217 protein-coding genes and 6 pseudogenes (2 of these 223 only partly in view) are annotated in these 227,586 nt (G+C 73.1%); 95 read left to right on the top strand and 128 right to left on the bottom strand.

What is annotated here, in order from left to right:
- Positions 1 to 489, bottom strand: the 5' portion of a protein-coding gene (locus FB388_RS12790; protein WP_142100646.1) for a YebC/PmpR family DNA-binding transcriptional regulator. It extends 261 nt beyond the left edge of the window; only the first 489 of its 750 coding nucleotides appear in the window; its start codon is at positions 487 to 489; its stop codon lies beyond the left edge, outside the window.
- 114 nt (positions 490 to 603) lie between these two features.
- On the opposite strand from FB388_RS12790, the gene FB388_RS12785 reads away from it, so the two are divergent.
- Positions 604 to 1,608 (top strand): iron-siderophore ABC transporter substrate-binding protein, encoded by a 1,005-nt coding sequence (locus FB388_RS12785; protein ID WP_142100644.1) that lies wholly within the window; start codon positions 604 to 606, stop codon positions 1,606 to 1,608.
- A 596-nt stretch (positions 1,609 to 2,204) separates the two neighbouring features.
- Here the strand turns inward: FB388_RS12785 and pdxT are convergent.
- Positions 2,205 to 2,837: a pyridoxal 5'-phosphate synthase glutaminase subunit PdxT gene (gene pdxT, locus FB388_RS12780; protein ID WP_211361878.1), complete on the bottom strand. Its 633-nt coding sequence runs from the start codon at positions 2,835 to 2,837 to the stop codon at positions 2,205 to 2,207.
- Positions 2,800 to 6,381: a DNA polymerase III subunit alpha gene (gene dnaE, locus FB388_RS12775; RefSeq protein WP_142100640.1), complete on the bottom strand. Its 3,582-nt coding sequence runs from the start codon at positions 6,379 to 6,381 to the stop codon at positions 2,800 to 2,802. The genes pdxT and dnaE overlap by 38 nt, the downstream gene beginning before the upstream one ends.
- 123 nt (positions 6,382 to 6,504) lie before the next feature.
- Between dnaE and FB388_RS12770 the strand changes: the two genes are divergently transcribed.
- Complete coding sequence (locus FB388_RS12770) at positions 6,505 to 7,437, top strand: LysR family transcriptional regulator (protein WP_142100638.1); 933 nt, start codon at positions 6,505 to 6,507, stop codon at positions 7,435 to 7,437.
- Positions 7,438 to 7,527: 90 nt separating this feature from the next.
- Here the strand turns inward: FB388_RS12770 and FB388_RS12765 are convergent, their stop codons facing one another.
- A complete protein-coding gene (locus tag FB388_RS12765) occupies positions 7,528 to 8,925 on the bottom strand; it encodes an NAD-dependent malic enzyme (RefSeq protein WP_142100636.1) in 1,398 nt (465 codons plus the stop codon).
- A gap of 107 nt (positions 8,926 to 9,032) precedes the next feature.
- Here FB388_RS12765 and FB388_RS12760 point away from each other — a divergent pair, with 107 nt between their 5' ends.
- The 3 genes from FB388_RS12760 to FB388_RS12750 all read left to right on the top strand — a co-directional run bounded on the left by FB388_RS12760 (position 9,033) and on the right by FB388_RS12750 (position 12,444).
- Entirely contained in the window at positions 9,033 to 9,776 is a 744-nt protein-coding gene (locus tag FB388_RS12760) for a DUF4328 domain-containing protein (protein ID WP_142100634.1), read from the top strand.
- Between the two features lie 17 nt (positions 9,777 to 9,793).
- Positions 9,794 to 10,228, top strand: a complete 435-nt coding sequence (locus FB388_RS12755; protein ID WP_142100632.1) for a hypothetical protein — start codon at positions 9,794 to 9,796, stop codon at positions 10,226 to 10,228.
- 110 nt (positions 10,229 to 10,338) lie between these two features.
- Positions 10,339 to 12,444 (top strand): elongation factor G-like protein EF-G2, encoded by a 2,106-nt coding sequence (locus FB388_RS12750; RefSeq protein ID WP_142100630.1) that lies wholly within the window; start codon positions 10,339 to 10,341, stop codon positions 12,442 to 12,444.
- Between the two features lie 3 nt (positions 12,445 to 12,447).
- Here FB388_RS12750 and FB388_RS12745 read toward each other — a convergent pair whose 3' ends face one another.
- The gene (locus tag FB388_RS12745) at positions 12,448 to 12,756 is read right to left on the bottom strand and encodes an AzlD domain-containing protein (RefSeq protein ID WP_142100628.1); all 309 of its coding nucleotides are present in this window, start codon (positions 12,754 to 12,756) and stop codon (positions 12,448 to 12,450) included.
- Positions 12,753 to 13,430, bottom strand: coding sequence for an AzlC family ABC transporter permease (locus tag FB388_RS12740; protein ID WP_142100626.1), 678 nt, complete (start codon positions 13,428 to 13,430; stop codon positions 12,753 to 12,755). Before FB388_RS12740 ends, FB388_RS12745 begins: the two co-directional genes overlap by 4 nt.
- Positions 13,431 to 13,484: 54 nt before the next feature.
- Between FB388_RS12740 and FB388_RS12735 the strand changes: the two genes are divergently transcribed.
- Positions 13,485 to 14,039 carry a helix-turn-helix domain-containing protein gene (locus FB388_RS12735; RefSeq protein WP_142100624.1) on the top strand — a complete coding sequence of 185 codons (555 nt, stop codon included), beginning with the start codon at positions 13,485 to 13,487 and terminating at the stop codon, positions 14,037 to 14,039.
- Here the strand turns inward: FB388_RS12735 and FB388_RS12730 are convergent.
- The gene (locus FB388_RS12730) at positions 14,036 to 14,905 is read right to left on the bottom strand and encodes a glycoside hydrolase family 16 protein (protein ID WP_142100622.1); all 870 of its coding nucleotides are present in this window, start codon (positions 14,903 to 14,905) and stop codon (positions 14,036 to 14,038) included. The genes FB388_RS12735 and FB388_RS12730 overlap by 4 nt on opposite strands.
- Before the next feature lie 294 nt (positions 14,906 to 15,199).
- Between FB388_RS12730 and FB388_RS12725 the strand changes: the two genes are divergently transcribed.
- Positions 15,200 to 15,553: a peptidase inhibitor family I36 protein gene (locus FB388_RS12725; protein WP_170225590.1), complete on the top strand. Its 354-nt coding sequence runs from the start codon at positions 15,200 to 15,202 to the stop codon at positions 15,551 to 15,553.
- Between the two features lie 10 nt (positions 15,554 to 15,563).
- On the opposite strand, the gene pdxS is transcribed toward FB388_RS12725, so the two are convergent.
- From pdxS to FB388_RS12670, 11 genes are all read right to left on the bottom strand, one after another.
- The gene (gene pdxS / locus FB388_RS12720) at positions 15,564 to 16,487 is read right to left on the bottom strand and encodes a pyridoxal 5'-phosphate synthase lyase subunit PdxS (RefSeq protein ID WP_142100617.1); all 924 of its coding nucleotides are present in this window, start codon (positions 16,485 to 16,487) and stop codon (positions 15,564 to 15,566) included.
- A 45-nt stretch (positions 16,488 to 16,532) separates the two neighbouring features.
- Positions 16,533 to 17,111 (bottom strand): NUDIX hydrolase, encoded by a 579-nt coding sequence (locus tag FB388_RS12715; protein WP_246121876.1) that lies wholly within the window; start codon positions 17,109 to 17,111, stop codon positions 16,533 to 16,535.
- Positions 17,108 to 18,253, bottom strand: coding sequence for a glycosyltransferase family 4 protein (locus FB388_RS12710; RefSeq protein ID WP_142102994.1), 1,146 nt, complete (start codon positions 18,251 to 18,253; stop codon positions 17,108 to 17,110). The genes FB388_RS12715 and FB388_RS12710 overlap by 4 nt, the downstream gene beginning before the upstream one ends.
- An 8-nt stretch (positions 18,254 to 18,261) precedes the next feature.
- Complete coding sequence (locus tag FB388_RS12705; RefSeq protein WP_142100615.1) at positions 18,262 to 19,164, bottom strand: phosphatidylinositol mannoside acyltransferase; 903 nt, start codon at positions 19,162 to 19,164, stop codon at positions 18,262 to 18,264.
- Positions 19,161 to 19,838, bottom strand: coding sequence for a phosphatidylinositol phosphate synthase (pgsA, locus tag FB388_RS12700; RefSeq protein ID WP_142100613.1), 678 nt, complete (start codon positions 19,836 to 19,838; stop codon positions 19,161 to 19,163). The genes FB388_RS12705 and pgsA overlap by 4 nt, the downstream gene beginning before the upstream one ends.
- A gap of 45 nt (positions 19,839 to 19,883) precedes the next feature.
- On the bottom strand, positions 19,884 to 20,447 hold the full coding sequence (locus FB388_RS12695) for an HIT family protein (RefSeq protein WP_142100611.1): 564 nt from the start codon (positions 20,445 to 20,447) through the stop codon (positions 19,884 to 19,886).
- Positions 20,448 to 20,468: 21 nt separating this feature from the next.
- On the bottom strand, positions 20,469 to 22,520 hold the full coding sequence (thrS, locus tag FB388_RS12690) for a threonine--tRNA ligase (RefSeq protein ID WP_142100609.1): 2,052 nt from the start codon (positions 22,518 to 22,520) through the stop codon (positions 20,469 to 20,471).
- A gap of 92 nt (positions 22,521 to 22,612) precedes the next feature.
- Positions 22,613 to 24,064: a hypothetical protein gene (locus FB388_RS12685; RefSeq protein ID WP_142100607.1), complete on the bottom strand. Its 1,452-nt coding sequence runs from the start codon at positions 24,062 to 24,064 to the stop codon at positions 22,613 to 22,615.
- Between the two features lie 152 nt (positions 24,065 to 24,216).
- The gene (locus FB388_RS12680; RefSeq protein ID WP_142100605.1) at positions 24,217 to 24,822 is read right to left on the bottom strand and encodes a hypothetical protein; all 606 of its coding nucleotides are present in this window, start codon (positions 24,820 to 24,822) and stop codon (positions 24,217 to 24,219) included.
- A gap of 18 nt (positions 24,823 to 24,840) precedes the next feature.
- Positions 24,841 to 25,281, bottom strand: coding sequence for a hypothetical protein (locus FB388_RS12675; RefSeq protein WP_142100602.1), 441 nt, complete (start codon positions 25,279 to 25,281; stop codon positions 24,841 to 24,843).
- 119 nt (positions 25,282 to 25,400) lie between these two features.
- Positions 25,401 to 26,036: a hypothetical protein gene (locus FB388_RS12670; protein ID WP_142100600.1), complete on the bottom strand. Its 636-nt coding sequence runs from the start codon at positions 26,034 to 26,036 to the stop codon at positions 25,401 to 25,403.
- Between the two features lie 584 nt (positions 26,037 to 26,620).
- On the opposite strand from FB388_RS12670, the gene FB388_RS12665 reads away from it, so the two are divergent.
- The 7 genes from FB388_RS12665 to FB388_RS12635 all read left to right on the top strand — a co-directional run bounded on the left by FB388_RS12665 (position 26,621) and on the right by FB388_RS12635 (position 33,175).
- Positions 26,621 to 28,945: a transglycosylase domain-containing protein gene (locus FB388_RS12665; RefSeq protein WP_246121874.1), complete on the top strand. Its 2,325-nt coding sequence runs from the start codon at positions 26,621 to 26,623 to the stop codon at positions 28,943 to 28,945.
- Positions 28,946 to 28,979: 34 nt separating this feature from the next.
- Entirely contained in the window at positions 28,980 to 29,222 is a 243-nt protein-coding gene (locus FB388_RS12660) for a hypothetical protein (protein ID WP_142100598.1), read from the top strand.
- A gap of 17 nt (positions 29,223 to 29,239) precedes the next feature.
- Positions 29,240 to 30,358, top strand: a complete 1,119-nt coding sequence (locus tag FB388_RS12655) for a DUF3500 domain-containing protein (RefSeq protein WP_211361877.1) — start codon at positions 29,240 to 29,242, stop codon at positions 30,356 to 30,358.
- Between the two features lie 141 nt (positions 30,359 to 30,499).
- On the top strand, positions 30,500 to 31,312 hold the full coding sequence (locus FB388_RS12650; RefSeq protein WP_142100596.1) for a helix-turn-helix domain-containing protein: 813 nt from the start codon (positions 30,500 to 30,502) through the stop codon (positions 31,310 to 31,312).
- Between the two features lie 54 nt (positions 31,313 to 31,366).
- Positions 31,367 to 31,753, top strand: coding sequence for a VOC family protein (locus FB388_RS12645; RefSeq protein ID WP_142100594.1), 387 nt, complete (start codon positions 31,367 to 31,369; stop codon positions 31,751 to 31,753).
- Positions 31,750 to 32,751, top strand: a complete 1,002-nt coding sequence (locus FB388_RS12640) for a methyltransferase (protein ID WP_142100592.1) — start codon at positions 31,750 to 31,752, stop codon at positions 32,749 to 32,751. The genes FB388_RS12645 and FB388_RS12640 overlap by 4 nt, the downstream gene beginning before the upstream one ends.
- Before the next feature lie 175 nt (positions 32,752 to 32,926).
- A complete protein-coding gene (locus FB388_RS12635; protein WP_142100590.1) occupies positions 32,927 to 33,175 on the top strand; it encodes a hypothetical protein in 249 nt (82 codons plus the stop codon).
- A gap of 371 nt (positions 33,176 to 33,546) precedes the next feature.
- Here FB388_RS12635 and FB388_RS12630 read toward each other — a convergent pair whose 3' ends face one another.
- Both FB388_RS12630 and FB388_RS12625 read right to left on the bottom strand, forming a co-directional pair.
- Positions 33,547 to 33,981 (bottom strand): SRPBCC domain-containing protein, encoded by a 435-nt coding sequence (locus FB388_RS12630; protein WP_142100588.1) that lies wholly within the window; start codon positions 33,979 to 33,981, stop codon positions 33,547 to 33,549.
- A 281-nt stretch (positions 33,982 to 34,262) separates the two neighbouring features.
- Positions 34,263 to 35,054, bottom strand: a complete 792-nt coding sequence (locus tag FB388_RS12625; RefSeq protein WP_142100586.1) for an SAM-dependent methyltransferase — start codon at positions 35,052 to 35,054, stop codon at positions 34,263 to 34,265.
- A gap of 40 nt (positions 35,055 to 35,094) precedes the next feature.
- Between FB388_RS12625 and FB388_RS41050 the strand changes: the two genes are divergently transcribed.
- Positions 35,095 to 35,583: a YegP family protein gene (locus tag FB388_RS41050; RefSeq protein ID WP_342787893.1), complete on the top strand. Its 489-nt coding sequence runs from the start codon at positions 35,095 to 35,097 to the stop codon at positions 35,581 to 35,583.
- A gap of 384 nt (positions 35,584 to 35,967) precedes the next feature.
- Here the strand turns inward: FB388_RS41050 and FB388_RS12615 are convergent, their stop codons facing one another.
- From FB388_RS12615 to FB388_RS12600, 4 genes are read right to left on the bottom strand one after another with little or no spacing between them, the layout of a single operon-like run.
- The gene (locus tag FB388_RS12615; protein ID WP_142100582.1) at positions 35,968 to 36,453 is read right to left on the bottom strand and encodes an SRPBCC family protein; all 486 of its coding nucleotides are present in this window, start codon (positions 36,451 to 36,453) and stop codon (positions 35,968 to 35,970) included.
- Entirely contained in the window at positions 36,450 to 36,782 is a 333-nt protein-coding gene (locus FB388_RS12610) for an ArsR/SmtB family transcription factor (protein WP_142100580.1), read from the bottom strand. The genes FB388_RS12615 and FB388_RS12610 overlap by 4 nt, the downstream gene beginning before the upstream one ends.
- A gap of 52 nt (positions 36,783 to 36,834) precedes the next feature.
- The gene (locus FB388_RS12605) at positions 36,835 to 37,179 is read right to left on the bottom strand and encodes a transposase (RefSeq protein ID WP_281290395.1); all 345 of its coding nucleotides are present in this window, start codon (positions 37,177 to 37,179) and stop codon (positions 36,835 to 36,837) included.
- A gap of 56 nt (positions 37,180 to 37,235) precedes the next feature.
- The gene (locus tag FB388_RS12600) at positions 37,236 to 38,204 is read right to left on the bottom strand and encodes a phosphotransferase family protein (RefSeq protein ID WP_142100574.1); all 969 of its coding nucleotides are present in this window, start codon (positions 38,202 to 38,204) and stop codon (positions 37,236 to 37,238) included.
- 746 nt (positions 38,205 to 38,950) lie between these two features.
- Between FB388_RS12600 and FB388_RS12595 the strand changes: the two genes are divergently transcribed.
- Entirely contained in the window at positions 38,951 to 39,859 is a 909-nt protein-coding gene (locus tag FB388_RS12595; RefSeq protein ID WP_170225589.1) for an endonuclease/exonuclease/phosphatase family protein, read from the top strand.
- Here the strand turns inward: FB388_RS12595 and FB388_RS12590 are convergent.
- From FB388_RS12590 to FB388_RS12525, 14 genes and pseudogenes are all read right to left on the bottom strand, one after another.
- A complete protein-coding gene (locus FB388_RS12590; RefSeq protein WP_142100570.1) occupies positions 39,840 to 40,019 on the bottom strand; it encodes a hypothetical protein in 180 nt (59 codons plus the stop codon). The genes FB388_RS12595 and FB388_RS12590 overlap by 20 nt on opposite strands.
- Positions 40,016 to 40,546 carry a flavin reductase family protein gene (locus FB388_RS12585; protein ID WP_142100567.1) on the bottom strand — a complete coding sequence of 177 codons (531 nt, stop codon included), beginning with the start codon at positions 40,544 to 40,546 and terminating at the stop codon, positions 40,016 to 40,018. Before FB388_RS12585 ends, FB388_RS12590 begins: the two co-directional genes overlap by 4 nt.
- Positions 40,543 to 40,971 carry a hypothetical protein gene (locus tag FB388_RS12580; protein WP_142100565.1) on the bottom strand — a complete coding sequence of 143 codons (429 nt, stop codon included), beginning with the start codon at positions 40,969 to 40,971 and terminating at the stop codon, positions 40,543 to 40,545. The genes FB388_RS12585 and FB388_RS12580 overlap by 4 nt, the downstream gene beginning before the upstream one ends.
- A complete protein-coding gene (locus FB388_RS40385) occupies positions 40,968 to 41,189 on the bottom strand; it encodes an oxidoreductase C-terminal domain-containing protein (RefSeq protein WP_281290416.1) in 222 nt (73 codons plus the stop codon). The genes FB388_RS12580 and FB388_RS40385 overlap by 4 nt, the downstream gene beginning before the upstream one ends.
- Before the next feature lie 120 nt (positions 41,190 to 41,309).
- Positions 41,310 to 42,097: pseudogene (locus FB388_RS40380) on the bottom strand (NAD(P)/FAD-dependent oxidoreductase); the annotation flags it as partial.
- 59 nt (positions 42,098 to 42,156) lie between these two features.
- Positions 42,157 to 42,360 carry a ferredoxin gene (locus tag FB388_RS12565; RefSeq protein ID WP_142100561.1) on the bottom strand — a complete coding sequence of 68 codons (204 nt, stop codon included), beginning with the start codon at positions 42,358 to 42,360 and terminating at the stop codon, positions 42,157 to 42,159.
- Positions 42,361 to 42,363: 3 nt separating this feature from the next.
- Complete coding sequence (locus FB388_RS12560) at positions 42,364 to 43,575, bottom strand: cytochrome P450 (protein WP_142100559.1); 1,212 nt, start codon at positions 43,573 to 43,575, stop codon at positions 42,364 to 42,366.
- Complete coding sequence (locus FB388_RS12555) at positions 43,572 to 44,699, bottom strand: cupin domain-containing protein (protein ID WP_211361876.1); 1,128 nt, start codon at positions 44,697 to 44,699, stop codon at positions 43,572 to 43,574. The genes FB388_RS12560 and FB388_RS12555 overlap by 4 nt, the downstream gene beginning before the upstream one ends.
- Positions 44,696 to 46,042: an MFS transporter gene (locus FB388_RS12550; RefSeq protein WP_142100557.1), complete on the bottom strand. Its 1,347-nt coding sequence runs from the start codon at positions 46,040 to 46,042 to the stop codon at positions 44,696 to 44,698. Before FB388_RS12550 ends, FB388_RS12555 begins: the two co-directional genes overlap by 4 nt.
- An 8-nt stretch (positions 46,043 to 46,050) precedes the next feature.
- Entirely contained in the window at positions 46,051 to 47,268 is a 1,218-nt protein-coding gene (locus tag FB388_RS12545; RefSeq protein ID WP_142100554.1) for a cytochrome P450, read from the bottom strand.
- 26 nt (positions 47,269 to 47,294) lie between these two features.
- Positions 47,295 to 48,215: a 4-hydroxy-tetrahydrodipicolinate synthase gene (gene dapA / locus FB388_RS12540; RefSeq protein WP_142100552.1), complete on the bottom strand. Its 921-nt coding sequence runs from the start codon at positions 48,213 to 48,215 to the stop codon at positions 47,295 to 47,297.
- A complete protein-coding gene (locus FB388_RS12535) occupies positions 48,212 to 49,132 on the bottom strand; it encodes an ornithine cyclodeaminase family protein (RefSeq protein ID WP_246121872.1) in 921 nt (306 codons plus the stop codon). Before FB388_RS12535 ends, dapA begins: the two co-directional genes overlap by 4 nt.
- A 20-nt stretch (positions 49,133 to 49,152) precedes the next feature.
- Positions 49,153 to 50,028, bottom strand: coding sequence for a fumarylacetoacetate hydrolase family protein (locus tag FB388_RS12530; RefSeq protein ID WP_142100548.1), 876 nt, complete (start codon positions 50,026 to 50,028; stop codon positions 49,153 to 49,155).
- Positions 50,025 to 51,173, bottom strand: coding sequence for an LLM class flavin-dependent oxidoreductase (locus tag FB388_RS12525; RefSeq protein ID WP_142100546.1), 1,149 nt, complete (start codon positions 51,171 to 51,173; stop codon positions 50,025 to 50,027). The genes FB388_RS12530 and FB388_RS12525 overlap by 4 nt, the downstream gene beginning before the upstream one ends.
- Positions 51,174 to 51,270: 97 nt before the next feature.
- Between FB388_RS12525 and FB388_RS12520 the strand changes: the two genes are divergently transcribed.
- From FB388_RS12520 to FB388_RS12510, 3 genes and pseudogenes are all read left to right on the top strand, one after another.
- Positions 51,271 to 52,200: a LysR family transcriptional regulator gene (locus tag FB388_RS12520; protein WP_142100544.1), complete on the top strand. Its 930-nt coding sequence runs from the start codon at positions 51,271 to 51,273 to the stop codon at positions 52,198 to 52,200.
- A gap of 1,068 nt (positions 52,201 to 53,268) precedes the next feature.
- Positions 53,269 to 53,469: pseudogene (locus FB388_RS12515) on the top strand (MmcQ/YjbR family DNA-binding protein); the annotation flags it as partial.
- 20 nt (positions 53,470 to 53,489) lie between these two features.
- The gene (locus FB388_RS12510; RefSeq protein WP_142100542.1) at positions 53,490 to 54,248 is read left to right on the top strand and encodes an alpha/beta fold hydrolase; all 759 of its coding nucleotides are present in this window, start codon (positions 53,490 to 53,492) and stop codon (positions 54,246 to 54,248) included.
- Positions 54,249 to 54,284: 36 nt separating this feature from the next.
- On the opposite strand, the gene FB388_RS12505 is transcribed toward FB388_RS12510, so the two are convergent.
- Together FB388_RS12505 and FB388_RS12500 are read right to left on the bottom strand one after the other, a co-directional pair.
- Positions 54,285 to 55,190 (bottom strand): TIGR03619 family F420-dependent LLM class oxidoreductase, encoded by a 906-nt coding sequence (locus tag FB388_RS12505; protein WP_246121870.1) that lies wholly within the window; start codon positions 55,188 to 55,190, stop codon positions 54,285 to 54,287.
- Positions 55,183 to 56,085: a dihydrodipicolinate synthase family protein gene (locus FB388_RS12500; protein ID WP_142100540.1), complete on the bottom strand. Its 903-nt coding sequence runs from the start codon at positions 56,083 to 56,085 to the stop codon at positions 55,183 to 55,185. The genes FB388_RS12505 and FB388_RS12500 overlap by 8 nt, the downstream gene beginning before the upstream one ends.
- A 70-nt stretch (positions 56,086 to 56,155) precedes the next feature.
- On the opposite strand from FB388_RS12500, the gene FB388_RS12495 reads away from it, so the two are divergent.
- A complete protein-coding gene (locus tag FB388_RS12495) occupies positions 56,156 to 57,055 on the top strand; it encodes a LysR family transcriptional regulator (RefSeq protein WP_142100538.1) in 900 nt (299 codons plus the stop codon).
- Here FB388_RS12495 and FB388_RS12490 read toward each other — a convergent pair whose 3' ends face one another.
- The 3 genes from FB388_RS12490 to FB388_RS12480 all read right to left on the bottom strand — a co-directional run bounded on the left by FB388_RS12490 (position 57,056) and on the right by FB388_RS12480 (position 60,784).
- Entirely contained in the window at positions 57,056 to 58,207 is a 1,152-nt protein-coding gene (locus FB388_RS12490; RefSeq protein WP_246121868.1) for a polysaccharide deacetylase family protein, read from the bottom strand. It lies immediately after the preceding gene.
- A gap of 72 nt (positions 58,208 to 58,279) precedes the next feature.
- Entirely contained in the window at positions 58,280 to 59,467 is a 1,188-nt protein-coding gene (locus tag FB388_RS12485; RefSeq protein WP_246121867.1) for an MFS transporter, read from the bottom strand.
- A gap of 21 nt (positions 59,468 to 59,488) precedes the next feature.
- A complete protein-coding gene (locus FB388_RS12480; protein ID WP_142100536.1) occupies positions 59,489 to 60,784 on the bottom strand; it encodes an FAD-dependent oxidoreductase in 1,296 nt (431 codons plus the stop codon).
- Between the two features lie 96 nt (positions 60,785 to 60,880).
- Here FB388_RS12480 and FB388_RS12475 point away from each other — a divergent pair, with 96 nt between their 5' ends.
- Positions 60,881 to 61,699: a helix-turn-helix domain-containing GNAT family N-acetyltransferase gene (locus FB388_RS12475; protein WP_246121865.1), complete on the top strand. Its 819-nt coding sequence runs from the start codon at positions 60,881 to 60,883 to the stop codon at positions 61,697 to 61,699.
- A gap of 22 nt (positions 61,700 to 61,721) precedes the next feature.
- On the top strand, positions 61,722 to 62,330 hold the full coding sequence (locus tag FB388_RS40375; protein ID WP_142100534.1) for a CGNR zinc finger domain-containing protein: 609 nt from the start codon (positions 61,722 to 61,724) through the stop codon (positions 62,328 to 62,330).
- A gap of 11 nt (positions 62,331 to 62,341) precedes the next feature.
- On the opposite strand, the gene FB388_RS12465 is transcribed toward FB388_RS40375, so the two are convergent.
- Entirely contained in the window at positions 62,342 to 62,944 is a 603-nt protein-coding gene (locus FB388_RS12465; protein ID WP_142100532.1) for a GNAT family N-acetyltransferase, read from the bottom strand.
- Between the two features lie 232 nt (positions 62,945 to 63,176).
- On the opposite strand from FB388_RS12465, the gene FB388_RS12460 reads away from it, so the two are divergent.
- A complete protein-coding gene (locus tag FB388_RS12460) occupies positions 63,177 to 64,205 on the top strand; it encodes a LacI family DNA-binding transcriptional regulator (RefSeq protein WP_142100530.1) in 1,029 nt (342 codons plus the stop codon).
- Between the two features lie 139 nt (positions 64,206 to 64,344).
- Entirely contained in the window at positions 64,345 to 65,595 is a 1,251-nt protein-coding gene (locus FB388_RS12455; RefSeq protein ID WP_170225586.1) for a DUF1565 domain-containing protein, read from the top strand.
- Positions 65,596 to 65,601: 6 nt separating this feature from the next.
- Here FB388_RS12455 and FB388_RS12450 read toward each other — a convergent pair whose 3' ends face one another.
- Positions 65,602 to 66,828 (bottom strand): glycosyltransferase, encoded by a 1,227-nt coding sequence (locus FB388_RS12450; RefSeq protein WP_142100526.1) that lies wholly within the window; start codon positions 66,826 to 66,828, stop codon positions 65,602 to 65,604.
- 99 nt (positions 66,829 to 66,927) lie between these two features.
- Between FB388_RS12450 and FB388_RS12445 the strand changes: the two genes are divergently transcribed.
- From FB388_RS12445 to FB388_RS12430, 4 genes are all read left to right on the top strand, one after another.
- Positions 66,928 to 67,401 (top strand): CAP domain-containing protein, encoded by a 474-nt coding sequence (locus tag FB388_RS12445; protein ID WP_142100524.1) that lies wholly within the window; start codon positions 66,928 to 66,930, stop codon positions 67,399 to 67,401.
- A gap of 31 nt (positions 67,402 to 67,432) precedes the next feature.
- Positions 67,433 to 67,906, top strand: coding sequence for a helix-turn-helix domain-containing protein (locus FB388_RS12440; protein ID WP_142100522.1), 474 nt, complete (start codon positions 67,433 to 67,435; stop codon positions 67,904 to 67,906).
- A gap of 10 nt (positions 67,907 to 67,916) precedes the next feature.
- Positions 67,917 to 68,345 (top strand): VOC family protein, encoded by a 429-nt coding sequence (locus FB388_RS12435; RefSeq protein WP_142100519.1) that lies wholly within the window; start codon positions 67,917 to 67,919, stop codon positions 68,343 to 68,345.
- A 170-nt stretch (positions 68,346 to 68,515) separates the two neighbouring features.
- Positions 68,516 to 69,031, top strand: a complete 516-nt coding sequence (locus FB388_RS12430) for a GNAT family N-acetyltransferase (protein WP_211361875.1) — start codon at positions 68,516 to 68,518, stop codon at positions 69,029 to 69,031.
- Between the two features lie 17 nt (positions 69,032 to 69,048).
- On the opposite strand, the pseudogene couO reads toward FB388_RS12430, so the two are convergent.
- Positions 69,049 to 69,576, bottom strand: a pseudogene (gene couO, locus FB388_RS40870) (4-hydroxyphenyl-beta-ketoacyl-CoA hydrolase); the annotation flags it as partial.
- On the opposite strand from couO, the gene FB388_RS40865 reads away from it, so the two are divergent.
- On the top strand, positions 69,544 to 69,753 hold the full coding sequence (locus FB388_RS40865) for a hypothetical protein (protein WP_281290426.1): 210 nt from the start codon (positions 69,544 to 69,546) through the stop codon (positions 69,751 to 69,753). The pseudogene couO and the gene FB388_RS40865 overlap by 33 nt on opposite strands.
- On the opposite strand, the pseudogene FB388_RS40860 reads toward FB388_RS40865, so the two are convergent.
- From FB388_RS40860 to FB388_RS12400, 6 genes and pseudogenes are all read right to left on the bottom strand, one after another.
- Positions 69,711 to 69,911: pseudogene (locus tag FB388_RS40860) on the bottom strand (4-hydroxyphenyl-beta-ketoacyl-CoA hydrolase); the annotation flags it as partial. The gene FB388_RS40865 and the pseudogene FB388_RS40860 overlap by 43 nt on opposite strands.
- A 9-nt stretch (positions 69,912 to 69,920) precedes the next feature.
- Complete coding sequence (locus FB388_RS12420) at positions 69,921 to 70,820, bottom strand: 3-hydroxyacyl-CoA dehydrogenase NAD-binding domain-containing protein (protein WP_142100517.1); 900 nt, start codon at positions 70,818 to 70,820, stop codon at positions 69,921 to 69,923.
- Positions 70,817 to 72,730 carry an acetoacetate--CoA ligase gene (locus FB388_RS12415; RefSeq protein WP_142100515.1) on the bottom strand — a complete coding sequence of 638 codons (1,914 nt, stop codon included), beginning with the start codon at positions 72,728 to 72,730 and terminating at the stop codon, positions 70,817 to 70,819. Before FB388_RS12415 ends, FB388_RS12420 begins: the two co-directional genes overlap by 4 nt.
- On the bottom strand, positions 72,727 to 73,545 hold the full coding sequence (locus FB388_RS12410) for a crotonase/enoyl-CoA hydratase family protein (RefSeq protein WP_246121863.1): 819 nt from the start codon (positions 73,543 to 73,545) through the stop codon (positions 72,727 to 72,729). Before FB388_RS12410 ends, FB388_RS12415 begins: the two co-directional genes overlap by 4 nt.
- A gap of 11 nt (positions 73,546 to 73,556) precedes the next feature.
- A complete protein-coding gene (locus FB388_RS12405) occupies positions 73,557 to 75,101 on the bottom strand; it encodes an acyl-CoA synthetase (RefSeq protein ID WP_142100507.1) in 1,545 nt (514 codons plus the stop codon).
- Between the two features lie 95 nt (positions 75,102 to 75,196).
- The gene (locus FB388_RS12400) at positions 75,197 to 76,192 is read right to left on the bottom strand and encodes a PaaX family transcriptional regulator (RefSeq protein WP_142100505.1); all 996 of its coding nucleotides are present in this window, start codon (positions 76,190 to 76,192) and stop codon (positions 75,197 to 75,199) included.
- A gap of 117 nt (positions 76,193 to 76,309) precedes the next feature.
- Between FB388_RS12400 and FB388_RS12395 the strand changes: the two genes are divergently transcribed.
- The 9 genes from FB388_RS12395 to FB388_RS12355 are packed head-to-tail and all read left to right on the top strand — an operon-like array spanning position 76,310 to position 86,826.
- Positions 76,310 to 77,218, top strand: coding sequence for a transporter substrate-binding domain-containing protein (locus FB388_RS12395; protein ID WP_142100503.1), 909 nt, complete (start codon positions 76,310 to 76,312; stop codon positions 77,216 to 77,218).
- Positions 77,215 to 78,090: an amino acid ABC transporter permease gene (locus FB388_RS12390; protein WP_142100501.1), complete on the top strand. Its 876-nt coding sequence runs from the start codon at positions 77,215 to 77,217 to the stop codon at positions 78,088 to 78,090. The genes FB388_RS12395 and FB388_RS12390 overlap by 4 nt, the downstream gene beginning before the upstream one ends.
- The gene (locus FB388_RS12385; protein ID WP_425468540.1) at positions 78,087 to 78,914 is read left to right on the top strand and encodes an amino acid ABC transporter ATP-binding protein; all 828 of its coding nucleotides are present in this window, start codon (positions 78,087 to 78,089) and stop codon (positions 78,912 to 78,914) included. The genes FB388_RS12390 and FB388_RS12385 overlap by 4 nt, the downstream gene beginning before the upstream one ends.
- A complete protein-coding gene (locus FB388_RS12380; RefSeq protein WP_142100499.1) occupies positions 78,911 to 80,044 on the top strand; it encodes a CapA family protein in 1,134 nt (377 codons plus the stop codon). Before FB388_RS12385 ends, FB388_RS12380 begins: the two co-directional genes overlap by 4 nt.
- The gene (locus tag FB388_RS12375) at positions 80,041 to 81,276 is read left to right on the top strand and encodes a CaiB/BaiF CoA transferase family protein (RefSeq protein WP_142100497.1); all 1,236 of its coding nucleotides are present in this window, start codon (positions 80,041 to 80,043) and stop codon (positions 81,274 to 81,276) included. The genes FB388_RS12380 and FB388_RS12375 overlap by 4 nt, the downstream gene beginning before the upstream one ends.
- Complete coding sequence (locus FB388_RS12370; RefSeq protein ID WP_142100495.1) at positions 81,276 to 82,373, top strand: 2-hydroxyacyl-CoA dehydratase family protein; 1,098 nt, start codon at positions 81,276 to 81,278, stop codon at positions 82,371 to 82,373. Before FB388_RS12375 ends, FB388_RS12370 begins: the two co-directional genes overlap by 1 nt.
- Positions 82,370 to 83,620 carry a 2-hydroxyacyl-CoA dehydratase family protein gene (locus tag FB388_RS12365; RefSeq protein ID WP_142100493.1) on the top strand — a complete coding sequence of 417 codons (1,251 nt, stop codon included), beginning with the start codon at positions 82,370 to 82,372 and terminating at the stop codon, positions 83,618 to 83,620. Before FB388_RS12370 ends, FB388_RS12365 begins: the two co-directional genes overlap by 4 nt.
- Positions 83,620 to 85,380: a CocE/NonD family hydrolase gene (locus FB388_RS12360; RefSeq protein WP_142100491.1), complete on the top strand. Its 1,761-nt coding sequence runs from the start codon at positions 83,620 to 83,622 to the stop codon at positions 85,378 to 85,380. Before FB388_RS12365 ends, FB388_RS12360 begins: the two co-directional genes overlap by 1 nt.
- Before the next feature lie 24 nt (positions 85,381 to 85,404).
- Complete coding sequence (locus FB388_RS12355; RefSeq protein WP_246121861.1) at positions 85,405 to 86,826, top strand: DUF6351 family protein; 1,422 nt, start codon at positions 85,405 to 85,407, stop codon at positions 86,824 to 86,826.
- 9 nt (positions 86,827 to 86,835) lie between these two features.
- Here the strand turns inward: FB388_RS12355 and FB388_RS12350 are convergent, their stop codons facing one another.
- From FB388_RS12350 to FB388_RS12330, 5 genes are all read right to left on the bottom strand, one after another.
- Positions 86,836 to 88,053 carry a cytochrome P450 gene (locus FB388_RS12350; RefSeq protein ID WP_142100489.1) on the bottom strand — a complete coding sequence of 406 codons (1,218 nt, stop codon included), beginning with the start codon at positions 88,051 to 88,053 and terminating at the stop codon, positions 86,836 to 86,838.
- Positions 88,050 to 89,357 carry an MFS transporter gene (locus FB388_RS12345; RefSeq protein ID WP_142100487.1) on the bottom strand — a complete coding sequence of 436 codons (1,308 nt, stop codon included), beginning with the start codon at positions 89,355 to 89,357 and terminating at the stop codon, positions 88,050 to 88,052. The genes FB388_RS12350 and FB388_RS12345 overlap by 4 nt, the downstream gene beginning before the upstream one ends.
- A 76-nt stretch (positions 89,358 to 89,433) precedes the next feature.
- The gene (locus FB388_RS12340) at positions 89,434 to 90,411 is read right to left on the bottom strand and encodes a PaaX family transcriptional regulator (protein WP_142100485.1); all 978 of its coding nucleotides are present in this window, start codon (positions 90,409 to 90,411) and stop codon (positions 89,434 to 89,436) included.
- Between the two features lie 42 nt (positions 90,412 to 90,453).
- Entirely contained in the window at positions 90,454 to 92,025 is a 1,572-nt protein-coding gene (locus tag FB388_RS12335) for an outer membrane protein assembly factor BamB family protein (RefSeq protein ID WP_142100483.1), read from the bottom strand.
- A 43-nt stretch (positions 92,026 to 92,068) separates the two neighbouring features.
- Positions 92,069 to 92,728, bottom strand: a complete 660-nt coding sequence (locus FB388_RS12330) for a response regulator (RefSeq protein WP_211361874.1) — start codon at positions 92,726 to 92,728, stop codon at positions 92,069 to 92,071.
- 159 nt (positions 92,729 to 92,887) lie between these two features.
- Here FB388_RS12330 and ligM point away from each other — a divergent pair, with 159 nt between their 5' ends.
- Entirely contained in the window at positions 92,888 to 94,288 is a 1,401-nt protein-coding gene (gene ligM, locus FB388_RS12325) for a vanillate/3-O-methylgallate O-demethylase (protein WP_142100481.1), read from the top strand.
- 19 nt (positions 94,289 to 94,307) lie between these two features.
- Positions 94,308 to 95,909, top strand: a complete 1,602-nt coding sequence (gene mdlC / locus FB388_RS12320; protein WP_142100479.1) for a benzoylformate decarboxylase — start codon at positions 94,308 to 94,310, stop codon at positions 95,907 to 95,909.
- Positions 95,910 to 96,014: 105 nt separating this feature from the next.
- Here mdlC and FB388_RS12315 read toward each other — a convergent pair whose 3' ends face one another.
- A complete protein-coding gene (locus tag FB388_RS12315; RefSeq protein ID WP_142100476.1) occupies positions 96,015 to 97,094 on the bottom strand; it encodes an aldo/keto reductase in 1,080 nt (359 codons plus the stop codon).
- A 91-nt stretch (positions 97,095 to 97,185) separates the two neighbouring features.
- Between FB388_RS12315 and FB388_RS12310 the strand changes: the two genes are divergently transcribed.
- Positions 97,186 to 98,064 (top strand): AraC family transcriptional regulator, encoded by an 879-nt coding sequence (locus FB388_RS12310; protein ID WP_142100474.1) that lies wholly within the window; start codon positions 97,186 to 97,188, stop codon positions 98,062 to 98,064.
- Positions 98,065 to 98,176: 112 nt separating this feature from the next.
- Here FB388_RS12310 and FB388_RS12305 read toward each other — a convergent pair whose 3' ends face one another.
- From FB388_RS12305 to FB388_RS12220, 18 genes are all read right to left on the bottom strand, one after another.
- Entirely contained in the window at positions 98,177 to 99,487 is a 1,311-nt protein-coding gene (locus FB388_RS12305) for an MFS transporter (protein ID WP_246121859.1), read from the bottom strand.
- A gap of 101 nt (positions 99,488 to 99,588) precedes the next feature.
- Positions 99,589 to 101,187, bottom strand: coding sequence for an ABC transporter substrate-binding protein (locus tag FB388_RS12300; RefSeq protein WP_142100470.1), 1,599 nt, complete (start codon positions 101,185 to 101,187; stop codon positions 99,589 to 99,591).
- Positions 101,184 to 102,116 carry an SDR family NAD(P)-dependent oxidoreductase gene (locus tag FB388_RS12295; RefSeq protein ID WP_142100467.1) on the bottom strand — a complete coding sequence of 311 codons (933 nt, stop codon included), beginning with the start codon at positions 102,114 to 102,116 and terminating at the stop codon, positions 101,184 to 101,186. The genes FB388_RS12300 and FB388_RS12295 overlap by 4 nt, the downstream gene beginning before the upstream one ends.
- Before the next feature lie 13 nt (positions 102,117 to 102,129).
- Positions 102,130 to 103,059, bottom strand: coding sequence for an ABC transporter permease (locus FB388_RS12290; protein ID WP_142100465.1), 930 nt, complete (start codon positions 103,057 to 103,059; stop codon positions 102,130 to 102,132).
- Positions 103,056 to 104,015: an ABC transporter permease gene (locus tag FB388_RS12285; RefSeq protein ID WP_142100462.1), complete on the bottom strand. Its 960-nt coding sequence runs from the start codon at positions 104,013 to 104,015 to the stop codon at positions 103,056 to 103,058. Before FB388_RS12285 ends, FB388_RS12290 begins: the two co-directional genes overlap by 4 nt.
- A complete protein-coding gene (locus FB388_RS12280) occupies positions 104,012 to 104,800 on the bottom strand; it encodes an ABC transporter ATP-binding protein (RefSeq protein WP_246121858.1) in 789 nt (262 codons plus the stop codon). The genes FB388_RS12285 and FB388_RS12280 overlap by 4 nt, the downstream gene beginning before the upstream one ends.
- Positions 104,790 to 105,782, bottom strand: a complete 993-nt coding sequence (locus tag FB388_RS12275) for an ABC transporter ATP-binding protein (RefSeq protein WP_170225585.1) — start codon at positions 105,780 to 105,782, stop codon at positions 104,790 to 104,792. The genes FB388_RS12280 and FB388_RS12275 overlap by 11 nt, the downstream gene beginning before the upstream one ends.
- 2 nt (positions 105,783 to 105,784) lie before the next feature.
- Entirely contained in the window at positions 105,785 to 106,015 is a 231-nt protein-coding gene (locus FB388_RS12270) for a hypothetical protein (protein ID WP_142100460.1), read from the bottom strand.
- Positions 106,012 to 107,067 (bottom strand): hypothetical protein, encoded by a 1,056-nt coding sequence (locus FB388_RS12265; protein ID WP_142100458.1) that lies wholly within the window; start codon positions 107,065 to 107,067, stop codon positions 106,012 to 106,014. Before FB388_RS12265 ends, FB388_RS12270 begins: the two co-directional genes overlap by 4 nt.
- Positions 107,064 to 107,603: a UGSC family (seleno)protein gene (locus FB388_RS12260; RefSeq protein ID WP_246121856.1), complete on the bottom strand. Its 540-nt coding sequence runs from the start codon at positions 107,601 to 107,603 to the stop codon at positions 107,064 to 107,066. The genes FB388_RS12265 and FB388_RS12260 overlap by 4 nt, the downstream gene beginning before the upstream one ends.
- 37 nt (positions 107,604 to 107,640) lie before the next feature.
- Positions 107,641 to 108,492, bottom strand: a complete 852-nt coding sequence (locus FB388_RS12255; protein ID WP_142100453.1) for an ABC transporter permease — start codon at positions 108,490 to 108,492, stop codon at positions 107,641 to 107,643.
- Positions 108,492 to 109,343, bottom strand: a complete 852-nt coding sequence (locus tag FB388_RS12250) for an ABC transporter ATP-binding protein (protein WP_246121855.1) — start codon at positions 109,341 to 109,343, stop codon at positions 108,492 to 108,494. The genes FB388_RS12255 and FB388_RS12250 overlap by 1 nt, the downstream gene beginning before the upstream one ends.
- Positions 109,340 to 110,398 (bottom strand): ABC transporter substrate-binding protein, encoded by a 1,059-nt coding sequence (locus FB388_RS12245; protein ID WP_142100451.1) that lies wholly within the window; start codon positions 110,396 to 110,398, stop codon positions 109,340 to 109,342. The genes FB388_RS12250 and FB388_RS12245 overlap by 4 nt, the downstream gene beginning before the upstream one ends.
- A gap of 49 nt (positions 110,399 to 110,447) precedes the next feature.
- Positions 110,448 to 111,533, bottom strand: a complete 1,086-nt coding sequence (locus FB388_RS12240; RefSeq protein WP_142100449.1) for an ABC transporter ATP-binding protein — start codon at positions 111,531 to 111,533, stop codon at positions 110,448 to 110,450.
- On the bottom strand, positions 111,530 to 112,609 hold the full coding sequence (locus FB388_RS12235; RefSeq protein ID WP_246121854.1) for an ABC transporter ATP-binding protein: 1,080 nt from the start codon (positions 112,607 to 112,609) through the stop codon (positions 111,530 to 111,532). Before FB388_RS12235 ends, FB388_RS12240 begins: the two co-directional genes overlap by 4 nt.
- Positions 112,606 to 113,475 (bottom strand): ABC transporter permease, encoded by an 870-nt coding sequence (locus FB388_RS12230; RefSeq protein ID WP_142100447.1) that lies wholly within the window; start codon positions 113,473 to 113,475, stop codon positions 112,606 to 112,608. Before FB388_RS12230 ends, FB388_RS12235 begins: the two co-directional genes overlap by 4 nt.
- Positions 113,462 to 114,457 (bottom strand): ABC transporter permease, encoded by a 996-nt coding sequence (locus tag FB388_RS12225; RefSeq protein WP_142100445.1) that lies wholly within the window; start codon positions 114,455 to 114,457, stop codon positions 113,462 to 113,464. Before FB388_RS12225 ends, FB388_RS12230 begins: the two co-directional genes overlap by 14 nt.
- Positions 114,454 to 116,058, bottom strand: coding sequence for an ABC transporter substrate-binding protein (locus FB388_RS12220; RefSeq protein WP_142100443.1), 1,605 nt, complete (start codon positions 116,056 to 116,058; stop codon positions 114,454 to 114,456). The genes FB388_RS12225 and FB388_RS12220 overlap by 4 nt, the downstream gene beginning before the upstream one ends.
- 293 nt (positions 116,059 to 116,351) lie before the next feature.
- Between FB388_RS12220 and FB388_RS12215 the strand changes: the two genes are divergently transcribed.
- Genes FB388_RS12215 through FB388_RS12205 form a run of 3 tightly spaced genes read left to right on the top strand, consistent with a single transcriptional unit; the run spans position 116,352 to position 119,145 of the window.
- Positions 116,352 to 117,638: a GAF domain-containing sensor histidine kinase gene (locus tag FB388_RS12215; protein WP_246121853.1), complete on the top strand. Its 1,287-nt coding sequence runs from the start codon at positions 116,352 to 116,354 to the stop codon at positions 117,636 to 117,638.
- A complete protein-coding gene (locus FB388_RS12210) occupies positions 117,635 to 118,339 on the top strand; it encodes a response regulator (protein ID WP_142100441.1) in 705 nt (234 codons plus the stop codon). The genes FB388_RS12215 and FB388_RS12210 overlap by 4 nt, the downstream gene beginning before the upstream one ends.
- Positions 118,336 to 119,145, top strand: coding sequence for an IclR family transcriptional regulator (locus FB388_RS12205; RefSeq protein ID WP_142100439.1), 810 nt, complete (start codon positions 118,336 to 118,338; stop codon positions 119,143 to 119,145). The genes FB388_RS12210 and FB388_RS12205 overlap by 4 nt, the downstream gene beginning before the upstream one ends.
- 345 nt (positions 119,146 to 119,490) lie before the next feature.
- Here FB388_RS12205 and FB388_RS12200 read toward each other — a convergent pair whose 3' ends face one another.
- From FB388_RS12200 to FB388_RS12130, 15 genes are all read right to left on the bottom strand, one after another.
- Entirely contained in the window at positions 119,491 to 120,501 is a 1,011-nt protein-coding gene (locus tag FB388_RS12200; protein ID WP_142100436.1) for an amidohydrolase family protein, read from the bottom strand.
- 8 nt (positions 120,502 to 120,509) lie between these two features.
- The gene (locus FB388_RS12195) at positions 120,510 to 121,613 is read right to left on the bottom strand and encodes a zinc-dependent alcohol dehydrogenase (RefSeq protein ID WP_142100434.1); all 1,104 of its coding nucleotides are present in this window, start codon (positions 121,611 to 121,613) and stop codon (positions 120,510 to 120,512) included.
- Positions 121,610 to 122,659: a hypothetical protein gene (locus FB388_RS12190; RefSeq protein ID WP_142100432.1), complete on the bottom strand. Its 1,050-nt coding sequence runs from the start codon at positions 122,657 to 122,659 to the stop codon at positions 121,610 to 121,612. The genes FB388_RS12195 and FB388_RS12190 overlap by 4 nt, the downstream gene beginning before the upstream one ends.
- Complete coding sequence (locus FB388_RS12185) at positions 122,656 to 123,198, bottom strand: UGSC family (seleno)protein (protein WP_142100430.1); 543 nt, start codon at positions 123,196 to 123,198, stop codon at positions 122,656 to 122,658. The genes FB388_RS12190 and FB388_RS12185 overlap by 4 nt, the downstream gene beginning before the upstream one ends.
- A gap of 12 nt (positions 123,199 to 123,210) precedes the next feature.
- Positions 123,211 to 124,500 (bottom strand): phenylacetate--CoA ligase family protein, encoded by a 1,290-nt coding sequence (locus tag FB388_RS12180; protein WP_142100427.1) that lies wholly within the window; start codon positions 124,498 to 124,500, stop codon positions 123,211 to 123,213.
- A gap of 3 nt (positions 124,501 to 124,503) precedes the next feature.
- A complete protein-coding gene (locus FB388_RS12175) occupies positions 124,504 to 125,622 on the bottom strand; it encodes an NDMA-dependent alcohol dehydrogenase (RefSeq protein ID WP_142100425.1) in 1,119 nt (372 codons plus the stop codon).
- Positions 125,623 to 125,692: 70 nt separating this feature from the next.
- A complete protein-coding gene (locus FB388_RS12170; RefSeq protein ID WP_142100423.1) occupies positions 125,693 to 126,652 on the bottom strand; it encodes an LLM class F420-dependent oxidoreductase in 960 nt (319 codons plus the stop codon).
- A 9-nt stretch (positions 126,653 to 126,661) separates the two neighbouring features.
- The gene (locus FB388_RS12165) at positions 126,662 to 127,771 is read right to left on the bottom strand and encodes an NDMA-dependent alcohol dehydrogenase (RefSeq protein WP_142100421.1); all 1,110 of its coding nucleotides are present in this window, start codon (positions 127,769 to 127,771) and stop codon (positions 126,662 to 126,664) included.
- Positions 127,772 to 127,839: 68 nt separating this feature from the next.
- The gene (locus tag FB388_RS12160) at positions 127,840 to 129,054 is read right to left on the bottom strand and encodes an MFS transporter (RefSeq protein ID WP_170225584.1); all 1,215 of its coding nucleotides are present in this window, start codon (positions 129,052 to 129,054) and stop codon (positions 127,840 to 127,842) included.
- 78 nt (positions 129,055 to 129,132) lie between these two features.
- Positions 129,133 to 130,089 (bottom strand): LysR family transcriptional regulator, encoded by a 957-nt coding sequence (locus FB388_RS12155; protein ID WP_142100416.1) that lies wholly within the window; start codon positions 130,087 to 130,089, stop codon positions 129,133 to 129,135.
- Positions 130,083 to 130,955, bottom strand: a complete 873-nt coding sequence (locus FB388_RS12150) for an alpha/beta fold hydrolase (RefSeq protein ID WP_142100414.1) — start codon at positions 130,953 to 130,955, stop codon at positions 130,083 to 130,085. Before FB388_RS12150 ends, FB388_RS12155 begins: the two co-directional genes overlap by 7 nt.
- The gene (locus FB388_RS12145; RefSeq protein ID WP_142100412.1) at positions 130,955 to 131,995 is read right to left on the bottom strand and encodes an amidohydrolase family protein; all 1,041 of its coding nucleotides are present in this window, start codon (positions 131,993 to 131,995) and stop codon (positions 130,955 to 130,957) included. Before FB388_RS12145 ends, FB388_RS12150 begins: the two co-directional genes overlap by 1 nt.
- On the bottom strand, positions 131,992 to 133,095 hold the full coding sequence (locus FB388_RS12140) for an amidohydrolase family protein (protein ID WP_142100410.1): 1,104 nt from the start codon (positions 133,093 to 133,095) through the stop codon (positions 131,992 to 131,994). Before FB388_RS12140 ends, FB388_RS12145 begins: the two co-directional genes overlap by 4 nt.
- Positions 133,092 to 133,580, bottom strand: a complete 489-nt coding sequence (locus tag FB388_RS12135) for a Rieske (2Fe-2S) protein (protein WP_142100408.1) — start codon at positions 133,578 to 133,580, stop codon at positions 133,092 to 133,094. Before FB388_RS12135 ends, FB388_RS12140 begins: the two co-directional genes overlap by 4 nt.
- 69 nt (positions 133,581 to 133,649) lie before the next feature.
- The gene (locus tag FB388_RS12130; protein ID WP_142100406.1) at positions 133,650 to 134,543 is read right to left on the bottom strand and encodes a LysR family transcriptional regulator; all 894 of its coding nucleotides are present in this window, start codon (positions 134,541 to 134,543) and stop codon (positions 133,650 to 133,652) included.
- A 68-nt stretch (positions 134,544 to 134,611) separates the two neighbouring features.
- Here FB388_RS12130 and FB388_RS12125 point away from each other — a divergent pair, with 68 nt between their 5' ends.
- Both FB388_RS12125 and FB388_RS12120 read left to right on the top strand, forming a co-directional pair.
- Positions 134,612 to 135,478: an EamA family transporter gene (locus FB388_RS12125; protein WP_142100404.1), complete on the top strand. Its 867-nt coding sequence runs from the start codon at positions 134,612 to 134,614 to the stop codon at positions 135,476 to 135,478.
- A gap of 15 nt (positions 135,479 to 135,493) precedes the next feature.
- Positions 135,494 to 138,025, top strand: a complete 2,532-nt coding sequence (locus FB388_RS12120) for an HAD-IC family P-type ATPase (protein ID WP_142100401.1) — start codon at positions 135,494 to 135,496, stop codon at positions 138,023 to 138,025.
- On the opposite strand, the gene FB388_RS12115 is transcribed toward FB388_RS12120, so the two are convergent.
- From FB388_RS12115 to FB388_RS12100, 4 genes are read right to left on the bottom strand one after another with little or no spacing between them, the layout of a single operon-like run.
- Positions 137,986 to 139,110 carry a mandelate racemase/muconate lactonizing enzyme family protein gene (locus FB388_RS12115; RefSeq protein WP_142100399.1) on the bottom strand — a complete coding sequence of 375 codons (1,125 nt, stop codon included), beginning with the start codon at positions 139,108 to 139,110 and terminating at the stop codon, positions 137,986 to 137,988. The two genes, FB388_RS12120 and FB388_RS12115, sit on opposite strands and share 40 nt — an antisense overlap.
- Before the next feature lie 2 nt (positions 139,111 to 139,112).
- Positions 139,113 to 139,934 carry a carbohydrate ABC transporter permease gene (locus FB388_RS12110; RefSeq protein ID WP_170225583.1) on the bottom strand — a complete coding sequence of 274 codons (822 nt, stop codon included), beginning with the start codon at positions 139,932 to 139,934 and terminating at the stop codon, positions 139,113 to 139,115.
- A 1-nt stretch (position 139,935) separates the two neighbouring features.
- Positions 139,936 to 140,859, bottom strand: a complete 924-nt coding sequence (locus tag FB388_RS12105; protein WP_142100397.1) for a carbohydrate ABC transporter permease — start codon at positions 140,857 to 140,859, stop codon at positions 139,936 to 139,938.
- Positions 140,856 to 142,124: an ABC transporter substrate-binding protein gene (locus FB388_RS12100; RefSeq protein WP_142100395.1), complete on the bottom strand. Its 1,269-nt coding sequence runs from the start codon at positions 142,122 to 142,124 to the stop codon at positions 140,856 to 140,858. Before FB388_RS12100 ends, FB388_RS12105 begins: the two co-directional genes overlap by 4 nt.
- Positions 142,125 to 142,229: 105 nt before the next feature.
- Here FB388_RS12100 and FB388_RS12095 point away from each other — a divergent pair, with 105 nt between their 5' ends.
- Together FB388_RS12095 and FB388_RS12090 are read left to right on the top strand one after the other, a co-directional pair.
- Positions 142,230 to 142,988, top strand: coding sequence for a FadR/GntR family transcriptional regulator (locus FB388_RS12095; protein ID WP_142100393.1), 759 nt, complete (start codon positions 142,230 to 142,232; stop codon positions 142,986 to 142,988).
- Between the two features lie 148 nt (positions 142,989 to 143,136).
- Positions 143,137 to 144,126 carry a hypothetical protein gene (locus FB388_RS12090; protein ID WP_142100391.1) on the top strand — a complete coding sequence of 330 codons (990 nt, stop codon included), beginning with the start codon at positions 143,137 to 143,139 and terminating at the stop codon, positions 144,124 to 144,126.
- 37 nt (positions 144,127 to 144,163) lie between these two features.
- On the opposite strand, the gene FB388_RS12085 is transcribed toward FB388_RS12090, so the two are convergent.
- The 4 genes from FB388_RS12085 to FB388_RS12070 are packed head-to-tail and all read right to left on the bottom strand — an operon-like array spanning position 144,164 to position 147,954.
- The gene (locus tag FB388_RS12085) at positions 144,164 to 145,066 is read right to left on the bottom strand and encodes a sugar phosphate isomerase/epimerase family protein (RefSeq protein WP_142100389.1); all 903 of its coding nucleotides are present in this window, start codon (positions 145,064 to 145,066) and stop codon (positions 144,164 to 144,166) included.
- Positions 145,067 to 145,094: 28 nt separating this feature from the next.
- Positions 145,095 to 146,174 carry a Gfo/Idh/MocA family protein gene (locus FB388_RS12080; protein WP_211361873.1) on the bottom strand — a complete coding sequence of 360 codons (1,080 nt, stop codon included), beginning with the start codon at positions 146,172 to 146,174 and terminating at the stop codon, positions 145,095 to 145,097.
- Positions 146,171 to 147,220 carry an aldose 1-epimerase family protein gene (locus tag FB388_RS12075; protein WP_211361872.1) on the bottom strand — a complete coding sequence of 350 codons (1,050 nt, stop codon included), beginning with the start codon at positions 147,218 to 147,220 and terminating at the stop codon, positions 146,171 to 146,173. Before FB388_RS12075 ends, FB388_RS12080 begins: the two co-directional genes overlap by 4 nt.
- Complete coding sequence (locus FB388_RS12070) at positions 147,217 to 147,954, bottom strand: SDR family NAD(P)-dependent oxidoreductase (RefSeq protein ID WP_211361871.1); 738 nt, start codon at positions 147,952 to 147,954, stop codon at positions 147,217 to 147,219. Before FB388_RS12070 ends, FB388_RS12075 begins: the two co-directional genes overlap by 4 nt.
- A gap of 143 nt (positions 147,955 to 148,097) precedes the next feature.
- Between FB388_RS12070 and FB388_RS12065 the strand changes: the two genes are divergently transcribed.
- From FB388_RS12065 to FB388_RS12035, 7 genes are all read left to right on the top strand, one after another.
- A complete protein-coding gene (locus FB388_RS12065) occupies positions 148,098 to 149,303 on the top strand; it encodes a CaiB/BaiF CoA transferase family protein (RefSeq protein ID WP_211361870.1) in 1,206 nt (401 codons plus the stop codon).
- Complete coding sequence (locus tag FB388_RS12060; RefSeq protein WP_142100381.1) at positions 149,300 to 150,388, top strand: type 2 periplasmic-binding domain-containing protein; 1,089 nt, start codon at positions 149,300 to 149,302, stop codon at positions 150,386 to 150,388. The genes FB388_RS12065 and FB388_RS12060 overlap by 4 nt, the downstream gene beginning before the upstream one ends.
- The gene (locus tag FB388_RS12055; RefSeq protein WP_142100379.1) at positions 150,385 to 151,164 is read left to right on the top strand and encodes an enoyl-CoA hydratase/isomerase family protein; all 780 of its coding nucleotides are present in this window, start codon (positions 150,385 to 150,387) and stop codon (positions 151,162 to 151,164) included. Before FB388_RS12060 ends, FB388_RS12055 begins: the two co-directional genes overlap by 4 nt.
- Positions 151,165 to 151,189: 25 nt before the next feature.
- On the top strand, positions 151,190 to 152,224 hold the full coding sequence (locus FB388_RS12050; protein ID WP_142100377.1) for a LacI family DNA-binding transcriptional regulator: 1,035 nt from the start codon (positions 151,190 to 151,192) through the stop codon (positions 152,222 to 152,224).
- Positions 152,225 to 152,282: 58 nt separating this feature from the next.
- The gene (locus FB388_RS12045) at positions 152,283 to 153,002 is read left to right on the top strand and encodes a TetR/AcrR family transcriptional regulator (RefSeq protein WP_170225581.1); all 720 of its coding nucleotides are present in this window, start codon (positions 152,283 to 152,285) and stop codon (positions 153,000 to 153,002) included.
- Entirely contained in the window at positions 152,999 to 155,524 is a 2,526-nt protein-coding gene (locus FB388_RS40855) for a PEP/pyruvate-binding domain-containing protein (RefSeq protein WP_142100372.1), read from the top strand. The genes FB388_RS12045 and FB388_RS40855 overlap by 4 nt, the downstream gene beginning before the upstream one ends.
- Positions 155,525 to 155,660: 136 nt before the next feature.
- Complete coding sequence (locus FB388_RS12035) at positions 155,661 to 156,623, top strand: ABC transporter substrate-binding protein (RefSeq protein ID WP_142100369.1); 963 nt, start codon at positions 155,661 to 155,663, stop codon at positions 156,621 to 156,623.
- Here FB388_RS12035 and FB388_RS12030 read toward each other — a convergent pair.
- The 6 genes from FB388_RS12030 to FB388_RS12005 all read right to left on the bottom strand — a co-directional run bounded on the left by FB388_RS12030 (position 156,608) and on the right by FB388_RS12005 (position 163,822).
- Positions 156,608 to 157,369 carry a class I SAM-dependent DNA methyltransferase gene (locus FB388_RS12030; RefSeq protein WP_246121852.1) on the bottom strand — a complete coding sequence of 254 codons (762 nt, stop codon included), beginning with the start codon at positions 157,367 to 157,369 and terminating at the stop codon, positions 156,608 to 156,610. The genes FB388_RS12035 and FB388_RS12030 overlap by 16 nt on opposite strands.
- A gap of 42 nt (positions 157,370 to 157,411) precedes the next feature.
- Positions 157,412 to 158,068 carry a TetR/AcrR family transcriptional regulator gene (locus FB388_RS12025; RefSeq protein ID WP_246121851.1) on the bottom strand — a complete coding sequence of 219 codons (657 nt, stop codon included), beginning with the start codon at positions 158,066 to 158,068 and terminating at the stop codon, positions 157,412 to 157,414.
- A 7-nt stretch (positions 158,069 to 158,075) separates the two neighbouring features.
- Positions 158,076 to 159,347 carry an MFS transporter gene (locus FB388_RS40360; RefSeq protein ID WP_246121850.1) on the bottom strand — a complete coding sequence of 424 codons (1,272 nt, stop codon included), beginning with the start codon at positions 159,345 to 159,347 and terminating at the stop codon, positions 158,076 to 158,078.
- A gap of 63 nt (positions 159,348 to 159,410) precedes the next feature.
- On the bottom strand, positions 159,411 to 161,177 hold the full coding sequence (locus FB388_RS12015) for an ABC transporter ATP-binding protein (protein ID WP_142100363.1): 1,767 nt from the start codon (positions 161,175 to 161,177) through the stop codon (positions 159,411 to 159,413).
- A 73-nt stretch (positions 161,178 to 161,250) separates the two neighbouring features.
- A complete protein-coding gene (locus FB388_RS12010) occupies positions 161,251 to 163,059 on the bottom strand; it encodes an ABC transporter ATP-binding protein (protein ID WP_142100361.1) in 1,809 nt (602 codons plus the stop codon).
- Positions 163,060 to 163,294: 235 nt separating this feature from the next.
- Positions 163,295 to 163,822 (bottom strand): methyltransferase family protein, encoded by a 528-nt coding sequence (locus FB388_RS12005; RefSeq protein ID WP_142100359.1) that lies wholly within the window; start codon positions 163,820 to 163,822, stop codon positions 163,295 to 163,297.
- A 143-nt stretch (positions 163,823 to 163,965) separates the two neighbouring features.
- On the opposite strand from FB388_RS12005, the gene FB388_RS12000 reads away from it, so the two are divergent.
- Complete coding sequence (locus FB388_RS12000; protein WP_142100357.1) at positions 163,966 to 165,135, top strand: cysteine--tRNA ligase; 1,170 nt, start codon at positions 163,966 to 163,968, stop codon at positions 165,133 to 165,135.
- Between the two features lie 173 nt (positions 165,136 to 165,308).
- Here FB388_RS12000 and FB388_RS11995 read toward each other — a convergent pair whose 3' ends face one another.
- Positions 165,309 to 166,436, bottom strand: coding sequence for a lipid II:glycine glycyltransferase FemX (locus FB388_RS11995; protein ID WP_142100355.1), 1,128 nt, complete (start codon positions 166,434 to 166,436; stop codon positions 165,309 to 165,311).
- A gap of 147 nt (positions 166,437 to 166,583) precedes the next feature.
- Here FB388_RS11995 and FB388_RS11990 point away from each other — a divergent pair, with 147 nt between their 5' ends.
- Positions 166,584 to 167,291 carry a GntR family transcriptional regulator gene (locus FB388_RS11990; protein WP_211361868.1) on the top strand — a complete coding sequence of 236 codons (708 nt, stop codon included), beginning with the start codon at positions 166,584 to 166,586 and terminating at the stop codon, positions 167,289 to 167,291.
- A gap of 13 nt (positions 167,292 to 167,304) precedes the next feature.
- On the opposite strand, the gene FB388_RS11985 is transcribed toward FB388_RS11990, so the two are convergent.
- Entirely contained in the window at positions 167,305 to 168,765 is a 1,461-nt protein-coding gene (locus FB388_RS11985) for a glutamine synthetase family protein (protein WP_211361867.1), read from the bottom strand.
- Position 168,766: 1 nt separating this feature from the next.
- Complete coding sequence (locus FB388_RS11980) at positions 168,767 to 170,092, bottom strand: Rieske 2Fe-2S domain-containing protein (protein WP_142100351.1); 1,326 nt, start codon at positions 170,090 to 170,092, stop codon at positions 168,767 to 168,769.
- Positions 170,093 to 170,179: 87 nt separating this feature from the next.
- On the opposite strand from FB388_RS11980, the gene FB388_RS11975 reads away from it, so the two are divergent.
- A complete protein-coding gene (locus tag FB388_RS11975; RefSeq protein WP_142100349.1) occupies positions 170,180 to 171,178 on the top strand; it encodes an aldo/keto reductase in 999 nt (332 codons plus the stop codon).
- On the opposite strand, the gene FB388_RS11970 is transcribed toward FB388_RS11975, so the two are convergent.
- Positions 171,167 to 172,288 (bottom strand): zinc-dependent alcohol dehydrogenase, encoded by a 1,122-nt coding sequence (locus FB388_RS11970; RefSeq protein ID WP_142100347.1) that lies wholly within the window; start codon positions 172,286 to 172,288, stop codon positions 171,167 to 171,169. The genes FB388_RS11975 and FB388_RS11970 overlap by 12 nt on opposite strands.
- Positions 172,289 to 172,394: 106 nt before the next feature.
- On the opposite strand from FB388_RS11970, the gene pabB reads away from it, so the two are divergent.
- Positions 172,395 to 174,176: an aminodeoxychorismate synthase component I gene (gene pabB, locus FB388_RS11965; protein WP_211361866.1), complete on the top strand. Its 1,782-nt coding sequence runs from the start codon at positions 172,395 to 172,397 to the stop codon at positions 174,174 to 174,176.
- On the opposite strand, the gene FB388_RS11960 is transcribed toward pabB, so the two are convergent.
- Entirely contained in the window at positions 174,100 to 176,514 is a 2,415-nt protein-coding gene (locus FB388_RS11960) for an HAD-IC family P-type ATPase (protein ID WP_142100343.1), read from the bottom strand. The genes pabB and FB388_RS11960 overlap by 77 nt on opposite strands.
- Positions 176,515 to 176,606: 92 nt before the next feature.
- Here FB388_RS11960 and FB388_RS11955 point away from each other — a divergent pair, with 92 nt between their 5' ends.
- Complete coding sequence (locus tag FB388_RS11955) at positions 176,607 to 176,975, top strand: hypothetical protein (protein WP_142100341.1); 369 nt, start codon at positions 176,607 to 176,609, stop codon at positions 176,973 to 176,975.
- Between the two features lie 31 nt (positions 176,976 to 177,006).
- A complete protein-coding gene (locus FB388_RS11950; RefSeq protein WP_211361865.1) occupies positions 177,007 to 177,525 on the top strand; it encodes an NUDIX domain-containing protein in 519 nt (172 codons plus the stop codon).
- Here the strand turns inward: FB388_RS11950 and FB388_RS11945 are convergent.
- Positions 177,522 to 178,961, bottom strand: coding sequence for an MFS transporter (locus tag FB388_RS11945; protein WP_142100339.1), 1,440 nt, complete (start codon positions 178,959 to 178,961; stop codon positions 177,522 to 177,524). The two genes, FB388_RS11950 and FB388_RS11945, sit on opposite strands and share 4 nt — an antisense overlap.
- 24 nt (positions 178,962 to 178,985) lie before the next feature.
- On the opposite strand from FB388_RS11945, the gene FB388_RS11940 reads away from it, so the two are divergent.
- Positions 178,986 to 179,417 carry a MerR family transcriptional regulator gene (locus tag FB388_RS11940; protein ID WP_142100337.1) on the top strand — a complete coding sequence of 144 codons (432 nt, stop codon included), beginning with the start codon at positions 178,986 to 178,988 and terminating at the stop codon, positions 179,415 to 179,417.
- On the opposite strand, the gene FB388_RS11935 is transcribed toward FB388_RS11940, so the two are convergent.
- The 3 genes from FB388_RS11935 to FB388_RS11925 are packed head-to-tail and all read right to left on the bottom strand — an operon-like array spanning position 179,414 to position 182,379.
- Complete coding sequence (locus tag FB388_RS11935; protein ID WP_142100335.1) at positions 179,414 to 180,631, bottom strand: cytochrome P450; 1,218 nt, start codon at positions 180,629 to 180,631, stop codon at positions 179,414 to 179,416. The two genes, FB388_RS11940 and FB388_RS11935, sit on opposite strands and share 4 nt — an antisense overlap.
- A gap of 8 nt (positions 180,632 to 180,639) precedes the next feature.
- Positions 180,640 to 181,584, bottom strand: a complete 945-nt coding sequence (locus FB388_RS11930; RefSeq protein WP_142100333.1) for a PDR/VanB family oxidoreductase — start codon at positions 181,582 to 181,584, stop codon at positions 180,640 to 180,642.
- 48 nt (positions 181,585 to 181,632) lie between these two features.
- Positions 181,633 to 182,379, bottom strand: coding sequence for an IclR family transcriptional regulator (locus FB388_RS11925; RefSeq protein ID WP_142100331.1), 747 nt, complete (start codon positions 182,377 to 182,379; stop codon positions 181,633 to 181,635).
- Positions 182,380 to 182,436: 57 nt separating this feature from the next.
- Between FB388_RS11925 and FB388_RS11920 the strand changes: the two genes are divergently transcribed.
- The gene (locus FB388_RS11920) at positions 182,437 to 183,060 is read left to right on the top strand and encodes a LysE family translocator (protein WP_211361864.1); all 624 of its coding nucleotides are present in this window, start codon (positions 182,437 to 182,439) and stop codon (positions 183,058 to 183,060) included.
- Between the two features lie 19 nt (positions 183,061 to 183,079).
- Here the strand turns inward: FB388_RS11920 and FB388_RS11915 are convergent, their stop codons facing one another.
- Positions 183,080 to 184,522, bottom strand: a complete 1,443-nt coding sequence (locus tag FB388_RS11915) for a S10 family peptidase (protein WP_142100329.1) — start codon at positions 184,520 to 184,522, stop codon at positions 183,080 to 183,082.
- 63 nt (positions 184,523 to 184,585) lie between these two features.
- Here FB388_RS11915 and FB388_RS11910 point away from each other — a divergent pair, with 63 nt between their 5' ends.
- Genes FB388_RS11910 through FB388_RS11895 form a run of 4 tightly spaced genes read left to right on the top strand, consistent with a single transcriptional unit; the run spans position 184,586 to position 188,397 of the window.
- Positions 184,586 to 185,668 carry an ABC transporter substrate-binding protein gene (locus FB388_RS11910; protein WP_142100327.1) on the top strand — a complete coding sequence of 361 codons (1,083 nt, stop codon included), beginning with the start codon at positions 184,586 to 184,588 and terminating at the stop codon, positions 185,666 to 185,668.
- Positions 185,669 to 185,678: 10 nt separating this feature from the next.
- Complete coding sequence (locus tag FB388_RS11905; RefSeq protein WP_142100325.1) at positions 185,679 to 186,542, top strand: ABC transporter permease; 864 nt, start codon at positions 185,679 to 185,681, stop codon at positions 186,540 to 186,542.
- On the top strand, positions 186,539 to 187,354 hold the full coding sequence (locus FB388_RS11900) for an ABC transporter permease (protein WP_170225580.1): 816 nt from the start codon (positions 186,539 to 186,541) through the stop codon (positions 187,352 to 187,354). The genes FB388_RS11905 and FB388_RS11900 overlap by 4 nt, the downstream gene beginning before the upstream one ends.
- Complete coding sequence (locus tag FB388_RS11895) at positions 187,351 to 188,397, top strand: ABC transporter ATP-binding protein (protein ID WP_142100321.1); 1,047 nt, start codon at positions 187,351 to 187,353, stop codon at positions 188,395 to 188,397. The genes FB388_RS11900 and FB388_RS11895 overlap by 4 nt, the downstream gene beginning before the upstream one ends.
- A 22-nt stretch (positions 188,398 to 188,419) precedes the next feature.
- On the opposite strand, the gene FB388_RS11890 is transcribed toward FB388_RS11895, so the two are convergent.
- Positions 188,420 to 189,265, bottom strand: a complete 846-nt coding sequence (locus FB388_RS11890; RefSeq protein WP_142100319.1) for a siderophore-interacting protein — start codon at positions 189,263 to 189,265, stop codon at positions 188,420 to 188,422.
- Positions 189,262 to 190,257, bottom strand: a complete 996-nt coding sequence (locus tag FB388_RS11885; protein WP_142100317.1) for an ABC transporter substrate-binding protein — start codon at positions 190,255 to 190,257, stop codon at positions 189,262 to 189,264. The genes FB388_RS11890 and FB388_RS11885 overlap by 4 nt, the downstream gene beginning before the upstream one ends.
- A 259-nt stretch (positions 190,258 to 190,516) precedes the next feature.
- Between FB388_RS11885 and FB388_RS11880 the strand changes: the two genes are divergently transcribed.
- Positions 190,517 to 191,407 carry a methylenetetrahydrofolate reductase gene (locus FB388_RS11880; RefSeq protein ID WP_142100315.1) on the top strand — a complete coding sequence of 297 codons (891 nt, stop codon included), beginning with the start codon at positions 190,517 to 190,519 and terminating at the stop codon, positions 191,405 to 191,407.
- Positions 191,404 to 192,279, top strand: a complete 876-nt coding sequence (gene purU, locus FB388_RS11875) for a formyltetrahydrofolate deformylase (RefSeq protein ID WP_246121849.1) — start codon at positions 191,404 to 191,406, stop codon at positions 192,277 to 192,279. The genes FB388_RS11880 and purU overlap by 4 nt, the downstream gene beginning before the upstream one ends.
- 9 nt (positions 192,280 to 192,288) lie before the next feature.
- Here the strand turns inward: purU and FB388_RS11870 are convergent, their stop codons facing one another.
- Together FB388_RS11870 and FB388_RS11865 are read right to left on the bottom strand one after the other, a co-directional pair.
- Positions 192,289 to 192,750 carry a MaoC family dehydratase gene (locus tag FB388_RS11870; protein WP_142100311.1) on the bottom strand — a complete coding sequence of 154 codons (462 nt, stop codon included), beginning with the start codon at positions 192,748 to 192,750 and terminating at the stop codon, positions 192,289 to 192,291.
- Between the two features lies 1 nt (position 192,751).
- Positions 192,752 to 193,654 (bottom strand): SDR family NAD(P)-dependent oxidoreductase, encoded by a 903-nt coding sequence (locus FB388_RS11865; protein WP_142100309.1) that lies wholly within the window; start codon positions 193,652 to 193,654, stop codon positions 192,752 to 192,754.
- Positions 193,655 to 193,835: 181 nt separating this feature from the next.
- Here FB388_RS11865 and FB388_RS11860 point away from each other — a divergent pair, with 181 nt between their 5' ends.
- The 12 genes from FB388_RS11860 (at position 193,836) to ligD (ending at position 205,969) form a co-directional block, all read left to right on the top strand.
- A complete protein-coding gene (locus FB388_RS11860; protein WP_246121847.1) occupies positions 193,836 to 194,699 on the top strand; it encodes an amidohydrolase family protein in 864 nt (287 codons plus the stop codon).
- 1 nt (position 194,700) lies between these two features.
- The gene (locus tag FB388_RS11855; protein ID WP_142100307.1) at positions 194,701 to 196,308 is read left to right on the top strand and encodes an AMP-binding protein; all 1,608 of its coding nucleotides are present in this window, start codon (positions 194,701 to 194,703) and stop codon (positions 196,306 to 196,308) included.
- Between the two features lie 76 nt (positions 196,309 to 196,384).
- Complete coding sequence (locus FB388_RS11850) at positions 196,385 to 196,759, top strand: Lsr2 dimerization domain-containing protein (RefSeq protein WP_211361863.1); 375 nt, start codon at positions 196,385 to 196,387, stop codon at positions 196,757 to 196,759.
- A gap of 108 nt (positions 196,760 to 196,867) precedes the next feature.
- Positions 196,868 to 198,073 (top strand): glycosyltransferase, encoded by a 1,206-nt coding sequence (locus FB388_RS11845; RefSeq protein ID WP_142100303.1) that lies wholly within the window; start codon positions 196,868 to 196,870, stop codon positions 198,071 to 198,073.
- Between the two features lie 177 nt (positions 198,074 to 198,250).
- Positions 198,251 to 198,508 carry a WhiB family transcriptional regulator gene (locus tag FB388_RS11840; RefSeq protein WP_142100301.1) on the top strand — a complete coding sequence of 86 codons (258 nt, stop codon included), beginning with the start codon at positions 198,251 to 198,253 and terminating at the stop codon, positions 198,506 to 198,508.
- A gap of 87 nt (positions 198,509 to 198,595) precedes the next feature.
- Positions 198,596 to 199,468: a sugar phosphate isomerase/epimerase family protein gene (locus FB388_RS11835; RefSeq protein ID WP_142100299.1), complete on the top strand. Its 873-nt coding sequence runs from the start codon at positions 198,596 to 198,598 to the stop codon at positions 199,466 to 199,468.
- Positions 199,469 to 199,491: 23 nt separating this feature from the next.
- Positions 199,492 to 200,019, top strand: a complete 528-nt coding sequence (locus tag FB388_RS11830) for a MarR family winged helix-turn-helix transcriptional regulator (RefSeq protein ID WP_211361862.1) — start codon at positions 199,492 to 199,494, stop codon at positions 200,017 to 200,019.
- A gap of 71 nt (positions 200,020 to 200,090) precedes the next feature.
- A complete protein-coding gene (locus tag FB388_RS11825; protein WP_142100296.1) occupies positions 200,091 to 201,050 on the top strand; it encodes an MBL fold metallo-hydrolase in 960 nt (319 codons plus the stop codon).
- Positions 201,047 to 202,690 (top strand): FAD-dependent monooxygenase, encoded by a 1,644-nt coding sequence (locus tag FB388_RS11820; protein WP_142100294.1) that lies wholly within the window; start codon positions 201,047 to 201,049, stop codon positions 202,688 to 202,690. Before FB388_RS11825 ends, FB388_RS11820 begins: the two co-directional genes overlap by 4 nt.
- Positions 202,600 to 203,796, top strand: coding sequence for a homogentisate 1,2-dioxygenase (locus FB388_RS11815; protein WP_142100292.1), 1,197 nt, complete (start codon positions 202,600 to 202,602; stop codon positions 203,794 to 203,796). The genes FB388_RS11820 and FB388_RS11815 overlap by 91 nt, the downstream gene beginning before the upstream one ends.
- Positions 203,793 to 204,959 (top strand): fumarylacetoacetase, encoded by a 1,167-nt coding sequence (gene fahA / locus FB388_RS11810; protein ID WP_142102941.1) that lies wholly within the window; start codon positions 203,793 to 203,795, stop codon positions 204,957 to 204,959. The genes FB388_RS11815 and fahA overlap by 4 nt, the downstream gene beginning before the upstream one ends.
- Positions 204,956 to 205,969 (top strand): non-homologous end-joining DNA ligase, encoded by a 1,014-nt coding sequence (gene ligD / locus FB388_RS11805; RefSeq protein ID WP_142100290.1) that lies wholly within the window; start codon positions 204,956 to 204,958, stop codon positions 205,967 to 205,969. Before fahA ends, ligD begins: the two co-directional genes overlap by 4 nt.
- An 8-nt stretch (positions 205,970 to 205,977) precedes the next feature.
- On the opposite strand, the gene FB388_RS11800 is transcribed toward ligD, so the two are convergent.
- The 4 genes from FB388_RS11800 to FB388_RS11785 all read right to left on the bottom strand — a co-directional run bounded on the left by FB388_RS11800 (position 205,978) and on the right by FB388_RS11785 (position 209,399).
- Positions 205,978 to 206,802, bottom strand: coding sequence for a hypothetical protein (locus FB388_RS11800; protein ID WP_142100289.1), 825 nt, complete (start codon positions 206,800 to 206,802; stop codon positions 205,978 to 205,980).
- 55 nt (positions 206,803 to 206,857) lie between these two features.
- Complete coding sequence (locus FB388_RS11795) at positions 206,858 to 207,886, bottom strand: alpha/beta fold hydrolase (RefSeq protein WP_142100287.1); 1,029 nt, start codon at positions 207,884 to 207,886, stop codon at positions 206,858 to 206,860.
- A 68-nt stretch (positions 207,887 to 207,954) separates the two neighbouring features.
- A complete protein-coding gene (locus FB388_RS11790) occupies positions 207,955 to 208,845 on the bottom strand; it encodes an aminoglycoside phosphotransferase family protein (protein WP_142100285.1) in 891 nt (296 codons plus the stop codon).
- 101 nt (positions 208,846 to 208,946) lie between these two features.
- Positions 208,947 to 209,399, bottom strand: a complete 453-nt coding sequence (locus FB388_RS11785; RefSeq protein WP_142100283.1) for a carboxymuconolactone decarboxylase family protein — start codon at positions 209,397 to 209,399, stop codon at positions 208,947 to 208,949.
- Between the two features lie 126 nt (positions 209,400 to 209,525).
- Here FB388_RS11785 and FB388_RS41200 point away from each other — a divergent pair.
- The 4 genes and pseudogenes from FB388_RS41200 to FB388_RS11770 form a co-directional block, all read left to right on the top strand.
- Positions 209,526 to 209,918 (top strand): annotated as a pseudogene (locus tag FB388_RS41200) (serine hydrolase domain-containing protein); the annotation flags it as partial.
- 28 nt (positions 209,919 to 209,946) lie between these two features.
- Positions 209,947 to 210,984: pseudogene (locus FB388_RS11780) on the top strand (serine hydrolase domain-containing protein); the annotation flags it as partial.
- A 324-nt stretch (positions 210,985 to 211,308) separates the two neighbouring features.
- The gene (locus FB388_RS11775) at positions 211,309 to 212,565 is read left to right on the top strand and encodes an HNH endonuclease signature motif containing protein (protein WP_211361861.1); all 1,257 of its coding nucleotides are present in this window, start codon (positions 211,309 to 211,311) and stop codon (positions 212,563 to 212,565) included.
- 47 nt (positions 212,566 to 212,612) lie between these two features.
- Entirely contained in the window at positions 212,613 to 213,803 is a 1,191-nt protein-coding gene (locus tag FB388_RS11770) for an MFS transporter (protein ID WP_246121845.1), read from the top strand.
- 17 nt (positions 213,804 to 213,820) lie between these two features.
- Here the strand turns inward: FB388_RS11770 and FB388_RS11765 are convergent, their stop codons facing one another.
- Positions 213,821 to 214,117 carry a DUF1905 domain-containing protein gene (locus FB388_RS11765; RefSeq protein ID WP_170225579.1) on the bottom strand — a complete coding sequence of 99 codons (297 nt, stop codon included), beginning with the start codon at positions 214,115 to 214,117 and terminating at the stop codon, positions 213,821 to 213,823.
- A gap of 97 nt (positions 214,118 to 214,214) precedes the next feature.
- Between FB388_RS11765 and FB388_RS11760 the strand changes: the two genes are divergently transcribed.
- Entirely contained in the window at positions 214,215 to 215,033 is an 819-nt protein-coding gene (locus FB388_RS11760) for a GNAT family N-acetyltransferase (protein WP_142100274.1), read from the top strand.
- Positions 215,034 to 215,055: 22 nt separating this feature from the next.
- On the opposite strand, the gene FB388_RS11755 is transcribed toward FB388_RS11760, so the two are convergent.
- Complete coding sequence (locus tag FB388_RS11755; protein WP_142100272.1) at positions 215,056 to 216,249, bottom strand: MFS transporter; 1,194 nt, start codon at positions 216,247 to 216,249, stop codon at positions 215,056 to 215,058.
- Positions 216,250 to 216,675: 426 nt separating this feature from the next.
- Between FB388_RS11755 and FB388_RS11750 the strand changes: the two genes are divergently transcribed.
- From FB388_RS11750 to FB388_RS11730, 5 genes are all read left to right on the top strand, one after another.
- Positions 216,676 to 217,161: a GNAT family N-acetyltransferase gene (locus tag FB388_RS11750; protein ID WP_142100270.1), complete on the top strand. Its 486-nt coding sequence runs from the start codon at positions 216,676 to 216,678 to the stop codon at positions 217,159 to 217,161.
- Positions 217,158 to 218,090: an amino acid ABC transporter permease gene (locus FB388_RS11745; protein WP_246121844.1), complete on the top strand. Its 933-nt coding sequence runs from the start codon at positions 217,158 to 217,160 to the stop codon at positions 218,088 to 218,090. The genes FB388_RS11750 and FB388_RS11745 overlap by 4 nt, the downstream gene beginning before the upstream one ends.
- 8 nt (positions 218,091 to 218,098) lie before the next feature.
- The gene (locus FB388_RS11740) at positions 218,099 to 218,854 is read left to right on the top strand and encodes an amino acid ABC transporter ATP-binding protein (RefSeq protein ID WP_142102937.1); all 756 of its coding nucleotides are present in this window, start codon (positions 218,099 to 218,101) and stop codon (positions 218,852 to 218,854) included.
- Between the two features lie 16 nt (positions 218,855 to 218,870).
- Positions 218,871 to 219,839: an ABC transporter substrate-binding protein gene (locus tag FB388_RS11735; protein WP_246121843.1), complete on the top strand. Its 969-nt coding sequence runs from the start codon at positions 218,871 to 218,873 to the stop codon at positions 219,837 to 219,839.
- A gap of 126 nt (positions 219,840 to 219,965) precedes the next feature.
- Positions 219,966 to 220,682 (top strand): hypothetical protein, encoded by a 717-nt coding sequence (locus FB388_RS11730; RefSeq protein WP_142100267.1) that lies wholly within the window; start codon positions 219,966 to 219,968, stop codon positions 220,680 to 220,682.
- Between the two features lie 7 nt (positions 220,683 to 220,689).
- Here the strand turns inward: FB388_RS11730 and FB388_RS11725 are convergent, their stop codons facing one another.
- Entirely contained in the window at positions 220,690 to 221,592 is a 903-nt protein-coding gene (locus tag FB388_RS11725; protein WP_142100264.1) for a LysR family transcriptional regulator, read from the bottom strand.
- 75 nt (positions 221,593 to 221,667) lie between these two features.
- On the opposite strand from FB388_RS11725, the gene FB388_RS11720 reads away from it, so the two are divergent.
- From FB388_RS11720 to FB388_RS11705, 4 genes are all read left to right on the top strand, one after another.
- A complete protein-coding gene (locus tag FB388_RS11720) occupies positions 221,668 to 223,158 on the top strand; it encodes an MFS transporter (RefSeq protein WP_246121842.1) in 1,491 nt (496 codons plus the stop codon).
- A 254-nt stretch (positions 223,159 to 223,412) separates the two neighbouring features.
- Positions 223,413 to 224,309: a MetQ/NlpA family ABC transporter substrate-binding protein gene (locus FB388_RS11715; RefSeq protein WP_142100262.1), complete on the top strand. Its 897-nt coding sequence runs from the start codon at positions 223,413 to 223,415 to the stop codon at positions 224,307 to 224,309.
- Positions 224,310 to 224,339: 30 nt separating this feature from the next.
- A complete protein-coding gene (locus FB388_RS11710; RefSeq protein ID WP_246121841.1) occupies positions 224,340 to 225,353 on the top strand; it encodes a methionine ABC transporter ATP-binding protein in 1,014 nt (337 codons plus the stop codon).
- Positions 225,350 to 226,009, top strand: coding sequence for a methionine ABC transporter permease (locus FB388_RS11705; RefSeq protein WP_142100258.1), 660 nt, complete (start codon positions 225,350 to 225,352; stop codon positions 226,007 to 226,009). The genes FB388_RS11710 and FB388_RS11705 overlap by 4 nt, the downstream gene beginning before the upstream one ends.
- A gap of 4 nt (positions 226,010 to 226,013) precedes the next feature.
- On the opposite strand, the gene FB388_RS11700 is transcribed toward FB388_RS11705, so the two are convergent.
- Together FB388_RS11700 and FB388_RS11695 are read right to left on the bottom strand one after the other, a co-directional pair.
- Complete coding sequence (locus FB388_RS11700) at positions 226,014 to 226,823, bottom strand: SDR family NAD(P)-dependent oxidoreductase (RefSeq protein WP_211361860.1); 810 nt, start codon at positions 226,821 to 226,823, stop codon at positions 226,014 to 226,016.
- An 83-nt stretch (positions 226,824 to 226,906) separates the two neighbouring features.
- A protein-coding gene (locus FB388_RS11695) for an ABC transporter ATP-binding protein (protein WP_142100254.1) crosses the window boundary here: on the bottom strand, positions 226,907 to 227,586 show its 3' portion. It continues 1,111 nt past the right edge of the window; the window shows 680 of its 1,791 coding nt (coding positions 1,112-1,791); its start codon lies beyond the right edge, outside the window — the gene reads right to left on this strand; its stop codon occupies positions 226,907 to 226,909.

Below are 227,586 nucleotides of genomic sequence, written 5' to 3'. Positions count from 1 at the left end.
CTCAGCGCCCGCGTCGAGCACGGCCATCAGCACGTCGTCCTCGGTGAGCCCGTTCTTCGGGACGATCACGACGCCCTTGCGGGTGAACAGGTAGGCGACCGAGCCCGGGTCGGCCATCTGGCCGCCGTTGCGCGTCATCGCGAGGCGCACCTCGGTGGCCGCCCGGTTGCGGTTGTCGGTGAGGCACTCGATGAGCACCGCGACACCGTTCGGGCCGTAGCCCTCGTAAGTGATCGTCTGGTAGTCGGCGCCCCCGGCGTCGGCACCCGAGCCGCGCTTGATCGCGCGGTCGATGTTGTCGTTGGGCACCGAGCTCTTCTTCGCCTTCTGGATGGCGTCGAAGAGCGTGGGGTTGCCGTCAGGATCACCGCCGCCGGTACGTGCGGCAACCTCGATGTTCTTGATCAGCTTGGCGAACATCTTGCCGCGCCGAGCGTCGATGACGGCCTTCTTGTGCTTCGTGGTAGCCCATTTGGAGTGGCCGCTCACCGTCTAGTCCCTTCGCTGTGCACAGATCCCGTCGATGGTACCGGCGGCGGCCGCCCCGGCCCTTCTGACTCCTCTCGCCCGCCAATTCAGGTCAGCCTCACCTAAGATTGCGTCGTGTTCCTCCTCGCCCCTGACGAACCCGGCATCGGTGGGCTCCGTGACGAGCTGACCCGGCGCTCGCTGCTCACCGCCGCAGGCCTCGCAGGGATGCTCACCGCCTGCGGCAGCGCACCGGAGGCGGCGGCGCCCGCACGGAGCACTCGCAGCGTCACCCATCCCCTCGGCACGGCGGAGGTGCCGGTCGCCCCGCAGCGGGTGCTGTCGCTCGACTCCAACGGCGCGCTGCAGGTGAGCCTCGAGCTCGGCGCCCCGCTCGTCGCATCCGAGATCCTCGACGGCGCCGCGCCGGTCCCGCCGTACCTGCCGGCGCCGCCGCCCGGCTTCGAGTCGCTCGGGTTCAACCAGCTCGACCTGGAACGCGTCGCCGCACTGCGGCCCGACCTGGTCATCGGCAACGTCCAGCGGATCGAGGAGGCGTATGCCGAGCTCAGCCGGATCGCGCCCACGGTGACCTACCGCAACGCGGGCGCCGGCCAGGACTGGCGCGAGTCGGTGCGCACGATCGGCGACGTGCTCGGCGCCCTCCCCCGCGTCGAAGGGCAGCTCGCCGAGTACGCCGCGCGGGTCGAGGCCGTCGCCACGCGGTACGCGGATCTGATCGCAGGCTCCACGGTGGCACTGCTGCGCTTCACCGCATCGGAGCTGCGGATCGTGCGCGGCGAGATCTTCGGCGCCTCGATCCTCGCGCACGCGGGCATCCGCCGCCCGCCTTCGACCGACACCCCCGGCCCCAGCGCCACGTACGTCTCGCTCACCGAGGAGACGGTCGGCGTCACCGCCGACGCCGACGTCCTGCTCTACTTCGTGGGCGGGGGCGCGTCGACCCGCGACGCCGCGGCCACCGCGCAGCGGTACCTCTCCGGCGGACTCTGGCAACAGCTGCCCGCCGTGCGGGCGGGCCGGGTGGTGGAGCTCGACCCGGTGGCCTGGTGGGACGGCTACTCCGTGTCGGCGGCGCTCGCCTGTCTGGACGAGCTGGACGCGGCGCTGGCGGGGTGACCGCCCGCTGACGCTCCCCCGAACTGCCGGGGTGGCGGTACGACGTTCCGCGGAACGCACCCGCGGGTGGTCACACGCCGTCGAGGCCACCGCCCACCAGGCCTTCGGTGGCGCCGCGCATCATGCGGGGCCGCTTCGCGGGCAGGCCGTCGGGCCAGCCCCTTCGGCGCACGGCGCCACCGAAGGCGGTCTCACCACCATGATCGAGGATCCCCTCCCACAGAAACGGGCAAAAACGGCCGAGGAAGTCGGTCGCACACCGACTTCTGCGCTGACACACCGATTGCAGTCGGTGTGCGAGCACCGAAGTCGGTGTGCGAGCGCAGGAAGATGCCCGAGACCGGCCTCCTGGCGGCGCCGCGCGCCCGAGGGGCAGGCCGTTGGGCCTGCCCGCGAAGCGGGGTCTGAAGGGGCCGCAGAGGCTCGCAGGTCAAGGGTCGCGAAGCGATCGCGCAGCGACGCCGAAGGCGCCCTTGAGCTGTGAGGGGGCGGCCCCGCACAATGCGCGGCGCCGCCAGGAGACCCTGGAAAGAACAGACCTTGAGCCAGGAGTCCTTGACCCGGGGAGGCCGGAAGACAGGGGGCCTAACAGCGGATTACCCCGCCGCCGCCCTCACCAGCTCGCAGAACAGGCCGTGCACGCGCAGGTCACCCGTCAGCTCCGGGTGGAACGCGGTGGCGATCACCGACCCCTGCCGCACGGCGACGGCGCGACCGGCCGCCGCCCCGGCGTCGGCGCCGGTGAGGGTTCGCGCGGGGACGGTGGCGAGCACCTCGACCGCCGGCCCGACCGACTCCACCCAGGGGGCGCGGATGAACACCGCCCGGACCGGGCCGTCGGGGAGACCGGCGAACTCGAGGTCGGTCTCGAACGAGTCGACCTGGCGGCCGAACGCGTTGCGCCGGACCACGACGTCGAGGCCGCCGAGCTGCTGCTGGTCGGGACGGCCGTCCAGGACCTCGCTCGCCAGCAGGATCATGCCGGCGCAGGAGCCGTAGGCCGGCATGCCGTCGACGATGCGCTTGCGCAGTGGGTCGAGCAGGTCGAACGTCTGCAGCAGGCGGCTCATCGTGGTGGACTCGCCGCCGGGGATGACGAGGGCGTCCACCGCATCGAGTTCGGACGGGCGCCGCACCGGCACCGCACGGGTGCCACCGCAGGCCGTGAGGGCCGCCAGGTGCTCGCGGACGTCACCCTGCAACGCGAGCACGCCGATCACCGGAACCACGCCCTCCAGGGTACGTCGCGTCCGCCACCCCGATTCCCGGCACGCCTTTCAGCTCGCCCAGGAACGCGGGGGTGACGTCGACCGGGTAGGCGTCGAGCGCGAACAGGCGCGCCCCGACCCGGACGTGCACCGGCGTGTCGCCCGGGTGCGCGACGAGGGTGCGGCGCAGTTCGTCGACGGCGTCGGCGTCGAGGCGCTCGGGTGCGCAGGACAGCACCAGCGGCTCGGGCGCCGTGACGCTCAGGTCGAGCACGACCAGCGAGTCGCCGAACACCGACATGCGGTCCTCCCGCCAGTTCACCCGCCCCGTCACGGCAACCGCGGCGTCCTCGACGAGCTGTACGCCGAGCGCCGCGTACGTCCGCGCGAAGAACAGCACCTCCAGGCTCCCGTCGAGGTCCTCGAGGGTGCAGATCGCCCACGGCTCGCCCCGCTTGTCGACGCGCCGGTCGACGGCCGTCACCAGCCCGGCGACCGTCACCTCCCCCTCGCGGGGCCGGTCGGCGAGGAGCGCGGCGATCGAGCGTTCGGTGTAGCGGCGCAGCAGGTGCTCGGCGCCGTCGAGGGGATGCGCCGTGACGTAGAGGCCGAGCATCTCGCGCTCGTGGGCGAGCAGCTCCGCGCGCGCGTACTCCTCGGGGCACAGCCGCAGGTGCGCGAGCGGCGACGCCGACTCGGGCTCCGCGGTCTCCTCCCCGAAGAGGTCGTACTGACCCGTGGCCGCCCGCCGCTTGAGCGGCACGACGGCGTCGACCGCCGCCTCGTGGACCTCGATCACGGCCCGGCGCGTCGCCCCCATCGACTCGAAGGCGCCCGCCTTCGCGAGCGACTCGAGCGCCCGTTTGCCGCACACGGCGAGCTCGGAACGTTCCATGAAATCGGCGAACGAGCGGTACGGCCCACCCTCCTCGCGGGTGCGCAGGATCGACTCCACGACGCCCGCGCCGACGTTGCGCACGGCCTCCAGGCCGAACCGGATGTCGTCGCCGACGGCGGCGAAGCGGCGCGCGGACGAGTTGACGTCGGGCGGGAGAACGCGGATGCCCAGCCGGCGGCACTCCGCCAGGTACACCGCCGACTTGTCCTTGTCGTTCCCCACCGAGGTCAGGAGCGCCGCCATGTACTCCACCGGATAGCGCGCCTTCAGGTACGCCGTCCAGTAGCCGACGAGCGCGTACCCGGCGGCGTGCGACTTGTTGAACGCGTACCCGGCGAACGGGAGGATCGTGTCCCACATCGCCTGCACCGCCTCGCCGGAGAACCCCCGGGCGCGCATCCCGGTGCGGAAGCCGTCGAACTCCTCCTCCAGGACCTCCTTCTTCTTCTTGCCCATCGCCCGCCGCAGGACGTCGGCGCGGCCCATCGAGTAGCCGGCCACCCGCTGCGCGATCTGCATGATCTGTTCCTGGTAGACGACCAGGCCGTGGGTCTCGGCGAGGATGTCGTGCAGGGGCTCGGCGAGCTCGGGGTGGATCGGCTCCACCCGCTGGCGGCCGTTCTTGCGGTCCGCGTAGTTGTTGTGGGTGTTCATCGCCATCGGCCCGGGCCGGTACAGCGCGTTGACGGCGATGATGTCGCCGAAGCCGGTGGGGCGCATGCGCCGCAGGAGCTCCCGCATGGCGGCGCCGTCGAGCTGGAAGACACCCAGGCTCTCGCCGCGGGCCAGCAACGCATAGGTCTCGGGGTCGTCGAGCGCGACGTTCTCGAGGTCGACGTCGACGCCCCGGTTGGCCCGGACGTTGTCGATCGCGTCCCCGATCACGGTGAGGTTGCGCAGGCCGAGGAAGTCCATCTTCAGCAGGCCGATGGCCTCGCAGGACGGGTAGTCCCAGCCGGTGATCAGCGCCCCGTCGTCGCGGCGCCACAGCGGCACCGTGTCGATCAGCGGTTCGGCGGACATGATCACGGCGCACGCGTGCACGCCCGCCCCGCGCACGAGGCCCTCCAGCCCGCGCGCGGTCTCGACGATGGTCGCCGCGCTCTCGTCGCGCTCGATGAGCGCCCGCACCTCGGCGGCCTCGGCGTACCGCTCGTGCGCTGGGTAGACGATCCCCGACAGCGGGATGTCCTTCGCCGCGACCGGCGGCGGAAGGGCCTTGGAGATCCGGTCGGCGATCGCGTAACCGGCCTGCCCGAAGTGGACGCGCGCGGCGTCCTTGATCGCGGCCTTGGTCTTGATCGTGCCGAAGGTTATGACCTGCGCGACGCGGTCGGCGCCGTACTTCTCGGTTGCGTAGCGCACCATCTCGCCACGGCGTCGGTCGTCGAAGTCCATGTCGATGTCCGGCATGGACATGCGCTCGGGGTTGAGGAACCGCTCGAACAGCAGGCCGTGCTGGATCGGGTCCAGGTTCGTGATGCCCAGGGCGTACGCCACCAGCGAGCCGGCCGCCGAGCCGCGGCCGGGCCCGACCCGGATCCCGACGCCGCGGGCGTGCGCCATGAGGTCGGCGGTGATCAAGAAGTAGGCGGGGAAACCCTTCTGGACGATGACCTCGATCTCGAAGTCGGCGCGCTCGCGGTAGGTGTCCGGGACGCCGCCGGGCAGCCTGCGGCGCAGCCCCTCCGTCACGCTGTGCCGCAGCCAGGACGCCGCGTCGTGACCCTCCGGCACGTCGTAGACCGGCATCCGGTCCTGGTGGTCCCACACCTGCCCGTACGACCCGATCCGTTCGGCCAGCTCGAGGGTGTTGTCGGCTGCACCCGGCACCTCCACGTCCCAGTAGGCGCGCATCTCGGCCGGTGACGCGAGGTGGTAACCGTCGCCGTCGAAGCGGAACCGCGTCGGGTCGGTGAGCGTCTTGCCGGACTGCACGCAGAGCAGTGCGGCGTGCGTGGACGCCTGGTTGCGGGTGACGTAGTGGGAGTCGTTGGTGGCCAGCGGTGGCAGTTCGAGGGCCCGGCCGATCTCGAGCAGGCCGTCGCGGACCGAGCGCTCGATCGGGAGCCCGTGGTCCATCAGTTCCAGGTAGACGTTGCCCGCACCGAACAGGTCCTTGAGGTCGGAGGCGGCCTGCATCGCCTCCGCGCGCTGGCCGAGCCGCAGCCGGGTCTGCACCTCGCCGGACGGGCATCCGGTGGTGGCGATGATCCCCGTCGCGTGCCGTTCCAGGAGCTCGCGGTCCATCCGGGGCTTGCGGTAGTAGCCCTCGATGCTGGCGAGCGAGGAGAGCCGGAACAGGTTGCGGAGGCCGGTCGCGTCCTGCGCCAGCAGGGTCAGGTGGGTGTACGCGCCACCGCCGGAGACGTCGCCACCCTCGCCGAGCTCGTCGGTGCCGCGCTGGTGCGACTGGCCCCAGAACACGGGCTTGCGGTGGAACCGGCTGGCCGGCGCCACGTACGCCTCGATCCCGATGATCGGCTTGACGGCGCTGCGGCTCGCGACCCGGTGGAACTCGTCGGCGCCGTAGAGGTTGCCGTGGTCGGTCATCGCCAGGGCGGGCATGCCGAGCCGCTCGGCCTCCGCGACGAGCGCCGCGATCTTCGCGGCACCATCGAGCATCGAGTACTCGGTGTGGACGTGCAGGTGCGCGAACGAGTCCACGCGTACGCTCCTCGGTGGTGGGCTGCCGATCTTCGATCAGGCATCCCAGCCGGGACGAAGCCCTGCGGTCCAACAGCAGACACGCGGTCGTCGACAACCAACGGTTGTCGTAGGAGGTGGTGGGTGGAGCTCGATCTGGGCGCGGTCCGGGCGTTCGTCGCGGTCGCGGGCCGCCGCCGGTTCGGCGAGGCCGCCGACGAGCTGGGGCTGTCCCAGCAGGCCGTGTCCAAGAGGATCGCGAAGCTCGAGACCGACCTCGGCACCACGTTGCTGCGCCGGACGCCCGCGGGCGCCGAGCCGACCGAGGACGGTGCTGCGTTCCTGCTGCCGGCCCGCGCCCTGCTCGCCACGGCCGATCAGGCGGTCGACGCGGTGCGGTCCCGGCGCCGCGCGCTGCGCGTGGACGTGCTCGGCACCCGGCTCGCCACCACCGAGCTGGTCCGGGACTTCCACGAGAGCACGGGCGCCGACGTCGAGATCATCACGTCCGACGGCCTGCGGTCGGCCGTGCCGGCGTTGCTCCGCGGCTCGGTCGACGCGGCGTTCGCCCGGGTGCTCGGCCCGCTGGACCCCGCGCTGGCGCACACACCCGTCTGCCTCGACCCGCTGCACGTCCTGGTCGGAGCCACGCACCCGTTGGCGGGCCGCAGGGAGGTCACGATGGCCGAGCTGGCCGGCACCACCGCGTGGATGCCCGGGAACACGCCCGGCACCGAGTGGACCGCGTGGTTCACCGACCTCGCCGCCGAGTTCGCGCTGCACATCGAGACGCGCGGCCCCAACTTCGGCTTCGACCACCTCCTCGACGAGGTGGCCCGCTCGACGACGACCGTCACGTTCGCGGGCGAGGGTGTGCGCGTGCCCTGGCACCCGGACCTCGTCCGGATCCCGGTGGCACCGCCGGTGCCGTGCTACCCGCACTTCCTGCTGTGGCGGCGCGACAACCGCCACCCGCTGCTACCCGGGCTGGTCGCGCACCTGAAGGCCGACTACCACCCGCCCACCCGCAGGGAGTGCTGGCTGGCACCGCCTGACCGGCACCTGTTCGCGGGCTGACCCCGACTCGCGCGCACCCAGACCGCGACTCGCGCAACTCGGGGCGCGCCCACATCCGCGAGTCGCGCTCTGGGTGTTCGCGAGTCGCGGTCAGACCGCGGCGACGTCCTTCTTCCTCGTCGCCTCGCGCACGGCCTCGGCCACCGCGGGGGCGACGGCCGCGTCGAACACGCTCGGCACGATGAACGACGGGTTCGGCTCGGAGACGACGTCGGCGATCGCGTGCGCCGCGGCGATCAGCATCGCGTCGGTGATGTCACGGGCCTGTGCGTCGAGCAGGCCGCGGAACACCCCGGGGAACGCGAGCACGTTGTTGATCTGGTTCGGGTAGTCCGACCGGCCCGTGGCCACGACCGCTGCGTGGGCGGTTGCGACGGCGGGGTCGATCTCCGGGTCCGGGTTGGCCAGCGCGAAGACGATGGCGTCGCGGGCCATCGTCTGCAGCTCGGCTGCGCCGAACAGGTTGGGCGCCGAGACCCCGATGAACACGTCCGCGCCCACGAGCGCGTCGGCGAGGGAACCGGTGATCCCTTCGGCGTTGGTGTGCTCGGCGATCCAGCGCAGGTTGTCGTCAAGGCCCGCGCGGTCGCGGTGGACGATCCCCTCGATGTCGACGGCCACGACGTCGCCGGGCCTGCCGTTGGACTGCAGGAGCCGGATGATCGCCGAGCCGGCCGCGCCGACCCCGCACACCACGACCTTGCAGTCGCCGACCTCCTTGCCGACCACCCGCAGCGCGTTGCGCAGTGCGCCCAGCACCACGACCGCGGTGCCGTGCTGGTCGTCGTGGAAGACGGGGATGTCGAGCAGCTGCCGCAGCCGGGCCTCGATCTCGAAGCAGCGCGGCGCGGCGATGTCCTCCAGGTTGATGCCACCGTAGGCCGGGGCGAGGATCTGGACCGTCCGGATGATCTCCTCGGTGTCCTGCGTGTCGAGGCAGACCGGCCACGCGTCCACCCCGGCGAAGCGTTTGAACAGCGCCGCCTTGCCCTCCATCACCGGCATCGCGGCGGCCGCGCCGAGGTTCCCCAGCCCCAGCACCGCCGACCCGTCGGTGACCACGGCGACGGTGTTGCGCTTGATCGTGAGCCGGCGGGCGTCTGCGGGGTTGGCCGCGATCGCCTGGCACACCCGCGCCACGCCGGGGGTGTAGGCGCGCGAGAGGTCGTCTCGGTTGCGCAGGCTGACCTTCGACTGCACCTCCAGCTTCCCGCCCAGGTGGACGAGGAACGTGCGGTCGGAGACCTTGCGCACGCGAACGCCGGGCAGCGCCTCGAGCGTGGCGGTGATCTCATCCGCATGCGCCTCGTTCAGCGCGTTGCAGCTGATGTCGACGACGAGCGTGGCGGTGTGGGACTCGACCACGTCGAACGCGGTGACGACGCCGCCTACGCGGCCGACCGCCATCGTGAGGTCGCCCGCCGCGCTGGCGGAGGCGGGCACCTCGACGCGCGCGGTGATGGCGTATCCGGGACCGGGAACTGGCACCTCCGCACCCTATCCACGCCTGCCTGCTGTGATCCGCGCCACAGCACCCAACGACGCAGCTCCGGGCCGGGTCGCCCACGGTGTCCGCCACCCACCCGGAGGTTCCGATGACCACCGTCCCGCCGCCCGTCGAGCCCGCTCCCACCACCGCGCCCACCCACCCGCGACCGATCTCCGGGCTCGGCACCGCCATCGGTGCGCTCAACATCGCACTCGCCGTGCTACTGGTGGTGTTCGTCGTGACGGACTGGTCGAACTACCGGCTGCTCTCCGACCACGTCAACGGCCGGCTCTCCGCCGATGGGTTCTGGGAGCAGTACTCCTCCGGGTTCGCGTCCCTCGGGCTCGGGCTGCTGGCGCTCCCGCTCATCGTCGCGACCTGCATCACCTGGCTCGTCTGGATCCACCGGGCCCGCACCAACGCGGGCCTGCTGTCCCCCGGCTACCGCTTCCGCTACTCCCCCGGCTTCTCCGTGGGCGGCATGGTCGTGCCGTTCGCGAACTACTGGTGGTTCCGCCCGATCCTCGAGGACATCTGCATCGGCAGCAGCCCGGGCCGTCCCGCCGACGGCACCGTCCGCCTCGTGCGCGCGTGCTGGGGGATCACGGTCGGGGCCACGCTCGTGTCGATGCTCATCAAGCCCTTCTTCTCGTTCCACGTGCTGACCTACACGCCCGACGGCCGGCTCGCGGGCGGCGGCGCGGACGCGCTGCAGGGTCTCCTCGGGATCGCGCTCTACAACACGGTGACAGCGCTGGTGTTCGCCCCGGCCTGCGCCATGCTCATCACGATCATCCGCCGGGTCAGCAGGCAGCAGACCGAGCTGCTGTTCCCGGCGCAGCAGGCCTGAGCGGAAGGGACGATCAGATGACCACCCCAGCCGGCGGCACCCTGACCCGCAGCCCGCAGCTCCGCACCGCGCTCGTCTGCTCCGGAATCGTGACGCTCGCACTCACGGCGCTGGCCCTCTTCATGGCAGGCCTCGGGCTCCTCGTGCTCGGATCCGCCTCGGCGGCCGACCGGGGGATTGCCATCGGCGCCCTCGTGATCGCCGTCGTGTTCGTGGCACCGCCGGTCGTGCTGATGTGGGTCGCGCTCGTCCGGCTCATCAGCCGGCCACCGGCCGGCGCACGGCTCATGATCGGATGCCTGCGCGTCTTCGGCGGGTTCCTCCTGGTCGTGGCCCTGCCGACGCTGTCCCGCTCCGAGAGCTTCGCCGTGATCGGCGGGTTGGTCGGCATCGCCGGAGGGCTCATCGCCGTCGCCCAGCTCGTCTCCTCGGCGACCCGGACCACGACCTGATGCTCCCCCGACCCCTGCCGGTGCGAGGCATCCGGCAGGGGTTGTGGGCACTCCGGGAGGGGTGTGTGATGGCGGACACGTCACACGCAGCGTCGCGGAGGTGGTCCTCGATGGCGGTCAGAGCAGAGGCCGGGCAGCGCGCAGGGAGCCGTGGGACGGCCCCCACCGTCAGCGACCCGTCCCGGGTGCGCAATGCGGTCCTCGTCGGACCGTCCGGTTCCGGGAAGACGACGCTGGTGGAGGCGCTGCTCGCGCACACCGGCGAGATCCCGCGTGCCGGCACCGTGCTCGACGGCACCACGGTCTGCGACCACGACCCCGCCGCCGTCCGCCAGCAGCGCTCCGTGGCCCTGTCCGTCGCTCCCCTCTTCCACGCGGACACCAAGATCAACCTGATCGACACCCCCGGGTACGGGGACTTCGTCGGCGAGCTGCGCGCCGGGCTGCGCGCCGCCGACGCCGCGCTCTTCGTCGTGCCGGCGAACGCGGGCCGCGAGGGCCCGGTCGACCCCACGATCGTCGCCCAGTGGGAGGAGTGCGCCGCCGTGGGCATGCCCCGCGCGGTCGTCGTCGCCCGCTGCGACAACCCGCGCGCCGACATCGAGGCCACCATCGCGGCGTGCCAGGAGGCGTTCGGCAACGGGGTCGCCCCGCTCTACCTCCCGCTGCGCGACGGCGAGACGCTCACCGGGCTCTACGGCCTGCTCTCCCAGACCCCGGCCGGTCAGGCGCCGCCCGGCGCCGAGGACGCGCGGGCCACGCTGATCGAGGGCATCATCGAGCAGTCCGAGGACGAGACGCTCATGGACCGCTACCTCGGCGGCGAGGACATCGAGGTGGCGACGCTCATCGACGACCTGGAGACCGCCGTCGCCCGCGGCACGTTCCACCCGGTGATCCCGGTCTGCGCCGCGTCCGGCACCGGACTCGACGCGCTCCTCGAGGTGATGGTCGGCGGCTTCCCGTCCCCGCTCGAGCATCCGCTGCCCGGTGTCACCAGGATCGACGGGGCCGAGCACCCGCCGCTCGCCGCCGACCCGCAGGGCCCGCTCGCCGCGGAGGTCGTCCGGACCTCCGCCGACGCCTACGTCGGCCGGGTGTCGCTCGTGCGCGTGTTCTCCGGGACGCTGCGCCCCGAGTCCATCGTGCACGTGAGCGGGCATCCGACCGGCATCCCGACGCAGCGCACCGGCGAGGCGGACGGTCACGACGCCGACGAGAAGCTCGCCCACGTCTACGGGCCGCTCGGCGCCACCCTGCGTGAGGTCGACGCGTGCATCGCGGGCGACATCTGCGCGCTCACGAAGCTCGGTAGCGCCGAGACCGGCGACACCGTCTCGGCCGCCGACCACCCGCTGCTGCTCTCCTGCTGGAACCTGCCCGAGCCGCTGCTGCCGGTCGCGATCACGGCTCGCACCCGGGGCGACGAGGACGCGATGGTCAAGACCCTCGCCAAGATCGTCGCCGCCGACCCGACCCTGCGCCTGGAACGCAACCAGGAGACCCACCAGACCGTGCTGTGGTGCATGGGCGAGGCGCACGCCGACGTCGTGCTCTCCCGGCTGCGCTCGGGTGGCGCGGAGGTCGACACCGAGCCGGTCCGCGTGCCGCTGCGGACCAGCCTCGCCAAGCCGGCGAAGGTCACCGGCCGGCACGTCAAGCAGTCCGGCGGGCACGGGCAGTACGCCGTCTGCCACGTCGAGTTCGAGCCGCTCCCCCGCGGCTCCGGCATCGAGTTCGTCGACAAGATCTTCGGCGGGGCCGTTCCGAACCAGTTCATCCCGAGCGTCGAGAAGGGGATCCGGGCGCAGGCCGACCGCGGCCTCACCGACGACCACCACCCGGTGGTCGACTTCCGAGCCAGGCTCGTCGACGGCAAGGCGCACAGCGTCGACTCCTCCGACGCCGCGTTCCAGACCGCGGGCGCCCTCGCGCTGAGGGAGGCGGCGCAGGCGTGCGGCCTCGTCACGCTGGAGCCGTACGACGAGGTGTCGATCCGGGTGCCCGACGAGCACCTGGGCTCCGTGCTCGGCGACCTGTCCGGGCGGCGCGGGCGCGTGATGGGCACGGACATCGCGGGCCACGGCCGAACGCTCGTACGGGCCGAGGTGCCGAGCATCGAGCTGCTGCGTTACGCCGTGGACCTGCGGGCACTGACGGCGGGCGCGGCGACGTTCACCCGCCGGTTCGCCCGCTACGACGTGGCCCCCGGCTAACGCTCACGGCACCCCCAGGATCCGCAGGCCGGCCGTCGTGGCGGCGGCGAGCACCACGACCAGCACGAACGGCACGCGCCGCCACGCCGCCACTGCGCCGACGAGCACGCCCGCGGGCCGCGCCCACCCGGCGAACCCGCCGCCCTCGGTGAGGGTGGCGGTGGCGACGAGGGCCACCAGGAGCGCCGTGGCGGCCAGGTCGAGGTAGCGCTCCACGCGCTCGGGCACCGTCATCCGGTCCCGCAGGACGATCCCGACCAGCCGCAGCAGGTAGGTGCCGACGCCCAGCGTGAGTACCGCGGCCCAACTCATGACTCCTCCCGCGCCGTGCGCGCCGCCAGCAGGCCGAGGAGCCCGACGATCACCGGCACCCCGGCGGGCAGGAACGGGGTGGCGGCGAGCGCCACGACGGCCGCCGTGAGCCCGACCCTGCGGGCGTCGGCGCGCCGCAGCGCGGGCAGCAGCATGGCCAGCAGCGCGGCGGGGAACGCGGCGTCGACCCCGAAAGCGGCCGGATCCGGGATGGCGGAGCCTGCCAGCCTGCCCACGATCGCCCCGACGTTCCAGAAGACGAAGAGCAGGATCCCGCAGGTCCAGTAGGCGGCGCGGCCGCGGGGCCCGCTCCCCCTGGCCCGGGAGAACGCCACCGACTCGTCGATGAGCAGGTGCGCCCCTAGCAGCCGGGCCGGCCAGCGATCGGCGATGGTGTCGCCGATCGCCAGCCCGAACGGCACGTGCCGCGCGTTCATCAGCAGCCCGGCGGCCACGGCCGCGAACACGTTGCCGCCCGCCGCCACCACGGCCACCACCAGGAACTGCGACGCGCCGGCGAACACCACCACCGAGAGCGCGATCATCAGGACGAACGGCACCCCCGCGGTGCCGGCCAGCGCGCCGAACGAGGCACCGACGACGGCGATCGCGGCTGCCAGCGCGAGTGCATCGCGGAGGTCGTCCGCGTGGAGTGTTCGGGTGAGCGAACGCATGTCCAGTAGAGTGAACGACGCAAGGCGCGTTCGTCAAGCCGAACAAGGAGTCCGATGGACCGAACGGGCCCGTTGTCCGTCATCGCGGCCTCGCTGCGCCGGGAGCGCGAGCGGCACGGCATCTCACTCACCGAGCTCGCCCGCCGCGCCGGCATCGCGAAGTCGACCCTCTCCCAGCTGGAGGGGGGCACCGGCAACCCGAGCGTCGAGACCCTCTGGGCGCTCGCCGTGGTGCTGGACGTCCCCTTCAGCAGGCTGGTCGACCCGCCTTCCGCCCCCGTGCACGTCCTGCGCGCGGGCGAGGGGACGGCGATCCCGTCCGAGCACGCCCCGTTCAGCGGCACCCTGCTCGCCGCCTGCCCGCCAGGCGCGCGCCGCGACCTGCACGTCATCGCGGGCGAGCCGGGCCCGCAGCGCGCCGCCGACAGCCACATCCCCGGCACCACCGAACACATGATCGTCACGGCGGGGAGGTGGCGGGCGGGACCCGTCGGCGGCGAGGTGGAGCTCGGCGTCGGCGACTACGCCCGCTTCCCCGGCGACCGCCCGCACACCTACGAGGCGCTCACCCCGGGCTGCTCCGCGGTGCTGGTGATGGAGTACCTCTAACGCCCGGACGGGGCCCGCTGGGACGACCGCAGGGCGTCCTGGGTGCCTTCGGTCAGCGGCGCGGGAGCGCCCTCCGCGGCGTCGGCCCCCGGGTACGGGTACTGCTTCACCCAGTCGACGAGCATGTGCGACTCCTGCACCTCACCCTTGCCGTCGCCGGGGAACCAGTCGAGCTGGACGCACAGGTGCATGGCGCGGGGCGGGAGGATCTCGGTCCTGTCGGTCCGCCACCACTCCTTGCCGTCCACGTACGCGGCGACGTGGGTGGGCGCCCACTCGACGGCCCAGTTGTGCCACTGGGTGGCATCGATCTTCACCTCGCCGGCGATCTGGTCGTTGTCCTCGCCGTAGTGCAGGAAGATGTTCGTGCTCTGGCGGGCGGGGTCCATCATCTCCACGAAGTCGATCTCGCCGCCCACCGGGAAGTCCTCGGCGTCGGGCCAGAGCAGCAACAGGGCGTTGTAGGACTCGTCGCTCGCGGGCGCCTTGACCCGCCCCTCCCAGCGGCCGTAGCGCTGTCCCGGCTCCCAGGCCATGCCAGCGGTGTCACCCTTCGGGCTACCGGTGATCGTCATGATCCCGTCGGAGAAGCTCAGGGCGGACGGGGTGCGGCGCCCCTTCCCGGCGTGGCCCGGCCCGTCGTAGATGTTCCAGCTGTCGCCGAGCGGCCCGTCGAACTCCTCGACGCGGTTCGGCTCGCCCCAGCCGAGCAGCGCGGCGGCGCTCGTCTCCTGCCCGACCGACTGGGCGGGAGCCGCCTGCGTCGCCGGCGGTGGCGGGGCCGGCTGGGGGGACGCCACGGCCGTCGACGCGCTCCCGAGCACGACCGTCCCGACGATGGCCGCGATGGTCAGAGATCGCCTCATCCGTCTCCCCCGCACCTCGAGTCACAACTCGGACACCGGACACTAAGCAGCGCCCGTTACTCCGGCCGGACGTGTCACCGCACCGGGGGGCGCGTTCGACCGGATCGAGCGAACCGGGCGTAACGGCGGATCACGGCCAGTTGATCTTGCAAGCTAAGATCGACTATTCGGTACACGGCCGATCCGAGGGGGACTCGACAGATGGCACGGCAGACGGCTGGACAGACGGCCCGGCGGTTCAGAACCCGGCGACCCAGGACCGGGCGACCCAGGACCGGGCGACACCGTGCCGCGATGACGGCAGCGACGTTCGCGCTCTCCATGGTTTTCGCGTTCCTGGTGCCGACCGCCGCCTCCGCGTCGCCGCAGTCGGCACAGCAGGCGTGCGGATCCAGGGAGTTCTGCGCCTGGTCAGCGGCTGGCTTCGGCGGGAGCAAGAACGTCATCTTCGAGACCCCGTGGTGCCATCAGATCTCCGGAGGAGCACGGTCGTACGTGAACAACACGAACCTCGAGGGCCACTTCCGCGAGACGCCCCTGTGCGGCGGGCGGTCCCACCCCGTGACCTACCGCAGCTCGAACCGGGACATCGGGTTCAACGCGGTGGCGTTCGAGTTCGCCTGCGTGTCCTGCCGCTCCGGCGGCTGACGGCCGGCGCTCACCACCCGCGGGTGGCGTAGCGCTGTTCCTCGGGGAGCTCGGTGACGTTGATGCCCACCATCGCCTCGCCGAGCCCCCGGGAGACCTTGGCGATCACGTCGGGGTCGTCGTGGAACGTGGTGGCCTTGACGATGGCCTCCGCGCGCTTGGCCGGGTCGCCGGACTTGAAGATGCCCGAGCCCACGAACACGCCCTCGGCGCCCAGCTGCATCATCATCGCGGCGTCGGCGGGGGTGGCGATGCCGCCCGCGGTGAACAGCACGACCGGCAGCTTGCCCGCCTTGGCAACCTCGGCCACCAGCTCGTACGGGGCGCGCAGCTCCTTCGCGGCGACGTACAGCTCGGCCTCGTCCAGCGCGGCGAGCTTGCGGATCTCCGAGCGGATGGAGCGCATGTGCCGGGTGGCCTCGACGACGTTGCCGGTGCCGGCCTCGCCCTTCGAGCGGATCATGGCGGCGCCCTCGGAGATGCGGCGCAGGGCCTCGCCGAGGTTGGTGGCACCGCAGACGAACGGCACGGTGAAGGCCCACTTGTCGATGTGGTGGGCCTCGTCGGCGGGGGTGAGCACCTCGGACTCGTCGACGTAGTCGACGCCGAGCGACTGCAGCACCTGCGCCTCGACGAAGTGGCCGATGCGGGCCTTCGCCATCACCGGGATCGAGACGGCGCCAATGATGCCCTCGATCATGTCGGGGTCGCTCATCCGGGCCACGCCGCCCTGCGCGCGGATGTCGGCGGGGACCCGCTCCAGCGCCATGACGGCGACGGCGCCGGCGTCCTCGGCGATCTTCGCCTGCTCCGGGGTGACCACATCCATGATCACGCCGCCCTTGAGCATCTCCGCCATCCCGCGCTTGACGCGGGCGGTTCCCAGCGCCGGCGCGGCGGTGGGGGCGGTGGTGGGCGTTTCGGGGGAGGACAAGGCCGTCTACCTCTCGGTTCTGCTGGCGATTCACCCGATGGTACGTCAGGTCGGAGGTGCCACCGGAGGCCGTGCGGGGGCGGCGGCGCGCCTCGTGCGGACGCTCACACCGGAGCCGGGATCGGCGATCTCGAAGTACTCGGGCACGGGCGCCGTGCCCGCGAGGTGCAGCAGGCGCACGAGTCGCCGGGAGCGCAGCTCCCGGGTGTCGCGGACGGCGTCGTTGTGCACCCGCCGGGCGAGGGCGAGCAGCTGCTCGGCGTCCACCAGGTCCGCGAGCAGTGGATCCGGCAACAGCGCCCTGGGCACGGATGCCAGCTCGCGGCCGAGGACGTTCTCCGCGCCCTCGCGGTCGCCGCCGGTGATGCGCGCCGCCCGCGCCCCGGCGACGGCCGTCCGCAGGCCTTCCGCACGGTTCCGCTCGGCCGGTATCCGCGCGAGCACCTGCGCCACGGAGAGCGCGGTGGCGGCCCGGCGCTCGCAGGCCGACTCCAGTCCGGCGCGCGCCGCGTCGGTGCGCACGTGGAGCCGGTCCAGCCTGCGCACCCGCGAGGCGACCAGCGCCCCGACCGCCACCAGCACGACGGCGGCGAAGGCGACGACGACCCAGACCGCTGACGTCATCGGACCCCCTGCGCCGCCACGCGGCGCGGGTCGGCCGCGATCGCTGCCCGGTACACCTGCACCACCGCGGCGGCCACGGAAGGCCACGCGAAGTCGCGGGCCCGTACGCGGCCTGCGGCCCCGATGGCCGCCCGGCGGGCCGGCTCGTCGAGCAGCTCCCCGAGCCGGTCGGCGAGGGCGGCCGCGTCACCGGCCGGGAACAGCACGCCCGCCGGCTCCTCCCCCGGGGCCGCGTCTCCCAAGACGGCGCGGAAGGCGTCGAGGTCGGCGGCCAGCACCGGTGCCCCCGCGGCGAGGGCCTCGGTGAGGACGATCCCGAAGCTCTCCCCTCCGGTGTTGGGCGCGCAGAACACGTCCACCGAGCGGAGCACGGCGGCCTTGGTGGGCTCGTCGACGGGGCCCAGCACGTCGAGCCGGTCGGCCACGGGCCCGGCGAGGCGGCGCAGCGCCGCCGCGTCCCCGTTGCCGGCCACCAGCACTCGCAGGTCCGGGCGGGCCGGGGCGAGCAGGCGCACGGCGTCCAGCAGCACCGGCATGCCCTTGCGGGCCTCGTCGAACCGGCCGAGGAACCCGACCGTGCCCGGCCGGGGGTATCCCGGCAGTGGCCGCGCCTGTGCGAACGCCTCCACGTCGACGCCGTTGGGGATCTCGACGGCGTCCCCACCGAGGTGCTCGACCTGCACCCGCCGGGCGAGCGGCGACACGGCGATCCGCGCGGTGACCTTCTCCATCAGCGGGCGCAGCACCCCACCGAACGCGGCGAGGGTCCGCGACCGCTCCATGGCCGTGTGGAACGTCGCGACGATCGGCCCCTCGGCCGCGAGCAGCGCGAGCACGGAGACGCTGATCGTCGTCGGCTCGTGCAGGTGCAGCACGTCGAAGGTGTGCTCGGCGAGCCAGCGCCGCGCCCGGGCGTAGGTGAGCGGGCCGAACGTCACCCGCGCGACGGAACCGTTGTAGGGCACGCCGAGCGACCGGCCGGCCGGCGTGACGAACCCCGGCACCGGCGTGCCCACCGCGGCGGGCGCGAGCACGCTCACCGTGTGCCCGAGCCGCTCCAACGCCGCGGCGAGCCCCACGACGTGCGCCTGCACGCCGCCGGGGACGTCGAGCGAGTACGGGCAGACGATCCCGATCCGCAGCCCGGTGGTCACGGTGCCTCCAGGTCGGCCGTCCACAGGGGCTGCAGCGCGTGCCAGTCCTGCGGCGCCCGCGCGATGAGGCACGCGAAGGCGTCGGCGATCGCCTGCGTGGCCTTCGCCACCGACTCCGGCGTGCGGTCCACCGGGACCGGGTCGGCGATCGGCACCACCCAACCGTCGGGGCCGAAGTGCGGGTAGGCCGGCATGAGCACCGCCCCGGTGAGGGCCGCGAGCCGGGCCGGGCCGGCTGGGAACCGCGCCGGCTCGCCGAAGAACGAGACCTCGATCCCGGAGCCCGCGAGATCCCGGTCGGCGACGAGGCAGACCACACCGCCCGCCCGCAGCCGACTGGTCAGGGCCCGGTGCGCGGCGATGCCGGCCTCCGCGGCCACCACCTCGAACCCGAGTGCCTGCCGGTAGGCCAGGAACCGGCGGTAGAGCGACTCCGGCCGCAGCCGCTGCGCCATCGTGGTGAACGCGGGCTCGTGGCCGAGCCGGCGCAGCGTCTCCACCACCCAGACGCCCGCGGCGTCCCAGTTGCCGCTGTGCGGCACCGCGAACACCACCCCGCGGCCCTCCTCGAGGGCCGCGTAGAACGGTGCCGTGCCGCTCATCCCGCGGTCCATCACGGCGTGCACGGCCGGGGCGTCCCCCGGCCGCAGGCGGAACATCTCGCACCAGTACCGGGCGTAGCTGCGCAGGCCCTCCCGCACCAACGCGTCCAGCTCCGCGGGCGAGGCCTGCGGCGCGACGCGCGCGAGGTTGCGCCGCAGCCCCGCGGCCGGTCCGGTGCCCGACAGCGCCGCCAGGTCGGCCGCGAGCCGGAAGGCGCGCGCCGTGACACCGGCCGGAAGGGCCCGCGCCAGCCGCCACGCCAGCGCGTAGCGGACGTCGGCCAGCCGTTCGCTCACGGGTTCTGAGCCGGGTCGGGCGGTGGGACGGAGCCGGGTGGGACGGGACCGGGAGGGACGGGGCCTGCCTGCGCCTCCTGCGCGCTGCGGTACACCGCCACGATCCGCTGCCCCACCGTCCACACCGACGCGGCCGCGAGCAGCCACAGCGCGACGTGCAGCGCGTAGGGCACCCCGAGGCCGTGCAGCCCGGTGCCGACCAGCGCGACGATCAACCGCTCCGCGCGCTCGACGAGGCCACCGTCGGCCGAGAGCCCCGCGCCCTCGGCCCTGGCCTTGATGTAGGACACGAGCTGGCCGGACACGAGGCACAGCAGCGCCGCCACGCCGAGCACCCGCTCCTCGCCGGCACCGAGGCACCACCAGGTGAGCCCGGCGAACAGGGCGCCGTCGGCGACGCGGTCGCAGGTGGAGTCGAGCACGGCCCCGAACGGCGTGCTGTAACCGCGGGCGCGGGCCATGGCCCCGTCGACGAGGTCGAGCAGCACGAACAGCGTGACCACGACGGCGCCGACGAACAGCCCGTTCCGCGGGAGGAACCACAGCGCCGCGGCCACCGACCCGACCGTGCCCACCACGGTGACCACGTCGGGTGAGACCCCCCGCGCTACCAGCCAGCGGCCTACGGGCTCGGTCACGCGGTTGACCTGCACGCGGGCGAAGACGTTGAGCATGGACTCCTGCTTGTTCGCCGGGCCGGCGCCTCTAACCCGACAAGCCTACTGCCGCTCGCCCGAAGGCCGGTCCGGCGCCGGCCAGGCTTCAGCCAGCAGTGACCGCGTCTCCGACAGCAGCTGCGGGATCACCTTCGTCTGCCCGATCACCGCGATGAAGTTGGCGTCACCACCCCAGCGCGGCACGACGTGCTGGTGCAGGTGCTCGGCGAGCGAGCCCCCCGCGACCGTGCCCAGGTTGAGGCCCACGTTGAACGCGTGCGGCTCCGCGACCCGCTTCATGGCCCGCACCGCCGCCTGGGTGAAAGTCATGAGCTCGCTCGCCTCCGCGGGCTCGAGGTCCTCCAGTTCGGCGACGTGCCGGTACGGCAGCACCATGAGGTGCCCCGGGTTGTACGGGTGCAGGTTCAGCACCGCGTACACCGTGTCGCCGCGGGCCACGACGAGACCCTCCTCGTCCGGCAGCTGCGGGATGCGGCAGAACGGGCAGCCCTCCGCACCGGCCTCCTTGATGTAGGCCAGCCGGTGCGGGGTCCAGAGCCTGCGGAACCCGTCGGGCGTGCCGACGCCGTCGCGCGCCTCGTACGCCGGCTCGCCCGACTCGCTCATGCACCGATCCTAGGGAGCCGCTCAGGGTGCCGCGGCGAAGACGTCCGCGTTCGGCGAGACGTTGGTTCGGCTGCGGATCCAGTCGGCGACCGTGGCGACGGCGTCGGCGACGGGCAGCCCGTTGAGCTGGGTGCCGTCGCGGAAGCGGAAGCTCACCGCACCGGCCTCGGCGTCCCGGCCACCCACCAGCAGCATGAACGGCACCTTCTGCAGGGTGTGGGTGCGGATCTTCTTCTGCATCCGGTCGTCGCTGGCGTCCACCTCGACGCGGATCCCGTGGCCGCGCAGCTGCCGGGCGACGTCCTCGACGTAGGGCACCTGCTCGTCCGTGACCGGGATGGCCACGACCTGCACCGGGGCGAGCCAGGCCGGGAACGCACCCGCGTAGTGCTCGGTGAGCACCCCGAAGAAGCGCTCGATGGAACCGAAGAGCGCGCGGTGGATCATGACGGGCTGCTGGCGGGACCCGTCGGCCGCGGTGTACTCCAGGTCGAACAGCCCCGGCTCCATCAGGTCGACCTGGATGGTGGACATCTGCCAGCTGCGCCCGATCGCGTCCTTGGCCTGCACGCTGATCTTCGGGGCGTAGAAGGCGGCGCCGCCCGGGTCGAGCACCAGGTCGAGGCCACTGGCCTCGGCGGCCTCGCGCAGCGCGTCGGTGGCGCGCTCCCAGTCCTCGTCCGACCCGATCGACTTCTCCGGGTCCCTCGTGGACAGCTCCAGGTAGAAGTCGTCGAGGCCGTAGTCGCGCAGCAGGTCGAGCACGAACTGCAGCAGCGACCGGATCTCGCCCTGCATCTGCTCCTGGGTGCAGTAGATGTGGGCGTCGTCCTGGGTGAAGCCGCGGGCCCGGGTGAGCCCGTGCACCACACCCGACTTCTCGTACCGGTACACGCTGCCGAACTCGAACAGCCGCAGCGGCAGCTCCCGGTAGCTGCGCCCGCGCGCACGGTAGATCAGGTTGTGCATCGGGCAGTTCATCGGCTTCAGGTAGTAGTCCTGGCCGGGCTTGCGCACGCTGCCGTCGGCGTTCAGCTCCTCGTCGAGGTGCATCGCCGGGTACATGCCCTCGCGGTACCAGGACAGGTGCCCCGAGGTCTCGAACAGCTGCGCCTTGGTGATGTGCGGGGTGTTGACGAACTCGTAGCCCGCCTCCTCGTGGCGCCGCCGCGAGTAGTCCTCCAGCTCCTTGCGGATCACCCCGCCCTTGGGGTGGAACACCGGCAGGCCGGACCCGATCTCGTCGGGGAAGGAGAACAGGTCCAGCTCGGCGCCGAGGCGGCGGTGGTCGCGCCGCTCGGCCTCCGCGATCCGCTCCAGGTGCGCGTCGAGGGCCTCCTGGCTCTCCCACGCGGTCCCGTAGATGCGCTGCAGCTGCGGGTTCTTCTCGTCGCCCCGCCAGTACGCCGCCGCGCTGCGCATCAGCTTGAACGCCGGGATGAAGCGGGTGGTGGGCACGTGCGGGCCGCGGCACAGGTCCGACCAGACCGTCTCGCCGGTGTGGGCGTGCAGGTTGTCGTAGATGGTGAGCTCGCCCGAGGAGTCGACCTCCACCACGTCCTCGCCGGGAGCTCCCTTGAGGTCGATCAGCTCCAGCTTGTACGGCTCGTCGGCGAGCTCCTTGCGGGCGTCGTCGCGCGAGTCGAAGCGGCGGCGGGAGAACCGCTGGCCGGCCTTGATGATCTTCTTCATGGCCGACTCGAGCTTGCCCAGGTCGTCCGGGGTGAACGGCTTCTCGACGTCGAAGTCGTAGTAGAAGCCGTCGGTGATCGGCGGCCCGATGCCGAGCTTCGCCTCCGGGTGCAGCTGCTGCACGGCCTGCGCGAGCACGTGCGCTGCCGAGTGCCGGATGACGCTGCGACCCTCGTCGGTGTCGGCGGCCACCGCCTCGACCTCGACGTCGGACTCGGGCGCCCATGCGAGGTCGCGCAGCTGCCCGGCGGAGTCGCGCACGACGACGACGGCGTTCGGCCCGGTGGTGGGCAGGCCGACCTCCCGTACCGCGGCGCCGGCCGTCGTCCCGGCCGGCACCCGGACAGGGGCGGACGCGGGACGGGATGCGGGCGCGGACACGGGAGACCTCCAGTGGTTTCGGGCTCGGGCGCGACCGCCCGCGGTCCATCGATGCTAGCCACCGGAGGCCAGGCGGTTTCCGGCAGCGGGTGCTAACCCATGCCGTTGAGCCGGGCGAGCAACCGCTGCATCGTGTCGACGTCCGACGCCCATGGCTGCCGCAGCACCGGGGGCGTCACGATCGCCCGCAGGTACGGCCCCGCCGGCGCGCCGGGCCGGCGCCGCGGCAGCCCGGCCACCGGCGGCAACGCGAGCACGGCGAGCGCACCCGACGCGGTAAGCGACGCGTCGCCGTCGACCGCGACGAGCGCCGGATCCCGGCCGTCCGGACCCGGCCGGAGCGCGTGCCGCGGCAACGGAACGCGCGGCGGCTCCGGCAGCCGCTCCGGTCTGGGCTGGGGCGACGGCCGGGGACTCGGCGGCGCCACCTTCAACGGAACCGGCTGGGACGCCTGCTGGGGCACCGGCGGCACCTGCTGGCGCACCGGCTGCGACACCTGTTGGGGCAGCGGCTGGGCCGATTGCGGCTGGGCCGATTGCGGCGGGGCCGGCTGGGACGCCTGCTGGCGCACCGGCTGGGACACCTGTTGGGGGACCTGTTGCGGTGCCGGCTGGGACACCTGTTGCGGTGCCGCCGGGCGGGCCTGCTGGGGGCGGGACGGCCCGGGCATGCTGGCGAGCGGGCGCGGCACGTCGGATCGGGGCCGGGGTGCGACGCTCGGCATCGCCGGTGCCGTGGACATGGCGGTCGGGGAGGGTCCCGGCGCGGGTGGCCCACCAGTCGCATCGACCGGTCGGGGTCCGGCGGGGCGCGCGGGTTGCCGGTCCGGCGCGGCCGGCGACCGCTCGGGAACGGTGTACGGCCAGACGTTCCCGCCCGCGGGGCGCGGACGCGCGGCGCCTCCGCGCCCGCCGGGCGGGGCCGCATCCGGCGGCGCGTGCTTGGGCCCGGCCGGCTTGGGTGGAACCGGCTTGGGCGGGGCAGGCATGGGCGGGGCCGGCTGGGGTGGAGCCGGCTTCGGCGGCGCGTGCTTGGGCGGGGCCGGCTTGGGCGGGGCCGGCGTGGGCGGGGCCGGCTCGGGCGGCGCGCCGTCGGCCGCGGCTGCGTGCTTGGCCGCAGGGTGCCCGGCCGCCGCAGCGGCCCGTGCGACGCCGCCCGCGGCGAGTGCGCGCCGCACGGCGGCGACGTCCCCTCGGGACGGGTCGAGGCGCGCGTGCAGCACCACGTCGTCGCACTCGCGGAGCACGTGGACCGTGCGCCCGAGGGTCACTACGACGTCCTCCACCCACTCGCCACGTCCCCGGCCGAGGGCCGTGGCGGCGCGGGCGAGCTGCACGAGTGCGGCGACGTCGTCGCCGTCGGCGAGGCCGACCTCGACGAGGACGTCCCCACGCCCACGGTGGACGGCGTGGACAGCCTGCGCCCCCGCGGACCGCAGCAGCCCGGTGAGCTGGGACTCGAGCGGCGGTTCGGGGGGCGGGGCAGGCGGCGGATCGGGGGGCACCGCCTCGGGAGCGCGGGGGGCACGGGGAGCGGGGAGCATCCGCGCAGCATCCCGCGACGCGGTGGAGCAACGCAGGTCCACCCGGTCGGCGGCGCAGCCACTGCGCCGACCGGCACTGCCCCGACCGGCAGTGCTTCGACCGGCACTGCGTCGACCGGCCACCGCCTCGTCCTCCCGCACGCCCACGAGCGTCACGGCACCCGGCGCCCGGGCGGCAGCGCCGCTGGCGGCGCAGGACGCGCCGGGGTCACGGGGGGCGCAGAACGCGCCGGGGCCGCGGGGAACACCGGTAGCGGCGGCGGTTCCAGCCGGGCCCTGCTCAGCCGCGCCGCGGAGGCGGGCGGCGGCGGCGCGGTCGGCAGCACCCACATGCCGTCGACGGGCCGGCGGCTCAACCCGGGCCCGGCGCACAGCGCGGCGACGGGCACCCGGCCCAGGCGCCGCCGAGTGCGTTCGACCGCGCGCTGGGACCCCTGGACGACCACCGACAGTGCGAGCGGGCCGCCGCGCGGGTCGGGGACGGCCCGCACCAGGTGGTGCCACGAGCTGCCCAGGCGCACCACGACCTCCGGCTCGGCCGAACCGAGCATCCCGACGGCGACGCGCACCAGCTCGGCCGCGGCGGCGCTCACGAGCTCGGGGTCGCCGGTTTCGCCGCGGCTCCAGCTGTCGAGCACCATGCCGCTGCCGACGTCCACGAGCGCCGCGGCCCGCACCCACGGGTCACGCAGGAGCGGGCCGAGGACGGTCGCGAGCCCGTCGGCGCGGACGGTGACCGCGTGCCTGTGTCGTCCCACGGCCACCCCGCGCCCCGATCAGCGGTGGGCGGTGTTCGCCGGGAAGAAGGCCTGGCCGTCGGCCGGGGGCCGCGGGGCGGCGATGTTGCCCATGAACAGCTGCTGCTCGATCAACTTCAGGTCGCGGCGGGCCATGGCGAGGTTGGCCTGCGCCCGGTTGAGCACCAGGTAGAAGAACAGCTTCTCGTCGGCGCTGCCGCGGACCGGGCGGATCAGGTGGTACTGGGTGTCGAGGGTGATCAGGATGTCCTCGATCGTCTCGCGCAGGCCCAGCTTCTGCATCACCTCGAGCTTGGTCCGCACCACGTCGCTGTTGCCGGGTGCGGCGACCTCGAGGTCGAACTCGGGGCTGCCGCCGCGGGAGCCGAGGGTCATCCCGCTCTCGTAGTCGACGATCGCCACTGCGAACGCCCCCTTGATGTTTCCCGCCATGTCGAGCGTCAGGTCGAAATTACTCATCGTGCACTCCTCCAGCACAGTTCCGGAACCCGGGGAATTCGAGCCTAGCCGCGGCACCCGCAACGCCATTGGACGGGTGCGCTCATTACTGATCCTTTCGCGTACAGCGCATTTTCGATCTACGTCTTGCGCCGCAGTGCGGCGAGCAGCCGGCGGAGGACCTCGGCGTCGTTCCTCCACGTCACGCCGTTGCCGGGCATCCCGGGTGACGGCGTGGGCGACCCCCGGACCTCCGGCACGGGCTGCGGTGGCGGCAGTGGTGCTGCCGCCCGCCGCGGGAGCGCGGCCGGGGCCGCGCGCGGCATCGGCACGACGGGCTCGGACTGCGCGGCGAGCACCGGAGCCGCTACCGACAGTGACGAAACAGGCGTGGCCGGCGCCGGCCCGATCGGGGACATCGGAGCAGGCAGGGCGGAGGGCGGCGCCGCACGTCCGGTCGCCTGCCCAGGCCCACGGGTCGGCAAACCTGCAGGTAGAGCCCGCTGTTCCGATTGCACGGAACGGGACCGGAGCGGGTTCGCCGCGGCCAGGAGCCGTTCGCGCAGGCGGGTCGAGCCGAGCTCGCGACGGGCGGCGGCGAGGTTCCCGTGTGCGCGGTCGAGGCAGAGGTAGATCAGCAGCCCGCCGGACACGAGGGCGCCGATCTGCCGCACGAGGTGGTAGCTGCGCCGGGACGTGACGATCAGGTCGTCGAGCTCGTCGGCCTCGACCTCGGCGAGGTAGCGGGCTGCGCCGCCGCCCCAAGCGAGCAGCACCGTCGGCACGACAGTGGGATCACCGACCGGCTCACCGATCATTTGTCCGGTGGCGGGATCGACGAGGCAGGAGTACCGCGCTCCAGGTAGCCGGAGCAGTTCCTGGAGTGCATCACCGATCGTCGTCAAGCGCTATTCCTTCCGAGGGCCGGAAATATTGCCACACCTTCTCCCGGCACCATCCGCCCACCCTTTCAGACCTGACCCCCGGAGGCGTTCACCGCAATTCCGGATGCGCCTTGCGGACGAATGCCGACGCCACTCGGCACAGTCGCTGCACGGCCGGTCGGCGCAGCACGGCGGCGACCGGGGCCAAGGGGGCCGGCGGACCGTCGGACGGGACCGGAGCGGTGCCGCGCGAGCCCGGCAACCCACGGGCCGAGGCTTCGGGATGCGGCCGTCCGACGGACGGTCGATCACGCAGCGTGCCGGAATCGTCGCCCTGAGCCGGGTCGAGATCACGCCCTGCACGCCCATCGGGTGATGTCAGGTTCGCCGCCACACCGCCCACGCGGGAGCGCACGTTGGACCTCACGTCCCCCCGCGGCCCGGGCGGGGAGGCGCGGTCGAGGGAGGTGGGACGCGTGCACGGAGCCCACCCGAGACGCCCCACCCGCTCGGCGGGCCCCGGGGCGCGGCGGGCGGTGTTGCCGGTCCAGCGGTCGCGGCGGGGTGCCCACCCTTCGGGTGTCGGCTGGTGGCAGCCCCCGAAGCCGCATCGGAACAGGCCGCAGCGCGCGGGGGCGGCGGGACAGCCACCGGCCCGCACCGGGGAGGACACGGCCCGCCACCGCGCACCGGAGGTCACGGACGTCCTCCCGGTCGTCGACGCGCCCGCCCGCGCCGCGCGGTCCTCCCCCGGCGCCCACCGGGTGCGGCTGCTGCAGCGCGTGCTGCTCGGGACCGCGGCGGCGGCCGTGCTGGGACCGGTGCTCGCCTTCGCCGCCGGCTACCTGGCCTTCTCCGTCCCGAACCCGGACGAGGCGGTGAACAACCAGGTCACGGTCGTCTCGTTCGCCGACGGGAGCCCGCTCACCCGGCTCGTCCCCGAGGAGGGCAACCGGACGAAGGTGCCGATCGACCAGGTGCCGCCGCACGTGCGTCACGCCGTGCTCGCGGCGGAGGACCGCTCGTTCTACTCCAACCCCGGCTTCGACGTCGTCGGCATCATGCGGGCGGCCTGGAACCAGCTGCGCGGCGGCGAGGGCGGCGGCTCGACGATCACCCAGCAGTTCGTCAAGAAGGCGCTGGTAGGTGACGAGCAGACGCTGTGGCGCAAGTACAAGGAGGTCGTCCTCGCGGTCAAGATCTCCCAGGAGCGCACGAAGGACGAGATCCTCGCCGACTACCTGAACACGATCTACTTCGGCCGCGGCGCCTACGGTATCCAGTCCGCCGCCCAGGCCTACTTCGACAAGGACGTCCAGGAGCTCACCCCGACCGAGGGCGCGCTGCTCGCCGGGCTGATCCAGTCGCCGTCCCGGTGGGACCCGGCCGTGAGCCCCGACCGGGCCGTCGAGCGGTGGAACTTCGTGCTGGACGGGATGGTCTCGCAGGGCTGGCTCACCCCGGCCGACCGCGCCGCCGCCCACTTCCCGCAGAGCGACGCCCGCCGTTCGCTCGCCCGGGGCGTGCCGACCGACAGCCGCGGCCACATCGTCAGCGCCGTGACCGCGGAGCTGGAGGACCTCGGCTTCACCGAGCAGGACGTCGCCCAGGAGGGCCTGCGGATCACCACGACGGTGGACCCGCGCCGCCAGGAACAGGCGGTCGAGGCGGCCCACGACGCCCTGGACGGGCAACCGGTGAACCTGCGGAGCGCCGTGGTCGCCATCGACCCGCGGACCGGCGGCGTCCTCGCCTACTACGGCGGTGACAACGGGCTGGGCCTCGACTACGCGCAGGTGCGCAAGCTGGCGGGGTCGACGTTCAAGCCGTTCGTCGTGCTCGCCGGGCTGATGCGCAACCCGCCCGTCGGCCTCGGCGAGGTCTTCGACGGCCGGGAGATACCCGGGCTGCGCAACGCCGAGGGTGCCGACTGCGACGAGTGCGACCTCAAGCAGGCCATGACCGTGTCGAACAACGTCGTCTTCCACAGCCTCGCCAAGGAGGTCGGACCCGACGCCGTCGCCGCCGCGGCCCGCGCCGCCGGCATCACCGCGCCGCTCGACGACCCGACCGAGGGCATCGCGCTCGGCAACAAGGAGGTGTCGGCGCTCGAGCTGGCCTCGGCGTACGCGACGATCGCGGCCGGCGGGGTGTGGCGCCAGCCGCACCTCGTGTCGTCCGTCGTCACCGCGGACGACCGGGTGCTCTACCAGGCCTCCACGGACGGCGAGCGCCGCTTCCCGGAGCGGGTGGCGCGCAACGTGGTCGAGGCGATGCTCGGGGTCGCCGAGCACGACGACCTCTCCCTGCCGGGGCAGCGCCCGGTGGCGGCGAAGACCGGCACGGTGCAGTCGCGGTTCGAGGGCGAGAACAACGACGCGTGGATGGCCGGGTTCACCCCGTCGCTGGCCACCGCGGTGTGGATGGGCACCGACATGAACTCCCCCATCCGCACCGCCCGCGGCAATCCGATCCGGGGCAGCAGCCTCCCCGGGGACGTGTGGCACAAGGTCATGTCCCGGGCCCTCTCGGGGTCCCCGGTCGAGGAGTTCCCGCCGTTCCGGCCCATCGGCGAACCCCCTTCGCCGCTCGGGCCGAACGAGGAGCCGCCACCCACGTCCGAGCCGGCGCCCGCCCCGCTGGACGGCCGGCCGTCCGAGCCGCTCCCCGGTTCGCAACCCGGCCCACCGCCGGACGAGCCGGACGCGACACCCGACGACCACGACCGGCCGGGGTTCCTCGGCGACCCGGGGGTGGGAGGCGCCGCCGACGAGGACTGCTCGGTCACTCCTTGCGGCTGACGACGGCGGCGCTTTCGCCGACTACCGTGGTCACGTGGCCGCGCACACAGGCGAGCGGACGTTCGAGGTGGTGGCCTGGCTCTCGGAACGGCACCTCGTGCTCTACGTGCCCGAGATCGAGGCAGCCACCACCGCATCGGCGATGCCGGACGCCGAGGACGCGGCCCGATCCCTGATCGTCGACCTCACCGGCCTCGACCCCACGGCGGTGCGGTGTGAGATCCGCCTCGGCCGGGCCCGGGGAGGGCTCGGCGGACCACCCATGCCGGCCGTGTAGGCGGTTAAGGTCATCCCATGGCACAGGCGGTGACCGACGCCGGTCGCGACGTGGCGGACCGGATGGCCGAGGCGGCCACGGCGTGGCTCGACTCCCTCGACCCGACCCAGCGCGAGCTGGCGGTCGGCCCTCCCCCCGGGGGCGACGAGGCCGAGGCCGAGCGCACGCGCTGGTTCTACACGCCGACCGACCACGGCGGCCTCACCTTCCACCAGCAGCGCCCGGCGCAGCACCGGCTCGTGATGCGGCTGGTGGCGAGCGGCCTGTCGGAGGCCGGGTACACGACCGTCGCCACCGTGCTGGGCCTGGAGAACGTCCTCGACCGCGCCGAGGGCTTCACGGCCGGCTTCGGGCGGGAGCGGGGCCGCGACCCGGGCATGTACTACCTGCGGGTCTTCGGCGAGCCGGGCGGGCGGGCGCCGTGGGGATGGCGGTTCGGCGGCCACCACGTGTCACTGCACAACCTCGTGGTGGACGGGCGCGTCGCCGCGACCACCCCGTGCTTCCTCGGCGCCGACCCCGCCACCTCGCCGCTCCTCGGCGGTGCCGCGCTGCGGCCGCTCGGGGCGGCCGAGGACCTGGCCCGTGAGCTGGTGCGATCCCTGCGCCCCGAGCTCGCCGCGCGCGCCGTGCTGCTCTCCCGCGCCCCCGACGACATCGTGGCCGGCAACAGCCCGCGGGTCGACGATCGGGCCGTCGTGCGCGACGAGCTGTTCCGGCCCGGGCCGTACACCGACGCCGCCGCGGTGTCGCCCGTCACCGGCCTTGACGGCGACGACCAGCGCGCGGTTGCGCTCACGCCGAACCCGAAGGGCGTGCCGGGCGCCGAGCTCGACGCCGCGCAGCGCGAGCTGCTGCGGGCGCTGCTCGGCACCTACCTCGACCGGGTCCCGGCCGGGGTCTCCCCGCTCCCCCGCTACGACGACCCGGCCGCCATCGACGCCGTGCACGTCGCATGGGCCGGCTCCACCGCTCCTGGGGAGCCGCACTACTACCGGCTGCAGGGCCCGCGGCTGCTCGTCGAGTGGGACAACACGCAGCGGAACGTCAACCACGCCCACGCGGTGTGGCGCGACCCCGAGTCGGACTTCGGCCGCGACGTACTGGCGGCTCACCGGGCGGCCCACCACTCCTGACGGCTCGCCCGGACGCCGACACGGCCGGGGCCGTCACACACCGACTCCTGGCGCGACACACCGACTGCAGTCGATGTGCGAGCACGGAAGTCGGTGTGCGAGCGGTGTGGGCGAGCCGCTGCCCGCCCCTATCCTGGCCGCGTGGACCAGGAGTACTGCCTGGGGAGGCCGCACCCCGCGCTGGCTCCCTTCGTGGTGCGCTACCTGGGCTACCGCGAGCACAGCAGCACGCCGGTGCGCCGCCGGCAGGTGCCCGGCGCCTCGTGCACCCTGATCCTCGGCCTCGGCCCGCCGATCCGGCTGTTCGGGCCGGCCGGACCATCCGTGCCCGCGTCGTTCCTCGCCGGCATGCACGACGGTCCCGTGCTCACCGAGTTCACCGGCCACCAGCACGGGCTGCAGGTCGACCTCGGCCCGCTCGGCGTCTTCGCGCTGCTCGGCCGCCCGATGCCCGAGCTCACCAACACCGCTCCGCAGCTCACCGAGCTCGACGTGCCCGAGCTGGCCGGCCTCCCGGCGCGGCTGGCCGAGGTCCCCGGCTGGCCGCGCCGCTTCGCCCTGCTCGACGAGGCGCTGCTGCGCCGCCTCGACGCCTGTGCAGCCCGGCCCGACCCGGAGGTGGCGTGGGCGTGGCGGCAGCTCCGGCGCAGCGCGGGGCGCATCGGGGTGCAGGAGCTGGCCGAGGACACCGGTTGGAGCCGCCGCCACCTGCTCACCCGCTTCCGCACGCAGGTCGGCCTCGGCCCGAAGACCACGGCCCGGGTGCTGCGGTTCCACCACGCGGCCCGGCTGCTCGCCCCGGCGAGCGTCTACACGGGCGATCCCGCGAGCGGGGCCCGATCGATCTCGGACGTCGCCGCCGCGTGCGGCTACGCCGACCACGCCCACCTGGTCCGGGAGTTCCGCGCGCTCGGCGGCTGCACCCCCACGGAGTTCCTGGCCGGGTGGAGCTGAGCGCTTCCCATTCGTCCAAGCCGTCGCCCACCGCTCGCTCCTAGCGTCTGCCGCATGAGCATCTACGTGACACTCCGCTACGACGACGCCCGCACCGCGATCGCGTACCTGACCGGGACGCTCGGGTTCGTCGAGCAGCACCTGTCCACCGCCGACGACGGCACCGTCGCGCACGCGGAGCTGAGCTTCGGGGACGGCGTCGTCATGGTCGGTACGCGGCGCGGCGGCTCGGACCCGTTCGACACGGGACGTGCGGTCGTCTACCTCGCCCTCGACTCGGCCGAGGCCGTCGACGCCCATCACGACCGGGCCGTCGCCGCGGGCGCCGTGGTCGTGCAGGAGCTGGTGGACCAGCCGTACGGCTCGCGCGAGTACGCGGTGCGCGACCCGGAGGGCAACGTCTGGCCGGTCGGCAGCTACCGGCCGGAGGTGAAGCCGTGACCGTGGACGCGGCCGTGCGGGAACGGGTGGCCGGGCTGGTCTTCGGGTTCTTCCCGGCGCAGGTGGTGCAGACCCTCGCACGGCTGGGTGTGCCGGACGCGCTCGGCGAGGGCTCCCTCGACGTGGACGCGCTCGCGGCCCGCACCGGCGCGCATCCCGACGCGCTCGCCCGGCTCCTGCGCGCCGCCACGGGCCTCGACCTGACGACCCGGACCCCGGACGGCGCCTACGCGCTCACCCCCGGAGGGCAGCTGCTGCGCACCGGTGTACCCGGCTCCATCGGCAACCTGGCCCAGTTGTTCTGCGGCGACGCCGTCTGGCGGGCGTGGGGTGAGCTGGAGTGGAGCGTCCGCACCGGGGAGCCGTCCTTCGAGAAGGTCACGGGCCGCTCCGCGTTCGACCACATGGCCGACGACCCGACGATGAACGCGATCTTCACCGAGGCGATGGCCGAGGGCACGCGGATGGCCGCGGCGGGCATCGTGGCCGCGTGCGACCTGACCGGCGTCAGCACGCTCGCCGACGTCGGCGGTGGCAACGGCACGCTGCTCGCCGCGTTCCTCGACGCGCACCCGCACCTGCGGGGGATCCTCTTCGACTCGCCGTCGGGAGCCACGGCGATCGTCGACGAGCGGTGCGAGGTGGTGACCGGCGACTTCTTCGTCTCGGTTCCCACCGCGGACGCGTACGTCATGAAGAGCGTGATCCACGACTGGGACGACGAGCGCAGCGTCACGATCCTCTCCCGAGCGCGGGAGGCGATGCCTGCCCACGGGGTGCTGTACCTGGTGGAACCGGTGCTCCGGGACGATCCGGAGGTGCTCGGCGACCAGCGCATGCTCCTGATGAGCGACCTCAACATGCTCGTGTGCCTCGGCGGGAGGGAGCGCACGCAGGAGCAGTTCACCGACCTGCTCACCGCGGCCGGGCTGCGCCTCACCGGTGTCACCCCGGCAGCCGGTTCGGCCTACTCGGTCATGCGGGCGGTCCCGGCGTGACGCCGCTGGAGCGGCTGCGTGCCATCTGCACGTCGCTCCCCGATGTCGCCGGCGAGGTGGGAGGCCTTCGTCGCCTACCTCATTCCCTTCGCCGTCTACTTCCTGGCCCAGGGGATCATCTTCGCCGGCTTCCTCCGGTGGCGGGCGGGTAAGGCCTGCCCCGCTGTGGCAGGAGATGCTGGTCAACTCCGTCATCATGACGCTGGGCGCGCTGGTGTGGGTCCTGCTGTGCTACGTCCCGTTGCTGTCCGGGGGCACCATCGTGTTCGGCTCGGACCCACGGACAGCCACGGCAGCAGGCATGGGCGGTATCTACTACCTCCCGCTGCTGGTGCCCTGGCCACTCTGTGCGTGCCTCTACACGTTCTACTTCCGCAAGACCGGTCGGGTCTTCGCGGGGTCGCTGCACCGAGCCGAGTCCTGATCGATCGGCGCGGCGCCAGGACGGTGCTTCTCGGCCGCGCCCGCGGTGATCCATCCGAGATCGGGCCAACAGCGCCCTCGTCGGCCAGCCGAGCCTCCCGGATGACGCACGAGCACAGTGTGGTTGGCGGAGCAAACCCGGAGCGATCGGGCTGGGAGCGCACGTCACGTCCCAAGACGCGCCGGCACGACCGCCCTGCTCAGGCCGCATGCGACGGCACCGGGCGGCCCTCGAAGCCATCAGGCTCGTTGCCGCCCATTCGGCATGAGACCCGAGCTGGAAACCAGGACCATCCCGAACACCGATCTCGTCCGCGCGACTTCCGCTCCCGGCCATGTCCGCACCGTTCCTCGGCCGGTGGCGGGTGCCGATCAGCCGAGATCATCCGGCGGGATCTCCTCAGCGCGCGCCCGGAGCGCCTCCGCCATCGCCTCGCAGCCCTGTCGGATCTGCGCGACGATGTTGCCGGCGACCGGGATGAGCAACCCTCGGAGCGTCTCGTCCTGCTCGAGCCGCGTGCGACCGGACTCGACACGGACCAGGCGGAACCGGTGGTCGGCGTCCATGATTCCGGGCAGGAAGAGATGCGAGGTCCACCGGAGCTCCTCTTGCGGGCACACAGTGCGGATGCGGCACCTGCCCACGCCGGACCTACCCCCGGGCAGCGCCGCGTGGAGGGTGATCGTGCCGCCCTCGGCCAGGTCTCCCTCCGCTCGGGGGTAGTAAGGGTTCCAGGAGCCGTAGTCGCTGAGGCCGGTGAGGACCCGCCACACGACGGCCGGCGGCGCGTCGATGGTGGTCGACATCGATAGAGAAGCGGACAGCACAGACGTGGTCTCCTTGCCGGTGTGCGAACGGGCAGCGGTCGCTGAAGGGCCTACTGGTCCTCGCTCTGCCCGACGAGCGACGAAAGCCGGCTGATGCTCCTCGCCGGGAACCGCTCGACCGCAACGGCCGCAGATCGACCTCGGGCACACCGATGACCCCTCGCGCCATCGGCGGTAGGAGGGGCTCCGACGTGGCGCCGCGGCCGTACTCGCGCAGTCCGCCCCCCTAGTTGGAGCTTCGGGCAGCGAGGGCCTGCCACTTAGGCGATGCGACCGACTCCACCGAACAGGTAGACCTCCCGCGTCTCGCCGACGTCGATCCCGTCAGGCCGCCACTGTGAGCAGGAGACCACCCCTGGCTCCAGCAACTCCATTCCGTCGAAGAATCGGGCGATCTCGGCGCGGTCGCGGGCCCGGATCGGAGTGCCGCCCCGTTCGGTCGTCTCCCGCATCACCCGCAGCATCCGCTCCCCGTGGACCTCCGCGGTGGAGTGGGTCAGCACCATCATGCTGCCAGGGGCCAATGCCGAGACCAGCCGCGCCACACTCCCGTACGCCTCCTCGTCGTCCACGATGTGGTTCACCACGCCCAGCAGCATCAGCCCCACCGGCTGATCAAAGCTCAACGTGGATTTCGCCGCGTCGAGGACCGCGTCGGGCTCACGCAGGTCGGCCTGCAGGTAGGCGGTAGCACCTTCCGGGGTGCCCTTGAGCAGAGCGCGAGCGTGCGCCATAACGAGCGGGTCGTTGTCGACATAGACGACGCGGCACGACGGATCCGTCGCCTGCGCCACCTCGTGGGTGTTGTTCAACGTGGGCAACCCGGTGCCGACATCGAGGAACTGGCGGATACCGCACTCCGCGACCAGATACCGGACGACTCGGATCAGGAACGCCCGTTCGGCGCGAGCCCCATCGGCGATGTCCGGGATCTGGGCCAGGACGGCATCTCCTGCCGCACGGTCGGCCTCGTAGTTGTCCTTGCCACCAAGCCAGTAGTTCCAGATCCGCGCCGACTGCGGCACGCTGGGGTCGATCTCCGTGGGCTTCACACATCCATGATGGCCCAGCCCTGCCGTCGCAAGGGTTCGGATGCGGCGATCGCCGCGGCTTCAAGCCGCAGCTCGATCAGCACCGCAGGCGACACGAGCTAGATCGCCGGCAAACGACAGCCGGAGCGAGAACCAGCAGCCCAGATCAGGGTCCCGACCAGCATCGCCGGCGCTGAGCCTCCACCCCGCCGGACACCGCAAGGCCACCCGTTCGAGGGGTGCTCCCCGAGATCGCGGTCGACACTCTCAGCCAGACTTTGATCACCTCTCACCTGGAGGGCCACGCATGGCGGGCAAGTTCGAGGTGTACAAGGACCGCGCCGGCAAATACCGCTTCCGACCAAAGGCGTCAAACGGTCAGGTCGTCGCGACGGGCGAGGCCTACGAGACCAGAGCAGCCGCGCTGAAGGGCTGCGAGTCGGTCCAGCGAGCGGCCGACGGCGCCCCATCGTCGAGACCGAGAGCTAGCCACCGGAGGACTGACTCCCCTAGCAGAATCGCGGCTCGCTCCACCAGCACTGAAGGCTGATCCACGGCAAGACAGCGCGCGCAGCTAGCTGGGTTCCATCCCGCTCGCCATCGCCAACAATGCCCGTCGCACGAGGCGGATCTCGTCCTGCTCGGCCAGGACCTGGGTGACTCGCCCACAGGCACCGCGCGGCCCTACTCGACGCCGAGCCCGTCGCCGATGCGGTCCCGGGAAATGCGCAGGAAGAACGCCGCCCTCACCTGCGCTTTGGCTACAGCGCAATCGGCGAGGGAGCCGTGCACGGGTACGCTCGCTGACCCGCGGCGGTTCGACCGGCACACCGGTGCCCTCGCGCCAGGCACACACGCACTTGGGCAACAGCCTCCATGTGGCCGCCCGTGCACCCAACCGCTGATCATGGTCTCCGCGACCGCGACCGGAGCGCTAGAGGGACTTCGCGACCTCGACCAGCTGGTCCAGCGCCGCGCCCCAGCCCTCGATGAAGCCCATCTCCTCGTGCTGCTTCTTCGCCGATGAGTCGGCGTGGATCGCCGTGGCGGTGTACTTCGTGCCGCCGTTGCCGTCGGGCTCGATGCTGATCACGGCGGTGAACGGGAAGCCGCCCTCGACGATCTGCGGGCGGAAGCCTTCGCCCATAGCCGAGGTGAAGACCAGCCGGGTTCCCTCCTCGACCGCCAGGATGCAGCCCGTGTTCGGGTACTCGTCGCCCTCGGGCGAGCGCATGGTGGTGTTGCACCTGCCACCAGGCTGCAGGTCCATCTCGCAGGACGTGGTGGTCCAGGGCTTCGGGGCGAACCACTGCACGAGCAGCTCGGGAGTGGTCCAGGCCCGCCAGACCAGCTCGGGTGCGACGTCGACGTTGCGCTCCAGCACGAGGTCGAGCTCGGGGTCGACGGTGTAGACGGTCATTGCTGCTCCTTCAGGTCGTAGAGAAAAGCATCGAGTTGGTCGAGGCGCCGGGTCCACAGGGCGCGCTGGGCAGCGAGCCAGGACGCCATGTCCTCGAGCGGCTGGGGCGCAAGCCGATAGGTCCGCACGCGCCCCTTCTTCTCCGACGTCACCAGGCCGGAGCGCTCCAGGACGCCCAGGTGCTGGGTGAACGACGGCAGCGCCATGTCGAAAGAGCGGGCCAGGTCGCTGGTCGTCGCGGGCCCCTGCCCGAGGCGTTCGACGACCCGGCGACGGGTGGGGTCCGACAGCGCGTGGAACACGCCGCCCAGATCCACCGCCTCGCCCATTCGCTTAGGCACACGCCTAAGTGTGCGGGCCGGACATCACTTAGGTCAACCCCTAAGTGTTGCGAGTCGATCTCCCCGGTCCGATCGATCGTCGTTCCCAGCCCACGCCGGCCTGACCGTCGGGTCCGACGCCGGCGATGGTGGCCAGCACCTTCGCCGGCCGGTGCTGCCCGTCCCGGCTGATCGGCAGGTCGTCGTGGCGGGTGGCCAGCACGAACCGGATCTCCCGTGCGGTCATCCAGTCCCGGAAGGCGGGGTTCTGGCCGTAGGCCTCGTCCGCGGTCACCCACGATCTGCCGGTCAGGGCTTCGGCCCAGGACGCGCGGTTGAGCATCGCGACACCGAGTTCCGGCTTGGTCGCGAACCCGTCTTCAGCGCAGCACCATGTCTGCGCCAACCACTACCGCCGCCGCGTCCACCGACCCCCATGGCCCACGGACCGCCATTGCAGTATCAACCGAGGCGCTGCAGCGCCTTCTCTACGGCGACCTCGACACGAGCCGTCATGCCAGACACATCGACTGGGCGGCGCCCTGCAACCTGGCGGCGAATCAACTTGGGTCCGTTGTCATCATGGTGAAGCAGGGTGTACAAGTCCCACCACGGGTCGAGAGTTACGCCCGCGATTGATTCGTACAGCAACCGGAGTCGCTCGGCCCAATCAGGCGAATAAAGTGAAGTCAGGTATCGCCGACACTGTCCGACGTCGATGGCACGAGATCCTCGGTGAATTCCATTCCAGTCGGTGAGTCCCGTGATTTTGCCGCGCGACCAAAGCAGATTGACAGGTAGGTAGTCGCAGTGCAGGAAGACGTCACCATCCTTAGGTGGTAGTGCTTCCATGACATTGAAGGCTGCCTTCCACACTTCAGGCCGCTGCGCGCCGTCTGGCACACGAAAACGACCAAGAGGTGCGATCCACGAGTCAGTCCAAGGCCGAAAAGTCGGCGCTGGAAGGTCGACGGAATGCAGTAGGGCGGCGAACTCTGCGATCCTCGCTATCCACGACCCGTGCTCCGCCGGGTTCAGGTGAACGCGGCCAGGTAACCGTGTCATCAGCAGAGAGGGCGCACCCTTCGTGGCAACGCCGGCAACATCAGCCGCCAGAATCCTCGGCACCGGAAGCCCGCTTCCTGCCACCACGTTCAAGTTGACGATTTCCTTCTCCATGGCGGCCCGAAGCGCCGCCTCGCCCGGCGGGTACTGCCGCAATACCACAGTGGTTCGTGTGTCGTGTCGCTCAACCGTCAAGCGATGGACGGCAGAGTTGACGCCACCGGTCAATCGGCGATGCCCGACGATGCGACTGCCCTCGCCTATAGACGCCGCAGCCCAGGCGAGAGCATCCGTGGAGGGCCGACGTTGGAAGAATCTGCTCTCTCTCCAGTCGCTGCCGGTCGGCTCATCTTTGGTGGGTCGCATCGTCTCTGTCCATGCCTGAGAACCTATGACCTTCCGGGAGCAATGATTGGAATCTCTGGATTACCGGGGGCGTACCCTTCCGGCGATCTTGAGGCGATCAAGGAAGATCGGCGCGCCTACGCCGGTCGGGAGGGTACGAATCGTGCTCACCGTAGTTCCTGGAGCTGCCGCCGCCGTCAACATCCGAAGATCACGCAGTGGCCGCGAGCCATAGGGTAGAACGTCTGCGATGGCAGGCCGAGACTGACAGGCTGCTCGATCGGATGGCCGGGCGGTTCGGCTGTCGCGGGTCCGTGCATGAGGACCGGGTGAGGGGGATCGTGGAGCGCGCGTTCCTGTCGCAACTCGGCGATGTGCGCGTGCAGGAACAACAGCAGCCACCACGGTTGGCTCAGCTGCGTCGGCCATCGACCTCCGGCACTGACCGACGCCGGGACGAACCCGGTTGCCGCTGGTCGGCCGACCGCCGCCAGCCGTCGCGGGGTCGCCCGCCGCGCATCCACTCGCTCGTCCAACCCGCCACAGCGTCGCAGGACGGTGAGATCGACCCACTCGTCCTGATCGCAATCGACTGCTGGAGGTACCCGAACCGGCTACCCACTCACGAGCGTCGGCGCAGCGCGCCGTACGTCCGGCGGAACGGTCGCGCTACCGGTGAACCCCGCGACCGCCAGCCCCGTTTCGAGAGGATAGGTGAGGAGCCGGTGGGTCCGCATCGGACTGCTACTCGGGATGGGGGACCAGGCATGGCCGGGCGGTCGTACCAAGGGCTGTGGGTGGCGATCACCAGCTGCCTGATCGTGAGTCTCGCCGGGTGCACCGGGATGGCGACCGGGGTGAACGCGGCGGGACCCCAGCCGCAGCCGGCCGGAGTGAATGCAGTCGAATCCTCGCCGACGACGCCCGCGGACGCCGGGCCGCCCGCGCCGGTGCGGGTGCTGCAGCTGAACCTGTGCAACAGCGGCATCGCCCAGTGCTTCTCCAACGGCCGATCGATCGAGGAAGGCGCCTCGGTGATCAGCATCGAGAAGCCCGACCTGGTCACCCTGAACGAGGTCTGTGACGGCGACATGCCGACCCTTGAGCGGGCTCTCGCCAATGCCGTGCCCGGCGGCACGGTCGGGTCCGCATTCCAGGCGGCGCGTGACCGGAACACCGGCGACGACTACCGCTGCGCCAACGGCCAGCGGTACGGCATCGGCATCGTGTCCCGGTGGCCGTCGGTGCCCGGGTCCTCCGCAGACAGCGGGATCTACCCGATCCAGGACCCGGAAGACCCCGAGGAGCGGGCATGGCTGTGCCTGGACGTCGCCGCCACCCCGACAGTCGCCGTCTGCACCACGCACCTGGCCTACACCGATCGGGAGGTCACGGTCGGCCAGTGCACGTACCTGCTCGACACGGTCATCGCGGAGAGGCGCGCGCGGGACGGGGCGCCGCCGCTGGTGCTGGGGGGTGACCTGAACATCTCATCCCGCGACCGCCAGGCCCTCGGGTCCTGCTTCCCGGCCGATTCCGCGGCCGCCAACGACGGCGGGGTGATGCACGTCGTGGCGACCCCCGAGTACGTCGTCGACAACTCCCGGCCGATCGAGCTGCGCATCGATACCGAACACCCCGGCCTACTCGTCAACCTCACTCCCAGCACGCCATAGCACGACCGCGGGGCCCTCGGGCGCTGCGGTCGTGCAGCTGCGCGTAGGTCCACCGCTGCTCCCCGTCGATCACGCCGATGCGGTCGCCGTGGGCCGCGGCGGCTCGGTCGAGGTAGACCGTCGGGGTCAGCGGCTCGTAGGACATCGGGTCGGCCGTCATGCTGGTCGCGCCCTCCGGCGGTCGGGGTCGGTGGTGAGCTGGGCGGCGATCTGGGCGAAGCTGCTGCGGTGGAACACGAGCGGGGCGATGTCGGGCCGGGCCTCGACCCGCCCGACGCGTAGGAGTGCGATCACGTGGTCGCCGGCGTCGGCTTCGCGCTCGAGCGTGCAGACGAACACGGCAGGGCTGCCCGCGACGTGTAGCGCGCCGTCCCCGGTGATCGCCGTCTGCAGTCCGGCGAAGCGGTCGCCCTCCCGGGCCGCCAGCGCGCGAGCCGCCGCGGCGTGTCCGCCGGCGAGCACGCTCACGCCCAGCACCGGCAGCGTGCGCAGGACGGGCCACGTGCGCGAGGTGCGCTGCAGGCAGACCGCGATGAGCGGCGGGTCGAGCGACACCGGCACGAAGGTGCTGGCCGCCATGCCGACGGGCACGGTGCCGTCGAGCCCGCAGACCGCGACGACCCCCGTCGGGAACGTGCCGAACGCACGCCGCAGCGCGTCGGCGGGCGGCACACCGGCGGTGGTCATGCGGCCGGCCTCCTGTCGCGGCCGGCCGCGACCAGCGCTGTCACGGCCGGTCGCCAGTACCGGCAGTAGCACGCGATCGCGGCGGCCGGATCCTGGGGAGGTCCCGCGACGTGCAGCACCGGGGCCGGGCAGCGGGCACCCGCCGCCACGAGGGCTGCCACCAGCGGCCAGCCGCCCGTGCTGCCCGCCCCACCGACGACCAGCGCGAACGCGAGGGCGCCGGACAGGTCGGGGTGAACGTGCGCCGTAGGCCTTCCGGCGTCGGCGCGGCTCGCCGCGACGACGACGTCGGGACGGACAGCGCCCGGCGCGCCGGCCTCCCAGGGCTGGCGCACCTCGTCGGGGGCACGCCCGGTGAGCGCTGTCGCGAATGCGGTGGCAAGCCCGGCGAGGCCGGGATCATCTGCGAGAACCGTGGTGATCATGCGACGTGTCCCTTCTGCGGTGTCGTCCCGCCGGCGGTCAGCGCGCGACGCACGGCGAGCAGGTCGCGCGGGGCGTTGAGCGCCGTGGCACCGACGACCTCGCCGTCGTCCCGGTGCAGGAACAGCCGCCCGTGCCCGTCGCCGGTCGCGACCTCGCCGGTCGCCGTCCCCCGGGCTCCGACGTGCTGGATGCGCACGTCGTACTGGTCGGACCACACGTATCCCGTGGTCGTGAACGGGCCGGCAACCCCGCTGGTGATGGCGCGCGCGACGTAGGCGGCCTGTTCCCGGGCGGTCGTCCAGTGCTCGGTACGCACGTGGTGGCCGCTGCGGACATCGGCCCATCGCGCCACGTCCCCGACGGCCCACACCCCGTCGACGCCTTCGGCGGCGAGGCCGGGCCCGCATCGCACGCCGTCGCCCTCGTCGAGTCCCGAGTCGCCGAGCCAGCCGGTCGCCGGGGCACTGCCGATGCCGACGACGACCAGGTCGACGGGCAGGACGGCGCCGTCGTCCAGTTCGAGTGCCTCGACCCGGGGGCTGCCGCGGTAGCCGACGACCGCGCGCCCGCAGACGACCCTCGTCCCGTGGTCGGCGTGCAGGCCGAGAACGGCTGCCGACACGGCCGCCGGGCGACGCGGCCGAGCAGCCGCGGACCGGCCTCGACGATCGTGACGTCCAGCCCGCGCTCGCGGGCCGCCGCCGCGACCTCGCAACCGACGAACCCGCCGCCGACGATCGCCACTCGCGCCGCGCCGGCGAGCTCGGCGCGCAGGGCGTGGGCGTCCGCGCGGGTGCCGAGGTGATGCACCCCCGGCATCCCGTCGAGCGCGGGGAGCCGCCGCGGGTGCGACCCCGTCGCGATGACCAGCCGGTCGAACCCGAGGCGGGCTCCGCCGTCGAGATCGAGGCGGCGGGCGTGCAGGTCCAGGCGGGTCAGCTCCGTCGCGGGCAGGTGCTCGACGGCGAGAGCACGGAGGCCGTCGGCGGTGAGGAGCGGGGGCGGCTGTGGCTCCTCGCCCGTGAGGACACCCTTCGAGAGCGCGGGCTTGTCGTAGGGCAGCCCGTCCTCGCGGTCGACGAGGACGATCCGCTCGTCGTACCCGACCGCCCGCAGCGCGTGCACCACGCGGACGCCGGCGACCGACCCGCCGGCGACGACGAGCGGTCCCCGGCCGATGCGGCTCACGGCCGGCTGAGGCGGATCGCCCGCGCCGGGCAGTCCGCCTCCGCCTCGGCGACCGCGGCGTCGTCGGCGTCGTCCGGGTGCCCGGCGAGGACCGTCGCGATCCCGGTCACCGGGTCCAGGTCGAAGACCTCCGGCGCAGCGACCACGCAGTTGCCGTAGCCGTTGCACGCGCTCTCGTCGATCTCGATGCGGTATGGCAATGGTCAGCCCTTCCCGACCGTCTCGAAACGGACCGGCAGAGCGGTGGGGCCGAGGTGGTTGCCGCCCTGTAGCCCGCTCCAATCGGCCGGTCCGTCGGGGCGCAGCCGCGGGTGCCGGCAGAGGGTGGTGAGCAGGATCGCCAGCTCGGAGCGGGCGAGCGCCGCGCCCAGGCACTGGTGGACGCCCCAGCCGAAGCCGAGGTGGCCGCGCGCGTCCCGATCCGGGTCGAAGCGGTCCGGGTCCGGAAAGCGCTCCGGGTCGCGGTTGGCCGCGGCGAACGACAGCAGGACCGCGTCGCCCTCAGGGATCGGCGTGCCCGCCACTTCGACGGGGCGGGTGGCGCGGCGGGCGAAGTTCTGCGCCGGGCTGCGCAGGCGCAGCATCTCCTCGACGTATCCCGGCGCCCGGGTGGGGTCGGCGCGCAGCCGATCCTGGAGACCGGGGTCCTCGACGAGCAGGTGCACCAGCGTGCTGGCGGCGTTCATCGTGGTCTCGTGTCCCGCGACGGCGAACGTCGCGAGCACGCTGACCTGCTCGTCCTCGACGAGCGGGCGGCCGTCGACCTGTGCGTCGAGGAGGGTGGTCACGTAGTCGTCCGGGCGGGCGGCGCGGTGGCCGGCGAGCTCGCGCCGCATGAGCTCGTAGATCCGGCGGCGGGCGCCGGCGAAGTCGACCTCCTCGCCGCCGGCGGCGAGGCCCGCCCACATCTCCTCGGTGAGCGCGCGGAACTCGCGCACCGTCGCCGGTGTGAACCCGACGAGCTCGGTGAGCACCTCCAGCGGGAGCGGTAGCGCGACCTGTTCGACGAAGTCACCGCCACCGCGGGCGGCGAAGGCGTCGACGAGATCGGTGATCGTCCGTTCGAGGAACGGACGCAGCGTCCGCACCCGGCCGGGCGACAGCGCCTCGGTCATCAGGCGCCGGTAGGCGGTGTGCAGCGGCGGGTCGAAGTCGATCGGGATCGCCCGCTGGGTGCCGTCGGTCGGAATGCGGTGCCCGGACGCAGAGGAGAACGTCGCGGGGTCGCGAAGTGCCGCGCGCACGTCCTCGTACCGGGTGAGCATCCAGAACCCGCCTCGCCGCGGCGATCGGGTCACCGGGCAGGCGCTTGCGCTCCGATAGGCCTCCCACACCGTCGGCTCGGTCATCGCCGGGTCGTAGGGGTCGAAGTCGATCTCGGCCGCGGACGGTCCGGGCGGGGACACGGCGGTCACCGCCCGGCCTCGCGGGGCCCGACGTACCCGGTCTGGCCGGCCTCGGAGCCGAGCGCGAGCACGGGGCCGTTCATGTCCTCCTGCCAGACCAGCGAATCCATCCCGATCTGCAGCGGGTGGTCCTGCACGGTGTAGACGCCGAGACCGTCCGGGCCCTCGTAGTGCGCGTGCTCGAGCCAGCCGGGGGCCGAGAGCAGCAGGTCGCCCGCCTCCCAGGCGATGTCCTGCCCGTCGACCGTGCTGACACCGGAGCCCGAGAAGTGGTAGTTGATCGCGACCGACGAGTGCCGGTGGCCCCGCCCGCGCGGACGGGCGGGCCGGCCGGGCGGCATGAGGGTGGCCGTGACGAAGAAGTTGTGCGTGGCGCCCTGGCGCCGCCCGGTCGCCGGGTTGTAGAGCGCCATGATCGTGCGCTTCCCGTCCCCGGCCACCTGCGACAGATGGGCGCGGACCTGCTCCCACGGCCAGTGCAGCGGGTGCGACTCGACGACCTCGATGTCGACGAGGAACTCGTAGCCGCGCAGGCGGGCGCCGGTGTCGCCGATCGGGAGGTCGGGGGCGGTCCGGCGGGTGTAGGCCGTATCCGCGCCCTCGGACCGGGCAGCGGCCGTCGACGGCTGCCACGAGTCCGGCAGGTCCTCGCCGTAGTGCACGCCGAGCCGTTCGAGCAGCGGCGCGTTGGAGTAGCTCAGCCGCGCCCAGACGTCCGGGGAGGTGTTGCGGAACCGGAAGGGCTTCATGGCCGGCAGGTTCACGACGTCCAGGTGGGCGAGGTCGATGGTGGTGTCGGCGGCCTCGATGCCGCCGCTGCCGCGGATGCCGATCTCGACGCGATGGGCGTTCTCGCGCAGTGGGATGGTCTCCTCGCCAGGGTTGAGCACCTCGATGGTGACGGACACCCCCGGCGCGAGGCCGAGGCCGGGGTCGGTCGCCGAGGGGTGCACGATGCGGGCCGCGCGACGGCCGTTGGCAGGCCGCGGGGACCGGGCGAGGCGCTCGATCTCGGCCTCGATCTCGGCGCGGGTGACCTTGAGCGGCGCCCAGGCCTGCGGAGTCGGTGCCGGGTTGCCGCTCACGTCGACCATGCGGGTGGTGGCGGCGGGGCGGATCTCGGTGATGCTCATGACGTTCTCCCATCGGGCAGGGGTGCCGGCGCCGCAGCGGGTGCCGCCACCGGGGTGGGGCTCTCCTCCTCCGCGGCCACGTGCGGGCTGCGGAGTGCGAGGGTGGCGGCCAGGCTGACGATGCCGAGGCCGACGAGGTAGGCGGAGACAGCGGTCGAGCCGCCGGTGGCCGACAGCAGGACGGTCGCGACGATCGGGGCGAGTGCCCCGCCGAGGACGCCACCGATGGCGTACGCGACCGACGAGCCGCTGTAGCGGACCGCTGCGGGGAACGCTTCGGCGATGAAGGCGCCGTACGGGCCGGTCGCGAGGCCGATGCCGGCTCCGCCGACGGTGCAGGCGAGTACGACACCCGTGACAGAGCCGGTGTCGACGAGCCAGAAGTACGGGAAGGCCCACAACGTCAGCACGACGACGGCGACGACGATCACCGGACGTCGTCCGTACCGCTGCGCCAGCACAGCGGAGAGGGGGATCGCTGCCGCCCAGACCAGCGCAGTGGCGACGGTGACCGCGAGCATCGTGGACGAGGGCACGAGCCCGCGCGTCGCGACGTAGGTCAGGGTGAAGACCAGCACGATGTTGCCGACCGCCGAGGCCAGGATGTTCAGCCCGGCCGCGGGCAGGAGCGTCCGCGGTCGGCGGAGCACGTCGAGCAGTGGCGAACGGCGCACCGCGCGCCGGCTGCGCACCTGCTCGAACTCGGGGCTCTCGTCCAGCCGCAGCCGCAGGACCAACCCGAAGGCGACCAGCAGGGCGCTGGCCAGGAACGGGATGCGCCAGGCCCAGCCGGCGAACGCCGCGTCGTCGGCGGCGAGCCGGACCGCGAGGAACACCACGCTCGCCAGCACGACTCCCAACGGCAGCCCGACCTGTGGGAACGAGCTGTAGAGGGTGCGCCGTCCGGGCGGGGCGTGCTCCAGTGCGAGCAGCGTCGCGCCGCCCCATTCGCCGCCGACACCCAGTCCCTGGACGAAGCGGAGCACCACCAGCAGGACCGGGGCCGCCACGCCGATCGACGCATAGGTCGGCAGGAGGCCGATCACCAGCGTTCCGAGGCCCATCACGAGCAGCGACAGCACCAGCATGCTGCGGCGGCCGATCCGGTCCCCGAAGTGGCCCATGAGAGCGCCGCCCACCGGGCGGGCGACGAACCCGATCGCGAACGTCGACAGCGCGGCCAGGGTGCCGGCGACCGGCGAAGCGCCCGGGAAGAACTGCGGCCCGAACACCAGCGCGGCGGCCGTGCCGTAGATGAAGAAGTCGTACCACTCGATCGTGGTCCCGACGAGACCGGCGAGCGCGACCCGACGGGCGCTCGGAGGGGCGGTGGGCGCGGACATCTCGGCCCTCACCGCGAGCTGAACCGGACGGGCAGTGAGGCCAGGGAGGGGAAGATCAGCGATGGGAAGCGGGGGGCGCCTCCGTCGGCGCGGATCGCGCCCACCCTCTCGGCGAGGCCCGCCAGCGTCTCGGCGAGCTGGATCCGCGCGAGCGGCGCTCCGAGGCAGTGGTGCAGCCCCATTCCGAACGCGAGATGCTGGGCGGCGTTCTGCCGGTGCGGGTCCATCCGGTCGGGCTCGGGGAAAGCCCGGTCATCGGTGTTGGCGGCACCGATGACGACCAGCACCTGCTCGCCGGCGGGGAGCACCGTGCCGTTGGAGGCGACGACGTCCTCCGCCGGGATGCGATTCGCCACCTGCACCGGCGCCCGCAGCCGCAGCAGCTCCTCGCGGATGCCGACCTGGGTCGCCGGGTTGCGGCGAGCGGTATCGAGGAGCTCTGGGCGCTCGGCGAGGTACTCGACGAGGTTGGCGATGGACGTCCGGGTCGTCTCGAAACCGGCATCGAGCACGGTGTGCATCAGCGAGAGCACCTCGTCGTGGCTGAGCCGGCCGTCCGACTCCGCAGCGAGCAACCGCTCGACCAGGGGCGTCGGCCGGGTCGTCCGACCGAGGAACCCGTCGAAGTAGTCGAAGTAGAACTGCGAGACCTCGTCGAGGCGGGCCTGCTGCGCCGGCTCGAGCGGGAACGGCGAAAAGATCATCAGGAAGTCGACCTGGGTGTCCAGCATGAGAGCCCAGTCCTCGTCCGGCATGCCGATGAGCAGGCGCAGCACCCCGCGGGGGATGCGGGCGGCCAGCTCGGCGACGGCGTCGAACGGCTGCCCGGCGGACAGGACCCGGTCCAGCTCCGAGGCCACCTCGGCCGCCGCGGCGGCCCGCAGCTCCTCCGACCGACGGGCGGTGAACAGCGGCGCGACGGCCCCGCGGAGCCGCCGGTGCACCTCGCCGTCGGTCTGCACCATGTTGGCCCGCAACCGGCGGGCCGCGGCGCCGGCCGGGAACCACTCGGGCAGGTCCCGGCCGGGTGGCTGCATCCGGCCCGTGGGATTCCGCAGCACGGTCTCCGCATCGGCGTAGCGGGACACGACGCGGGCCGGGCCGGCCTGGAGGACGGGGAAGTCCTCCCGGAGCGTCCGGTAGACCTCGGTCCGGTCGCCGGACAGCCAGCCAGGATCGGAGAAGGCAGCGAGCGGATCGGGCGCGGTGGTGGGGGCGGTCGTCATTGTCAGCTCCCGTGACGGTGGACGGACTAGCAGTGGCCGAGCACCCGGTCGCCCCGGTCGAGCAGGACGCGGACCCGGGATTCGCCTGCCTGCGAGAGCGGCAGCAGCGGCGGGCGGACGTGGGCGGACGCGATCCGGCCCTGGGTGTGCAGGACCCACTTGGCCGGTGCCGGGTTGGTCTCCACGAACAGCAGGTCGACCAGCGGATGAAGGCCGTAGTGCAGCTCGCGTGCGGTCTCGTGGTCGCCGGCCTCCCACGCCTCGTACATGCGGGCGACGGCCCACGGGGCGAGGTTGGTGACGGCGCTGATGAACCCGGCGCCGCCGAGGGCGAGCAGCGGCAATCCCAGCAGTTCGATCCCGGACCAGACGAGCAGGCTGCGCCCGCACCGGTGCAGGACGCGGGAGAAGTGCTCGAAGTCCTTCGTCGTCTCCTTGATCCCGACGAGGTTGTCGTGGTCGTGGAACAGCCGCGCGACGGTCTCCGGCGCGATGTCGACAGCGGTGCGCGACGGCACGTTGTAGATGACGATCGGCAGGTCCGGGAACTCGCGGGCGACGGTCGCGTACCAGGTGTAGAGGGCGTCCTGGGTCGGCCGGGCGTAGTAGGGCGTGATCACCAGCGCCGCGTCGGCGCCGGCGTCCCGCGCCGCCGCGGTGATCTCGAGCGTCTCGTCGAGTTTCGCCGAGCCCGTTCCCGGGACGAACGGCACCGAGTCGTCGACGACCTCGGCGACCGTGCGAATGGCGGTGATCCGTTCCGTGACCGTCTGGGCCCCGGGCTCCCCCGTGGAGCCGCCGATGGAGATGCCGTGCGAACCCGACTCCAGCTGCCAGCGGACGAGGCCGCGCAACGACTCCAGATCGAGTGCGCCGTCGTCGGTGAACGGGGTGATGACCGGTGCGATCGAGCCGCGGATGCGCGCGGGGTCGCTGCGGAACTTCACGACGTACCTCCGGTGAGCAGGCCGGCCACGGCCAGGTCGGACAGGCCCATACCCATGCCCTTGAAGACGGTGCAGCGCGGGTCACACGGCCGGGCAACGCTGCCCGCGACGACGTCGGCGAGAGTCCGGACATCTGCCCACTCGTCGGCGTCGGCGCCGTAGAACTCGCGCAGCTCGCGGGAACCCCTCCGGGCGGTGGGCAGGCTGTCGACGACGGTGAGCGCGGACTCGCCGAGCAGTGCGGGCTCGAACTCGGCGTGGGTCGGCAGGATCGCGCCCACGGCGTTGAGATGGGTCCCGGGCGCGAGGTGCTCGGCCCGCAGGAACGGCTCGGACGCCCGGGTGATCAGCGTGACGATCGGGGCGTCCTTGGTGGCGTCGGCGACGGAACCGGCGACGATCGTCTCCAGGCCGAGCCCGTCCCGGACCTGCTCGGCCAGTGCCTCGGCCCGCGCGAGCGTCCGATTCCAGACTCGCACGGATCGCAGAGGGCGAACCGCGGCGACTGCCTCGACCTGCCGCAGCGCTTGCCGGCCGGCGCCGAGCACGGCCAGCTCGTCGGCGTCCGGGGCGGCGAGCCAGCGGGTGGCGACGCCGGAGACCGCCGCGGTCCGCAGGGCTCCCGCCGTGCCCGCCTCGGCCACGCCGAGCGTGGTCCCCTCGGCCGCGGAGAACAGCGTGAGCAGCGCGCTGGCCCCGGCCGGGGTGTTCACCCAGGTCTTGAAGATCGCGAGCTGCGCGTCGAGGTCCACCGCCCCCAGGGCGTGGGCACTCCCCCGCGCGGCCGGCTCGTCCGCCGTGGGCGCAGGCCAGCTCGCCATCGACTTGTCGAGGTTCCAGGCCCGGCCCGCGGCCTCGTGCGCGAGGACCCGCTCCACGGCGTCGATCACCGCGGGCAGCGTCACCGACGCGCGCACGTCGGACTCCGTCCAGGACCTCATCGCGCCGCCCGCCCCACCGGCTGCGGGACCCGGTCCTGCGCCACCTCGTCCACGACACCGTTGCGCAGTACTCCCACGCCGGACACCTCCACCTCCAGCACGTCGCCCGGCCGCAGGAACCGCGGAGGGTCCATCCGGTAGCCGATCCCCCGCGGGGTCCCGGTCGCGATGAGGTCGCCGGGGCGCAGCGGCGTGAACGTGCTGACGTAGGCGACGAGATCGGCGAACTGGAACGTGAGCCGGTCGGTCGTGTCGTCCTGCACGAGGTCGCCGTTGAGCCGGGTCGTGACGCGCAGTGGCCCGTCCCCCAGTTCGTCGGTCGAGGTGAGCCATGGCCCGGCTGCGCCGCTGCCCGGCCAGTTCTTCCCGGCCGCCGCCTGCGTCGAGTGCAGCTGCCACGTGCGCACGCTGTTCTCGGCGAGGCAGGTGACACCGGCGATGTGCGACCAGGCCTCCTCCGGCGGGATGCGCCGGCCGGGCCGCCCGATCACGAGGGCCGCCTCGCCCTCCCAGTCAAGGGAGTCCTCGCCGGCCGGCCGGACCACGGGGGCGCCCGCCCCGACGAGCGAGTCAGGGAACCGGGTGAACAACGTCGGGTGGGTGGGAGCGTCCTGTGCAGGGCCGCGCTCGGCCTCGGACGCATGCGACGGGTAGTTGAAGCCGACGCAGACGATCTTCGGGTGGTCACCGACCGGGGGGAGCCAGTCGATGTCGTCCAGCGGGATCGTGGGGTCGTCCGGGCTCGGTGCAACCGGATCGGCCAGCAACTGCTCGAAGGAGCCCACGCGCTGGTCGAGCCGGACGATGACGTCGCCCGCGACGACACCGAACCCGGACGTCCCGCCGGGGAGCCGGAACCGGGCCAATCTCACGCCGGCACCTCCACCCGCGCGGCCGTGGCCGCTGGAACGGCGGTTGCCGGCTTGCGAAGACCGGCTGCCTCGAGCCGCGGCAGCACGTCGCGCACGAAGTCGGCGATGCCGGCGTCGTAGTCCACCCACGTCAGCAGCACGCCGTCGATGCCCGCCGCGCTGAGCAGCGCCAGCCGCTCGGCGATCGTCTCCGCCGTGCCCACGAGCGGGAAGCCGCCTGCACCGGCCGCGAACCGCTGGCGCATCAGCAACTGCACCTCCGGTGGCATGAGCTGGGTGTGCGCACCTTGCAGCCGCATCCAGGCGTCGACGCTCTCGGTGTCCTCGTACTCGACGGCGAACCGGTGCAGGTAGGCGTCGGCCTCGGCCTGCGAGTCCCGCTGGACGACCACGGTGTGCGTCCACACCTTCACGTCGCGGTCGAACCCCTCCCGCGCGGTCCGGCGGTAGCCCTCCACCTGCGCCCGGATCCCGGCCTCCTCCTCGGACTGCACGACCACGAAGCACAGATCGGCATGCTCGGCAGCGAACCGCATCCCCCGCGCAGAACCACCCGCATTCATGATCGGAATGTGCGCCTGCAACGGCTTCGGCATCGACACCCCACCGACCACGTCGTAGAACCGGCCGTGGAAGTCGAACTCCTCGGTCTCGGTCCACAGCCGCTGCAGTACCTCGAGCCACTCGGCGAGGTGGTCGTAGCGCTCGTCGTGCTCCCGCAACGGGGCGCCGAACATCTCCAGCTCGGGCTTGTTCCATCCGCCCACGACGTTCAGCGCGAAGCGTCCGCCGGAAATGTGGTCGACGGTCGCCGCCTGCTTCGCCGCGAAGATCGGATGGATCGTCGGCGCGTGCGACGTGGCGAAGACCCCGATCCGCTCCGTGGCCGCCGCGATGCCCGCCGCCCAGGTGAACGGGTCCATGACGGTGCCCGTCTTGTGCGTCGGCCGGTTCTCCGCGTAGCCCTTCCAGCGGGCGAACGGGACGACGGCCTCGAAGCCCGCGGCCTCGGCCGCCCGGGCCGTCCGGAGCGAGAAGTCCCACGACGTGCTGGGCGCCTCCGGCACGAGCGTCTGGGACGCACCGCTGCCGTTGGTGCAGAACAGGCCCAGCTTGAGCGGGTTGTCTCCCAGGAGCGGGTTCATCGCAGACCTCCTCGTCTGTGGTGGTGGCGACGACGCTAGGGAGCCACATCACATAAGGCCACTACCAAATTCCGGATGCGGCGATATGCTTCTTCTTATGGACACGCGCATCCCGTTGCGGCGGCTGGAGGTGTTCTGCCTGGTCGTCGACGAGGGCGGCGTCACCCGGGCCGCGGAGCGGCTCCTCGTCGCACAGCCCGGGGTGTCGGCGCAGCTACGGTCCCTCGAGAAGGCCCTCGGCGCCGCCCTCTTCGTGCGGGCCGGCAGCAAGGTCGCCCTCACCGAGGCCGGCGACCGGCTCTACCACTGGGCGAAGGAGGTGCTGGCCGGCGGCGCACAGGTGCAGCGTGACATCGATGACCTCGCCCGGGGCGTCGCCGGGTCGTTGCGGGTCGCCTCGAGCATGGCGATCGGCACCTACCTGTTGCCGCCGCTCATGACCCAGCTGCGGAAGGACCGGCCGGGGGCGGACATCACCGTGCACATCAGCGAGCCCGCCGCCGCCCTGCGCGCCGCCGAGATCGGGGAGGTCGACTTCTCGGTCACCACCTGGCTCGACGACCCTGGGCCGGAGACGCTGCATGCGGAGAAGCTGTGGGAGGAGCCACTCGTCCTCTGCGCCGCTCCCCACGGACCGCCCTCGGTCGACTCGGTCGACCTCGCTGAGGTCGCGACGTTGCCGCTGGTCGGCGTGCCGTCAGGGGTCGCGTTCCACAAGATGCTGCACGACCAGCTGCGCCGCCACGGGATCGGCGAGCTGCCGACCGTGATCAGGCTCGGCCACGCCGAGGCGATCAAGCAGGCGGTGGCCCTCAACGGCTGGGTGTGTCTGGCCTCGGCCTACTGCGTTGCCGACGACGTCACGGCCGGTCGGCTTCGTACGGTGCGGATCCGGGACGCGACCCTCGTCGAGGGGATCGGTCTCTACCACCGGACGGCCAAGTACTTCTCCCCGCTGCAGGACGCCGCCCTCGGCGCACTACGGCAGACCGCCGACGCGAAGCGTCGCGCGACATCCACCGTGTGAGTGCGGGCCCAACGGTCGGACGGCACACGGGTTCGACCCGCTGGCGCGCACGTTCAACGCGCGGGCGTCACGGCCTGGCCTGACCTGACAGCGAAGGTGAAGGCCCGCAGGAGCTCTACGTCTGGTGGAGCTGACGCAACCTGGCGTTCCAACCAGGGTGCAGGACCACGTCATCGCTCACAGCCCATGAATAGTCATAGAGGGCGGCTAGGTGATCCGGGTCCAAGACGTGGAAGGAAGCCAGGGCAGGCACCGTCCGCTGCAGGTTCTCGAACCGCCTGCGTAGCCCGTCGTCCCGACGACGACACCGGACGGCGACAGATCTCCGAGGATCTCGGCAGGCACGTCGACCAGTGGCGGCAGAAAGTCGCGAGTCGTCCCCCCGACGAACCGCCCGCCAGGTCGCTCGCCGACCACGCTTTGAACTACGTGGGAGGCCCGGCGACCTTCCGCAGCATGCACCCGCCGTACCGCGACCAGTGGCTGCTCGACAGCGCCGTCGACGCCCTTCGCGGGCACCTCGGGAGGTGCAGCCTCCTGCCCACGTGGCTGAAACGGCGCGGCCCGGTGCGCACGTACCGGGCCGGCTGCCGGGGACGGGCCATCGGAGCGGATTCGCGCGGCGGGCGGCCGCGCGAGTTCGTCCACGCCGACCTCGACCACGCGGCGAGGAACGCGGTGGCCGCGTCCTCCGGGCCGGTGTCGCGGAAGAGCCCGCCGGGCGACGTCGACGAGCACGAGGGCTACGTGGCGCTTACGCGACCAGCAGCACGTGGGCCGACTGGGCGACGTGGCGACGGCGCGTGGTCGCGAGGTATGCCGCGCAGGAGCGGGCCTGCCCGCTCTCCGCGCAGCTCGGGAAGGGAGATCCGGCCACGGTTGCGGTGGTCCCGGTGACCGTCGAGGTCTACAGCGCCGACGAGGTGGAGCTCCTGGTCAACGTTCGTTCTGTCCGGAGGAGGCCCGCCGGACGGGAGAATCGTTCCGTGCGGCTGCGGGCCGGGTCGACGAGCGCGACCCGATCTCCGCCGGTGCCCGGGCGCGACGACGCGCCACGGGCGCGCCGGCCCGCCCGGCGCGCAGGAGGAGCTGGTGGGCGGCGACCCGGGGCGTTTCTTCCGGCCGCCGTACGTCGGCGGCCGCGGGTGGGTCGGCGTGTACCTCGACGTGCCCGGCGTGGACTGGAGCGAGATCGAGGAGATCGTCACCGACGACTACCGGCAGGTGGCACCGAAGCGTCTCGTGGCCCGGCTGGACGAGCCTGCGTAGCGCCGGGCAGGCTGGCCGGGATGGACCTTCCGCTCGTCGAGGTGCCCGGCGGGCGCGTCGAGTACGAGGACGTGCCCGGCGACCGCGCCCTGGCCCCGCTGCTCTTCCTGCACGAGGGCCTCGGCTCGGTGCGGCTGTGGCGACGGTTCCACCACCGGCTCGCCGCCGCCACCGGCCGGCGGGCGGTCGCCTTCTCCCGCCTCGGCCACGGCGGGTCCGACCTCCCGCCCGGCAAGCGGACGCCCCGCTACATGCACGACGAGGCCACCGAGGTGGTCCCGGCGGTGCGCGCGGCGCTCGGGCTGGACGGGGTGGTGCTCGTCGGGCACAGCGACGGCGGCTCGATCGCGCTGCTGCACGCGGGCACGGCGGCCGTCGAGGGGGTCGTCGTCCTCGCCCCGCACGTCTTCGTCGAGGAGGCGGGGCTGCGCGGCATCGAGCAGGCCCGCCGCGACTACGTCGATGGCGACCTGCGGTCCCGGATGGCCCGGTACCACCGCGACCCGGACGTCACGTTCTGGAACTGGAACGACGGCTGGCTCGACGGCGCCTTCCGCGACTGGGACATCCGGCCCGAGCTGGCCGGGATCACCTGCCCGGTGCTGGGCGTGCAGGGCACGGCGGACCCGTACGGAACGGTGGTGCACGTGGAAGCGGTGCGCGACCGGGCCGCCGGGCCGGTGACGCTCGAGGTGCTCGACTGCGGCCACGCCCCGCACCTGGAGCGGCCCGGCGAGACCGACGCCGCCGTCAAGGAGTTCCTGCGCTCCCTGGAGTGATCGCGGCGGGTCTGCGGGTGGGCGCGGGGCCCACGGCTAGGGCCGCAGCGCGTGCAGGATCGTCAAAGCCCGGTCGAGGCCCGCCGCCGGGTCCGCCTCCGGGCTCCCGATGGCACGGTCGTAGTTGAGGTCGTAGAACAGCTCGGTGACCCCCTGCCCGGCCAGCCACGCCGCGTCCTCGCGGATCTTGTCGTAGGGGCCGGACAGCAGCCGGTCGGCCGGCCCGTCCACGCGCACGACACCCCGGACGATCACGCGGACCGCCGCCGGGTCCTTCCCGGCTTCCTCAGCACCCTTGTGGACGAGCGCGACGTCGTCGGCGAGCCGCCGCAGGTCGGCGCCGCTGCTGCTGATCCAGCCGTCGGCGATGCGTCCCGCGCGCTGCAGCGCGGCCGGCACGCCGCCGCCGAGGAGCACGGGCGGGCCGGGCCGCTGCACGGGCTTCGGCAGCATCCGGCTCGGCGGCACGGTGTAGAACTCGCCGTCGAACTCGCTCACCTCGTCGGCCCACAGCGTGTGCAGGACCTGCACGTACTCGACGGTCCGCGGCCCGCGCCGCTCGGTGGAGGCCCCCGAGGCCGCGAACTCGGCGGGCGACCAGCCCACCCCGAGCCCGAGGTCGAGCCGCCCGCCCGACAGCACGTCGAGGGTGGCCGCCTGCTTCGCCAGGTACGCGGGCGGGACGAACGGCAGGTTGATCACGCCGATGCCCAGCCGGATCCGGGAGGTGCGGGCGGCGGCGAACGCCAGCGCGGCGACCGGGTCCAGCACGCTGTGGTAGACCGGATGCAGGTCCTGGTCGGTTCCCACGAGGAGCCGCTGCAGCGTCCACAGGGACGCGTACCCCAGCTCCTCTGCCTCCGCCGCCACCCGCACGAGGTTCTCCGGGGTCGCCCACGCGCCGGAGATCGGCGCTCCCAGTCCGATCGTCAGCTCAGTCACTCCCGCACGTTAGCTCCGTCGCCGCCAGCCGGTTGAGCGCAGCGGCGACCGTGGCCGGATCGGGTGGGAGCAGCGGCAGCCGCACGTCGGGCGAGGCGATCCGGCCGGTTGCGTGCAGCACGGCCTTGATCACCGTGGGATTGGGCTCGGCGAACAGGGCCGCAGCCAGCGGCGCGAGCGGGGCGCCCAGCTCGCGGGCCCGCGCCGCGTCGCCGGCGCGCCAGGCGTCCACCATCGCGACCCAGCGTGGCGTGCACAGGTGCGCCGACGCGAGGATCCCGCCTGCCGCACCGAGTGCCAGCAACGGGGCGGCCATCACGTCGTCGCCCGCGAGCACGGCGAAGCCGGGCGGCGGGTCGGCGAGCAGCGTCACGGCGTCGGCATCCAGCGCCGGGACGGCGTGCTTCATCCCGGCGACGCCGGGCAGCGCGGCGAGGCCACGCAGCGCGGGGCCGCCGAGAGGCCGGGCCGTGCGGTGCGGGACGTGGTAGGCGATCAGTGGCACCGGGCTGCGCAGGCACAGGTCCTCGAAGTGGCGCACCACGCCCGCCTCGGTCGGCCGGACGAACGCCGGCACGGGCACCAGCGCCGCGTCCACCTCTGGCCACGCCGCGAGTGCCGCCAGCGCGGCGGCACTGCGCCGCGTCCCGCTCCCGCCCGCGCCCACGACCAGGGTCGTTCCGGTGTCGCGGCGCACGGCGGCGCAGACGTCGAGCACGGCGCGGCGTTCGGCGTCCTCCAGTCCTTCGGGCTCGCCGGTGGTGCCCAGCGCCACGATCCCGGCCGCGCCCGCCGCCACGGCCTCGCGCGCCAGCCGGTCCAGTGCGGCCGGGTCCACCTCCCCGCCCGGCGTGAACGGCGTGATCAGCGGGACGTACACCCCCGAGAGCTCCATGGCGACAGCGTCGGCCGCCACGAGCGTCAGATCCAGTTCACGTTCCTGCACTTGTTCGTAAGCTGTGCTGATGCTCGACGTCCGGCGCCTGCGGCTGCTCCGCGAACTGGCCAACCGCGGCACGATCGCGGCCGTCGCCGAGGCGCTCGCATACACGCCGTCGGCCGTGTCCCAGCAGCTCAGCACCCTTGAACGGGAGACGGGCACCCCGCTGCTGGCCAGGAGCGGGCGGCGGGTGGAGCTGACCCCCGCCGCTCACGGGCTCGTGGCGCACGCCGAGGCCGTGCTCGAGCGCCTCGAACAGGCCGAGGCCGACCTCACAGCGAGCCGGGCGGGGCCCGCCGGCCCGCTGCGGATCGGCGCGTTCCCGTCGGCGGCGCGCGCCGTCGTGCCCACGGCGCTCGCCGCACTCGCCGGAGCACACCCGGCCCTCGAGCCTCGGCTGCGCGAGCTCGACCCAGCGGCCGTGGCCGGGGCGCTGCGCGCCGGCGAGGTCGACGTCGCGCTCGTGCACGACTACGACCTCGTCCCGGTGCCCGCGGAGCCCGGCGTGGAGACCGTCGCCCTGTTCGAGGAGGCGATGTTCCTCGCGGCGCCCCGCGCGCTGACCCCGCTGCCCGGCGAGCCGCACCCGCTGCGGCGCTGGCGCGACGCACCTTGGATCGTCGCGCCCGCCGACACGCGTTGCGGGACGATGACCGTCCGGGCCTGCGAGGCCGCCGGCTTCACGCCGGACGCCCGCCACGTCGTCGACGACTTCCCGGCCGTGCTCGCGCTGGTCGGGATCGGTGGCGGGGTCGCGCTCGTCCCGGAGCTCGGCATCACCGCACCGGACCCGGACGTCGCCCTCACCCCCCTTCCGATGCACCGGCGCACGCTGGCCGCCCACCGGCGCGGTGCCGGCGCCAACCCGGCGATCGCCGCGTTCGTCGACGCGATGCGGACCGCCAGGGGCACCAGGTCGGGCTGATCACGGGCGGGGAACGTGGGCGGGTGGCATCGTGCGCCAGACGTCGAGGACCTCGGGGTCCTGCAGGTCGATCCACGCGTTCACGTCCGAGTGCGTCGCGCACACGGTCTCGGGCCGCAGGCACACCTCGGCCATGAACCGCTCGACGGCGTCGAAGAACCCGCCGCCCGACCAGCGGTTGAAGTGGCTGCCGATGACGAGCGGCGCCCGGTTGCCGCTCGTCGCGGCGGTGTACGCGGCGCGGTAGGCCCCGAGGACCGTGTCGCTGAACTCCGCCGCCCGCTCCGGCTCGTCGCGCCCGCCGTTCACGGCCATCCACAGGTTGTAGTCCATGAGCAGCACCTGCTTGCGCAGGGCGGGCACCCGCACCGACGGCATCCAGAACTCGCGGATCCCGTGCTCCTCGGTGGGCCAGACGATCCCGTCGGTCGGGCGGCTGGTGTCGTAGGTGAACCCGTGCGCCCGCATGGCCGGGTAGGCCTGGGCCCACCGCCCTTCCAGGCACGGGGTCCGTCCGCCCCGCACCGCGCCCAGATCGAGCCCACGCGCGCGGGCCGCCTCGACGAACGCGAAGAACTGGTCGAGCTCTGCGTCCCACATCGCGGTGGACCACCGGCCAACGCTGGGCTCGTCCCCGGCGCAGAAGTGGCCGTTGTAGTGCGTGCCGATCTCGTGGCCCCGCCTGCGGGCCTCCATGAGGTCCCCGATCAGCACGTCCACCTCGGCATCCGACCCGCCGAACCCGACGGCCGAGGTGCCGGCCGCCCGTCCGGGCGGGCGGTAGCGCCGCCGCTCCCCGTCGGGCACCAGGTAGACGCCGGAGAGGAAGGCGGTGATCCGCGCCTCCGACGCCCCCGCGAGGGCGAGCACGCGTTGCCAGTGCCGGTGCGACCCGGCGCCGTCGAAGGAGAACAGGACGAACTGCGGGGGCCGCTCGCCCGGCGCGAGCGGTCGCATCCAGGCTGCGAGCCGGGTGGCCGCGCGGTCCACCTGCACGTCGACGGGACCGGCCGCCGGCACGGGGACGGGGGTGGCGGCCTCGGCGGGCTCCGGCGCCTCCGGTGCGGCCAGCAACGCGAGTACCAGTCCGAGCGCTGCGGCGAGGAGCAACCACTCACCGGTCCGACTCCTGCCGTGCCGCACGTCCCCCACCCCCGCATCGTCACCAGGGCGGAAGGCGACGCGCCGGGTGGATCCCCCGACCGGGTCGCCGATGCACCCGGCCTAGCGACGCGGGACGGTCCCCACGGCGAGGGCGCCGGCCACCGCGGCGAGGGCGGCGAGCAGGACGAACACCGCGGGGTAACCGCCGAACACCTCCGCGAGAGCGGCCCCCGCCCACGGCGCGAGCGCGGTGGCCACCATCGCCGGCGCGAGGAACAGCCCGTTGAGGCGGCCGTAGTGCTCCGCGCCCCAGCGCTCGCTGACGGCGGTGGCCTGCAGGAGCGTGAACACGCCACGGGCCGCGCCCGCGAGCACGGCGGCGGCGACCAGGGCGACCGCGGGACCGGGGAGCAGCGCGAGCAACGCGGTGGTGCCGGCGACGCCCCCGATGATGAGGACGGAACGCATCCGCACCCCGGTGCGCCGCGTCAGCGCCGGGTAGCCGAGCCTGCCGAGCACCTGCCCGAGCCCGCCGAGACCGAGCGCCCAGGCGGCGACCGTGGTGGACAGGCCCCGTTCGACGAGCAGCGGCACCTGGTTCACCACCACCGCGAACGCGGTGAACGTGCCGAGGGCGATCGCCACGACGAGCAGCAGGAACGGTCGGCTGCGCGCGATCGCCGCCGGGGCGGGGCCCGCGTCGTCCGGCCGGTCCGCCGCGGGCCATGGTCCGCGCAGCCCGAACAGGTGCGCCGGCACCGTGATCACGGCCAGCACGGCGGCGAGGACGAGGTAGGACTGCCGCCAGGTCAGGTGCGCCACGAGCGCTGCTGTGACCGGCGCGAAGATCGTGCTCGACAGGCCGGCCAGCAGGGTGAGCGAGGTCAGCGCGGTGACCCGGCGCGGACCCCACCACCGCGTCAGGGCCGCGAACGCGGGCGGGTAGAGCACGCCCGCCATCGCCAGCCCGGCGAGCGCCCACGCCGCGAAGAACCACGGCAGCGTTGGTGCGGTGGCGATCGCGACCACGGCCGGGACCGCGATCACCGACCCGGCCGTCATCACCCGCCGCGGGCCGAACCGGTCCAGCCACCGTCCGGCGGGGATCCCCGCCGCCGCGGCGACGACCAGGCCGAGGGAGAACGCCGCGGTGACCGTGCCGAGCGACCAGCCCGTCTCGGCGACCATCGCCGGGGCGAGCACCGGGAACGCGTAGTAGAGCACGCCCCAGCTGACGATCTGGGTGCCGCACAGCACCGCGAGCACCCGGCGCAACCCGCTCCGGTCCAGCGTGCCCGTCTCGCCCACCGATCCAGGCTGCACCCGCGATCAGCGGCGCGCAGCGCCGCGCGTCAGCTCCACGGCAACCGGCCCGCAGCACCCGCCGACGCTCACCGCCTCGTCGGCGAGACCGCCCCCGGAACAGACCCCGGTCTCGGGCAGCACCAGCTCCACCCGCTCGGCAGCCGCCCGGTCACCCGCGATCGCGGCGACGACGGAACGGACCTGCTCGTAGCCCGTGAGCGCGAGGAACGTCGGTGCGCGCCCGTAGGACTTCATCCCCACCAGGTAGAGGCCGGGTTCGGGCTGGGCGAGCTCGATCGCGCCGTGCGGGGGCACTGAGCCGCAGGAGTGCACGTTGGGATCGATCAACGGGGCCAACGCGCGCGGCGCCTGCAGCACCGGGTCGAGGTCCAGGCGCACCTCGGCGAGGAAGTCCAGGTCGGGCCGGAAGCCGGTGAGCGCGACGACCTCGTCCACCGGCGCGAGCCGCGCCCCGTCGAACGACTCCAGAACGAGCCCGTCCGCCTCCCGGTGCACGGCCGCGGTCCGGAACCCGGTCACAGTCCTGATGTGCCCCGCGGCGACGGCCCGCGCGGCCCGCTGCCCGAGCGCGCCGCGGGCCGGGAGCTGGTCGGCGTCCCCGCCGCCGAAGGTGTCGCCGACCGCGTCCCGCCGCAGCAGCCAGTCGACCCGGGTGCCCGCCTCGGCGAACGCGACGAGCGCGGTCAGCGCGGAGTGCCCGCTCCCGGCGACCGCCACCCGCCTGCCGGCGTACCGGGCGCGTTCGGCGGGGTCGGCCAGGTCCGGCAGCCGGTAACGGATCCGCTCCTCCGCGGCCTGCTCACCCAGCGCGGGCAGGCCGTCGCCGCCGAGCGGGCCGGGCCGTTCCCACGTGCCGGAGGCGTCGATCACGGCCCGCGCGCCGATCCGCTCCTCCCCCGCCGCCGTCCGCACCCGCACGGTGAATGGCTCCCGCTCCCGCGCGGCGTCGACGAGCCGGTCCCAGCCGCGGCGCGCCACGCCGACGACGCGGGCGCCGTAGCGGACCCGGCCACCGAGCACGTCGGCGAGCGGCTGCAGGTACGCGCTCGCCCACTCGTGGCCCGTCGGGTAGGCATCGGGGTCGGGCGCCCGCCACCTGGTGGGTGCGAGGAGCTTCTCCCCGGCGGGGTCGACCAGCTCGCCCCACCGGGAGAACAGCCGTACGTGACCCCACTCGCGCACGGCCGCACCGGCCGTCGGGCCCGCCTCCAGCACCAGCGGCTCGATCCCCCGCGCGATCAGGTGGGCGGCGGCCGCCAACCCGACCGGCCCAGCCCCTATGACGACCACCGCGTCCATGTCCGACCACCTTCCATCGACAACCATCGATTGAGTCAGGAGAGTATCGACCGCCATCGATTGACACAACCATCGATTCTCGTCGATGCTGTGCCGGTGGAAACGCCCCTGCTCGCTCCGCGCGACGCGGAGACCTACGCGGACTGGTTCGCGTGCCTCGCCGAGCCCATGCGGGTGCGCCTGCTGCACGCGATCGCCGTCGCGGGCCGGGAGGTCACGGTCGGCGCGCTCACCGAGCGGCTGGGGATCAGCCAGTCCACCTGCTCGCACCACCTGCGCAAGCTCGCCGACGTCGGGTTCGTGCACCTGCGCAAGGAGGGCACCGCCACCCTGGTGTCGGTCAACCAGGCCTGCTGCACGGGCCTGCCGCACGCCGCCGACGCCGTGATGGGCATGCTCGCGCCCCGCCCCTGCTGCCCCACCGAGCCGCCCCCGGGCGTCACCGTGCGCGCCCTCGACCCGGACGACTGGCCGGACGTGCGCCGCATCTACGCCGAGGGCCTCGCCACCGGGCACGCCGGCTTCGAGACCGAGGTGCCCGACCGCCGCACCCTCGACCGCACCTGGCTGCCCGAACACCGCTGGGTCGCCGAGGAGGGCGGCCGCGTGCTCGGGTGGGCCGCGGCCAGGCCCGTGCCGGGCTACGCGGGCGTCGCCGAGACCGCGCTGTGCGTCGGGGCGGACCACCGCGGCCGCGGCGTCGGCACGGCGCTGATCCACCGGCAGGTGACGGCCGCCGACGCCGCGGGGCTGTGGACCCTGCAGACCTCGCTCTTCCCGGAGAACCGCCCGGCCATCGCCCTCCACCGGTCGGCCGGGTTCCGCACCCTGGGGGTGCGCGAGCGCATCGGCCAGCTCGACGGGGTCTGGCACGACACGGTCTTCCTGGAACGCCGCCGCACCGATGACCACTGACCAACCACATAAAATGACTTCAATGGTTACTCTCGCCACGCCCCGAGCGCGCGCACCCTGGGTGGACGCGCAGTTCGTCGGCGGTCATCCGATGCTGGACCTCACGAACACCGTGTTCGACCGGGCCCACCCGGCACCGGACAACGAGCTGCTGAAGACACCGTCGGACGTGCTCACATGGTGCGAGTCGGTGGGACTCCTCGACAGCGCGCCGACGCCGGGCGACGCGGCAGCCGGCCTGGTGGAGGAGGTCCGAAACGTCCGGGAGCACGCGTGGGCGGTCTTCGACGCGGTGTCCCGCGGACAGCCCGTCCCCACCGGCCCGCTCGGCGCACTCCTGGAGCGGAGCGGAGCAGGCCTCCGCGCCGGCCACGTCCCGGACATCGACGTCGACCTTCGCCACCTGGCCGCCGACCGGGCCGTTCCCGGTGCGATAGCGACGGCGTTGGCCCTGCTGGCGGTGCACGCGGTGTTCACGCTGCCCGCCGACCGGGTCCGGGGGTGCGGGCGGTGCGGCTGGCTGTTCCTGGACTCGTCGCGGGGAGGACGCCGACGCTGGTGCAGCATGAGCACCTGCGGGAACCGCGAGAAGGCGAGCCGCCACCGCCAGGTGGCCCGGCCGGCGACGTGAGCCCGGCGGGCTCAGCCGAGTGAGCGGCGCATGATCGGGCGATCGGCCTTCCGCCGGGCCACCTCCGTGAAGCCCGCGTCGAGGAAGGCGCTCGCGACGCCGGTCATCGCGGTGTCGGAACCCGCGCGCCGCCCGGAGCGGGGCTCGACGGGATATCCCTCGACGATCCGGTGGTCGAGCGTCGCGGCGTGATCGCAGACGGCATCGAGGACGGCGGGGAGCAGGCCGGCGCCGCGGTACTGCCGACGGACGAAGATGCAGGGGATCGCGCAGACCGGCTCGTCGTCGATGCCGGCCAGCACGGGTGAACGCTCCACCCGCGGGAACGAGCTGCGCGGACCCATGGCGCACCAGGCCACCGGCTCGTCTCCGTCGTACACGAGCACGCCGGGAGCCGGTCGGCGCGAGGCCAGCCGCTTCATCGCCCGCCTGTTCCCCTCGCCCTTGCCCTCCATCCATTCCGAGATCGACAGCCGCCAGTGCATGCACCAGCACCCGCGAGCGCCGCCGTTCGAACCGAGCACGCGCTCGAAGTCGCCCCAGGTCTTCGCGCAAAGCTCCCGGACGTCGAGGGCGCCTTTTGCTCGCGCCTTACCGCGTTCGTCCGTGCTCATCGCCGAACCTCCGTGAGTCGCTGACGTGAAGTAACCATATATACCCAGGTTTCCGGTTACTCACCCCTCGCCGGCGCTCGGCGCCATCCGCGGGACGCGGATGCCGCAAGTTTCGGTGTTGCCCCCGATGTCGTCGGCCGACCCAGGAGGTGGTCGCGAACGAACCGTTGACCCCCTGCTCCTGCTACCGTCCCCCCGATAGTTGCGACGCCCATCCTCCGAGGTGTCCCGCATGCCCAACCCCATCCCCCGTCCCGCGGCGACGATCTCCGCGATCGCCGCGGAGGTCGGCGTGTCCGTCCCGACCGTGTCGAAGGTGCTCAACGGCCGCTCCGACGTCGCACCCGGGACCCGGGCCCGCGTCGAGGCCGCGCTGGCCCGCCACCGCTACAAGCGCAGGCCCCGCCGCCCCGCGACCGCCGGTCCTCCGCTGCTCGACCTCGCCTTCCACGAGCTCGACTCGGCGTGGGCCATCGAGATCGTCCGCGGGGTGGAGACCACCGCGGCGGCAGCGGGCGTCGGCGTGGTGCTCTCCGAGCTCGGCGGCGCACACCGGCCGCAGCAGGAATGGGTCGACGCCGTGCTCGCCCGCCGCCCGCAGGGCGTCATCCTCGTGCTGTCCACGCTCGGGCAGGAGCAGCAGTACCAGCTGGAGAGCCGGTCCATCCCGTTCGTGGTCGTCGACACCTCCGGCGAGCTACCCGGTGGCGTGCCCACCGTCGGCTCCAACAACTGGGGCGGTGGCCTCGCGGCCACCCGGCACCTGATCGGCCTGGGTCACCGGCGCCTCGCGGTCATCTCCGGACCCGAGGACGTCCTCTGCTCGCGGGCGCGCATCGACGGGTTCCGCAGCGCCCACGACGAGGCGGGCGTGCCGGTCGACCCCGCGCTCATCCGGCACGGCGACTTCACCGTCGACGGCGGGTACCGGCACGGCAAGGAGCTGCTCGGCCGTGCCGACCGGCCGACCGCCGTGTTCGCCGGCTCCGACATGCAGGCCCTCGGGGTGCTGCGCGCCGCCCGCGAGCTGGGCCTGGACGTGCCGCGCGACCTCTCCGTGGTGGGCTACGACGACCTGCCCCTCGCGGGCTGGACCGGGCCCGCGCTCACCACCGTCGACCAGCAGCTGCGCACCCAGGCCGTCACCGCCACCACGATGCTGCTCCAGCTGGCCAGGGGCGAGGACCCGCCCCTGCGCCGCGTCGAGCTCGCCACCGACCTGATCGTCCGCGAGAGCACAGCACCTCCGCCGAACGCGTGACCTCCCACGCTCCCGCGGGCGCATAACAGCGACCTGACCCGTCACCCGGATGGGCCCCTCTGGTGATGGGCTCAGCACGGTGCGGGCATCATCGTTCGCAGAGCGTGCACCCGAGCACGCCGGAACGATCGGGGAATCTGTGGTCCAGGTCCGCAACACGCCGCCCGCCGGGCCCGTAGCCCGGCAGTCCCGCTTGTGGCGCAACCTGGCGCTGGGCGCCGCCGCGGCCGCTGCGGTGCTCGTCGCCGTGCTGCTGGTGATCACCCCTGGAGCCACGCCGCCCCCGCCACCACCCGGCCAGACGCCTGCGCCCGTCCCCACCGGGCCGCAGCTCTACGTCGACCCCGCCGGCAACGACTCGAGCGACGGCTCCCAGGGCGCGCCGTTCCAGACCATCCAGAAGGCGCTGGACGAGGCCCGGCCCGGCACGACGATCAACCTGGCGCCGGGCGAGTACCGCGAGCAGCTCGCCACCCAGCGCGACGGGGAACCGGGCGCGCCGATCACGATCAAGGGCCCGGAGACCGGCCAGGACCGGTCCGGCCGCTACCAGGCCACCGTGTACGGCACCGCCCGCGTCTTCAGCATCGACCACAGCTACTACGTGCTCGAGGGCTTCACGATCGACGGCCAGGAGAAGCTGAAGGGCCGGCCGTTCCCCGAGGACCTGTCGGCGATCACGGCGTTCAAGCAGAGCGTGGCCAGGGACGTCGAGGACGGGCGGTTGATCTACGTCGGTGCGTCCGACCAGGCGCGCGACATCACCGGCATCGAGATCCGCAACATGTTCCTCAGCGGCGCGGGCGGTGAGTGCGTCCGGCTGCGCAACAACGCAACCGACAACATCATCGCCGACTCCGTGATCCAGTACTGCGGGTTGTTCGGCAAGAAGAGCGACGGCGGCGAGCGGTTCGAGTTCCACAACGGCGAGGGCGTCTACATCGGCACCAGCCCGAAGTCGGACGGCCAGCCGATGGCCGACAACGACCCGAGCTCCGGCAACCAGGTCACCGGCAACATCATCCGCACCTTCGGCTCGGAGTGCTTCAACGTCAAGGAGAACGCGCACGACAACGTGTTCGAGAACAACCAGTGCTTCGGGAACGCCGAGAGCGCCGAGTTCGACGGCAGCAACGTCGAGCTGCGCGGGCACAACAACGTCGTGCGCAACAACACGATCAGCGGCTCGGAGGCCGTCGCCATCAAGGTCAAGAGCGACAGCGGCTACGACAAGGGCGGCAACGTCGTCGAGGGCAACCAGATCTCCGACGTCGCGACGGAGGCGTTCCAGGTCGAGTCGAATGCCCAGCAGGGGCAGATGTGCGGCAACGAGGTGCGGGGAGGCAGCCTCGGCGAGGACGCGCCCGCGGGCGTCGACCAGCCCTGCTGAGCCGCCTCAGCCGGGGAGCGTGCTGAGCGCCTCGACCACGCGGGCCGCGCCGTCCTCGGTGCGCACGCGCCTGCCGATCTCGGCCGCCGCGGTCCGGTGCCGCCCGGTCTGCAGGTCGCGGATGCGCTCGGCGAGGGTCTGCGCGGTCAGCGCCGTGAACGGCAGGGGTGCCGGGCCGGCGCCGAGCGCGCGGATCCGTTCGCCCCAGAGCGGCTGGTCGGCGTAGACCGGTACCGCGACCGACGGCGTGCCGGCGATGAAGGCGGCACCGGTGGTCCCGGCGCCGCCGTGGTGCACCACGGCGGCCATCTGGGGGAACAACCACGAGTGGGGGACGTCGCCGATGGTCAGCACGTCGGGGCCGGCGCTCTCCAGCCCGGCCCACCCGGCCTGCACCACGGCCCGCACGCCGGCGCGCCGCACCGCCTCGGCGACGGTCTCGGACAGCCAGCCGTCCTGACCGGCGGCCATGCTGCCGAAGCCGATGAACACCGGGGCGGGCCCCGCGTCGAGGAAGTCCATGAGGTCCGCGGGCGGGCTCCAGCCGGCCGGCTGGTGCGCCGGCCAGTAGCCGACGACCTCGAGCCCCTGCCGCCAGTCCGCTGGGCGCGGCAGCACGTGAGCGCTGTAGCCGTGCAGCACGGGCCACCGCTGCTCGCGCCTGCGCCGCGCTCGGTCCCGGCGGGACCGGGGCGGTGACCCGAGCTCGGCGCGCACCCGCGCCGCGGCCCGGTGGTATGGCGTGAGCGAGGCCAGCGCGACCCGTCCGGCGACCCGGTTGCCGAGGCTCCCCAGTGAGCGTGCGGAGTGGAGGAAGATCGGCGGGAAGGCACCCGTCGGCTCCACCGGCTGGCAGTACACGCCCATGCCGGGGATGCCGAGCCCGTCGGCGATCTCGTAGCCGAACATCGCCGTCAGGTTGACGAGCAGGACGTCCGCGTGCCGCGCGGCCGCGAGCAGGTCGACCGCGGCGTCCTCGAGGTACCGCGTCATGCGCCGCGCCTGCTCGGCGAGGAACCGGGGCGACGACCGCCAGCCGCGCGGGAAGTCGGAGATCGACCGGGCGTCCCCAGCGACGCCGGCGAACCCGAGCCCACCAGAGCGGACGAGCGGCGCGAACTCGGTGTGGGCCGCCACGGTCACCTCGTGCCCCGCAGTGGCCAGGCGCTGCCCGAGCCCGACGAAGGGGGCGACGTCGCCCCGTGAGCCGAGGGCGGCGATCAGAACGCGCATGCCCGCATCCTCCCCCGGCCGGGAGCCGTGATCGACACGTCGCGTCACGCCACGTGACAAAGGGCGTATCCCGTTCGCCCGTTCGGGGGTTGTAAGGGCGTGAGAGAACGCACCGGCGGCGCCGCCCGCCTACCGCTCGTCGCCGCTCTGGTCGCCGTCGCATGCACGGTGCCCACCACGGCCGCCTACGCCGCGACGACCGCAGGCGGGACCGACACCGTGGTCGCCCTGGTCAACCAGGAGCGCGCCGAGGCGGGCTGCAAGCCCGTCACCGTGGACAGCCGCCTGACCACCGCGGCGCAGAAGCACTCGCAGGACCAGGCGGACACGGAGACGATGACCCACGTCGGCTCGGACGGCTCCACGCTCGGCCAGCGCGTCACCCGGGCCGGCTACAAGTGGCGGAAGGTCGGGGAGAACGTCGCGATGGGCACGACGTCGCCGGAGTACGCGATGCAGATGTGGATGAACAGCGACGCCCACCGCAAGAACATCCTCAACTGCGCCTTAAAGAACATCGGCGTCGGCGTTGCCGACGGCTACTGGACGCAGGACTTCGCCACTCCCAAGTAGAACCCGTCGGGGCGTTCTAGACTCGGCCGTCGTGAGCGCCCCGACCCGCCGGGCACCGGCCGACCTGCTGGTGCACCTGCGCCGCGCCCGCGACCACGTCGACCGCCACTACACGGAGCCGCTCGACCTGGAGGCGATCGCGGCGGTCGCCGGGATCAGCAAGTACCACTTCCAGCGGCTGTTCACCGCCACCTACGGCGTCTCCCCCGCCGCACACCTGTCGCAGCGCCGGGTGGAGCGCGCCCAGGACCTCCTGCGCGCCACCAACCTCACCGTCACCGAGGTCTGCCACGCCGTCGGCTTCTCCAGTCTCGGCTCGTTCAGCAGCCGGTTCCGCGAGCTGGTCGGCGAGTCACCGAGCGAGTTCCAGCGCCGGTGGGCCGCCACCGGCGCGCCGCGCATCCCCGGGTGCTTCGTGTTCATGTGGGGACTCGCCGAGCGGCGCGGCCCCGAGGAACAGGACTGCGCAAGCGAGGAGAAGCGGCCGGAGGCCCCCGGCTCCTAGCCTTGACCGCATGATCACGAACGTCTCGATCGCCAGCGTGTTCGTCAAGGACGTCGACGCCAGCAAGGCCTTCTACATCGATGTGCTCGGCTTCCAGGAGCACACCGACATCACGCTCGGCGAGGGCTACCGGTGGTGCACCGTGAAGAGCCCGACCCAGCCGGACCTGCAGATCCACCTCACGGTGCCCGGCCCGCCGATCCCGGACGACCTGGTGGCCTCCATCAACCGCGCCCTCGACGCGGGCAACATGTTCGGGATCGGCGTCAACGTGGACGACTGCCGCAAGACCTACGAGGACCTGCAGGCCAAGGGCGTCGAGTTCATCCAGCCGCCCGAGGAGCGCCCGTACGGGGTGGAGGCCGTGGCCCGCGACAACTCCGGCAACTGGATGGTGCTCGTCGAGCCGAAGGAGTACTCCCCCGCCGACTTCGCGTAGACGAGCTGGTGCCCCGCCTTGCAGCCCGTGCTCGACCACGTGCCACGGGCCGAGCCGGTGCCCCAGGAGCGCTCGGTCCCGCTGGTCGCCGGTGGGTCCGCAACATGATCGCGAGTCCGGGGGATCACTAGGCTGCGCACGCGCCCGAGCTGGTCCGTCCCGTGAGACACGTGCGCGAGTCGTACGTGGCGGCGATGGCCGAGTTCCAGGCCGAGGGCAGGGGCGGGCCGGACGACCAGACCGTGATCGGCGCGGAGATCCGCAGGTACGGCCCGACCTGGCACACCCGGGAGGGCTTCGCCCGGTACGTGCGGGACCTGCGCGCCGAGGCGGAGGCGGACAGGCCACGACCGGCCGGCATCGTGCCGGCCACCACGCTGTGGTGGGTCGAGGGCGCCGAGTACCTCGGCCGGCTCGCCATCCGGCACCGGCTGACCCCGAAACTGCTCGACGTCGGCGGACACATCGGATACGACGTGCGCCCGAGCGCTCGCCGCCGCGGCCACGCCACCGCCATGCTGCGCGCCGCGCTGCCGATCGCCGCCGGTCTCGGCATCGACCGCGCGCTCATCACCTGCGACGTCGACAACCTCGGCTCCCGGAAGGTGATCGAGGCGTGCGGCGGCGAGTTCGAGGACCAGCGGGGCGTGAAGCTCAGGTTCTGGGTGCCGACGTCGCCAGCGTAGCCGGAACGGCCGAGCGCTCAGCCCAGTCCCAACATCCGCACCGCGTTCTCCTTGAGGACCAGCGGGCGGACCTCGTCCTTGACGTCGAGCTCGGCGAAGTCGCGCAGCCACCGCTCCGGCGTGATCAGGGGGAAGTCGGAGCCGAAGAGCACCTTGCGCTTGAGCAGCCCGTTCGCCGCGCGCACCAGCTGCGGCGGGAAGTAGCGCGGGGACCAGCCGGACAGGTCGATGTAGACGTTCGCCTTGTGGGTGGCGATCGAGATCGCCTCGTCCTGCCACGGCACCGACGGGTGGGCCATCACCACCGTCAGCTCCGGGAAGTCGGCCGCGACGTCGTCGAGCAGCATCGGGGCGGAGTAGCGCAGCTTGATCCCGCGCCCACCGGGCAGGCCGGCGCCGATGCCGGTCTGGCCGGTGTGGAACAGCGCCGGGACGCCGAGCTCGGCGATGGCCTCGTAGAGCGGGTAGAACGTGCGGTCGTTCGGCTCGAACACCTGCAGGCTGGGTGGAACTTGAACCCGCGGGCGCCGCGCTCGACGAGCCTGCGGATCCGCGCGACGGCGGCCTTGCCGGCGTGCGGGTCCACCGAGCCGAACGGGATCAGCACGTCGGCGTGCTCGGCCGCGGCGTCGATGATCTCCTCGCTGGACAGCGCCGGGTGGCCCGTGCCCGCGGTGGCGTCCACCGTGAAGACGACCGCCGCGGTGCGGCGGGCGCGGTAGTGCTCGGCGATCGAGGCCACCGTCGGGGTCCGGTCCTGGTCGGCCTTGAAGTACTTCGCCGAGGCGTCGATCAGCTCCTGGTCGAGCGAGAGGCAACCGTGCCCGTCCTGCTCGACGTGCACGTGGACGTCGATGGCGTCCAGCGAGGCGAGGTCCATCGTCTCCTCCTAAGGCAGCTGGTGCTCGGCCTTGCTGGCGAGCAGGGCGCGCAACGCGGCGTCGCGGCGGGCCACCAGCTCGGCCTGGTCGGTGCCGTCCAGCTCGGCATCGACCCCCGCGACGATCTTGGCCGCCAGCTCGGGGGTGAGTGACGGGTCGCCCATGTCGCGCCACCACGCTTCGGTGGGCGGGCCGAGGTGCTCCAGCACGTGGGCGATGCCGCCCGGCCCGCCCGACAGGTGCTGCACCGCGAACGGCCCGAGCAGTGCCCAGCGCAGGCCAGGACCGTTCGCGATCGCGGTGTCGATGTCGGCCACGGTGGCGACACCGCGGTCGACCAGCGAGTACGCCTCCCGCCACAGCGCGGCCTGCAGCCGGTTGGCGACGTGGCCCGGCAGCTCGTGGCGCAGCCGGATCGGTTTCTTCCCCAGCCCGGTGTAGAAGGCCATTGCCCGTTCGACGGCCTCCTCGCCGGTGCGCTCCCCCGGTACGACCTCCACGAGCGGCAGCAGGTGCGGCGGGTTGAACGGGTGCCCCACGAGCACCCGCTCCGGGTGCGCGGTGCAGGCGGTCGCGATCGCACTGGGTAGCAGCCCGGAGGAGCTGCTGGCCAGGACCACGTCCGGGCGGGCCGCCGCGTCCATCGCCGCGTAGAGGTCGTGCTTGACCTCGATGCGCTCGGGGCCGTTCTCCTGCACGAAGTCCGCGCCGGCCACCGCCTCGGCGACGTCGTCGACGAAGGAGAGGCGGCCGCGTGCGTCGAGGCCGGTGGCCGCCACGTCCGCGCGCAGCCGGTCCTCGGCACCCGGGGCCGGATCGGTGGCCACTACGTCGAAGCCGTTGGCCAGGAACAGCGCGGCCCAACTCGCTCCGATGACGCCGGTTCCGACGACGGCGACGGTTCTCATCGAGCCAGCTCCACGAACGCGTCGAGGGACGTGGGGTCGGCGAGCACGTCCCGGCTCGCCACCTCCTCCGGCGCGGCGCCGAGCAGGATCCGCTTGGCCGGCAGCTCCAGCTTCTTGCCGGTGCGGTTGCGCGGCACCGCCGGCACGGCGACGACCCGGTCCGGCACGTGCCGCGGCGACAGCGCCGAGCGCAGCTCCCGGGCGATCCGCGCGCGCAGGGCGTCGTCCAGCTCGACCCCGGGCGCCGGCACGACGAACAGCAGCAGTTCCCCGTTGCCGCCCGCCGGGTCCTCCAGGTGCACGACCAGGCTGTCGGCGACCTCCGGCAGCTCCTCCACCACCCGGTAGAACTCGGCGGTGCCCAGCCGCACCCCGCCGCGGTTGAGCGTGGCGTCCGAGCGGCCGGCGACGACCACGGAGCCCGTCTCGGAGAACCGCACCCAGTCCCCGTGCCGCCAGACGCCGGGGTAGAGGTCGAAGTAGGTCGCCCGGTAGCGGCTGCCGTCCGGGTCGCCCCAGAAGCCGACCGGCATCGACGGCATCGGCTCGGTGATCACGAGCTCGCCCAGCTCCCCCACGACCGGCTTGCCGTCTGCGTCGAACGCCGCCGCCGCCACGCCGAGCGCGGATCCGGAGATCTCGCCCTCCACGACCGGCTGCCACGGCCCGCCCTGCACGATCCCGGAGCACACGTCGGTGCCGCCGCTGCCGACGTTGAGCAGCGCGCCGGGGAACCGGTCGGCGACCCACCGGTAGCCCTCCGCCGGCAGCGGGCTGCCCGCGGCGCCGATCTGCCGGATCTGCGAGAGGTCGTGGTCGCGGGTCGGCTCGACGCCCGCGGCGCGGCAGGCCATCAGCCAGCCGGGGGACGCGCCCATCAGCGTGGCCCCTGTCTCCTCGGCGAGCCGCCACTGCCAGCCGGGGTCGGGGTGCACCGGGTTGCCGTCGATCAGCACGGCGCCCGCGCCGACCAGCAGGCCCGAGACCAGCGCGTTCCACATCATCCACGCCGTGGTGGAGAACCAGAGGATCCGGTCGCCGGACTGCAGGTCCCAGCTCAGCGCGTGGTTCTTCAGGTGCTCGAGCAGGATGCCGCCGTGGCCGTGGACGATCGCCTTCGGCCGCCCGGTGGTGCCGGAGGAGAACAGCACGCAGAGCGGGTGTGCGAACGGCACCGGATCGAACGCGAGCTCGCCCGGTTCCCCGAGGAGCGCGTCCCACGGCAGGGCGTCCGGTACGTCGCCCGCGCCGTAGGGGATCGCGACGACGTGGCGGACGGTTGGCAGCCCGGCCCGCAGCGCCGCGACCTCCGCGGTGCGGTCGATCGGCTTGTCGCCGTAGACGTAGCCGGGCACGACGAGCAGCACGGACGGCTCGACCTGCGCGAACCGGTCGATCACGCTGCGGGCGCCGAACTCGGGCGCGCAGCTCGCCCACACCGCGCCGAGGCTCGCCGTGGCGAGGAAGGCGACGAGTGTCTCGGGGATGTTCGGGGCGTAGGCCACCACGCGGTCGCCGCGCTCCACACCGAGCCTGCGCAGCCCCTCCCGGGCCCGGGCTACCTGGTCGCGAAGCTCGTCCCAGGACAGCTCCACGCGGTCCCGGGTCTGGGAGTAGGCGATGACGGCCGGGGCGTCGCCCGTGGTGCGCAGGGCGTGTTCGCCGTAGTTCAGCGTGGCGCCCGGGAACCACTCCGCGCCCGGCATCTCCCGGCGCGCGAGCACCGCGGCGGGCGGGGTGTGGAACCGGACCGCGAAGAACTCCGCGACCGCCGACCAGAACCCGTCCAGATCGGTGGTCGACCAGGCGTGCAGGTCGGCGTAGGAGGTGAACCCGAGGCCTCGCACGGTGCGCAGCCAGTCGAGGAACCGGGCGATCTCGGTGCCGGGCGGCGGAGTCACGACGGTCACGAAGGCCGCACCTTCGCGCCCCGGCCGGCGAGGAACGCCCGCATCCGCTCCTGCGCCTCGCCGCTGCTGGACGCCACCGCGGCCATCAGCGCCTCCAGGAAGAAACCCTCGTCACGGCCGGTCTCGGCAATCCGCGGCAACGCCTGCAACACCGCGTAGTTCGTCACCGGGGAGTTCGCCGCGGCCCGGCCCGCGAGCTCCCGCGCCGTGGCCGGCCCGGCGCCGTCCTCGACGAGGTAGGTGGAGAGGCCGGCCGCCTGCCCCTCGGTCGCGTCCAGCACGCGACCGGTGAGCATCATGTCGGTCATCAGGGCCGTGCCGATGAGCCGCTGCACGCGCACCGCGGCGCCGCCGCCCACGAACAGGCCACGCTGGCCCTCCGGCAGCGCGTAGAAGGCGCTGCGCTCGGCCACCCGCACGTGGGCGGCGCTCGCGAGCTCCAGCCCGCCGCCGACGACGGCCCCCTTCAGCACGGCCACCACGGGGATGCTGCCGCGCTCGATCCGCTCGAACGCGCGGTGCCACATCCGCGAGTGCTCCATCCCGGCGAACGCGTCCCGGTCGGCGAGCTCGCCCATGTCGAGGCCGGCCGAGAAGTGGTCGCCGTCGGCCTCGAGGACGACCGCGCGCACCCCGGGCGGCGGGGCGGCGAAGAACGCCTCGATCCCGAGCACGGTGGCGTCGTCGAGGGCGTTGCGCTTCGCGGCTCGGGCGAGCCGGAGCACGGCGACGGGGTCCTCGGGGCCGTCCCGCTCGACGTGCAGGGTCGGCGGGAGCGCCCCGTTGCGGGAGGGCACTGCTCTGTGAGACGGCACTGCGGAGCTGCTCATGAGGACCTTTCGGCGTCGGGGACCAGGTCGGCCGCGCGGTGGCGCAGCTCGACCCGGCGGACCTTCCCGGTGGCGTTGCGAGGCAGCGCGTCGGTCCGCACGAGGTACTTCGGGATCTTGTAGCGGGCGAGGTGGGCCTCCAGGTGGGCGCGCAGGTCGTCCTCGCTGACCTCGCTGCCCTCCCTCAGCTGGATGTACGCGGCGCCGACCTCGCCCCACCTCGCGTCGGGCACGGCGACGACGGCGGCGTCGGCCACCGGGTCCAGCTGCACCAGAACGGCCTCGACCTCGGCCGGGTAGATGTTCTCCCCACCGGAGATGATCACGTCCTTCACGCGGTCGACGACGTCGGCCCAGCCGTCGGGCGCGACCCGCACCACGTCGCCGGTGCGGAACCACTCGCCGTCGACGAACGCGGCCTCCGTCTCCTGCGGCCGGTTCCAGTAGCCGATGAACACGTGCGGTCCGCGCACGAGCAGCTCGGCGGGCTCGGGGCCGACCGGCACGCGTTCCCCGTCGCGGAGCATGGCGACCTCGGTGGCGAGGTGCGGCACGCCGACCGACACGGGCCGGTCCGCGTCGGCCCCCCGCGGCACCATGTAGACGCCGGGGGACGCCTCGGTCATGCCGTAGCCCTGCTGGACCTGCACGCCGCGGTCGAGCCACGCCCGCGCGACGCGCTCCTGCACCGGCGAGCCCCCGTAGAGGACGGTGTGCAGCGTGTCGAGCTTCGCGCTCTCCCAGCCGGGGTGCTCCACCATCATCTGCAGCATCGTCGGCACCGCGGAGAAGCTGGTGATCCCGGCCTCGCCGATCCGGGCGAGCACGCGGCCGGCGTCGAAGCTCGCGAGCGGCTCGACACAGCCGCCCTTGAAGAGCGTGGGCAGCGTGACCTGGCCGAGCCCGACGCAGTGGAAGAGCGGGGAGATGCAGAGGGCGTGGTCGGTGCTCACCACGTCCACGTGCGCGAGCTGGTTGACGGTGTTCCAGGTGAGGTTGCCGTGGGTGAGCACGGCGGCCTTGGGGCGGCCGGTGGTGCCGGAGGTGTAGAGCAGGATCGCCGGGTCGTCGAGGGTGACGACGGGCGGGTCCGCGAGCGGCTCCGCGGCGGCGATCGCGTCCTCGTACTCGGGCCCGACGCGCAGTACGGGCACGTCCGCACCGGCGGCCTCGACGAGGGCGGCCGTGTCGGCGCTGTGCACGAGGAGCGCCGCACCGGAGTCCCCGAGCATGTAGCGGATCTCGGCGGCGGCGAGGCGGTAGTTCAGCGGCGCCGCGATCGCGCCGAGCAGCCACGTGGCGAAGTAGGTCTCGAACACGCTGATCGCGTTGACGCCGAGGTAGGCGACCCGGTCGCCGGGCCCGACCCCGCGCTCGGCGAGCACGGCGGCCAGCCGGGCGGTGCGCTCGGCCAGCTCGGCGTAGGTGAGGGTGCGCTCGCCCTCGACCAGCGCCGGGCGCTGCGGCGCGATCCGCGCGCGCCGCGACGGCCAGCTGCCCAGCCCCGGGGCGGACGCGTGCCGCAACGCTGCGCTGTCCATGGAACCTCCGCCGAATGACAGGCTTCCTGATACCGCCGTACCCTAACCCGCCGAACCGGAACGACGGAAGGCCGCGCTCGCCTGCGTGTGCCGGCTCACCTGCTCGCCGGGGACGCTTCGGCGAGCCTGCGCGCCGCGGCGGCGCGTTCGAAGGGCGTGTCGCCGCGGGCCCGGCGGTCGCCCAGGCCGGCGTAGAGCTCGGCGACGGTGGCGGAGTCGTGGTGCTGCGCGAGCGCGGCGAGCGCCGGGTCGCTGCCGGCCAGCACCTCGCGGAAGCGCAGCTCGGCGAGCGGGCCGAGCTGGTCGTAGATCTGCACGAACACCCGCTGCGCAGCCGGGCGCGGCCAGTCCGGCGGCAGCAGCTCGGCGGGCAGGTCCGGGTCGGTCTCCGGGAAGTGCCGCCAGTCGACGCGCAGCCCGGTGCGCAGCCGCAGCGCCTCCGCCGGGCCGATCCGGCCGGCCTCGACCTCGGCGAGCAGCGGTTCGTAGCGAGCGGTGAAGTCCCGGTACTCGGCCGCGAGCGGCCGGAGGTCGAACGCGGCGCACGGACTGCCGGCCGCGGAACCACCCGGCACCTCCGTGCACCGCAGGACGGTGGCCGTTGCGACCCCGAGCTCCTCGAGCACCGCGCGGGCGGCGGCGCCGGTGTCGTGCGGGCTGACCCAGAGCCCGTCGTAGAGGGCGGCGAAGCGCAGCACCCGCAGGCGGGCCCGCAGCGTGGAGCGGACCTCCCGGTCCTGCTCCGGCACCGAGAACGCCAGCACCGTCCAGTGCCCGTCCCACTTCGGCGCCGCCGCGCCGAAGGTCAACATCCGGTGCGTCCGCTCGACGATCACCTCGGAGGTGCGGGGCGGGATGCCGTACGCCGTGGTCCGGCCGCTGCGCGACACGGTCAGCAGGCCGCGGGCGGCGAGCCGGCGCATCGCCGCCCGCGCACTCTCGGCGGTGATGCCGAACTCCGCGAGCAGCCGGACCAGCGCGGTCGAGGGGATGTGCTCGTCGCGCCAGTACCAGAAGTCGCCGAGCAGCGAGGTCAGGAGGAGCTGCGCCTCGCGGCCGTTCTGCGCACGCGGTAGGTCGATCGCCGCCATGCCGACCGAATCTACGGGCATCGCCGAGTATCAGGACCCTTGACATTGGCGACAGGAATCGCGACGCTCGTCCTCATTCCTGACTGGCAAGGCCGACCCAACGCCGGGAGAACCGCCATGCACCGTGCCGTCCGGGTGTGCGCCCTCGCCGCCACCGCGGGAGCGCTCCTCGTCGCGACCGCCTGCGGGTCCGACGCGCCGACCGCAACCGATGTGCCCGCCGGCGCCGATCCGGCACTGCACGCGGCGCTCCCGGAGGAGGTCCGGGAGGCGGGCGTGATCCGCTTCGCGGGCGACTCGCACCCGCCATACCGCACCGTCCAGCCGGACGGCTCCGTCACCGGGATCGACCGCGACTTCCAGGACGCGCTCGGCCGCGTGCTCGGGGTGCGCACCGAGACCCAGATCGTCGACGGCCTCCCCGCCGCGCTCCAGGGCATGCTCGCGGGCCGCTACGACGCGTTCAACGGGCCGGTCAAGGCCACCGCCGAGCGCGAGCAGCAGTTCGACACCGTCACCTGGATGACCACGCGCACCTCCTACGTGGTGCCCGCCGGCTCCCAGGCCGGTATCGCCGGGCCGGAGGACCTGTGCGGCAAGCGCGTGGCCGTCACCGCCGGGAGCGTCGTGGAGGAGCAGCTCGGGAAGCTGTCGGAGTCGTGCGCGCGGACGGGCCGGCCCGCCGCGCAGGCCATCGGCCTCGCCGACACCAACGAGATCCTGCTCGCCGCGCAGTCCGGCCGCGCCGACGCCGCCGGCATGACCCAGGCCGCCGCCATCGACGTCACCACCCAGCGGCCGGGCGAGTTCACCTACGTCACCCAGACCGAGGAGCAGGGCGCCAGCGTCGACAACCTCGCGCTGTACGTGCCGAAGACCGGCGGGCTGGGCCCGGTGGTGCGCGACGCGTTCGCCCGGCTCTTCGCCGACGGGACCTACGCCGAGATCATGCAGCGCTGGGGCCTGCAGGACGTCGCAGTACCCGAGCCGGTGCTGAACGCGGGCTCGCAGGGCGGTACGCCGTGACCGCCCCCGGCGCGGCCGCCGCCACGGCCGCGCCCGTCGACGTCGCCACGGCGCACCGGCGCGCGCAGCCGTGGCGGTGGGTGGGGGGCGCCGTGCTCGCCGTGGTCGCGGCTCAGCTCGTCGCGTTCGCGGTGGGCAACGAGCGCTTCGCGTGGGACGTCGTCGCCGCGCACCTGTTCGAGCCGAGCATCGTCGCGGGCGTCGGCACGACCGTGCTGGTCGCGGTGCTCGCCATGCTGATCGGCTCGGTCGTCGGCGCGCTGGTCGCCGCCGCGCAGCTGTCGGACTTCGCGCCCGCCCGCTGGGCCGCGACGCTGTGGGTCGGGGTGTTCCGCGGCATCCCGCCGCTGGTACAGCTGATCTTCTGGTTCAACCTGGCGTACCTGCTGCCGCGGATCCCGATCGGGATCCCGTTCGGGCCGACGTTCGCATCCTTCGACGCCAACGACGTGATCACCCCGTTCACCGCGGGCGTGGTCGGGCTGTCGCTGGTGGAGTCGGCCTACCTCGCGGAGATCATCCGGGGCGGCGTGCTCGGCGTCGACGCGGGCCAGCGCGACGCCGCCCGCGCGATGGGCTTCACGCCGCTGCAGACGCAGGGGCGGATCGTGCTGCCGCAGGCGATGCGGATGATCCTCCCGCCCGCCGGGAGCCAGTTCATCAGCGTGCTCAAGGGCACCGCGCTCGTCAGCGTGATCGCGATGTCCGACCTGCTGCACGCCGTGCAGGTGATCTACAACCGGAACTACCAGATCGTGCCGCTGCTGATCGTGGCGTGCATCTGGTACCTGGCGCTCGTCACCGCGCTCACCGCGGTGCAGCGCCGGGTGGAGCGCCGGTTCGCGCGCGGGCACGTGCGGGAGGCGGTGTGAGCGGGAAGGTGATCGCCACGGAGGCCCCGGCAGCGACCGGCGGCGAACGCGCACCGGTGCTGAGCCTGCACCACGTCAGCAAGCGGTTCGGCGACCACGCCGCGCTCGACGGCGTCAGCCTCGACGTGCACGAGGGCGAGGTCGTGGTCGTCGTCGGGCCGTCCGGGTCGGGCAAGTCGACGCTGGTGCGCTGCGTGCACCAGCTCGAGGCGATCGACGGCGGCTCGATGCACCTGGACGGCGAGCTGCTCGGCTACGAGCCGCACCGCGGCGGGCTGCGCCCGCTGCGCGAGCGGGGCGTCGCGGCACAGCGGCGCCGCATCGGCATGGTGTTCCAGCAGTTCCAGCTGTTCCCGCACTTCACGGCCCTGCGCAACGTCGCGGAGGCGCCGATGCGGGTGCACGGGGCGAGCCGGGCCGACGCCGAGCGGGAGGCCATGGAGCTGCTGGAGCGCGTTGGCCTGCACGACCGCGCCCACCACTACCCGCGGCAGCTCTCGGGCGGGCAGCAGCAGCGGGTGGCGATCGCCCGCGCGCTCGCCGTCCGGCCCCGCGTGCTGCTGTGCGACGAGCCGACGTCAGCGCTGGACCCCGAGCTGGTGGACGAGGTGCTCGCGGTGCTGCGCGGGCTCGCCGCCGACGGCCTGACCATGGTCGTCGTCACCCACGAGATGGCTTTCGCCCGGGAGGTCGGCGACCGCCTGGTCTTCATGGAGGCCGGGCGGGTCGTCGAGAGCGGCCCGCCCGCCGAGCTGTTCGCCCGGCCGCGCACCGCGCGGCTGCGCGCGTTCCTGTCCCGCCACACGAAGGAAGGCATCTCATGATCACCGTCGCGGCCGTCGGCGATCTCATCCTCGACGAGCCCGACCCCGCGTCCTTCCTCGCGCCGTCCGCTCCCCTGCTCCGCGCCGCCGACGTCGCGGTCGGGCACGTCGAGGTGCCGCACTCCGCCACCACCGTCCAGGTCAGCACCGACGTGCCCGCCCCGCCTGCGGACCCGGCCGCGCTCGGCGCGCTCGCCGACGCCGGGTTCGACGTGGTGACGCTCGCCGGGAACCACATCTACGACGCGGGCGACGTGGGCATCGCCGACACCGTGGCGCACGCCCGGAAGGCCGGGCTCGTGCCCACCGGCGCCGGCGCGAACCTGGACGAGGCCACCGCGCCCGCGGTCGTCGAACGCGGCGGGCTGCGGGTGGGCGTGCTGTCCTACAACTGCGTGGGTCCCCGCGAGTCGTGGGCCACCTCCCGCAAGCCCGGCTGCGCCTACGTGCACGTGCTCACCCACTACGAGCTGGACCACGCGAGCCCCGGCGGCCCGCCGCGGGTCTACACGTTCGCCGATCCCGACAGCCTGGAGCGGATGGCCGCCGACGTGCGCCGGCTGCGCGCCGAGGCCGACGTGGTGCTGGTGGCGCTGCACAAGGGCGTGGGGCACACCCCGGCCGCGGTCGCGATGTACGAGAGCCCGGTGGCGCGCGCGGCGATCGACGCGGGCGCCGACGCGGTGCTCGGCCACCACGCGCACATCATGCGGGGCATCGAGGTGCACCGCGGCCGCCCGATCTTCCACGGGCTGGGCAACTTCGTCACCGTCACCCGCGCGCTGACCCCCGCCGAGGGCACGGGCAGCGTCGAGACGCGGGCGTGGGCCGAACGCCGCAAGGCGCTGTACGGGTTCGCGCCCGACCCGGACATGCCGTACTACCCGTTCCACCCGGAGAGCCGGAACACCGTGCTCGCCCTGCTCCGGTTCGACGCGGGCGGGATCGTCGAGGCCGGGTACGTGCCGTGCTGGATCGACGACCGCGGCCGCCCGGTGCCGCTGCCCGAGGGGCCGGAGCACCGCGGGGTCGACGGCTACGTCCGGTCGATCACCGAGGCCGCCGGCTGGGACGCCGGCTTCACCGTGCGCGGCGCCGACGTACTGGTGCCGCTGGGAAGGACCGCATGAGCGACCAGCCCCTCGCCGGGCGCACCGTGATCGACCTGACCACGGCGCTGGCCGGCCCCTACGCCACCCTCCTGCTCGCCGGCCTCGGCGCCACCGTGATCAAGGTGGAGAACCCGGCCGGCGGGGACGTGTCCCGCAACAACGCGCCCTACCTCGGGGAGCACGGTCTCTCACTGGCCCGCACCGGCGAGGCCGACATGTCCGTGTCGATGCTCGTGCGGGGCCGCGGCAAGCTCTCCGTCACGCTCAACCTCAAGGACCCGCGCGGGCGCGCGGTGTTCCACGACCTCGTCCGCGACGCCGACGTGGTCGTCGAGAACTACTCCCCCGGCGTCACCCGCAGGCTCGGCATCGACTACGCCGCCGTCCGGGAGGTCAACCCGCGGCTGGTCTACACCTCGATCAGCGGGTTCGGCGCGCAGGGCGGTCCCGGCTCGGGCAAGGCGATGGACTCGATCATCCAGGCGCTCTCGGGCGTGATGCTGACGGCGGGCGAGCCCGACGAGGGCCCGGTGCGCTTCGGCCTGCCCATCGGAGACCTGCTCGCCCCGCTGTTCGCCGTGATCGGCACCGTGTCGGCGCTCCTGCAGGCCGAGCACACCGGCGAGGGCCAGCACGTCGACGTCTCGATGCTCGGCGCCCTCACCTCCCTCATGGCGTGCGAGCCGTTCGACGCGTTCGACGCGGTCGGGCTGGCACAGCGCACCGGGGCGACGGTGCCGCGGCTGGCGCCGTTCGGGGTGCTGCCGACCGCGGACGGGCACATCGCGCTGTGCGCGCCGACCGACGCGTTCGCCGCGGGCGTCTTCCGCGCGATGGGCCGGCCCGACCTCGCCGCCGACGACCGCTTCCGCACCCGCGACGAGCGCGTGCGCCGCGCCGACGAGCTGCACGAGCTGATCCGGAGCTGGTCCCGCGTGCGCCCGACCGCGGAGGTCGTCGCGGCGTTCACGGCGGAGGGCGTGCCCGCCGCCGAGGTCCGCGACCCGGCCGCCGCCGTGCGCGACCCGCTCGTGCGCGAGCGCGAGGAGGTCGTGCCGCTGGCACACCCGCGCTTCGGCGCCGTCGCCGACCTGTCGGCCACCGGGGTGCCCATCCGCTTCTCCGGCGCCCGCGCCTCGCTGGAGCGTCCGGCCCCTGAGCTCGGCGAGCACAACGACCACGTGTACCGGGAGCTGCTCGGCTACAGCCCGGAGCGGCTCGCGGAGCTCGCCGAGGAATCGGTCATCTGATGCTGGACGAGCTGCTGCAGGTGGCGGGCGACCGTCCGGCCGCGGCGCACGCGACGGGCCTGCCGGTGGTGGGGTGCGTCGGCGCCGACGTCCCGGTCGAGGTCCTCACCGCGGCCGGGTTCCTGCCGCTGCGGCTGGCCGGCGACCCCGATGCACCCAGCGACGCGGGCGACCTGATCCTCGGCCGCGGCGTCGACCCGGTGGCCCGCTCCGTGCTCACCTGCCTGCTCGACGGCGGCTACGGCCCGCTGGCCGCGCTCGTCGTGTCCCGGGACTGTGAGGCGTCGCTGCGGCTGTTCTACGCCGTGCGCGAGCTGCACCGGACCGGCGACGGGGCCGCACTCCCGCCGGTGCACCTGGTCGACGTGCTCCACCTGCCGCACCGCAGCACCACCGCCTACGTGCTCGCGAAGGTGCGCGAGCTGCGCGCGCAGGTGGCCCGCTGGAGCGGCCACGACGTCGCCGACGACGCGCTGGCCGCCGCCGTGGCCGCCCACGACCGGGTGCGGACGCTGCTCGGGCGCGTGGCCACGCTGCGGCGGGTCCGGCCGGCCCGGCTTTCCGGGATGCAGGCGCTCGCGGTCGTCGCCGCCACCACGGCGCTGCCGCCCGACCGGGCGGCCGAGCTCCTCGACGGGCTGCTCGCGCAGCCCCTGCCCGATGTCACCGGCACCCGGGTGTTCCTCACCGGGAGCAGCCACGACCACCCCGGCGTCTACGCCGCGCTGGAGCAGGCCGGCCTGCTCGTCGTCGGCGAGGACCACGACTGGGGCGACCTGCTGCACCACCGCCGCGTCGACCCGCCGCCCGACCCGGCGCTGCTGGAGCTCGCGATCGCCGAGCGCTACCAGCACAACGGGCCGACGGCGGCGCGGGCGTCGATGAGGCAACGGGCCGCGCACACCGCGGCGGCCGCGCGCGCCTGCGGCGCCGAGGCGCTGCCGGCCTACGCGAGGATCCGCGACGACGCCCCGCGCTGGGACTTCCCCGCCCAGCGGGCGGCCACCGGCCTGCCCGCGGTGCTGCTCGAGCACCAGCCCTACGGGCGGGTCGATCTCGATGCGATGGGCGCCCTCCGGGCGGAGGTGGCGGCGTGACCCGGCTCGCCAGCGCGCAGCGGGCCACCGCCCACCAGCGGCAGTGGTTCGCCGACCTGCGCGCCGAGGTGGCCGCGGGCGCCCCGCTCGCGCTGGTCAACGCGGACGCCCCGCAGGAGGTGTTCCGCGCCATGGGCATCCCGTACGTCGTCAACCAGTGGTGGGCGTCGATCATCACCGCGAAGCGGCGGGGCCCGGACCACCTGGCAGCGCTGCGGGCGCACGGCTACCCCGACGACAGCGAGCAGTACAACGCGCTCCCCCTCGGCGGGGCGCTCGACCCGCCACCGGACGACCCGCCGTGGGGCGGGCTGCCGCAGCCGTCGATCGTGCTCGCCGAGACCACGGGCGACGCCGCGCGCAAGGTCTTCGACCTCTGGGGCGAGCGGCCCGGAACCGTCTTCTACGCGCTGGAGAGCGCCGCGGCGAACGCGGTGCCGCCGCGCTGGTGGGAGCTGGTGCCGGACCGCTGGGAGGAGGCCGTCGGCTCCGACCGGCTGGACCTGCTCGTGGCCGAGCTGGAGGGCCTGGTCCGGTTCCTGGAGACGACCACCGGCCGGGCGTTCTCGGAGACCCGGTTCCGGGCGGTGCTGGACCTGGTCAACGAGCAGGCGGAGTGGAACCGGCGCACCCGGGACCTCATCGCCGCCGCGCGCCCGTGCCCGATCGAGGTGACCGACGGGATCCCCGCCGTGATGGTGCCGCAGTGGCACCGCGGCACCGAGTGGGCCCGCGACGCCGCCCGGGCGCTGCACGACGAGGTCGCCGAGCGGGTCGCCGCAGGCGCCGGGGTCGGCGTCGACGAGCGGGCCCGGCTGATGTGGGTGGGCCGCGGGCTGTGGTTCGACCTCGGCTTCTACCGGCGGTTCCAGGAGCGCTACGGCGCCGTGTTCGTGTGGTCGATGTACCTGGCGGTCGCCGCCGACGGGTACGCCCGGTACGGCGGCGAACCGCTGCGCGCGCTCGCGGCCCGGTTCGCCGCGTTCTCCGACCAGCTCTACACCCCACCCTGGTCGGTGGAGTGGTACGTGAAGGAGGCCCGGCTGCACGGCGTCGACGGGGTCGTGCACCTGGTCTCCGACGACCCGCGGGGCAGCTTCTTCACCACCCGCGCCCTGGAGGCCGCCGGGTTCCCGGTGCTGGAGCTCCACGCCGACAACGTCGACTCCCGCACAGCCGAACCCGGCGCCCTCGATCAGCAGGTCGGTGCCTGGCTCGAGTCCGTCGTGCTGCGCAGGAGGTCGTGATGCTCCGACCCGCGTCGGCGCTGCTCGCCGCGTTCCTCGCCCTCGCGGCGGCCTGCAGCGCGCCCCAGCAGGTGGCGTCCCAGCAGGCGGCCCCGCCGCCTGCGCCGGGGTCGTCGTTCGGGCACCACCGGCCCGCCCCGCAGTTCGCCGAGCGGATCACCGAGACCTTCTACCTGCCGATGCGCGACGGCACGCGGCTCGCGGTGCGGCTCGACCGCCCGGCCGCGGGTGGCGTCCCGGCACCCGGGCCGTTCCCGGTGCTGTGGCACCACACCCTCTCGATCGACAGCAAGCCCGAGGACGGGGCGGGCGGTTTCTCGGCCGTCCCCGGTCTCACCGCGCACGGGTACGTCGTCGCGCAGGTCGCGCGGCGCGGGAACGGGCAGTCGTTCGGGGTGCGCCGCGGCTACAACGACCGCGTCGAGGCGCACGACGCCTACGAGGTCACCGAGTGGCTTGCGACGCAGCCGTGGTCGACCGGGAAGGTCGGGACCTACGGCTGCTCCAACACCGGCGACGCGGCCCTGCACGCGCTCACCCTGCGCCCACCCCACCTCGCGGCGGCGTTCGCCGGGTGCTTCGCGTGGGACAAGTACGACGCGTGGCGGGTCGGCGGGATCGCCGCCCAGTGGGGCACCGGGCCGTCCCGCACGGTGGAGCAGGACATGCAGAACCAGCCGGTGGCGGGCGACGAGGACCGGGCGCTGCTGCACCAGGCCGCGCTCGAGCACCAGGGCTCCCCGCCGCTGGCCGAGCTGTGGCGCGGGATGCCGTTCCGCGACAGCTTCTCCCCGCTCGTGCTGTCCCGGTTCTGGTCGGAGGGCAGCGCGGGGTCCTACGGCGACCAGATCCGGGCGTCGGGCGTGCCGCTCTACGTCGTCGGCGGCTGGCGCGACGAGCTGCGCGGGCAGGGCGTGGCGGCACTGCTGAACGTGCCGGGGTCGCGGCTGCTGATCGGACCGTGGAAGCACTGCGAGAACGCCGGCTTCGCGCTCGTGGAGGAGGCGCACCGGTTCTTCGACCGGCACCTCAAGGGGATCGACACCGGGATCGACGGCGAACCCCGCGTGCACTACGCCACACCCGACTCCGACGTCCCCGACGCGACCGGCCTGCCGTGGCGCACGGCGGACACCTGGCCCCCGGCCGTCGTGACGATGACCCCGACGCCGCTCGGCGGTGACGGCGTGCTCGGCTCCGGCGCCGCCGGTGGCCGCGCGTTCACCGTCGGCGCCGACGGCACGTGCCCCACCGCGGGCAGCGGGCCGCTCGCCCAGCCGTGCCACGTCGCAGGCGCGGGGACGAACTGGACCGGGCCCGTCCTGGCCGCCGACACATGGCTGACCGGCTCCCCCGTCGCGGACGTGCACGTCCGCGTCGACCGTCCCGACGCGCACGTGTTCGCCCACCTCGAGGACGTCGCACCGGACGGCACGGTCACCGTGATCACCGAAGGCCGGCTACAGGCGTCGTTGCGCGCCGAGCACCCGGCCCCCTACCGCCTGCCCGACGGTGTGCCGTGGCACCGGTCGTACGCGCAGGACGCGGTCCCGCTCGCCGCGGGCGAGGTCGCCCGGCTGCGCATCGGGATGCTGCCCACCTCCTACGTCGTGCGCGCCGGACACCGCATCCAGATCACGGTCACGGGCGCCGACCACCGTGCCTCCGCCCCGCTGCCCGACGCGCAGGGGGCGCGCATCGAGGTGCTCACCGCCCCCGACCGCCCCTCGCTCGTGCAGCTCCCGATCGCCCCGGCCTGAGCCCCGTCCCCGAGAGGTTCCGCCATGCCCGCCCGACCACGACCCCTCCACCCGCGGCGTGCCGCGACCGCTGCCGCGGTCCTCGCGGCCGTCGCGCTGGCCATGACCGCGGGTGCCGGAACGGGGCTCGCCGCCCCGCCCGCTCCGCCCGGCGGAGCGCCGTGCCTGCCGGGCTCCCCCGCGCAGCCGACCTGCATCTCCGGCACCCTGGACGACGGCACCCCCTACGCGTTCGCCGTGCCTGCGGCCTGGAACGGCACCGTCGTGGTCGCCCTCGACTACACCGCAGGCGGGCCGGACGAGCCGCTGACCGGCCGCCTGCTGGCCGACGGGGTCGCCCGCGGCGGCACGGCCCGCACGGTGACGGGGTGGAACATCCGGGACGCGATCGACAACCAGGCCGAGGCGCTCACCCGGTTCGAGGCGGCCTACGGCCCGGCCCGGTACGCGATCGCGTCCGGCACCTCGATGGGCGGGTTCGTCTCCGCCGGGGTCGCGCAGGTGCACTCGGAGGTCTTCGACGCGGCGGTGCCGTTCTGCGGCGGGCTGAGCGGCTCGGTCGCGCAGTGGAACCAGAAGCTCGACACGGTGTTCGTGCTGGAGCGGCTCGTCGCACCCGGCCTTCCGGTGATCGACATCCCCGCCGACGTGCCGGGGGCCCAGCGGGCCTGGATCGACGCGCTGACCAAGGCTCAGCAGACTCCGGAGGGCCGGGCCCGCATCGCGCTCGCGGGCGCGATCGGGCAGCTGCCGGCGTGGGGCGTGCGCCCGGACGGCAGCACGCCCCCGCCGCCGGCCAAGGGCGACCTCCCGGCCCTGCAGGAAGGCGTCTTCCTGGCGCTGGCGGGTGGCCCGCTCCCCTACGTCGGGCAGGCGATGAGCAGCCGGCGGCAGATCACCGCGGTCGCGGGCGGGAACCCGTCGACCAACGTGGGCGTCGACTACGGGGCCCAGCTGCGCGCGGCCGAGCCGGACCTGCGCCGCGCCGTGCGGGAGCTCTACCGCACGGCCGGTCTCGACCTGGACGCCGATCTCCGGACGCTCGCCGCCGCGCCCCGGATCGCCGCCGACCCTGCCGCGGTGGAGCGCTTCGCACGCGGCATCGTGCTGGACGGCGCCCTGCGGATCCCCGTGCTCACCGTCTCGAACATCGGCGACCAGATCTCCACGGTGGCGCAGCAGCAGTCCTACGAGGCGCAGGTGCGCCGGGCCGGGGCGGCTCCGCTGCTGCGCCAGACGTACGTGGAGTCGGCCGGGCACTGCACCTTCTCCCCCGCCGAGCAGCAGGCCGCGCTGCGCGTCATGACCGAGCGGCTCGAGACCGGACGGTGGCCGGCCACGGACCCGCGCGCGATGAACGCCCGGGCGGAACAGGCGGGTACGGAGCAGGCCCCGCGCTACCTCCGCTACGACCCGCCGCGGTTCAACCGCCCCTTCCCGGGCTGACCGGCACGCTCACGCCGGGGTGAACCGCATCGGGACCGACCGGGTGCCCCACTCCGCCCACCGGGCCATGGTGATCTCCCCGGCCACGGCGAAGCCGCTGGTGCGGGCGAGCAGCTCCTCCAGCGTCATCACCAGCATCATCCGCGCGAGCGGGGCGCCCGGGCAGGCGTGGACGCCTGCGCCGAACGGGATCGCGGCGCGCAGGTTCGGCCGGTCGAGCACGAACTCCTCGCCGTCGGGGAACACGGCCTCGTCGCGGTTGGCGGAGGTGTAGACCAGGGCGATCGGCTCGTCGGCGCGGATCAGCCGCCCGCCGATCACGACGTCGCGCCGCGGCGTGCGGGACATGCCGCGGTAGGGGGTGAACAGCCGCAGGTACTCCTCGACGGCAGCCGGGATGCGCTCGGGCTGCGCGCGCAGCAGCGCCTGCAGCGCCTCGTGCTCGGCGAGGTGGGCGAGCATGGTCCCGATGAAGACGCTGGGCGCGACCATGCCGGTGACCAGCAGCTGGCGCACGCAGCCGAGCACCATGTCCGGGGGCAGCGGCCGGCCGCCGGGACGGGCGGCGAGCAGGGCGGCGGTGAGGTCGTGCTCGGGGTCGGTGCCCTCGGCGCGCCGGGCGGCGATCACGTCCTCGGCGATCGCGTAGAGCAGCCGGCTGCCGCGGCGCACCTCCGCGTCGTCGACGACCTGGATCGCGCGCACGTACTCGGCGCTGATCTGCTCGATCCGGTTCGTGAGCTCCAGCGGCAGGTGGAAGAACTCGGCGAACACGTGCGCCGGCATCGTCTGGGCGTAGTCCGGGCCGACGTCCGCGTGCCCCGCGTCGATCATCCGCTGCAGGTGCCGCACGACGTGCCCGCGCACCGCGGGCGCCAGCGCGTCCATCCGGGAGCGGGTGAAGAACCGGTTGATGACCCGGCGGTAGTCGCTGTGCTCCGGCGGGTCCAGGTGCAGTGGCGGGCGCCGCCCGGTGAAGGCGAACTTCGGCACCACGTTCTGCACGCTGGTGGTGAACGTGTCCTGGTCCGACAGCACCGCCACCACGTCCGCGTGCCGGAACAGCGCCCAGAACCCGCCGTAGGTGGCGCTGCGGGCCACCGGGCAGCGCTCCCTCAGCTCGGCGTAGGTGGCGTGGGCGCTGGTGAAGGTCTCCTCCGCGAGCGGGTCGAAGTCGTGTTCGCCGGGCTCGGCGGGACGCGGGGCGGAGCTCGGCTGCTCGGTCATGCGGTGACCGGCACCTCCTCCGGGGACGGGCCCGTGCGGTCGGCGAGCAGCCGCCTGCCGAGCAGCGACGCCGTGACGGCCACCGCTACGAGCAGGGTCACGTAGGCCGCGACCACCCAGGACGCCCCGCCCGCTGCCTGCACGAGCAGGCCCGCGATCAGCGGCGTGGTGCCGCCGAGGACGGCGTCCGAGGTCTTGAAGCTGACACCGGCACCGGTGACCCGGTCCTCGGGCCGGAAGAGCAGGACGTAGATCGGCACCGACGAGACGACCATCCCGTTCACGGCGATCTGCCCGAGGCACAGCGCCACGAGGACGACCGGCATGGCGGCGGAGTCGATGGCGGCGAACAGGAGCCAGGCCGTGGCCGCGAGCGCCACGGCGCTGACCCGGTAGAGCCGGGCGAGCCCGATCCGGTCGATCCGGGTGAGCAGCGCGATCGCGGCGCCGACCGCGATCACCTGCGCGGTGGTCATGGTGGCGAGCATCGCGGTGCGTTCCAGGCCCGCGTGCTGCACCGCGTAGGACAGCGCGTAGGTGTTGAACAGGTAGATGCCGGTGACGGCGGCGCCTGCGAGGAAGAACACGAGCGTCATCGGGCGCCCGTTGGTGCGCAGCACCCGGGGCAGGTCGGAGGCGCGCCCGGCCACCCGCTCGCGGAACACCGGCGACTCGGCCACCCCGAGCCGCATCCACAGCCCGACGCCGACGAGCACGGCGCTGAACAGGAACGGCAACCGCCAGCCCCAGGCGAGGAAGTCCTCGCGCGACAGCAGGGCGGTGAGCGGCAGGACGGTGAGCGCGGCGAGGATCGAGCCGATCGGCCCGCCGACGCCGACGGCACCACCCCACCGGCCCCTGCGGTGGCGCGGCGCGTGCTCGACGGCGAGCGTGGCCGCGCCGCCCCACTCCCCACCGACGGCCAGGCCCTGCGTGAGGCGCAGCAGGGTGAGCAGGACGGGCGCGGCCACCCCGATGGTCTCGTAGGTGGGCAGCAGGCCGATGCCGATCGTCGCGACCCCCATCAGCAGCAGGCCGGACACGACCACGACCCGCCGGCCGAACCGGTCGCCGATCCGCCCGAACAGCAGCCCGCCCACCGGCTTGGCCAGGAACCCGGCGGCGAACGTCGTGAACGCGGCGAGCGTGCCGGCCGCGGGGTCGAGGGTCGGGAAGAACAGGTCGTTGATCACGAGCGCCGCCATCGTGCCGTAGACGCCGAACTCGTAGTTGGCCAGGCAGATGCCGACCGGGCCGGCGAGCAGGGCGCGAAGGCCCGAGGAGCGGGACGGGGACGAGGGCACGGCAGCCTCCACGGTGAGACGGCGAGCAGGTCTCACACAGTACGGCCGCTGGTCCGAGCGGACAAGCAGGTGTTGCCTATCGCCGTCCGAGCGGTCCGGCCCAGCCGGCTCGCCCGCCGGCGCCCGGCGAGGGCGCGGGCTCGGCAGGCTCGCCGCGGCGCACGTCCTCGCTCGTGCGGTGGGCCGCCAGCGGGGCGAGATCCGGCGCGTGCCGGGCGAGGAGCTGCGCGAACCGGCGCTCGGCCGGCGGCCCGAGGCCGTCGTAGATAGCGACGAAGCACTCCCGCGCCGCCGACCGCGGCCAGTCCGCCGGCAGCACCTCGGCGGGCAGCTCCGGGTCGAGGTCCGGGAACTCCCGCCAGTGCGTCATGAGCCGCGTGCGGCTGGTCAACGCCTCGGCCGGCCCGACGGCACCTGTCCGCACCCGCTCGGCGAGCCCGCGGTAGCGGTCGAGGAAGTCGTCGTACCTGGCGCGCAGTGCGTCCAGGTCCCAGGCCCGCAGGGGGTGCCCGCGCGCCGGGAGCCGGTCGGCCAGATCAGCACGCGCGACCGTCGCGGTGTCGACGCCGAGCTCGGCGAGCACGTCGAGGGCCTGGTCGCCCCCGTCCCACGGCGTGACCCACACGCCGTCGTACACGGGGGCCCAGCCCAGCCAGCGCAGCCGCGTGCGCAGGGTTCGGCGCACCTCGCGCTGCTCCTCCGGCACCGAGAACAGGGCGAACGTCCAGCGCCCGTCCCAGGTCCGGTCGCCCGCGCCGAACCGCATCAGCCGGGTGACGTGCGCGATCACCAGCTCGTGGGTGCGCTCCGGCACGCCGTAGGCCGTGGTCCGGCCGGCGCGGGATGCGACGACGAGCCCGCGCGTGGCGGCCCGGCGGATCGCGGCCCTCGCGGCCGGCTCCGCCAGCCCGAACTCCCCGAGCAGCTCGACGAGCGCGGCCGAGGGCAGGTGCTCGGGGCGCCAGAACCAGTAGTCCCCGAGCAGCGTGCCGAGCAGCCGTTGGGAGTGCTGCTGACCCGGGTCCGACTGCGCCTCGGGCGCCGGAGCGACCACGGCGGGAGTCTAGGCCTGCGGGAGGTCCGCCCCGCGGGGTGATCAAGCGAGCCCGAGCACCGTCCCGCGGCTGCTCGCGACCGCGACGACCACCGCGCCGGGCGCGGGCACGACGAACGCGTCGCGGAGCAGGTCGATCCCCGCGAACTGATCGCCGGGCAGCAGGTCGAGCGGGACCGCGGCGCCGCCGTCCACCTGCAGCTCGAGGTGCCGCTCGGTGCGGCACAGGCGCAGCACGGCGGCGCCGGTCACCGCGACCGCGGCCTCGCGGTCACAGCCGGGCGGCACCGTGACGAGCGCTCCGCTCCCGTCGACCGCCGCGACCACCCGCTCCGGATCGCCGTCCAGTAGCTGGACCCGACCGTCGGGCGCCGGCAGGGGGAAGGCCTCCGTGTCGAGGCGGCCGACGACGAGGCCGGTCGCCGCCTCGACGACGACGTGACTCGTACCGGCGCCCGCGGTGACGACCAGCCCCCCGCCGTCGGAGGCGCGCACCGGGTAGTCCGACACCGCGGCGGAGAACGGACGGACCGCCAGGGACCAGGCGTCCTGCCCGGTGCGCTCGTCGACGCCGTGCAGGGTCGCGCCGTCCGGGCACTCCGTCTCGATCGGCACGGCGCGGACGGCGGCGAGCGAGCGCACCAGCGAGGTGCCGCAGCCCTGCGGCGACTCCCAGGTCCACACCGCGGAGCCGGTGGTGAGGTCGCGGGCCGCGAGGCGGGCGCGCAGCGGCTGCCGGTCGTCCGCGTCGTCGTCCGGGCGTTCGTAGCCGGCCAGCGCAACGACGGTGTCGGTGACCAGCAGGTCGGGGCGCCGGTCGAGCGCGCTCTCCCAGCGCCGGGCGCCGGTGAGGGCGTCGAGGACGGTGACGACCGCGACCCGCGACGCCGCCCCCTCGTGCACCACCACGACCGAGCGGCGGTCCGGACTCACGACGAGGTCGGCCACGCGCGCGCCGGTCCGCGCGAACTCCCACCGCGGCGCGCCGGACGCCCCGTCCAGCGCGGTGACGCCGTCCGTGCCCGCGACGACCACGCCGGTGCCGGCAGCGCGCACGTCGCGCACCGGTCCGTCCGCATCCCACTCCCACCGCACCCCGTCCGCCCGCTGGGCGTCGGGTGGCGCGTCCGCCGTCACCGCCGTGCTCGACCGGACCGGCGCGTCCACCACCACGCCGGCTGCTGCCCAGGCGGCGAGCGCGGTGCACGCGACCGCCACCACAGCGACCACCGCAGCCCGCGGCCGGTGCGCGCCGCCGGTCGTGCCCTCCCGCTCGAACGCCCGGGCCACCGTGCCGAGAACGACCACGGCGGAACCGACCCCGAGCACCCCCGTCGACGGGCCCGGAAGCCCCGACTCCACAGCCCCGGTGACGGCAAGGGCTCCCGGCACGACGACCGCGGCCGCGCAGATCGCGGCGAGGACGCGGGCGTTGCGGGCCGCCGCGAGTGACAGCAGTCCCGCGGCCGCGATGACGGCCGACGTGCCGGCGGTGAGCCGGTCGAGGTCGGTGCCGAGGTCCCACCCACCCAGACCCCGGCGGTCGAGGAACGCGCCGACCAGCATGCAGACGAGTCCGGTGAGCACCACGATCGCCGCGGAGGCCCTGCGCATGCCGCCAGTGTGGATCACCCGCCCGGGTGACGACAGGCCGGTCTCACCCGCTGGGCGGGACCAGCCCCTCCCGGATCGCGAGCAGCGCCGCCTGCGTCCGGGAGGCGAGCCCGAGCTTGCCGAGCAGGTTGCTCACGTGCGTGCGGGCGGTGCGCTCGCTGATCACGAGCTTCGCGGCGATCTCCTTGTTGGACCGGCCCTCGGCCACCAGCCGCAGGATCTCCCGCTCACGGGCGGTCAGGGCGCGCAGCCCGCTGCGCGGCGCCCGGATCTCCTGGGCGAGGCGCCTGGCCACGGCCGGGTCGAGGAACACCTCCCCGCGCGCGGCGGCGTGCAGCGCGGCGACGATCTCCCCCGGTCCCGCGTCCTTCAGCAGGTAGCCCGCCGCGCCCTCGTGCAGGGCGGCGTGCACCCGCTCGATCTCCCCGAAGCTGGTGAGCACCACGACCTGCAGGGACGGGTGCCTGCGCCGGATCTCCGCGATCGCGGCGACCCCGTCCATGCCCGGCATCTGCAGGTCCATCAGTGCCACGTCGGGCAGCCTGCCGAGCGTCGCGAGCTGCGCGAGGACGTCCAGCGCTGCGGTTCCGTCGGCGGCCTCCCCAGCCACCTCGACGTCGTCGAGAACGTCCAGGTAGGCGATCACCCCGCGCCGGACCACCGCGTGGTCGTCGACGACCAGCACTCGCAGGGGTGCGTTCACCGCCCCATCATTCCGGCCCCGCGACGCGGTACGTCAAATGACGCGTCGCGCGACGTTGCGTTGGCCGTCCCGTTCGCGCCATTTCCCAGTGTCCGCGCAGGTGCACGCGTTCCTAGCGTGGCCCCGGAGACCGTAGGAGCCAAAACGAGGGTGGCACGCATGAGCGCGAAGAACCTCCAGGAAGTGCTGGACCAGGCAGGAGACGTCGTCGACCTGCTGCGCAACTCACAGCTGGGCGCCTACATCTACCCGGTCGTGCCGGCCGAGTTCACCAACTTCCGCCGCGAGGTCATCGCCTGGCGGGAGACGGCCGTGCTGTTCGACCAGAGCCACCACATGGTCAACCTCTTCATCTCCGGCCGCGACGCGCTGAAGCTGATCACCGACAACGGCATCAACAGCACCGCGAAGTTCGCGGTGGACACCGCCAAGCAGTTCGTGCCGGTGTCCCCCGACGGCGGGGTGATCGGTGACGGCATCCTCTTCCGGGTCGCCGAGGACCAGTTCATCTACGTCGGCCGCGCCCCGGTGGCCAACTACCTCACGTTCCGGGCCACCCAGGGCTACGACGTCGACATCAAGGTCGACCAGCGCTCCCCGATGCGGCCGTACGGCAAGGCGGTCACCCGCGACCTGTGGCGCTTCCAGATCCAGGGCCCGCGCGCCTGGGACGTGATCGAGAAGCTCAACGGCGCCCCGGTCGAGCAGACCCGGTTCTTCACCCTCGGCCACATGAAGATCGGCGGCGAGGACGTCCGCACCCTGCGCCACGGCATGGCGGGCGCCCCCGGCCTGGAGATCTGGGGACCGTACGACAGCTACGACCGGGTGCGGGAGACCATCCTCGAGGCCGGCCGCGAGTTCGGGCTGGAGCCCTGCGGGTCGCGCGCGTACGCGTGCAACACGCTCGAGTCGGGCTGGATCCCCTCGCCGCTGCCGGCCGTCTACACGAGCGAGGAGCTGCGGGACTACCGCCAGTGGCTGCCCGCCGACAGCTACGAGGCCACCAACGCCATCGCCGGCAGCTACGTGGCGGACAGGATCGAGGACTACTACCTCAACCCGTGGGAGATGGGCTACGGGTCGTTCGTGAAGTTCGACCACGACTTCGTCGGCCGCTCCGCGCTGGAGGCGATCGAGCCGGAGAAGCAGCGCCGCAAGGTCACCCTCGCCTGGAACGCCGACGACGTCGCCAAGCTGCTGGCCTCGCCGGTCAGCGACGGCCCCGACTACCAGTTCTTCGACCTGCCCAACGCCAACTACGGGCCGTCCAACTTCGACTCCGTCGTCGACTCCGACGGCACCCTCGTGGGGCTTTCGCTCTTCACCGGCTTCAGCGCCAACGAGAAGAAGGTGCTGTCGCTCGCGACCGTCGCCCCGGACGTGCCGCTCGGCGCCGAGGTGCAGGTGATCTGGGGCGAGCCCGACGGCGGCACCCGCAAGCCGACGGTGCAGCCGCACGAGCAGCTCGCGGTGCGCGCGGTGGTGAGCCCGGCGCCGTACGCGGACATCGTCCGCGAGAGCTACAAGCCGGGCTGGCGCTCCAAGGCGACCGTCTAGGAAGCGGGGGCGGGGAGCCGTGTCGACGGTCCGGGAGACGGTGCACGGTCTGCTGCGGACGTGGGGTCTCACCACGGTCTTCGGCAACCCTGGCTCGAACGAGCTGCCGTTCCTCGACGGCTTCCCGCCCGACTTCCGCTACGTCCTCGGCCTGCACGAGGGCGCCGTGCTCGCGATGGCCGACGGGTACGCCCAGGCCAGCGGCCGCCCGGCCCTGGTGAACCTGCATTCGGCCGCCGGGCTCGGGCACGCGGTGGGCAACCTCGCCAACGCTCGGGCGAGCCAGACCCCGCTCGTGGTCACGGCCGGGCAGCAGAACCGCTCGATGGTGGGCCTGAACGCCGTGCTCGGCGAGCCGGAGCTGGTGCGGGTGCCCGAGCCGCAGGTCAAGTGGGCGTGCGAGCCCGCCACCGCGCAGGACGTGCCGCGCGCGCTGTCCGAGGCGTTCCACCGGGCGACCCTGCCGCCCGCCGGGCCGGTGTTCGTCTCGCTGCCGATGGACGACTGGGCGCAGCCGGCCGACCCGGACGCCGTCGCCCTGTTGGCGGGCCGCCGGGTCGGGTGGGCCGGCGCGGCCGATCCGGACGTCGTCGCCGGGCTGGCGCGACGGATGGCGGCGGCGCGCACGCCCGCGCTGGTCGTCGGGCCCGAGGTCGACGACGAGCGGGCCTTCGACCGGGTGGTCGCGCTCGCCGAGCGCTGGCGGGCCGCGGTGTGGACCGCCCCGACGCCGCCGCGCTGCCCGTTCCCCACGCGGCACCCGCAATGGCGCGGCGTGCTGCCGCCGAGCATCGCCGGGGTGGCCGAGCACCTCACCGGCCACGACCTCGTGCTCGTCCTGGGCGCGCCCGTGTTCCGCTACCACGCCCACCGGCCCGGCCCGTGGCTCCCCGACGGCACCGAGCTGGTGGCCGTCGGCTCCGATCCCGGGTCGGCGGCACGAGCCCCGTTCGGTGACGCGCTGGTGGGGGACGTGGCCGCGATCGCCGGGCAGCTGCTGCACGCGCTCCCCGAGGAGCCAGGACGAGCCGCGCCGGAACCGCGCGCGATCCCCCACGCCCTGCTGCCCGACGAGGCCCCGTTCCCCGCCGACGCCCTGTTCGCCGCGCTCACCGAGGCCCTGCCGACGCACGCGCGGCTGGTGAACGAGTCCACGGCGAACACCGCGCAGTTCTGGACGCACCTGGACCTGCGCACGCCCCGCTCGCTGCTCTTCCCCGCGGCCGGCGGGCTCGGCTTCGGCCTGCCGGCCGCCGTCGGCATGGCGCTGGCCGACCCCGAGCGCCCGGTCGTGGCCGTGCTCGGCGACGGCGCCGCGCAGTACGGCATCACCGGCCTCTGGACGGCCGCCCAGCACCGGCTCCCGGTCACCTTCCTCGTGCTGCGCAACGGTGGCTACGGCGCCCTGCGCGGCTTCGTCGACCAGCTGGGCGTGCAGAACGCACCGGGCCTCGACCTGCCCGACCTGGACGCCGTGCGGATCGCCGAGGGTTACGGGGTGCCGGCCTGCCGGATTTCGGGTGCCCGCGAGCTGAAGGCGGCCCTTGCGGACGTTGCAGCGGCGGCCGGCCCACGGTTGGTGGAGGTACCAGTGCCGACGGAGTTGCGCCCGCTGGGCTGACTGCACCGACTTCCCTGCGCTGCTCGCTCCCCCGCTCATCGAATCCACCCGGATCGGCGTCGCCGGCCTTGTCCCGTCGAGGACGGCGCGGCCCGGTCGGAGCGGTCAGTACCGGGCCGGGCTGTGCGCCAGCATGGGCGTCATCTGGGAGTGCACCCCGTCCACGGTGGTCCCGGCGAAGCCGAGATCGAGCGACAGCTGGACGTACCCGGCGGGGAAGTTCAGGCTCGGAGCCGACACCTTGTCGAGGATCTCGGTCTGGGCCTGGCTCAGGTGCACGTCGACGGCGTCGAGATTGGCACGCAGCTGGTCGAGCCGGCGCGCGCCGACCAGCGTCGAGGAGACGCCGGGCCGGTTGTGGACCCAGGACAGGGCTGCGGCTGCCGGTGCGACCCCTGCCTCGGCGGCGACGTCCTCCAGGACGTCGATGACCTCGTGCTCCGCTTCGGTCGGCTCACCGACCAGCGTGGTACGCCGGGTGTCGACGGAGCCGCTGCGCCTGCGGGAGAACTTCCCGGAGAGGAAGCCGTGGCGCAGGGGGCTCCACGGCATCACGCCCAGGCCCAGCTGCTGGGCCATCGCGATGTGCTCGCCCTCGATCGTGCGGGCGAGGAGGGAGTACTCGAGCTGGAGGGCGATCGCCGGGGTCCAGCCACGGAACCCGGCGATCATCTGGGCCTCGGTGGTCTTCCAGGCAGGCAGGTCCGAAAGGCCGACGTAGCGGATCTTCCCGGCGGTGACCAGGTCGTCGAGGGCGCGCATGGTCTCCTCGATCGGGGCGGTGCGGTCCCAGTTGTGCAGCCAGTAGATGTCGATGTGGTCGGTCCGCAGCCGGCGCAGGGACTCCTCGGCCTGGGCGACGATCGCCTTGCGGCCGGCGCCACCGCCGTTGGGGTCGCCGGGCCAGAGGTTGCCGAAGAACTTCGTCCCGATCACCAGCCGGTCGCGCAGCCCCGGGCTGCCGGCGAGGTAGTCGCCGATGATCACCTCGGAGTGACCGTTGGTGTAGATGTTCGCGGTGTCGATGGAGTTGCCGCCCCGGCCGATGTACTCGGCCATCATCGAGGCGGCCTCCTCCGGTGAGCAGCCCCAGCCGTGGTCCTCGCCGAACGTCATGGCGCCGAGCGTGAACGGGCTGACCCGGAGTCCGGACCGGCCGAGGGAGACGTAGGAGTCGAGTGGCATGGCTCGAGTACAGCGCCGGACGGGCCGGAGGTGGTAGATCGATGGTGCCAGCCGCTTGCCTGATCCTTCCAATCTCGCCAGCATCGGCTCCATGAGCCTTCTTCCCGAGCTGCAGCGGCTGCTGCACCGGCACGCCGACCAGACGCTGCTGCCGTCGGTGGTGGTGAAGGCCGCGAAGTCCGTGACCGAGCCGATGCCCGACGTGTCCGATCCGGTGTTCGCCCTGGTCGGCGAGGGGATGAAGCGCACCATCCTCGGCGACACCGTGTACGACTACGGCGCAGGCCAGTACCTCGTGGTGTCGGTGGAGCTGCCTTTGACGGCCCACGTCCTCGAGGCACCGTACGTGGTCTTCGGGTTGCGGCTGAAGCCCGCTCTGATCGCCGGTCTGCTGCTGGAGACGGCCACGACGGCTGGGCGCCGTTCCGCTACGACGCCGGGCATCGCGCTCAGCACGGCGCCGGAGGAGTTGCTCGATCCCGTCGTCCGGCTGATGCGGCTGCTGGACCACCCGGCCGACGTGCCGGTCCTGGCTGCGGCAATCGAGCGGGAGATCGTGTGGCGGTTGATCACCGGCGAGCAGGGCGCCGTCGTCCGCCAGATCGGCCTTGCTGACAGCCGACTGGCGCAGATCAGCCGTGCGGTTCGGTGGATCCGGCAGAACTACGCCGACCTGTTCCGGGTCGAGGACGCCGCCCGCGTCGCCGGGATGAGCGTCACCTCGTTCCACCGCCACTTCCGGGCGGTCACCACGATGACGCCGATCCAGTACCAGAAGCAGATCAGGTTGCAGGAGGCGCGCGCCCGGCTGATCGCCGAGCCGCACGACGTCGCCGGGGTTGCATTCGCGGTGGGCTACGAGAGCCCGTCGCAGTTCAGCCGGGAGTACCGTCGGATGTTCGGCGCGCCGCCCGGCGCCGACGCGGCCCGCCTCCACGGGACGCCGCTGACGGACCCGCTGGGCGTCTGAGACCGTGGACGACCGCCCACGCGCACCATTCGGTCAGGCCGGACGCCGCCCGCCCGCACCTCGGTTCACGCGCGTCTCGCGGCGACACCAGCAACCGGGCGGCGCGCCTGCCTCACCCGTCCGTCGCCGCAGGCACCGATGCCTCGGTGTGCCGGACGTGCCGGGGCACGCGCAGGGCCAGGATCGCCAGGAGGCTGAGCAGGCAGATGGCGGTGAGGTAGATCGCAACGGGCGTCGACGACTGGTACGTGGCGAAGAGCGCCGTGGCGGCGATCGGTGTGATCGCGCCGCCGATCATCCCGCCGATCTGGTAGGCGATCGAGGCGCCGCTGTAGCGGACGCGCACGTCGAAGATCTCGGTGAACAGGCGGCCCTGCGCGCCGACGATGAGCCCCTGCACGACCGCCGCCACGCAGAACGCGAGGAACGCCAGCCCGGCGTTGCCGGTGTCCACCAGCGCGAACATCGGCAGCGGCCAGACGACGGCGGTGACCGTGCCGATCAGGTAGATGGGCTTGGGGCCGTACCGGTCGGCGAGCACGGCGGACACGACGATCGTGGCGATCCACACCACGGTGGACAGCAGGATGAGCGTGAGCAGCAGGGGCCGCGCGTAGCCGATGACCTGGGTTCCGTAGGTCAGCATGTAGACGATCACGGAGTAGCCGATCGCGGGGGGCGCGATGGCGGCGAGGCTCGCGAGCGCCAGCGTCAGCGGCTCCCGCCGGAAGAGCTCGGCCACCGGGACCTTGCTGACGGTCCGTTCCTTCTTCAGCCGCTCGAACTCGGGGGCGTCCTGCAGGCGCCTGCGCACGAGGATCCCGACGACGACGAGCACGATGCTCGCGAGGAACGGCAGCCGCCAGCCCCACGACAGGAAGTCCTCGTTGGACAGCGGGGCGACGGCGAGGAAGGCGAGGTTGGACGTCAGCACCCCGACGGGCACCCCGAACTGCGCGAAGCTGCCGTAGATCGCCCGTTTCGCCGGCGGGGCGTGCTCGGTGGCGATCAGCACCGCCCCGCCCCACTCACCGCCCACGCCGAAGCCCTGCGCGAGCCGCAGCACGACGAGCAGGATCGGTGCGGCGAGGCCGATGGCCGCGTACGTGGGCAGGACGCCGATCAGGAACGTGGCGCCGCCGGTCAGGACCAGCGTGAGCACCAGCATCGACTTGCGGCCGAGGCGGTCCCCGAAGTGGCCGATCACGGCAGCGCCCAGCGGGCGCGCGACGAACCCGACCGCGAAGGTCGCGAACGCGGCGAGGGTGCCTGCCGCCGGCGAGAACGACGGGTAGAACAGCTGGCCGAACACCAGGGCGGCGGCCGTGCCGAAGATGTAGTAGTCGTACCACTCGATCGACGTGCCGATGAAGCTCGCCACGAAGATGCTTCTGCGGGACGGGCTGGTCGCGGGTGCTGTCACGGCTGCGCACTCCTTCGGACGCCGGCTGAGGTGATCCAAGCAAAGCGCCGGGCGCATCGCACCTGCGCGGGGGCGCTAGTGGAATACGTCATCTGTCCCATTCACGCCTCGCTATCGGCAAGCCATACATCCGCGAGGCGCCGGCCCTGGTAGATCGGGCTCGGCCACAGGCCCTGCACCCGCTCGTTCGCGATCGCGTAGTCGAACTTCTGGATCGGGTAGAAGGCCTGCCGGATCGCGGTCTCCATCCGAACCTGCATCTGCCGGTAGATGTCGGCCCGCGCGGCCTCGTCGACCGTCGCACGGGACTGCTCGACCAACCGGTTGAGCTCCGGGTCGTCGACCAGGGCGTAGTTCTCGATGGAGTCCGGCGCGAAGTCGCGCCACACCTGGTCGGGCAGGTGCACGCCACGCAGGGCCTTGGTGATCGCGAAGTCGTGGTTGCGGCGCCGGTCGATCCCGGTGGCCGGGTCCACGATCTCGATCTCGGCCCGGATGCCCACCTCGGCGAGGTCGGCCTGGATCCACTGCGCCTCGCGCACGTCCTCGTCGTCGACGCGCTGCACGAGCAACGACGTGGTGAACCCGTTCGGCAGGCCCGCTTCGGCGAGCAGCGCCCGCGCGTGCGCGGGGTCGAACGGGCGTATCCGGAGAACCTCTTCGCGGGTCAGCGCGGCGGCGCTGGTGTCCGGCCGCAGCAGGGAGGTCAGGTTGAAGTGGCCACGGATGTTCTCGCCCATCCCGACCCAGTCGACCGCCTCCATCACCGCCTGCCGCACCCGGATGTCGTCGAGCGGCTCCACGGTCGGGTTGAGGTAGATGCTGATCGGCGCGCCCGGTGTCTCGGTCACCGTGAAGCCGCCGCGCGACCTGAACTCCTCCGCCACGTTCACGTCGCTGGTGATGCCGGCGTCGAGGCGGCCGCTGCGCAGGGCGGCGGTGATGGCCGCGGTGTCGGAGAGGATCGGGCGGCGGATCTCGTCGAGGTAGGGCCGGCCGGGGATGAAGTAGTCCGGGTTGCGCTTGAGCACCCATTCCACGTCGGGCGTGTGCGAGTCGAGCATGAACGGCCCGGTGCCGATCGCCTGGGTCTCCAGGTCGTACTGCCCCTCGACGCCCTCCCTCGGGAGGATCATGTTGAAGTGGTAGGCGAAGTACTCCATCAGCGGGCCGTAAGGCCGTTCGAGGCTGAAGACCACCGTGTGGTCGTCGGCCGCGGTGATGCTCGTGACCGGCTCGATCATCCACGTGTGCACGCCGGTGGCCTGCTTCAGGCCCTCGAAGGTCGCGACGACGTCGTCGGCGACGAACGGACGCCCGTTCACGGGTGCGATGTTGTGCCAGCGCACGTCGCGCCGGAGGTGGAAGGTGTAGGTCAGGCCGTCCGGCGCGATCTCCCACGACTCGGCGAGGTCGGGCACGATCTCCAGCGATTTCACGTCCGGGCCGGTCCGGAACTCGGCGAGCTTGCCGTAGACGGTGCCCGAGACGATCCCCATCGTGGTCGGGTCGCTGGTCGTCAGCGGGTTGACGCCGCGGCTGACCTCGGAGGTCTGCTGCACCACGAGACTGCCGCCGGGGCGCGGGTCCCCGACCGGCCCCGACCGGCTGCGCCCACCGCCGCCGCAGGCCGTCAGCCCCACTGCGCCCGACGCGGCGAGGGTGGCCAGCAGGAACGTCCTGCGGTCGACGGGCCTCATGCCAGCTCCTGGTCCAGCTCGCCGGTGACGTCCAGGGGGATCAGCGGCAGCGGCCCGGCGAGATCCGCGGCGGGCGCCGGCGCGTAGGCGAAGTTCTTGGCGCGCGCCCCGCCGTCGACCACGAAGTCGCAGCCGGTGATCAGGCGGGCGTAGTCCGAGCACATCCAGGCGACGCAGTGACCGATGTCGGTCGGCGTGCCGGTCGTGCCCATCGGCACGAGCGGCGCCCGCTGACCGGTGTAGCGGGACGGGCGGCGCCACTCCTCGTCGCCGGTCTCGCCACCGATGCCGTGGGCGCGCGGCCGCTCCAGGACGCCGCCGGGACCGCGTTCCTTGATCAGCTCGGGGTTGTCAGGCGTGGGCGCGGTGGGAGTGAAGCCGTTGACGCGGATGCCGTACGGAGCGAGGTCCATCGCCGCGGCGCGGACGAAGTTGTTCACGCCGCCCTTGTGGAACGCGTACGCGATCACGCCTGCCGAGCCGGACCAGCCGTTGGACGAGGAGATCGCCACGATCGAGCCGCGGATGCCGCGCTCGGCCATGTGCCGGCCGACGTGCTTGGTGTTGAGGAAGTTGCCCAGCGCCGCCACCCGCACCGCGCGCTCGAAGAACTCGGTGCTCTCGTCGAGCACCCCCTTGCCGCCGAGCAGCGCGGCGTTGTTCACGAGGATGTCGACCTGCCCGAACTCCTCGATCACGCGGGCGATGTACCCGGTGACCTGCTCCTCCTCGGTGACGTCTCCGGGCACCGCGATCGCCGTGCCGCCGTTGCGCTCGATGCGGTCCACGGCGGTCTTCGCGGCCGCGGCGTCGATGTCGTTGCACGCGACCTTCGCGCCGTAGCGCGCGAGCGCCAGCGCGATGCCGCTGCCGATGTTCGGGCCCGCTCCGGTGACCAGGGCGACCTTGCCCTCCAGCGAGATCTCCACCTTGCTCCCCTCTTCAGTCGTCCTGTCGGGCCAGGCCGTGACGATCGAGACTGGGCGCGAGTGCCGCGGGTGGCCGGCCCTTCCACCACCGCCGGGCGGCCCCGTCGACCACAGGGCGCTGCAGGCGCGGGTCGAGGTGGTCGCGCAGGGCGTCGCCGAGCAGGTTGAAGCTGAAGACGGCGAGCGACAGCAGCACCGCGGGCACGAGGATGATCCACGGGGCGCGCTCGACGTACCGGACGCCCTCGGACAGCATCGCGCCCCACGACGGCGTGGGCGGCGGGGCGCCGATGCCGAGGAACGACAGGGCCGACTCCGCGATGATCACCCCGGCGAAGATCAGGCTGCCCAGGGTCAGCACCGACGCCAGCAGGTTGGGCAGCACGTGCCTGACCAGGATCCGCGGCACGCCCGCTCCGGTCGCGCGGGCGGCCTCGACGTAGCGCTCCTCCCGGATTCTCAGCGTCTCGCCGCGGGCGATCCGGTTGAAGGACGGCGTGATCACCACGGTCAGGGCGATCACGGTGTTGCGCACCGACGGGCCCAGCACCACCGCGATGAACAGCAGCAGCACGATCCCCGGCACGGCCTGCACGGCGTCCATGACGCGCTGCAGCACGACGTCGACCGCGCGGCCGAAGTAGCCGGAGACCACGCCGATCGCGGTGCCGAGCACGAGGCTCGCCGCCGTTGTCGCGACGCCGACCAGCAGCGATGTGCGGGCTCCGTGGATCGCGCGGCTCAGCACGTCGCGGCCCAGGTCGTCGGTGCCGAGCGGGAACTCCGCCGATGGCTCGGCGAGGATGTCGCGCCGGAACTGCTCCAGGGGGTCGTGCGGGGCGATCCACGGCGCGAGGAGCGCGGCCAGCACGAACACGGTGATCAGCACGAGGGCGATCGCACCGAGGCGTTGGGCCCGGGCGAACTGGCGCAAGGCGCTCATGAGAGAGCTCTCCCGGTCCGGATCCGCGGATCGACGAGCGCGTACAGCAGGTCGATCACGATGATCGTCGCGACGAACAGGCCGGCGTAGAAGATCGTGCAGGCCACGACGACCGGGTAGTCGCGGTCGAGGACCGCCTGGTAGACGAGCTGGCCGGTGCCCGGGATGGCGAACATCTGCTCGAGGATCACCGTGCCGCCCAGCACGGTGGCGAGCTCGAGGCCCAGCAGCGTGAGCACCGCGATCGTCGAGTTGCGCAGGGCGTGCTTGAACACCACCGTGCGCTGCCGGGCGCCCTTGGCGTGCACGGTGCGGATGTAGTCCGAGCCGAGCGACTCGAGCATCGACGAGCGGGTCATGCGCGCGATGGCGGCCATGCCACCGGTGCCGAGTGCGAGCACGGGGATCGCGATCTGCTGCAGCCAGCTCGAGGGGTCCTCCTCGAACCCCGCGTAGACGATCGGCGGCGACCAGGCGAACCACAGCGCGAGGAACGTGAGCAGCAGCAGCGCGACCACGAAGTTGGGCACGGACAGGAACGCCACGGCGAACACGCGCACGGCGGCGTCCACCGCGGTGCCGCGCGTGACGGCCGCGATGATGCCGAACCCGATCCCGAGCAGTGCGCCGATCACGATGGCGAGCAGGCCCAGCTGCAGCGTGACCGGGACGCGGGCGAGGAACAGCTCGGTGACCGGCTCGCCGCCGTAGAACGACGTGCCCAGGTCGCCCTGCACGGCGCCGGCCAGCCAGGACCCCAGCTGCACCCACACCGGCTGGTCGAGGCCGAACTGCGCCCGCAGCGCGTCGGCCTCCTCGGCGCTCACGCCGGTCTCCTGCAGCTGCAGCGAGACCGCGTCACCCGGCACCAGCCGCATGACCACGAACACGAACACGGTCACCAGGGCCATCACGACCAGGCCGTAGCCCAGCCTGCGCAACGTGTAGGCGATCACGACGCCTCCGGGGCGGGGAGACTTCGCACAGCGCCGACCAGCGTCTTCGTGTACGCGTGCTGCGGGTCGGCGAACAGGGCGTCGCCGTCGCCGCGTTCGACGATCTCGCCGAGGTGCATCACGCATACCTCGTCGGCCATGTACCGCACGACGTTCAGGTCGTGCGCGATGAACAGGTAGGACAGCCCCAGCTCGGCCTGCAGCCGCTTGAGCAGGTTCAGCACCTGGGCCTGCACCGAGACGTCGAGCGCCGACACGGCCTCGTCGCAGACGATCAGGTCCGGTCCGGTGGCGAGCGCGCGGGCGATCCCGATCCGCTGGGCCTGCCCGCCGGAGAACTGGTGGGCGTACTTGTGCAGGTCGCGGGCGCCCAGCCCGACGCGTTCGAGGAGCTCCACCACCCGGTCGGTCCGCTCCTTGCCGCGCGCCAGCCGGTGCACCGCCAAGGGCTCGCCGACGGCCTCGACCACGCGCATCCGCGGGTTGAGCGAACCGAACGGGTCCTGGAACACGATCTGCATCCGCCGCCGCAGCGCACGCAGCTCACCGCGGGAGGCGCGCAGCAGGTCGACGCCGTCGAACGAGAGCCGCCCGGCCGTCGGGTCGAGGAGCCGCAGCGCGAGCCGCGCCACCGTCGACTTCCCGGAGCCGGACTCGCCGACCAGCCCGACCGTGCGGCCGCGCGGGATCGTGAACGAGACCCCGGCGACGGCCTTCACGACGGCGCGCCGCATCCGGAAGTGCTTGACGAGGTCGTGCGCCTCGAACAGCGCATCAGCCGACACCGGCGACCTCCGTGGCCCGCTCGTGCCGCAAGCACCTGCTCGTCCGGCCCGGACCGAGGTCGAGCAGCGGCGGGTCGTCGGTCGCGCACCGGTCCAGCACCGACGGGCAACGCGGGTGGAAGCGGCACCCGCCGGGGAGATCGGAGGGGTGCGGCACGTTCCCCCCGATCGCCGGCATCGGCAGGTCCCGCGGTGTGGCCGGCGTCGGGATCGACTCGATCAGGGCGCGGGTGTAGGGGTTGCGGGGCCTGCGGAGCACGTCGTCCACCGCACCCTGCTCGACGACCTGGCCCGCGTACATCACGAGCACGCGGTCGGCCATCTCGGCGACGACGCCCATGTCGTGGGTGACGAAGAGCAGCGCCGTGCCGTGGTCGCGCTGCATCCGGCGCAGCAGCTCGAGGATCTGCGCCTCCACGGTGACGTCGAGGGCCGTGGTGGGCTCGTCGGCGATGAGCAGCGCCGGCTCGCAGGCCAGGGCCATCGCGATCATCACGCGCTGCTGCTGCCCCCCGGACAGCTCGTGCGGGTAGGACCGGACGCGGCGCTGCGGGTCCGGGAGGCCGACCTCGGCGAGCAGCTCGACCGCGCGCCTGCGGGCGTCGCGGCGCGAGATCGCGCGGTGGACCCGCAGCGCCTCGGCCACCTGGTCCCCTGCGGTGAAGAGGGGGTCGAGGGAGCTCATCGGGTTCTGGAAGATCATGGCGATGTCGGCGCCGCGCAGGCGGCGCAGCCGCTCCGGGTCGGCGCCGACGAGTTCCTCGCCCCGGAACCGGATCGAGCCGCCGGTCACCCGGCCGCCGCCCAGCAGCCCGAGCACGGCGAGCGACGACACGCTCTTGCCCGAACCGGACTCGCCGACCACGGCGAGGGTCTCGCCCGCGGACACCGTGAACGACACCCCGGACACGGCCTCGACCGGCCCGGACGGCGTCGGGAACCGCACGGCGAGGTCGCGCACGTCGAGCAGCGGAGGCGACATGATCAGCTCGCGTCCGCCGGGTACACCAGCACGATCGAGTCCGCGGGCACGCCGAGCGCCGCGTGCAGGATGTTGCGCATGATCGGTTTCGGGACCAGGCAGTCGGCACACGCGTCCGGGCCCGCGGTGATCGTCACTTCTACGGAGCCCCCGGACTCGGTGACCGCCATCCGGTAGTCGTCCGCCGCCAGGGTGCTGCGCAGCCCGGAGAGGGCGTTCTCGTCGATGCTCACGTCGTGGAACCTCCTGCACGTCGGATCGGGTGGGCGGTCCGGGACCAGCCGCCGAAGCCGAACGGGCGCACGACCATCGACATCGCGGCGTTGCGGGCGCCGGCCACGACGATCGGGATCTGCTCCGGGTCGGGCACGACGTGCAGGCCGTGCTCGTCGATGCCCGGCCCCTCCTGCCCGGCGAGGCTCTTGCCGGCGAGCCGCATCTCCGTGTGGGTGCGGAAGGCGTGCTCGGAGAGCCAGCGCTGCACGTCGGCCTTCGAGAAGCCGCCCGCCGCGAGCAGCTGGGCGTGCTCGACGCCCAGCACCAGGCCTGCCGAGGAGTGCCGCCCGATGGCGGCGCCGGTGCGGGCCACCGTGTCGGCGATGTCCCACAGCACCTGCTCGGGATCGGACGTGTGCCGGTTGTCGACGAACTCGCAGGTGCGCAGCAGCAGCGCCGACACCGCATCGGTGCCGGGTGCCAGCCCCAGCTCGGTGGCGAGGGGCTCCCAGGGGCTCTCCTCCTCGTTCTCCCCGATGCACAGCGTGAACCGGCCGGGGATGCCCTGGGTCGACTGCTCGAGCTCCTGCGGCCGGATCCCGAACACGTTGCGCACCACCAGCCCCACGGCGCGGGCGATCGTCGCGTTGGCCCGGAACCCGGGCCCGAACACACCGCCCGCGCAGTTGATGGACAGCTCGGCGCGGATCGGACCGTTCACCACGATCAGCGGCGCCGGGCCGCTCGTGCTCTGCCAGCCGCCGCCGGTCACCACCCGCTGCTGCATCAGCGCGTCCCACGCGGCCAGCACGACCGGCAGGTACTCGGGCCGGCAGCCGGCCATGGCGGCGTTGACCGCGGCCTGTTCCACCGTGCACTCCCGCCCGAGGTGCGGCACCGCGGCCACCACCTCGTCGCGCGGCCGGGGCGTGGTCGCGAGGAACTCCTCCACCACCTCCGCGGTGACCGGCACGACCGGCAGCCCGTCGGTCCAGCCCTGCGCGTAGGCGTGCTCGATCGCCGCGCGGGTGAAGTGCAGTCGTTCGACGTCCTCCCGGAGTGCCGTCACCGCGCCGCCACCGGTACTGCGCTCGTGAGCAACTCGACCAGCTCCGGGAGGGCGAGCCGGGCGCGCTCGCGGACGGCGTCGGCGTCGAGCGGTGCCAGCGGGTGCGCAGTGGTGACGTAGGCGTAGCCGGGGCTGCCCTGCAGGCGCGCCATCGCGTCGGCGCTCACCCGGAACGCGTCGGTGCAGATCACGGCGGCCGGCACGCCGGCACCCTCGAAGGCGATCCCGTCGGCGACGGCGGCGGCGCTGCACGAGCCGCAGTCGCCCACTCCGATGAGCACGACATCGCAGCGCCGCACCAGCTCGTCGAGGGTGGCGGGCGGGATCGGGTCGGTGATGCTGGTCTTGCGGGTGCGCACCACACCCGCGGTGCCGTGCTCGGCGGCCAGCAGCTCGCCGACGGCGTCGAGGAACGGCTCGGCGTTCTTCTTCGGGTTGGCCACCAGTCCGACGACCAGCCCGTCGAGCCGCTCGGGCCGCCCGGCCCGCGGTGGCCCGGCGGCGGTGGCGGACGGACCGGCCGTGGGATCGATCATCGCCTCGAACATCGGGTCCCCCTCACGGTGTGTCGGCTCAGGGTGTGTCGGCGGTCAGCACCGACTCGTGCCACGGGATGACGAACCGCTTCGCCCCGTTGACGACCAGGTACAGCAGGCAGCCGAGGGCGGCGAGCAGCAGGATCACCGCGAACAGCTGCGGGGCGTCGAGCGCGTTCAGGCTCACGACGACCAGGTAGCCGAGGCCCTCGCTGCCCCCGAGGAACTCGCCGACGACCGCCCCGATCACGGAGAACACCACCGCGACCTCCATGCCGGCGAACACGTACGGCAATGTGCTGGGCAGCTCCAGATCGCGGAAGGTGGCCCAGCGCCGGGCGCCGAGCCCGAGCATGACGTCGCGGTGGCCGCGCTCGACCGAGCGGACGCCGAGCATCACGTTCAGCATGATCGGGAAGAAGGCCAGCGTCGCCGCCATGATGATCTTGCTGGTCACGCCGAAGCCGAACCAGATGACGAAGAGCGGGATGAACGCCACCTTCGGCACCACCTGCACGGCCACGAGCACGGGGCGCAGCGCCCGCTCCAGCCATTCGGCCCGGCCCAGCACCACCCCGGCGACGAGCCCGAACACCAGCGCCGCCAGGAACCCGAGCGCGACCTCGGTGAGGGTGATGGCGACGTGTCCCCAGGTGGACGCGTCGGCGAGCATCCGCAGCACCGCCTCCCCCACGTCGGCGGGCGTCGGCAGGATGAACGGGGACACCCCGAACGCGGTCACCGCGAGGGTCCACACCGCGAGGACCAGCAGGAGCACGATCGGCGTGCTGACCCAGGGCAACCAGTTGCTGCGTTCGACGGCCTCCGCTTCGCTCCGGCGTGCTTGCGGGCCCTTGGAGACGCCGCCTTGCTCCTCCTCGAGGTCCATCAGTCCTGCTCCCCCTCTTCGTCGAGCTCCCGGCGCAACCGGCGCACGATCTCCTGGAAGCCGGTCTCGGTCTCCACGTCGAGCGACCGCGGCCGCGGGAAGCCGACCGGCGTGACCGACCGGATCCGGCCCGGGCGCGGCGACAGCAGCACCACCCGGTCGGAGAGGAACACCGCCTCGGTGATCGAGTGCGTGACGAAGACGACGGTCGCGCCGGTGACCACGGAGATGCGCTGCAGCTCCAGGTTCATGCGGTCGCGGGTGAGCGCGTCGAGCGCGCCGAACGGCTCGTCCATGAGCAGGATCGACGGGTCGTAGGAGAGGGCGCGGGCGATCGCGGCCCGCTGCCGCATCCCGCCGGACAGCTCCCGCGGGTAGGCCTTCTCGAACCCGCCGAGGCCGACCAGCTCGCACAGCTCCGCCGCACGCTCGCGGCGGCGGCGCTTGTCCACCCCGCGCAGCTTGAGCGGCAGAGCGATGTTGTCCTCGATCGAGAACCAGGGGAACAGGTTCGCCTCCTGGAAGACGATCCCGAACTTCTCGAGGGCCGCCGGATCCCGGCCGCTGCCCTTCCAGAGGTTCGAGCCACCGATGAGGACCTGCCCGCTGGACGGGGTGACCAGGCCGCCGAGGATCCGCAGCAGCGTGGTCTTGCCGCACCCGGAGCGGCCGACCAGCGAGACGAACTCACCGGTCCGCACGGCGAGCGAGATGCCCCGCAGCGCCTCGGTGGCAGCGCCGCGCCGGCCCTTGTAGATCTTGTCGACATCGCGCAGCTCCAGCTCCGCCGTGTCCGCCCCGGGACCCGCGAGCGACTCCGCGGCGCGCGCGGTATCCGACAGCCTGCTCACGACGACGCCCCCAGCAGGTCGTTCGTGTACCACTTGCTCGCATCGAGCCCGCCGGGCACGAGCTGCACCGCCACCGACTCGTCGTAGACGCGCGACCAGGCCGAGGGCGAGATCTTCAGCAGGCCCTCGCCACCGGCCTGCCAGCTGGCGATGTAGGTGCGCAGCGTCTCCCTGGCCACGTCGGGGTCACGCAGGATCGGGATGTCGTAGGCGTCGCCGAGCGTCTTCAGCGTCGCGTCGAGCGGCTGGTCGGCGATCACCGACTCCTGGGCGGCCCGCACCGCCCGCAGGAAGCGCTGCAGCACGTCGCGCTGGGCCGGGTCGGCGAGCGCCTGCTGCGAGGTGAGGTAGACCTGGGTGCCGCCCGCGATCACCTGCGAGGGGTCGAGCACCACGGCGTCGGGCTGCTGGCGCTGGACCGTCACCGCCGTGTCCATCGCCACGACGTAGGCGTCGATGCGGCCCTGCTGCACCAGCTCGTAGACGCCGGGGGCGAGTCCCACCACCTGCTTCTTCACGTCGGCATCGGTGAGCCCCGCGGTGGCGGCGAGGGTGTCCACCAGGGTCTCGCTGGTGCCGCCCTCCGACGGGATGCCGATCGTCTTGCCACGCAGGTCCGCGGGTGCGCGGATCGGGTCGTCGGCCGCGGAGACGATGCGCAGCGTCGACTGCTGCGACGGCTGCCCGAACGCGCTGACCGGGGCGTTGCGCCCGCCGACGGCCACCATCATCTCGGTGTCGCTGACCCGCGTGACCAGGGCACCACCCGCGATCACGGTCTGGATCGCCTGCGCGCTGCCCCGCGTCACCTGGAACTGCACGTCCAGGCCCTCGCGCTCGAAGAAGCCACCGGCCTGGGCGACGATCTCCGGGGTGAACGTCAGGCTCTCGATGGGCAGGACGTTGAGGAACGTGACGGGCGTGCCGCCACCTCCGCCCGCCGCGCCACCCCCCGGGGCCGAGCCGCCGCAGCCGGCGAGCAGCAGGGCGAGCCCCGCGGCGAGCGCGGCGAGGGCTCGGCCGAAGTGGCGGTGGGGCGGGGATGGCACACGCATCGGGAACCCACTCTCTGACGGCGTCGGTGCCGGGTGTCCAGTTCGGATGCTATGAACGGCCCGGCAGCGGCTCGACCTGCAGATGTCCGCGCGGTCCGGCCGGGGTGTCGGGTTCGGAACGGGTCAGATGTCGCGGTTCCCGGTCCGGTGCGTCCAGCGGGAAGTGGCACGCCACGCTGTGGCCGGGCGCGCGATCGTGCAGCACCGGTTCCTCGGTGGCGCACCGCGCCTGCGCACGGGGACAGCGGGTGCGGAACCGGCAGCCGCTCGGCGGGTCGAGCGGCGACGGGGGCTCACCGCGCAGCGGCACGGGGCGCCGGGCCCGCCCGGTCACCGGGTCGAGGCCGGGCACGGAGTCGAGCAGCGCGGCCGTGTACGGGTGCAGCGGCGCGCGGTACAGAGCGTCGGCCGGACCGACCTCGGCGAGCTGCCCGAGGTGCATCACCGCCACCCGGTCGCTCACCTGCTTGACGAGCGCGAGGTCGTGCGCGATGAACAGGTACGACAGCCCCAGCTCCGCGCGCAGCCGCTCGAACAGGTTCAGCACCTGCGCCTGGATCAGCACGTCGAGGGAGGACACCGCCTCGTCGCAGATCACCAGGGCGGGGTCGAGTGCGATCGCGCGGGCGATGGCCACGCGCTGGCACTGCCCGCCGGACAGCTCCCGCGGCCTGCGCGCGCCGAACACCGAGGGATCGAGCCCGACCAGGTCGAGCAGCTCCGCCACCCGGCGGCGGCGCCGCTCGGCGCCCTTCACGCCGTAGCCCAGCAGCGGCTCCTCGACCAGCTCGGTGACCCGCCAGCGCGGGTTCAGCGAGCCGAACGGGTCCTGGTACACCATCTGCACGTGCCGGCGCGCGGCCACCAGGTGCCGCCTGCGCAGCCGCACCAGATCGCTGCCCTGGAACAGCACCCGGCCCGACTTCGGCCGCGGGGCCTGCACCAGCGACCGCGCGAGGGTGGACTTGCCCGAGCCGGTCTCGCCCACGATGCCGAGGGTCTCCCCCGTGTGGACGTCGAACGACACGTCCGACACCGCGTGCACCACCCCGCCGCGCAGGCCCCCTGCACCGCGCACCGGGAACTCCTGCACGATGTTGCGGGCCTGCAGGAGCGGTTCCGTCAGCGCACTCATGTCTCCTCCGGGCCTGATGGTCTCCGCTGCGCTCCGGCGGCTCGCGGGTCTTCGAGGCCGCTCACGTGCCAGCACGCCCACCAGTGCCCCGGCTCGTGCTCGTCGAAGGGCGGGGCCGTCGCGCACGCGTCGTCGGCCGAGCCGCAACGCGGCCGGAACGGGCACCCGTCCGGCAGCGCGGCCGGGTCCGGCGGCTGCCCCGGCACCACCGGCAGCAGCGTGTGCGCCGGCCGCTCCAGCAGCGGGATCGCGCCCAGCAGGGCGCGCGTGTACGGCATCCGGACCGAACCGAACAGCGTGTCGGCCGATGCCCGCTCCACGGCCCGCCCGCCGTACATGACGACGACGTCGTCGGCGTAGCTCGCGGCGAGCGCCAGGTCGTGGCTGATCAGGATGACCGCCATGCCGAGGCGCTCCTGCAGGTCGACGAGCAGCTCCATGATCTGCGCCTGCGTGGTGACGTCGAGCGCGGTGGTGGCCTCGTCGGCGATCAGGAGCCGCGGCCTGCCCGCGAGCGCGATCGCGATCATCACGCGTTGCCGCATCCCGCCGGAGAGCTGGTGCGGGTACTCGTGGAAGCGGCGTTCCGGCGCGGGCAGCCGCACGAGCTGCAGCAGCTCGATCGCCCGCTCCCGCGCCGCGCGGCGGTCCAGCCGGGCGTGGGCGTTGATCGCCTCGGTGACCTGCGTGCCGATCCGCATCGTCGGGTTCAGCGAGCGGGCCGGGTCCTGGAACACCATCGCGATGTCGGCGCCGCGGCGGCGCCGCATCTCCCGCTCCGGCAGGCCCACCAGCTCCGTGCCGTCGAACCGGGCCGAGCCGCTCACGTGCGCGGTCGGTGGCAGCAGGCCCATCAACGCCCGCGAGCTCACGCTCTTGCCCGACCCCGACTCGCCGATGATCGCCAGCATCCGGCCCTGGGCGAGGCGGTAGGACAGGCCGGTCACGGCGTGGACAGCGCGGCCGGCCCGGGTGAAGCGCACCCGCAGGTCGGTGACCTCGAGCAGGGACGCCGGCTCGCGCCCTTCCAGCGCCGGCTCGGCTGCCACGCGTCCCGCGATCATCGGCCCGGTCACCGGCCGCTCCACCGCGCGCGCAGGGTCTCGCCGAGCAGGTTGAAGGCGAGCACCGTGACGAAGAGCGCCAGGCACGGCCAGACCACGAGCATCGGGGTGGCCGACAGGCTCTGCTGCCCCTGGGCGATCATGTTGCCCCAGCTTGGCGCGGGCGGCGGGATGCCGAGGCCGAGGAACGACAGCGCGCCCTCGATCACCATGACGATGCCCATCCCCAGCATGCCGAACGTGATCAGCTGCGGGGTGATGTTCGGGGCGATGTGCCGCAGCAGCACCCGCCACCCCGGCGTGCCCGCGAGCTGCGCCGCCGCCATGAACGGCAGCTCGCGCAGCCGCAGCGTCGCCGCGCGGGAAATCCGCGCGAACGCGGGGATCGAGAAGAAGGCGAGCGCGAGGATCGTGTTGGTCTGGCTCGCGCCGAGGCTCTGCGCCACGGCGAGGGTGAGCACCAGCGACGGGAACGCGATCAGCACGTCCAGCACCCGCATGATCACCGTGTCGACCGCGCCGCTCAGGTACCCCGACAGCGCCCCGAGCGTGCCGCCGACCAGCAGCCCGAGCGCGTTGACCGCGACCGCCACCACCAGCGACGACCGCCCGCCGTGCAGGATCCGGGAGAGGATGTCGTTGCCGTTCGGGTCGGTGCCGAGCAGGTGCCCCGGCGAGCCCGCGTCGAGGTAGGACTCGAGCACGCTCCCACCGACGGGCGGCGGCACCGGCAGCACCAGCGGCCCGAGGAAGCACGCGGCGGCGATGAACAGCAGCACCGCGGCCGGCAACGCGATCTCCAGGTTGCGCACCAGGCTCCCCGATCGCCGCGCTCCCTCCGGCGCGGCGATCGCGGGAACGGCCTCAACGACTGCCATAGCGGATCCTCGGGTCGAGCACGGCGTAGAGCAGGTCGGCGGCCAGGTTGGCCAGCACGGCCACCACGGCGAACACCACGACGCAGCCCTGCACCACCGTGGCGTCGCGGGTGTTGATCGCCTGGAGCATCAGCTGGCCCATCCCGGGGAGGGCGAAGATCTGCTCGACGATCACGGTGCCGCCGAGCAGCGTGCCGAGGTTCAGCCCGACCACGGTGATCAGGCCGAACGCCGAGTTGCGGAAGGCGTGGCGCAGCAGCACCTGCCACGGCCCGATGCCCTTGGCCCGCGCCGTGGTGATGTAGTCCTCCCCCTGCAGCTGGTCGACGAGGTCGCCGCGCAGGAACCGCGTGTAGAAGCAGAACAGCGGGAACGCGATCGCGGCGGCCGGCAGCGCCAGCGAGTGCAGGTTGGCGGCCACGCCCTGCGACAGCGGGACGAACCCGATGGCCGGGAACAGCGTCAGCTCCACCGCGAACAGCAGCACCAGCAGCAGCGCGAGCACGTAGTTGGCCACGGAGAGGCCGGTGATGCTGACCAGCATGCTCACCCGGTCGAAGAGCCGGTTCGGCCGGTACGCCGCCAGCAGCGCCACCGGCACGGCCAGCCCGAGCGAGACGACGAACGCGAGCGCCACCAGCTCGGCGGTGACGGCCATCCGCTCCGCGATCAGGCCGGTCACGGACTGGCCGTTCACCAGCGAGGTGCCGAGGTCGCCCGTGACCGCGCCACCGAGCCAGTCCAGGTAGCGCAGCACCGCGGGCCGGTCGAGCCCGAGCTCCAGCTCGAGCGCCCGGAGCTGCTCCGGGGTGGCCTCGGGCCCGAGCAGCTGCTGAGCGGCGTTGCCGGGGATCAGGTCGAGCACCCAGAACGTCAGGATGCTCACCCCGAGGATGATCGGGACGACCATCAGCAGCCTGCGGCCCACCAGCCGCAGGTTCGGTGGTGGGGACCAGCGGGGGCGGACGGCGACCGCCGTCATCGCGGCGCCCTCCAGACCTCGTCCCAGAGGACCCCGGTGTTGACGACGATCGGCGGGATCTTCGTGGTCAACCCGGGCCCGTACACCCCCTCCGTCGCGAGGTTGGCGGGGGCGAAGGCGAGGCCGAACGGCGCGTAGGCGTGCTCGCTGATGTAGCGGCCCGCGTCGACGTAGAGCTTCTCCCGCTCCGCCGGATCGAGGGTGGCCGCCGCCGTGTTGAGCATGGTGTCCAGCTCGGGGTCCTTCACCCCGGTGAACGGCGAGCTCGAGGAGAAGCGGAAGGCGACCCCGACACCGGCCGCCGGGTCCCACGCCCCCGCCGTCTGCAGCATCGAGTCCCACTCACCGGAACGGAACTCCTGGATGAGCGTGGACAGCTCGTAGCTCTCGATCTGGACGGTGATCCCGGCTTCCTGCCACTGGGTCTGCAACGCCGTCATCACCTGCTCGGCCACGTAGCCCTTGAGCGTGCCGAGCCGCACGGTGAGCCCGCCGAGCTCGGCGACGAGCTGCCGGGCGCGCGCGGGATCGTGGGCGGGGTAGCCGGCCACGGTCTCGTGGTGGAACAGGCCGCCGGGCCCGGTGAAGCTCTGGCTCACCGGGTAGCGCCCGCGGAACAGGCCCTGCGAGATCGCCGAGAAGTCGGTGGCGTGGTAGATCGCCTCGCGGGCCCGCTGGTCGTCGAACGGGGCGCGCTGCGTGTTCAGCTGCACGACGTACGGCGAGGTCGGCGGCTGCACGGTGACCGTGATCCGCCCCGCCTCCTGCGCCTGGTCCAGCAGCGGCGTCGTGTTCAGACCCTCGTAGGCCTGCGCCTGGCCGGCCAGCAGGGCCTGGTAGGCGGGCTGGTCACCGCCGATCGACTGGAACGTGAGCCGGTCGAGGTAGGGCAGCCCCTCCTTGAAGTACTCCGGGTTGCGTTCCAGCACGAGCTGCGAGCTGAGCTGGTTGGACACGACCTTGAACGGGCCCGCCGCCACCGGCTTCAGGGCGAACTGCTCCTCCCCCATCTGCTGCACCGCCGTCGGCGAGGCGATCCAGTTGACGTTGGTGGCCGGGAACGCGTTGATCACGGCGGCGAATGGCCGGGTGAACCTCAGCACGACGGTGCGGGGGCCGTCGGTCGTGATCCCGTTCTCGGCGAGCGGCCACGTCGGGGAGCACGTGCACGGGGAGTCGACGGCCCGCCGGAAGTTGAAGGCCACCGCCTCGGCGTCGAACGGGGTGCCGTCGGTGAACCGGATGCCGTCCCGGACCTTGATCCGCACCGTCGTGCCGCCGTCGAGCAGCTCGTAGCCCTCGGCCTGGTGGGGCACGACCTGCGCGCCCGACCCGTCGTCGGCGGCCTGCAGCCGGAAGAGCCCGCCGTAGATCGCGCTCATCTGCGCGATGTTGGCGCCGCCCGTGGTGTTCGTGGCCGGGTCGAGCCCCGTCGGCCAGCCACCTGCGAACGACGCGTTCTCGAGCACGGTGATCTCACCACCGCGCTGCGGTGGCCCGGTCGGCGCGGCCGGGCCCGCCGCGCGGCCGCCGCCCCCGCACGCGGCGAGGAGCAGGAGCGCGGCGAGCAGCAGTGGCACCGCGTGCGTGCGTCGTCTCACGAGGTCCCCCGTTCCGTTGCAGGCCCGAGGGACCAGCCACAGCGACGTGACACCGCGCAGTGACCCGGCTCACCCCAGGCGCCGACCAGCCTCGCCAGGGGCGGCGCGAACCGTGCAGGGAGGTTTCGCGGGGCGGAAGACATGTTCGGGTGCGGCAACGCGCATCGGTCATATGTCCTACCGCGCACGGGTCGCCGCGGACGACATCGTCAACGGCGCCCGAAGCACTTGTGACCGGGCTCCCGCAGTGGTGAGACTGGCCTCATCTCCATGACGCGGACGAAGGGGTCGGCGTGACGGAAGTGCTCATGCGGAAGGAGCGGGTCCCGGGCGGCTCGCGGTGCCCGGAATGCGGAGGTGCCCTGGACCCGGTCGACCCGGAAGCGGCGCGGCGCGGGCAGCGCAGGCTCGCAGCCATCGCCAGGGCGGCGTCGAGCGTGGCCGACGCCGCATCGCTCAGCGTCACACTGGACGTCGTCGCGAACGAGGTGGTGCAGGCCGAGCACATCGCGGCCGTGCAGATCCTGCGCGTCGAGGGCGGCACCATGCGCGTGGTCGGCAAGGCCGGCTTCACCGACGCCGACGACTTCACCGACCGGCTCGAGGACTGCAGGCGCCTCGGCGCGCGGCTGATGTTCGTCGAGGCCTTCCGGACCTGCCGGCCGATCGTCGTGCCGCACCGCAAGGCGGCCGTGATGGCCGACCCCACGTGGGCGCCGCTGCACCGGATCATGGCCGCCCCCGAGTGGGACGCGTTCGCGGCCGTCCCGCTGGTCGTGCGCGGCCGGGCGGTCGGCGTGCTCAACGCCTTCTACAAGCCGGGCGAGCCACCGAGCACCGCGGCCCTGGAGTTCCTGGAGGCGATGGCCGACCAGGCAGCCACCGCCGTCGACTCCGCCGACCTGCTCTCCAAGTCCCGGCACGACGCCCAGCTCGCCGAGCGCGCCCGGCTCGCCCGCGAGCTGCACGACTCGGTCGTCCAGCAGGTGTTCTCGATGCGGATGCAGGCCAAGGCGCTGCAGGCGCAGGTGGCCCCCGGCCGCACCATCCGCGCCGAACGGGTGCAGGCGGTGGCCGACGAGCTCCTCGAGCTGGCCCAGACCGCACTCGCCGACCTGCGCGGCCTCGTGCTGCAGCTGCACCCGGTCGAGCTGGTCGAGCGCGGGCTGGCGGGCGCGGTGCGCAGCCACGCCGAGTCGGTGCGCGGCACCTCCGGGCTCGACGTCGAGGTGGACGTCGACCTCAGTGCGGACGTCGGTGACCTGCCGGTCGAGCTGCAGGAGGATCTCTACCGCGTGGTGCAGGAGGCGCTGCACAACGTCGTGAAGCACGCGGGCGCTACGAGGGCGTCGGTGCACATCAGCACGAACGGGCCACCGGACCGGGTGGTCGTCGAGGTCAGCGATGACGGGATCGGGCTGACCGCCCAGGTTCGGGCCGGGGCGCTCGGTCTGGTGTCGATGCGGGAACGAGCGGAGCGATGGGGCGGTTCGATCGAGTTCGGCAGCATGGATCCCGGTGGACGGGGATGTCTGGTGCGGGTCTGCGTCCCGGTGGCCGGGCCGGGTCCCGCCCGATGACGGGGACCGCTGCGCAGCCCGGTCCCGCCGGCGACATCGGCGTGCTCGTCGTCGACGACCACGCAGTCGTGCGGCGGGGGCTCTCCGCGTACCTGGAGAGCGCCGACGGCATCGAGGTCCTCGCCGAGGCCGTCGACGGCAAGGACGCTCTCGACCAGCTGCAGCGGCTCGTCGCCGAGGGCAGGCCTGCGCAGGTCGTGCTGATGGACGTTCTGATGCCGCGGATGGACGGGATCACCGCCATCCGCGCGGTGCTCGCCGCGCACCCGCACGTCCGCGTCGTCGTGCTCACGAGCTTCGGCGAGCTGGAACGGGTGCACGCCGCGCTGGAGGCCGGCGCATCCGGCTACCTGCTCAAGGACGCCGACCCGGACGAGGTCGCCGCCGCGATCCGCTCCGCCGACCGCGGCGAGGTGCACCTCGACCCCACCGTCGCGGGCCGCCTCACCCGCAGGCTCGTCTCGCCGCCCACGGGCCTGGCCGCCCTCACCGCGCGGGAGCGCTCGATCCTCGCGCTGGTGGCCCGCGGCATGTCGAACCACCAGATCGCGGCGGAGCTCTACATCAGCGAGCGCACCGCGCGCACGCACGTCAGCCACATCCTCGCGAAGCTCCAGCTGACCTCCCGCACACAGGCCGCACTGGTCGCCATCCGCGAAGGCCTCGTCAGCCCGCCCGACACCTACGGAGGTGCGACATGACCCTGAGCCCGGAAGTCCCGGCGGCGGCACCGCGAGCCGCGGTGCGGCGCCGTGGCCCGGGGAGTCCACGCCCGACGGCCGCCGGGCGGGCCCTGTCGGTGCTCGACGCGTTCGGCCCGCGGCACCGGTGCCTGTCGCTCTCCGAGATCGCCCGCCGGGCCGGGCTGACCCTGCCGACCGCGCACCGCCTCACCCGGGAGCTCGTCGACTGGGGCGCGCTCGAACGCGACAGCGCAGGCCGCTACTCGGTGGGGCTGCGACTGCTGGAGCTGTCGGCGCTCGCGCCGCGCGGCCTGGAGCTGCGCGAGGCCGCGTTCCCGCACCTCGAGGACCTGCACCAGATCACCCGCGGCAACGTGCACCTGGCCGTGCGCGACGGCATGCAGGTCGTGTACGTCGAGGCGATCCGCGCCCGGGTCCGCAACCCCGTGGTCAGCCGGGTCGGGGACCGCTGGCCGATGCACGCGACCGGCACCGGGCTCGTGCTGCTCGCCCACTCGGAGCCCGACTTCCAGGAGGCGGTGCTGCGCTCACCGCTGGAGCGGTTCAACCCGATGACGGTGACCGACCCCGCCGAGCTGCGCCGCACGCTCGCCCACATCCGCCAGACCGGAGTAGCGGTGGCACGCGGCCAGATCACGATGCCCGACCTGGTGGTAGCGGTGCCCGTGCTGGACCCCGGGGGTGACGTCACGGCCGCGATCAGCGTGGTGGTCGAGACGGAGGGCGCCCGCCCCAGGGAACTGGCGGCGGTGTTGAAACAGGCCTCGCGAGCGATCACGAGGGCCCTCTCCCCCCGCCGATAGCGACGGCTCCGCCGCGCCGACCGCACTTCGCACATCCAGTGGCCACCTCGCACAGGGCCCGCCTCGTGCGAAGCCACCACTAGATGTGCGAAGTCCGCTTTTGCGCCGAAGCCTCGATCATGGCCGTAACCGCCGCCGGTGGCGCCGCGCACCAAGAGGGCAGGCCCCTGGCCTGCCCGCGAAGCTTGCCCTCAGGGGCCGCAGAGGCTCGCAGGTCAAGGGTCGCGAAGCGATCGCGAAGCGACGCCGCAGGCGCCCTTTACCTGTGAGGGGCGGCCCCGCAGAATGCGCGGCGCCACCGGTGGCCTCGAGGCCTCGTCGTCCGCGGACGGCGCCCGGGGGCACCTATCGCCCGGCGGGCGGATCTACCCCCAGCCACCGCCATGCGTTGTGCCAGGTGATCCGCTCCAGCACCTCCGGCTCCATGTCGAGGGAGCGCAGGGTCGCGCCCGCCGGAGACTCCCGGGGCATGGCCGGAAAGTCGGACCCGACCAGCAGCCGGTCGGCACCGAGCAGGTCGACGAGGTACCGCAGCGCCCGCCGGTCGAACACCATCGAGTCGTAGTAGAACCGGCGGGCGTACTCCAGCGGCGACGGGCCGTCGTCGTGCGCGATCGCGCGCTCCGGCACGGCGGGCTCCTCGTTCCAGGTGCCGCCCCAGAAGTACTGCGCCCTCGGCACGACCAGCGGGAAGCCGCCTGCGGCGTGGCTGAACGAGATCCGCAGGTCCGGGCAGGCGGCGGCGGTGCCACCGGTGATCATCGAGGCCGCGGCGAGCATCCCTTCGAGGCCGACCACGTAGGTGCCCATCGCCGACGCGGGCAGGCGCGGCGTCGGCGACGGCATCGCGTGCACGAACACCGCCAGCCCGAGCCGTTGCGCCTCGGTGAAGAACGGCAGGAACCGCTCGTCGCCGATCGAGGTGCCGAGCACGTTGGAGGCGATCTCGACCCCGCGCAGCCCCTGGTCCTGCACGGCCTTCAGCTCCGTGGCCGCGGCGTCCGGGTCCTGCAGCGGCACCATGCCGAGCCCGACGAGCCGGTCGGGTGCGGCGGCGCACAGCTCCGCCGTGAACTCGTTGACGTGCCGCGCGAGGGACAGGCCGTCGGCCGCCGGCAGGTCGTAGCGCAGCAGCGGCGGCATGGGGCTGAGCACCTCGGCGTCGACGCCCGATGCGGCCTGCTCCTCGATGCGACGCTCGGCGTCGAAGAACGCGTCCCGCGCGCGGAACCGCATGGTCCCGAACAGCAGCAGCCGCGCGGTGTCGCCGTCGATCGGCTCCATCCGCGGGAAGCACTCCGGCGCATCCGCCGGGTAGTCGCGCGGCAGCAGGTGGGCGTGGGCGTCGACGAGCACCCGACCTCCTAGAGATGGGGGTGGACGGACACGTGCACCGCGGCCTCGCCGGGCACCTCGCCGGCGAGCGTCCGGATGGCGAGGTCGGTGTCGTCCAACCCGAACGTGTGGGTGTGTAGCTTCTCCAGCGGGAACCGGCGGGACTCGATGATCGCGATCGCCTCGGCGTAGCCGCGGGCGTCCACGCCGAACGCGCCGCGCACGGTGAGCGCCCGGTTGATGATCAGGTCGGTTCGCAGCGGCACCTCGGCGCCGCCCTTGAGCCCGGCGAGCACCACGCGGCCGCCGTGCTTGGCGGCCAGCAGGGCGTGCGTGACCGGGGCGGCGGCCATCGGGGTCAGCTCCAGCACGACGTCGGCCATGGCGCCGTCGGTGATCTCCCGGACCCGCTCGACGGTGTCCTCGGCGTCCGGCCCGTCGACGACGATCGTGTGGTCGGCGCCGAACTCGCTGGCCAGTGCCAGCTTGTGGGCATCGGCCTCCAGACCGGTGACGATGATCGTCCCCGCCCCCGCCGCCCGAGCGGCGATGACGGAGGCGAGGCCGCGCTGACCTGCGCCGAGGATCAGCAGCGTGTCGCCAAGGCCGACCTCACCGAGGTGCACCGCCCAGCGCACACCGGCCCCGAGGGGGTTGAACATGACGGCCAGCTCGGCGGGGAGCGTCTTGTCGACCTTGTGCAGCACGGCGCCGGGCGTCAGGTAGAGGTGCTCGGCGAAGCCGCCCCACAGCGACGGCGGCACGTCGATCCCGGTGACGCCGTGGCCGAACTTGCGGTTGCGGCAGGCCTGGTAGCGGCCGGTCAGGCAGTCGTGGCAGGACCGGCAGGGGACGATCACCTCCAGCGCCACCCGGTCCCCCGGCTGCACGCCCCAGCGCTCCGCGGCGCGGTCGCCGATCTCCTCGACGATGCCCATCGGCTCGTGGCCCGGGATCGTCGGCCCCCGCCCCATCGCGAGGTGGCCGCGGTACGCCTCGACGTCGCTGCCGCAGATGCCGTTCGCCTCGACGCGCAGCAGGCCGTCGTCCGGGCCGATCGCCGGACGCGGGAACTCGCGCAGCTCGATCTGGCGCGGCGCCACCTGCACTGCCGCGCGGACGGTGTCGGTCATGCGAGCTCCTTCGTCTCGACCGGGACCGCCGTGGCGGACCAGTCGCTGAACAGGCGCACCACCATCGAGATGCCGGCGTTGCGGGCACCCGCGACGGCGATCAGCAGGTGCTTCGGGTCGTCGGCCGGCAGCAAGCGGTCGAAGCCGTCGGGACGTTCGCCGCTCGCGTGCCGGACGCCGTTGTCGCCCAGCCCGTCCTTCCCGACGTCCGCGAGGTCGCCGACGGTCCGGCCACAGCGTTCGGCGAGCCAGGAACGGACCTTCGCCCGGTCGAACCCCGCGCCGGCGAGCAGCTGGGCGTGCTCGGGGCAGAAGACGATGCCCGCCGAGGCGTGCCGGAAGATCCAGGCCCCGGTGCGGGAGATGGTGTCGGCTAAGTCGGCGAGCAGCTGCTCGGCGTCGCTCGTGTGCCGGTTGTCCACGAACTCCGACGTGCGCAGCAGTGTGGCCGCCACCGCGGACGTCCCGGCCGGCAGCCCGGCCTCGACGGAGAGCGGCTCCCAGGGGCTCTCCTCCTCGTTCTCGGCCACGCAGATCGACCATCGCCCGGGCAGCCCCTGCGTGGCCTGCTCGAACACGTGCGGGTGGATGCCCAGCGCGTTGCGCACGATCAGCCCGATCGCCCGCGGCACGGTCGCGTTGGCCCGGAAGCCGGGGCCGAACACGCCGCCGGCCTTGTTGAACCCCAGCTCGTCGCGCACCGGGCCGTTGACGACGATCAGCGGGGCGGGCCCGCTCGTCGACTGCCAGCCCCCGCCGGTGGTGGCCCGCTCGCGCATCAGCGCGTCCCACGCCGCGAGCACCACCGGGAAGTACTCCGGCCGGCAGCCGGCCATGGCGGCGTTGATCGCGGCGAGCTCCACGGTGACCTCGCGGTCGACCTGCGCGAGGCGCCCGATCACCTCGTCGGGCGGCCGGGAGGTGGTGGCGAGGAACCGGTCCACGAGGGGTTGTGACGCCGGCACGAGCGGGAGTCCGTCCGACCAGCCCTGGTCGTAGCAGTGCTCGACCGCGGCCTGCGCGAGATCGGGGTCGAGCTCGCTCATGCGCCGCTCCCGGTGAGCAGCCCGGCGACTTCGCCCGCGAGCTGCGCCGCCCGCTCCCGCACCTGGTCCGGGGTCAGGATCGCGACGGGGTGCGGCGTGGTGAGGTAGCGGTAGCCGGGCGCGCCGCGCAGTGCGGCCATCGCGTCGGCCGTGGCCACGAAGGCGTCGCTGCAGATCACGGCGGCCGGCAGCCCGGCCCGCTCGAACGCCACGCCGTCGGCCGCGGCCGACGCGCTGCACGACCCGCAGTCGCCGACGCCGGTGATCACGACGTCGCACTCGCCTGCGTACTCGGCCACGAGCTCGTCGGAGGCGGGGAGGGCGAACGCGGTCTTGGTGCGCACGAGCGTCACGGCCGCCGCGCCGTGCTCGGCGACCAGCAGCTTGCCGACCTCGTCGAGCAGCAGCGCGGCGTTCTGCTTGGTGTTCTCCAGCAGCCCGATGCGGGCGCCCGCGAGGTCGTGCTTGCGGGGGGCGGGCGCGAACGGGGCGGCGACCGGGGACGCGCCGCCGGTGGGATCCAGGATCGCGTTCGGCATGAGCGACCTCCTTCAGCTCGCGAGGCGGGTGAGCCGGGACTTCATCTCGGAGCGTTCGAGCGAGCCGGGCGGCACGAGCGTGACGGCCGCGCGCACGGACAGGCGGTTGCGGACGAGCGCCTCGACGTCGCGGGTGAGCTGCTCGCGGTCGCCGGGCTGCTCGCCCCACTCGACGTCCACCCGCAGCGGCGGCTCCACGCGCGGTCCGGCTTCCGGCAGCACGATCTGCACGGCTCCGGTCGTGCGCGGGTGCAGGGTCTGCACGAGGTCGCGCACCGCGGAGGGGAAGACGTTCACGCCCAGCACGATCAGCATGTCGTCGGTGCGGCCGACGCAGCGGATCAGCGGCGCCCCGTCGGCGGCGCGGCCGGTGACGAGAACCCGGTCGCGGGTGCGGAAGCGCACCAGCGGGCAGCACTCGCGGTCGACCGCGGTGTAGACGAGCTCGCCGGTCGCGCCGGGTTCGGCGCCGATCGGCTCGCCGCTGTCGGGGTCGATCAGCTCCACGACGACGTGCCGGCCGCCGGTGAACCGCATCCCGCCGCTGCTCGGCTGCTCGCCGAACAGGACGGGGGCCATGTCGGCGTTGCCGAGCCCCTCGGTCACCGGGGCGCCCCACTCGCTCTCGACGTGCGCCCGGAACGCGGGTTCGCCGCCACCGGGCTCTCCCCCGACGAAGACCTTGCGCAGGCCGAACTCCTTCGGGTCCCGGCCGAGGCCCCGGAGGTACTCGGCCAGGTACCGGGCGTAGGACGGGGTGGAGTGCAGGGCCGTCACGCCGAGCGTCTCCAGCGCGAGCACCGCCTTCTCCGACGCCCCGGTCCCGATCGGCACCACGGTGGAGCCGATCCGCTCGAGCGCGTCGCGGATCGGCAGACCGCCGACGAAGAGCGTGAGGCCCGCGCCGTGCAGCACGACGTCCTCCCGGGTGGCGCCCATCGTTCGGAAGGCGCGCGCCACCATGTCGGTCCAGGCCGCGGCGTCGCGCCGGGTCACGCCCACCCAGCTCGGCCGCCCGGTGGTGCCGGTGGAAGCGTGCACCCGCACGACCTCGCTCATCGACACGCCCGCGTGCCGGCCGAGCGGCGGCGCGGCGGCCTGCGAGTCGCGGAGCATCTGCTTGGTGGTGAAGGGGAACTTGCGCAGGTCGTCGAGCGTGGCGAAGGCCGCGGGGGTGACCCCGTGCTCGGCGAGGTGGTCGGCGTAGAGCGGCGACCTCGCCGGCAGCCCCTCCAGCTGCGCGCGCAGCAGCTCGGTGACGGCGTCGACGTCGTCGGCTGCCAGGAATCCTGGAACGTCCACCCGTCAGCCCTCGTGGACCAGGACGCCGCGGATGTTCTTGCCATCCGTCATGTCCCGGTAGCCCTGGTTGATCTCGTCGAGCGAGTAGCGCCGGGTGATCAGCTCGTCGAGCTTGAGGTCGCCGGAGCGGTACAACCCGAGCAGCTTGGGGACGTCGTGGAGCGGGTTGCAGTCGCCGAAGAGCGCGCCGCGCACCTGCCGCTGGTAGATGATCATCTGCCCGGCGTGCACGGTGACGGCGTTCTCGCCCAGCTTGCCGACGGCGGTGACCGTGACCTTGCCGCCCTTGCCGACGACCTGGACGGCGGCGTCGACGACCTCGGCGGTGAGCACGCCCGGGGTGCAGATCGCGTGGTCGGCGAGCTGGCCCCAGGTCGTCTCCACCACGAAGTCGTGCGCAGCCTTCGCGTCGGCGAACGTGTGGGTGGCCCCGAACACCTTCGCCATGTCCCGCTTGAACGCCACCGGGTCGACCACGACCACGTTCTTCGCGCCCGCGTACCGCGCGCCCTGCACGGCGTTGCTGCCCACGCCACCCGCGCCGTAGATCACCACGGTGTCCCCGGCCCGCACGCCCGCCGCGTAAACCGCCGAACCCCATCCGGTGGGCACCCCGCACCCGACGAGGGCACCGATCTCGAACGGGATGTCGTCGGGCAGCGGGATGCACGCCCACTCCGACACCACCGCGTACTGGGAGAACGATCCGACGGTGCAGAAGCCTCCGAGGTCCTCATCTCCCAGGTGGAACCGGAAGGTCCCGTCGAGGAACATCCCGGTGCCCGCGTTGAGGCCCTTCACGCACATGTTCTGGTGCCCCGTCGAGCACGGCCGGCAGGCCCCGCAGGCCGGGATGTAGGAGCAGACGATCCGATCGCCCGGCTGCACGCGCCGCACGTCCGGCCCGACCGACTCCACGACGCCCGCGCCCTCGTGACCGCCGACGATCGGCAGCCGCACCGGCGCGTCGCCCTGCGTGATGTGGTCGTCGGAGTGGCACAGGCCGGCGGCGGCGAACTTCACGCGCACCTCGTGCGCCTTGGGCTCGTCGAGCTGCAGGTCGACGAGCTCCCAGCCGGTGTGCGGCTGCCGCGCGATCGCGGCGCGGGTCGTAAGACTCATCGTTCGGCCTCGCTGCGCTCGGCCGACGCTTCGCGTAGACGCTGTGACATTGATTCGCTCGCAAGCTCGCTCATGCAGAGGCCCCCGTTCTGGACAGCGCGACGTGCGGCAGCACCTCGGCGCCGATCAGCGCGATGTGGTCGAGGTCGTGGATGTCGTAGATGTGCAGGTAGACCGTGTCGGCACCGGCCTCGGCGACCTTGCCGATCCGCTCGGTCACCTCGGAGGGCGAACCGATCACGGCGTTCGCCCGGATCAGCTCGGACCTCATCACGCCGGCCCGCCGGTCGGTCTCGGCCGCCGTGGCGCCGCACGCCACCGGCAGCACCGCCGAGAGGCGCGCGTCGCCCGGGTCGCGCCCGATCGCCTCGCAGGCGCGGGCGAACCCGGCGAACCGCTCGCGCAGCCCCGTGACGCCGCCGTCGACCGTCAGCGCCGCGTTGAACTCCGACGCGAACCGCGCCGCGATCGCCGGGGTGCGCTTCGGTCCGCTGCCGCCGACGATGATCGGCGGGTGCGGCCGCTGGACCGGTCGCGGCGGCGTGCGGTTGTCCTCGACCCGGTAGTGGGTGCCGGTGAAGGAGAACCCGGGGCCCGACCACAACCCGGTGACGACGGCGAGCTGCTCCTCCAGGCGGTCGAACCGCTCCGCCCGCGGCGGGAACGGGATCCCGAACGCCGCGTGCTCGCGCTCGTACCAGCCGGTGCCCAGCCCCAGCTCGACCCGCCCCCCGCTCATCTCGTCGACGGACGCCACGATCGCCGCGAGGAGCCCTGGCTCCCGGTACGTCGCCGCCGTGACCAGCGCGCCCAGCCGCACCCGCCTGGTCTCGCGGGCCAGCCCGCCGAGGGTCGTCCAGCACTCGGTCGGCCGGTAGGCCGGGTCGTCCGGGTCGACACCCATCAGGTGGTCGGAGCGGAAGAACGCGTCGAACCCGGCCTCCTCGGTGGCCAGCGCGAGCGCCAGGATCTCCTCGTAGCGGGCGCCGTGGCGGGGCTCCATGAGCACCCGGAGCCGAACCGTGGTCATCGACCGGCCTCAGTGCTCGTGGATGATCACGCCGCGGACGTTCTTGCCGTCGAGCATGTCCTGGTAGCCCTCGTTGACCTGGTCGAGCCGGTAGCGGCGGGTGATCAGCTCGTCGAGCTTGAGGTCGCCGGAGCGGTAGAGGCCGAGCAACCGCGGGACGTCGTGGAGCGGATTGCAGGCGCCGAAGATCGCGCCCTGCACGCGGCGCTGGTAGCCGATCAGCATGCCTGCCGGGGCGGCGAGGGACCCGTTGCCGACGGCGGTGATCGTCACCTGTCCGCTCTTGCCGACGACCTGGAGCGCGTTCGCGATGACCTCGTCGTGCAGCACGCCGACGGTGATGATCGCGTGGTCGGCGAGCTCACCCCAGGTCGTCTCCACCACGAAGTCGTGCGCGGCCTTCGCGTCGGCGAACGTGTGGGTGGCCCCGAACACCTTCGCCATGTCCCGCTTGAACGCCACCGGATCCACGACCACCACGTTCTTCGCGCCCGCGTACCGCGCGCCCTGCACGGCGTTGCTGCCCACACCACCCGCGCCGTAGATCACGACCGTGTCCCCGGCCCGCACACCCGCCGCGTACACCGCAGAGCCCCAGCCCGTCGGGACCCCGCAGCTCACCAGGGCGGCGACGTCGAACGGGATGTCGTCCGGGATCGGGATGCACGAGAACTCCGATACCACCGCGTACTGGGAGAAGGTGCCGAGCACGCACAGCCCGCCGAGGTCCTCACCGTCGAGGTGGAACCGGAAGGTCCCGTCCGGGAACTCCCCCGTCGACGCGTTCTTGCCCGCGTCGCAAAGGTTCTGCCGGCCGGTCGAGCAGTACCGGCACGCCCCGCACGCGGGGATGAAGGAGCAGACGACGTGATCGCCGACGGCGACCCGGGTGACCCCCGCGCCGACGGCCTCCACCACCCCGGCCCCCTCGTGGCCACCGACGACCGGGAACCGCATCCGGGCGTCGCCCTTCTGGATGTGGTCGTCGGAGTGGCACATCCCCGCGGCGTGGAACCGGATGCGCACCTCGTTCGCGCGCGGGTCGTCGAGCTCGACGTCGGTGATCTCCCACGGCGTGCGCGGTTCCCGGCAGATCGCGGCGCGGGTGGTCATGCTCATGCACCTCACGATGCCCGCGCACGACCCCCGCCTCGACGCAGCTTTCGCAACGCGGAAGGCGGTCGCGCTCAGGGCACGGTGTGCGTCCGAGCCCATGCGGCCGTGACCACGGCACCGGCGAGCGCGAGCCCGAGCGCGCCGGTGATCAGCCACGGGTAGCCGATCTGCCCGGCGAGCACCAGGGCGGGTCCGGTGGTGACCATCCGGACGAACCCGCTCACGGACGTCTGCACCGTGAAGTCGGTTGCGGCCGCCGATCCGCGGGAGAGATCCATGCACACGGTGTAGATCCACGTCGCCTGTGCGCAGTAGACCGCGGTGGCCAGCACCACGGCGATCGCCGCGAGCGGGCCTCCGTCGCCGCCTGCGAGGGGAAGGTGTGCTGCGACCGCGACGACGATCCCGACCCCGATCACGACGACCGTCCGCCGCCTGCCCCACCGGCTGATCGCCACCCCGGTGCCGACCCCGGTCGCCATGCCGGCGACCACGGCGAGCGTGTACTGCACGAAGGCGATCCGGTCGACGCTCCACCCGGCCGCGAGCAGCATGGCCGTCTGCACCGCGTTCACCACGAAGATCCCCACGACGAAGCACGGGATGACCGCGAGGGCCCACAACGCGGTCCGTGGCACGCGGAGGACCGCGAGCAGGTCTCGCCAGCCTGCGCCCCTTCCCCGGACCGCGTCCTGCGGCGGGACCGGCTCGGTGAACCGGGCGAGCACCGCGAGCGGCACCGTGAACACCGACGCGACGACCAGCGTGGTGACCGTCCAGCCCGCGTACGCGTAGAGCAGGAGGGCGCCGCCGCCCCCGATGAAGATCGACGCGACGGCGGCGGCCGCCTGCACGCCGTTGCCGGTTCCGCGCTCGGCCGGCGGCAACAGCCGCACCGACAACCCGCCCAAGGCGGTGTCGTGGACCGCCGACACCACCAGCAGCACCGTCACGACCGCGAGCACCGTGGGCAGGTCGCCCACGGGATCCAGTACCGAGAGCGTGCAGAACGCGAGCACCAGCACCACCTGCGTGCTGATCAGCCATCTGCGGTAGTGGCCGAACCGGTCGACCAGCGGGCCCACCAGGAAGCGGGCGAAGTAGATCGTGCCCAGCAGGTTGATCAGGCCAACGGTCTCGAGCGCCACCCCGCGCTGCAGCAGGATCGTGGCGAGGGCGGCGAGGAGGAACGAGTACCCGATGTCGGAGACGAGGAACAGCGAGCCGACGACCGCGAGCCGACGACCACGTGCCGATCCCCGAGGAGCTTCGATCTTCCAGAGCACCAACGTCCCCCATCTACGACTGACCGACAGTCACCTTACTGGGAACGATTGTCGCCAACAAGCTCCAGCTGATCTCGCCTACCGGGGGCGGTGGCGCCCGTCGCCGTCCTCCGCCGCCCGCGCGACCATGGACCGGAACCAGGTGTGCGCCTCGTCCTCGTCGTTCTTCGCGTGCCACCACAGCGTCTCGACGATCGGCGGCGGGTCACCGGGGCACTCGAGCACCCGCAGGTCCGGCCGGTCGGCGAGACGCAGCGCCAGCCGCCGCTGCATCACCGCGACCCGGTCCGTACCCGCGACGAAGTACGGGGTGGCCTGGTAGCTGTCCACCCGCACGGCAACCCGGGGGCGCGCGGACAGCCGCGCGAAGAGCGGTGCGAGCGGCGAGGTGGGCGGGTACTCGCCGTCCGGGTGGTGCGGGACGACCCACGGCAGGCGTTCGAGGTCCGCCAGCTCCAGGCGGTCGCCGACGGGGTTGTCCGCCGCCACCACGCAGACCCACCGGTCCCGGAAGACCTCCATGCCGCGGATCCCCGCCACCTGGAACCGCGGCATCGGCACGGACACGATGCCGTCGATCACCCGGAGGGCCTCGGCGAGGTCGGCCGGCATCGACTCGTGGACCACCTTGACGTGCAGCCGGGTGCGGGGCGCCGCCTCGTGCATGGCCCGCGACAGCGACTCCCCGAGCGCCGCGAGCACGTAGTCCGGCACGAGCACGACGAACTCCCGCTCGGAGTCCTCCGGCCGGAACGCGGCATCGGTGGAGAAGAGCCGCTCCACGCCTGCGCACACCGTCTCGATCTGCGTGGCGAGGTGCGCGCCGAGCGGGGTGAGCACGAAGCCCCCGCGGGTGCGTTCGAGCAGCTCGTCGCCGAAGTGGCGGCGCAGGCGGGCCAGCGCCGCGCTGGCCGCCGGCTGGGTGATCCCGACCTGGCGCGCCGCGCGCGTGACGTTCCGCTCGCGCAGCAGCTCCCGCAGGATCACCAGGAGGTTCAGGTCGAGGTTCGCCAGCGACGTCGCTCGCCTCACCACCCGTCCAGTATGGATCTGCCTAACAGCTCCCGAACCGCGACGATCGTCTCGGCCGGGCGCTCCTCCGCGACGTAGTGCCCGCACTCCAGCGCCTGCCCGGTGGCGGAGGGTGCCCAGGCCCGCCAGCTCTCCAGCGCGTCGGGCTCGCGGCCGACCGGGCCACGGGTCCCCCAGAGGACCAGCGTCGGGCAGTCGATCGTGCGCAGCCCGCGGTCGGCCTCGTCATCGGCGACGTCCACGGTCGCGCCCGCCCGGTAGTCCTGGCACATCGCGTGGATCACCTCGGGCCGCGACCAGGCCGCGCGGTAGGCGGCCACCGCTTCCGGGGTGAACGGCGTCGGACCACGCAGGAAGAACGCGTCCGGGTCGGCGGCGATCAACCGCTCCGGCAGGTCGCCGGGCTGCGCCAGGAAGAACCAGTGCCACGCCGCGCGGGCGAACGCGGCGTCGACCCGGGCGAACACGTCCGCGGTCGGCAGGATGTCGAGCACGCCGAGCGCCGTGACGGCCTCCGGGTGGTCCAGCGCCATCCGGTAGGCGCACCGGGCGCCGCGGTCGTGCCCGACCACCGCGAACCGGTCGAACCCCAGCTCAGCCATGGCCGCCGCGATCACGGCGGCCATCGCACGCTTCCCGAACGCCTCGACGGGCGCATCGGGTGGCGCGGCGCTGTCGCCGTAGCCGGGGAGGTCGGCGAGCACCACCGTGTGGTCGCGCGCCAGCTCGGGGGCGACGAGGTGCCACATCGCGGAGGTCTGCGGGTAGCCGTGCAGCAGCACCACCGGCGGACCGCTGCCCGCCGTCCGCACCCGGATCCGCGCACCCGATGGCGTGCGGACGTCAGTGGCTGCGAATCCCTCCAGCATCACCCGAGGGCGTACCAGGCGGCGGCGTTGCCGCCCAGCACACGTTCCCGCTCCTCGTCGGAGAGCGCCGCGAGCAACCGTTCCCCGCCGGACCCGTGGGCGTGCGGGTGGTCGCTCGCGTGGAGCAGCATCGAGCCCGCATCGACCAGGTCGAGCGCCTCCCGCACCTGGTCCGGGTCGCGCGGCAGGTGGGCAGGCGCCGTGGTGAGGCGCAGGTGGCGCCGCGCGGTCTCCGACGGCTTCGCGTCCAGCCAGGGGACCTCGCGCCAGACGCCCTTCCAGTCCTTGTCGAACCGCCACAGCAGGGTGGGCAGCCACGAGAACCCGCACTCCAGCAGCGTCACCCGCAGGTCCGGCAGCTGCGCGAACACGCCCTCGGTGACCAGGCTCGTCACCTGCGCCTGCACGACGATCTGCGAGTTGGCCAGGTAGTCCTCGAGGTAGGTGTGGGTCATCCCGCTGGACGTCGGCGCGTTGCCGATCCGGCCCCACGCGTGCAGCCCGACGGCCAGGCCGCGCTCGGCAGCGGCCCGCAGCAGCGGCCGGTGCCGCACGTTGCCCCACGGCGCGTCGGTGCGCACGGGCAGCAGCACCTGCACGATCCGCGGGTGGTCGCCGATCCGCTCGATCTCGGCCACGGCCGCTTCGGTGTTCAGGATGGGAACGACCATGCTCGCCCGCAGCCGGTCGTCCCGCTCCAGCCACTCGGCCACCAGCCAGTCGTTGACCGCCCGGCACAGCGCCGCCTCGTAGTACGGGTTGCGGTTGCAGTGGAACGAGGTGGTGCAGTTCAGCACGGCCAGCTGTGGCCCCTGCACGTCGAGGAAGCCCTCGCGCAGCTGCTCCACCGACGTGGGCGCGGCCGCGCCGCTCGTGGGCGCCGCCGGCGGGTAGGCCCCGCCCTGCGTGGGCGAGAGCGCGAGCCCGCCTTCGGTGATGTAGCCGCGCCAGTACGCGTCGAGGTAGGGCGCGAAGTCGGTGAGCGACTTCGGCGAGCAGTGGACGTCGGTGTCGATGACCGCCGTCTGGACGCCGGTCATGCCGCCGCCTCCCGCTCCGGCAGCCCGTACAGGCGGCAGGCGTTCGAGCCCATGATGTCGCGGCGCAGCGCGGCCGGGAACAGCTTCGGCGCCTGGCGGGGCGAGTCGAAGTCCCAGTGCGGGTAGTCGGAGGCGAACATGATCCGGTCGTTCATCCCGATGTGCCGCAGCGCGGTCTCCAGGTGCGCCGGGTCGTCGGGTTCCTCGACGGGCTGGGTGGTGAACCAGACGTGTTCCCGGATGTACTCCGAGGGCGGCCGCGTGAGGTGCGGGACGTCCTCGCGCAGCTGCGACCACGCCTCGTCGAGCGCCCACATCAGCGGGCCCGCCCACGCGATCCCGCCCTCCACGCAGACCACCTGCAGGTCCGGGAACTCGGTGAACACCCCCTCGCAGAGCATGCTCGTCACCAGCGAGGCCATCGTGTTGCCGTTCCACACGTGCTCTTCGAGGTAGAACGACGGCCAGCCCGCCCCGCGGTGCTGCTCCAGCCCCCCGGTGTGCGCCGCGATCGGCAGCCCGGCCTCGGCGGCCGCCCGGTAGATCGGCCAGTACCGGCGCACGCCGAAGCCGGACTCGCCGCCCGTCGACAGCAGCACCTGCACGAACCGCGGGTCGCTCGCCCGGCGGGTGATCTCCTCGGCGGCGAGGTCGGGCGACTCGATGGGGATCGCGATGGAGCTGCGGAGCCGGGGCTCCCGGTCGAGCCACTCCTCGGTGATCCAGTCGTTCAGCGCCCGGCAGAGCCCCGCGGCGTAGTGGGGCTGCTCGACGCCCCAGCTGTGCCCCTGCAGCGGGATGAGGACGCCGTGGTCGATCCCGTACTCGTCGAGCAGCTGGTCACGCGCCATCTGCAGGTCGCTGCCGGGGAACCCGCCCTCTGGCCACGAGTCGAGCCGGAACCCGGAGTTCCGCACGCGCGGGTAGATCTCCGGCGGGCCCGGCACGCGGCTGCCGAACATCTCGAACCGCCTGCGGTGCTGCGCGGACAGCCGCGGGAGGATGTCGCGGGGCAGCGCGTGCGGATGGATGTCCGAGTCGACGATCGGGTAGCCGGTGCGCGGACCGGCGCTCCGTTCCCTCGGCAGCGTGCTCGTCATTCCGAACCTCCTGCGACTGCGCGTACGCCCGGCTCCGCTGCCGGGCGGGGAGTGGTCTCGACCACGACGTAGGCGTCCTCGACGTGCACCGGGAACGTGTCGGCGACGTACGGCCCTGGCATCCGCCCGTTGCGTGCCTCGGCCCCCGGCGCCGCATCGGGCTCGACGGACACCTCGTACGTGCGGACCGGCGGCTCACCCGGCCCGAGGAAGGACTGGCCGGTGGCGAGGTCGTACTCCCATCCGTGCCACGGGCACGCGAGCAGCGCGTCGTCCTCCGCGAGGACGAACTCCCCCGGGCCCGACGAGCTCACCCACGGCTTGGTCCGCCCGAGGCAGAGCGGCCCGCCCTGGTGCGGGCAGTAGTTGTTGATCGCGTAGAACCGGTCGCCCACCCGGAAGACGCCGATCGAACGCCGCCCCGCCTGCACGATGCGCCGCTCACCCGGCGGGAACTCGTCGAGCCGGCACACCACGATCCGCATGCATTGCACGGTAGGAACCAGTTCGCGGGACCGGAAACAGATAGTCGGGATGGATGGCATCAACGCCGTCTATGCGGGGGCGCCGCTCGGGCGAACCCGCCGCCGGTAGAGCTCCGCCAGCAGCCCCACCACGTCCGTGGCCGCCGGATGCGGGTCGTCCCGCCACCACACCAACCGCACCGGGACCGGCGGCGCGTCGCGCAGCCTGCGGAAGACGACGCCGTGACGCCGGTACTGGGTGAGCGTGCTCTCCGCGGTGACGCCGACGCAGCGGCCGCTGGCGATGACCGCGAGCCAGTCGTCGACGTCGTGGATCTCCTCCACGGCTGGGCGCGCGCCGGGCGGCCAGAGGTCGACGGTGGTGGTGCCGGTGTGCGGGTCGACCGCGAGGGTGCGGTCGCCCAGCTCGGCGAGGCGCAGCCGGCGGCGCCGGGCGAGGCGGTCGTCCGCCGCGAGTGCGCAGTAGCGGGCCTCCAGGCCGACGACGGCGCCGGCGAACCGGGCGGGATCGAGCCGATCCGGGCCGGACGGGGTGCGCACCACCGCGATGTCGCAGGCACCTTCGGCCAGTCCACCGGTCGGGGTGTTGGTGCGCACCAGGTGCAGCGAGACCTCCGGGTGCTCCGCCGCCCACCGCCGTTGCAGCTCGACGGTGTGCTCGCCGAGGGCCGCCCACGCGTGGCCGAGCCGGAGCCGGGTGTGGCCGCTGCGCGCCTCGGTGGTGAGGTCGTCGACCTCGGCGAGCACCCGCCGGGCCCGGGCCAGCACCCGCTCCCCCGCCGCGGTGAGCACGACCTCCCGGCTGGTGCGGCGCAGCACCCGCACCCCGAGGGCGTCCTCGAGCGCGGCGAGCGCGCGGGAGACGGACGGCTGCGTGACGCCCAGCGCCGCGGCGGCTCCGGTGAACCCGCCCGCGTCGACGATCGCGACGAGGCAGCGGAGGTGACGCAGCTCGACGTCCATACGTCCAGCGTATCGAGAAAGCAGTGGATGCATTTTGAGAATGAGCGGTCGGAGCGCATTCTGGCCGCATGGAAACCGAGATCCGGTCGCGGCAGACGGGCAGCGCCGCCGGCGTGGGGTTGATGCTCGCCAGCAGCCTGTCGAGCCAGACCGGGGCGGCCGTCGGCGCGTTCGCCTTCGACGTCATCGGGCCGGTCGGCGTGGTGGCGGTACGGCAGTGGGTGGCAGGCGTCGTGCTGCTGGCCGTCGGGCGGCCGCGGCTGCGGGCGTTCACGCGGCGCCAGTGGTTGCCGGTGCTCGGGCTCGCCGCGGTGTTCGCCACCATGAACGTCTCGCTGTACACGGCGATCGACCGCATCGGCCTCGGGCTCGCGGTCACGCTGGAGTTCCTCGGCCCGCTCACCGTCGCCGTGGCCGGCGCACGGCGCCACGTCACGTTGGGCTGTGCGGTGCTCGCCGCGGCCGGGGTCGTCCTCCTCACCAGGCCGCAGCCGTCGAGCGACTACGTCGGCGTCGGCCTCGGGCTGCTCGCGGCGCTCTGCTGGGCGATCTACATCCTGCTCAACCGCACGGTTGGCCGGCGGTTGCCGGGCCTGGAGGGGTCGGCCGCCGCCGGTGCCGTGTCGGGCCTCGTGTACGTGCCGATCGGGGTCGGTGTCCTCGTCGCGCATCCGCCGACCCCGGCCGCGCTCGCCTGCGCGGCGACCGCCGGTGTGCTGTCGTCCGCCGTCCCGTTCCTCGCGGATCTGTTGGCGCTCCGCCGCGTCCCCGCTCACTCCTTCGGGCTGTTCATGAGCCTGAGCCCCGTGTTCGCCGCCGCCATCGGCGCCGTCGTGCTCGGCGAGGCGCTCGCCCCGCTCGACTGGCTCGCCATCGCGCTCGTCGTCAGCGCGAACACCACGGCCGTGTTACTCACGTCGCGCACAGCTCGTTGACCTACTGTGCCGGCCATGGACGTGGCGGCACCTCCCGGCCTGACCTCGGCCGAGGCGGCCGCGCGGCGTAGCGCCGGCGAGGCGAACACGCCCGTCAGCAGCACGTCACGCACCTACGCGACGATTCTGCGCACCAACGTCTTCTCCTTCTACAACTCGATCCTGTTCGTCATCGGCGCGGCACTCCTCGCGATGGGCCGCTACAACGACGCGTTCGTCAGCGTGGGGCTGGGCCTGGTCAACGCCGTGATCAGCGCGGCGCAGGAGATCGGGGCGAAGCGGAAGCTCGACGGGCTGCAGCTGCTCGACGCGGCGCAGGTGGTCGTGGTCCGCGACGGCGCCGACGTGCCGCTGGCGCCGGCCGAGGTCGTGCGCGGCGACGTCGTGCGGGTGCGGGCGGGCGACCAGATAGTCGTGGACGGACCACTGCTCCCGGGTGGCTGGATCGAGGCCGACGAGTCCCTGCTCACGGGCGAGTCCGAGCCGGTGGTGAAGGAGCCGGGCGACGACCTGCGCTCCGGGACCCTCTGCGTGGCCGGGGAGGGGTACCAGGAAGCCCGTGAGGTGGGCGCGGCGAGCTACGCGGGCCGGCTCACCGCCGAGGCGCGCCGGGTGACGACCGACAAGACCCCGCTGCAGCGCCGGATCGACTTCGTGGTGCGGCTCGTGATGGCGCTGGTCGTGCTGATGAGCGGGGCGATCCTGGCCCAGGCCGCGCTGGAGGGGTTCACGCTGCTGCGCGTCGTGCAGATCACGGCGGTGCTGTCCGGGCTGGTGCCCTACGGCCTGTTCTTCCTCATCACGCTCGCCTACACCCGGGGGGCGGCCCTCATCGCCCGCCGGGGGGCGTTGGTGCAGCAGGTCAACGCCGTCGAGTCGATCAGCCACGTCGACGTCGTCTGCACCGACAAGACGGGCACGCTCACCACCGGTCGCCTGACGCTGAAGGAGATCGAGCCGCTCGGCGGGAGGGACGCCGCGGAGGTGGAGGCCGCGGTCGGGTCGTTCGCGCGCACGGCCACCACCCCGAACCTCACCACCGTCGCGCTGGCCGCGAACCTGCCCGGCACGGCGTGGGAGGTCCGCGACGAGGTGCCGTTCGCATCCTCGCTGCGCTGGTCGGGGGTGGTCACCACGGACGGCGCGTGGGTCCTCGGTGCGCCGGACGCGCTCGCTCCGCAGCTGAGGGGCACCGACATCGGGGCGTCCGTCGTCGGGCGCGCGTCGATGGGCCTGCGGGTGCTGGTGCTGGCCCGCGCCACCGACCCGGACGCCGGCCTCCGTGACGGCGACGGGCGCGCGGCGTTGCCATCGCTGGAGGCGGTCGGGATCGTCGCGCTGGCCGACGAGCTGCGTCCCGAGGTGGCCGAGAGCATCCGGCGCTTCGCCGGCGAAGGCGTGGCGCTCAAGGTGCTGTCGGGTGACGACCCGCGCACCGTCGCCGCGCTCGCGTCGCAGGCGGGCCTGCGGGCCGGCGTCCCGGTCGCGGGCGCCGAGCTCGACGCGCCGGACGATGCGGCGCTGGACCGGCTGGTCGCGCGGACCACCGTCTTCGGCCGGGTGGCCCCCGAGCAGAAGGAGCGGATCGTCGCGTCGCTGCGCCGCCAGGGCCACCACGTCGCCATGATCGGCGACGGCGTGAACGACGCCCGCGCGCTCAAGGGCGCCCACGTCGGGGTGGCGATGCGCAGCGGGAGCGCCGTGACCCGCGACGTCGCCGACGTCGTGCTCCTCGACGACTCGTTCGCCGCGCTGCTGCCCGCCAGGGCCGAAGGCAGGCGCATCATCGCAGGCGTCGCGGCGTCGATGTACGTGTTCCTGACCCGCGTCGCCACGCAGGGCGTGGTGATCCTCGCGGTCACCATGCTCGGGCTCGGCTTCCCCTACTCCCCCACGCAGGTCGGGCTGACGCTGCTCACGGTCGGCGTCCCGACGCTGTTCCTCACCCTGTGGGCCCGGCCCGTCCGGCCCGACGAGCGGCTGCTGGGCAACCTCGCCCGGTTCGTCATCCCGGCCGCGCTCGTGACGGCTGCGTTCGGCACCGCCGTCTACGCCTACCTCTACAAGGTGGTCTCGCAGGGCTTCAGCACCGGACGGACGCCGGAGGAAGTGATCAGCGAGTTCGAGCGGTACACCGGCCTGTCCTACGGGACCGACACGGACTTCGCCGACGCCGCTGCCACGATCGGCGCGCAGACGGGCCTCTCGACGTTCGTCGGGCTGGCCTCGTTCGTGCTCATCCTGTTCCTCTTCCCGCCCACCCGGTTCTTCGCCGCCTGGACCCGGCCCACCGGCGACCGGCGCCCTGCGGTGCTGGTCGCCGTGCTCGTCGTCGCGTTCGCCGCGGTGCTGTTCGTGCCGGCGCTGTCGGACTACTTCGGGCTGACGGGGCCCGCGCCGCCGGTGTTCCGCGCCGTCCTCCCCGCGCTCGCGCTCTGGTTCGCCGCGTTGACCCTCGTGTACCGCCTCCGCCTGCTGGACCGCGTCCTGGGCCTGGACGAGCTCCCTCAACCCAGCCGGCGGCCCGCGTCGGGTGGGCGCACGTGAGGTCCCGCCCCGTCTGCCGCCCTCGTCGACGGCACCATCGCCGCCTCGTCCAGCTCCACGCCGATGCCCGCGCGCTCGCCCAGCACGATCGCGCCGTCACACACCTGGAGGTCGGTGTGGACGCCGAGCGGGTCGTCGAGGTCCTGCAGCTCGCAGGCGATGAGGTTGGGCACCGCGGCGGCGGCGTGCACGAGCGGGTTCGGCGTGCCGCCGACGGGGCTGACCGGCAGGTCGTGCGCGTGGGCGAGCACCGCGACCCGCAGGAAGTGGGTGATCCCCCAGACCGCGCCTGCCTGCACGACGTCCACGCCGCCCGCGGCGAGCAGCGGCCGGTACTGCTCGAGGCCGGTGAGGTTCTCCCCGGTCGCGACGGACGCGCGGATCCCCCGGCTGACGGCGGCGAGCCCCTCGGCGTCCCAGCGGCGCACCGGCTCCTCCACCCACGTCAGGTCGAGGGTCCGCTCCAGCTCGGCGACGTGGCGGACGGCCTGCTTGCGCGACCACGTCTCGTTCGCGTCGAGCATCAGCGCCGGACGCCGGACGCCTGCGTCGGCGAGCACGTCGCGCACCAACTCCAGCCGCGCGCGGTCCCGCTCGACGTCGAGCCCGCCCTTGAGCTTGGCCGCGGTGAGGCCGTGCTCGGCGTAGCGCTTGTGGAGCGTGCCGAGCTCCTCGTCGGACAGGGCGATGTCGATGCCCGACGCGTAGGCGGGCACGCGGGGCGAGCGCGCGCCGAGCAGCCGCCACAGCGGTTCGCCCGCGGCCTTGGCCTTGATGTCCCACAGCGCGGTGTCGAGCGCGCCGATGGTGCCGAACACCGCGCCGCCATGGCCGGCCTTGAAGACGCGGTCGAGCATCCGGTCGTAGAGCGCGGTGACCGCGCGCGGGTCCTCGCCCTCGATCGCGGGGAACACGCGGTCCAGCTCGGGGTGCGGGCCCAGCCCGACGCCGGTGATGCCCGCATCGGTATCCACCAGCACGATCGGCGTCACCGTCACGCCGTCGGCGATGACGCCGTTGGCGTCGCCGAGGGGACGCCCGCGTTCGTGCACGGTCGTCAGCGTCCGGTATCCGGTGATACGCACGTTCAGCCCTTCGTCGATCCGGCGGTGACGCCCTCGGTGATCTGGCGCTGGAAGACCAGGTAGACCAGCAGCAGCGGGACGGCCGCGATGAGCACCCCGGCGGCGAAGGTCGGGATGTCGGAGGAGTACTGCCCGCGCAGGGCGGTGATGCCGACCATGAGCGTGCGGTGGTCGGAGGACTGCATCACGAGCAGGGCGACGAGCACGTCGTTCCAGCAGTACAACGCGTTGAGGATGGCCACCGACACCAGCGCGGGACGCCCGAGGGGCAGCATGATCCGCCGGTAGACGCCGAACGGCGAGTTGCCGTCGATGCGGGCGGCCTCGACGACGTCGCGTGGGATACCGGCGTAGTAGCTCGTCATCAGGAAGATCGTGAACGGCAGGAACTGGCTCACGTAGGCGAGCACGAGCCCGGGGTAGGTGTCGAGCAGGCCGGTGTCCACGAGCACCCGGAAGAACGGCACCATGATCACCTGGAACGGCACGAGCAGCGCCCCGAGGCACCCGGCGAACAGCAGGCGGCTGCCGCGGAAGCTCAGGTGGCTGAACGCGAACCCCGCCATCGAGCCGATCACGACGAGCAGCAGCACCGACGCGGCCGTGACCAGGAGCGAGTTGACGAAGTAGCGGTCGAGCCCGGAGCGCGTCCACGCGGTGGCGAAGTTGTCCCAGCCGAACGACCCGGCCGGCGCGAACCGGTCGAGGACGTACTCGCGCCGCGACTTGAACGCCACGTTGGTGGTGAAGACGATCGGGTAGATCGTCGCGATCGCGAGCAGCACCATCGGTACGGCGATCACCCAGCGGCCGATTCGTGGCAAGTCACACCTCCCTCGTCGCGCGGCGGAGGATCCGGATCTGGGCGGCCCCGATCACGATCATCAGCACGAACAGCACCATCGACGCCGCGGCCGCGAGCGCGGGCCGGTTCATCTCGCCCTGCTGCACCCAGATGTAGAGCTCGGGGAGGTACGTCGAGGACCCGGGCCCGCCGCCGGTCATGACGTACAGCAGACCGAACATAGAGGTCAGCATCCCGATCATGGTGGTGACCACCACGAACTGGATCGTCCGCGACAGCCCGGGGACGATCACGTGCCGGATCGTCTGGGCCAGGTTCGCGCCGTCGACGCGGGCGGCGTCGAGCAGCGATCTGTCCAGCGTCGCGAACCCGGCGAGGAAGATCACCAGGGCCATCCCGAACGTGGCCCAGATGTGCACCCCGACGACCGAGAGCATCGCGATACGCGGGTCGCCGAGCCACTCGACCGGGCCGAGCCCGGCCGCGGCGAGGAGCGCGTTCACCGGCCCGTCGATCGCCAGGACGATGTCGAAGATCGCCCCGATGATCACCGGCGACAGGACGACCGGGAAGAAGTAGACGCTGCGGTAGAAGCGGTGCCCCGGCACGCGCAGGAACAGGAACGTCGCGAGCAGCCCGGGTACGGCGACGGCGACCGGCAGCAGCAGGATCAGCAGCCCGACGTTGCGCAGCGCCGAGCCGAACACCGGGTCGCGGAAGATCTCGACGTAGTTGCCGACGCCGATGAACCGGCCGTTCAGCTCGCCGTCGCCGGTGAGCGAGAAGTTCGCGCCCAGCAGCAGCGGGTAGAAGCGGAAGACGGCCAGCACCAGCACCGCGGGCGCCACCAGCAGGTAGGGCCACGCCCGCTCGGGCACCACCCAGCGGCGAGCTTCCGCCGGCTCCGCCGAACGAGCGGGGGCCGGCGCCGTACCGACGGTCATGCCGCGTCGGCCGCCGCGAGCTGGCGCACCGCGTCGTCGACGGTGACCGAGCCGGACAGGAGCTCCTGCGACAGCCGGCCCATCAGGTCCTGGGTGCTCGCCGACAGCGCCAGGTGCAGCGCAGGCTTGCCGGTGGGCAGGTCCGAGACCAGCCGGCCGAGCACCGGACCCGCGTCGGAGGTGTCGACACCCGGATCCGAGGGCACCGCGCCGGCACCGGTGTAGAAGGCGCGCAGCGCCTGCGGGTCGGTCAGGGCCTTCACGAGGTCAGCGGCCAGCGCGGGATCGGCGGTCCACTTCGTGACGCCGTATCCGATGCCCCCGTCGAAGGCCAGCGTGGGCGCGGCGCCGTCGGTGATCGTCGGCGCAACCGTGACTCCCAGGTCGGCTCCGAGGAACTCGCCGAGGTCCTTCCAGTTGCCGACGTCGGAGATGAGCCCGATGACGTGCGCGGCCCGGCCGCCGGAGAACACCGAGAAGGCGTCGTTGAACAGGGCGGTGGAGTTCACGCCCGGGTTGTTGTAGCCGGCGTCCTCGAACTGCTTCCACAGCTCGAAGATCCGCTTCACGTTCGGGGAGCTCCAGTCGCGCTCCCCCGCCAGCCAGGCGTCGTACTCCTGCGGCGTGAGGATGCCCGGGCCGAAGGCCGACATGAAGAACTGGATGCCGTAGCCCTCCTTGTTGCCGGCCGCGAAGCAGCTGGTGCCGGTGCGCTCCTCGAGCGCCGCGCAGGCCGCCTGCAACTCGGCCAACGTGGTGGGCGGGTGCTCGGGGTCGAGCCCGGCCTGCCGGTAGAGCGCCTTGTTGTAGTAGATCGGCATCCCCTGCAGCGTCACGGGCGCGGCGAGGGTGGCGTCTCCGGACCGGAAGGCGTCCCAGCCGGTCAGCCGCTGCTCCTCGGCTCCGAGGTAGGGGTCGAGGGGCACGAGCGCGTCGGCGCGGTCGCGGATCTGCCCGCCGCCGTTGAACAGCACCACGTCCGGGCCCTGACCGGCCTCGATGGCCGTGCCGAGGAGCGTGTAGTACTGCTCGTAGGGCTGCGCCACGAACTCGACCTCGGTGTCCGGGTGCTGCGCGGCGAAGGCCGCCCGGGCGGCGTCGAAGTAGCCGGCGGTGGTCGCGTCGCCGGACTTCCAGTCCCAGACCACGAGCTTCTTCCCGTCCCCGCCGCCCTGCGGCAGGGATCCGGTGCCGGCTGCGCCGCCGCACGCCGACAGCGCGACGGCCGCGACGAACCCGACGGTCGCTGCGAGTACTCGCCTCATCGCGATGCCTTCCTCGTATGGGTGAGCGAAACGTAATTCGTATGACGACTGATGTCAACGATGGTGCTGGGGTACTGTGCGGCCACGCGACCGGAGGAGGAACGGATGGCGGCCGCACCCGTCGACGGGGACGCACCGGCCTGGACGCGCCGGCCCGCCGGGCTGTCCCGCGCCGTCGCCACCGAGCTCGTCCAGCGGATCGTCGCGGGCACCTATCCGCCAGGGAGCACCCTGCCGACCGAGCCCGCGCTCTGCGAGACGTTCTCCGTGAGCCGCACCGTCGTCCGCGAGTCCGTGAAGATGCTGCAGGAGAAGGGCCTGGTCCGGGTGCGCCAGGGCTCCGGCACGGTGATCACCGATCCGGACTCGTGGCACCTGCTCGACGAGCAGGTGCTCGCCGCCAGCATCGGCTCGGAGCGCGACTCGGGGATCCTGGACGACCTCGTGGTGACCCGGCGCCTGCTGGAAGCCGACATGGCGTTCGTCGCCGCCCGCACCATCGACGAGGCCGGGCTGACGCGGCTACGCGAGCTCGTCGACCTCATGGACACCCTCGTCGCCGACTGGCCCCGCTACAAGCCGACCGACGTGGCGTTCCACGACGTGATCATGCGGGCGTCCGGCAACCGGATCGCCCGCGGCGTCGTCCGCGCACTGGAGTCGCAGGCCGCCGACACCGCGCGCTACGTCGGCCAGCCCGACACGGACGGCTGCATCGCCTCCAACCGCGGGCACCGCGAGATCTACGAGCGCATCGCGGCAGGCGACGCGGAGGGCGCGGCGGCGGCGATGACCCGCCACATCACGGACGCCTGGCTGGCCCGCCGCGGCGACACGAAAGGCGCGGCGCGTCTGGAGCGCTGAGCGGGTTCCGACGAACGGCGCGTTCGTCGGATAGGTTCCGACGAACGCGCCGCTCGTCGGAAGAGCGCTCTTTCCACCTCGCACCTCGTGCATCCACAGATCTGCGGTTCGCCTGGTCTCGGCCTCGATCCGGCCGCACCGTGAGCGCATGCCACGGCGCCGCACCGATGTCCCCGACCTCGACGACCTCGTCGCCTACCGGGGCGGTCTCGTCGTCCTCGTGCGCGACCTGGTGGAGCTCGGGCTGCACCGCGACACCATCGCGTACCGGTGCCGCCCGGGCGGCCCGTGGCGCCGGCTGGCGCCCGGTCTCGTGCTGTTGCGAAACGGGCCGCCCACTCGGGACGACCGCCGTCGAGGCGGGCTGCTGCATGCCGGGCCAGAATCGTTGATCACCGGCCTCGACGCTCTCGAGCTGCACGGGCTGGAGCGGGCGCCCCGGCCGAGCGGGCCCGTACACCTGCTCGTACCCACCGAGCGTCGGCGCAGCGGGTACGGGCTCGTGATGATCGAGCGCACGGACCGGCTCCCGGCGCGGGGTCCCGGACGGTTACCGGTCGCACCGCTCGAACGTGCCGTGATCGACGCCGTGCGCCGGATGCGCGAGCGCGACGTCGTGCGCTCGATCATCGCGGAGACGGTGCAACGAGGCCTGCGCTCCCCGGCCCAGCTGGCAGCTGAGCTGGAAGCCGGAGCGCAGCGCGGTTCCCGGCTTCCCCGCGAGGTTCTGTGCGAGGTGCGTGCCGGGATCCGGTCCGTCGCCGAGGCGAAGGCCCGGGCGCTGCTGCAACAGTCCAGGGCGCTGCCGCCGGTGGTGTGGAACGCGGAGATCGTCGACGAGCACGGACGGTTCATCGCGAAGCCCGACGCGTGGTTCGACGGCGTGGCGATGGCCTGGGAGATCGACTCGCACGAGTTCCACCTGAGCCCCGCCGACCACGCCGCCACCCTCGCGCGCCGCTCGGCGATGACGGCCGCCGGGATCCTCGTGGTGGCCACCGCACCCAGCCGCATCACGCGCGAGCCCACCCTGGTGCTCGGGGAACTGGAACGCACCCACGCACAGGCGGCAATGCGTCCCCGCCCGAGGCTCTACGCCCTTCCGAGCGTTCCGACGAGCGGCGCGTTCGTCGGATAGGTTCCGACCAACGCGCCGTTCGTCGGAAAGAAGCTCGCTACGCGCCCACCTCGATCAGCGCCCCGTAGACGAAGTCCTTCGCGGCCGGGACCTCCTCCTCCGTGACGTGCTCGATGATCACCGGCATGTTGGGGTGCTGGGCGGCCAGGAGCTTCAGGTACAGCGGGTAGTTCAGTGCGCCGTGACCGGGGCCGTGCAGCTCCATCGCCCCGACGCCGCGGAAGGACAGGTACTCGGCGGCGCCGGTGTCGGCGTGCTTCTCGCTCGTGTCGGACGCGCGGGCCACGTCCTTGGCGTGCGCGATCTTGATGAACGGCCCGAGCTCGGCGAACATGCGGCGCAGCACGCCGTCCATGTCGTCGATGTTGTGGTCCTCGTAGTAGTTGGTCGGGTCCATGACCAGCCCGAGGTTCGGGCTGTTGATGTCGCGGAACAGTCGCAGCGTGGCGTCGATCGTGCCGATGACGTTGTTGACGTAGGTCTCCACGCAGAACACGGCGTCGTGCTTGGCGGCCTCCTCCACGAGTTCGCCGATCACGTCGAGGCATTCGGCGTAGCCGGCCTCGGTGAGGTTGCGGGGGTCGGGGGCCCAGTCGCTGCCGGTGTTGTAGGTGCCGGTCTCGCTGATCACGTACGGGGTGCCGAGGTTCCGGCCGTTGCGGATGAGGGCCCGCAGCCGGTTGAGGCGCAGCTGCCGCTCGGCCGGGTCGGGGTGGATGATGTTGGTGTAGCCGGACACGGACACGATCGGCAGGTCGTGGCGCCGGTAGGTGTCTCGGATGGTCTTGCACTCGGCTTCCGTCAGGCCCTGCTCGGTGAAGCGGGGGTCGGTGAAGTCGAGGTCGAACTGGACGCAGCCGAACCCGTGCGCGCGGGCGCGGCGGGCGGCCTCGTCGAGGTCGTGCTGGTAGATGCCGGAGAAGATGCCGACGGGCAGCATGGGGCCACTCCTTCGTGGGCTGGGCAGGTCAGAGGAACTCGGCGGGCGACACCGCGCGCCGCTCGGCGATCGATCGGTAGGCGGCCTCGACGAGGGCCATGGTCTTCAGGTTGTCCCGCGCGGGGAGCGCGGGTGGCTCGCCGGAGGCGAGGGCGTGCTGCAGCTGCTCCATGACACCCGCGAAGGCATCGGGGAACCACCGCGTGGTCCAGGTGGGCTCCACCCACCCGTCCGTCGACTCGCTGGAGTACCGCAGCGTCGAGGGGCTGCCGTCGGGGTAGTCCGGCCAGCCAAGGGTGCCGGTGGCGAGGCCCCGGGTGCCCTCCACCCGCCAGCGGATGGCGACGTCGCCCTCGACGCCCTCCTGGACGGGGCCGCCCCAGACGTCCTCGAACGAGAGCGCGAGCACGCCGCTGCCGAACCGCAGGGTGCTGGCGACGATGCCGTCGACGTGCTCGAACGAGGTGCGCGGATCCTTGCGCACCGCTGTGTAGACGTCCTCGGGCTCGCCGAACAGGTACCGCAGCGCGTCCAGGTGGTGGACGCTCATGTTGGCGATCGTCAGCCGGTCGTAGCCGCGCAGGAACTCCTGCCAGTGGGGCACCGCGCGCATGTCCACGGTGGCCGTCACGATCTCACCCAGCTCGCCGCGGTCGATCAGCTGCTTGAGCACGCGGATCGACTGGTCGTAGCGCATGTTCTGGTTGACCGACATGACCTTGCCCGCGGCCTCGACCTCCTCGACCAGCGCCGTGGCCGCCGCCAGGTCCAGTGCGAGGGGCTTCTGGGCGAGGATGCCGCGGACGTGGTCGTGGCGCAGGGCCGCGCGGATGACGTCGGGCTGCAGGTGCGGCGGGTAGGCCACGTCCAGGATCTGGACGGACGGGTCGGCGACCAGCTCCTCGACGCTGTCGTACACGGCCGGGACGTCCCACCGCTTGGCGACGGCCTCGGCGTTCGCCCGCGTGCGGGAGGTGATCGCGCGGACCGGGAACCCGGCGCGGGCGTACGCGTCGAGCTGGACGTCGGCCATGATGAACCCGGCGCCGACGGCGCCGATGCCGAACTCGCGGCTGCGGATGGACTGGTCGGGTACCAACGCGCTCACAGCTCCCCCACCCGGAACGTCGTCTCGTAGCGCCGCTCCTCGCCCGGTTCGAGGAACGTCATCGACCCGTCCTCGCGTGCGGCGGGCTCGCCCTGCACGTGGTGGGTGGACGGCTCGAAGCCCACGGCGTAGGCGCCCTCCCGCAGGTGCAGCCACTGGAAGAACGCCGGGAACTGCGCCGAGTCGTACTCGAGCTCGAAGAACACGCCGAGCCGCTCGTTCACCAGGCGCGGCCGCACCTTGCCGGTGGCGTCGGGCTTGAGCTCGTGCTCGTACACCTGTTCGACGAAGCCCTTCTGCGGCGCGGGCATCTCCACGTTCGACGCGCCCTGCTCGGCGACGCTGTCGCTCTGCCACAGCGTGCGTTCGAGCGGCAGCTCGTAGCGAGCGCCCTCGTCGAGGAACGGCCAGCCGACGTTGACGTGGTAGAGGTACATGTGCGGCGTCGGGTCGAAGCCGGCGTTGCGCACGGTGTCGATCAGCCGGATCTCGGTGCCGCCGAGGTCGGCCTCGATGCGCCGGGTGAGCCGCAGGTGCTCGCCGAAGATCGCGGCCTGGCGCACCTCGCCCTCGGCCCAGAGCACACAACGCTCGTCGTCGATCCAGCGCTCGCCGTACCCGTGCAGCCGGGCGGGGATGTTGGCCACGCGGCCGTGGAGGCCGTTCCAGACGGCCGCGCGGTGCGGGTAGCGGTACTGCGAGGCGTCCACCTCGGCGGTGAAGAGCGTGTGGTCGAGGCCCGCGGTGAGCAGCAGCCCGGAGAAGCTGCGCAGCATCGAGAGCCCGCCCTCGTCGGCGTACTCGTGCAGCCCGGGGTGGCGGAACCCGGTGGCCGAGCGCCAGCCGAAGCCGTTCCCGCGGAACTCCGCGGTGCCGAGGTCCATGGCCCGGTCGACCAGCACGTCGAACGCCAGCCCGCCGCCGGTGCGGAACTCCAGCACCCGGATGCCGCGCTCGGCGCCGTCGTCCAGCACCACCGCGCGCACGCCGCCCGCGGCGCCGATGTCCCCCGCTCGCCGCGCGAGCTCGGCTCGATCGAACGTCACGCCATCACCCACCCTCCGTTGACCTCGATGCACTGCCCGGTGACGAAAGAGGAGTCCGGTCCGACGAGGAACGCGACGACCGCGGCGAGCTCCTCGGCGCGGCCGCGCCGCTTCAGCGACTGCCGGTCCAGCACGAACCGCTGGTACTCCTCGGGGTTCTCGTGGATCTCCTCCGCGGCGGTCGGGAACGCGCCGGGCGACACGCAGTTGACGCGCACGCCGTGCGGGCCGAGCTCGCGCGCGAGCGCCCTGGTGAACGCGGCCGCAGCACCCTTGGTGGAGACGTAGGCGGCGAGGTCGGACCACCCGCCGTGCATGGTGATCGATGCGATGTTCACGATCGCCCCCTCCGCGGCCGTGACCATCCGCCGGGCGGCGGCCTGCGCCGCGATCCAGTAGGCGCGCTGGTTCACCGCCACCACCTGCTCGTACTCCTCGAGGGGTACCTCGAGGAACGGCCGGCTCGGGTAGATCGCGGCGTTGTTGACCAGCACTCCGAGCGGGCCGAGCTCGGTGGCCGTGCGGTCGACGGCGTCCTCGATCGCCTCCGCGTCGCGCAGGTCGACCGGTAGCGGGAGCACCCGCCCGCCGACCTTGACGACCTCCTCGGCCGTCGCCTCCAGCCCCGCCTCGTCGACGTCGAGCAGGGCGACGTCGAACCCGTCGGCCGCCAGGCGGGCCGCGGTGGCCCGCCCGAGCGCGCCCGCGGCCCCGGTGACGAGCGCGGCCGTCACGAGCGGCCGCCGTGGGACAACGAACGGTTCATCGATGAACCCTCTTCTCTCGACAGATCGACAGCTCCCGTTGACACCTCGACCGGCGGCTGCCTAGCGTGATGTTAGCGCTAGCGGTAGCGCTAACACCAGAGGAGTTCCTCGTGACAGACCAGCGGCCGGGCGTGCTCTCCGGCTACCGCGTCCTCGACTGCTCCATCGCGATGGCGGGCCCGTTCGCCGCGCAGCGGCTCGGCGACCTCGGTGCCGACGTCGTCAAGGTCGAGCCGGTCACCGGCGAGTGGCAGCGGCACGCGGCGGCGGGCGGGGCGGGCGGCAACCGGATCAACGTCTCGTTCCTGTCGCTCAACCGCAACAAGCGCTCCCTGGCCGTGAACCTGAAGACCGACGCGGGACGCGACGTGCTGCGCAAGCTCGTGGCCTCTGCGGATGTCTTCCTGCAGAACTACCGGCCTGGCGTGGCGGCGCGGCTCGGCGTCGACTACGAGAGCCTGCGCGCGGTCAACCCGGCGCTGGTCTACGTGTCGATCTCCGGGTACGGCGAGGACGGCCCCTACGCCCAGCGCCCGGGGCAGGACCTGTTGCTGCAGGCGATGTCCGGCGCGATGCTCTCCAGCGGGCGGGCCGGCGAGGCACCGCGGGCCGCGGGCCAGTACCTCGTCGACGCGGTCACCGCCTCCACCGCGTTCGAAGGCGTCCTCGCCGCGCTGCTGCACCGGGAGCGCACCGGGGAGGGCCAGCTCGTCACGGTCAACATGCTGGACGCGATCACGACGCTGCAGATGCAGGAGCTGTCGGTGCACACCGTCGGCGGGCTGCCGCAGACGCGGTCCGACGAGCCGCACGCCCACGTCTACATCCGCGCGCCCTACGGGGCGTTCCGCACCGCCGACGGCTACGTCGTGCTGGCCTTCCCGCCGCTGAAGACCCTCGGCGAGGTGCTCGGCGAGGACTCCTTCCTCGACATGGTCGACGAGGAGCACGGCTGGACCCACCGCGACCAGATCTTCGCGACGACGGCCCGCCACCTGGAGACGAAGCCGTCGCAGCACTGGCTCGACGCGTTCGCCGCCGCCGGCATCTGGGCCGGACCCGTCTACGGTTACGCCGACCTCCTGCAGGACCCCCAGGTCCGGCACAACGGCACGTTCGTCACCTACGACCACCCGACGGAAGGCCGCGTGACCACACCCGGCTTCCCGTACCGGTTCTCCGCCACCCCGCCGCGGATCGACCGCGGCGCCCCGCTGACCGGCGAGCACACCCGCGAGGTGCTCGGCGAGCTCGGCCTGGACGCCACCGAGATCGACCGGCTGCTCGCGGACGGCTTCGTGGTGGAGACGGCGTGACCTTCGTCGGGCTGACCTGGGACCACCCTCGCGGCTACGCGGCGCTGAAGGCCGCGGCCGGGGACCTCATCACCTGGGACACGCAGTCCCTCGAGGGGTTCGAGTCGCACCCGATCGACGACCTGTGCGCGCGCTACGACCTGGTCGTGCTCGACCACCCGCACCTCGGCGACGCGATCGCGACCGGCAGCCTCACCCCGCTCGACGACCTGTTCGCCGCCGACGATCTCGCGGCGTGGGCGGCAGCGAGCATCGGCCCCACCATGGCTTCCTACGCCTGCGACGGCCGGCAGTGGGCGCTCCCGCTCGACGCCGCCACGCAGGTGTGCGCGGTGCGCGCCGACCTCGCAGGCGAACCACCCGCCACCTGGGACGAGGTCGAGCGGATCTCCCGCACCGCCCCGGTGGCGCTGTCGCTCGCCGGGCCGCACGCCTTCCTGACCTTCGCCTCGATCGCGGTCGCCCTGGGCGAGGAGCCCGCCACCGACCCCCATCGGCTGCTGTCCACGGGCACCGGGCTGGAGGCGCTCGACCTGATGGCGGCGATCGACTCGCGCGCCGCGGCACCGACCCGCGCCCTCAACCCCATCGGGCTCCTGGAGCTGATGTCGACCACCGATGACCTCGCGCTCTGCCCCCTCGTCTACGGGTACGTGAACTACGCCGGGCGCCTGACGTTCGGCGACGCCCCGTCCGCCGCGCCGGGCGGGCGCCCCGGCTCCACGCTGGGCGGCACCGGCATCGCCGTCAGCGCCCGGTGCACGCCCACCGCCGCGCTGCTCGACCACATCCGGTGGTTGATGAGCACCGAGGCGCAGACCCGGTTCCTGCCCACGCACGCCGGGCAGCCGAGCGCGCGAGCCGCCTGGGCCGACGACAGCGTCGACGCCGCGGCGGGCGGCTTCTACCGCGGGACGGCACGGACCTGCGAGACGGCGTGGGTGCGCCCGCGGTACGCGGGCTACATCGGCTTCCAGTCGGCCGCCTCGGCCCTGGTCCGCGACGCGCTCGCCGGGGCCCTCGACCACCGCCGCGCCCTCGCCCGCCTCCAGGTGCTCTACCGCGAGAAGGAGCGGATCTCATGATCGATCTCGGCACGGCCGACGTGCTCCTCGAAGTCGCCGATCGCGTCGCGACGCTCACCCTCGACCGGCCGGCGAAGCTCAACGCGGTCACGGCGGAGATGTCCGCGGCGATCGTCCGCGCCGTCGAGTGGTGCGACGGCACCGACGAGGTGCGGGCGATCGTGGTGACCGGCACCGGGCGCGCCTTCAGCGCGGGCTCCGACATCCGCGAGCTCGACCGCTACGCCACCCCGTGGGACTTCCGCAACCGCACGGACTACTGCGACGCGATCCGCGCCGCGCGCACCCCGACCATCGCGGCCGTGAACGGCTACGCGCTCGGCGGCGGCCTGGAGACCGCGCTGTCCTGCGACATCCGGATCGCGTCGGAGTCCGCGACCTTCGCCGCACCCGAGATCAAGCTGGGCTGGATCGGTGGCGGGGGCATGACGAGCCTCCTCTCCCGTGCCATCGGCCCGAGCAACACCGCACTCATGATCATGACGGGCGACCCGATCGACGCGGGCCAGGCGCTGCGCTGGCACCTCGTCAGCGAGGTCACCCCGCCGGAGGACCTCACGGCGCGGGCGCGGGAGATCGCGGCGACGATCGCGTGCAGGGCGCCGATCGCCGCCGAGACCGCGAAGATCAACCTGCGGGCCGCGTACAGCATGCCGGAGGACAAGGCCCTCGAGTACGAGCGCGACCTGCAGACGATCTGCTTCGCCACCGAGGACGCCGCGGAGGGCAGGCGGGCGTTCACCGAGAAGCGCGCGCCGGTCTTCCGCAGGCGGTGATCCGGCGTTGGCTACGGTTCCGCGCGTGGACCCCACGCCTCGCCGCACGCGCAGGCGGACCAGCTCGGTCACCCTCGACGACGTGGCGCGGGCCGCGGGCGTCTCCCCGCAGACGGTGTCCCGTGCGCTGCGCGATCCGGAGTCGGTCGCCGAGGAGACCTACGAGCGCGTCGAGAAGGCCGTCGCCGCCACCGGCTACGTGCCGAACCTCGCGGCCAGCAACCTCGCGTCCAACCGCAGCCGCGCGGTCGCGGCGATCATCCCGCTGATCAACGCGTCGGTGTTCGCCCAGACCGTGCACGCGTTCTCAGAGGCGCTCACCCCGCACGGCTACCAGATCTTCGTCGGCAGCACCGAGTACCACCCCGAGCAGGAGGAGCGGCTCGTCCGCAGCTTCCTCGGCCGTCGTCCGGACGGCCTGCTCGTCGTCGGCACGGAGCACACCGCGGGAACGCGTTCGCTGCTCGCCGCCGCGGCGGTTCCCGTCGTCGAGACCTGGGGCTGGACCGAGCGCCCGGTCGACCTGCTCGTCGGGTTCTCCAACGCGGCGGCGACCGCGGCGCTGGTGCGCCACCTCGTCGAGCGCGGACGGCGCCGCCCGGTCTTCGCCGGAGCCCTGCAGTCCGGGGACTTCCGCGCGGCCGAGCGCCGCGACGGGTTCGCCGCGGCGGTCCGCGAGATGCTCGGCACCGAGCCCCGGATCTGCGCCGCCGAGGACCGCCCCGTCAGCATGGCCACCGGCGTGGAGCTGCTCGACCAGGCCCTCAGCCGGTACCCGGACGCCGACGCGCTGGTCTTCGCGAGCGACGTCTTCGCGGCGGGCGCGCTCCTCGCCTGCACCCGGCGGGGCATCCCGGTGCCCGAGCGCTTCGCGATCACCGGGTTCGGCGACTTCGAGATCGCCTCCCACGTGGTGCCGTCCCTGACCACGGTGGCGGTGCCGGCGGAGGAGATCGGCACGCTCGCGGGCAGCCTGCTGCTGGACCGCATGCAGCGCAGGCCCGTCGCCGAGCCCGTGCGCGACGTCGGGTTCCGGGTCGTGCCCCGCGAGAGTTCCTGACCGACTTGTGGCACCATGATGACCAGATCCGTCCATCTGGTCATCATGAGAGGTGCCGGTGTCACCACGGGGAGTCCCCGTCGATCCCGCCGAGCGGGCCGGCCGCATCCTCGACGCCGCGGCGCGGCTGCTGCTGCGCTACGGCCACGACCGCACGACCATCAACGACATCGCCCGCGAGGCCGGCGTCGCGAAGGGCAGCGTGTACGCGCACTGGCGCAGCCGCGACCGGCTCTTCCTCGCGCTGCTGCGCCGGGAACAGGCGGTCCTCCTCACCCAGATCATGGAGCGGTTGAACGCCGCGGGTCGCCCGGCCGACCTGGAGCTGCTGCTCGCCGAGAGCGTGCGGGCCTACCAGCGCAGCCCGCTCGTCACGGCCGTGCTGACCCGCGACACGGAGATCCTCGGCGGCCTCGCACGGGCCGCCGCCGAGGAGGGCAGGCCGACGGGCGGGATCACCGAGCTCCTCGTGACGCTGCGCGCGGACGGCCTGGTGCGCACCGACCGCACCCTCGCCGAGCAGGTCACCGTGCTCAGCACGGTGTACCTCGGCTACTTCGTGACCGCTCCGCTCATGCCCGACGAGTTCCGGGTGGCCGACGACGCGGTGCCCGGCCTGGTGGCCGAGGCGATCTGGCGCGCCCTCGAGCGCCCCGAACCGCTCGCCCCGGACGAGGTGACGGCAATGGACCGGGCGGTGCGCGACCACGTCGTCCGCGCGCTGGCCGGCGCCGAGGAGCGGTTGCACGCCGCCCTGACGACTGAGGAGACCGCATGACCACGTACGCGCAGAGCACGTACGTCCTCGCGCTGGACGCGGCCGGGGCGGACCTCGCCACCGTCGGCGGCAAGGGCGCCTCGCTCGCCACGCTGATGCGCGCCGGCCTGCCGGTGCCGCCCGGTTTCCACCTGACCACGGCCGCCTACCGGCGGTTCGTCGCCCACCACGGCCTGCAGGACCGGATCGTCGCCGCAGCGGGCGCCGCGGACGCCGACGCCATCGCCGCGTTGTTCGCGGCGCACGAGGTGCCCGACGAGCTCGCTGCGCCGATCCGGGCGGCCTACGCCGCGCTGGGCGAGCCGGCCGTGGCCGTCCGTTCCTCTGCGACCGCCGAGGACCTGCCCGGCGCCTCCTTCGCCGGGCAACAGGACACGTTCCTCGACGTCCGCGGCGCCGACGCCGTCGTGGACGCGGTCCGCCGCTGCTGGGCCTCGTTGTGGACCGCGCGGGCGATCGAGTACCGCAGGCGGGAGGGGATCGACCCGGCGGACGTCGCGCTAGCGGTGGTCGTGCAGGAGCTGGTCGACGCCGACGCCGCAGGCGTGCTGTTCACCGCCGACCCGGTGACCGGCGCGACCGACCGGATGGTCGTCAACGCAACGTGGGGGCTCGGCGAGTCCCTCGTGGGCGGGCAGGTCACCCCCGACGAGTTGGTGCTCGACCCGGCCACCGGCGCCGTGCTGGAGCGGCGAACCGGCGACAAGGCCGTCATGACCGTCCGCACCGCCGACGGTCCCGCCGAGCAGCCGGTGCCCGACGACCGGCGCCGCGCCCCCGTCCTCGACGACGCGCGCAGCGCCGACCTGACCGCACTCGGCAGGCGCATCGCGGGCCACTACGGCCGCCCCATGGACGTCGAGTGGACCCTGGCCGAGGGGACGTTCGCGATCGTGCAGGCCCGTCCGATCACCGGGCTGCGCGACCCGTGGAACGACACCCGCCTCGGCGACTACCTGTGGACCGGCACCAACCTCGGCGAGGCCATCCCGGACGTCATGACACCGTGCACCTGGTCGCTGGTGCAGGTGTTCATGTCCCGGGCGATGCCGACGCTCTCGCTGCCCGGCTTCCGCGGGTACGGCAACATCGGCGGGCGGTTCTACCTGAACCTGAGCCTGTCGGCCGCCATGTCGGCGCTCGTGGGCATCTCCGAGCCGCGTTTCCGGTCACTGACCGAGAACACCTTCGGCCGGCTGCCGGCCGGCGTCGCGATCCCCCCGGTCCCGCTCTCGCGGATGCAGGTGCTCCGCTCGCTCGTGCCCACCGCGGCCCGGTTCATGGCGAGCGTGCCCGGCACGCTGCGGCGGCTGCCCGCGTTCGTGGCGGGCAACCGGTGCCACTGCGCCGAGCTGACCGACCGGATCAGGGCGACCACCGACCCCGCGGCGCTGGCGCGGCTCTGGGACCACGAGCTGCGCCCGCTCGTCGTGATGGCGTCGGACATGCTGGCCGCCGCCGGACGCAGCGACCCGATCGCCCTGCTCACCGTGCAGAAGCGGCTGCGGAAGCTGGTCGGCGACGCCGACGCGGCTGCGCTCACGTCGGCGATCACCGTCGACGGCGAGATGCTCGCGAGCCTCGGTCCCGTCGTGGGCCTCGCGCTGCTCGAACGCGGGGACATCGACGAGGCCACCTACGCCGAGCGCTACGGCCACCGCGGGCCGCACGAGTTCGAGGTGTCCCTGCCCCGCCCCGCCGAGCAGCCCGGCTGGGTGGAGCAGCAGCTCGGCGCGCTGCGCGAGGCCGGCGCCGACCCCCTCGAGCTCCTGCGGAAGCAGGAGGCGGCCCACCGCGCCGCGTGGGAACGGCTCGTCGCCGCCCACCCGAAGCAGGTGGCGGCCACCCGCAAACGGCTGCAGCGCTGGGCCCGCGCCGCGAGCAAGCGCGAGCAGGCGCGCACCGAGGTGATCCGGACGTTCGCGGTGGCGCGCGCCTACCTGCTGCGGGCCGGCGAACTGACCGGGCTCGGCGACGAGGTCTTCATGCTGGACGTCGACGAGGTCACCGCCGTCCTGCACGGCGCACCCGCTCCCGACACCTCCGAGCGGCGCGCCGCATACGAGCGCTACGCCGCGCTGCCGCCGTACCCGTCGCTGATCAGGGGCTCGTTCGACCCGTTCGCCTGGGCGGCCGACCCCGGCCGCCGCTCCGATCTCCACGACGCATCGGCGGCGCCGCCGGCGGCGGGCGGGGACGTGACCGGGTTCCCCGGTGCGAGCGGCGTCGTGGAGGGGGTCGTGCGGGTGCTGCGCTCCGCCGAGGAGGGCGGGGACCTGCGGCCCGGCGAGATCCTCGTGACCACCGTGACCAACATCGGCTGGACACCGCTCTTCCCCCGCGCCGCCGCCGTCGTCACCGACGTCGGGGCGCCGTTGTCGCACGCCGCGATCGTGGCCCGCGAGCTCGGCATCCCGGCCGTCGTCGGCACGGGCAACGCCACGAGCGTGCTGCACACGGGCGACCGGGTGCGGGTCGACGGCAGCCGCGGCACCGTCGAGGTGATCACTCCGGGCACGTGACCACGGTCGGCTCCTCGTACCGGCCAGCTCCTCGTACAGGCCGCCGAGCGGCGGACGGGTCTGCGAACCGGCACACCGCCGATCAACGGATCCACGGGCCGGGAACCGGAGCGGATCACGCGACGACCTCCAGTGCATGCGCAGCGGAGCTGTCCACCTGTCCCGCCGGTCACTGCTCGCCTGCTCGGCCGCGACGCTGCTCGGGGCATGTGCCGGCGGGAGCGGGGAGGGCGGGTCGACCGGCCGGCTCGTCACCCTCGACGGCGCCACCGCGGCACTGGCGCTGCTGCTGGGCGCGCACCAGGTCGGCACCGCCTCCTTCCTGGCCGCCGACCCGCTCGTGCAGGCCATCACGCAGCTCCAGGGCGCACCGGTGGTGGACGTGTCGGGCGCGGGCGGCGGGGTCGAGGTCGAGCGGCTCGCCGCGCTGCGGCCGGACCGGGTGGTCGGGTTCCGCACCTCCGGCGCCGACCCGGCCATCGGCCGGCTGGCCACGGTGCGCACCGTCGACCGGACGGGCGACGCCGACGCCGACTGCCGCGCCCTCGCGACCGGCATGGACGCCGACCCGAGCGCCCTGATCGACGACGTGCACCGCCGGACGGCCGACCTCGCCTCCCGGCTGCGCGGCGCCTCGCCGCCCACGGTGTCGGTGCTGTCGCCCGGCCTCGACGGCCAGTCGCTCTACCTGCTCGGCGCCGGGACGCCCGCCGGCACCGTCGTCGCGGCGCTGGGCCTACTTCGGCCCGCGGCGCAGCGCGGTCCGACGGACCCCGCCGCCCCCTTCGTCCCGGTGTCGACCGAGCGCATCACGGAGCACGACGCCGACCTCGTCCTGCTCCTCACCGGACCGACGGCGGACCCCGCGTTCCTGCGCGACGAGCCGCTGTGGCAGCGGCTCGGGGCGGTGCGGGGCGGCCGCGTGGTGGAGGTGGACGTGATGCGCTGGGCGACGATGTCGTGCGCGCTCGGGGCCCTGTGGGTGCTCGACGACCTCGCCGCGGTGCTGCTCGGCGAGGGCGCGGTGGTCGACGGAGCCGCGTCACCGGCCGGGCTCGAGCGCCTGCGCGGCTACCGGGCGCGCTACGCGCGGCCGTAGACCGAGACGTGCCGGAGGCTGCGGGAGTCGAACGGCTCTCCCGACCACCCGCCCCAGCGGGCGCGCAGGCGCAGTCCGGCGATCCGGGCCATGAGGTCCAGCTCGCTGGGCCAGACGTACCGCAGCGCGAGCGGTTCGAGGCTGATGCCCCCGTCGGTGAGCCTGATGTGGTTCTTGTCGACGCGCTGGGAGACGCGGTCGTAGCGCCCGACCTCGAGGGAGACGCGCTCGCCGTCGATGCCCGTCGCGTTGACGTACTGGTCGACGCCGCCGCGGTCGTGGCGCAGCCCGTACATCGGGTCGGGCACCACGTTCTCCACGACGAACACGCCGTCGTCGGAGAGGTGCCGGGCGGCGTTGACGACGCAGTCGACCTGACCGTCCTGGGTGAGCAGGTTCATCAGCGAGTTGAACACGAGGTAGACGAGCCGGTACCGGTCCGGCAGCTCGACCGCGGCCATGTCGCCGCAGGTGACCTGCAGCGCGTCCCCGCCGGGCTTCGCGCGCAGCCGCTCGATCATCGCCTGCGACAGCTCGATGCCGTCGACCCGCACGCCGGTGGCGGCGAGCGGCAGCGCGATGCGGCCGGTGCCGATCGCGAGCTCCAGTGCGGGCCCGGCCCCGGCCAGCTGCGCGAGGCGGGTGACGGCTGCCTCCTCGTCACCGAGGGGCTTGTCGTCGTAGAGGGCGGCGACCTGCGGGCCGAAGCTCGTGCGCGGGTCGAAGGACATCGCGTCGAAAGGCACGACTCCCATTCGAGCGGGTGGCCACGGGGCGGGCAACCGACTTCAGCGGCTCCCGCCGCCGAGCACGCCGTCGAGCAGGCGCTGCAGGTTCTCGGGGAAGTTCTCGGCCGGGTGCACGGACGCGGTGCGCACGGCGTCCGCGATCGCGGGGAAGTCCTGCGGCGACGCCGCGCGCACCATCCGCTTGCCGAGGGAGTCCGGCTGGTCGTGGTGGGTCCAGAGCAGCTCGCCGAACACGTACTGCCAGAGCATCTGGTGCGCCGCCAGCCGCGCCCGCCCGGTCAGCCCGACACGGGTGAGCGCCGCGAGCGCCCGGTCGAGCACCGGGAGGATGCGCGGGCTGGCGAACCCCTCGGCGACCAGCGGGAGAACGGCCCAGTGGTCCACGGCGAGTGCGGCGTGCACGGCGGTGAGCAGGCCGGTGAGCTCGGCCCGCGGGTCGGGTGACGGCGGTGGGACGTCGATCCCGGCCGCGACGACGTCGAGCATCTCCAGCACCAGCGCGTCGCGGTCGGCGACGTGGCGGTACAGCGACATCGGCCCGCACCCGAGCTCGTCGGCGATCCGGCGCATCGTCACCGCGGGCAGGCCCTCGGTGCGCGCCACCGCGAGGGCCGCGGCCACGATCGCCTGCCGGTCGAGCAGGCCGCGGCCGTTGCGCAACGGACGGCCACGGCCCGCCGGTCCTGCCACGCTCACACCCACATCATCCCTGGCCTCGTTCCGCGACCGGCACCTCGGCGGCCGGCGCGGTCGGGCGGAACGGCCGGACGAGCAGGGCACCCGCCGCGAGGCACAGCAGGCTGCTGAGCGCGACCGGCAGGGCGGGCCCGGCCGCGTAGAGCGCGGTGCCAATCAGCGGGCCGACGATGAACGTGCTCCCGTTGGTCGCGTTGACCAGCCCGGCCACCGCCCCCTGCTCGGCGGGGCCGAGCGCCAGCGTGGGGCCCGCGGTGTAGCCCGGCAACGCCATCCCGAGCCCGAGCGCGGCGACCATCATCCCCGCGGTCATCGACCAGAAGCCGGGCCCGACGGCGAGCAGGCCGAACCCGGCGGCGGCCACCGGGGACCCGACGCGCAGCAGTCGTACCGGCCCCCACCGCAGCCGGGGGACGAGCCCGCCCTGCACCGCGACGAGGACGAGCCCGGTGGCGAACCCGGCGCCACCCGTCGCGGCCGCGGTGGCCGTGGCGTCCAGCCGGAGGCGGTCCTGGAACAGGAACCCGAGCACGATCTGGATCGTGCCGAGCGAGAGGAAGAGCAGGAACCCGATGGCGAGGAACCGCCGCAGCCGCGGGTCGAGCGGGCTGAGCGTCCGGGCAGGCGGGAACGTGCGCCGCCCCCCGGCGCGCGCCTCCCGCGGCAGGACGACGGCGACGACGACGGTGATCAGCGCCAGCACCACCGGCGCGAGGTAGAGCGGGGCGAGCAGCGTGCCCGCCGCGAGCAGGCCACCGAAGCCCGGGCCGAGGACCAGCGCGAACGCCTGCGCCGCCCCGACCAGCGACACCGCCCGCGTGCGCTCCGTCTCGCCCACGGTGGCAGCGGCGACGTACGCGAGCGCGGCGACCGGCACCGCGCCGACGCCGAAACCGAACAGCAGGCTCCGCATGACGATCATCCCGGTGAGCACGGCCGCGGCAGGCGGGTTCTCGGTGCCGATCGCCCACGCCGCGACGGCGGCGAACCCGGCCAGCCCGGCGGTGCAGAGCGTGAGCCCGGTGAGCAGGACGCGGCGGTGCCCCCACCGGTCGCACACCCGTCCCCAGAAGAGGCTGGCCACCGTGAGCACGGCCGCGGCCGTGGTGATCACGATCCCGAGCTGCACCTCGCCGAGCCGCAGCTCGCGCGACAGCGGGGCGAGCACCGGGCCGAGCAGCTGCTGACCCGTGAACGCCGCGAGCACCGCGCCGAGCAGGAGCAGCAGCACCCGCCGGTCCACCGGGGAGCCGGCCCCGCCCTCTCGCTCATCGCTCACCCTCGCTGCGCTCGGGTGGCGCTTCGCGCAGGCGCTGTGACGATTATTCGCTCGCAAGCTCGCTCATCCATCCGTGCCCACCTTGGCCACCTCCGCGCCGACCCGCCACTTCCGGGCCCTGGTCTGCGCCTCCCACATCCGCGCGTACCGCCCACCGGCGGCGAGCAGCTCGGCGTGCCGGCCCCGCTCGGCGATCCGGCCGTCGGCCAGCACCAGGATCTGGTCGGCCCCGACCACGGTGGACATGCGGTGCGCGATCACGACCACCGTGCGGTCGGCGACCAGCGCGTCGATCGCCTGCTGCACCGCCACCTCGCTCTCGGCGTCGAGCGCGGCGGTCGGCTCGTCGAGCAGGACGATCGGGGCGTCCTTGAGGATCGCCCGCGCGATGGAGATCCGCTGCCGCTCCCCGCCGGACAGCGAGCCGCCGATCTCGCCGACGCGGGTCTCGTAGCCGCGCGGCAGCCGTTCGACGAAGCCGTGCACGTTCGCCGCGCGGGCCGCGGCCTCCACCTCGGCGTCGGTGGCGTCGGGGCGGGCCATCGCGATGTTCGCGCGGATGGTGTCGTCGAACAGGTACACGTCCTGGAAGACGACGGAGACGTGCCGGTAGATCTCGCTCGGGTCGACGGTTCGCAGGTCCACACCGCCGATCCGCACGGTCCCGGCGTCCGGGTCGGCGTAGCGGGTGAGCAGCTTCGTCACGGTCGTCTTGCCCGATCCGGACGGGCCGACGAGCGCGGTGAAGCTGCGGGCAGGCACGGCGAACGTGACGCCGCGCAGCACCGGCGCGCCGCCCTCGGCGTAGGCGAACCCCACCTCGTCGAACGCCACGTCGAAGCGCGTGATCCGGGCGTCCGGGTCGGCGTCGAGCGGCCGGGTGTCGAGCACCTCGACGACGCGCTCGACGGCGGCGTCGGTGATCTCGAACATGGCGGTCAGCGTCGTCGCGGTGGCGAGGGGTTCGGCGAAGCGCACCGCGCCCGCCACGACGGCGACGAGGACCGGCACCGTCAGGTCCGCCCCCAGCACGAGGGCCGTGCCGACGGCCGCGACGGCGACCACCCCCAGCTGCACCACCGCCGCTGCGTAGAGCGCCGGCAGCGCGGCCCGGGTCTGCGACTCGGCCTGGTGGCGGGTCTGCTCCCGCAGCGCCCGCTGCAGGCGGACCGACGACTCCCCCACCTGCCCGGTGGCCTTGAACACCGGCAGGCCCTGGACGTACTCGACGATCCGCGACGCCGCGGCCGCGTCGGCCTGGTCCACCCGCCGGAACCCGCTCCCCAGTATCCGCTGCATGCGCCGCACGAACGGCACGGCCAGGGGCGTGACGACGGCGAGGGTGAGCCCCAGCCGCCAGTCGACCACCAGGAACACGGCGATCAGCACGACCGGGACGGTGACCATCTGCAGGAACACCAGGGCGACGGCGGAGACGCCGAGCGCGGCGTTCACCGCGTTGCCCCCGACGACCGTGGTGAGGTCGCCGGTGGCCCGCCGTTCCAGCTCGCGCAGCGGCATGCGGCGCAGCCGGTCGCCGAGGCGCAGCCGGATCGACTCGATCACCCGGGCCCACTCGGTGTACTGGAAGCCGATCTCGCGGCACCGGAACACCGCCTCCACCGCGTAGCAGGCGGCGAACACCGCGAACCACCGCCACGCCGCGGCCGCGTCCACCTGCGGCCGGGACAGCTCGTAGAGGATCGGCAGCACGCAGGCGTACGCGCCGGCCTGCGCGAGCGACCCGATCACGGAGTCGCGGATGGAGGTGGCGAACCGGTCCCGGTACGGGCCGGCGACCCGCAGCATCAGGCCGATGATCCGTCTCATGCCAGCTCCTCGCCGGCGCTCGTCGCGGGCATTCGCCCAAGTCGCTGTGTCCGTGGTTCGCTCGCGAGCTCGCTCATCCCCGCACCCCCCATGCCCGCGCCCGCTCGTGGTGCTCCCACATCCGCGCGTACCGACCACCCGCGGCGAGCAGCTCGTCGTGCGTGCCGTGCTCGGCCACCCGGCCCTCCGCGAGCACGACGATCTGGTCGGCGTCGGCCACGGTGGCGAGCCGGTGGGCGATCACGATCACGGTGCGGCCGCGGGTGAGCGCCGCGACCGAGTCCTGGATCGCGGCCTCGCTCTCCGGGTCGGCGAAGGCGGTGGCCTCGTCGAGCACGACGATCGGCGCGTCGACCAGCATCGCCCGCGCGATCGTCAGCCGCTGGCGCTGGCCGCCCGACAGCAGCCCGCCCCGCTCGCCCACGCGCGTCGCGTAGCCGTCCGGCAGCTCCGAGACGACGAACTCGTGCGCGCCCGCCGCCCGGGCCGCGGCTTCCACCTCCTCGTCGGTGGCGTCCGGGCGGCCGAGCCGGATGTTCTCGGCCACCGTGTCGTCCAACAGGAACGGGTCCTGGAAGACCAGTGCGACGTGCCGCAGCAGGGCCGGTGTGCCGATCTCGCGCACGTCGACCCCACCGACCTCGACGCTGCCGGCGTCGACGTCGTGGAAGCGGGCGACGAGCCGCGCGACCGTGGACTTCCCCGAGCCGGACGGGCCCACGAGCGCGCACACGGAGCCGGCGGGGACGTCCAGGTCGACGCCGTCGAGCGCCTGCCGGTTCCGGTCGGTGCCGTAGCGGAACGTCACCCCCCGGAAGCGGACCGAGCCGTCGCGCGGAGGCCGCGGACGTGCCGGCTCCGGCAGCTCGGGCAGGGCGAGCACCGAGGCGATCCGGGCCGCCCCGGCCTTCGAGTCGTTCACGAAGTTGTTCAGGTACATCAGCGGCAGGATCGACTCGATCGGCAGCGTGCCGATCAGCAGCGCCACCAGCAGCCCGGCCGGCTCCATCGTCCCGCCCGCGACGAGCCAGATCCCGGCCGCGAGCACGACGACCAGCGTCGGCACGGGGGTCATCGCGATCCGCGCGATGAGGCCCGGCGTGCGACTGCGGCGCTGCCAGTTGGCGGTGGCCTCGGTGAACCCGTGCACGGCCGCGGCGAACCGGCGGAAGGATGTACTGCCGTCGTCGAACGTGCGCACGACGGGCATGCCCTGCACGAACTCCACCATCGCCGCGTTGATCGTCTCGTTCGCCCGGTCGTAGCGGGCCCGCTCGGCCGCGTGGTCGCGCATCGACAGCTGCATCGCGACCACCACGACCGGCGCGATCACGACGACGGCCAGCAGCATCCGCCAGTCCACGACGGCGAGCGCGACGAGCGCGGCGACCGGCTGCGCCAGCGCGAACCCCACGAGCGGGACCGCGTCGGCCACGGCGCTGTGCATCGCCCGCACGTCGTCCTGGACGATCTTCTTCAGCGGCCCCGACCCGAGGCGCAGCACCTCGCCGAGCGACACGCGCCCGAGGTGCGCCGACAGGCGGGTGCGCAGCACCGTCTCCAGGTCGAACGCGGCCAGGTGGGCGACCTGGAACGACCACGCGCGCAGGCCGAACCGGCCGATCACCCCGACCGCGGCGGCCACCAGGAGCAGCACCGCGAGTCCGCTGTCCGGCTCCGGCCGGAACAGCTCGCGCAGCGCGTGGGCCAGCGCGACGAGCCCCGCGACGCCCAGCACCGCGCCGGCCGCGCCGAGCGCGACGGCGACGACGAGCCGGGGCCGTACCGGCTCGGTCAAGGCCGACAACGATGCGCCCGGCGGCGGCTCGCTCGCCTCCTCGACGGGTGTGCCCTCCTCGGGCCGGACGGCTGTGACGGTCACGCCACCCTCCTCGTGGGTTCGAGATGGGCGACGCCCTCGAGGCCTGGCGGGCGCAGCGGCGCCCGACGGGACGGACCGGACATGGACACCTCGATCGATGGGTACGCAGTACGCTTGAAGTTAGGCATACCTCATCGCAATCGAGAATGCTTGTCAAGAGGCGGGCCGCCGCCTCAGTTCAACAGGCCCTCCTCCAGGTGAACATCATCGGTTGGCCAACACTCATCGGTAAAAACTATCGGCCGAGGCCTTCCCACGGCCGCAGTCGCGGCCACCACCCGGGGACGTTGCGCCGGTAGCGCTCGTACTGGTCACCGAAGGTCCTCGCGAGCGTCGGCTCCTCGTAGACCTTGACGAAGGTGGCCGCCGCGGCCTGAACGGCGGTCGCGTACGCGACGAGGCGGGCCCGGCCGAGCAGGAGGGCCTGCCCGACGATCAGGCAGTCGAGCGCCAGGTACATCGGGTTGCGGACGTGCCGGTACAGCCCACCGACGACGAGCTCGGTCGGCGGCGCCGCCGGCACCGGAGTGCCCAGCCCTTCCTTCGCGAACCGGGCGAAGGAGTGCGTGATCACCGATGCGCCCACCCCGACCAGCACTGCGCCGGCAGCCCGTGCGGCCACACCACCCGGCACGGGGCGCCGCGGCCTCCAGCGCGTGAGCAGCCACGGCACGAAGCCCGTCACCATCCCGGGGCCCGCGGCCATGAACAGCGCCGATCCGATCGCCGCCCGCCGCCGGGCCGCCTCGTCGTCGATCGACATCGCCATCCTCCGATCAGTGGAAAATTCATTTGCCATTGAATGTTGGCAGCCTACGGTCACCGGCGCTCGTGTTCAAGGGACCCGTGGGCTGCGCTCGACGCCGGCGGACCCCGTCGAGCCGGCGTCCGTGTCACGATGGGTCGGTGATCGGACCGACGAGCGGTGCCGCCCAGGATCCGCACGTTCAGGAACCGCGCACCGGGACGGGCTCGTCCGAGACGCTGAGACTGGCCGGCGAGCCGCTGCCGCTCACGATCCCCGCCCGTGTCTACGTCTGCGGGATCACCCCGTACGACGTGACGCACCTCGGTCATGCCTCGGTGTTCGTGTGGACCGACGTGATCAGGCGGGTGATCCGGATGACCGGGGTCGACACCGTCCTCACGCGCAACGTCACCGACGTGGACGACGTCCTGACTCGCGCGGCCGCCGAACGAGGTCGCCCGTACGAGGAGTTCGGCCTCGTCCAGGAGTACTACTTCGACCAGGACATGGCCGCGCTCCACGTCCGGCCACCGACGCACGCGCCGCACGCCCGCCACCACGTCGAGCACGTCCTCCGGCTGGCCTCGGCGCTGCTGGCCACGGGGGCCGCGTACGAGCGCGACGGGCACGTGTTCTTCCACGGGGCCCACCTGCCGAGTGCGTGTGGCCTGACCGCGGAGGAGGCGTGGGCACTGTCGTCGGAGTACGGCGACCGCCCGGACGACCCGGTGCGGGACGACCCGTTCGACGTGCCCGTCTGGCAGCCCTCCGGCCCGGGCGATCCGGCCTGGCCCAGCCCGTGGGGGCCGGGGCGTCCCGGCTGGCACGCCGAGTGCGCGGCCATGGCGCTCGCCACGCTCGGGGGCGTGGTGGATGTGCTCGCCGGCGGCGCCGACCTGGGGTTCCCGCACCACGCGTACCAGGTGGCGATGGCCCAGGCCGCAACAGGCGCCACACCGTTCGCCCGACGACAGTTCCGCGTGGGGACCGTCCGGCTCGACGGAGCGAAGATGGCCAAGTCAACCGGCAACCTCGTGCTGGTGAGCGACCTCCTGAACGGTGCTCCGGGGGCAGCGGTACGCCTGATGTTGCTGGACAGGCGCTGGGACCGGGCGTGGGAGTACCACCCGAGCGCGCTCCGGGACGCGACACGACTGCTCGAGGAGCTGTACCTCGCAGCAGGCACCCGCGGCGGGACCGAGGCGCCGGCGTTGCGCGTCCGTGCCGCGCTCCTCGACGACCTCGACGTGTCCACCGCCGTACGGGTCGCGATCGACGCGGGCGGCGACGCTGCCCGCCGGCTGATCCGCACGCTCGCGCTCGACTAGTGCCCCGCCCCGGAAGGTTGGCGCGTGAATCGGTGGATCCAGGCGTTCGCGTGAGCTGGCGCCGCACGAGCCTCGTACCGGGCGTACTCGGCTCGTGCGGCAACGCGGCCGGCGGGCGGCTGGGCCGCGGAGTTACGTGGTGAACCTTGCGGGGCGGGGCACTGGATCCGAGCTCAGCTCCTGCGCCCACCGCGAAGCATCCGCTTGGCGATCTGAACAAGTCGGCCGCCCGCCCGTGTTCGCCGCGAGATGTCGTAGGCGAGCCTGAGCGTCGGGGACGAGAGGAGCTCGACCGGCTCGGGGTACCGGAACACCTCGCCACCGAACGACGTCTTGAACCGCTCGGTCCCTTTCAGGGGAGCCGACGACTCGGGTTCACCGCCGAGGAGTGCATCGGCCGCCCGCACGCTGATCCCGCCGAAGTCGTAGGTGTGGTAGCCGTTCGCCTTCGCCCACTCCATCGCACGCCACACCGTTGCGGCGCTGACGCCGTCCCGGCGGGCCCGTTCCGACCGCTCCATCCCCGACAGGCGCTGCTTGACCACCCCGCCACATTGCGTGCACAGGAGCGCCGCGGCCGGCGAGCCGTCGATCTCGGCGACGAACACGGCGGCGTGCTGCTCGGCGTCCAGCTCCCGGTGCAGGTTCTCGATGTAGCCGGCCGACAGGGGCTCGAACTGCTGGTGTTCCGCGCTGCGGCCGACGAGGTCGGCGACGACGGGGATGTCGTCCCCTGATCCCTTCCGCACCCGGACGCCGCGCTCCGCCCAGTGCCGGGTACGCCGCCGGTTGGCCTTGGTCAGGCCCTTGCGGAGATCCTCGATGTCACGGCGCAGGTCCACGCGGATCGATGCCGCGGGCGCGATCCCGGACTCGCTCCGCCGGAACCCCCGCCTGCGCAGCGCCACGCTGACATCCCGCGCGTCGGCGGGTGGTTGCACGAACAGCGCGCGCAACCGTCCGCGAGCCAGCCGCTCCATCGCCGCGCTGAGCCGGTCCACGACGGGTTCACGCGGCGCGGCGGGCGACACGACGGGACCGTTCGACACGTAGCCGACCCGGCCGATCATCGGCAGCGGGCGCTCGAGCACCAGCGCCCCGCCCACGAGCCGGTCCTCCTCGTGCGCGAACACGTACAGCGGGTCGAAGCCCGACTCCTGGCGGATGCTCGCCCACGAGGACAGCTGGGCGACGTCGCTACCGGGGGTGTGGTCGACCAGTGCGTCCCACTCCCGCAGGACGGCGGGGTCGGGTTCCGTGCTGGCGGTGACGTCCACCGCCGGCGTGCGCGGCTCCTGCATGTCCGTTCCCCTCCCGGACGGGCGTGCCGTTGCACTTCCCCACGGTAGTACGCAGAGCACGGCGAGGCCCGCCTCGACGGCCGACGGATGCCTCTCGGCGTGATTGGATCCTGGAGTGTTGGGCGCGTATCCAAGAAAGGGCTGACCGTGGACTCCGAGGCCCGGGAACCGAACGCTCTCGTCGACGAGACCGCTGCCGCCATCCGTGCGCGGATCATGTCCGGGGAGATCCCGATCGGCGCCCAGCTGCGCCAGGCCGACCTGGCCGCCGCGCTCGGCGTCAGCCGCACCCCGGTCCGGGAGGCGCTGCGCCAGCTCCAGGCGGGCGGGCTGATCGAGGTACTGCCCCGGAGGGGTGCGGTGGTGCGGGTGCCGGCGCCGTGGGAGGTCCGCGAGGCCTACGAGGTGCGGGCCGAGCTGGAAGGGCTGGCCTGCGTGCGCGCCGTCGGCGAGATCGCGTCGGAGCAGCTCGACGAGCTGCGCCGCACCATCGACGTGCTGCGCGAGGATCCGCCCGGGAACGACGCGCCGACCTCCCCGACCACCGGGTCGCCCACGACCGTGGCGAACGACCGGTTCCACGCGCTCATCCACGAGGTCGCGGGGAACGAGCGGCTGGCCCGCACCATCCGCGACATCAACGACGCGTTCCCGCGCAACGTCTCCGCGCTGGTGCTCCAGGACAATCCCCGGCTGCGCGCCAACAACGTCGACCAGCACGAACGGATCGTCGAGGCGCTCGCGGCGAACGACGCCGAGCTCGCCCGCCAACTGATGCGCGAGCACGTGGTCGCGGCCGGTGATGCGCTCGCCCGCTGGTACGAGCGACGCTCCCACACGGTGTTCCGCGGCTGAGCTCGCGGCGACCTCACAGCAGCCCGAAGTACTCCCGCTGCTCCCAGTCCGAGACGTGGGCGAGGTAGCGGTCGAACTCGGCCCGCTTGATGGCGGTGAACCAGGCGACGACCTCGCGCCCCCAGGCCCGTTCGAACACCGGGTCGGCGGCCAGCGCGTCGAGGGCCTCGCCGAGCGAGCGGGGCAGCGCCGCCACCGGGGCGCTGTAGGGCGCGTCGAGGGGCTCTCCCGGATCGACGGCGCCAGCGACGCCGTCCCGCCCGGCCACCACCTGCGCCGCGATGTAGAGGTAGGGGTTCGCGGCGGGCTCGCCGGCCCGGTTCTCCAGCCGCGCGCCCCCCTCGGCCCTGGCGGGGAGGACCCGGATCATGGCGGCCCGGTTGTCGATGCCCCACCCGACCCGGTCCGGCGCGAGGGACTGGGGCAGGTACCGCTTGTAGCCGTTGACCGTCGGCGTGGAGAAGACCGCTCCCGCGGCGGCGTGCCCGAGGAGGCCGCCGAGCCAGTGCCGGCCGGTCGAGGAGAGGAGCTGCCCCGGCGCCTCCATGACGGCCCGCCCGGTGCCGTCCCGCAGCGACTGGTGCAGGTGCCACCCGGTGCTGGCCGATGTGCTGCCCGCCGGCCGGGACATGAACGTGGCCCTCAGCCCGGCGCGCCGGCACAGCTGGCGGATCGCGGCGCGGGCGAGCAGCACGTCGTCGGCGGCGAGGTGGGCGTCGCGGGCCGTCATGGTGATCTCGAACTGGCTCGGCCCGAACTCCAGCTCGAGGGAGCGGACGGGCAGGTCGAGGTCGGTGAGACCGCGGTGCAGCGTGCGGACGAGCTCGTCGTGGCGGTCGAGGCCCTCCTCGTGCAGGAGCTGCCCTCCCCCGCTGAGCGGGACCGGGACACCGTCGGGGCCGGGCTCGCCGAAGACGTGGAACTCCAGCTCCACGCCGACGGTCAGCTCCAGCCCGGTGCCCGCGAGCCGCGCCAGCTCACCTCGCAGCAGGCTGCGGGTGCAGAAGGGCACCGGCCGCCCGTCGGGGAAGTGCACGTCCGACAGCAGCCAACCGGTGTCGCGCGACCACGGCAGCACCCGGAAGGTCGTCGGGTCCGGCACCAGGACGACGTCGCCCACCCCCGCGAAGCCCGCGACCCCGAGGCCGGTGTCGGCCGTGAAGACGGGCACGACGGTCCGGCCCGAGGTGTCCTTGAGCAGCAACGACGACGGCGCCGTGATTCCGGAGCGGAGCGCGGCCGGAAGCGCCTCGCGGGTGACGGTCTTGCCGTGCACCACGCCGTGCTGGTCGGCGAACCCGATGCGCACCCGCTCGACGCCCAGCTCGTCGACCACCCGGCGCAGCTGCGCGGCCGCCGCGTGCTTCGCGTCGTCCCACAGCTCGTGGCGGGCCACGAAGCCCTCCCGGTCGGCGGCGAGCATCGGACGCACGGCGCTCCCGCCGCCCGCCTCGGAGACCGGGCGCTCGTCCACGCTACGCACCGCCCACCCGGCTCGATCGGGCCCACGGCGAGCGGAGCCGCCGTTCCAGTTCTCGGTCACGCCACGCCTCCTCCCACCCGTGCGCCGGAGCCAGCGTGTCGACCGCGGCGGGCCCGGTGAGCGCCCGCGCCGCCGCGACGTCGATCGGACGACCCGGTGTCGGGCGCCCGGCCACGAACGCGTCGATCGCGCGCAGGAGCAGGCGGCGGTTCGCGGTGATCGCCCGGTCCGAGACGCCGAGCCGCTCCACCGTGCGGTCCTGGATCCGGCCCATGCTCTCCACCGCCCACTGGTCGTGGACGTTGATGTCCAGGCCCATGCCGGTGTAGGTCAGGTCGCGCTGCTCGACCGGGTCGAAGCCCCAGTCGTTGCCGCGGTTGCGCAGCGGCCGGTAGTCCGGCAGCGACACCTCGGAGAGGCGCTGGGCGAGCAGCGTCTCCTTGTCGGTCTCGTCGGCGAAGTCGTAGAAGATCATGTACCAGTAGTGGTTCTCGTCGTCGATCGGCACGTGCCACTGGCAGAAGACCCGGTCGTTGCCGAACGGCACGACGAACGCGTTGGGGAAGACCAGGTTCGTGACCCGGACGTGCTTGAGCCGGTCGGTGAGGCTGCGCACGGCGTAGACCCGCAGCCCGTGCGCGGCCTCCTCCACCTCGATGTCCGGGCGGTGGTTCTCGGCGACCAGCTCCGAGAGCTTCTTGTCGGTGCCCTCGACGACCTCGCTGAACTGCCGGCCGTACACCTCACGCGGGTCCTCACCGACGAAGCGGTGCAGGAACGACACGTGGCTCGGGTCGATCCCGCCCTCGACGCCCTGCAACCAGTTGCACTCCCAGAGCCCCTTGAACGCGAAAGTGTAGGCGTCCGGCGCGGTGAAGCAGTCGTAGTCGGGGAACGGGGGCGGATCCCCCTCGCCGAGGTAGGCGAAGACGATCCCGTTGCGCTCCTCGCAGGGATAGCTCGGGATCCGCACCCGCGACGCGAACGTGGAGTGCTCCGGCTCGGCGGGCTGTTCCAGGCAGCGGCCGTCCGGGCCGTAGAGCCAGCCGTGGTACAGGCACCGCAGGCCGCCGCCCTCGAGCCGGCCGAAGGACAGGTCGACGCCGCGGTGCGCGCAGTACCGGCCCACGAGTCCCCAGCCGCCGTCGCGGCGGAACAGCACCAGGTCCTCGCCGAGCAGCCGCACGGCCTTCACGGGCCGATCGGCCGGCATCTCGGACACGAGCGCCGCCGGTTGCCAGTAGGCGCGCATCAGCCGCCCGAGCGGGGTGCCCGGCCCGGACCGCGTGACGCGCTCGTTGTCCGCCTGCTTCAACATCGCGCGACCTCATGCATCCTAGATCGGGCAGATTGGATCCACAGTACTTCTGAACGGGTCCACACGCCAGGGTGCAGACTGATCGTCATGCCCTACATCGCCGCCGAGCAGCGCTACGAGCACGACATCTACCGGCGCGCCGGCCGGTCCGGCCTGGTCCTGCCCCGCATCTCTCTGGGTCTCTGGCACAACTTCGGCGAGGACAAGCCCCGCGAGGTCCAGAAGGCGATCCTCTTCCGCGCGTTCGACCGGGGCGTCACCCACTTCGACCTCGCCAACAACTACGGCCCGCCCTACGGCGCCGCGGAACGCACCTTCGGCGAGATCCTGCGCCACGACCTGGCGCCGTACCGCGACGAGCTGATCATCTCGACGAAGGCCGGCTACGACATGTGGCCCGGCCCGTACGGCGACGGCGGCTCGCGCAAGTACCTCACGGCGAGCCTCGACCAGTCGCTGCGCCGCATGGGTCTCGACTACGTCGACGTCTTCTACAGCCACCGCAGGGACCCGCACACGCCCATCGAGGAGACGATGGGGGCACTGGCCTCTGCGGTGCGCGCGGGCAAGGCGCTCTACGCCGGCATCTCCTCCTACTCGCCGGAGGACACCGCGCGGGCCGCCGCGATCCTGCGCGACCTGGGCACACCGCTCGTGCTGCACCAGCCGCGCTACTCGATGCTCGACCGCCGCATCGAGGACGGCGAGCCGTCGCTGCTCGACGTGCTCGACGCCGAGGCCGTGGGAGCGGTCGTCTTCTCCCCGCTCGAGCAGGGCGTGCTGACCGACCGCTACCTCGACGGCATCCCCACCGACTCCCGCGCGGCAGGCGGCCGCTACCTCACGACGTCGGCCATCACGGAGGAGCGGATCGCGACCGTCCGGCGGCTCGCCCCGATCGCCGCCGAGCGCGGCCAGAGCATCGCCCAGCTGGCACTGGCGTGGGTGCTGCGGCACGACGCCGTGACCTCGGCGATCGTCGGGGCGTCGTCGGTGGCCCAGCTCGACGCCAACCTCGACACCCTCGACAACGTCGACCTCTCCCCCGCCGAGCTGGATGCCGTCGAGAAGGCGCTAGCCGGCTGAGACCGGATCGCGACGGAGGACGAGCTTGGTCGTGCGGGTGGCGTAGGCGGTGGAAGCGTCGTCCCAGTCGGCCGTGACGGTGGTGACCCGCTCCGCCGGGAAGCCCGTGCGCCGCACGAACTCCAGCAGTTCCGGCAGCACCGCGCGGACGTGGGAGACGCCCATGTGCAGCGTGACGTCGGTGGCGTACATGTGCATGAGCGGCACCCGGGTGCCGCTGGCGAAGTAGTAGCCCACCGCCGTGCACACGCCGCCGGGCGCCGCCGAGCGCAGGGCCAGGCGCAGCCCCGCGGCCGTGGAGGCGGCCTCGACCACGACGTCGTAACCGCGGTGCGGCGGCTCCGGACGCGCTGGCACCCGTGCCCCGAGCGACTCCGCGATCTTCCGGCGCGTCGCGCTCCGGTCGACGTAGTCGACGACGCCCGCACCGTTTGCGACGGCGAGGCCTGCCGCGTACAGCCCGATGCTGCGGGCACCGCCCCCGATGACCAGAACGCTCCCATCGGGCCGGTCGGACAGCGCCGGGACGACGGCCCGCCACGCGTCCGCCAGGTTGTCGCTCGCCGCGGCGACGCGTTCCGCGGGAACCCCGGGCGGGATCGGCACGAGCATGTGCGCGGCGTGCGGGACGCGCACCGCGTCGGCGACCATGCCGCCCCACGGCCCGCAGGACGGGCCGAACCCGAACGCGGCGAGCGCGCCGTCGGCGCGGTCGCAGGCTGAGGTCAAGCCGCGCAGGCAGCGCGGGCAGCTCCCGCAGGACACCGCCCACGGGACGATCACGCGCTGCCCGATCCGCAGCCCCGTGACCTCGGCCCCGAGTTCCACGACCTCCGCGACGCACTCGTGCCCGATCGGGAACGGGCCGCGGAACGGGACCGAGCCGCAGATCCGCCCGACCACGGGGTCGACCAGCCCGAGCGCCAGCCCGGCCTGCAGGGCTCGGGAGACGGGGCGGTGGATCGGCAGCGTGTCGCCGTCGCACCGGCCGGCGAGGAACGGGCGCACCAGTGCATCGGTCGGCTCCTGCACCCGGGGCGCCTGCCGGTCGTACCAGCGCAGGCGGCCGGCGCGTTCGAACCTGAGCTCCCGATCTATAACGGTTGTCATAGAACGCACACTATGACGACCGTCGTGGATGCCCCACTGTCCGCGCCACGCCGGATCGCGACGGACGGCCGATCCGCCCCCACGGGCCTGGGAGGAGGATCGGCTGGTGGACGCATCCCGGCCCTGGGCGCGGTTCGACGACCTCGCGGCCGGTTCCGCCCTGCGGTTCCCCGAGGCCGAGCAGGTGCTGGCGGCATGGGCGCCCGGCGACGTGGCAGGCGTCCTCGACGAGGTGGAGCGCCGCACGGCCGCGGGGGCGTGGGCGTTCGGCTTCGTCGCCTACGAGGCGGCGTCCGGCCTCGACGCCGTCCTCACCACCCGGGATCCGGTGGACGGGCTGCCGCTCGCCTGGTTCGGCATCACCGCCGCCCCGGCGGACGCACCGGTCGTGCGGCCCGGGCCGGGCGGGTGGACGGCGGGGGGCTGGACCGCCGAGTGGGACGAGCGCCGCCACCGGACGGCCGTTCGGGAGGTGCGCGCCCGGATCGCCGAGGGTGAGACCTACCAGTGCAACCTCACGACGCGGCTGACCCGTCACCTGGACGGCGACCCGCTGGAGCTGTACCGGGACCTCGCGCTGGCCCAGCGAGGGGCGTACAACGCCTACCTCGACACCGGCCGCTTCGTGGTGGCAGGCGCGAGCCCCGAGCTGTTCTTCGAGCTGTCCGGCGACCGGATCCTCATGCGCCCGATGAAGGGCACCGCCGCCCGCGGCCGCACGCTGGCCGAGGACGAGCGGATCGTCACCCGGCTCCGGGTGAGCCCCAAGGAGCGGGCCGAGAACGTCATGATCGTCGATCTCGTGCGCAACGACCTCGCCCGCGTCGCCGTCGCGGGCAGCGTGCGGGTGCCGCGCCTGCTGCACGCCGAACGCTTCGCCACCGTGCACCAGCTGACCTCGGACGTCACCGCCCGGCTACGCGCGGACGCCGGGTTGGCCGCGATCTTCCGCGCCCTGTTCCCGTGCGGGTCGGTCACCGGTGCCCCGAAAGCCCGCACGATGGAGCTGATCCGCGACGTCGAGGACGGGCCGCGCGGCGTGTACTGCGGTGCGGTCGGCGTGGTCGCCCCGCCCGGGGCGCCGTTCCGGGCGCGGTTCTCCGTGGCGATCCGCACGGTGCTGGTCGACCGCGAGCGCGGCGTGGCCACGTACGGCACCGGTGGCGGGATCACCTGGGGCTCCCGGGCGGACGCCGAGTACGCCGAGCTGCTCACGAAGGCCCGCGTGCTCGACACCCGCCCGCGCGAGTTCCACCTCGTCGAGACGATGCGGCACGAGTCCGGGCAGCTGCGCTCGCTCGACGCCCACCTGGCCCGGGTGGCGGCGGCGTCGGCCTACTTCGGGTTCCCCTTCGACGACGCCGCGGTCCGGGCGACCCTCGACGCGCGGCTCGCCGGAGCGGGTGACGCCCGGGTGCGGCTGCGCTGCTACCGCGACGGCACGGTCGGCGTCGACGTCGAGGAGCTCCCCCGGCCTCCGGACGAGCCCGTCCGGCTCGTGATCGACCCCGAGCCGATCGACTCCGCCGCGTGCTGGCCGCACCACAAGACCAGCCTGCGCGAGCCGTACTCGTCCCGGCTGGCCCGGCACCCGGCCGCCGACGACGTGCTGCTGGTGAACGAGCGCGGCGACGTCACCGAGTCCTGCACGGCCAACCTCGCCGCCCGACTGGACGGGCACTGGTGGACTCCGCCGCTCGAGAGCGGCTGCCTCCCCGGCATCGAGCGGGCCCGCCTCGTCGCCCGCGGCGTGCTGCGCGAGCGCGTCCTCCGGCCGGCGGACCTGCGCCGGGCCGATGAGCTCGCCCTCGTCAACTCGCTGCGGGGGTGGCGGCAGGCGACGCTGTCCGGCCGAACCGCCGCTCGGCCCACCACGCGAGCTGTATGACCACGACGCCGACCGCGGCGCAGGTCAGGGCCGTGACGGTGTGGGCGGGTGTCGGGTCGAGCAGGAACAGGCCTCGGGTCAGCGGCGTGAGGAACATCAGCGCCGAGGCCACCACCATGACCGCGACCAGCGCGACCTTCCACCACGCGTACGGCCGCGCGACGGCGGCGAGCACCCACAGCGCCATGCTGATCAGCGTGACCAGCGCCGCGGTGCTGGCCTGCACCATCTCCGCGGGCGGGGCGCCCTTGCCAGGGTTGGCGAGCAGGTAGGACACGAAGCACGACGCCGCGATCACCGCGCCCGCGGGCACGGCGATCCGCATGACCCGCCCGACGAACCCCGGGCGGGCGCGCTCGGCGTTCGGCGCCAGCGCCAGCACGAACGCGGGGAGCCCGATCGTGAACCAGCCGGTGATCGTCACGTGCCGGGGCAGGAACGGGTAGGGCAGCGCGTCGAGCCCGATGAGGCCGGGAATCCCCACCAGGAAGGCGAGCAGCACCGAGTAGACGGTCTTGGTGAGGAACAGGGTGGAGACCCGCTCGATGTTGCCGATGACGCGCCTGCCCTCGGCGACGACGTGCGGCAACGTGGCGAACCTGTTGTCGAGCAGCACGATCTGGGCCACGGAGCGGGTGGCGGGGCTGCCGCTGCCCATGGCGACGCCGATGTCGGCGTCCTTCAGCGCGAGGACGTCGTTGACGCCGTCGCCGGTCATCGCGACCGTGTGCCCGCCTGCGTGCAGCGCGCCGACCATCGCGCGCTTCTGCACGGGCGTCACCCGGCCGAACACGGACGCCCCCTGCACCGCGCCGGCCAGCTCCGCGGCGTCCTCCGGCAGGCTCCGCGCGTCCACCGGCGCATGCGCGCCGGGCAGGTCGAGCGCGGCCGCGACGGCGCCGACCGATCGGGCGTTGTCGCCGGAGATGACCTTCACGGTCACGTCCTGCTCGGCGAAGTAGTCGAGGGTGTCCTTCGCGTCTGGGCGGACCTTCTGCTCCAGCACGACGAGCGCGACCGGTTCGACCCGGCCCGGACCCCCCGGGCCGTCGACGGGGAGCTCGGCCCACCCCAGCAGCAACACCCGCAGCCCGCGCGCGCCGATCGTCTCGGCCTCGGCCCGCTCGGCGCTGCCCGGCCCCTCGGCGGGCAACAGCACGTCCGGCGCACCGAGCACCCAGTGCCCCTGCCCGGCGAAGCTCGCCCCGCTCCACTTGCGCGCAGACGAGAACGGGGCGACCGCCTCGACCGTCCAGCCCGGGCTGTCCGGGTGGGCGTCGGCGATCGCGGCGAGGCTCGCGTTGGGACGCGGGTCGGAGGCCGCGAGCGCGGCCAGCGCCCGGCCCGGCGCGATCCCGTCCCCGTTGCCCAGCACCCGCACTTCGGCGAGGCGCAGCGCGTTCTCGGTGAGCGTGCCGGTCTTGTCCGCGCACACGACGTCGACCCGGGCGAGGCCCTCGATCGCGGGCAGCTCGTTGACCAGGCACATCCGCCTGCCGAGCCGCACCACGCCCACGGCGAACGCGATCGAGGTCATGAGGATCAGGCCCTCGGGCACCATCGGCACAAGCGCGGCGACCATGCCCCGCAACGCCTCGGGCAGCGCCTGGTCGCCGGAGAGCTGGTTGTAGACCGACAGCGCCCCGGCGGGCACCAGCAGGTAGGTGATGAACTTCAGGATCCGGTTGATCCCGTTGCGCAGCTCCGAGTTGACCAGCGTGAACTTGCTGGCCTCCTCGGCGAGCTTCGCGGCGTACGCCTCCCGCCCCACCCTGGTGGCCCGGTAGCTCCCGGTGCCGGCCACCACGAAGCTGCCGGAGAGCACCACCGCACCCGGCTGCTTCACCACGGGGTCCGACTCGCCGGTCAGGAGCGACTCGTCCACCTCGAGGGCCTCACCGGCCACCACCTGCCCGTCGACGACGATCTGGTCGCCGGGCCCCATCTCGATGACGTCGTCGGCGACGATCTCGTTCGGTGCGAGCTCCTGCGCACGGCCGTCCCGGCGCACGCGCGGGCGGGCCTGCCCCACGATCGACAGCTCGTCGAGGGTCTTCTTCGCCCGCAGCTCCTGGACCATGCCGACGAGGCTGTTGGCCAGGATCAGCAGCCCGAACATCCCGTCCAGCAGGTAGCCGGTGGACACGATGATCAGGAAGAGCACCCCGAAGATCGCATTGATCCGGGTGAACACGTTGGCCCGGACGATCTCCCCCACCGTCCGGCTGGCACGTAGCGGTACGTCGTTGGTGCGACCCTCCGCCACCCGCTGGGCGACCTCGACGGCCGTGAGACCGCGCTCCACATCCGTGCCGGCGATGTCCGGACCTGCTGTCACCCTCGAACCGTATCGACGGGCCACCCGGCCCGATCACCGGCGCCGCGGCCCTGCGCCATCGACGGTGGTTCGACATCCCGTAGAATGTCCCGATGGTCCGGTTCACTGCGGCTCTCGGCGTCGCACTCGTCATCCTCGGGGTCGGCGCCTACGTCCTCACGTCGGCCGTGAGCGTCACCGCGCTCATCCCCGCGTTCGTCGGGGTCCCGCTGCTCGCCTGCGCGGCCGTCGCCCGCTCGGCGAGGTGGCGACGCCCGGCTCTCGCCGTGGCACTGGCCGTCGCCCTGCTCGGGGCGCTCGGGTCGGCGATGAACGCGATCAAGATCGGCGAGGCGATCGCCGGGACGGCGCAGCGCCCGTCGGCGGTCTGGGTCAGCACGGTCATGTTCGTGCTGCTGGTCGGCTACCTCGCGGTGGGCGTTCGGGCCGTCCTGAACGCACGGGCCGGGTCCGCGCGCTGAACATCCGCGCCGCCACCCATAGTCTCCTTCCGTGCCCGAGGAGACGTGGAGCCCCGAGCTCGTGACAGATGCCGCCGCCGACGCCGATCTTGCCCACATCGCCGGTCTCACGCGCGTGCGGGCCGCGGCGGGGGCGGTGATCCGGGACGAGCGGGGTCGGGTGCTCGTGGTGCGCCCCACCTACAAGGACGGCTGGCTGCTGCCCGGCGGCGCGCTGGAACCGGACGAGTCACCCCTCGCGGCGTGCCGGCGCGAGCTGAGGGAGGAGATCGGGTTCGTCCCACCCCTCGGCGAGCTGCTCTGCCTCGACTGGGTGCCGCCGAACCCGCCGTGGGACGGCGGGCTCGTGTTCCTGTTCGACGGCGGAGTGCTCCCGGCCGCGCAGATCGCCGAGATCACGCTTCCGCCGGACGAGCTGGAGCGCTTCGAGTTCGTCCCGCCGGACGACCTGGACGCGGTGTTGGCACCCGCAGGGGCGGCCCGGGTACGCGCCTGCCTGGCGCGCCGCGGCCACGGCGCCGTCTACCTCGAGGACGGCGTGCCGGGCTAGTCGAACAACGCCGGTGCCCGCCGTGCGCTCGCGAGCGCCTGCCGTCCGGTGCTGAGCAGCGCGAGGGCCACGACGCCCGCGCCCAGCCCCACCAGCAGCCACCAGACGCCGCTCGCCGCGCTGGTGAACGCCGCGCCGTCACCGGCGAGGCCCGACCCCACGATCGTGCCGGCGATCGCGACGCCCAGCGTCGTACCGGTCTGCCGGCCGACCGACGCCGTCGCGCCTGCCACCCCGGCCATCGAGCGGGGCATCGCGGACACCGCCGAGTTGGTGATCGGCGGGTTCACGGCGGCCAGGAAGACTCCGAACAGCAGGTAGGTCGCGAGCACCGCCGGCAGCGGGGTGGCCGGTCCGAGCCACAGCGACGCGGCGCCGCCCAGTGCCAGCGCGGCACCCGCGACGACGAGCGGCACCCGCGGCCCGCGGGCGCCGACCACCCGGCCCGTCACCGGCGAGAGCACGAGGATCAGCACCCCCACCGGGAGCAGGCACAGCCCGGCCGCCAGCGCGGACATGCCGCGCACGTCCTGCAGGTACAGGGGCGTCACGAACAGGAAAGCTCCGAACCCGCACAGGGCGAACAGCGCCGTCAGGATCGCCGCGCTGAACGGCACGCTGCGGAAGAGGCGCAGGTCCAGCAGCGGGTCGGCGCGGCGCGGTTCGTAGGCGAGGATGGCCAGGCCGCCGAGCACGGCGACGCCGAGCAGGCCGAGGATCACCGGCGAGGTCCAGCCGAGGGCGTGGGACTCGATGATCGCGAAGACGACGCTGACGAGAACGAGTACCACCAGGAGCTGGCCCACCGGGTCGAACCGGCGGGCCCTGGCGGCCCGGGACTCGGGCACGAAGAGCCCCGTGCACACGATCGCGGCTGCCACGATCGGCACGTTGACCCAGAAGACCGAGCGCCAGCCGAGGCCGTCCACCAGCGCGCCGCCGAGGATCGGGCCCAGCGCGAGCGAGAGACCGGACATCGCGCCGAACACACCGATCGCGCGTGCGCGCTCGGCCGGCTCGGGGAACGTGGTGGCGACGATCGCCATCGCCACCGGGTTGAGCATCGTGCCGCCGACGGCCTGCAGCGCCCTGGCGGCGATCAGCCATCCGATGCTCGGCGCCATGCCGCACAGCAGCGAGCCGAGCCCGAAGGCGGCGAGGCCGATCTGGAAGATCCGCCTGCGCCCGAACCGGTCGGCGGTGGAGCCGGCCAGCAGGAGGAACGAGGCGAGCACGAGGGTGTACGCGTCGATCGTCCATTGCAGGCCGGCAACCGACGCGTGCAGGTCCTCGCGGATCGCCGGCAGCGCGGTGTTGACGATGGAGATGTCCATCACCACCACGACGATGCTGGCGCAGCAGATCGCGAGCACCAGGGACCGGCGGCGCCGGCTGAGCCCGTCGGCCGCGGCGGCCGGCGATGTGGGAGCTGTCATGGGATCGACGCTAGGATTTAGAGCGTGCTCGAAGTCAAAGCGGCAGAGATCCCCGAGCAGGGCCTGACCATCGCCGAGGCCGCCCACCGCACCGGCGTCAGCGTCCACACCCTGCGCTACTACGAGCGCGCCGGTCTGGTCGTCACCACCGTCGACCGCAACGCCGCCGGCAGGCGCCGCTACCGGAAGCTGGACCTCGACTGGATCAAGGTCTGCACCAAGCTGCGCGCCACCGGGATGCCCATCCGCGGCATCCGCCGCTACGCCCAGCTCGTCTCGGCCGGGCGCGGCAACGAGCAGGAACGGCTGGCGCTCCTGGAGGCCCACCGGGCCGAGGTCGTCGCGAAGATCGCCGAGCTGAACGAGAACCTCGAGCTCATCGACCACAAGCTCGACGTGTACCGGGGCCGGCTCGCCGCTGGCGATGCCGACCTGCTGTGGGCGCCGACCGCCTAACGAGCCAGCCGCACGGGCAGCGACTCCCAGGCGCGCAGGGTGTTGTTGTGGTGGCGCCGGGTCGGCCCGGCGAGCTCGATCGTCTCCACCCGCCGGGCGAGCGCCGTGAGCAGGGCCTCGGCCTCGAGGCGGGCGACGTGCTGGCCGACGCACTGGTGGATGCCCATGCCGAACCCGACGTGGCCCGACGGGTCGCGGGACAGGTCGAACGCGTCCGGGTCGGCCCAGCGCCGGGGATCGCGGTTCGCGGCCGCGAGGAACATGAGGATCTTGCAGCCGGCCGGGACGACGACGCCGCCCGGGAGGGCCACCTCGGTGGTCGCCGTCCGGAAGAACGTCTGCACCGGCGACTCCCACCGCACGGCCTCGTCGAACGCCACCCGTGCGAGCCGGGGCTCCGCGCGCAGCCGCGCCCACTGCTCGGGGTGCGTGGCGAACGCGTAGAGCACGGCGCCCAGGCCGTGGACCGTGGTGTCGACGCCCGCGGTGAGGAGTGAGCGGACGACGAGGGGCGCCTGCTCGTAGGTGATCTCGCCGCGGTCGGCGGCCTCCCAGATCCGGGCGCCGAACCCGTCGGGGGCCAGCTCCCCGCGGGCACAGCGGGCGTTCACCCAGGCCGACAGCTCCGCGACCCGCGGCGCACCCTTCGCGACGAGGTCGTTGCTCGGGCCGAAGGCGTTGAACGCGTGGTCGCCGTAGGGCAGCAGGTGTTCCCGGCCTTCTGGTGGCAGGCCGACCGCGTCCGGGAACACGCGCAGCGGGAACGCCTGGGCGAGCGCCGGGACGGCGTCCAGCTCGGTGGTCCCGCCTGCGAGGACCTGTGCCACCAGCTCCTCCGCCGCACCGGCCCACTGCTCGCGCAGCCTCCGCAGGGCACGGGCGCCGAGGATCCCGGAGAGCACCCGCCGCGGCGCGTCGTGGCGCGGCGGGTCGGCCTCGAGCAGCAGGCTCGGCGGGCGCCACGGCTTCTCGTGGCGGAAGTTCGACAGGCCGACCCCGGCGCCGGACTCGAAGCCCTGCCAGTCGGTCAGTGCGGCGTGCACCTGCTCGTGGCGTGCGAACGCGTACACGTCGTACCTGGTCAGGTACACGACCGGCCCGGCGTCGCGCAGCCGGGCGTGCAGCGGGAGCGGGTCCTCGAGGACGTCGTGGGAGAACGGGTCGGCGTCGGTGCTCGGCACGCCGGACGGGGCCGGGGCGGGCGCTGTGGTCACGAGGCCTCCTACAGATCGAGGACGAGCCGGTCGTCGCAGGAACGGGACACGCACGGGAACATGCAGTCCCCGGCGGCGCGCTCGTGGTCGGCGAGGATCGAGTCGCGGTGGTCGGGACGGCCGGCGAGCACCGTCGTCTCGCAGGTGCCGCAGGTCCCCTGGCGGCAGGACGACAGCACGTCGACGCCGACGGCCCGCACCGCGTCCAGCACGGAGACGCCCGGACGCACGTCGACGACCACGCCGCTGCGGGCCAGCTCCACGGTGAACGGGCCGGGGCGGGCGGGGGCACCTCGCTCCGGCGCGACGAACCGCTCCAGGTGCAGCGTGTGCGGGGGCCACCCGGCGCAGGCCCGCTCGATCGCGGCGAGCAGCGGTGCCGGCCCGCAGCAGTACACCCTGACGCCCGGTCGCGGCTCGCCGAGGAAGCCTGCGAGGTCGAGCAACCCGTGCTCGTCCTGCGGGACGGCCTGCACGCGGTCCCCGTGTGCCGACAGCTCGTCGAGGAACGCCATCGACCGCCGGCTCCGGCCGCCGTAGAGCAGCCGCCAGTCGGCTCCCAGGAGGTCTGCCTGGTGGATCATCGGCAGGAGCGGCGTGATGCCGATCCCGCCCGCCACGAACAGGTAGGACGCGGACGGGACCAGCGGGAAGTTGTTGCGGGGACCCCCGACCCCCACGACGTCGCCGGGTGCGAGCACCTCGTGCACGAACGCGGAGCCGCCCCGGCCGTCCGGCTCGCGCAGCACGGCGACGCGGTAGGTGTGGGCGTCCCACCGGTCCCCGCAGAGCGAGTACTGCCGGGTGATCCCGGTGGGGAGCACGAGATCGACGTGCGCACCCGGGGTCCAGTCCGGGAGCCTGCGGCCGTCCGGGCGCGCCAGCGTCAGCGACACGACGCCGTCCGCCTCGGCGGTCTTGGCCACCACCTGCAGCGAGACGACGTCGTCCATGGGGGCAGGATCCGGGACCGCCCACCCGCGGCGGCACGCCGTTCTCAATCAATGAGAGGCGAGCACGCGCCCGATCCCCCGCGCCGCCGCCAGCAGGGCCGGGACGTGCACGTACGCGTTGCCGTCGTTCGGCACCACGGCGCCGATCGCCGCCACCACCGCGCCGGAACCGTCCCGGACCGGCACGGCCACCCCCGTGGCGTCGACGTGGATGAAGCCAGGGCACAGCGCGTATCCCTGCCGGCGGATGCCCGCGAGCAGCTCGCGCACCTGCCTCGGATCGGTCGGGGTGTTCGGGGTGAGCCGCTGCATGGGAGCAACCAGCGCGCGCTCCTGCTGCTCCGGCCGGGTGTGCGCGAGCAGCACGAGCCCCGACGAGGACGCGTGCAGCGACAGCCGGCCCGCGATCCGCGTGTAGTTGACCACCGCGTTCGGGGCGGACATCCGCTCGACGAACAGCACCTCGTCGCCGTCGAGGACACCCAGCTGCACGTGGTGGCCGATCACCGCGTGCAGGTCCTCGAGGAACGGCATCGCGGCCTCGCGCAGCGACAGCGTGGGCGATGCCCGCTGCGCCAGCTCCCACATCCGGACGCCGACGCGCACCGCCCCGTCGCGGCGGGCCAGCAGGCCGTGCGCGCTCAGTTCGGCGACCAGCCGGGATGCGGTCGCGACGTGCAGCCCGGAGCGCCTGGCGATCTCGGTGACCGACAGCGCCGGGTCGTCCGGGGTGAACGCCTCCAGGACGCGCACCACGCGCGCCACCACCGACTCACCGGTCCGCACCCGCGGCATCGGGAGAGTCTCTCACCGCAGGTCAACGGGAACGACGACCTCGGTAGTGTGATCGAAATGGTCGTCACCCAGTTCGTCGCGCTCGGCGGCGTCGTCCTGCTCGCCGCGATGTCGCCGGGACCCGACTTCGCGATCGTCACCCGCAACGCGATGATCTCGGGCCGGCGCGCCGGGATGGCGTGCGGCCTCGGGATCGCCGTCGGCGTGTTCGCGTGGGCGGTGGTCACGGCGCTCGGCATCGCAGGCCTGCTCGCCGCGTCCGCGGTGGCGTTCACCGCCGTCAAGCTGGTCGGCGCGGCCTACCTGGTGTTCCTCGGCGTCCGCGCGCTGCTCGCCGCCCGCCGCGGCGACTACGACGACGCCAAGCACATCCCGGGCACCAGGGCGGCCCGCGCGCTCGCCGCGTTCCGCCAGGGCCTGGTGACCAACCTGCTCAACCCGAAGGTCGCGGTCTTCTTCGTCGCGCTGCTCCCCCAGTTCCTGCCCACCTCTGCGACCGCCGTCGACCACCTGATGCTCGCCGTGGTCGCCGCGGGCGTGACGCTGACCTGGTTCACCGTGCTCGCAGGCTTGGTGAGCGCGCTGCGCAGGCTCCTCACCACGAACCGGGTCCGGCGAGCCATCGACGCGGTGATGGGCACGCTGCTGGTGGGCCTCGGCATCCGGCTCGCCGCCGGCTGAGCGCCCACGGCCCGACCGGTCACGGCGCGGCGGTGACGAAGGCCGCGAGGTCGGCCGACTGCTGCAGCCGGCTCGGCTCGTGCACGTACATCATGTGCCCGGCCTCGTAGTAGCGGACCTCGATCCGGTCGCGCAGCTCGTCGGGGATCGGGAGCGCCGCGAGCACCTGCTCCGCCGCGAAGTAGGGCGTGGCGCCGTCGTGGTACCCGCAGGCCACGTGCACGCGCAGGTGCGGGTTGGCGCGCATCGCCGCCGACAGCTTGCCGACCACCGAGACGGCCCTGCCCTCGAACTCCTTGTACGACCACGGCTGCACCCGGCCGGTAAGGATCTCGTAGGGCAGGTCGTTGGCGTAGCCGAGCGTCGTGCGGACGTGGGAGTTGACCGCGGCCGTGTACGGGCCGGTGATCGCCGCGATCGACGGGTCGTAGCCGGGCACCTCGCCGCCGTCGTCGGCCTCCCAGCCGGTGAACCGGCCGTCGATCCGCCCGACCGTGCGGCCCGAGTCGCGCAGCAGCTCTCGGAAGAACCGCTGGTGCTCGATCCGCAGGCGCACCCGGCGGACGTAGCCCTCGTCGAGCCCGGACAGCGCCGCGAGCCGGGCCGCGACGCGGTCGAGGTCGGCGGCGGGAAGCCGGTTGCCCTGGGCGAGGGCCCACGGGTAGTCGCGCGCCGCGAAGTCGGCGGCGTCGGCGAGCACCTCGGCGAGCGTCCGGTCCGGGTGCAGGCCGTGGTGGTGGGCGATCGCGGCGTACGTCGGCAGGAAGAGCGGGTAGGGCCGGTCGTTGCCCTCGGTGAACCGGATCGTGCCCATGTCGAGCACGCTCGAGATCAGCATCAGGCCGTTGACGTACATGCCGTACCGGTCCTGCAGGTGCTCGGCGAGCGCCGCGGCGCGCAGCGTGCCGTACGACTCGCCTGCGAGGAACTTCGGCAACAGCCAGCGCTCGTTGCGCGTGATCCACAGCCGGATCACCTCGCCGACCGTCTGGACGTCGCCCGTGAAGCCGTGGAACTCGGACGGCCTGCCGCCCTCGACGGCGCGCGAGTAGCCGGTGCTGACCGGGTCGATGAACAGGAGGTCGGAGTGGGCGAGCAGGGACTCCTCGTTGTCGGTGAGCCCCCACGGCGGTGGTGTGAGCGCCCCGGCATCGCCCATGACGACCCGCCGCGGACCGAACAGCCCCATGTGCAGCCAGACGCTGGACGAGCCGGGCCCGCCGTTGAAAGCGATGGTGACCGGACGGGTGCCCGGCTCGGCCCCGTCGAGGGTGTAGGCCACGACGAACACCTCGGCGTGGGGCTCGTGGCCGTCGAACGTGCCGTCGGTGTGCTTCTCGTGCTTGACGACGATCCGGCCGGCCGTTGCGGTGTAGGCGAGCTCACCCAGCGTGTGCGACGTGGTGACCAGGTCGTCGGTCGGCGGTGCGGGCTTCTCGTCCTGGGGAGCTTCTTCGGCCACATGCTGACACTAAGTGATCCGGTCGGCCTACGATGATCGCCACCGCCCGGAAGGAGATCGACTGTGGCACAGCTCCCCCGCCGGCAGTTCCTCAAGCTCTCTGGCGCGGCGGGAGCCACGCTCGGCCTCGCCGCCTGCGGCGGGGCGCCGCCACCCAACCCGGGGGCCGGGGGCGGTGGAGGTGCCGGTGAGGCCGTCGTCGGCACGTGGGGCGGCGACTACCAGAAGTTCCAGCAGGACTTCGTCGAGCCGGTGCTGGCCAGGACCGACGGAGCACCCACCGTCGTCTACGACGTCGCCGACCAGGTCGCGCGCATGACGAAGATGCGTACGGAGGGCCAGACCGGCGGGCCGGGCACCATCGACGTCACCGCACTCTCCGACCAGCAGGCACAGGAGATGGCGAACGCGTCGCTGCTCGCCAGGATCGACCCCGCGCGACTGTCCAACTACGCCAACATCCGCGAGGACTTCCGCAACGACCTGTGGGTACCGCACATCTACAGCGCCGGCGTGATCATCTACAACACCGAGCACGTGAACCCCGCACCCACCAGCTACGACGTGTTCTGGGACCCGGCCTACGCGGGCCGCATCGGGATCATGTCGATCCAGTGGGCCACCGAGTACTTCATGGCCGCCGCGCTCGAAGCGGGCGGCGACCCGGGCAACGACTGGGACGCGGGTTGGCAGCGGATGCTGGAGCGCAAGGGCACCGTGCGGGTCTACGAGTCCCAGGAGCAGCTCGGCCAGGCGCTGATGTCCGGCGAGGTGTGGCTGGCGTACAACTGGAAGGCGCGCGCCTACCAGTGGCGGCAGGCCGGGGCGCCGCTGGCGTCGGTCGTGCCGCGTGAGGGCACGTTCCCGGTCGTCTTCACCGTCGGCGTCCCGGTCAACGCCCCCAACCCGGACGGGGCATACGCCTACATCGACGCGATGCTCGACCCCGAGGCGCAGCTGCAGTTCGGGCAGAACATGGGGTACTGGCCGACCGTCACCGACGTCAACCCGTCGCCAGAGCTGACCAGCGAGATCGGGTTCACGCCGGAGGAGGAGCAGAACATCCACCAGGTCGACCTGTCCTACCTCGCGCAGAACAACGAACGCTGGCGCCAGCAGTACGTCGAGCAGCTCATCAACCAGTGACGTTCGAACAGTGACCTTCGATCGCCGCACCGGCTGGCTGCTGGTCATGCCCGCCGCCGTGCTCACGGTGGTCTTCTTCGTGGCCCCGCTGGTCTACTTCCTGCGGTTCAGCTTCGAGCGGCCCTCGCGCACGTCGTTCTCGGAGCCGGCGTTCACGCTGGAGAACTTCGCACGGTTCTTCGCCAGCCCGTACCACGTCGGAGCGCTCACCCGCACCCTGCTCGTCGCGGTGGCGGCCACCGCACTCGCGTTGCTACTCGCGCTCCCGGTGGCGTACCTGATCACGAAGGCGAGCGCCCGCACCAAGGCGCTGCTGATCATCCTCACGGTGTTCCCGCTGCTCGTCGGCAACGTGGTGCGCTCCATCGGGTGGGTCGCGCTGCTCGGCTACTCGGGCGTCGTCAACACCGTGCTCACCGCGGTCGGGCTCCTCGACGCGCCGGTCGAGCTGCTGCGCACCGCCACCACGGTCACCGTCGCGATCACGTCGGTCGTGCTGCCGCTGATGGTGCTCACGCTGCAGGCGTCCCTCGAGTCGGTCGACCCCAACACGGAGCGGGCCGCGCTCGACCTGGGGGCCCGGCCGGCGAGGGTGTTCCGCCAGATCGTGCTGCCGCAGATCGTGCCGGGGATCGCGGCGGGCACGTCGCTGGTGTTCGTGCTGTGCATCAACGCCTACGCCACCCCGCGGCTCGTGGGGGGCACGCAGGTGCCGATGCTCGCGCCCGTCGTCTACGACACGATCTCGGCGGACAACAACTGGCCGTTCGGCGCGAGCATGGCCGCGCTGATGCTCGTCGTGAGCCTCGCCGTCGTGCTGCTGTACGGCCGGTTGCTGCGCCGGCAGTTCGAAGGATGGCGGGTGGCCCGATGACCTTGCCCCGCTGGTTGGCCGTCGTCGGTGTGCTGGTGTTCGGCTTCATGCTGCTGCCTGTGGCGCTCGTCGTCTGGATGTCGGTGTTCGACAGCGAGTTCCTCACGTTCCCGCCGTCGGGCTACTCACTGCGCTGGTTCGGCGAGCTCACCCGGGAACGCGGGCTCTTCGGCGGGCTGCGGCTGTCGTTCGTGCTGGCCCTCTCGACCGCGGTGCTCTCGACGGCACTCGGCCTGCTGGCCGCGATCGGGCTCTCCCGCGCCCGGCTTCGCCGGAGCGCCCTGCTGGAGAACGGGTTCCTGCTGCCGCTGCTCATCCCGGCGATCGTCAGCGGCGTGGCGGTCTACATCTACCTGTACCAGCTGTCGTGGATGCTGCAGGTCCGGCTCGTGCCGACGCTCGGAGCCCTCCTGCTCGCGCACACCATGATCACGCTGCCGTGGACGTTCCGGCTCGTGCACGCCGGCCTGGCGAGCCTCGGCACGGACGTCGAGCGCGCCTCGCTCGACCTGGGCCGGGGCCCGTGGCAGACGCTGTGGCGGGTGACGCTGCCGTTGCTGCGACCGTCGCTCGTCGGGGCGTTCATCTTCGCGTTCATCTTCTCGTTCGCCGAGCTGGAGATCAGCTTGTTCCTCATCTCCCCCGGCCGGATCACGCTGCCGGTGGCGATGGTCCAGTACGCCGAGTTCCGCGTGGACCCGACGCTGGCCGCGGTGTCCACCGTGCAGATCCTGCTGGTGGGAACGCTGCTGGCGGTCTCCAACAGGTTCATCCGGTTCGGTCAGGTTCTCTCGGGTGGGGTCAAAGGATGAGTGCGCTCACGGTCGACGGGGTGAGCAAGTCGTTCGGCGCGACACCAGTGCTCGACGACATCCACGTCGACGTCGAGGCGGGCGAGCTGGTGAGCCTGCTCGGCCCCAGCGGGTGCGGGAAGACCACGACGCTGAACGTCGTCGCGGGCTTCCTCCCCGCCGACGCAGGCCGGGTGCTGCTCGCCGGCAAGGACGTCACGGCGGTGCCGCCCTACCGCCGCGACACGGCCGTCGTGTTCCAGAACTACGCGCTCTTCCCCCACCTGCGCGTGCGCGACAACGTCGCCTACGGCCTCCGCGCCCGCAAGCTGCCCGCCACCGAGGTGACCGAGCGGGTGCAGGAAGCCCTCACCCTGATGGACATCGCCGGCCTCGCCGACCGCTACCCCGGCCAGCTATCCGGCGGTCAGCAGCAGCGTGTGGCCGTCGCGCGTGCCGTCGCCGTCCGGCCGCGGGTGCTGCTCATGGACGAGCCGCTGTCCAACCTCGACGCCAAGCTCCGCCAGGAGATCCGCCTGGAGCTGCGCGCCCTGCAGCAGCGGCTGGACCAGGCCGTCCTGTTCGTCACCCACGACCAGGAGGAGGCCCTGTCGATCTCCGACCGGATCGCCGTGCTCAACGGTGGGCGGGTGGAGCAGGTCGGCAGCCCGGCCGAGGTGTTCGAGCGCCCGCGCACGGTGTTCGTCGCCGACTTCATGGGCGTGGAGAACATCTTCCCCGGTGAGGTCGTCGACGGCAGCTACCGCACCGCGGACGGCCTCGAACTGCCCGTGCCCAGCGCCGGACCGGCCGACCACGTCGGGATCCGCCCGTCGGCGGTGCGCCTGGCCCCGGCGGGTGAGCCGTCCATCGGCCGGCACCCGGCGAAGATCACCGGCCGCGTCTACCTCGGCGACAGCGTCCGCTACCACCTGGCGCTCGAACCCGCCGGCATCGCGGTGGTGGCCGAGCAGCCCCGCAGCGCAGGCACGTCCTGGCAGCCGGATGACGGGGTGCTGGCCTCGTTCGCTGCAGAGGACCTGCTCCCGCTGCGGGCGCTCTGAGGTCCGCGCACGGGAGCGGGTGCTACTCCTCGTCGTCGAAGTCGGCGACGCCGCGCTTCCAGTAGCCCACGATCCGGAAGTCGCCCGTCGGGACGCCCCGGTCGCGCACCCATCGGCGCAGCGGCTTCACCACGCCCGCCTCGGCTGCGACCCACACGAAGGTCCGCTCCCCCGCGGGGAGCTCCACCGACCGGACGGCCCGTTCGAGGTCGTCGCCGGTTCCTGCCGGCACGCTCCCGCGATGGACCCAGCGCACGGTGACGCCGCTCGGTGCGGTCAGCGGGATCTCCTCCGAGCGATCGCGCACCTCGACGAACGCCCACCCGGTGGCCGCCGGGGGCAGCCCCTCGAGGTAGCGGGCGATCTGCGGCAGGGCGGTGAGGTCACCGGCGAGGAGGTACCGGTCGTAGTGGCTAGGCACGACGAAACCGCCGGGCGGGCCCGCCACGTGGATCCGGTCCCCCGGCTCGACCGCAACGGCCCAGTCCGACGCGACGCCGCCGGGGTGCACGGCGACGTCGACGTCCAGCTCGCCCGCGGTGGGATCGTGCCGGCGCACCGTGTACTCCCGCGAGACGGGCATCGGCCGCGGCCAGCGCAGCACGTCCCCGTTCTGCTCCGGCAGCCGCAGCTCGCCCCGCTCGTCGGGGAAGACCAGCCGGACGTGCTCCTCCGGGACGTGGCTCTGGAACCCCGCGATGCCCGGCCCGCCCAGCGTGAGCCGGAGCATGGCGGGCCCGAGCCACGCCGTCCGCAGCACCACCAGCTCGCGGATCCCGATCGGGTAGGGCACCTTCACGCCGCCGGGGCCCGTCTTCGCCGCGTCGAGCAGGTCCGGGAGCTGCGCGGCGCGGGGAGCGCTCGTCATCGTGCCCCGAGCAGCGGCGCGAAGGCCTGGTCGATCGAGTCGAGGGTCTTCAGCGCCGCGGAGTAGGTGGCGGCCTCCGTGTAGCGGATCGGGAAGGCCCTGCCGGCCTGCACGGCGGGCAGGTTCTTCCAGAGCTGCGAGTCGAGCACCTGCTGCACCGCCGCCGGCACCGAGCCGTCGGGTTCGACGCTGTAGGTGATCGCATCCGCCTCGCCGAGGCTGCTCCCGATCTGCTCGACGGACGGGTACTCGCTCACCGCCTTGGACCCGGGGCCGGGGTTCTCGACCGCGCCGTAGTAGTTCGCGCCGACGTCCTGCGCCACGTTCGTGCCCCACGAGCCGTTGAACTCGCGGTGGAAGGTGCCGTCGGTGACCCGCCCGTACGCGCCGACGTGCCCGAACTTCAGCGGGGGCACCACTGCGGCGTACTTCTCCCGCAGCGATGCGGCCTTCGCCTCGTACTCGGCGCGCACGGCGTCGAAGCCCGCCAACGCGCCCGCGGCGTCGGCGTGGCGACGGGAGATGTCCCGCCAGGCCGACGGGACCGTGGGGCCGACCGCCACGACGGGTGCGAGCGTCGCGAGCCGCTCCACGTCGACGTCGGCGAGCACCGGCACGGGCACCCCGATCACGATGAGGTCCGGGTCGGCCAGCGCGATCGCCTCGTAGTTCGTGTCGGCCGCCGACTCGCCGGCCACCTTGTCCAGCCGCTCGTAGGTGGCGAGCTCCTCCGGGCTCATCATCGGGACGCCACGCGTCCAGCTCGAGATGCCGACCAGCGGAGCGCCGGCCTCGATCAGGGCCGGGACGGCGTAGCCGGTGGCGACCACGCGCTGCGGGTGCACGGGGATGGTCGCCTCGCCGTTCTCACCCGCGAAGGTGCGCGTCTCGACGGCCGGGGCGGGCGCGTCGGGCTCTCCTGCGCCGCCGCAGGCCGCCGTGACGAGCACGAGCGCGACCGCCGCGAGCCAGGACGACCAGCGGAAACTCATCGATCCCCGAACCTCTCACCCGAAGATAGGTGAGGGTTACCTTAGATCACGTCGGCTCGACAACGTCATCTGTCCCGGTTCCCGCCGGACGGACCGCCACGTCGATGCAGTCATCCGCGCGATGAAGGTCGGGGCGGCGTTTTCCTACCGTCGATGACGTGCCCCCCGAGACCCTCGCCGCCGCGATCGCACGGGTCGGCAACCCCGTCGCTCCGGTCCCGTACGTGCAGTTCGCCCGCGACCAGTACCGGGGGAAATGATGTCGACAGAGACGAACGAGCCCGTCACCCACTCCGAACCGAGCGTCCTCTCCAAGCGGGAGGCGCTGGTCCGGGCCCTGCGGAACGCGAGCTACGAGGTCCTCCCGTTCAAGAAGACCGAGGCGGCCGTGTTCGAACACGTCCCGCCGGACGTGGCCCTGACCGTCACCACGACCGAGGCGAAGGGTCTCGGCCCCACGGTCGACCTGGCCGTTCGCCTGTCCCGCCACGGGTACACCGCGGCACCGCACCTCGCGGCCCGCCTCGTCCGCGACGGCGCCCACCTCACCGACGTCGTCGCGCAGCTGCGTGAGGCGGGCGTCAGCAGCGTCTTCGTGATCGGTGGCGACGCGGCGGAGCCGGCGGGCACGTTCCCCGACGCGCTGAGCCTCCTGCGGGGCCTCGACGAGATCGGGCACCCGTTCACCACCGTCGGCATCGGCGGCTACCCCGAGGGGCACGGGCACATCCCCGACGACGTGGTCGACAAGGCCCTCGAGCAGAAGGCGCCGCACGCCACCCAGGTGATCACCCAGCTCTGCTTCGACGCCGACACCACGGTGAGCTGGGCCCGCAGCATCCAGGCCCGCGGCGTCGCACTGCCCGTCCGGGTCGGCATCCCGGGCGCGGTGAGCCGCCAGAAGCTCGTCCGCATCACCGCGGGGCTCGGCCTCGGCCAGTCCGCCCGTTTCCTCAAGAAGCAGCAGAGCATGCTCTGGCGGTTCTTCCTGCCCGGTGGCTACAGCCCCGACCGGCTCGTCCGCCGGCTCACCCCCAGCTTCGGCGACCCCGGCACCAACCTGGCAGGCTTCCACGTCTTCACCTTCAACGAGCTGGAGAAGACGCAGACATGGCGCCAGGAGTGGCTCGCCCGCCTGGAGGAGGCGTGACCCCCGACCGGCGGCCGGGGCAGCACTGCGTGCTGACGCTGTCCTGCCCCGACACCCTCGGCATCGTGCACGCCGTCTCCGGGTTCCTCGTCGAGCACGGGTGCACGATCCGGGAGAGCCAGCAGTTCGAGGACCCCGACAGCGGCACGTTCTTCATGCGGGTGCAGTTCGCCCGCGCCGACGGCGGCGAGCTCGACGTCGGCGCCCTGCGCACGGCCTTCGGCGACGTCTCCGCCCGGTTCGGCATGACCTGGCGGGTGGTCGACGCCTCCGAGCGCCAGCGCGTGGTCATCATGGTGAGCAGGTTCGCCCACTGCCTCAACGACCTGCTGTTCCGCAACTCCGTGGGCGAACTCAACCTCGACGTCGTCGCCGTGTTGTCCAACCACCCCGACCTCGGTCGCCTCGCCGACAACTACGACGTGCCCTTCCGCCACATCCCGGTCACCCCGGACACGAAGCCCGCCGCCGAGGCCGCGCTGCTCGACCTCGTCCGCACCGAACGCGTCGACCTCGTCGTGCTCGCCCGCTACATGCAGATCCTCTCCGACGAGACCTGCAAGCAGCTCGAAGGCCGCGCGATCAACATCCACCACTCGATGCTGCCCAGCTTCAAGGGCGCCCGCCCCTACCACCAGGCCCACGCACGCGGGGTGAAGGTCATCGGCGCCACCGCGCACTACGTCACCCCCGACCTCGACGAGGGCCCGATCATCGAGCAGGAGCTCATGCGGGTCGACCACACCATGAGTGCCGACGAGTTCGCCGCCCACGGCCGCGAGGTCGAGTGCCGCGCACTGGCCCGCGCGGTCCGCTGGCACACGGAGAACCGGGTGGCGCTGAACGGGACGAAGACCGTCGTCCTGCAGTGAGCCCGGGACTCAGACCAGGTGCCGCACCAGGATCGTCGCGACGCACGCCGGCTTGGCGGCTCCGTCCACCGTGATCGTCACGGTGATGGTGAGCTGGACGCCGCCCTGCACGTCGGTGACCGCGTCGAGCACGGCGGAGGCGCGGACCTTGCTCCCCACCGGCACCGGTGAGGGGAAGCGCACCCGCTCGCAACCGTAGTTGACCACCATCCGGAACCCCGTGAACTCGACGATCTCGGGCATCAGCCGCGGGATCAGCGACAGGGTGAGGTAGCCGTGGGCGATGGTGCCGCCGAACGGCCCGTCCTTCGCCCGCTCGGGGTCCACGTGGATCCACTGGTGGTCCGCGGTGGCGTCGGCGAACTGGTTCACCGCGTGCTGGGTGATCTCGTACAGCTCGCTGCGCCCCAGCTCCTCGCCGAGCGGGAGGGCCCGCACGCCCTCGATTCCGCTGACCTGCACGGCCGCCATGTCAGTTCCCTCCCAGGTCGAACGGGGCGGGCAGGTGGTCCTGCAGCTCGCCCTTCAGCTCGGTGGCGAACAGGTCGCGGACCGCGTCCGGGGTCCAGCCGCCTGGCCGCAGCTGCTCGGCGACCTGGCCGGGGTGGGTCCAGAGGGCGATGCGGTCGCCGCCGACCGCGATCGCCTGGCCGGTGACGCCGGCCGACTCGGCCGACGCCAGGTAGACGACGAGCGGGGCGACGTCGTCGGGTGTGCCGAGTCCCTGGCGCCGGACGTGCTCCGGAAGGGGCTCGCCGCGATCGGCCTTCTCGACGAGCTCGCCGAGGCCGGGAATCGTCGCCACCATGCGGGTCAGGGCGGTCGGGACGATGGCGTTGACCGTCACGCCGATCTTCGCGTGCTCCACGGCCCAGGTGCGCATCATCGCGACGATCGCGCCCTTCGACGCGGAGTAGACGGTCTGGCCGAAGCTCGCCCGCTGCCCGGCGGGCGACCCGACCAGGATCAGCCGGCCGCCCTCGCCCTGCTCCCGGAACCGCGCCGCCGCGGCGCGGCCGCAGGTGAAGGTGCCGCGCAGGTGGCTGGTCACCACCAGGTCGAAGTCCTCGTCGGTGGTGTTGCGCAGCGTCCTGTCGCGCAACGCGCCCGCGTTGGTGATCATCACGTCGAGCCGGCCGAACTCGTCGACGGCCCGGGCGACGAGCGCGTCGGCGATCTCGGAGCCGCCGACGGCACCGATCACGGCCACCGCACGGCCACCCGCGTCGACGATCGACGCCACGGTCTCCTCGGCCACGTCCGCGTCGAGGTCGTTCACCACGACCGACGCCCCCGCCGCGGCGAGCGCTCTCGCGTAGGAGCGGCCGAGACCGCGTCCCGCGCCGGTGACCACGGCGACCCTGCCGTCCAGCATGGCGTTCCTCCTCGCACGATCCGGCCGTCAGCATGCCCAGGCGCGGCGCGGCGCGTCACCCCGCCGCGGCCTCCCGGCGCCGATCCACGTCATGTGTCTCGGCCGCCCTCGGTCGGCGGGCCGAGGCCGATCGGTCATTGCGCTCTGTCGGTGCCCCGGCGGCGTTCCTAGCCTCGGTCGCGTGGACGTCAACGGGCTGACCGCGATCGACGTGCACACGCACGTGCTGGCATCGGTCGCCGAGGAGGACCGCTCCGGGGCCGATGCCGCGGCCCTCGCGGGCACGTTCGGCGAGATCCCCGAACTGACCGTCCCGGAGCTCGCCGCCTACTACCGCGAGCGCTCGATGGCGGCCGTCGTGTTCACGGTCGACTCGGTGACCCGCACGGGGCGGGAGGCGCGCGTGTCGAACGAGGAGATCGCCGAGCAGGCCGCCGAGCACCCGGACACGCTGATCCCCTTCGCGAGCGTGGACCCCGGCCGCGGCGCCGCCGCCGTGCGGATCGCGCGCCGGCTGATCGAGGACCACGGGGTGCGTGGCTTCAAGTTCCACCCGAGCGACCAGGAGTTCTACCCGAACGACCGCGCGGCGTACCCGCTGTACGAGGTGATCGCCGAGGCCGGGCTCCCCGCGCTCTTCCACAGCGGCCAGACGGGCGTGGGCGCAGGCCGGCGCGGTGGTGGCGGCATCCGGTTGAAGTACTCGAACCCGATGCACCTCGACGACGTCGCCGTCGACTTCCCCGACATGCCGATCGTCATCGCCCACCCGTCGGTGCCGTGGCAGGACGAGGCCCTCGCGGTGGCCGGCCACAAGCCGCAGGTCTACATCGACCTGTCAGGCTGGTCGCCCAAGTACTTCCCGCCGCAGCTGGTGGCCCAGGCGAACACCCTCCTGAAGCGGAAGGTGCTCTTCGGCTCGGACTTCCCGGCCCTCACCCCGGACCGCTGGCTCACCGACTTCGCGAAGCTCGACCTCAAGGACGAGGTCCGGCCGTTGATCCTCAAGGAGAACGCCGTCCGCCTGCTCGGCCTCGGGGGTTGAGGTGGACGCGTCGATCGGCACGGTCTGGGAGGCGGTCGCCGCGCACCTCCCGGACGCGGTCGTGATCTCCGAGCCGGGGCGCGACGTCACCTACGCGGAGTTCGACGACCGCGCCTCCCGCCTGGCGGCCGCTCTCGAGGCGGCCGGCGTCGGCCCGGGGGACACGGTCGCCTGCTACCTCTACAACGGTGCGACGTACCTGGAGACCGTGTTCGCGGCCTTCAAGATCGGCGCCATCCCGGTCAACGCGAACTACCGCTACACCGGGCACGAGCTCACCGAGCTGCTCGCCGACGCCGACGCCGCTGCCGTCGTGTTCAGCGGAACGCTCGCCGAGAACGTCCGGCACGCGGCGGAGCACATCCGCACGCTGCGGCTGCTGGTGCGCGCCGGACCCGGCGCCGGGCCCCTGGCGCGGGACCTCGACGAGCTCATGGGCGGCACTCCCCCGCGCCCGCACAGCCCGCGACCGAGCTCCGACCAGCTCTTCATGTACACCGGCGGCACCACCGGCAAGCCCAAGGGCGTGATCTGGCGGCAGGCCGACCTGCTGCACAGCCTCACGGTGCCGATCTTCGGCCCGCTCGGCCACACCTCGCTCCCGGCCACCCTCGACGAGGCGGTGGAGATCGCGGTCGCCGCCCGGTCGACGGGCCGCGCGCCTGCGACGATGCCGATCGTCCCGCTCATGCACGCGACCGGCCTGTTCAACACGATGGGCGCGCTACTAGTCGGCGGCCGCGCCGTCACCGCCCGCCCGGGCCGGCTCGACCCGCGCCACATCTGGGAGACGGTCGCCGGGCAACGGGTCGGCACGATCATCGTCGCCGGCAACGCGGTCTGCCAGCCGCTCGTCGACGAGCTGCGCGCCGCAGAGCGGGCCGGCACCCCGCACGACCTCTCCTCGCTCCGCGGCATGATCAGCTCCGGGACCGCGTTCAGCGACCGCCTCAAGCAGGCCTTCCACGAGCGGGCACAGGTGACGATCACCGATGCCATCGCCTCCAGCGAGGGCGGCCCGTTCGCGTTCGCGATCACGCGCTCGGTTGCCGACCTGCCGTCCCGGTTCTTCCCGGTGCCCGCCACCAGGGTCATCGGCGCCGACGACCGCATCCTCGAACCGGGCAGCGCCGAGGTCGGCGTCCTCGCCTACAGCGGCCCCATGCCGCTGGGCTACTACAAGGACAGCGCGAAGACCGCGACGACCTTCCGCACGATCGACGGCGTCCGCTACTCCATCCCCGGCGACCACGCCCGGCTCGACGCCGACGGGGCGATCCGCTTCCTCGGGCGCCGCTCCGGCGTCATCAACACCGGCGGCGAGAAGGTGCACCCCCAGGAGGTCGAGAACGCCCTCCTCACCCACCCCGACGTCACCGACTGCGCCGTGGTCGGCGTGCCCGACCCGACGTGGGGCGAGAGCGTGGCCGCGGTGGTGGCCACGCCCGCGGCTCCGGCCGAACGCGAGCTGCAGGACTGGGTGCGCCGCACCCTCGCCGGCTACAAGGTGCCGCGCCGGATCGTCCTCGTCGAGCAGCTGCCCCGAACCCCGACGGGCAAGCTGGAGGTGGCGCGGGCCAGGGAGATCGTGGAGCGCGGGCCCACCTGAGCGGGAGCAACGGCGTGTCGTACTGTCGGGCGCGTCTGCCACTTCGCGGGATGGGAACGTTTTGGCGCGGTACGTCATGACCCGGCTCGTTGACGACATCGACGGCTCCCATGCCGTGACGACGGTGTCGTTCTCCCTCGACGGCGACAGCTACGAGATCGACCTGTCGGAGTCGCACCTCAGCGCGCTGCAGCAGGCGCTCGCCCCGTTCGTGAGCGCCGCCCGCGTGGTTCCGGGTGAGCGACGCGCGGTGCGGACCGCGGCGCAGGCACCGAAGGAGCAGGTGGCGGTGCGGCGCGAGGTGATCCCGGCGGAGACGACCCCCGCACGTCCCGCGACGGTCGCCGCGCCTGCCCTGGACGCGCTGCCCTTCCGGCCGCCGGCCCCCGCCGCCACACCGGCGCGCTCGAAGCCCGCCCCATTGGTGGCCGACCCGTTCAACCCCCGGTAGGAACGGCCCGCTCCTCGCCCCATTGGAACGTATAGCGCACGGGGGGACTTGTCGCAAGACCCGGTTCCGGGCCGAGAATCGCGCTCCACGAATTCGACGGGAGCGCGAATGCGAGTGTTGTTGTCCACGGTGGGGACGCGCGGCGAGGTCCAGCCGGTCGTAGCGGTCGCCACCCGGTTGCGGTCCTCGGGACACGAGGCCGTGGTGTGCGCGCCCCCCGACTTCCGCGCGTGGGTGGAGTCGCTCGGGATCCCGTTCGTGCCGGTCGGGCCCGAGCTGCGCGGCACCGCCGAGCAGGGCGAACGGGTCCTGCCCACGCCGGAGCAGCGGCGGCAGATGATCGACGGCACGGTGGCGGCCCAGTTCGCTGCGGTCGCGGCGGGAGCCGATGGCTGCGACGCGGTCGTGGGCGGCGGCGCGTTGGCCATCGCCGCACACTCGGTCGCGGAGCACCGGGGAATCGGGTACGTGTACGCGAGTTTCTGCCCGATCACGCTCCCGTCCCGCCACCACGCACCACCGGTATTCGGAATTCTCGGCGAGAAGCAGCCCGACGGAACGGTCGACAACGCCACCCTCTGGGCCGAGGATGCGCGGCGCTGGAACCTCATGTGGGGCGAGGCCGTCAACTCCCGGCGCGCCGAGCTGGGCCTCGCACCCGTCGCGGACGTGCGGGACCACGTCTTCACCGCCAGGCCCTGGCTGGCCGCCGATCCCACGCTGGCACCGTGGCCGGACGCGAACGACCCGGACGTGTTCCAGTCGGGCGCCTGGATCCTGCCCGACGACCGCCCCCTCGACCCCGAGCTCGAGGCGTTCCTGAACGCCGGTGAGCCTCCCGTGTACCTCGGGTTCGGCAGCATCGCAGCCCCCGGGGACATCACGTCGAACGTGGTCGAGGCGGCCCGCGCGCTGGGCCGCCGCACCATCGTGTCCCGCGGATGGGCCGACCTCGCGCCCGTGGACGGTGCACCCGACTGCCTCGCCATCGGGGAGGTCAACCAGCAGGCGCTCTTCCCGCGGGTGGCCGCCGTGGTGCACCACGGCGGCGCGGGCACCACCACCGCGGCCGCCGCCGCAGGCACGCCCCAGGTGCTCGTCCCGCAGGTGTACGACCAGTTCTACTTCGCCGGGCGCGTCGAGGAGCTGGGGATCGGCAGTGCTCACCGCGATGGCGGCTCGCTGCACGCGGCGCTCGCCGGCGCACTCGGGCCCGAGGTCGCGACGACGGCTCGGGCCCTCGCGAGCGCCGTGCGGACCGACGGTGCGACGACGGCCGCCCGGCGGTTGGTCGAGATGACCCGGATCGCATGACACGGGCTCGACGGGAACAACTCGGTTGAGAGCGCGCGTTACACCATGCATCGTGCTGGTGCGGTTGATCCGCGCCCGAGTTCGATCCCTCCCCTGCGTCGCCACGAGGCGACGCGTCCACCCACTGTGCTCGCGGGGACCACCCGCGCCCACACCCAGATTGGAGGCGGCACACCCATGCCTGACTTCGACGACTGGCGGCAGGTTGCCGCCTGCCGGGACCAGGACCCGGAACTGTTCTTCCCGCTGACCGAGACGGGGCCGGGGGCCCTCCAGGTGGAGCGCGCGAAGGCCGTCTGCGGCGGCTGCCCCGTGCGCGCCGAGTGCCTCCGGTACGCGCTCGACAACGGCCTCGACCACGGGGTCTTCGGGGGCACCACCGAGACCGAGCGCAGGGAGCTGCGGCGGGCGCGCACCTCCCGCCGGGCGGCCTGACTACTGCCGTAGTCGGAACTTTGTCTTGACATACGGACGTGAGCCTGGCTAGCGTCCGGGGCCCGCGGCCGACCCAGGAGGACAGCGATGAAGCTCGCCCTCGACCCGCAGATGTTCTACGCGACACACTCGGTGTTCGAGCTGCCCGACGTGGTCGCCCGCGCCGGCTACTCCTACATGGAGCTGTCCCCCAAGGCCGACTTCATCCCGTTCTTCGGCCACCCACGTGTCGACGACGCCGGCGTCGCCAGGCTGCGCAAGCGGGCGGGCGACGCCGGCGTCACGATCGCGTCCGTCCTGCCCGTGCTGCGCTGGTCCGGCCCGGGTGAGGACGAGCGTCAGGCGGCGGTCCGCGCCTGGAAACGCGCCATCCAGATCACGGTCGACGTCGGCGTGGACACCATGAACTCCGAGTTCAACGGACGGCCCGAAGCCGCCGAGCACGCCGAGAGCCAGTTCCTGCGCTCGATGGACGAGCTGATCCCGGTCTTCGAGCGCGAGGGCGTCAGGCTCGTGCTCGAACCCCATCCGGACGACTTCATCGAGGACGGTCGCGCCGCGGTCGACTTCGTCCGCGGCCTCAACCGCGACTGGATCTCCTTCCTCTACTGCACCCCGCACACGTTCCACCAGGGCAACGACGCCACCGGGATCATCACGGCAGCCGGGGACAAGCTCGCATACGTGCACCTGGCCGACACACTCGACCACACCGCGTCGGGCGGGCTTCGCTACATCGTCAACCCACCCGGCTCCACGGTGCGCGTGCACCAGCACGCCGAGATGGGCCGCGGCGAGGTCGACTTCGACGAGGTCTTCGCCGCCCTCGCCTCGATCGGGTTCGACGGCATCGTCTCCTCCTGCGTGTTCGGCTGGGAGGAACAGGCCGCCGAGATCAGCGTGCGCCAGCGGGAGAAGGCCACCGCCCTGATCGAGAAGCACTTCAGCGGCGTCCGCTGAGGGCCGCCCCATACGATCGCTCGGTGGGCCAGCACCCTGACGCGTTCCTGTCGTTCGCCGACATCGCCCCGGACCGGACGGTGGAGCGGCTACCGGGGACCAACCGCGACGCCATGGCCATGGTGCTGCTGCTCTACCGGGTCACGAGCACGATCGTCTACGACCTCGAGTCGACGGTGCACCGGCCGGCGGGGTGGAGCTGGTCGGCGTTCCGGCTGCTGTTCACGCTGTGGGTCGCGGGCCCGCAGGAGGCGAGCCGGGCGGCCGAGCTGTCCGGGATGAGCCGCGCGGCGGTGTCGAGCCTGTCGCGGACGCTCAGCGCCGCCGGCCTCCTGGAGCGCGGCCCCGACGAGCGGGACCGCCGCGGCGTGGTGCTGTCGCTCAGCGAGGAGGGCACGAGCCGGCTCGAGGCGGCGCTGCGGGTCCACAACGAGCGGGAGTCGGAGTGGGCCGCGCTCCTCACCTCCGAGGAGCTGGAGGTGTTCAACACCGTGCTCGGGAAGCTCGCACGGGCCGCCCGTTCCGAGTCCTGGGTCAGCCACCGCTTCTGACTGGCGTTCATGGCCGCAGAGCCCTAGGCTCCCCGGGTAGTTAAACCTTTAACTGCCGAGAGGGATCCGCCGTGGCCAAGCCCTTCGCCTCCTCCGCCGACACCGCCGTCAAGGAGCAGACCCTCGAGGTCCTCGCCGACGGCGTGTACGCCCTCACCGCAGAGGGCGACCCCAACATCGGCGCCGTCGAGGGCGAGGACTTCCTCGTCTGCTTCGAGGCGCTCGCCACCCCGGTGGCGGCACGCAAGTGGCTCGCCCGGCTGCGCGAGCACACCGACAAGCCCGTGCGCTACCTCGTGCTCAGCCACTACCACGCCGTCCGGGTGCTGGGCGCGAGCGCGTTCGACGCCGAGATCATCGTCGCTCACGAGAACACGCGCGCGCTCGTGGCCGAGCGGGGCAAGCAGGACTGGGAGAGCGAGTTCGCCCGCATGCCCCGCCTCGCCGAGGCGGCCGACTCGGTGCCCGGGCTCACCTGGCCCACGCTCACCTTCGCCGACCGGCTCACGATCGACCTCGGTGGCGACCGGGGCGACCTCGTGCTGCAGTTCCACGGCCGCGGCCACACCGAAGGCGACATCACGGCGTGGCTCCCCCGGCACAAGATCCTCTTCGCGGGCGATCTCGTCGAGGCGCAGGCCGCCCTCTACACGGGCGACGCATTCCACCGCGACTGGGCGGGCGGCACGCTCGACCGCGTCAAGGCGCTCGGAGCCGAGCAGCTCGTCGGCGGGCGGGGCGCGGTGAGCCAAGGCCGGGCCGAGGTCGACGCCGCCATCGAGCAGACCCGCGGCTTCCTGCAGGTGATGATCCGCGAGGTCGGTGCCGTGCAGCAGCGCGGCGGCACGCTCAAGGAGGCCTTCGAGGCCACCCACGCCGCGCTCGTCGACGACTACGGGCACTGGCCGATCTTCGAGCACTGCCTGCCCTTCGACGTTTCACGGCTGTGGGACGAGCTGTCCGGTGTCGAGCGCCCGGTCATCTGGACCGCGGAACGCGACCAGGAGGTCTGGGCGCAGCTCCAGTCATGAACCCGGTCCTCGTCCTCGGGGCCGGTCCGGTCGGCCAGACCACCGCCCTGTTGCTCGCCCGGTGGGGCGTGCAGACGATCGTGCTCGACCGACGCCCGGCCCGGGACGCGATCGGGTCGAAGGCGATCTGCCAGCAGCGCGACGTGCTCGACATCTGGGAATCGGTCGGCGCGGGCCGCCGGATCGCCGACGAGGGCGTCACCTGGACCACGGCGCGAACGTTCTTCCGCGACGCCGAGCTGTTCAGCTACACGCTCGCCGAGCCCGGCCGGCCGGCGTTCCCGCCGTTCGTCAACATCTCCCAGACCCGTACCGAGCAGATCCTCGACGAGCGCATCGCCGCCGAGCCGCTGGTCGACCTGCGCTGGGGCCACCACGTCGTCGGCATCGACCAGGACGACACCGGCGTCGAGGTGCGGTGCGCCGACGGGACCGCGCTGCGCGGCTCCTACCTCGTCTTCTGCGCGGGGTCCCGCTGCGACGAGCTGCGCAGCATGCTCGGCGTCGACTTCGCGGGCCACTCCTTCGACGACCGGTTCCTGATCTGCGACATCCGCACCGACCTGCCCGGCTGGGCCCACGAGCGGCGGTTCTACTTCGACCCCGCCTGGAACCCCGGCCGCCAGGTGCTCATCCACCCCTGCCCCGACTCGACCTTCCGCATCGACTGGCAGGTGCCGGCCGGCTACGACCTCGACGCGGAGGCCGCCTCCGGCGCGCTGGACGCCCGGATCCGCGCGATCATCGGCGACCGGGACCACGAGATCGTGTGGAAGTCGGTCTACCGCTTCCACTCCCGGCTGGTCGACCGCATGCGGTGCGGGCGCGTCCTCATCGCGGGCGACGCCGCGCACCTGGTCTCGCCGTTCGGGGCCCGCGGGCTCAACTCCGGCGTCGCCGATGCGGAGAACGCCGCCTGGAAGATCGCCTACGTCGGGAACGGGTGGGCGCCCGACACCCTGCTGGACAGCTACCACGACGAGCGGCACGCCGCGGCGCTCGAGAACATCGCCGTCACCACCGCGACCATGAACTTCCTCGTCCCGCCGGACGAGGAGTCGGCCACCCACCGGCGGGACGTCCTGTCCCGGGCCGCCGCCGACCCCGCCGCCCGCTCACTCGTCGACTCGGGACGGCTCGCGGAGCCGTTCTGGTACGTCGACTCGCCGCTCACCACGTCGTCCCCGAACCGGCCGTTCGCCGGCCGCCCGCCCCGCGGCGCCGTGCCCCCGCCCGGCCCGGGCGTCCTCGTCCCCGACGTCCCGGGGAGCCAGGGGCGGCTCCGGGAGCTCGCCCGGGACGGGTTCCTGCTGCTCACCGGCCGCCGGGCCGACATCGCGGCCGCCCGGGCGGCGGCCAGCACCACGCCCGGTCCCACCCGGGTCCTCGGGCTCGACGAGATCGATCCCGACGGCGCCCTGGGCGGACGCCCGGACGAGGTCTGGATCATCCGCCCGGACGCGCACATCGCCGCTGTCCTCGACCACCCCACCCGTCACGAGATCCGCGCGGCGCTCGCCCGCGCCACCCACTCGGGAGGAGAACGACCATGGCGTACTACCGACGAGTCGGTGACATCCCGGCCAAGCGGCACACCCAGCACCGCACCCCCGACGGGGGCCTCTTCTACGAGGAGCTGATGGGCGAGGAGGGCTTCTCCGCCGACTCCTCGCTGCTCTACCACCGCGGCGTCCCGTCGGCGATCGTCGACGCCTCCCCGTGGGACCTGCCCGACCAGACGCTCACCGAGAACCGCCCGCTGCTGCCCCGGCACCTGAAGCTGCACGACCTGGTCGGGGAGGACTGGAAGGCCGCCGACGCGGTCACCGGGCGGCGGCTCGTGCTCGGCAACGCCGACGTGCGGATCTCGTACGTCGCCGCCGGCCAGCCCTCCCCGCTGTACCGCAACGCCATCGGCGACGAGTGCGTGTACGTCGAGTCCGGATCGGCCACCGTCGAGACGGTCTTCGGGGTGCTCGCCGCCCGGCAGGGCGACTACGTGCTCCTGCCGAGGGCCACCACCCACCGCTGGGTCCCGACCGGCGAGGAGCCGCTGCGGCTCTACGCCATCGAGGCGAACTCGCACATCGCACCGCCCAAGCGCTACCTCTCCCGATACGGGCAGCTGCTGGAGCACTCCCCGTACTGCGAGCGGGACCTGTACGGGCCCGGCGAGACGTTCCTCGTCGAGGGGACCGACGTCGAGGTGCTGGTGAAGCACCGCGGCTCACGAGGGATCACCGGCACCCGGTACGTCTACCCGACCCACCCGTTCGACGTGGTCGGCTGGGACGGCTGCCTGTACCCCTACACGTTCAACGTCAGCGACTTCGAGCCGATCACCGGGCGGGTGCACCAGCCACCGCCGGTGCACCAGGTGTTCGAGGGCAACAACTTCGTGATCTGCAACTTCGTGCCGCGGAAGGTGGACTACCACCCCCTGGCCGTGCCGGTGCCGTACTACCACTCCAACGTCGACTCCGACGAGGTCATGTTCTACTGCGGCGGCAACTACGAGGCCCGCAAGGGATCGGGCATCGGGCAGGGCTCGATCAGCCTGCACCCGGGCGGGCACAGCCACGGCCCGCAGCCGGGGGCCGTCGAGCGGTCGCTGGGTGCGGAGTTCTTCGACGAGCTGGCCGTCATGGTCGACACGTTCCGGCCACTGGAGCTGGGCGAGGGCGGCCTCGCCTCCGAGGACCCGGCCTACGCGTGGACCTGGGCGGGCCGGGGGCCGGCCCGATGACGCTCTTCGGCCTGGACAACCTGCCGTACGGCGTCTTCTCCCCCTCCGGCGGCGCGCCGCGGGTCGGGGTGCGCTTCGGCGACGACGTCGTGGACCTGTCCGTGCTGCTCGACGACCCGGTGTTCGCGATGCCGTCCCTCAACGGGTTCATGGAGCAGGGCCGGAGCCGGTGGACGCAGGTGCGGGAGCAGATCAGGGAGCTGCTGGCCGGCGAGGTCGCGGACGCCGCCGTGCACCCGGTGACCGACGTGCAACTGCACCTGCCCGTCGAGGTCGCGGACTACGTCGACTTCTACGCCTCCGAGCACCACGCGTCGAACCTGGGGCGGCTCTTCCGGCCGGACTCCGAGCCGTTGATGCCCAACTGGAAGCACCTGCCGGTCGGCTACCACGGCCGCGCCGGCACGGTCGTCGTCTCCGGTACGGAGGTCGTGCGGCCGTGCGGCCAGCGCAAGGCTCCCGACGAGGCCGCGCCCACCTACGGTCCGAGCCGCCGGTTGGACATCGAGGCCGAGCTGGGGTTCCTCGTGGGCGTCGGGTCGACGCTCGGTGACCGCATCGGCGTCGACGACTTCGCCGACCACGTGTTCGGCGCGGTGCTGCTCAACGACTGGTCCGCTCGCGACCTGCAGGCCTGGGAGTACGTGCCGCTCGGCCCGCACCTGGGCAAGAGCTTCGCCACGTCGATCTCGCCCTGGGTGGTGCCGCTGGCCGCGCTGGAGGCGGCGCACGTGCCGCTGCCCGGTCAGGACCCGCAGCCCCTCCCCTACCTGTGCGGGCGCGAGGACTGGGGCCTCGACATCGACCTCGTCGTGGAGTGGAACGGCGAGGAGGTCTCTCGCCCGCCGTACCGGGAGATGTACTGGTCTCCCGCGCAGATGCTCGCCCACATGACGGTGAACGGGGCGTCGGCGCGCACCGGGGACCTGTTCGCCTCCGGCACGATCTCCGGGCCGGAGAAACACCAGCGCGGCGCGTTCATCGAGCTCACCTGGGGCGGCCGGGAGCCGGTCACCGTGAAGGGCGAGGAGCGCACGTTCCTCGAGGACGGCGACGAGGTCACGATCTCCGCCACCGCTCCCGGCGCGAACGGGGGAAGGATCGGGTTCGGGGAGGTGACCGGGACGATCAGGCCGGCTCGGGGCGGTACGTTCACGGCGTGACCGCGGACGACACCGAGGTGCTCGAGGTCGCCGGGCGGGAGGTGCGGATCACCAGCCCGGGCAAGGTGCTGTTCCCCGCCCGCGGCGAGACGAAGCTCGACCTCGCCCGCTACTACCTGACCGTGGCCGAGCCCCTCATGGCGTCGATGGGGGGCCGACCGGTACTCCTGCAGCGCTTCCCCAAGGGCTCGGGCGGCCCCTCGTTCTTCCAGAAGCGCGTCGCGCCCACCGCCGCCGACCCGTGGGTGACCACCACGGTGGTGTCGACGCCGAACGGCACGACGTCCAACGCGCTGGTCGCCGTGGACCTCGCGCACGTCCTGTGGGCGGTGAACCTCGGCTGTCTCGGGTTCCACGTCTGGCCCGTCACGGCCGCCGACCCGGGGCACAGCGACGAGCTGCGGATCGACCTCGACCCGAGCCCCGGCGTCACGTTCGCGATGATCCAGGAGGCGGCCGCGGAGGCGAAGGGGCTGCTCGACGAGCTCGGAGTCGTCAGCCATCCGAAGACGACGGGGAACCGCGGCATCCACGTCTACGTGCGCCTCCAGCCCAGCTGGGATGGCTACGAGGTGCGCTCGGCGGCTGTCGCAGTTGCCCGCGAGCTCGAGCGGCGCCGGCCCGACCTGATCACCGCGGCCTGGTGGAAGGAGGAGCGCGGCGCGCGGGTGTTCGTCGACTTCAACCAGAACGCGCCGCACAAGACCGTGTTCGGCGCGTGGTGCGTGCGCGCGAACCCGCACGGCCAGGTGTCGACACCGTTCGCGTGGTCGGAGCTGGAGTCGATCACGCCGGCCGAGCTGACGCTCGCCACCGTTCCCGGCCGGCTGGCCGAGCGCGGCGACCCGTGGGCCGCGATGTCGTCCGAGCACCAGTCGCTGGAGCCGCTGCTGGACCTGCACCGCCGCGACATGGCGAGCGGGTTGATGGACGCACCCTGGCCGCCCGTCTACCCGAAGATGCCGGGTGAACCGCCACGGGTCGCGCCCAGCCGGGCGCGGAAGTCCTGAACGAGCCGTCAGGCGCCGGGCGCCGGCAGCCAGTCGATCGTCACCGGGAACAGGTACCGGTCGGCCACCAGCGTGAGCACCCGGCGTGCGGTGCGCGGTGACTCGACGACGGCACGCGGCACGCCCGGGCCGGCCTTCTCGTAGGCCCGGCCGGCCAGTTCCTCGAGCAGGTCGCCGACGGCACCCTCCGCCGACGCGAGGCGCAGGCCGGTGACGCGTTGCAGCCGCGCGACCTCGACCAGGCCGAGGCTCCGCTCCGCGTACTCCGGGAACACCCCGGCGAGGAACAGGGCACCGTCTCCGATGCGCCGCCAGACCCCCGGCTGCTCGGCGGGCGCCACGACGTCCAGGAGACCGGCGAGGCGCGGGAGGTCGAGCTCGCTCCACCGCTGCCGTCGCCAGCCACGGGCACCGCGGCGCCAAACCGTGCCGGACACCACGCGGGCGTAGGACGCCAGCAGCTCGGCGAGGAAGAGCCGGTTCACGGGCTCGGTGGCGAACGCCGCCAGGACCGGCGCGTCGAAGACCGGCACCCGCGAGCGCGGTCCCGCGCGGTCGGCGACGTAGTAGCGCCCGACGAGGGAGTTCCCGACACGGTGCACCGCCGCCGCGAACACGAGGAACGGCGACAGGTACCGGAAGCGCGCGGCCTCGTCGGGCCGTGCGGCGACGAGCGCGTCGGCCACCCCCGGCCGGTCGAGCAGGTCCAGGACGAGGGTGGGCTCCCGCCGCAGCGCCGCCACCTGGTCGGCGCGTCCCCCGGTGAGGACCAACAGGTCGTGATCGGTGAGGTGCTCGGCGTACCGCCTGCCGACAGACTCCCGCCCGTCCATGCGATCCATTGTGCGCACGGACAGGCGGCTTCGGAAGGATCAGCGCGGCTCCCGATCAGCTCGAGAGGAGCTCGCCGACCGCCTCGTCGATGAACGCGGTGTCGACCGGGTTCGCCCCACCACCCGCGAAGTGCCCCCAGACGCCGGGGATGACCCGCAGCTCGGCGGTCTTCATGTGCGAGACGGCCCACTGCTCGTCCTCGGGCGGGAAGTAGAGGTCCTTCTCAGCCGGCATGACGATCGCCCGCGCCCGGATGGAAGCGAGGGCCTCCTCCGTGGACGCGAAGCCGGGGGTGGCGCCCACGTCGCCGTTCCACCAGGTGTCGAGCATCGTGAGCAGGTTGTTCGGGTCCCTGCCGTCGAGGAAGAAGCCCTCCCAGAACCCGACCGCGAAGTCCTCGAGGGAGGTGTGGCCGAGCTCGCGCCACACCTCATCCCAGTAGAACGCCTGCGAGAAGCCCCAGCCCGCGTAGATCCGGGCGAACGCGCGAAGGCCGCGCACAGGGAGGGCGTCGGGTTCGTACCAACCCTCCGCGAAGGCGGCGTCGGCGCGCAGCGCGTAGCGCAGCGAGTCGAGGAACACCTTGTTGTGCGGCGCGGTCCGCGGCGATCCGCAGAACGGCAGGATCCGCTGGACCATCTCCGGGTGGCTGACCGCCCACTGGTAGGTCTGCCCCGCTCCCATCGACCAGCCGAGCACCAGCTGCAGCGTCTCGATGCCGAACACCTCGGTGACGAGCCGGTGCTGCGCGGCGACGTTGTCCCGCACCGCGATCTGCGGGAACCGGGCGCGATCCCACGGGGGCGGTGTGTTCGACGGCGACGAGGAGAGGCCGTTGCCGAGCATGTTCGGCACGATGATGAACCAGCGGTCCGGGTTCAGCGCCTTGTCCTCGCCGATGAGCCACTCGTTGTCCCAGTGGCGGCCCGAGTACCAGGTCGGGTAGACGATCGCGTTGTCCTTCGCCGCGTTGAGCGTGCCGTAGGTCTGGTAGGCGATCCGGGCCGGACGCAGCGTGGCACCGCAGGCCAGCGTGAACTCCGGGATCTCGTGGACGTCGTACGGGGCGTCGCGTCCGGTCACGGGAACCTCCTCGGTGAGGGGCTTCCGACCGTGCTCCGCCGCGAGCCTCGACGCAAGGGCCGGCGGGCTCACCGGCGCCGCAGCAGGACGTCCGCGATGGCGACCTGGGACGGTTCGAGCCCGCGCTTGCCGTCCTCCACGTCCCACAGCGCGTTCTGCAGCACCCGGCCGAGCGTCCACCCCACCGCTCGGCGCCGGTCCCCGCCGATGGCCTCGGTCAGCCGGTCGAAGCGGCGCAGGACCGTGCGGTCGACGTCGCTCGCCACCCGCTCCCAGCAGCTGTCCAGCGCGGGCAGCAGGTCGAACCCGGGATCGCCTGCGAGCGACTCCGGATCGATCGCGAGCCACGGTTCGCGGTCCCCGGCGAGGACGTTGTCCTGGTGCAGGTCCCAGTGCAGCAGGCGATCGCCCGGCTCGCCGACGAGCTCCGCCACCGCGGCCGCGCACGTGCGCACGAGCCGCTGCTCGGCCGGATCCGCCAACGCCGCGGCCGCGCGCGGGGCCTCTGCCAGCATGCCGGCAGCGACGTCGGCCAGGTGCCGGAGACCCTCGGGAGCGGGCACCGCGACCAGGCGGGCCAGCAACCCGGCGAGGATTCCCATCGCCTCGTCGTCATCGTCCACCGTGGACAGCGGCCGGTCGGCGTGCAGCCGCTCCAACAACATCGCGCCGGCGGCGGCGTCGCCGTTGAGCAGGCGTACGACGCCTTCACCGTCCCAGGCGCGCAGCCCGATCATGGCGCCGGTGGTCTCGTCCCTGGGTTCCTGCAGCTTGAGCACGGCCGGAGTGCCGTCGCCACGGACCACCGGCAGGACGACCGCGGCCATCCCGTGGGTGGCCGCTCCGTCCGGCCGCAGCTCCCAGCGGCACAGCACGTCCGCGGCGAGCCGGGGCAGCCCCTCGACCCACGCGTTCCTGCCGTAGGAGGCGACGAACGCGTCGGGCACGTCGAGGTTCATGGAAGTCTCCTTCGTGGGTGATCGTCTCGAGCGTCACGAAGGAGCCGACGGAGGTGCCCGGCAGCCGGGCAGCGGTCAACGCATGGCCCTCACCCTACGGATCACCACGCCCCCGGCACCTGCCTGGTCGCGACGTTCAGCCGGTTCCAGGCGTTGATCATCGTGATGATGAGGATCAGGGAGGCGAGAGCCGGCTCGTCGAAGTGCTCGGCCGCCTCGTCGTAGACCTCGTCGGGCACCGGGTCCGCGCTGTCGCTGATCCGGGTCACGGCTTCGGCCAGGGCCAGGGCGGCCCGCTCCGCTTCCGTGAAGAACGGCGCGTCGCGCCACGCCCCCACGGCCCAGATCCGCTCGTCGCTCTCGCCTGCCTTCTTCAGGGCCTCGGCGTGCATACCGACGCAGACGCTGCACCCGTTGATCTGGCTCACCCGCAGGTTGACCAGCTCGGGCACCGCCTGCGGCAGGCTGCCGTGGCCGGCGGCCTCGGCGAGCGCCTGCAGGGCGTCGAACGCGCCGGGAATGCTCATGGCGGGGTGGGCCATCCGTGCTTGCACGATCTTCCTCCTGGTGGTGTCGGACCTGTCACCTCTCTGACACGGCACGACGCCCGGATGTGACGGTGCCTGCTGTGGGCCGGGCCACTCCCGTAATTCGATCGGCCGACTTGTTAGGTTTCCTGCATGCGTTCTCAGCGCGCTTTACTACCGCGGTCGACACCGACCGCTGTGGGCGTGTCGCCCCGCGCGATCGCCGCACTGCTGGACCGCATCGAGGCGCAATCCATCGAATGTCACTCCATCATGGTGGTGCGCCACGGTCACGTCGTCGCCGAAGGCTGGTGGGCGCCGTACTCGGCCGACCGCCCGCACCTGCTCTACTCGGTGACCAAATCGTTCACCTCGGTCGCCGTGGGGCTCGTGATCGCCGACGGGCTGCTCTCGCTGGATGACCGCGTGGTGGACATACTGCCCGACCACGTTCCGGCCGACGTCTCCGAGCAGGGACGCCGCATCACCGTCCACCACCTGTTGTCCATGACGGCCGGGCACGACACGGACAGCCTCGACGAGGCCTGGCGACTGGAACCGCGCGACCTGGTCAAGGGCTTCCTGCGCGTACCGTTTCCCGTGGCCGAGGGGAACACGGCACGCCTACGACAACTCGACCACTTTCGTCCTGGCCCGGATGGTGGAACGGGTCACGGGCCGCGGCCTGCCGGAGTTCCTCGACGAGCGCCTATTCGAGCCGATGGGTGTCGACCACGCCGAGTGGGACCGGGTGGCGAGCGGTGCCGCCTTCGGGTTCCACGGGCTGCACCTCACCACCGAGGCCGTTGCCGCGTTCGGCGAGCTGCTGCTGCGGGGCGGCCGCTGGGGCGAGCGGCAGCTCGTCCCGCGCGAATGGGTGGAGCTCGCGACGAGGCGGCACGTCGAAACGCTGCCTCCCGCGGACGGAGCCGGAAACCCCGACTTCCTTTGCGGTTACGGGTACCAGTTCTGGATGTCGCGGCACGGCTACCACGGAAACGGGTCGTTCGGCCAGCAATGCGTGGTCGTCCCGTCGCACGATCTCGTGGTCGCTGTCACCAGCGGCCACCCGAACGAGGGCTCGCCGGCACAGGTCGTGCACGACGCCATCTGGGAGTGCCTACTGCCCGGTGTGGACGTGGCGGGTGGTGGCGGCGACGGCGGCTCCCGGGACGACGAGCTCCTCGCCGAGCGGCTGCGTCGGCTGTCGTTCGCACCTGTGCCGGGCTCGGCCGAGCCGGGGCGTTCGGTCACGGCAAGGCTCACTGCCTCCGCGGAGGGTTCGGCCCTGCCCGACGGGACCAGGGTGGTCGTCGATCCCGTCGATGGTGGCTGGCTCCTGCGACTCGGGTCGGATCTCGACATCGAGGTAGGCCACGACCGATGGCAGGAGAGCTCGCCGCTCGGCCGCCCCGTCGTCGCGGCCGGCGCCTGGCAGGGCAGCACGTTCGTCGCCGACGTCTACGTCATCACAACCCCGCACCGGGTCCGGCTGGTGGTCGACGCCGAGGCGCAGACAGCGGTGACGACGTGGAGCACCGTGCCCCTGACCGGCCCCAGCCTGGAACTGCACGTGAGGTCGCCGCTGATGACGCAGCCCGACCACGCATAGGTAATCGGTTTCTCTACCGAACGACCGACTTGCTGAGGTTTCGATGCCAGAGCGCGTTCACAATAGTGAACGCTTCGATCACCCGAACAGACCTGACTCTCGAATATCCGTTCGACTAAACTCGAAGGCATGTCGACGACCGCGCCAACCCTATCAAACCGCACGCTCCCCTCAGGGGACGTCGCGCCATTACCTGGCGGCCGGGAAACGCACGCGACGCGGAAAAATCCGATACGAAGACCCGGGTCCGACCCACCGGATCCGTTGCTGAATTCCGGTGCGATCAGTGACTGGATCGTTCAGCTGCGTGGGCTCCGCCGGGACGTGTCGGACGCCGAGCGGATCGACCAGATCCGCGCCCTCGAACGGCTCAAGTCGGCTGCTGCGGCGGCGCAGGCCCGGCTCGCCGTCGACCTGGACACCTCGGTGCGGGCCGCGCACGCCGCCGCCGGCATCCCGGCCGGGCGGCAAGGCCGTGGGGTGGCCGTTCAGGTGGCGTTGGCCCGGCAGGAATCCTCTTACCGGGGTGGGCGGCACCTCGGGCTGGCCAAGATGCTGGTCACCGAGATGCCCCACACCCTCGCCGCCCTGGAATCCGGCGAGTTGTCGGAGTGGCGGGCCGGCCTGCTCGCCCGCGAGACCGACTGTCTGTCCCGGGAACACCGTGGGTTCATCGACACGACGCTGTGCGCCGACCCCACGGTCCTGCACGGGTGGGGGTACCGGCGGTTGATCACCGAGATCCAGAAGCTGGCCTGCCGGCTCGACCCCGCCTCGGTCGCCCGGCGCCGGGGCAAAGCCGAGTCCGAACGGCGGGTCACCTGCCGGCCCGCCCCCGACACCATGGCCTGCATGTCCGCCTTGCTCCCGGTCGCCCAAGGCGCCGCCGTCCACGCGGCGCTGCGCAAGGCCGCCGACACCGCGATCGCCACCGGCGACGGACGCACCCGCGGCCAGTTGATGGCCGACATCCTGGTGCAGCGGGTCACCGGGCAGGCCACCGCCACGGCGGTCCCGATCGAAGTCAACCTGATCATGGGCAGCAGCACCCTGTTCGGCCAGGACGACCAACCCGCGGTTCTGACCGGGCACGGGCCGATCCCGGCTGATTTGGCCCGGCGCCTGGCGGTGTCGGCGGCCGAGAACGAGTCGGCGTGGGTGCGGCGGCTGTACGCCACCCCCGACACCGGCCGGTTGATCGGGATGGAGTCGACCCGCAGGGTGTTCCCGGCCGGGTTGGCGCGGTTCATCGAGGTCCGTGACCAGTTCTGCCGCACCCCCTGGTGCGATGCCCCGATCCGGCACATCGACCACGCCCTGCCCCATCACGAGGGCGGGGCCACCTCGGCCGACAACGGCAACGGGCTGTGCGCCCAGTGCAACCACGCCCGCCAGGCACCCGGCTGGCACGCCCGACCACAGGACGGGGCCCGGCACACCGTGGAGATCACGACGCCGACCGGGCACCGCTACCGCAGCACCGCACCCGCACCACCCGGGCACCCGCAGACGAAGCGGCGACGCCTGGGCCGCGCCGCAGCCACTCAGGCCCGCTTGTCGCGACACCCTCGGCCCGTCTGACCGGTCCACGGCTTCGCCGCGGTGCTGTCTGGTGGAGGATGCCGACCATGGCGGAACAGACGACCCGGCCCGGCCGCACGGGCGCCGGATCCGCGCTGCTCGCCGCCGCCGTGATCCTCGTGGCGTTCAACCTGCGCCCGGCCATCACCAGCGTCGGCCCGGTGCTCGACCAGGCCCGAGCCACGTTCGCCGCCACCGCGGGGTGGGTCGGGCTGCTCACCACAGTGCCGGTCCTCTGCCTCGCGGCGGCCGGCGCGGTCGCGCCGCAGCTGGCCCGGTGGCTGGGGTTGCGTGGCGCGATCGCCGTGGCGCTTTCCGCCATCACGGCCGGGCTGGTGCTCCGGGTCCTCGGCGGCCCGGACCTGATGATCGCCGCCACGGTCGTCGCGACGAGCGGGGTCGCCGTCGCGGGTGTGCTCGTGCCGGTGGTCGTCCGGGCCGGGTTCCCCGCCCGCGTCGGCCTGGTCACGGGCCTCTACACCGCTGCGCTCCAGGCCGGTGCCACGCTCGGGTTCGCGTTCACCCCGCTGCTCGCCGAGGGCCTGGGCGGGTGGCGGCCGGCCCTCGCGAGCTGGGCCGCGATCGGCGCCGTCGCGCTCGCCGGCTGGTTCGCGTGGGGCCGTCCGAGCACGGCCGCCGCGGGCCCGGCGGATGGGGTCCGCGAGTCCGTACTCGCCTCACCGCTCGCGTGGACGATCACCGCTTTCTTCGGGCTGCAGGCGTTCGTCGCCTTCGCCGTGATGAACTGGCTCCCGCTCGCGCTGATGGACCGTGGCGTCAACCGCACGGACGCCGGCCTCCTGCTCGGCCTGCTGTCGATCGTCGCCCTCCCGGTCAGCCTGCTGGTGCCCCCGCTGGCCGGTCGCGGCTGCGGCCAGAGCGGTTGGATCCTCGCGCTGAGCGCGTGCGGGGCGGCGGGGCTCGTCGGCCTCCTACTGGTCCCCACCGCCGGGCCGTGGCAGGCGCTGCCCTGGGTCCTCCTGCTCGGGCTCGGGATGAGCGTGTTCTCCCTCGCCCTCACGGTCATCGCGCTACGGGCGTCGTCCGCGGCGCGCACGGCCGGCCTGTCCGGCATGGCACAGGGCATCGGCTACCTGATCGCCGGCACCGGCCCGTTCCTGGTCGGGCTGCTGCGCGAGACCACCGGTGGCTGGACGGTGCCGTTCACCGTGCTGCTCGCGGTGGTGGGCGCGCAGGCCGTCACCGGCGCGCTCGCCGGCCGCCCGCGCACCCTCTGAGTTCAGCGCTCCCGGGGTCAGAGGTCGAGCAGCTCGACGCTCACCGTGGCGACATCACCCACGTCGAGGCCTTCGGCCGTGCGAACGGGGCGCTTGAGCGGGAGCACGTAGCCCCGCTCCCCCGGGAAGATCGAAGTGGTCCACGTGCTGCCGCCGACGGTCGCCCTGACCCGCACCGATCCGAAGCCGCGGCGCGGCCCGTCGGCGAGCTCGCGGATGTCCTCCGACGCCTCCTCGGGCAGGCTCACGAAGACCCAGCTGTCGCCGCGCCGCGCGTCCCACACCCACAGCTCGGCATCGAAGTCGACGACCACGCGGCCAGCATCACACACCCCTCCGACAGCCCGGTTGCACGTAGCGCCGCACGGCCTCCTCGCGAGTCCTTCCGGCACGCATTGCGAGGAGCCCCCCATGAGCGCATCGATCCTCCCGCCCCAGGACGAACACCTCACGACGGGCTGGGAACCCGATCTGCCCCCAGACGACACCCTGGTCCGGCAGGCCGTGCTCGTGCACGCGTCGTGGCCGACCGCGGTGGCTGCTGCCGCGGGCCGGCCGTGGCGCAGCGGCCCGACGTGGGCCGGGGGGTGGATCGGCGACCGCGGCGCGCTGACCAATCCCGTGATCCTCATGCAGCCGCTGACCCGTCCCGAGGAGGTTCTCGCCGACATCGGCACGCTGTTCCCCAGCCACGTCCCCTACCTGCTGGTCAGCGCGTGGCCCACGCCGGATCTACGCCCGCACGGGCTCGGTCTGGTCGGGCATCCGCCGCTGATGGTGCGCGTTCCCGGCCCCGGGCCGGACACGGTGCCGCCGGGCATCGAGGTCCGTGAGGTGCACGGCGCGGAGGACCTGGCAGTGGCCGAGCGGATCCTCGTCGAGGGCTACCCGATGCCGGAGCTGGAGCCGTTGACCCCGGGCGACCTGCTCGACCCGACGCTCCTGCAGCCGAACACCCGCGTCTGGACCGCCTGGTTTGATGGGGCGCCGGTGGCAGTGGCAGCGGCCCACCACCACGCCGGTGTCACGCTCGTCGAGTTCGTCGCCACCCTGCCTTCGGCGCGGGGTCGGGGCGCAGGGGCGGCCGCGACGTGGGCGGCCACCCTCTCCGATCCGGAGCGGCCGGCGGTGCTCATGGCCAGCGACGACGGCAGGCCCGTCTACGAGCGGATGGGATACCTCGCCGTCGAGCGGTGGACCGCCTGGCTGCGTCCGGAAGGGGCGGTCTGATCCCTCGACCCCAACGGCCCGGTCAGGCAACGGGAGTTCGGGTGACCGAGCGCGCGGGGCGGAGCGCGAGCAGCCCGGCCGCGCCGAGGATCCCACCGGCCGCGGAGATCACCACGACCGGCGTGTAGCTGCCGGCGGCGGTGCGCAGCCACGCCGCGCCGAGGGGTGCGAGCGCCTTGGTCGCCGTGAGCACGGCGGCCAGCAGCCCGGCCAGGGTGGCGTACCCGGCCACCCCGTACCGGTCGGCGAGCAGCGTGGGGCGGGCGATGGTGCTCACCCCGAACCCGAGCCCGACGGCCAGCACGCATCCGACCGCGGGCGCCAGCGCCTGCCCCACCACGGGTAGCAACGCCAGCCCGACGGCCTGGACGACGAAGACAGCGGCCACCACGGTCAACCCGTACCGGCGCACCGCGAAGGTGGTCACCACGCGGCCGGTCACCGACATCACGCCGAGCAGGCCGGCGACGTTCGCGGCGACGGTCGGGGCGTGGCCGAGCTCGCGCAGGTACGCCACCAGGTGCACACCGACCACGAAGATCCCGACCCCCTGGGCGACGAAGACGCCGGCGATCAGCCAGTACCCGGGGTCGCGGACGGCGCCGGCGATGCTCTGCCGGGCCTCGCGACGCCGCGGCACGACGTTGCGCGGACGGCGCACCAGCAGGTGCAGCGGAACGGTGAGAGCGCCGTAGACCAGGCCGAGCACGACGAGCGCCTGCCGCCAGCCGTGCGCCTCGACCAGGACGGCCGTGAGCGGCATGAAGATCGTCGAGGCGAACCCGCCGACGATCGTGATCGCCAGCATCGCCGTGCCGCGCCGGGGATCCTCGAACCAGGTGACGACGACGGCGAACGCCGCTTCGTACAGCACACCGGCCGACGCGATGCCGAGCCCGATCGACACCGCGTACAACGCGAGGACGCTGGTGACCTGCGACCAGGCGAGCACCAGCAGCGTGGCGAGGAGCGAACACCCGACCATCAGGGCGCGCCCACCCCACCGGTCGAGCCAGCGCCCGGCCGGCACCGCGGCGAGCGCCGCAGCCAGGAGCGACACGGTCTGGGCGCCGGTGACGGCCGTCCGGTCGGCGCCGAGCGCCTCCTGCATCGGCACGAGCAGCACGGCGAACGCGTAGGTGAGAACCCCGTAGCCCGCCGTCGAGGTGACCGCGAGCGCGGTGACCATCCACCACGGATAGGTCGGAAGTCTCATGGGCCACAGGTGGGTCCGGCCATGCCAACCACCGTAGGCCGGTGGAACCGGGTGCGCACAGCTGCGTTCACAAATCGGCGCGCACCGGTGAGGGATCGGACACCTGTCCAGAACAATTGATTACCCAGCTGTGCGTAATCTCGCACAGTTGGCGTCCCGGATAGCCCCGGCGGACCGGTGGCCGGCTTCGTTCTCACCCCGGACATTTCTCGCGGGATATGTCCGGGCAATTGTCCGAACTCGCCTAACCACTTGACAACCCGGATGAGTGCCGACATATCTTTGGGTATGCGTTTCTCCGGGTCGCGGCGGCGGCATGTCGACCTCTGCCGCACGCAGACCGCGCTCTGTCGCTGAGCCCTCCGCGCATTCCCCCGGACGCCGCTGTCGCGGTCGTTCCCACCTGCTTTCCTCCGGAGGACCTCGATGAGCGCACCCGCGCTCGACGTGCGGCTCGTCGCCTACACCGATCCACTCGTCCTGCCTTTGCTCGCCGACCTGGACCGGGAGTACTCCGCCCGCTACGGCCACACGCTGGGTGACCTGCACCAGGAGGCGTTGCGGGGCGCCGCCGAGTTCGGCCCGCCCGACGGCGGGATCCTGCTCCTCCTCGACGACGGCGAGCCGGTGGCCGGGGGCGCGTTCCGCCGCCTCGACGAGCACACGGCCGAGCTGAAGCGGATCTGGACGCACTCGGCGCACCGGCGGCGCGGTCTCGCCCGCCGGGTGCTCGCCGAGCTGGAGCGGGAGATCGCGGCGCGCGGCTACCGGCGGATCCACCTCACCACCGGACCGCGCCAGCCCGAGGCGAAAGGCCTCTACCTCGCCACCGGATACACGCCGCTCTACGACCCCGATCTCCCGCCCGAGCGGATCGGCCCGCACCCGTTCGAGAAGGAGTTGCAGCCGTGACCGTCTCCCGGGAGGCCGCACCGGCGCCCGTCCTGCCCGCGGTGGCCGAGGAGCTCACCGTCGTCCCGGCGCGCCACCCGTGGCGGTGGGCCGCCACGGGCGTGGTCGCCGTGCTGCTGGCGATGGCGATCAACGCGCTCGTCACGAACCCGGCGTGGGACTGGCCGACGGTCGGGCAGTTCCTGTTCGCGCCGTCGATCCTGCGGTCGGTGGTGCTCACGCTGCAGCTCACGGCGCTCGGGATCGTCGTCGGCTTCGTGCTGGGCACGGTGCTCGCGGTGATGCGGATGTCGCCCAACCCGCTCCTGCGCTCGGTGAGCTGGACCTACATCTGGGTCTTCCGCTCGGTCCCGCTGATCCTGCAGCTGCTCTTCTGGTACAACCTCGCGCTGCTCTACCGGACGATCGGGGTCGGCATCCCGTTCGGCCCGACGTTCGTCGAGTTCGGCACGATGGACCTGGTCAGCCCCTTGACGGCCGCGGTGCTCGGGCTCGCGCTGCACCAGGCCGCATACGCCGCCGAGGTGGTGCGGGCGGGGTTCCTCGCGGTGGACCAGGGTCAGCTCGAGGCGGCCGCCGCGCTGGGCATCCCGAAGCTGCGGCAGTTCGGCCGGATCCAGCTGCCGCAGGCCATGCGCACGATCGTGCCGACGGCGGGCAACGAGCTGATCGGCCTGGTCAAGGGCACGTCGGTGGTCTACATCATGGCGCTGTCGGAGCTCTTCTACCAGGTGCAGGTGATCTACACCCGCAACGGCCGCGTGATCCCGCTGCTGCTCGTCGCCGCCATCTGGTACCTCGCGCTCACCACCGTCATGTCGATCGGGCAGTTCTACGTCGAGCGCCACTACGCTCGCGGCGCGCAGCGGGCGCTGCCGCCCACCCCGCTCCAGCGGCTGCGGGCCACCGTGCGGCGGAGTGGCTCGTGAGCGCGCCCATGGTCGAGCTGCGCGGCGTCCACAAGAGCTTCGGCGCGCTGGACGTCCTGCACGGCGTCGACCTCACCGTCCGGAAGGGCGAGGTCACGGTGCTGCTCGGACCGTCCGGCTCGGGCAAGTCCACGCTGCTGCGCACGATCAACCACCTGGAGAAGGTCGACAAGGGGTTCGTGCTCGTCGACGGCGAGCTCATGGGCTACCGCCGCTCCGGCAACCGGCTGCACGAGCTCTCCGAGCGGCACATCCTGCGCCGGCGCACCCGCATCGGGTTCGTCTTCCAGAGCTTCAACCTGTTCGGCCACCTCACGGTGCTGGAGAACGTGGTGGAGGCTCCGTTGTCGGCGCAGGGCCGCGACCGCGCCGAGGCCACCGCTCACGCGCGGGAGCTGCTGGAGCGCGTCGGGCTCTCGGACAAGGCGCAGGAGTACCCGCGCCGCCTGTCCGGCGGCCAGCAGCAACGGGTCGCGATCGCGCGGGCGCTCGCCCTGCGTCCGAAGCTCGTGCTGTTCGACGAACCGACCTCCGCGCTCGACCCGGAGCTCGTCGGTGAGGTGCTCGACGTGATGCGCGACCTCGCCCGCACCGGCACCACCATGGTCGTCGTCACCCACGAGATCGGCTTCGCCCGCGAGGCGGCGGACACCGTGGTGTTCCTCGACGCCGGCCGCATCGTCGAGCAGGGCCCGCCCGCTCAGGTCCTCGACTCCCCCCGCGAGGAGCGCACCCGCGCGTTCCTCGGCGCCGTCCGTCACTGATTCCGGAGGAAAACCCGTGCCGAGGTTCCCGCGATCCCTCCTGGCCGCCGTCCTGTTGATGTTCGCCGCCGTCGCGTGCGCAGGTCCGGATCCGGACCAGACCGGCCAGCAGGCCGCGCCGGCAGGCGTCACGGTGAACACGAGTCCGGAGCAGCACCGGGTACGCGCCGAGAAGGTGGACGCGATCGCTGCGCTCGTGCCCCAGGCGGTCCGCGACCGCGGAAAGCTCGTCGTCGGTACGACCGGCACGGCGGGTCCGCCGCTGTCGTTCCGCGCCGACGACGACACAACGGTGATCGGCGTCGAACCGGACGTCGCACAGCTGGTCGCCGACGTCCTCGGGCTGGAGCTGCGCCTGGAGCCGACCTCGTGGGAGAACCTGTTCCTCTCCGTCGAGTCGGGCCAGTACGACGCCGGCTTCTCGAACGTCACGGTCACCGAGGAGCGCAAGGACAAGTACGACTTCGCGACCTACCGCGTCGACACCGTGTCGTTCGAGGTGCGGAAGGACTCGCAGATCCAGCAGATCGCAGAGCCGAAGGACGTCGCCGGTCTCACGATCTCGGTGAGCTCGGGCACCAACCAGGAGGAGATCCTGCTGGGCTGGGACGAGCAGAACCGCGCCGCCGGGCTCGCCCCCGTGAACTTCCGGTACTACCAGAGCACCGGCGACTACTACCTCGCCCTGGACTCCGGGCGGATCGACGCCTACCTCGGCCCGAACCCGACGCTCGCCTACCACGTCGCCGTCGGCGGCACGACCAAGATCGTCGGGTCGGTGTCGGGCGGGGGCGACATCACGGCCGACATCGCCGCCATGACCCGCAAGGACAACGGGCTCGTCCGCGCGCTCAACGAGGCGCTGAACACCGTGATCCAGAACGGCCGGTACGCCGAGGTGCTGGGCCGCTGGAACCTCGGCAGCGAGGCCGTGCCCACCTCCGAGATCAACCCGCCGGGCCTGCCCCGCAAGCCGGCCTCGTAGTCGGCAGGGCGCGGATCTCGACAGGTAGGCGCCGGGAGCAGCACCGAGGCGGACCGGACGGCCCCATGATCGTCGAGTCCGTCACCCGATAGCGTGCCGCACCCGGGGGGTGCGATGGGACCACGCATGTTCGCTCTCGTGATCGCGCTGATCACGGTTGTCACCGTCTGTTCCGCCGGTACCGCGGCACCCGCGCAGGCGGCGGAGCAGCCGACCTACGACCAGTACTCGCGGATGCTCGCGCGCAGCGCCGGGCAGTACTGGTCCGGCGGCAAGGTGGCCGGCCAGTGGGCGTGGAACCCGCAGGGCAGCGGCGAGTCGCGGATCAGCTGGGGCGACCCTGCCAAGTGGCCGCCCTCCTACGCGGAGCGGTTCGTCCGCGGCGGGGACTGGTTGCTCCTCGACGGCTGGTCGGACAACGGCACCTACTACCGGCTCCGCGTCAATCGCGAGGAGATCGGCGACGGCAACTGCCGGAACCTGCGTGCGTTGCCGTCCGACGGCGGCCGCCAGCACTACGTCCAGTGGACGATCCCGGCCAAGTCGTACTGCCTGAAGGCGTGGGGCACGATCACCGAGGAGTCGTCTGGCAAGGTGATCGACTTCGGTCACACCCAGATCTGGTCACCGCCCGCGCCGTGCTCCAACCCGTACCACAGCGGGAAGACGTGCGTGAAGCAGTGGGAGTCGTGGTGGGACAACAAGGGCGCACCCGGCACACCGATCGTCCGGCGGCTCGAACGCGACCAGTTCATCGCGCAGGACATCGGCATGGCGTTCACGATCCAGCGGTATTTCCCGAGCTCGTGGCGGGCCGACCTCCGCGACTTCTGGACCTGGTAGCCGCAGGTCACCCCGGCGACGCGGCCGCTCGCAGGTGGGCACGTAGCCATCGCTGGGCGGGGTCGGCGTCGAGCCTGCCGTGCCACTGGGCCCTGATCGGCACGGGCGGGAGGTCGATCGGCGGCGCGAGCGCCCGCAGCCCGAGCATGGCGCCGTACTGCTCGGCCAACCGGCGCGGGACGAGCCCGACGAGGTCGGAGCCCGCCACCATCAGCGCCGCGACGGCGAACGAGCCGACCACGGCCGCCACGTGCCGCGCGAGCCCGTGGGCGGCGAGCGCGTCGTCGAGCGGGCCCCGCGAGATGCCCCGCCGCGACGCGACGACGTGCGGGTGGGCGCAGACCTGCGCAGGCGACGGGTCCGCGCTGCGTCCGAGCTCCGAGCCCGCATCGACGACCAGGGTGAGCGAGTCGACGTAGAGCTGTGCTTCTCGCAGGTCGGTCGCAGCCGCGTCACCCACGCCGACGTCGATGTCCACCGTGCCGTCGCGCAACGCCTCGACCTCCTCCGCGCCCTCACCGACGAACCGCAGCGTGACCCGGGGGGCCTCGGCGCTCACCCGCCGCACGAGGTGCAACGCGAGCGTGCTCGCGACGCCGTCGTTGATGCGGATCGTGAACCTGCGGTCGAGCGTGGCCGGGTCGAGCTCGCGTTCGCTGGTCAGCACGCCATCGACGGCGTCGAGGAGCGAGCGGACCTGGGGCGCCACCCGCAGCGTGAACGGGGTCGGGGCGAGGCCCCGCCCGGCGCGGACGAACACGGGGTCGGCGAAGGCGCGACGCAGCCGGGCGAGCGCGCGGCTGGTGGCGGGCACCGAGAGGTGCAGTCGTCGCGCCGCTCCCGTGACGCTGCCCTCGGTGGCGAGGGCGTCGAGCACCTTCAACAGGTTCAGGTCCAGGTCCGGCGGCACATGTGCATGCTACGCAACCCAGCCTTCCGATCTTTGCAGTAGACGCAGTAGTTGGGCGTTCCTAGCGTCCCTGCCATGTCCAACACCCGTCCCGCGGCGACGCTCGTCGTGATGTGCGCCTGCGCGGCGCTCGTCGTCGGCTTCGTCGCCTCCGTCAACCTCGCGCTCCCACTGCTGGCCGACGCGTTGGCGCCCTCCTCGTCCGCCCTGCTATGGGTCGTCGACGGCTACGTGCTGGTCTTCGCCTGCCTGGTGATCCCCGGCGGCGCGGCGGGCGACCGGTTCGGCCGCAAGGGCGTGCTGACCGCCGGGCTGGCCACCGTCGCGCTCGGTGCGCTCGTCTCGGCGCTCGCACCCACGATCCCGGTGCTGCTCGCCGGGCGGGTGGTCGCCGGCATCGGCGCCGCTGCGGTCCTGCCCAACACCCTCGGGTGTCTCCTGCACGCGACGCCACCGGAGCGCAGGCCGGCCGCGATCGGGTGGTGGGCGGCGGCGACCGGGGTCGGCGGCATCATCGGCAACGTCGGTGGCGGAGCGCTGCTGGCCGCCGGTGGCTGGCGATCGCTGTTCGCAGGTGTGGTCCCGATCGCGGTCGCGCTGGCCGTCGCGGTCGCCGCGACGACGCCGGTCTCCCCGCGCACCGCCCGCCCGCTGCGCCCCGTCGCGACCCTCATGCTGACCGGCGGCACCTTCGCGCTGCTGCTCGGCATCATCGAAGCACCGGAGCTCGGCTGGGCCGGCCCCGTCGTGATCGGCGGTTTCGTCCTCGCCGTCGGCCTCTACGCGGCCTGGGCACGGGCCGAGCTACGGGCCGAGCGGCCGCTGCTCGACCCGCGGCTGTTCCGGATCCCGCTGCTGCGCAGCTCCTGCCTCGGCATGGTCGTGTGCTTCTTCGGCATGTTCGGCCTGTTCTTCGTCAACGCCTCGTTCCTGCAGTACGGCAAGGGGTACGGCGTGCTGGCCACCGGGCTCGGGCTCGTGCCGCTGGTGGTGCCGCTGCTGGCAGGCGCCCGGTTCGCACCGTGGATCTCGGCCCGCCTCGCACCGGCGGTACAGCTCGCCGCGGCGTTCGCGTTGATCGGCGGCGGGCTGGTCGGCCTGTCGACGGTCGGCCGCGCGACCCCCTACCCGATCTACGCCGCCGGCCTCGTCGTCATCGGCACGGGGTGCGCGCTCGCCCTGCCGCGGCTGTCGGCCGACATCGCCGGTTCGCTCCCACCGGAGCAGGCCGGCGTGTCGGGCGGGTTGCAGTCGACCACGCGGGAGCTCGGCAGCGCTCTCGGCGTCGCCGTGATCGGGACGGTGCTGACCGGCGCGTTCGTCGCCGGCCTTCCGCCCGTCCTCGCCGGCGGCACAACCGTGCCGCACACGGTCGCGGCGGCGCTGGCCATCGCCCCGGACGCCGCGACCCGGTCGGCGGTGCTCGACGCGTTCGTCGCCGCGGTCGACACGGGTTTCTTCGCGATCGGGCTCACCACACTCGTCACGGGCGCGCTCGTGACCGCGCAGTCGGTCGCCAGTGCGCGGGCCCGCCGCTCCCCCGAACGGGTGCTGTATCGTGGCTGACCGTGACGGGCATGGGCGCTCCGGCGGCCGCTCCCGTCGGAGGCGGAGTGGGACTCGGTTCCCCTCGTTCCCCCCACCCGATCGGGTGCCGTGGCGGTCTGCCCCGCCCGCTCGTCGGCGGCTGTTGTCGTCCGTGCTGTATACGGGGCTTTCGCCTCCGCTGAGCCTGCACGTCTGCCGGCCGGGGGCGTGAGCCCGCGACCCAGCGCAGAAAGCAACGTGCTCGAAGGCACCCCGGAAAGGACCACCTCCCCATGTCGCGCATCTCGCGCCTGACCCGTTCCGTCCTGCTGCTGCTCCCCCTCGCCGTGCTCGCGGCGGCGTGCGCGGCACCGGGCTCCGCCCCGTCCTCGGGCGGTGAGCCCGGCCAGGTCGTCTCCATCGGCGTGACCGACGCCAGCGAGAACTACTGGAACGTCTACAAGCAGAAGGCCGCCGCCAAGGGCATCACGGTCAACTTCGTCAACTTCACCGACTACAACCAGCCCAACCCGGCGCTGTCGCAGGGACAGCTGCAGCTCAACGAGTTCCAGCACCTGCAGTACCTCGCGAACTACAACGTCAAGAACAACGACGACCTGGTTCCGATCGGCGCGACCGCGGTCTACCCGCTGCCGCTGTACTCGGCGAAGCACACCTCGGTCGACCAGATCCCGCAGGGCGGCCAGGTCGTCATCCCGAACGACCCGACCAACCAGGCGCGCGCCCTGCTGGTGCTGCAGGCCGCCGGGCTGGTCACGCTGAAGGGCGGCGGCAACTCGCTGTCGACGCCGAACGACATCGAGTCGGGCAAGGTCCAGGTCGTGCCCGTCGACGCCGCGCAGACCGCCACGAACATCCAGAGCGTGGACGCCGCGATCGTGAACAACAACTACGCCACCGCGGCGAAGCTGACGCCCGAGCAGCGGATCTTCGCCGACGACCCGAACAGCGACTCGTCCAAGCCCTACATCAACGCGTTCGTGTCCCGCGCCGAGGACAAGGACAACCCGGTCTACCTCCAGCTGGCTGCGCTGTACCACGACCCGGAGGTGGAGGCGGCCATCCGCGTCGACCTGGGCGACACCGGCGTCTTCAAGACGAACGACGCCGCCGACCTGCAGGCCACGACCGACGAGATCGAGAACAACATCCGCGCGGCGGGTTCCTGAGCCGTGGCGCCACTGATCTCCTTCCGGGGAGTGAGCAAGGTCTTCCCCGGTGGACGCGGCAGTGACGTGCGCGCCGTCGACGGCGTCGACCTCGGCATCGAGGACGGGGAGATCACCGGCATCATCGGTCAGTCGGGGGCGGGCAAGAGCACGCTCGTCCGCATGGTCAACGCGCTCGAGCTGCCGACGGAGGGCACGGTGACCGTCGGCAGCCGGGTGACCGGTGAGCTCGGCGAGCGCGGGCTCCGGGAGCTGCGCGGGGAGGTCGGGATGATCTTCCAGCAGTTCAACCTGTTCTCCTCGCGCACCGTGGCGGGCAACGTCGGCTACCCGCTGCGGATCGCGGGCTGGCCGCGCGAGCGGCGCCGGGACCGCGTGGCCGAGCTGCTGGACTTCGTCGGGATCGCCGAGAAGGCGCGCCAGTTCCCCGCGCAGCTGTCCGGCGGGCAGAAGCAGCGGGTGGGCATCGCCCGCGCGCTGGCCACCTCGCCGCGGATCCTGCTCGCCGACGAGGCCACCAGCGCCCTCGACCCGGAGACCACGAAGGACGTCCTCGCCCTGCTCAAGCGGATCAACCGCGAGCTGGGCACCACGATCGTCGTGATCACCCACGAGATGGACGTGGTGAGCTCGATCTGCGACACCGTCGTGGTGATGGAGCAGGGCCGCGTGATCGAGCAGGGCCCGGTCTACGACGTGTTCAGCGAGCCGCGCGAGCCGGCCACCCGCCGCTTCGTGCACAGCGTGCTGCACGACCGGCCGTCCGACGAGACCCTCGCCCGCCTGCGCGAGCACTTCCCCGGTCGGATCGTCACCGTCTCCATCCGGGAGGACCCGGCCGTCCGGACCGCGGTTTCCGAGGTGATCGCGAGCCACGACGTGCGCAGCACGATCATCTACGGCGGGATCCGGGAGCTCGCGGAGAAGCCGTTCGGCAGCATCACGCTCGAGCTGGCGGGCGACGACGTCGCGATCGACGCGCTGGTCGCACAGCTGCGCGCGCACACCCACGTCGAGGAGCTCACGCAGGAGGTGCGTTCATGACCGACTGGGCGACGCTCTCCCCCGTCCTGTGGTTGTCGTTCCAGCAGACCGTCTACATGGTCTTCTGGACGATGCTCATCGCCGGGGCGCTCGGCCTGGTGCTCGGGGTGGCGCTCTACGCGACGCGGCACGGTGGGCTGCTGCAGAACGGCCCGCTGTTCGGCCTGCTCAACGTGCTGGTGAACATCGTGCGCCCGATCCCGTTCATCATCTTCATCACGGCGATCGGGCCGCTCACCCTGCTCGTGATGGGCACGACCATCGGAACGCAGTCCGTGCTGTTCCCGATGTCGGCCATGGCGACGTTCGTGATCGGCCGGATCGTCGAGCAGAACCTCGTGTCGGTGGACCCGGGCGTGATCGAGGCGGCACGCGCGATGGGTGCGAGCCGGTTCCGGATCATCTGGAGCGTGCTCATCCCCGAGGCGCTCGGGCCGCTGATCCTCGGCTACACCTTCATCTTCATCGGCGTGGTGGACATGTCCGCGATGGCCGGCTACGTCGGTGGGGGCGGGCTCGGCGACTTCGCCATCAGCTACGGCTACCAGCAGTTCAACTGGACGGTCACGCTGGTCACCGTCGTGATCATCGTGCTGATCGTGCAGCTGGCGCAGCTGGTCGGAAACTGGCTGGCCCGCAAGGCCCTCCGTCGCTGAGGGCTCAGAGATCGGTTCCGCGGGTGACCTGCTCCCAGGCACGCAGCTCGGCGGTGTTCGCCTCCATCGAGGCCGTGATCGCGTCGGCGGCGTCGTTGCCGAGCGCCAGGCGCAGCGGCGGCTCCTCGGCGTCGAGGGCGTCGAGGATGGCGGCCGCGGCCTTGGCGGGGTCGCCGGGCTGCGTGCCGTCGAAGTCCTGCTGCATCTTCCGCACGGGGCCGACGATGTCGTCGTAGGCCGGGATCGGCTCGCTCATGCGCATGCCGGCGCCGTGCAGGCCGGTGCGGAACGCGCCGGGCTCCACGATCAGCACCCGGATGCCGAGCGGGCCGACCTCGGCCGCGAGCCCCTCGGACCAGCCCTCCAGCGCGAACTTGGTGGCGCTGTAGGCGCCCACCCCGGGGAACGACAGCCGTCCGCCGAGGCTGCTGAACTGAACGATCGCGCCGCTGCCCCGGGCGCGCAGGTGCGGCAGCGCCGCGCGCGTGAGCGCGACGGGCCCGAAGAAGTGCACGTCCATGAGGTCGCGCAGCTCGGCGTCGGTGGTCTCCTCCGCCGCCCCGATGAGCGCCCGGCCCGCGGCGTTGACCAGCACGTCGAGCCGGCCGTGCCGCTCCACCACCCCGTCGACGACCGCCGCGCCCGCCGCCGGGTCGGCGACGTCGAGCTCGACCGGTTCGACCCCGTCCGGGAGCCCGATCGTCCGGCGCGCGGCGCCGACGACGACGTCGCCCGCCTCGACCGCTGCGGTGGCGAGTGCACGCCCGAAGCCCGACGAGGCGCCGGTGATCAACCAGACCCTTCCCTGTCCCATGCCGCCGGACGCTACGGCGCGCCTCATCCGGCGGGGAGGTCCGATCTTGCTGAGCGTGGGAGGTACGGCGCCGCCACCGCGGGTCAGCGCCGCGCCACGTCGAGGTCGTCCAGGAAGCCGCCGGACTGGTGGGCCCACAGCGCCGCGTAGGTGCCGTGCGCGGCGAGCAGCTCCGCGTGGCTGCCCTGCTCGACGATCCGGCCACCGTCGAGCACGACGAGCCGGTCCATGCGGGCCACCGTGCTCAACCGATGCGCCACCACGAGCGCGGTGCGGCCGTCCATGAGCCGCCACAGGGCGTCCTGGACGAGGATCTCGCTCTCCGAGTCCAGCGCACTCGTGGCCTCGTCGAGCAGCAGGATCGGCGCGTCGCGCAGGATGGCGCGCGCGAGGGCGACGCGCTGGCGCTGGCCACCCGACAGCTTGATCCCGCGCTCCCCGACCACCGTGTCGAGCCCGCCGGGCAGGCCGTCGACGAACTCCATGACGTGCGCGGCCTCCGCGGCGCGGCGGATCTCCGCCTCGCTCGCACCTGGCCGGCCGAACGCGACGTTCTCGCGCAGGGTGCGGTGGAACATCGCCGGGTCCTGCGGCACGTAGGAGACCAGGCTGCGCAAGTCGGCCTGGCTGATCCGGGAGATGTCCTGGCCACCGATCAGGATGCGCCCGCCGTGGACGTCCATCAGCCGCAGCAGCAGCTTGGTGAGGGTGGTCTTCCCGCCGCCGGACCGCCCGACCAGCCCGATCTTCTCCCCGTTCCCGA

The sequence above is a fragment of the Pseudonocardia cypriaca genome (assembly GCF_006717045.1).
Classification (GTDB): Bacteria; Actinomycetota; Actinomycetes; order Mycobacteriales; family Pseudonocardiaceae; genus Pseudonocardia; species Pseudonocardia cypriaca.
The sequence above is the reverse complement of the archived record's forward strand: the minus strand, read 5'-3'. Positions and strand labels throughout refer to the sequence as shown.

Coding starts and splice junctions, on each gene's coding strand:
- FB388_RS12675 (WP_142100602.1), bottom strand. CDS start 25,281: ATGAGTAATTTCGACCTGACGCTCGACATGGCGGGAAACATCAAGGGG.
- FB388_RS11715 (WP_142100262.1), top strand. CDS start 223,413: ATGTCGCGCATCTCGCGCCTGACCCGTTCCGTCCTGCTGCTGCTCCCC.
- FB388_RS11930 (WP_142100333.1), bottom strand. CDS start 181,584: ATGGACGACGTCGTCTCGCTGCAGGTGGTGGCCAAGACCGCCGAGGCG.
- fahA (WP_142102941.1), top strand. CDS start 203,793: ATGACGCTCTTCGGCCTGGACAACCTGCCGTACGGCGTCTTCTCCCCC.
- FB388_RS12480 (WP_142100536.1), bottom strand. CDS start 60,784: ATGGACGCGGTGGTCGTCATAGGGGCTGGGCCGGTCGGGTTGGCGGCC.
- FB388_RS12185 (WP_142100430.1), bottom strand. CDS start 123,198: ATGCCGAACGCGATCCTGGATCCCACCGGCGGCGCGTCCCCGGTCGCC.
- FB388_RS11925 (WP_142100331.1), bottom strand. CDS start 182,379: ATGCCGCGGGTGCGGACCGGTGAGTCGGTGGTGGCGCGCGTGGTGCGC.
- FB388_RS12745 (WP_142100628.1), bottom strand. CDS start 12,756: ATGAGTTGGGCCGCGGTACTCACGCTGGGCGTCGGCACCTACCTGCTG.
- pgsA (WP_142100613.1), bottom strand. CDS start 19,838: ATGCTCAACGTCTTCGCCCGCGTGCAGGTCAACCGCGTGACCGAGCCC.
- FB388_RS12195 (WP_142100434.1), bottom strand. CDS start 121,613: ATGACCGACACCGTCCGCGCGGCAGTGCAGGTGGCGCCGCGCCAGATC.
- FB388_RS12335 (WP_142100483.1), bottom strand. CDS start 92,025: ATGCGCAGGGCCTCCGCGGCGATCGTGGTGCTCACCGGACTCGTCTGC.
- FB388_RS12300 (WP_142100470.1), bottom strand. CDS start 101,187: ATGAGGCCCGTCGACCGCAGGACGTTCCTGCTGGCCACCCTCGCCGCG.
- FB388_RS12585 (WP_142100567.1), bottom strand. CDS start 40,546: ATGACCACCGCCGGTGTGCCGCCCGCCGACGCGCTGCGGCGTGCGTTC.
- FB388_RS12740 (WP_142100626.1), bottom strand. CDS start 13,430: ATGCGTTCGCTCACCCGAACACTCCACGCGGACGACCTCCGCGATGCA.
- FB388_RS12035 (WP_142100369.1), top strand. CDS start 155,661: ATGCGCAGCGGAGCTGTCCACCTGTCCCGCCGGTCACTGCTCGCCTGC.
- FB388_RS11900 (WP_170225580.1), top strand. CDS start 186,539: ATGACCTTGCCCCGCTGGTTGGCCGTCGTCGGTGTGCTGGTGTTCGGC.
- FB388_RS11970 (WP_142100347.1), bottom strand. CDS start 172,288: ATGACAACCGTTATAGATCGGGAGCTCAGGTTCGAACGCGCCGGCCGC.
- FB388_RS12170 (WP_142100423.1), bottom strand. CDS start 126,652: ATGACCACGGTTCGGCTCCGGGTGCTCATGGAGCCCCGCCACGGCGCC.
- FB388_RS12375 (WP_142100497.1), top strand. CDS start 80,041: ATGAGCGACCAGCCCCTCGCCGGGCGCACCGTGATCGACCTGACCACG.
- FB388_RS11890 (WP_142100319.1), bottom strand. CDS start 189,265: ATGACGAGCGCTCCCCGCGCCGCGCAGCTCCCGGACCTGCTCGACGCG.
- FB388_RS11995 (WP_142100355.1), bottom strand. CDS start 166,436: ATGCAGGAGCCGCGCACGCCGGCGGTGGACGTCACCGCCAGCACGGAA.
- FB388_RS12420 (WP_142100517.1), bottom strand. CDS start 70,820: ATGAGAACCGTCGCCGTCGTCGGAACCGGCGTCATCGGAGCGAGTTGG.
- FB388_RS12685 (WP_142100607.1), bottom strand. CDS start 24,064: ATGCTCCCCGCTCCCCGTGCCCCCCGCGCTCCCGAGGCGGTGCCCCCC.
- FB388_RS40855 (WP_142100372.1), top strand. CDS start 152,999: ATGACCACGTACGCGCAGAGCACGTACGTCCTCGCGCTGGACGCGGCC.
- FB388_RS12600 (WP_142100574.1), bottom strand. CDS start 38,204: ATGCGACCCACCAAAGATGAGCCGACCGGCAGCGACTGGAGAGAGAGC.
- FB388_RS12210 (WP_142100441.1), top strand. CDS start 117,635: ATGACGGGGACCGCTGCGCAGCCCGGTCCCGCCGGCGACATCGGCGTG.
- FB388_RS11800 (WP_142100289.1), bottom strand. CDS start 206,802: ATGGACGGGCGGGAGTCTGTCGGCAGGCGGTACGCCGAGCACCTCACC.
- FB388_RS12085 (WP_142100389.1), bottom strand. CDS start 145,066: ATGCTGCCCGTCGGCATCTTCTCCGGCATCTACCAGCACGACCTCGAC.
- FB388_RS12580 (WP_142100565.1), bottom strand. CDS start 40,971: ATGATCACCACGGTTCTCGCAGATGATCCCGGCCTCGCCGGGCTTGCC.
- FB388_RS11750 (WP_142100270.1), top strand. CDS start 216,676: ATGAGCGCACCCGCGCTCGACGTGCGGCTCGTCGCCTACACCGATCCA.
- FB388_RS12190 (WP_142100432.1), bottom strand. CDS start 122,659: ATGAGCGAGCTCGACCCCGATCTCGCGCAGGCCGCGGTCGAGCACTGC.
- FB388_RS12150 (WP_142100414.1), bottom strand. CDS start 130,955: ATGCTGGAGGGATTCGCAGCCACTGACGTCCGCACGCCATCGGGTGCG.
- FB388_RS12695 (WP_142100611.1), bottom strand. CDS start 20,447: ATGAGCGAGTCGGGCGAGCCGGCGTACGAGGCGCGCGACGGCGTCGGC.
- FB388_RS12290 (WP_142100465.1), bottom strand. CDS start 103,059: ATGAGCGCCTTGCGCCAGTTCGCCCGGGCCCAACGCCTCGGTGCGATC.
- FB388_RS12055 (WP_142100379.1), top strand. CDS start 150,385: ATGATCGATCTCGGCACGGCCGACGTGCTCCTCGAAGTCGCCGATCGC.
- FB388_RS11895 (WP_142100321.1), top strand. CDS start 187,351: ATGAGTGCGCTCACGGTCGACGGGGTGAGCAAGTCGTTCGGCGCGACA.
- FB388_RS12360 (WP_142100491.1), top strand. CDS start 83,620: ATGCTCCGACCCGCGTCGGCGCTGCTCGCCGCGTTCCTCGCCCTCGCG.
- FB388_RS12310 (WP_142100474.1), top strand. CDS start 97,186: ATGAGCCTTCTTCCCGAGCTGCAGCGGCTGCTGCACCGGCACGCCGAC.
- FB388_RS12315 (WP_142100476.1), bottom strand. CDS start 97,094: ATGCCACTCGACTCCTACGTCTCCCTCGGCCGGTCCGGACTCCGGGTC.
- FB388_RS11880 (WP_142100315.1), top strand. CDS start 190,517: ATGTCGACAGAGACGAACGAGCCCGTCACCCACTCCGAACCGAGCGTC.
- FB388_RS11815 (WP_142100292.1), top strand. CDS start 202,600: ATGGCGTACTACCGACGAGTCGGTGACATCCCGGCCAAGCGGCACACC.
- FB388_RS12725 (WP_170225590.1), top strand. CDS start 15,200: ATGACGGCAGCGACGTTCGCGCTCTCCATGGTTTTCGCGTTCCTGGTG.
- FB388_RS11835 (WP_142100299.1), top strand. CDS start 198,596: ATGAAGCTCGCCCTCGACCCGCAGATGTTCTACGCGACACACTCGGTG.
- FB388_RS12655 (WP_211361877.1), top strand. CDS start 29,240: ATGGCACAGGCGGTGACCGACGCCGGTCGCGACGTGGCGGACCGGATG.
- ligM (WP_142100481.1), top strand. CDS start 92,888: ATGAGCGCGAAGAACCTCCAGGAAGTGCTGGACCAGGCAGGAGACGTC.
- FB388_RS12730 (WP_142100622.1), bottom strand. CDS start 14,905: ATGAGGCGATCTCTGACCATCGCGGCCATCGTCGGGACGGTCGTGCTC.
- FB388_RS12165 (WP_142100421.1), bottom strand. CDS start 127,771: ATGAGCATGACCACCCGCGCCGCGATCTGCCGGGAACCGCGCACGCCG.
- FB388_RS12510 (WP_142100542.1), top strand. CDS start 53,490: ATGGACCTTCCGCTCGTCGAGGTGCCCGGCGGGCGCGTCGAGTACGAG.
- FB388_RS12120 (WP_142100401.1), top strand. CDS start 135,494: ATGGACGTGGCGGCACCTCCCGGCCTGACCTCGGCCGAGGCGGCCGCG.
- FB388_RS12355 (WP_246121861.1), top strand. CDS start 85,405: ATGCCCGCCCGACCACGACCCCTCCACCCGCGGCGTGCCGCGACCGCT.
- FB388_RS12095 (WP_142100393.1), top strand. CDS start 142,230: ATGGCGGCCGCACCCGTCGACGGGGACGCACCGGCCTGGACGCGCCGG.
- FB388_RS12240 (WP_142100449.1), bottom strand. CDS start 111,533: ATGAGTGCGCTGACGGAACCGCTCCTGCAGGCCCGCAACATCGTGCAG.
- FB388_RS12125 (WP_142100404.1), top strand. CDS start 134,612: ATGGAAACCGAGATCCGGTCGCGGCAGACGGGCAGCGCCGCCGGCGTG.
- FB388_RS12495 (WP_142100538.1), top strand. CDS start 56,156: ATGCTCGACGTCCGGCGCCTGCGGCTGCTCCGCGAACTGGCCAACCGC.
- FB388_RS12400 (WP_142100505.1), bottom strand. CDS start 76,192: ATGGCGGCGATCGACCTACCGCGTGCGCAGAACGGCCGCGAGGCGCAG.
- FB388_RS11850 (WP_211361863.1), top strand. CDS start 196,385: ATGACCCGGCTCGTTGACGACATCGACGGCTCCCATGCCGTGACGACG.
- FB388_RS11870 (WP_142100311.1), bottom strand. CDS start 192,750: ATGGCGGCCGTGCAGGTCAGCGGAATCGAGGGCGTGCGGGCCCTCCCG.
- FB388_RS12015 (WP_142100363.1), bottom strand. CDS start 161,177: ATGAGACGGATCATCGGCCTGATGCTGCGGGTCGCCGGCCCGTACCGG.
- FB388_RS12135 (WP_142100408.1), bottom strand. CDS start 133,580: ATGCGGATCGTGGTGTGCCGGCTCGACGAGTTCCCGCCGGGTGAGCGG.
- FB388_RS12100 (WP_142100395.1), bottom strand. CDS start 142,124: ATGAGGCGAGTACTCGCAGCGACCGTCGGGTTCGTCGCGGCCGTCGCG.
- FB388_RS11700 (WP_211361860.1), bottom strand. CDS start 226,823: ATGGGACAGGGAAGGGTCTGGTTGATCACCGGCGCCTCGTCGGGCTTC.
- FB388_RS11720 (WP_246121842.1), top strand. CDS start 221,668: ATGTCCAACACCCGTCCCGCGGCGACGCTCGTCGTGATGTGCGCCTGC.
- FB388_RS12465 (WP_142100532.1), bottom strand. CDS start 62,944: ATGAGCACGGACGAACGCGGTAAGGCGCGAGCAAAAGGCGCCCTCGAC.
- FB388_RS12130 (WP_142100406.1), bottom strand. CDS start 134,543: ATGGACGTCGAGCTGCGTCACCTCCGCTGCCTCGTCGCGATCGTCGAC.
- FB388_RS11770 (WP_246121845.1), top strand. CDS start 212,613: ATGGCGGAACAGACGACCCGGCCCGGCCGCACGGGCGCCGGATCCGCG.
- FB388_RS12350 (WP_142100489.1), bottom strand. CDS start 88,053: ATGACCGAGCAGCCGAGCTCCGCCCCGCGTCCCGCCGAGCCCGGCGAA.
- FB388_RS11945 (WP_142100339.1), bottom strand. CDS start 178,961: ATGACAGCTCCCACATCGCCGGCCGCCGCGGCCGACGGGCTCAGCCGG.
- FB388_RS11920 (WP_211361864.1), top strand. CDS start 182,437: ATGGTCGTCACCCAGTTCGTCGCGCTCGGCGGCGTCGTCCTGCTCGCC.
- FB388_RS12630 (WP_142100588.1), bottom strand. CDS start 33,981: ATGTCGACCACCATCGACGCGCCGCCGGCCGTCGTGTGGCGGGTCCTC.
- FB388_RS12230 (WP_142100447.1), bottom strand. CDS start 113,475: ATGGCAGTCGTTGAGGCCGTTCCCGCGATCGCCGCGCCGGAGGGAGCG.
- FB388_RS12380 (WP_142100499.1), top strand. CDS start 78,911: ATGATCACCGTCGCGGCCGTCGGCGATCTCATCCTCGACGAGCCCGAC.
- FB388_RS12755 (WP_142100632.1), top strand. CDS start 9,794: ATGACCACCCCAGCCGGCGGCACCCTGACCCGCAGCCCGCAGCTCCGC.
- FB388_RS12615 (WP_142100582.1), bottom strand. CDS start 36,453: ATGACCGTCTACACCGTCGACCCCGAGCTCGACCTCGTGCTGGAGCGC.
- FB388_RS12395 (WP_142100503.1), top strand. CDS start 76,310: ATGCACCGTGCCGTCCGGGTGTGCGCCCTCGCCGCCACCGCGGGAGCG.
- FB388_RS12140 (WP_142100410.1), bottom strand. CDS start 133,095: ATGACGAGCACGCTGCCGAGGGAACGGAGCGCCGGTCCGCGCACCGGC.
- FB388_RS12175 (WP_142100425.1), bottom strand. CDS start 125,622: ATGAGTCTTACGACCCGCGCCGCGATCGCGCGGCAGCCGCACACCGGC.
- FB388_RS12635 (WP_142100590.1), top strand. CDS start 32,927: ATGCTGGTCAACTCCGTCATCATGACGCTGGGCGCGCTGGTGTGGGTC.
- FB388_RS40375 (WP_142100534.1), top strand. CDS start 61,722: ATGGTTACTCTCGCCACGCCCCGAGCGCGCGCACCCTGGGTGGACGCG.
- FB388_RS11955 (WP_142100341.1), top strand. CDS start 176,607: ATGGTCCGGTTCACTGCGGCTCTCGGCGTCGCACTCGTCATCCTCGGG.
- FB388_RS12750 (WP_142100630.1), top strand. CDS start 10,339: ATGGCGGTCAGAGCAGAGGCCGGGCAGCGCGCAGGGAGCCGTGGGACG.
- FB388_RS11755 (WP_142100272.1), bottom strand. CDS start 216,249: ATGAGACTTCCGACCTATCCGTGGTGGATGGTCACCGCGCTCGCGGTC.
- FB388_RS12225 (WP_142100445.1), bottom strand. CDS start 114,457: ATGACGGCGGTCGCCGTCCGCCCCCGCTGGTCCCCACCACCGAACCTG.
- FB388_RS12460 (WP_142100530.1), top strand. CDS start 63,177: ATGCCCAACCCCATCCCCCGTCCCGCGGCGACGATCTCCGCGATCGCC.
- FB388_RS11740 (WP_142102937.1), top strand. CDS start 218,099: ATGGTCGAGCTGCGCGGCGTCCACAAGAGCTTCGGCGCGCTGGACGTC.
- FB388_RS12545 (WP_142100554.1), bottom strand. CDS start 47,268: ATGACGACCGCCCCCACCACCGCGCCCGATCCGCTCGCTGCCTTCTCC.
- FB388_RS11840 (WP_142100301.1), top strand. CDS start 198,251: ATGCCTGACTTCGACGACTGGCGGCAGGTTGCCGCCTGCCGGGACCAG.
- FB388_RS12105 (WP_142100397.1), bottom strand. CDS start 140,859: ATGACCGTCGGTACGGCGCCGGCCCCCGCTCGTTCGGCGGAGCCGGCG.
- FB388_RS12435 (WP_142100519.1), top strand. CDS start 67,917: ATGATCACGAACGTCTCGATCGCCAGCGTGTTCGTCAAGGACGTCGAC.
- FB388_RS12370 (WP_142100495.1), top strand. CDS start 81,276: ATGCTGGACGAGCTGCTGCAGGTGGCGGGCGACCGTCCGGCCGCGGCG.
- FB388_RS12520 (WP_142100544.1), top strand. CDS start 51,271: ATGGACACGCGCATCCCGTTGCGGCGGCTGGAGGTGTTCTGCCTGGTC.
- FB388_RS12645 (WP_142100594.1), top strand. CDS start 31,367: ATGAGCATCTACGTGACACTCCGCTACGACGACGCCCGCACCGCGATC.
- FB388_RS11820 (WP_142100294.1), top strand. CDS start 201,047: ATGAACCCGGTCCTCGTCCTCGGGGCCGGTCCGGTCGGCCAGACCACC.
- FB388_RS12260 (WP_246121856.1), bottom strand. CDS start 107,603: ATGATCGATCCCACGGCCGGTCCGTCCGCCACCGCCGCCGGGCCACCG.
- FB388_RS12525 (WP_142100546.1), bottom strand. CDS start 51,173: ATGAACCCGCTCCTGGGAGACAACCCGCTCAAGCTGGGCCTGTTCTGC.
- FB388_RS11760 (WP_142100274.1), top strand. CDS start 214,215: ATGAGCGCATCGATCCTCCCGCCCCAGGACGAACACCTCACGACGGGC.
- FB388_RS12145 (WP_142100412.1), bottom strand. CDS start 131,995: ATGACCGGCGTCCAGACGGCGGTCATCGACACCGACGTCCACTGCTCG.
- FB388_RS11705 (WP_142100258.1), top strand. CDS start 225,350: ATGACCGACTGGGCGACGCTCTCCCCCGTCCTGTGGTTGTCGTTCCAG.
- FB388_RS12405 (WP_142100507.1), bottom strand. CDS start 75,101: ATGGACAGCGCAGCGTTGCGGCACGCGTCCGCCCCGGGGCTGGGCAGC.
- FB388_RS11790 (WP_142100285.1), bottom strand. CDS start 208,845: ATGAACCTCGACGTGCCCGACGCGTTCGTCGCCTCCTACGGCAGGAAC.
- FB388_RS11975 (WP_142100349.1), top strand. CDS start 170,180: ATGCCCTACATCGCCGCCGAGCAGCGCTACGAGCACGACATCTACCGG.
- FB388_RS12005 (WP_142100359.1), bottom strand. CDS start 163,822: ATGTCGATCGACGACGAGGCGGCCCGGCGGCGGGCGGCGATCGGATCG.
- FB388_RS12590 (WP_142100570.1), bottom strand. CDS start 40,019: ATGACGGCCGACCCGATGTCCTACGAGCCGCTGACCCCGACGGTCTAC.
- FB388_RS11980 (WP_142100351.1), bottom strand. CDS start 170,092: ATGTTGAAGCAGGCGGACAACGAGCGCGTCACGCGGTCCGGGCCGGGC.
- FB388_RS12245 (WP_142100451.1), bottom strand. CDS start 110,398: ATGCGTGTGCCATCCCCGCCCCACCGCCACTTCGGCCGAGCCCTCGCC.
- FB388_RS11885 (WP_142100317.1), bottom strand. CDS start 190,257: ATGAGTTTCCGCTGGTCGTCCTGGCTCGCGGCGGTCGCGCTCGTGCTC.
- FB388_RS12610 (WP_142100580.1), bottom strand. CDS start 36,782: ATGGGCGAGGCGGTGGATCTGGGCGGCGTGTTCCACGCGCTGTCGGAC.
- FB388_RS11845 (WP_142100303.1), top strand. CDS start 196,868: ATGCGAGTGTTGTTGTCCACGGTGGGGACGCGCGGCGAGGTCCAGCCG.
- FB388_RS12555 (WP_211361876.1), bottom strand. CDS start 44,699: ATGAGCATCACCGAGATCCGCCCCGCCGCCACCACCCGCATGGTCGAC.
- FB388_RS12205 (WP_142100439.1), top strand. CDS start 118,336: ATGACCCTGAGCCCGGAAGTCCCGGCGGCGGCACCGCGAGCCGCGGTG.
- FB388_RS12090 (WP_142100391.1), top strand. CDS start 143,137: ATGCCACGGCGCCGCACCGATGTCCCCGACCTCGACGACCTCGTCGCC.
- FB388_RS12595 (WP_170225589.1), top strand. CDS start 38,951: ATGGCCGGGCGGTCGTACCAAGGGCTGTGGGTGGCGATCACCAGCTGC.
- FB388_RS12715 (WP_246121876.1), bottom strand. CDS start 17,111: ATGACGTCAGCGGTCTGGGTCGTCGTCGCCTTCGCCGCCGTCGTGCTG.
- FB388_RS41050 (WP_342787893.1), top strand. CDS start 35,095: ATGCGGCGATCGCCGCGGCTTCAAGCCGCAGCTCGATCAGCACCGCAG.
- FB388_RS11730 (WP_142100267.1), top strand. CDS start 219,966: ATGTTCGCTCTCGTGATCGCGCTGATCACGGTTGTCACCGTCTGTTCC.
- FB388_RS12450 (WP_142100526.1), bottom strand. CDS start 66,828: ATGCGCGTTCTGATCGCCGCCCTCGGCTCACGGGGCGACGTCGCCCCC.
- FB388_RS12255 (WP_142100453.1), bottom strand. CDS start 108,492: ATGGACCTCGAGGAGGAGCAAGGCGGCGTCTCCAAGGGCCCGCAAGCA.
- FB388_RS12275 (WP_170225585.1), bottom strand. CDS start 105,782: ATGTCGCCTCCGCTGCTCGACGTGCGCGACCTCGCCGTGCGGTTCCCG.
- FB388_RS12550 (WP_142100557.1), bottom strand. CDS start 46,042: ATGTCCGCGCCCACCGCCCCTCCGAGCGCCCGTCGGGTCGCGCTCGCC.
- FB388_RS12760 (WP_142100634.1), top strand. CDS start 9,033: ATGACCACCGTCCCGCCGCCCGTCGAGCCCGCTCCCACCACCGCGCCC.
- FB388_RS12500 (WP_142100540.1), bottom strand. CDS start 56,085: ATGGAGCTCTCGGGGGTGTACGTCCCGCTGATCACGCCGTTCACGCCG.
- FB388_RS12735 (WP_142100624.1), top strand. CDS start 13,485: ATGGACCGAACGGGCCCGTTGTCCGTCATCGCGGCCTCGCTGCGCCGG.
- FB388_RS11865 (WP_142100309.1), bottom strand. CDS start 193,654: ATGCTGGACGGCAGGGTCGCCGTGGTCACCGGCGCGGGACGCGGTCTC.